Origin of the sequence: Rathayibacter sp. AY2B5 (genome assembly GCF_002931645.1) — a bacterium.
GTDB lineage: Bacteria > Actinomycetota > Actinomycetes > Actinomycetales > Microbacteriaceae > Rathayibacter.
Genome location: NZ_PSUE01000003.1, coordinates 1 through 226,621, shown reverse-complemented (window position 1 = coordinate 226,621; position 226,621 = coordinate 1). Strand labels below are relative to the sequence as shown.

The following is a 226,621-nucleotide window of genomic DNA, read 5'->3' as shown; positions in this document are numbered from 1 at the left end:
TGGCGGTCGAGCATCGCGACCGAGTGCTCCTTGCGCTCGTGCACCGGCGCATCCATCGCCCACCCGCCGACGTACTCGTAGCCCCACTTCGACTCGATCGTGAGCGCCGCCCGCCGCTCCGGATGCCGGGCGAGCCAGCCGCCGAGGAACTCCTCCGCGCGCCCGTAGGAGCGCGCGGCGTCGAGGAAGCGGACGCCGGCGTCCCACGCCGCGTCGAGCAGCAGGTGCGTGCGCTCGCGCAGCGCGTCGACGCTCCGCTCGGCCGCGGGGCCGAGGTCGTCGTCGCGCCCTGCCGTGATGTACGCCGGCCGGCCCACGGCCGCCAGCCCGATCCCGAAGCGCTGCATCCCGCCCACGGTACGCCGGTCCCGGAGCTCCGGCAGCCGCTAGCGTCGAGCGGTGACCTCCGCCCTCGACCGCGGCATCCTCCGGCTCGCCGTCCCGGCGCTGGGCTCGCTGGTCGCCGAGCCGCTGTTCCTGCTCACCGACTCCGCCCTGGTCGGCCATCTCGGCGCCGTCCCGCTCGCCGGGCTCGCGCTGGGCGGCACGGTGCTGCAGACGATCGTCGGCCTCATGGTCTTCCTCGCATACAGCACGACTCCGCGGGTCGGCCGGGCCCTCGGCGAGGGCGACGAGCGAAGGGCCGTGGCGGCCGGGATCGACGGCGGCTGGCTGGCCCTGCTCCTCGGCGCCGGCATCGCCGTGGTGGGCGCGCTGACCGCTCCGGCCGTCGTGGCGCTCTTCGGCGCGGAACCGGCGGTGGCCGAGGCGGGCGTGCGGTACCTGGCGGTGAGCATGGCCGGGATCCCCGCCATGCTCGGCGTCTTCGCGCTCACCGGGCTCCTCCGCGGCTTCCAGGACACCCGCACTCCGCTGGTGATCGCCGCCGGCGGATTCGCCCTCAACGCCGCTCTCAACGCCGTGCTGATCTACCCGGCCGGCCTGGGGATAACCGGCTCCGCACTGGGGACGGTGATCGCGCAGTGGGCCATGCTCGCGGGCTACGCGGGAGTCGCGCTGCGGCTCGCCCGGAGGGTCGGCGCGCCGCTGCGGCCGCACCTCGCGGGCCTGGCCTCCTCCGCGGGATCCGGCGGCTGGATGCTGCTGCGCACAGCGAGCCTCCGCGCGGCGATCCTGCTCGCGGTCGCGACCGCCACCTCGCTCGGGGCGGAGGAGCTGGGCGCCTTCCAGGTGGCGATGACGCTGTTCTCGACGGTCGCCTTCGCCCTCGACGCGGTGGCGATCGCCGCGCAGGCGCTGCTGGGCCGCCTCCTCGGCGCGGGCGACGCCGAGCAGGCCCGAGCCGTCACGAAACGCTGTGTGACCTGGGGAATCGGTGCAGGAGTAGTGCTCGGAGCGCTGGTCACCGGTCTAAGCGGTGTCCTGCCGTACGTCTTCTCGAGCGACCCGGAGGTGCTGCGGCTGCTGCCCGCGGCGATCGCCGTCGTGGGCCTCACCGCTCCGCTCGGCGGCTACGTCTTCGTGCTCGACGGCGTGCTGATCGGCGCCGGCGACGGCCGCTACCTGGCGCTCAGCGGCCTCGCGAACCTCGCCGTCTTCGTCCCGCTCGCCCTGCTCGCCCCCGCCGCGCCCGCCGAATGGCGCCTCCTCGCGCTCTGGCTCGCCTTCGCCGTCGGCTTCCTCGGCGCCCGCGCGGTCACCCTCGGGCTCCGGGTCCGCAGCGACGTCTGGCTCCGCTGACCGCACTCCTCCCCTGTGGAGAAGCCTGTGGACAACTCCGGTCAGCGCGGCGGTGCGCTGGTGTTCCCGCGGTGGAAGACGGCGTGGAAGCAGACCGCCTCCGCCTCCTCGTCGGCCAGGAGCGCGACCGCGGCCCGTCCCGCCGCACGGCCCTTCTCGACCGCGGGCTGGGCCATCGTCGTGAGGTCGTACTCGGCCGCGAGACCGGGCACCTGCACGCCGTCGAAGCCGACCACCGAGAGGTCCTCGGGCACGCGCAGCCCGCGCTCCTCCGCCGCGAGGATCACGCCCGCGGCCAGCAGATCGCTCTGCGCGACGACCGCGGTCGGCGGCTCCGCCCCCTCGAGCAGCGTGCGGCCCGCGGCGACGCCCTCGTCGACGGAGCTCGCCGCGGCGGCGACGACCGACGCCTCCGGGAAGACGTCCTGCACGCCGAGGAGGCGGTCGACCGGAGTGATGCTGGGGCTCGAGCGCCAGCCGGCCGGGATCGCGCCGCGGCGGCGGTCCTTCGCGAACGGGAGCGCGACCACCGCGACCCGCTCGTGGCCGAGCTCGCGCAGGTGCTCCGCGAGGGTCCGGCTGGCCTCGCGGTTGTCGAGCGAGATCACGGCGCCGCCCAGCTCCGAGAGGCCCTCGACCACGACGACCGGCACCCCCCGGCGGCGCAGCACGGCGACGGAGTCGTCGACCGACGGGCTGCAGCCGACCAGGATCATCGCGTCGACCGGGGCCGTCGCCAGCAGGCCCGCGCCGTCGCCGGTCTCGGTGAGCAGCAGGATCCCGGCGTCGACCCCGCCGAGCACGTCGGCGATCCCGTCGAGCATGGCGATCTTGATCGGGTCGCGGAACGCGTGCAGCATCCGCTCGTCCACGACGACCCCCACGATCCCCGAGCGGCCGCGGCGGAGCGAGCGCGCCCGCGGGTCGGGGCCGGCGTAGTCGAGCTCGGACGCCGCGCGCAGCACCCGCTCCTTCGTGGCCTCCGAGACGGGGCCGGAGCCGCTGAAGACCAGCGAGGCGGTGGAGGGGGACACTCCGGCCCGGCTCGCGACGCGGGCGAGCGTCGGCCGGGGGCTCTTGCGGGGTTCCACGTTCCTCCTCGTGGGGGCGGCGCGCTCGTCGTCGGTTGACCGTCCCCGGGGTTCCGGATAGCTTAGACCGGCTCGCTTCGAATCGATTCGACCGTGCCTCTCGATCCGGTGTCCGGATCCCGCCCGCACCAGGAGAACCGCCATGACCTCGACGTCCGCGCTCACGCGCCCGCAGCTGGTCGCCTGGCGCAACGCCGTCTTCACGATCTTCGTCCTCAGCGGGATCTCGATCGCCACCTGGGTCTCGCGCACCCCCGCCATCCGCGACGAGCTCCAGCTCTCGACCGCCGGAGTGGGCCTGCTGATCCTCTCGATGTCGATCGGCGCGATCGTCGGACTCGCGTTCTCGACGCCGGTCATGGGCGCGATCGGCGCCCGGCGCGGCATGGCGCTCGGCCTCACCGTCTCGGCGGCGGGGCTCGCGGTGCTGGGCGTCTCGGCCGACGTCATCGGCGTCCTCCCCGCGGCCTTCGCCGGCATGGCGATGCTCGGCTTCGGCAACGGAGCGGTCGACGTGATGATGAACGTCGAGGGAGCGGCCAACGAGAAGGCCTTCGGCAAGACGCTCCTGCCGCTGTTCCACGCCTTCTTCAGCCTCGGCACCGTGGCCGGCGCGCTGATCGGCGCGGGCGCCTCCGCCCTGGCCGTGCCCGTCGCCGTCCACCTCGGCGCGATCGCCGTGGTGATCGCGGTGACCGCGGTGATCGCGATCCGCTTCGTCCCGGTCCGCGAGGAGCTCGACACCTCCGGCGCGGCGACCACCGTGAAGCCGCCGGTCCGCGAGCGCGTCGCCGCCTCCCTCGGCGTCTGGCGCGACGGCCGCCTCGTCCTCATCGGCCTGATCATGCTGGGCATGGCCTTCGCCGAGGGCTCCGCGAACGACTGGCTGACCCTGGCGATGGTCGACGGCCACGGCACCGACAAGACGACCGCCGCCGTCGTGTTCGGCGTGTTCGTCGCCGCCATGACCGTCGGACGCGTGATCGGCGGGCCCGTGCTCGACCGCTTCGGCCGCGTCCCGGTGCTGCGCGCCTCCGCCGGGCTCGCGATCGTCGGCATCCTGCTGTTCATCCTCGCCCCGGTCGACGCGCTCGTCGTCGTCGGCGCGGTCGCCTGGGGTCTGGGCTGCTCGCTCGGCTTCCCGGTGGGCATGTCGGCCGCGGCGGAGGGGCCGCACTCGGCCGCCCGCGTCAGCGCGGTGGCGATGCTCGGCTACGTCGCGTTCCTGGTCGGACCGCCGGCCATCGGCTTCCTCGGCGAGCACTACGGCCTGCTGAACGCCCTCTTCCTGGTGCTGGCCCTGGTGGTCGTCGCCGGGCTCGCCTCCCCCGCCGCCCGCAGCCGACGGAGCTGACCGCCCCGCTCCACGCGCCTCCGCAAGCCCCCGTGGGGCCCGGGCGCCCCGGCGCGCCTCCCCCTAGGCTTCCCAGGACGGCGGCGGAGGGGGAGCGGATGCGGTACCGAGCGCGCGACGGCGCCCTGCTCCACGTCGACGAGCACGGAGCCGGTCAGGGGCGGCCCCTGGTGGTCGTCCCCGGTGAGCCGGAGCGCCACCCCTCCTACCTCGGCTCGTTCGCCTCGATCGCCTGCACGCGCCGCGTCCTCGTGCTGCACCCGCGCGGAGTGGGCGACTCCGCGGAGCTGCCTCCCGCTCTCCCGGCCACGACGGCCGCCGACGTGGAGGACCTGCGCCGCCACCTCGGCGTCGACGAGCTCGATCTCGCCGCGCACGACTCCGGCTGCCGCGCCGTCCTGCTCGCCGCCGTGGACGCGCCCGAGCGCGTCGCCCACCTGCTCCTGATCGCCCCCGGCACCGCCTGGCTCGGGATCGACGACCGGGCTGCCGGTCACACGACTCCCGCCGGCTCCGACGACACCGCGGCGATCCGCGACGCTCTGCAGCGCCTCGACTGCCCCGCGGTCGTCCTCGGCGGCGAGGACGATCCGGTGACGGGCGTCGCCGCTCTGGAGGCGCTCACCGCGCTCCTGCCGCAGGCGAGCCTGGCCGTCATCGAGTCGAGCGGCCACCACCCGTGGGCGGAGGCGCCGGCCGAGTTCGCGGTCGCGCTGCGCGCCTCGCTCTCGGTGCCGCCGCCCGCTCCTCCGCTCGGCCGCCGGCCTCCCGTCGCCGCGCACTGAGCCGGGAGCCCGCCGGGGCCGTGCCGTCTATCCTCGACGGGTGCGTCTCGTCATCGCGCGCTGCTCCGTCGACTACACCGGCCGTCTCAGCGCCCACCTCCCGCTCGCCACCCGCCTCCTGCTCGTCAAGACCGACGGGAGCGTCCTCATCCACTCCGACGGCGGCTCCTACAAGCCGCTGAACTGGATGAGCCCGCCCTGCACGCTGATCACGGGCGAGCCCGACGAGGAGGCGCGCGCCGCGGGAGTGACGCAGCAGTGGACCGTCGCGCACCGCAAGACCGGCGACGCTCTCGTCGTCTCCATCCACGAGGTGCTGCACGATTCGGCGCACGAGCTCGGCGTCGATCCGGGACTCGTGAAGGACGGAGTGGAGTCGCATCTCCAGCGCCTTCTCGCCGAGCAGATCGGCCTCCTCGGAGAGGGGCACACTCTCGTCCGGCGCGAGTACATGACCGCGATCGGCCCGGTCGACATCCTCGCCCGCGATTCCTCGGGAGCCGCCGTCGCCGTCGAGATCAAGCGCCGCGGCGAGATCGACGGAGTGGAGCAGCTCACCCGCTATCTCGAGCTGATGAATCGCGATCCGCACCTCTTCCCGGTGACGGGAGTCTTCGCCGCTCAGGAGATCAAGCCGCAGGCGCGGACTCTCGCCGAGGACCGCGGAATCCGTTGCGTGGTGCTCGACTACGAGGCCATGCGCGGCACCGACGACTCCCACACCCGCCTGTTCTGACAGGCACGGCGAAGGCCCCCGCGATCGGATCACGGGGGCCTTCCGCTCACCGGGCGCGAGGCCCGGGAATGCGGCGTCTCACCGGGCCGAGAGCCCGGCGGCCGCTACTTGTGGGCGGCCTGGTAGGCCGCCTGGACCTCGGAGGGGATGCGTCCGCGGTCGGAGACGGGGTGGCCGTTGGCGTTCGCCCACTCGCGGATGGCCTTGAGCTGCTTGGGGTCGCTCTTGGAGGCGGTCGCGACGCTCGTGGCGGCCGCGGGGCGCGAGCCGACGCGGCGGGCGCTCGAGACGAACTTCTCGAGCGCCGAGTGGAGCTCGGCGATGTTGTCGGGGCCGAGATCGATCTCGTAGTTGGCGCCCTCGATGCTGAAGCGGACGGTACCGCCGTCACCGGAATCGATAAGGGTTCCGTCGATATCGTCGACAAGCGTGATCTTCTGGGCCACTTTTCCTCCTGGAGTTCGCGGGACCGGACTGTCTCGACCCGGACCGGGAGAGACATTACCCCCTTTCACAATCGAGTGCGCCATGAATGGCGCCATTCGTCCCTTTCTCGCGCCATGTCGAGGGGAATGTTCAGGATAAGCGGAGGCAATCAGGGCGGAATCGAGCTGTTCGCCACCAGCCGTCGAATAGAGGACACGGTGTCCGCAGACGGCCGTAACGATTCCGGACACCGATCGCGCGCATTCCCGGGAACCGGTCCCGGCGATTCCGATCACGCCCCGGTCTTCGTTAGCGTGGAGTCATGGCACGACGAGGCGGACCCCCTGCACGCCCGGCGCGACCCGGTCCGTACCGCAATGCGGAGGCTCGGGAAGCACTGGAGGCACTCGTCGCCGCTCCCACCGCCGAGGCCGTCGACCGGCTGCTCGAGGCCTGCCTCGACGGCTCCCTCGTGGTCGACGTCACGGGCTCCCAGCCCGGAGGCGTGCCGCACGTCCGCACCGTCGCGACGACCACCGGGGAGCAGGTCCTGCCGCTGTTCACCTCCACGGACGAGGTGCGCACCGCGGTCCCCCGGCAACAGCATCCGCAGGTGCAGATGCTGGTCCTCCCCGGACGCGAGGCCTTCGCGCTGATCCGCACCGCCGACTTCGTCGCCGTGCAGCTCGACCCCGGCTCGATCGCTCAGGTCGTCACCCGTTCGTTCGTCGAACGGGCTCTGGACGCCGAACGGCCGTAGAGTGTGGCCCCCGGCGGGGCAGCGCCGGCGTCACCCCGTCCTCCGAGGTCAGGAGCCCGCCATGTCCGACACGACCCTCGCCGCCACCGGCCTCGACGCGCGAGCCGGCACCTGGTCCTGCATCCTGTTCGACCTCGACGGCACGATCACCGACTCCGCCCCCGGCATCACCGGCACCCTCGTCGAGACCTTCGTCGAGCTGGGCCGCCCCGTGCCCGCTCCGGCCGAGCTGCTGGCCTACGTCGGCCCTCCGCTGCTCGAGGCGTTCCGCGAGCTCGGCGGGATGACCGTCGAGGAGGCGCAGGCCGCGCTCGTGGTCTACCGCCGCCGCTACAACGCGGGCGGGCTGTTCGACTCCTCGGTCTACCCGGGGCTGCCCGAGGTGCTCGCGCGCATCGCCGAGGCCGGCGTGCCGCTCTCGCTCGCGACCTCCAAGCCGGAGTCGGCGGCCACGCGCATCCTCGAGCACTACGGCCTGGCGCAGTACTTCACGGTGATCTGCGGCGCCTCCGAGGACGAGGTCCGCAGCGCCAAGGCCGACGTCGTGGAGGAGGCGCTGCGCCGGCTCCGCGAGCTCGGCGTCGACCTCTCGGCGCCGGTGATGGTGGGCGACCGCGAGCACGACGTGCAGGGCGCCGCCGCCCACGGCGTGCCGACGATCATGGTCGAGTGGGGCTACGGATCGCCGCTCGAGGCGGTCGGGACGATCGCGCTGGTGTCCGGCGCCGAGGAGCTCGCGGACCTCCTGCTCCCGTGACCTGCGTACGATGAGGGCATGACTGGTCTGGGCGTCGTCCTCTCGTTCGTGCTGTTCCTCGGCGGGATCCTCGTTCTCGGCAACTCGTTCCTGCTGCCCGACATCGCCGGATTCCTCTTCGTCGGCGGCATCCTGATGATCTCGGGATCGCTCGCCGTCGCGTTCCACGTCCTGCCGAAGTCGCAGTAGCCGGGTCGCTCTGAGCGGCCGCCTCCGCGGCTCGCCGCTCCGCTCAGCCCAGCGTGCTCGCGTCGAGGTTGATGACTGCATTGATGTAGACCGCCTCGCCGGCTCCGGCGATCGTCGGGTTCATCCGGAGCAGCTGCTGCACCGGGATCCCGAAGCGCTGCGCGATGTCGAAGAACGTGTCGCCCTGCACCACGGTGTAGCTCACGATGTCCCCCTCCCCGTCGCGGGTCGGCTCGCCGTTCGCCCCGGGAACCGCGCCGTTGTCGACCGCGAAGGCGGTCTCGGGGATGTCCGGTGTCGCGTTCGGCGTGAAGGTGACCGTCGCCTCGGGGACCGGCGCGAAGACCGTGGCCGTCGCTTGCGGGAGCGCCGCCGTGACGGTCGGGTCCGGCACCGGAGTCGGCGTCGCCGTGGCGAACACGGTGACCGTGACCGTGGGAGCCGGAGCGGGCGCCGAGCACCCCGCGAGCGCGAGCACACCGGCCAGTGCCGTCGCTCCGATGACCGTCCTGCGCATGTCCCCCACCCTCCGCGCCCCGCGGCGCCCGCTCCACCCTAGGAGACGGGGCGGCCGGGGGCACGTGCGCTGTCGCAGGAGGCCGGTGCTGCGGATCCACCGTCGTGCAGGGAGCTCCGCGGTCGTCCGGGCCGGGTCGGCCTCACCGGGACCGGGTCACGACGGGGGCTCGGGGAGCAGGCGCAGCCCGCCGCCGCTGTTCGCCGCGTCCATCAGGAGCTCGACCCAGGCCGGGTTGATCGTCGGCTGCCGGCTCCCCGCGAAGTGGAACTGCAGGGCGATGTTCGGGTTCATCCAGAAGGAGTGGCGGCCCCGCGCGCCCTCGGGCATCGAGTCGAGGGTGAGGCTGAATCGCTCGTCGCGGCGGAACTTCGCGTAGATCACGATCTGGAGGTGGGCCAGGGTCCGGTCCTCGATCTCGATGACGGCGGGAGGAGTGCCGTAGAGGAATTGACCCATGCCGCCAGACTATAGGCCCCTCGGCTTATTACTAGTCCGTCTAGCTATTTCGCTGCGGAGGGTTCCGCGTCGTCCGCTTCGTCCGTATCGTGCCCGTCGCCGTGCTCCGCGTCGATCTCGTCGACGGCCGCGCTCATCCGGCGGAGGAAGTTGACGACGACCTCGGCCTCGGGTGCGTCCAGGTCCTCGGCGATCTCGAGCATCCGGCGGTGCATCTCCTGGAGCGTGGCGCGCACCTCGTCGTCGCTGTCGACGGTCGCCTCCACGACGATCCCGCGCCGGTCGGTCGGGTTGGGCTTGCGCACGAGGTGGCCGCTGCGGACCAGGCGGTCGATGAGGACCGTGGTCGACGCGGACGAGATGGAGAGGTGCGAGGCCAGGTCCTTGCCGGTCACCAGCTCGCCCTTGCGCTGCTGGCGGAGCAGGTACTGGATGGCGATCAGGTCCGTCTCGCCCATCGCCATCCGCTCACGCGTGCGGCGGCGCATCGAGACCTCGGAGACGCGGTACGTGCGCATCGCGCTCAGCACCTCGACAGCGCGGCGGGTGGACGACTCGTCCGGGTACCAGTACCCGGCGCCGCTCCGCAGGCTCGTGTCGCTCATCCGCACATCCTAGACCGGCTGATCACCAGGCCGTCTAGCGAGTCGCCCGCGCCTACGCTGGACCGGTGACCGCCACCCTCGTCGCCAAGGGCCTCTCCGGAGGCTATGCGCACCGCACCCTGTTCGACGGACTCGACCTGACGGTCGCCCCCGGGGACGTGGTGGGCGTCGTCGGGGCGAACGGAGCCGGCAAGTCGACGCTCCTGCGCATCCTCGCGGGCGAGACGGCTCCACTCGAGGGCTCCGTCGTTCTCTCGCCGGGCGACGCCTTCGTCGGCTGGCTGCCGCAGGAGCACGAGCGCCGCGAGGGCGAGACCGTCGCCGGCTACATCGCGCGCCGCACCGGCTGCGCCGAGGCCTCCGCCGAGCTCGACGCCGCCGCCTCCGCCCTGGCCGACCCCGATCCCGACGGCTCGATCGCCGACCGCTACGCCCTCGCGCTCGACCGCTGGCTCGCGAGCGGCGCGGCCGACCTCGACGAGCGCACCCCGGTCGTCCTGGCCGACCTGGGCCTGTCGCTCGGAGCCGCGGCCGCCTCCTCGACGATGACCTCCCTCTCCGGCGGGCAGGCGGCGCGGGTGGGCCTCGCGGCGCTGCTGCTCTCGCGCTTCGACGTGGTGCTGCTCGACGAGCCGACCAACGACCTCGACCTCGACGGCCTGGAGCGCCTGGAGGCCTTCGTCCGCGGGCTCCGCGGCGGCGCGGTCCTCGTGAGCCACGACCGTGAGTTCCTCGCCCGCAGCGTGACCCGCGTGCTCGAGCTCGATCTCGCGCAGGGCACCAACCGGGTCTACGGAGGCGGCTACGACGCGTTCCTGGAGGAGCGCGAGACCGCGCGCCGCCAGCGCCGCGAGAAGTACGAGGACTTCGCCGAGCAGAAGGCCGACCTGGTCTCCCGCGCCCGCACCCAGCGGGAGTGGTCGAGCCAGGGCGTGCGCAACGCGATGAAGAAGGCCCCCGACAACGACAAGATCCGTCGCAAGGCCTCGGCGGAGTCGAGCGAGAAGCAGGCGCAGAAGGTGCGCCAGATGGAGAGCCGGATCGCGCGGCTCGAGGAGGTCGAGGAGCCGCGCAAGGAGTGGCAGCTCGCCTTCACGATCGGCAGCGCCCCGCGCTCGAGCTCGGTCGTCTCGACGCTGAACGGCGCGGTCGCCCGCCGCGGCGCCTTCACGCTCGGGCCGGTGTCGCTCCAGGTCGACGCGGGCGACCGGATCGGCATCACCGGGCCCAACGGCGCCGGCAAGTCGACGCTGCTGTCGCTCCTCCTCGGCCGCGCCGAGCCGGAGGAGGGCGGCGCCTCTCTCGGAGCGAGCGTGGCGATCGGCGAGATCGATCAGGCCCGCGGGATGCTCGCCGCCGACGTGCCGCTCGCGGACGCGTTCGAGGCGCTGGTGCCCGAGTGGCCGACCGCCGAGGTCCGCACGCTGCTGGCGAAGTTCGGGCTGAAGGCCGACCACGTCGGCCGCCGCGTCGGCGAGCTCTCGCCGGGCGAGCGGACCCGGGCCGCCCTGGCGCTCCTCCAGGCCCGCGGCACGAATCTCCTGGTGCTCGACGAGCCGACCAACCACCTCGACCTCGTCGCCATCGAGCAGCTGGAGGAGGCGCTCGAGGCGTACGAGGGCACCCTGCTGCTGGTCACCCACGACCGGCGGATGCTCGAGACGGTGCAGCTGACGCGGCACTGGCACGTCGAGGCGGGCGTCGTCACGGAGGCGTGACGCCCGCCGCCGCGTCAGTCCCCGGAGGCGCGCGCCGCCTCGTCCTCGCGCCAGCCGGCCTCCTTCTGCACGTACTCGTTGTCGGCGAACTCCGCGAAGTCGCTCTCGTCGGTGATCCGGCGCACTTCGAGGCGGTTGCCGGGCACCAGCGGGCAGCGCAGCGCCCACTCGCGGGCCTGCTCCTTGGAGTCGACCCCGATGATCCAGAAGCCGTTGAAGAGTGACTCGGTCGGGCCATAGGCGCCGTCGACGACGGTCGGCGGCTCGGAGGAGAAGTCGACCACGAAGCCGGAGGAGGCGACGTCGTCGGCCAGGCCGTCGCCCGAGAGCAGCACGCCCGCCTCGATCATCGCCTCGTTGTACTGCCCCATCCGGGTGATGATCTCGTCGAACGGGATCGAGGCGTAGGTCTCCTTCGCCGCATCGGTCGCGCGCATGATCAGCATGTACTTCATCGGGTCTCCCTGGGGTCGGTGCGCGGGGGCGCAGGGCCTACTCTGGCCCATCCGGGGTACCGGCGGAACGGTGGGTCCCGAGCGTCTGCGCCACGGGGGCGAGCGCGGAGCGACGGACCTTGCCCGCGTCGCTCCGAACGGGCTCGTGCACGATCCGGAGGGCCCGGAGGCGCCGCTCAGCGCCCAGCTCGGCGTTCGCCCGAGCGAGCAGACCGGCCGGGTCCACGCCCGCGTCGCCCACGTCGACGACCGCCTCCACCGCCTGCCCCAGCTCCGTGTCCGGCACGCCGAAGGCGACCGCCCCGCGGACTCCGGGCAGGGCCTCCAGCACCCGCTCGACCTCGGCCGGCCAGACGCTCACTCCGCCCCGGAGGATCAGATCGTCGGCGCGGTCGACCACCCAGAGCCACCCGTCCCCGTCGACGCGGCCGACGTCGCCGAGGGTGTCCCAGCCCTCCTCCGTCCGCCGCGAGCCCGCGCCGAGGTAGCGGTAGGCGGGGGCCTCGCCGCGGTGCAGCCAGATGCGGCCGAGCTCGCCGGTCGGAGCCTCCGTGCCGTCCTCCCGCAGGATGCGCAGGGTCGTCCCGCTGATCGGCCGTCCGACACTGCCCGGGTGCTCCAGCCACTCCCGGCCCGTGATCATCGTCAGTCCGTTCGACTCGCTGCCCGCATAGACCTCGACCACCCGCTCCGGGCCGAGCCAGCCGATCAGCGCCCGCTTGTCGGCGGGCGCGCAGGGCGCTCCGAGGTGCAGCACCGTCGCGAGCGAGGACACGTCCGCCCCCGACCGCTCGGGCGCAACCAGCAGGCGGCGGATCGTGGTCGGGACGAGCAGGGTCCAGGTGACGCGGTGCTCCTCGATCGCCGCGAGGACCCGGGCGGCGTCGAACCGCGGCAGCAGCACCAGGCGCTGCCCGGTCATCAGCCCGCGGAAGGCGTAGGTGAAGGTCGCCGAGTGCATCAGCGGGCCGCTCACCAGCTGCACGCCCTCGCGCGGCAGGAACGGCGCGACCGGCGCGTCCGGATCCAGCAGCGCCGGGCCCGCGGCCAGCACCACCTTCGGCCGCCCCGTGCTGCCGGAGGAGGTGGGCGCCTTCCAGGACGAGGCCCACCGGTCCTCGAGCGAGCCGGCCGGCACCTCCGGCCCGGGCCGCCAGTCGCCCGCGCGCCACGGGACAGCGGAGGAGGAGGGCGCGCCGATGACGAGCGCCGGCCGCGCGATCCGCTCCACCTCGGCGCGCTCCGCCGCCGACAGCCCGGTCGAGACCGGCTGCGGCACGGCGCCCGCCTTCCAGACCGCCGCGCAGACGACGAGCGCGTCCAGCGAGTTCGAGAGCGAGACGGTGACGAGGTCGTCGGTCCGGACGCCGAGATCGCGGTAGGCGCGGGCGAGGCGGGTGCTCTCGCGGTCGAGCTCCCCCGCCGTCAGCGCGCCCTCGTCGGCCACGGCGACGATCCGGTCGGGATCGGCGTCGGCGAGACCGGTGACGATGCGCGAGATCGACCGGCGGGTCACCGGCGGCGCCCGATCGTGTCCAGGCGGCAGGACGGAGTCATCCGGGCACGCCTGCTCGCGCGGATCCCGGCCCGTCCGGAGGAGTTCCTCCTGAGCTCTGAACCGAGCCGTCGAGCACCCGCTCGTAGAACCGCAGATGCGCGGCCGCGACGTCGTCCCAGGAGTGCGAGGCGGCCAGGGCCCGGCCGTCCGGCGAGGGCAGCGTCAGGGCCTCCTCCAGCGCGTCGGCGAAGGAGGCGGGGTCCCGCCCGTAGCGGACCGCGTCCCCGAACACCTCGTGGATCACCGGCAGCTCCCGCGCCACGACCGGCACCCCCGCGGCGAGCGCCTCCATCGCCGCCAGCCCGAACCCCTCCTTCACCGAGACGAAGCCCAGCGCGGAGGCGCCGGCGACGAGCGGAGCGAGCCTCTCCTCCGGAACGGTGCCGAGGATCACCGGAGCGATCCCGAGCTCGGCCGCCCTCCGGTCGAAGGCGGCCCGGTACTCGCGGTAGTCGAACAGGGTCTCGCCGCCGCCGAACACCAGCGCGACGTCGTGGCCGCGCTCGCGCAGCAGAGCCCACGCCTCGAGCAGCTCGATGCTGCCCTTCCGCGGCTCGATGCCGCCGAGGGCGAGGAGGTACGGGCCGAGCTCGGCCCGCCACCCCCCGGTCAGCGGATCGTCGACGGCGGCCGCGAACCGCGCCGCGTCGACACCGTTCGGGATCACGTCGGGCAGCAGCCCCCAGCCGGCGCGCACCTCCTCGGCGACCGCAGCGGACACGCACAGCCGGGTCAGGGGGAGCCGGACGGCGCGGTCGTGGCAGGCGCGCAGCTCCGGGGTGGTGAAGTCGTCCAGGTGGTGGATCGTGCGGATCGGCGCGAGTCCGGCGGCGAGCGCCGCGTTGGCCGAGATGCAGTCCTGCGCGTGGACGACCGGGGCGTCCTCGCCCCGCAGGGCCTCGGCCATCGCGGCGATGGACCGGACGATGCGGGCGCCGACCGGCTCGCCCTCGCGGTGCGGAAAGGGCACCACCCGCACGGTCACGCACGGATCGACGGGGCGGAAGAAGGAGTCGTCGCCGCCCCGGGCGAGCGTGCGCACCGTGACGTCGTGTCCGGCGCGCGCGAGCGCCTCGGCGAGGGCGAGGGTGTGCACCACCCCGCCGCGCGGCCGGGTGGAGTAGGTCAGCAGGCAGATCCGCATCTCAGCTCCGGTAGGCGTGCTCCGCGCGGTCGCGGAGGTGGTGCATCGTGCGGCGGGCGCGGGCGACGGAGCCGGCGACGTCAGCGGAGGCGAGCGCGAGCCCGCCCTTCGCCCAGGTCTTCGCGATGATCTCTCCCGCCGGATCCACGACCTTCGCCTGCCCGAGGAACCGCAGGCCGCCGAGCACGCCGGTCTGGTTCGAGGAGACGAGGTAGACCTGGTTCTCGGCGGCGCGGGCGCAGTCGTAGAGATCGAACAGGTGGGCCTGGCGGTCGTTGCGGATCCGATCGGAGCGGTCGGTCACGCTCGCGGGCCACGCGCTGAGGCAGGCCAGCACCTCCGCGCCGTCGAGGGCCAGCGAGCGCGAGGACTCCGGGAAGGTCTTGTCGAAGTCGATCAGCATCCCCATCCTCCCGATCGGCGAGTCGAAGGCGGCGAAGCCGCGACCCGGCAGGTACGCCTCGGACTCGCCCAGCGGCAGGTGGACCTTGCGGTGCGTGCCGATCACGCGCCCGCCGTGCACGCAGACCGCGGTGTCGTAGCGGACCTCGCGACCGCCCTCGAGCGCGCGCTCCGCGATCCCGAAGCACACGGTGAGATCGCCCGCCAGCTCGGCCACGCGGGCGACCTCCGGCCCATCGAGCTCGAGGCTCGGCGGCAGGTCCGGCCCGGGGTGCTGGAGGTCGAGCAGGTAGCCGCCGAGGGTCGCGTCCGGGAGCACGAGCAGGTCGACCGAGCGCTCGCGGGCGTGAGCGATGATGCCGGCGAGCTTGGCGAGGGTGCGGTCGATGTCGCGACCGAAGTGCGCTGCGACCGCACCCATCACCGTCTCCGTCATGCGAGGAGGCTATCCGGCGAGATCCGGCTCGCGCTCCCGAGCGAAGCGCCCCGCCTCGCGCACTCGCCGGACCTCCTCCGCCAGGTGCCCCGCATCGCGGGCGATCGCCTCGAAGCGGCCGGACCCCCAGGTGTGCAGCCACGGCAGCCCGAGGAACGACAGGCCCGGCACGCTCGTCACTCCGCGCTGGTGGGTGGGATGGCCGGCGCCGTCGAACACGCCGATCTCGACCCAGCGATAGTCGGAGCGGAACCCGACCGCCCAGACGACGCTGCCGATGCGCGCGAGGTCGAGCCCGGTCGCCTCGGACTCCGGCCGCCAGACCGGACGGCAGCGGTCCTCCTCGGGAGCGTCGATGCCGTGCGCCGCGATGTAGCGGTCGATGTCGTCCTTGATCGACTCCGCGACCGAGTCCGCGTAGTCGAGCGACGCCTCCGCCGTGGGGGCGAAGCGCAGCCGGGACCCCTCCACCCCGGCCAGTCGGCCGTAGAGGTGCATCCCGTCGCGGGCGAAGGCGCGCAGGTCGATGTCCCGCCCGCCCCCGCGCCCCGTCACGTAGTGGTTGGTCGACTCCCGCTTGGTGAGCCCGCCGACCTGCGCGTGGACGGGCACGTCGTACACGCCCATGTCCTGGAGCCAGGCGACGCAGTCGCGGCCCCGGTAGAAGCGCGCCACCCGCGGCGCGCTGCCGAGGGCGAGGTGGACCTCGCGCCCGGCGAGGAAGAGGTCCTCGGCGATCTGCGCGCCCGACTGCCCGGAGCCGACGACGAGCACGCCGCCGGGCGGGAGCGCCTCCGGCGAGCGGTAGTCGGCGGAGTGGAGCTGCAGCACGTCCGACGGCAGCCGCGCGGCGACGGCGGGGAGGACCGGGCGGTGGTAGCCGCCGGTCGCCACGACGACCTGGTCGGCCGTGATCGCGCCCGCGCTCGTGATCAGCTCGAAACCTCCCCCGGCGCGCTCGCGGAGCCGGCTCACCTCCACGCCCTCGACCACGGGGGCGTCGAAGCTCTGCGCGTAGCGGCGCACCCACGCGTGCACCTCGTCGCGCGTCATGAATCCGTCCGGGTCCGGCCCGTCGTAGGGGTACCCGGGGAGGCGGCACTGCCAGTTCGGCGTGACGAGGGTGAAGGCGTCCCAGCGGCGGTCGATCCAGTCGTGGCCGATGTTCGCGCGCTCGAGCACGACGTGCTCGATGCCGTCGTCGACCAGGTGCCGGCTGATCGAGAGCCCGGCCTGCCCGCCTCCGACCACCGCGACCTCGACGTGGCGCCCGGGCTCGATAGCGGCGCTCACGGCCGCACCCGCTGCCCGGCCGGAGCGGGCGGCTCCATCGCGAGCACCCTGACCGTGCCGCCCTCGAAGCGCTGCGCCGTGCGGAGGATGTCGGACTCCTGCTGCATCGCGGAGGTGCAGGCGAACCCGAACCGCTCCCGCACCCGGTCCGACGCGATGCGCAGCGCCTCACTCGAACGGGCGACGAAGTCCTCGAGCGAGTAGGCGGTCCCGGTCCCGAGGAACTCGTGCACGACCAGGCTCGGCGAGTAGCAGCGCTCCTCCGAGCCGTCCGGCCAGCGGACGTGGAAGGTCATCTCAGGCATGGACGAGTCCTCCGTTCCAGACCCGGTCGATGTCGTAGGCGTCGGGCCGCCGGTCGCGCAGGTGGAACATCCCGCCGCGCATCGCCTCGAAGGCGCCGCGCACGTCGATGTCGGCGACGGCCATGCCTGCTCCGAGCAGCGTCGTCGCGAGCACGTTGCCGCCGGGATCGACGACCTTCGCGTTCCCGACGTAGCGGAGCGAGCCGAAGGTCCCCGACTGGTTCGAGGCGAGCCAGAACACCTGATTGTCGAGGGCGCGGGCGATGTCGAACTGATTGAACCGGTACGTCCAGCGGTCCTCCTGCAGGTTCTCGGCCGTCGCCGTCCGAGCGGCCGGCCACGCCGAGAGCGAGGCGATGATCTCGGCGCCGTCCAGCGCCATCGACCGCGCCGCCTCGGGGAACGCCTTGTCGTAGCAGATCTGCAGGCCCACCCGGCCGACCGGCGTCTCGAAGGTGCCGTAGCCCGGGCCCGGCGAGTACGAGAGGTGCTCGCCCAGCGGCTGGTGCACCTTCCGGTAGCTGCCGTAGACCTGCCCGCCGTCCAGGAGCGCGGCCGCGTTGTAGCGGGTCTCGCCGTCGTCGTCGAGCTCGCAGAAGCCGATCGCCACCACCAGGTCGCCGACGATCTCCTGCACCCGCCGCAGCTCCGGCCCGTCCAGGCGCACCGCCGGCGGGAGGGAGCGGCGGGTGGTGGCGACCGTGTCGCCGTGGTTGCCGAGCGAGGAGAGGTAGCCGCCGATCGCGGCCTCGGGGAGCACCAGGAAGCGCACTCCCCTCTCGCGGGCCTCCTCGGCCAGGGAGGCGATGAGCGCGTAGTTCTGATCCAGGTCGCGGGTGAAGTTCGCCGCGACCGATCCGACGAGGGTCATCGCGATCGCCTACAGGTTGTAGGTGGAGTTGATGATCGCGCCCTTGCGGGCGTAGTGGATGAGCGCGTCCTGCACGTCGAGCGGGTGGCAGGGGATGCAGCCCTCGATCAGGTCCTCCTCGCGGAGGCCGTGGAGCGCCATGCCGAACCGGCAGACGAAGACGCGGTTCCCCTCCTGGATGAAGGTCTCGATGGCGTTGTTGAGGTTCTGCTCGCCGGGGAATCCGGAGTCGCCGACCGTCGGGAAGCCGCGGGTGGCCATCGCGTTGATGGTGCCGGGCCCGTAGAAGTAGAGCGCGGACTCGTAGCCCTTCCGCGCCGCGCGGGTGGCCTGGAGCACTGCGACGAAGCTGACCGAGGACTCGTGGGCGATGCCGTGCACGAGGGTCAGGTACGACTCCCCGGGCTCGGCCTGGTAGTCGGGGAAGACCTTGGTGGAGCCGTAGAGGTTGCTGCCCTTCGGGAGCGCCGGGTGGGCGATCTCGGAGCGCGACATCTCGATGTTGGCGCTGACCTGGTCTTCGATCTCCTGGGAGACGGACATGGTTCCTCCTGGTGTCGGTCCGCCGAAGCGGCGTGCGAGTGCATGGCTCCGGCGGGATGCGCTGAGACGACGCGGGACGACGTCCGCCGGGGTGGAGCAGTGGTGCGGAGTGGAACGCGTCCAGTCAACGGCCGGGATGTTTCGGAGTGGTTTCCACCGGAAGAAGCTCCCGTGACGGCGGATCCGTAACGAGACCGCGTTCCTCCCGTCACGAGGGCGAAACACGAGGCGCCTTGACTGGGGGGTGAGACGACCGCACCGACATCCCGGCCGCCGCTGTGCGCGGCCCGTCCGGCCCGCTCCGCGGTGCCACGAAGGAGTCCTCGTGACCGATCTCCGCAGTCCCTCCCCCGCGTCCTCGCCGCCGGCAACCGGTGCGGCGCACCCGGCCGCCGGCCCGCACCCGGTCGGCGGGGCGCACTCCCCGGGCGGGGCGCACTCGACCGGGATTCGCCGCACCGGCCCCTCCGCCCTCCGCACTCGCGTCGACATCGCCCTGCAGGGCATCCGCGTCGAGGCACCGGTGCACCGCGAGGCCGGCGCCGGCCCGAGCGACGACGGGCACGTGATGCTCGGCGGCCTGGGCGCCGCGATCCCGGTGAACCCCGACAGCCCCTACGTGGTGAGCGGGAACCGCCTCCTGCTCGAGGGCGCCGACATCGGCCTGGACGTGACTCCCGTCCGCCGCCCGCGCTTCTACGATCTCGACACCGCCGACGGCGTCTCCTACGAGAAGATCGCCCGGCTGCACGGCCGTGACATCCTCGCGACCACCGTCGTCCAGACCTGCATGCGCTATGACGAGGCGGAGCGCTGCCGCTTCTGCGCGATCGAGGCCTCGCTCGAAGCCGGTGCGACCATCGCGGTCAAGACCCCGGCCCAGCTCGCCGAGGTCGCGGAGGCGGCGGTCCGCCTCGACGGCGTGCGCCAGATGGTGATGACCACCGGCACCTCCAAGGGCCGCGACCGCGGAGCGGCCCACCTCGCGCGCTGCGTCCGCGCGGTGCTCGCGGCGGTCCCCGGGCTGCCGATCCAGGTGCAGTGCGAGCCGCCCTCCGACGTCTCGGCGCTGCAGGCGCTGAAGGACGCGGGCGCCGTCTCGATCGGCATCCACGTGGAGTCGATGGACGACGCGGTGCGGCAGCGCTGGACCCCGGGCAAGGCGCGGGTCAGCCTGGACGAGTACCGCTGGGCGTGGCGCGAGGCAGTGCGGATCTTCGGCCGCAACCAGGTCTCGACCTACCTCCTGGTGGGCCTCGGCGAGGACCCGGACGAGCTGGTCACGAGCGCCCGCGAGCTGATCGGGATGGGGGTCTACCCCTTCGTGGTGCCCTTCCGTCCGCTGCGCGGGACCCTGGCGACCGAGGTCGACCACGTGCTCCCGCCGGCCGGGTCACTGCTGGAGCGGGTCAGCGCCGAGGTCGCCGCGCTCCTGATCGAGGCCGGGATGCTGAGCAGCGGGCAGAGTGCGGGCTGCGCGGCGTGCGGGGCCTGCGGCGTCCTGAAGACGGCCGGCGCCTGATGGTGGAGCTCTCGATCCTCGAGGGTGTTCGGGTCGCGCCTGCGTTCACGGTGGTGCGGGCGGAGGAGCGCGAGCTCGCCGCGCACCGGGCCCTGCGGCGCGAGGTCTTCGTCGCCGAGCAGGGGCTGTTCGCGGGCGACGACCACGACGACGCCGACGACGATCCGCGCTCGGTGGTGCTCGTCGCGGTGGCTCCGGACGGCGCGGTGCTCGGCGGGGTCCGGATCGCGCCTGTCGGCGGCGGACGCGATCTGGGCTGGTGGACCGGCAGCCGCCTGGTGGTGGCGCGCGAGGCGCGGGGCGGCTCCGGGATCGGTGCCGCCCTCGTGCGCGCGGCCTGCGCGGAGGCGGAGGCGCGCGGGGTGCTCCGCTTCGAGGCCTCGGTGCAGCTGCGCAACGAGGTGCTGTTCCGGCGGCTCGGCTGGCGGAGGATCGGCACGAGCACCGTCGCCCGAGTCGAGCACGCCCGGATGCGCTGGCCGGTCGACCGGCTCGACCGGGCGGCCACCGCGGCCAAGGCGGCCCTCGGCGCCCTTCTGGCTCCGCTGGCGGCCGAGGGGGGCCTCGGTGGGGCCGGCTTCGTCGGCGACGACGGAGCACCGGTCCCGGGCAGCGACCTGATCGCCGTCTGCGACGCGATCGTCCCGTCCATGGTGGAGCGCCACCCGGAGTGGGCGGGGTGGTGCTCGGTGCTGGTCAACGTCAACGACCTCACCGCGATGGGCGCGACCGGCATCGGGCTGATGGACGCGATCGGCGCTCGCGACGCGGCCGCCGCCGCGCGCATCGTGAGCGGTCTGCGGGCCGCCTCCGCCGCCTGGGGCGTCCCCGTGCTCGGCGGGCACACCCAGCTCGGAGTGCCGGCGGCCCTGAGCGTCACCGGTCTCGGCCGTACCGCGGCGCCGGTGCCGGGCGCGGCCGCTCCGGGCGACGAGCTCTCGCTGACGGCCGACCTCGGCGGCGGCTGGCGGCCCGGCTTCGCGGGCGCCCAGTGGGACTCGACGTCGTCCCGGCGCGCGGAGGAGCTCCGGGCGATGGCCGCCTCCGTCGGACTCGCGCGGCCGAGGGCGGCGAAGGACGTGAGCATGGCCGGGCTGGTGGGGACGGTCGGCATGCTCGCCGAGGCCAGCGGAGGAGGAGCGGTGATCGACCTCGCGGCGGTCCCCGTCCCCGAGGCGGCCGGCACCGCCGACTGGCTCGGCTGCTTCCCCGGCTTCGCGATGATCACCGCCGACCGGCGGGGGGAGTCGAGGATGGGCACACCCTGGACCGCGACGGCCGCGGTGGGGAGCGTCGTCACGGAGCCGGGCGTGCGGCTGCGCTGGCCGGACGGCGAGGAGACGACGGCGATCGCCGGTGCGGTGACGGGGCTCGGCGCAGCGGGCTGACGGGCCGGGCCGGAGGCGCATCGTCCTCGGCGCGGCCGTGAGACGCAACCCCGCGCAGATCCTCGCCGAGCGGCGGAGACTGGCGGCGGCCCGTTGCTCGACGGGCGCTCATCGACGGAAGGAACGACCCCATGGTGGATCTCGGAGGACTCGCGGACAAGGCGAAGAACGCCGTGAACAGCGACAAGGGCGAGGAGCTGACCGACAAGGGACTCGACAAGGCGGGCGACGCCGCCGACTCCGCGACCGGCGGGAAGTTCGCCGGCCAGGTCGACAAGGCCCAGGAGGCCGGCGACCAGCACGTCGGCAACGACTGACCGCCGGGCGGCCCTTCCGCGCTGTCGCGGAGGGCCGCCCGTCCATCAGTCCCGGTCGCCGAGCCCGCGCAGCAGCGCCCGCACCACGGCGACGGAGCGATCGGCCGCGTCGTCGACGTGCGCCTCGAACTCGCCGGGGGCGCAGAGGTCCGAGATCCCGCGGACCGAGACGAACGGCAGCCCGTGCACGTGCGCCGTCTGCGCGAGGGCGACGGATTCCATGTCGGTGGCGAGCGCGCCGGGGAAGTCGTTCCGCACGCGGTCCACGTGGGCGCTCGAGACGAAGACGTCGCTCGAGACGATCAGGCCGCGGCGCACCGGCGGCCCCTCCAGCAGCTCGAGCTCCGCGGCGAGCGCCGCGTCGTCCCCGGAGTAGCGGGCGGGCATCCCCGGGACCTGCCCGAGCGCGTAGCCGAACGCCCGCGCATCGGCGTCGGTCTGCACGTACTCGGCGCCGATCACGACCTCGCCCACGCGGACGTCGGCGCCCAGGCCGCCGGCGGTCCCCGCGCTCACCACGAGCGGCCGGGAGCCGCCCTCCTGCAGGATCGCTGCGGTGAGACCGCCGGCCGCGTTGACGAGGCCGATGCCGGTGCGGACGAGCAGCACCGCGCGGGAGTCGAGCTCGAGCTCCCACTGCAGCGCGTTGCCGACGGCGCGCGGCTCGGAGGCGCTGGACGCGGCGGCGAGGAACGGCGCGGCCTCCTCGTCCATCGCGACCAGGACGATCGCCGTGCTCACGCGGTGACCGTCTCCCACTCCGAGCGGTGCGCGAGGAACGTGCGCGCCGCCTCCTGCGCCCCCTCGAGGGAGTGGTTGGCGCCCCAGCCGCACTGGGTCTCGTTGGCGGCCGGGACCTCGTCGGCCTCGGTGATGTCCTGGAGCGTCGCCTCGACCAGGCCGAGCACCTCGGAGAGCTCGGGCTCGCCCGAGAGGAGCAGGTAGAAGCCGGTCTGGCAGCCCATCGGCGAGAAGTCGATCACGCGGTCGGAGTGGTTGCGGGACTTCTCGGCGAACAGGTGCTCGAGCGAGTGCACGGTGGGCATTTCGAGGTGCCCGCGGTTGGGCTGGGTGAAGCGCACGTCGTACTTGACGAGGTGGTCGCCTCCGGGCAGCGTCTTCGCGTCGGCGAGGCGCACGTACGGCGCTGCGACGGTGCGGTGGTCGAGGTTGAACGACTCGACGTTCATGCGCGGCTGATCCACGGTGGTCTCCTTCGCTGGGGGTCCCTCCATTGTCCTCCGCTCCGCGGAGCGGAGGCGGACCCCGGCGGATCCGGCTGCTTCTTCTCCGGGGCTGCGCCCGGATGCGAAGAGCTCCTCGCCGGCCACGACGAGGTACGCCGTGTCGAGCGCGATGATCACCAGGACCGCCCTGAACAGGCGCGCGGAGACCGTGCGGTCGTCCAGCGGGACCCCGCCGCCCAGACCCGCACGGAGGCGTGGAGCACCCCGGACAGCACCAGCGCGACGAGCGCCGTCACGCCGAGCACACTGTCCGGAACGACCACCGCCACCACCTCCTCCGTCGACGGGTCGAGCATGCCGTCGCGCCCGACGCGGCGGGGACCCGGGCCCCTGAGCGGTGGAGAACGGGCCGCTCCGATCCCTGGGGAGGAGCCTCGGCCGCTCCTCAGAACAGGTCCGAGAAGCCCATCGCGACGAGGTTCGCGTGCGAGGTCCGCAGGCAGTCGAGCGCGCTCCGCCCGTAGCGCTCGTCCTGCTCGACGAGGAGGTGGTCGACGCCGAGCGCGAGGCTCGTCCCGATGATCCCCGGGAAGTCGAGGTTTCCCTCCCCCACCTCGGCGAACTGCACGTTCGAGGTGAAGGCGTGCACGGACCACCCGCCGGACATGTCGGCGGGCGGCCCGACCCGGTAGTCCTTCAGGTGCACCAGGGCGACGCGCTCCCCGTACCGGCGCAGCGTCGTCACGGGATCGAGCCCGCCCCGCTGCACCCAGTGCACGTCGAGCTCGAGCCCCAGCAGCGGAGCCCGCTCGGCGACGACGTCGAGCAGGAGGCGGCCGCCGTGCCGCGCGAACTCGTGGTGGTGGTTGTGGAGCAGCAGCCGCAGCCCGTCGTCGCGGAGCCTCGCCGCGGCGGCCTGGCAGCGGTCGGCGAAGTCGAGCAGAGCGGCCGGCGAGGCCGCCGCGGAGGCGGGCAGCATGCCGATCCGGACCGTGCGCGTGCCGAGCGCGCGGGCGTCGGAGACGATCCCGGCGAGCCCGCCCTCGAGCGCGGCGCCCGGGGAGTCCCCCGGTGCCAGGCCCGCCGAGATCGCCGCGATCTCGACGCCGAGCTCGTCCCGCGCCCGCTGCAGCTCGGCCACGGTGGCCGCCGTCAGCGGGATCTGCGAGATCTCCACCGACCGGTAGCCGATCGCTCGGACCTCCCGGAGCGTCGCGAAGGCGCCCGCCGAGGCGAACGCGTCCTTCAGCATCATCGCCTGCACGCCGATCCTGGTCACGGCAGTCCTCCCGGTCGCGGTGGGGGCCGGCGTCTCCGCGGCCCGGAACGCCCCCGACGGTAGAGGCGCGCCTCCGATCTTGTCAATCGGTTGCCAATACGCGTATGGTCGTGGCACGGCGGCGCTCCTGCCCGCCGGTTCCCGACGACGAGAACGAGGCACGCACCGTGACCACCGCACCCGCGAACCCCGCACCCTGGACCCTCTCCGGCTTCGGCGACGAGATCGACCCCGACCCGGTCGTCCAGGTCGCCGTCCTCCGAGCGCTCGGCGCGCACAGCATCGAGGTGCGCAGCGCCTGGGGCCGGAACGTCGTCGACCTCGACGACGAGCGCCTCGCCCGCCTGGCCGCCGTGCTCGAGCGCGGCGGCCAGTCCGTCTCGGCCGTCGCCTCGCCCATCGGCAAGGTCGACGTCGCCCTCGACCCCGAGCTCGAGGTGGCGCGCCTCGACCGCGTCATCCGCGCCGCGCACGCCCTCGGCACACCGAGCATCCGCGTCTTCTCGTTCTACCGGGGCGAGGGAGTGCCGGTCGAGAGCATCCGCGACGACGTCCTGCTGCGCATGCGCATGCTCGCCGATCGCGCCGAGCGCGAGGGCGTGATGCTGCTGCACGAGAACGAGAAGGACATCTACGGCGACGTCCCCGAGCGGATCCTCGACCTGGTCGAGTCCGTCGGCTCGCCCGCCCTGCGCCTCGCCTGGGACAACGCGAACTTCGTGCAGTGCGGGGTACGGCCCTTCGACGACGGCTGGACGGCGCTGCGGCCCTACGTCGACTACCTGCAGGTGAAGGACGCGGTGGCCGCGACCGGCACCGTGGTGCCCGCCGGCGAGGGCGACGGCCAGCTGCGCGAGACGCTCACCGCCCTGCGCGACGACGGCTGGACGGGCGTCGCCTCGCTGGAGCCGCACCTCGCGATCACGGACGCCCTCGGCGGATTCTCCGGCCCCGAGTCGTTCGGAGTGGCCGCTCGGGCCTTCCGGGGGCTCGCCTCCTCGCTCGGGATCGACCTGCGATGACCGTCCGCGCGGCGGTGATCGGCTGCGGCGACATCTCCTCCGTCCACCTCGCGGCGATCGGCACCGCACCCGGCGCGGAGCTGGTGGCGGTCTGCGACACCGACCCGGGCCGGCTCGCCGCGGCCGCCGAGAGGCACGCGGTGCCGGGCTTCCCCGAGGCGGTCCGGATGCTCGACTCCGTCCGCCCCGACGTCGTGCACGTCTGCACTCCGCACAGCACGCACGCCGCGCTGGCGGTCGCGGCCCTGGACCGCGGCGTCGCGGTGCTCCTCGAGAAGCCGCTCGCCTCCTCCGTCGCCGAGGGCGAGCAGGTGATCGCCGCGGCCGAGCGGGGCGGGGCGCGCATCGGCGTCTGCTTCCAGAACCGCTACAACCCGCCCGTGCAGCGCCTCCGCGAGCTGCTGGCGTCCGGCTCCCTGGGTGCCGTGACAGGTGCGGCCGCGACCGTGCTCTGGCACCGCGCTCCCGGCTACTACCTCGACCGCCCCTGGCGCGGGATGCGGGCCGAGGGCGGCGGCGGGATGCTGATGAACCAGGCGATCCACACCGTCGACCTCCTGCAGTGGCTCCTCGGCGAGGTGGTCGCGGTGAGCGGCTCCGCCTCCACGCGCCTGCTGCCGATCGAGGTCGAGGACACCGCCGACCTGGTGCTCACCCACGCCTCCGGCGCGCGCAGCGTCCTCTACGCGACCGTGGCGAACGCGTGGGACGAGCCGGTCGAGCTCCGCCTGCGCACCGAGCGCGCCATCGTCTCGCTGCGCGGTGCCCTCACCGTGCGGCGCGACGACGGATCCGTCGAGGTCGTCCCGGACACGGAGCGCCGATCCGGCGGGCGCTCGTACTGGGGCGCCTCGCACGAGCTGCTCGTGCACGACTTCTACGCCCGCCTCGGCGAGGACGAGCCCTTCTGGATCTCGCCCCGCGAGGCGGCGAGGTCGCTCGCGATCGTCCAGGCCGCCTACGCCCCGAGCGCGCCCGCGCGGATCCCCCACTCCACCCCGAACGAAGGACTCCTTCCATGACCACCGTCCGCCTCGGCATCATCGGATTCGGCGCCCAGGGCTCCTCCTACGCCCGCTTCCTCGCCGACGGCAGAGTGCGCGACCTCGTCGTCACCGCCGTCGCCGACGTCGACCCCGCCCGGGAGGCGGCGGCCGCCGCGCTCGCACCCGGAGCGTCCTTCCACGCCGACCACCGCTCCCTCCTCGCGAGCGGGGAGGTCGACGCCGTCGTCGTCTGCACTCCGCACTACCTCCACCCCGGGATCGGCATCGACGCTCTCGAGCACGGGCTGCACGTGCTGGTCGACAAGCCGGCGGGCGTCTACGCCGCGCAGGTCGCGGAGCTGAACGAGGCCGCCGCCGCCCGTCCCGGTCAGCGCTTCGCGATCATGTTCAACCAGCGGGCGAACCCGCTCTACCGCCGGCTCAAGGAGGTCGTCGACGAGGGCGGGATCGGCCGGATCCTGCGCTCGAACTGGATCATCACGACCTGGTGGCGGCCGCAGGCCTACTTCGACCAGAGCGCGTGGCGCGCGACCTGGGGAGGCGAGGGCGGAGGCGTCCTGGTCAACCAGGCGCCCCACCAGCTCGACCTGTGGCAGTGGCTGTGCGGAGTGCCGGAGTCGGTGGTCGCCAAGGCCGGCTACGGGCGGTGCCGCGACATCGCGGTGGAGGACGAGGTGACGGTGCTCGCCGACTTCGGCGGGGGCACGACCGGCGTGCTGGTCACCACGACGCACGACCCGATCGGCACCGACCGCCTCGAGATCATCGGCGACCGCGGCCGGATCGTCGTCGACGACTCCCGGGTCGCGACGATCACCCGGCTGAACGCCCCCGAGCGCGAGGTCAGCGCCGCCCTCAGCGCCGAGGACGTGGGCCTCCTGCTCAGCGGTCGCTACGACACCGCGGGCCTCTCCACGACGGAGCGGATCGAGTCGGCGTCGGTCTGGGGCGAGCAGCACACGGCCGTCCTGCAGGACTTCGCGGACAGCATCCTGCACGGCACGCCGCTGCTCGCACCCGGGGCGGAGGGGATCCTCGGGGTCCGGCTCGCCAACGCCATCCACTACTCGAGCTGGACGGGACGCGAGGTACCGCTCGACCTCGACGAGGGCGTGTTCCTGGCGGCGCTCAACGAGCGCATCCGCGAGGAGGGGGCCTTCCCGGAGCGGAGCTGACGGGGCGGAGCCGCGCGGACCCGCGCTGGAGGGGCCGGAGCGGTGGGCGGCCGACCGGCGACGGCGGCCTCCCGGAGCGCGGGCTCCCCGATCCGGCCCGACCCGGACGCGAGCGACGGGCCGGGCGGGCTTCTCGGCCCTGTGGCAGCATGGGCGGCGGACGGCGCCCCGTCCGCCGCCGTGCCCCTCGAGAGAAGACCGCGATCGTGCCCAGCGAAGACGCGCCCACCGGCCCCTCCGCCGCGAGACGCCGCGGCCGCTCCGCGACGACGATCTACGACGTCGCCCGACTCGCCGGCGTCGCCCCCTCCACCGTCTCCCGCGGGCTGAGCACGCCCGGACGGCTGAACGCCGCGACCGAGCAGCGGATCCGCGCCGCCGCGAAGGAGCTGGGCTACCGGCTCAACCCGATGGCGCGCGCGCTGCCGACGGGCCGCACCTCGACCCTCGGGCTGCTGGTGGCCGACATCACCAACCCGGCCTTCTTCCCCGCCGTGCGCGGAGCGGAGCGGGCGGCGTCGCTCCGCGGCTTCACGATGATCCTCGCCGAGTCGCAGGAGTCCGGGGAGCGCGAGGCCGAGGCGGCCGACCGCATCGCCGCCTCCACCGACGGGCTCGTCCTCGTCAGCACCCGCCTCAGCGACGAGGAGATCATCGCGCTGGCCGGGCGCATCCCGGTCGTCGTCCTCAACCGCGTGGTCCCCGGCGTCGCGGGGATCGTGCCCGATCTCGCCCCCGGGATCGACGCCGCGCTCGACCACCTCGCGGCCCTCGGCCACCGCTCCCTCGCCTTCATCGCCGGTCCGCCCGACTCGTGGATGAGCGCCGCGCGATGGGAGCTCCTCCTCGACCGCGCTCCGCAGCGGGGCATGACGGTCGTCGAGATCGGGCCGGGCGTCTCGACCCTCGAGGGCGGGAGGAGCGCGCTCGCGAGGGTGACCGCCTCCGGCGTCGGCGCGGTGATCGCCTACAACGACCTGGTCGCCATCGGACTGATGCGCGCGGCTCAGGAGTCGGGCGTCGCGATCCCGGAGCAGCTCAGCATCATCGGCTTCGACGACATCTTCGGGAGCGACTTCACCTCGCCGCCGCTGTCGACCATCAGCGCACCGCTGGGCCGGATGGGCGAGCGGGCGGTCCGCCGGGTGCTCGGCGACGAGGAGCCTCCGGAGCGGGCCGACGACCTGCCGACGGAGTTCGTCCCGCGCGCCTCGACGGGGCCCCGCCGCGACTCCTGACCCCGGTCCGCGCCCGGCGCGCCATCCGGTGCGACACCTCTGGCAATCGGTTGACACTTCTCGGCACCCATACTTGGATGGCCCCGTGCCGACGAAGCTGCTGAACGATCCCGACCGACTCCTGCCGATCGACCCGACGACCCGGGCGATCGCCCGCGATCTCCACACGAGCGTCGCCGACCTGCCGATCCTCTCCCCGCACGGGCACGTGGATCCGCGCCTCCTGCTCGAGGACCGCCCCTTCGCCGACGCATCCGAGCTCTTCCTCCGGCACGATCACTACGTCACCCGGCTGCTCCACTCCGCCGGGATCGACCTCGGCGATCTCGGCATCCCCGGAGGCGAGCGCCTCGCCGGCCCGGAGGAGGTGTGGCGCACGTTCTGCGCGCACTGGCGGATCTTCGCGGGAACCGCCTCGGGCTACTGGCTCCAGTCGATCCTCGCCGAGCAGTTCGGCATCACCGAGCAGCCCGACGCCTCCAGCGCCGACGCCCTCTTCGCGGCGATCGGGGCCCGGCTGTCGTCCGCCGCCTTCCGCCCGCGCGCGCTCTTCGAGCGGTTCGGGATCGAGGTGCTGGCGACGACCGACGATCCGCTGGACGACCTGGCCGTCCACCGGGCTCTGGCGGAGGATCCGGCGTTCCCGGGCCGCGTGCTGCCGACCTTCCGCCCCGACGCCTACCTCGATCCCTCCACCCCCGGCTGGCCCGAGCGCGTCGCCGCCCTGGCCGCCGCCACCGGAACGAAGGAGTCCAGCTTCCCCGGATTCCTCGAGGCCCTCCGCGCCCGTCGCCGGTACTTCCTCGACCACGGCGCCGTCTCCGCCGACCACGGAGTGCTGGAGCCGCTGACCGTCGACCTCGATCCCGCCGAGGCGCAGTCCCTCTTCGCCCGCGCCCGCGCCGGCACGATCGACGCCGAGGGCAGCCGCGTCCTCGCCGCGCACCTGCTGCTGCAGTCCGCCCGCATGAGCGTCGACGACGGCCTGGTGATGACCGTCCACGCCGGGGTGCTGCGCAACCACGATCGGCCGACCTTCGAGCGCTTCGGTCCCGACACCGGCCACGACATCCCCGTCGCGACCCGGTTCGCCGAGCCCCTCCGCCCGCTGCTGCAGGAGCTCGGCAACGCACCGGGCTTCCACCTCGTCCTCTTCGGGATCGACGAGAGCACCCACTCGCGCGAGCTCGCTCCCCTCGCCGGCTACTACCCGTCGGTGTTCCTCGGAGCGCCGTGGTGGTTCCTCGACGCGCCCGACGCGGTGCTGCGCTTCCGCGCCGCCGTGACGGAGACCGCCGGCTTCTCGCGGAGCTCCGGCTTCATCGACGACACCCGCGCGTTCCTCTCCATCCCGGCCCGTCACGACATGGCGCGGAGGCTGGACGCCGCGTTCCTCGCGCGCCTGGTCGCCGAGGGGCGCATCGACTCCGAGACGGCGAGCGCCGTCATCCTGGACCTCGTCGACGCCCAGCCGCGGAAGGTCTTCAAGCTGTGAGCGGGCACGGCGGAGGAGGCGCGCTCGATCGCGCATCCACGGGCCTGCCGGCGGCTCCCGTCCGCATCGTCCACCTCGGCCTCGGCGCCTTCCACCGAGCGCATCAGGCCTGGTACACGCACGCCGTCGACGACGACCACGAGTGGGGCATCGCCGCATTCACCGGCCGGAGCCCCCGCGCGGCCGAGGAGCTCGCCGCGCAGGACGGCCTGTTCACGCTGATCGAGCGCGGACCCGAGGGCGACTCGGCGACGGTCGTGGGCAGCATCGTCGAGGCGGTCGACGGCGCGGAGGTCGCGCGTCTCGTCGAGCTCGTCGCGGCTCCGGCGACGGCGATCGTCACGCTGACGATCACGGAGGCCGGGTACCGTCTCGCCGCGGACGGCGGCCCCGACCTGGACGACCCCGCCGTCCGGAGCGACCTCGCCGCCCTCCGATCGGGAGGAGCGCCGACGACCGCGCTCGGCCGCCTCCTCCTCGGCCTCACCGCCCGGCGCGACGCCGACTCCGGCCCGCTCGCCGTCGTCCCCTGCGACAACCTCTCCGGCAACGGCCCTCTCGTGCGCCGTGGACTGCTCCTGCTCGCCGAGCGGCTCGACCCGTCGCTCGCCGACTGGATCGACAGCACCGTCTCGTTCGTGGCGACCTCCGTCGACCGGATCACCCCGGCCACCACGGCGGCGGACCGGGAGGCGGCGGCCGAGCTCACCGGCATCAGCGACGCCGCGTCCGTCGTGACCGAGCCGTTCCGCGACTGGGTCCTCTGCGGCGGCTTCCCCGCCGGCCGACCCGCCTGGGAGCGCGCCGGAGCCCGCTTCGTGGACGACATCGAGCCCTTCGAGCGGCGCAAGCTGCGACTGCTCAACGGCGCGCACACGCTCCTCGCCGCCACCGGCCGCCGGCGGGGCCTCGCCACCGTCGCGGAGGCGATCGCGAACCCCGCCTGCCGGAGCGCCGTCGAGGCGTTCTGGGCGGAGGCGGCGGCCGGCCTCCCCGCCGGTCTCGACGCGGACGCCTACTGCGCCGCCCTCCTCGGGCGCTTCGGCAACCCCCGGATCGAGCACCGCCTCGAGCAGATCGGCGCCGACGCGACCGCCAAGCTCCGCATCCGGATCGCGCCCGTGCTCCTCGCCGAGCGCGCGGGCGGACACGACGGAGCCGCCTCCCTCCGTGCCGTCGCCGACTGGATCGCACTGCTGCTCCAGGGCGACCGCCTGCCCGACGCGCAGCGCCCCGCCCTCGACCGCGCCCTCGGCTCCGCCCGACCCGTCGAGGCACTGCTGCGGCTCGTCGACCCGCGCCTCGCCGACGACCCGGCCCTCGTCGCCGCGGTCACCGCTCAGGCGGCCTAGACCTCCACCCCGCCCCTCCGCGCGGCGCCTTCCGGCGCCGTCGGCAACCGATTGCCACCCTCGCACCGTCTCGATGCGGCGCGGATCCCCGACGGGTCCGCGCCCGGGTAAAGGAGCCCGCATGACCCCCCGCACCACCGCGCCCGGAGCGCCCGCCGCTGAGAAGCTCTCGAAGCTGAGCATCGTGGGCTACGGCGCCGGCGACACGGCGAACAACCTCGCCTTCACCACCGCCACGATGTTCCTGCTCGTCTACTACACCGACGTCGCCGGGATCTCCGCGGCCGCGGCGGGCACGCTGCTGCTCGTCGTGCGGATCTTCGACGCGTTCGCCGACGTCTTCGCCGGCCGGGTCGTGGACCGCACCTACAGCAGGCGCTTCGGCAAGTTCCGGCCCTTCCTGATGTTCGGGTCGGTCCCGCTCCTGCTGCTCTCGGCCGCGACCTTCTCCGTCCCGCAGATCGGCGAGAGCGGAACCCTGCTCTACGCCTACCTGAGCTATGCCGCGCTCGGCCTCGCCTACAGCCTCGTCAACATCCCCTACGGCTCGCTCGCCGGAGCGATGACGCAGATCGGCACCGAGCGCGCGAAGCTTGCCAGCGCCCGCGCCATCGGCGGCGCGATCGTGGGGGCCGGGCTCGGCACCTTCATGGCCCCGCTGGTCGTCCCCGGCGCCGATCTGCAGTCGCTCTTCTCGATCGTCACGCTGAGCTTCGTCGTCGTCGGCTCCGCGCTCTACCTCTTCACGATCCTGACCGCGAAGGAGCGCGTCCAGCGCGACGTCGCGCACGTCACGTTCCGTCAGAGCATGACGACCCTCCGCTCCAACCGGCCGCTGCTCTTCCTCTGCCTCAGCTCGTTCCTGTTCCTCACCGGGACGCTCGCGCTCCAGACCGTGCAGCTCTACTACCTGCGCGACGTGCTCGGATCGGTCCAGCTCTACGCCGCGATGTCGCTGATCCAGCTCGCCCTGACCTTCGGCCTGGCCGCCCTCGTCCCGACGATCGTGCGGCGGTTCGGCAAGCGCAACGCCTACATGGCCGGAGTCGGGGTCCTGATCAGCGGCGGAACGGTCGTCTTCCTCGCCCCGGGCGACGCGGTGGCGGTCGGCTTCGGCGGACTGGTCCTCGCCTACGTCGGCATCCAGCTCGTCAACATGCTCGTCTGGGCGATCGAGGCGGACACCGTCGAGTACGGGGAGTGGAAGACCGGCATCCGCTCCGAGGGCACGATCTACGCCCTGTTCTCCTTCACCCGCAAGACCGGCCAGGCGGTCGGAGGCGCCCTCGCCGCGTACGCGCTGGCCTGGGGCGGCTACGTGGCCGGGGCCGCGGAGCAGAGCGAGCACGCCGAGTGGGGCATCCGCGCCGCCGCCGGCCTCATCCCGGCCGTCGCCGCCCTGCTCGCGGTGCTGATCATGGCGTTCTACCCGCTGACCGACCGCCGGCACGCGCAGATCGTCGCCGAGATCGCCGAGCGCCGCGAGAGCACGGGGCAGGCCGCGCCCGTGGCGCCCGGCCTCTCGACCGCCGCGTTCTCGATGGACCGCGCTCCCGGCCGGAACCCCTGACCCGATCCCCCACCACGAAAGGCACCCCATGAAGATCGACAAGGCCGAGGTCGTCGTCACCAGTCCCGACCGCAACTTCGTCACCCTCAAGCTCACGACCGACGACGGGCTGACCGGCCTCGGCGACGCGACCCTCAACGGCCGCGAGCTCGCCGTGGTCTCCTATCTCGCCGACCACGTCGTGCCGCTGCTCCTCGGCCGTGACGCCTCGCGCATCGAGGACACCTGGCAGTTCCTCTACCGGTCGTCCTACTGGCGCCGCGGGCCGGTCACGATGGCGGCGATCGCGGCGGTCGACACCGCCCTCTGGGACATCAAGGGCAAGGCCGCGGGCATGCCGCTCTACCAGCTGCTCGGAGGCGCGTCCCGCACCGGCCTGCTCGCCTACGGCCACGCGTCCGGGCGGACGGACGCGGAGCTGTTCGACAGCATCCGCGAGCACCAGGAGCAGGGGTACCGCGCGATCCGCGTGCAGACCGCGGTGCCGGGACTGACCTCGATCTACGGCATCGCCTCCAACGCCGTCCTCGAGGGCAACGCCGGTGTGCGCTACGACCACGAGCCGGCGCAGCGCGGCGGCCTGCCGACCGAGGAGGACTGGGACACCCGCGCCTACCTGCGCCACGTCCCCCGCGTCTTCGAGGCCGTCCGCAACGAGTTCGGGCCGGGGCTCCCCCTCCTCCACGACGGCCACCACCGGATGACGCCGATCCAGGCCGCGGCCCTCGGCAAGTCCCTCGAGCCGTACGACCTCTTCTGGCTCGAGGACTGCACGCCCGCCGAGAACCAGGAGGCCCTCCGCCTCGTCCGGCAGCACACCACCACGCCCCTGGCGATCGGCGAGGTCTTCAACACCGTCTGGGACTACCAGCTCCTGATCCGCGAGCAGCTGATCGACTACATCCGGAGCGCGGTCACGCACACCGGAGGCGTCTCCCACCTCCGGAGGATCCTCGACCACGCCGCGCAGTACCAGATCAAGTCCGGGATGCACGGACCCACCGACGTCTCCCCGGTGGGAATGGCGGCCGCGATGCACCTGGGCCTGGCGATCCACAACTTCGGGATCCAGGAGTACATGAAGCACGGCGAGCGGACCGACAGCGTCTTCCAGCAGTCGTTCACCTGGAGCGAGGGACGGCTGCACCCGGGCGACGCCCCCGGTCTGGGCGTGGAGCTCGACGTCGACGCCGCCGGGAAGTACCCCTACGTGCGCGCGTACCTGCCCTTCAACCGACTCGCCGACGGCACCGTACACGACTGGTGACCTGCCCGGCGATCCCGGACCGTCGAGGGAGCCACGACCAGCGGGCTCCCTCGACGGTCCGGGGTTCCCCCCGCTGAGCAGAGGCCGGTCAGGGCACGAAGCGGTAGCCCATGCCCGCCTCGGTCAGCAGGTGGCGCGGATGCGCGGGGTCGGGCTCGAGCTTCTTGCGCAGCTGCGCGAGGTAGAGGCGCAGGTAGCCGGTGTCGGTGACGTGCGCGGGGCCCCAGATCTCGGCCAGCAGCGAGCGACGGGTGACCAGCTTGCCGGCGTTGCGGATGAGGATCTCGAGCACCTGCCACTCCGTCGGAGTCAGCCGCACGGAGACGCCGTTCCGCGTCGCGCTCTTGGCCACCAGGTCCACGGTGACCTCGCCGATCACGACCAGCGGCTCGCCGTCGGCCGGCTGCACCCGCCGAGAGAGGGCTCGGATGCGCGCGAGCACCTCGTCCATCGAGAACGGCTTGGTGACGTAGTCGTCCGCGCCGGCGTCGAGCGCGCCCACCTTGTCGGCCGCGCCCGTCCGCCCCGACACCACCAGGATCGGCGCGCTCGTCCAGCCGCGCAGTCCGTGGATGACCTCGACCCCGTCGAGCCGTGGCATGCCGAGGTCGATCATGTAGAGGTCCGGATGCTCGTCCACCGCGCGGTTGATCGCCTCGGTGCCGTCGCCGGCCGTCACCACGTCGTATCCGCGGGCGGTGAGGGTGATGCGCAGGGCGCGCAGGATCTGCGGGTCGTCGTCGGCGATCAGGATCTTCATGCGGCTCCTCCGGAGTCCTCGTGCGGAGCGGTGCCCGACCCGCCGTCGTGCGGGGCGGCAGGAGCGACGTGAGCCGCAGGAGCAGCGGCAGCAGCCTCCGGCGCCAGCGGCAGCGTCACCACCATCGTCAGCCCGCCCCCCGGAGTGTCCTCCGTCTCGAGCGTGCCGCCCATCCCCTCCGTGAACCCCTTCGAGAGCGCGAGGCCGAGGCCCAGGCCCGTGAGGTTGTCGTCGTCGCCGAGCCGCTGGAACGGCACGAAGATCTCGGCGCGCCGCTCCTCGGGCACCCCGGGGCCGTGGTCGACGATCCGCAGCTGCGCGCTCCCGCCGAAGGCGCTGGCGGCCACGCGCACCCGGGTGCCGGACGGCGCGTAGCGGACGGCGTTCGCGAGCAGGTTGACCACGACGCGCTGCAGCAGAACCGCGTCGGCGAGCAGCGCCGGGCCCTCCGGATCGAGGTCGAGGTCGACCTCGCCGGGACCGAGCCCGAGCTCGTCGAGCGCGGGGAGCACCACGTCGGCGGCGTCGAGCGGAGCGAGCGCCACGGCGAGCGCCCCCGCCTCCAGCCGCGTCACGTCGAGCAGGTCGGTGACCAGCGCGGCGAGCACGGTGAGGCTCTCGTCGGCGGTGGCGAGCAGCTCCGCCCGGTCGCGCTCGCTCCAGACCACTTCGGGCGAGCGCAGACCGCTGACGGCCGCGGTGGCCGCGGCGAGGGGCCGGCGCAGGTCGTGGCTGACGGCCGACAGGAGGGCGCTGCGCACCCGGTCGGTCTCGGCCAGCGGAGCGAGGGAGCTGGCCGTCTCGCTGAGGGCCGCGTTCTCGAGCACCGAGTCCAGCTGGGCGGCGACGACCTGGAGCAGTCGCCGCTCACTCCCCTCCAGCTCGCGGCCGTGCAGCTCGAGCACCGCGCCCTCGCCCACCGCGATGCGCGCGGGATCGCCCTCCGGCTGCGGCTCGCCGTCCGCCGCGACGAGCTCGCCGCCGCGCAGCAGCCGCACGCCGGTCAGCCCGAACGCCTCGCGCGAGCGCTCGAGGATCGCCTGCAGCGCCCCCTGCCCGCGGATCACGCCACCGGCGATCGTCGCCAGCAGCTCCGACTCCGCCCCCGACCGCTTGGCGGCCCGCGCCCGCCGGGCCGCGCGGTCGACCACGGCGCTGACGAGCGCCGCGTTGAGCACGTAGAGCACCAGGGCCAGCGCGTGCAGAGGCTCGTCGACGGTGATCGTGTAGAGCGGATCGACGAAGAAGAAGTCGAGGGTCAGCCCCGAGAGCACGGCCGCGAAGAGGGCCGGCCAGAGCCCGCCGACCAGCGCGACCACCACCACCAGCAGCTGGTACGAGAGCACGTCGCTCGTGATCGACTCGTCGCTGCGGAGGCTCGAGAGCAGCCAGGTCACCAGCGGGCCGCCCACGAGGGCGAGTGCCAGTCCCAGGAGGCGGCGCCGCAGCGTCAGGGCGCCGTCGAGCCTCGGCAGCACCGCGGTGCGCCCGGCGGCGGAGTGGCTGACGATGTGCACGTCGATGTTGCCGGACTCGCGGATCACCGTCGACGCGGTGCCGGGCGTCAGCGCCGAGGCGAGGCGGCTCCGCCTGCTCACGCCGATCACCAGCTGCGTCGCGTTGACCGAGCGGGCGAACTCGACCAGCGTGCGCGGCACGTCCTCGCCGACCACCTGGTGGTAGCTGCCGCCGAGCTTCTCGACCAGCACCCGCTGCGCCTCGAGCACGTGCGGGCGCGGGGTGCGGAGGCCGTCGGGGGTCACCACGTGCACGGCGAGCAGGTCGCCCCCGGAGGCGCGGGCCGCGATCCGCGCGCCGCGCCGCAGCAGGGTCTCCCCCTCCGGCCCGCCGGTGAGGGTCACGACCACGCGCTCGCGCGCCTCCCAGGTGCTGTCGATGCCGTGCTCGACGCGGTAGTCGCGCAGCGCGCTGTCGACCTCGTCGGCGAGCCAGAGCAGCGCGAGCTCGCGCAGGGCGGTCAGGTTGCCGAGCCGGAAGTAGTTGGACAGCGCCGCGTCGATGCGCTCGGGCGGGTAGACCCGGCCGTCGGCGAGGCGGTCGCGCAGCGCCTGGGGCGCCAGGTCGACGACCTCGATCTGATCGGCGGCGCGGAGGACCGCGTCCGGGATCGTCTCGCGCTGCGGCGCTCCGGTGATCGCGTGCACCACGTCGTTGAGCGACTCGATGTGCTGGATGTTCACGGTCGAGAAGACGGTGATGCCGGCGTCGAGGAGCGTCCTGACGTCCTCCCAGCGCTTCTCGTGCCGGGAGCCGGGGGCGTTGGTGTGCGCGAGCTCGTCGACCAGCGCGACGTCGGGCCGGCGGGCGAGCACCGCGTCGAGGTCCATCTCGTCGAGCAGCACACCGCGGTGCTCGACGGCCCTCCTCGGCACGACCTCCAGCCCCTCGACCATCGCGGCGGTGGCGGAGCGGCCGTGCGTCTCGACCACGGCCACCACGACGTCGCGGCCCTCGGCGGCGAGCCGGCGGCCCTCCTCGAGCATCGTGTAGGTCTTGCCCACTCCGGGCGCGGCTCCGAGGAGCACGCGCAGGCGGCCCTTCGTCATGCTCCCGGCCTCCCCTCGTGCTCGCGGCTCCGGGGCGCCCCGGGCTCGCGGGACCGGCGTCGATCCGCTCGATCGGACGGTCGCGACGAGCCGATCGCGATTCTACGAGCCGGAGGCGCCACCGGAGCGGTCACAGCCGCGCGAGAGCGGCGTTGAGCTCGAGCACGTCCACCGTCGGCTCGCCGAGGTACCCGAGCTCGCGGCCGGCGGTGTGCTCCTCGACCAGCGCGCGCACGGCGCTCACGTCGAGCCCGCGGGCGGCGGCGACGCGGGGCGCCTGCAGCTGCGCGTAGGCGGGGCTGATCGCGGCGTCGAGCCCCGAGGCGGAGGCGGTCAGCGCATCGGCCGGCACCGCGGCCGGGTCGACGCCCTCGAAGGCCGCGATCGCGGCCCGGCGCTCCTCGACGGACGCGACCAGGTCGGCGTTCTCGGGGCCGAGGTTGCTGCCGGTCGAGGCCGCGGCGTCGTAGCCCGCGGCGGAGGGACGCGACTGGAACCACTCCGGCAGGGGCGCTCCGTCGGCGTCCGTGAACGACTGGCCGATCAGCGACGAGCCGATCACCGCGCCGTCCTGGCGCAGCAGCGAGCCGTTCGCCTGGGCGGGCAGGGCGAGCTGCCCGATCCCGAGCACCGCGAGCGGGTACGCCGCTCCCAGCAGCACGGTGAGCACGATCATCGCGCGCAGCGCGACACCGTAGGGACGGAACATGGTCTCTTCTCTCTGTCTTCAGTGGTCGGGACGGGCGGGTCAGAAGCCGGGGATCGCGGCGACGATCAGGTCGACGAGCTTGATCCCGAGGAACGGAGCGATCACTCCGCCCAGCCCGTAGACCAGGAGGTTGCGGCTGAGGATGCGCGAGGCGGCGACCGGGCGGTACGCCACTCCCCGCAGCGCGAGCGGGATCAGCACGACGATCACCAGCGCGTTGAACACGATCGCCGAGAGGATCGCCGAGGCCGGCGAGTGCAGCTGCATCACGTTCAGCACCGCGAGCCCGGGGAAGACCCCCGCGAACATCGCCGGGATGATCGCGAAGTACTTCGCCACGTCGTTCGCGATCGAGAACGTGGTGAGCGCGCCGCGGGTGATCAGCAGCTGCTTGCCGATCCGCACGATGTCGATGAGCTTGGTGGGGTCGGAGTCGAGGTCGACCATGTTGCCCGCCTCCTTCGCCGCCGAGGTGCCGGTGTTCATCGCCACGCCCACGTCGGCCTGCGCGAGGGCCGGGGCGTCGTTGGTGCCGTCGCCGGTCATCGCGACCAGCGCGCCACCCTCCTGCTCGCGCCGGATCAGGGCGAGCTTGTCCTCGGGGGTCGCCTCGGCGAGGTAGTCGTCGACTCCCGCCTCCGCCGCGATCGCCTTCGCGGTCAGCGGGTTGTCGCCCGTGATCATCACGGTGCGGATGCCCATCGCGCGCAGCTCCGAGAAGCGCTCGGCGAGCCCGTCCTTCACCACGTCCTTCAGGTGCACGACGCCGAGCAGGCGGGCGCCGTGGGCGTCCTTCACCGCGACGACGAGGGGCGTGCCGCCGCTCTCCGAGACGCCGTCGACGAGCACCGTGAGGCGCGCCGCGACCGCGGACGGCAGCGGCCCCTCCTCCTCCACCCAGGCGCGCACGGCAGAGCCGGCGCCCTTGCGGATGGAGGAGCCGTCGGCGAGGTCGAGCCCGCTCATCCGGGTCTGCGCGGTGAACGGCACCACGGCGGCCTGAGCGGGCTCGGCGGCGGGGCGGCCCGAGTCGCCCGCGAGGTCGACGATCGACTTCCCCTCGGGCGTCGGGTCGCTGAGCGAGGAGGAGGCGGCCGCGTCGACGAGGGCGGCCTGCGCCACTCCGTCGAGCGGGAGGAACGCCACCGCGCGGCGGTTGCCGTAGGTGATCGTCCCCGTCTTGTCGAGCAGGAGCGTCGTGACGTCGCCCGCCGCCTCCACCGCCCGGCCGGACATCGCGAGCACGTTGCGCTGCACGAGCCGGTCCATGCCGGCGATGCCGATGGCCGAGAGGAGGGCGCCGATGGTGGTCGGGATGAGGCAGACGAGCAGGGCGACCAGCACCGGGACGCTCACGGAGGCTCCCGCGAACGAGGCGATCGGGTTCAGGGTCAGCACGACCACGACGAACACGATCGAGAGGCTCGCCAGGAGGATGTCGAGCGCGATCTCGTTCGGCGTCTTCTGCCGCGACGCGCCCTCGACCAGGCCGATCATCCGGTCGACGAAGGTCTCGCCCGGCCGCGAGGTGATGCGCACCACGATCCGGTCCGAGAGCACTCGCGTGCCGCCCGTCACCGCGCTGCGGTCGCCTCCGCTCTCGCGGACGACCGGTGCCGACTCGCCCGTGATCGCCGACTCGTCGATGGAGGCGATGCCCCAGACGATGTCGCCGTCGCCGGGGACGAGGTCGCCCGCCTCCGCCACGACCACGTCGCCCAGCTGCAGCTCGGCCGAGGAGACCTCGACCAGGCGGGCCGACAGGGCGGAGGGGTCCGCGGGGTCGTAGTCGGCCACGCGCCGGGCCGGAGTGCTGGTGCGGGTGGCGCGCAGGCTCTCGGCCTGGGCCTTGCCGCGGCCCTCGGCCACCGACTCCGCGAGGTTCGCGAACACCACGGTGAGCCAGAGCCAGATCGCGATGCCGGCCGTGAAGGTGACGGGCACCGTCGATCCGCCCGACTCCTCCGGCCCCCCGAGGAACGGCTCGGCGATCGCCAGCACCGTGGTCAGCACGGCGCCGACCTCGACGATGAACATCACGGGGTTGCGCCACATCAGGCGCGGATCGAGCTTGCGCAGCGCTCCGGGGAGGGCAGCGGCGAGCTGGCGCGGCCCGAGGGCGGCGCGGGTGGGGCGCGCGGGTTCCGCGGGGGCCTCGGTCAGTGCAGTGGTCATCGGAGTCGCAGTCCTTCCGCCAGGGGGCCCAGCGCGAGTACGGGGAAGTAGGTGAGCGCGGTCACGACGACCGTGACGCCCACGAGGAGGCCGACGAACTGCGGCCGGTGGGTGGGCAGCGTGCCGGCGCTGGAGGGCAGCGGCGACTGCGCCGCGAGCGAGCCGGCCAGGGCGAGCACCAGCAGGATCGGGAGGAAGCGGCCGAGGAGCATCGCGACGCCGAGCGCCGTGTTGAGCCAGGGCGTGTTCGCCGTCAGCCCCGCGAACGCCGAGCCGTTGTTGTTGGACGCGGAGGTGAAGGCGTAGAGCACCTCCGAGAGCCCGTGCAGCCCGGGGTTCAGGATCGACGTGCTCTCCACGTCCTCCCGTACCGCCGGGATCGCGAAGCTCAGGGCCGTGCCGGCCAGCACGAGCGTCGGCGTCACGAGGATGTAGAGGCTCGCGAGCTTGATCTCGCGCGGGCCGAGCTTCTTTCCCAGGTACTCGGGCGTCCGGCCGACCAGCAGCCCGCCGACGAACACGGCCAGCACCGCGAGCACGAGCATCCCGTAGAGGCCCGAGCCGACGCCGCCGGGGGCGACCTCGCCGAGCATCATGTTGAGCATCGGCAGCATGCCGCCGAGCGCGGTGAAGGAGTCGTGCATCGCGTTGACGGCGCCGGTCGAGGTGAGCGTCGAGGCGGTCGCGTAGAGGGCGGAGCCGGCGATGCCGAAGCGCGTCTCCTTGCCCTCCATCGCGGCTCCGGCGGCCTGCGCCGCGGATCCGCCGCCCGCCGCCTCCAGCGCGGTGAGGGCCGCGAGCGACACGACGAAGATCGTCGCCATCGCCGCGAGGATCGCGCGCCCCTGCCGCACGTCGCCGACCATCCGGCCGAAGGTGCGCGGCAGCGAGAACGGGATCGCGAGGATCAGCACGATCTGCAGCAGCGACACCCACGCCGAGGGGTTCTCGAACGGGTGCGCGGAGTTGGCGTTGAAGTAGCCGCCGCCGTTGGTGCCGAGCAGCTTGATCGCCTCCTGCGAGGCCACCGCGCCGCCCGGGATGCTCTGCTCGCCGCCGGTGAGTGTGGTCACCGTCAGCGGGCCGTTCAGGTTCTGGATCACGCCGCCCGCGATCATCACGACCGCTGCCGCCACCGCGAGGGGCAGCAGGAGGCGCAGCGTGCCGCGCACGAGGTCGACCCAGAAGTTGCCGAGCGTTCCGGAGGAGCGGCGCGCGAATCCGCGGATCAGCGCCACCGCCACGGCCAGGCCCACGGCCGCCGAGACGAAGTTCTGCACGGCGAGGCCGCCGAGCTGCACCGCGAAGCCGAGGGTCGCCTCCGGGGAGTAGGACTGCCAGTTGGTGTTGGTGACGAACGAGACGGCGGTGTTGAACGCCAGCCCCTCCGGCACCGCGGGCAGGCCGAGGGAGCCGGGCAGGACCGCCTGGAGGCGCTGCATCCCGTAGAGCAGGAGCACGCCGACGAGCGAGAAGGCCAGCACGGCCCGGAGGTAGGCGCGCCAGCTCTGCTCGCCCGCGGAGTCGACGCCGATGAGGCGGTAGACGCCGCGCTCGAGGGCGAGGTCGCGCGTCGAGGTGTAGACGCGGAACATGTGGTCGCCGAGGGGGCGGTGGAGGAGGGCGACGGCCAGGCCGACGGTCGCGACCTGGAGGACGGCGAGGAGCGGATCCATCAGAAGCGCTCCGGTCGGATCAGGGCCGCGACGAGGTAGACGACGGCGGCGAGCGCCAGCACGGCCGCGAGGGCGTCGAAGACGATCACCGGCCCGCCTCCTTCTCGCGGGTCCCGCGGGTCGCCGAGGGGGGCGGTCCGCCCAGCCGCTCGACCCCCTTCGCAGCGAGAGCGATGAGCGAGAAGAGGGCGAGCACGCCGAGGAGGTAGGCGAGGTCGAGCACGGAGGACTCCATCCGGGGAGCGGACGACGCCCGGGACCGGACGCCTGCCGGGAAGCGGCACAGGAAGCGATGCAACACCTCGCGGGGGCCCCTCGGAGCGGTCCTCACGGTTCCCCTACGGCCCGGCCCGGAGTCCTCGCGTTTCCCTCACGCGGACGGCGGCGGGCGCCCGGCGGAGGGGCGCGAGCCGGGCGGGAGCCGAGCGGTGAGAGCGTTCTCCCCCAGCAACGGCGGGGGTCGACGTCCCGAAGATCACATTTCGGCATCGCCTGGACAAATTCGCCGCCCGCGCTTTACTCCCCCCGATCGAAGGAATATGTTCTCTCCGTGGACAAAGCCCCTCGGGGCTCTCCCGCCCTCCCGGGCGACGACACGACGACGTGCGCCACACGTGCACGCCTCTTGTCGTCCTCTCCCTCGGACACTGCTTTCAGAGAGGAATGCACTCCATGAAGTTCTCCCGCGGCATCACCACGCTGGCCGCCGCCGGCATCATCTCCCTCGGCCTCGCGGCCTGTTCCGCGAGCCCCGCCAACTCCGGAGGCGCCGCTGCCGGCGCCGGCGCGGAAGGCGACTGCACCGTCGGCATCTCGATGCCCACGCGCAGCCTCGAGCGCTGGATCAACGACGGCGAAGGCCTCCAGTCGCAGCTCGAGGGCGACGGCTGCACCGTCGACCTCCAGTACGCCGACAACAAGACCGATCAGCAGATCTCGCAGATCCAGAACCAGATCGCCGGCGGCTCCAAGATCCTGGTCATCGCCGCGATCGACGGCGAGGCGCTCGCGCCCGTCCTCGCCGAGGCGAAGAAGCAGAACGCCACCGTCATCGCCTACGACCGTCTCATCAACGGCACCGCGGACGTCGACTACTACGCGACCTTCGACAACTACAAGGTCGGCCAGCTCCAGGGCCAGTACATCGAGTCGACCCTCGACCTGAAGAACGCCGCGGGTCCCTTCACCCTCGAGCCCTTCGCCGGCAGCCCCGACGACAACAACGCGAAGTTCTTCTTCTCCGGCGCGTGGGACGTCCTGCAGCCCTACATCGAGAGCGGCAAGCTCACCGTCCCCTCGGGCAAGTCGCCCGCGTCGGACGACGACTGGGCCTCGATCGGCATCCAGGGCTGGGCCTCCGACAAGGCGCAGTCCGAGATGGACAACCGCCTCTCCTCCTTCTACACCGGCGGCCAGAAGGTCGACGTCGTGCTCTCCCCCAACGACAGCCTGGCCATCGGCATCGAGGCCTCGCTGAAGTCGGCCGGCTACACCCCCGGCGCCGACTACCCGGTCATCACCGGCCAGGACGCCGACAAGGCCAACGTCAAGGCGATCCTCGCCGACGAGCAGTCCATGACGGTCTGGAAGGACACCCGCACCCTCGGCGACCGCGTCTTCCAGATGGTGCAGTCGATCGTCGCGGGCGAGGAGCCCGAGGTCAACGACACCGAGACCTACGACAACGGCGAGAAGGTCGTCCCGTCCTACCTGCTGGAGCCGCAGGTCGTCACGAAGGACGACGTGCAGTCGGTCCTCGTCGACTCCGGCTTCCTCAAGGCCGGCGACGTCGGACTCTGATCCGTCGGGCGGGGGCGGGGAGGAGCGATCCTCCCCGCCCCCGCCTCCCCGTCCGCACACCACTCCCCCCCCAACGAAGTGAGGCCCTGTTGGCCAGTCCCATCCTCATCATGCGCGACATCGTCAAGGAGTTCGGCGGCGGCGTCCGCGCCCTCGACGGCGTCTCGCTCTCGGTCCAGCCCGGCGAGGTCCACGCCATCTGCGGCGAGAACGGCGCCGGCAAGTCGACCCTGATGAAAGTCCTCTCCGGCGTGTACCCGTACGGCAGCTTCGAGGGCACCATCGAGTTCGAGGGCGAGGAGGCGCAGTACCGGTCGATCAACGACAGCGAGGCCGACGGCATCGTGATCATCCACCAGGAGCTCGCCCTCAGCCCCTACCTCTCCATCGCCGAGAACATCTTCCTCGGCAACGAGAAGTCGACCCGCGGCGTCATCAACTGGAACGCGACCAACGCGGAGGCGGCCAAGCTGCTCGCCCGCGTCGGCCTCGCCGAGAGCCCCGCGACCAAGATCCTCGAGCTCGGCGTCGGCAAGCAGCAGCTCGTCGAGATCGCCAAGGCCCTCGCCAAGGAGGTGAAGCTCCTCATCCTCGACGAGCCCACCGCCGCCCTCAACGACGAGGACAGCGACCACCTGCTCGGCCTGATCGACCAGCTCCGCAAGCAGGGCATCACCTGCATCATCATCAGCCACAAGCTGAAGGAGATCCGCGCCATCGCGGACACCGTCACGATCATCCGCGACGGCCGCACCATCGAGAGCTTCCCGATGGCCGGCGAGGAGGCGTCCGAGAGCCGGATCATCCGCGCGATGGTCGGCCGCGACCTCAACAGCATGTTCCCGCCGCGCGACCCGCAGATCGGCGAGGAGAAGCTGCGCGTCGAGAACTGGACGGTCCACCACCCGGTCGACATCAACCGCGTGGTCGTCGACGACGCCTCCTTCACCGTCCGCGCCGGCGAGATCGTCGGCTTCGCGGGCCTGATGGGTGCCGGACGCACCGAGCTCGCGATGAGCATCTTCGGGAGGAGCTACGGCACCGGCATCTCCGGCCGCGTCTACAAGGACGGCGAGGAGATCCAGACCCGCACCGTCGACGAGGCCATCCGCAACGGCCTCGCCTACGCGACCGAGGACCGCAAGCGCTACGGGCTCAACCTCATCGGCGACATCACCGTCAACGTCTCGGCCGCCGCGCTCTCGCGCCTGGCCCGGCTCGGCGTGATCGACAAGCACCGCGAGTACAAGGTCGCCGACTCGTACCGATCGAAGATGAACATCAAGGCGCCGACCGTCTCGGCCGTCACGGGGAAGCTCTCCGGCGGCAACCAGCAGAAGGTCGTCCTCTCGAAGTGGATCTTCTCCGGTCCCGACGTGCTGATCCTCGACGAGCCCACCCGCGGCATCGACGTGGGAGCCAAGTACGAGATCTACGGGATCATCAACGAGCTCGCGGCCCAGGGCAAGGCGGTCGTCGTCATCTCGTCCGAGCTGCCCGAGCTGATCGGCCTCGCCGACCGCATCTACACCATCTCCGAGGGACGGATCACGGGCGAGATCGATCGCGCCGACGCCACCCAGGAGCACCTCATGCACTACATGACCGCCGGAAAGGAACAGGCCCGATGAGCGCCACGACCACCACAGCGCCGGCGGACACGCCCGCCAACACGCCCTCCACCCCGCCCAAGCGCTCGCGCCGGCTGAACATCAACCTCCGGCAGTACGGCATCCTCGCCGCACTGGCCATCATCATCCTGCTCTTCCAGGTGCTGACCGGCGGGCGCCTGCTCCTGCCCGGCAACGTCAACAACCTGATCCAGCAGAACGCCTACGTGCTGATCCTCGCGATCGGCATGGTGATGGTCATCATCGCCGGCCACATCGACCTCTCGGTCGGCTCGGTCGTGGCGATGGTCGGCGCCATCTCGGCGATCGCGATGAACAACTGGGGCCTGCCCTGGTGGGCGGCCGTCGTCGTCGCCCTCGTCACCGGCGCCGCCGTCGGAGCATGGCAGGGCTTCTGGGTCGCCTTCGTCGGCATACCGGCGTTCATCGTGACCCTCGCGGGCATGCTGATCTTCCGCGGCTTCACCCTCGTCCTCCTCACCGGCGGAACGATCAACGGCCTCCCCACCGAGTTCACCGCGATCGGCGCCGGCTGGCTGCCGGGCGTCCTCGGCGGCATCGCCGGGCGCGACGCGCTCACCCTGGTCCTCGGCCTGATCGTCTGCGTCGTCCTCGTGGCCCAGCAGCTCCGCAGCCGCGCGACCCTCCGCCGCCTCGAGCTGCCCCGCGAGCCCATCGGCTCGCTGGTCGCGAAGTCGGCCATCGCCGTCATCGCGATCATGGCCCTCTCCTGGCTGCTCGCCGGCTACAGCGGAACCCCGATCATCCTGATCGTGCTCGCCGTGCTGATCCTCGCCTACAGCTTCGTGCTCGGCCGGACGGTCTTCGGCCGCCACATCTACGCGATGGGCGGCAACCTGTTCGCCGCTATGATGTCCGGCGTCAAGACGAAGTGGGTCAACTTCTTCATCTTCGTCAACATGGGCGCACTGGCCGGAGTCGCGGGCATCGTCAGCACCGCCCGCGCCGGCGGTGCGGTCGCCTCGGCCGGACAGAACTACGAGCTGGACGCGATCGCCGCGGTCTTCATCGGCGGCGCCGCCGTCCAGGGAGGCGTGGGCACCGTCGTCGGAGCCGTCATCGGCGGACTCGTGATGGGCGTGCTCAACATGGGCCTGTCCATCCTCTCGGTCGACGCGGCCTGGCAGATGGCGATCAAGGGCTTCGTCCTCCTGCTCGCGGTGGCGTTCGACATCTTCAACAAGCGCCGCGCCGGCGGCCGCTAGGCGAACGCCGAGCGCCGCCCAGCGGCGCTCCTCGTCCTTCTCTTCTACAGTTCTCGGGCGCGGCTTCTCCTCGGGGGAGCCGCGCCCGAGTGCATCCGAGACCCGTCGGGGTCCAGCGACAGGCAGGCGATCATGGCAGGAGCAGTCGGAGCCTCCAGCAACGCGCTGCTGCGCCGCACGAACCTCGCGAGCCTCGCGACCCTGGTGCACCGCTCCGGTCCCACCAGCCGCGCCGAGCTCGGCCGCCTCACCGGGCTGAACCGCTCCGCCGTCGCGAACCTCGTCGGCGAGCTGAGCGAGCTCGGCTGGGTGGCGGAGGAGACCACCGCGCCCGACGGCCGCATCGGCCGCCCCAGCGCCACCGTCGTCCCCGGCGACCGGTTCGCGGCCGTGGGCGTCCACCTCGACACCGACGCGATCATCGTCGGCCTCGTCGGGCTGCACGGCGAGCTGCTCCGCCGCGTCCGCTTCGACACCCCCAAGCCCGCGAGCCCCGCCACGGTGGTCCGCGTCGTCACCGGCATCGTCGAGGGCTTCCGCTCCGAGCGGGAGTCGCTGCGCACGCTGGTCGGCGCGGGCGTCGCCGTCCCCGGCCTCGTCCAGGCCGACTCCGGCTTCGTCCACCGCGCCCCGCACCTGGGCTGGCGCGACGTCGACCTCGCCACCCAGCTGAGCCGCGCCCTCGACCTCCCGGTCGCCGTCGGCAACGACGCGACCCTCGGCGCCATCGGCGAGTCCCTCTTCGGAGCCGCGCACGGCGTGGCCGACGTCGTCTACGTCACCGGCGGCGCGGGCGGCATCGGCGGAGGAGTCATCATCGGCGGCGTCCCGCTCCAGGGCTCCTCGGGGTTCGCGGCCGAGCTGGGCCACACCCTCGTCGCCACGAACGGCCGCCTCTGCGGCTGCGGCCGGCGCGGCTGCCTCGAGGCCGAGGTCCGGATGCGCTCCCTCCTCGACGTCCTCGGCGCCCGCGTCCTCGACCAGGACGAGCTCGACATCGCCCTGGGCACCTCCCGCGACCCCGCCGTCCTCGGCGAGGTCGCCCGCCAGGTCGACCTGCTCTCGGAGGGCCTGTCCACCTACATCAACCTCTTCAACCCCACCGCGGTCGTGCTGGGCGGCTTCCTCGGCTCGCTGCTCACCGTCGACCGCGAGCGCCTCGCCGCCCGCGTCTCCGCCCGGGCCCTGAGCGACCTCGCGCGCGGCGTGCGGATCGAGCGGGCCGCCCTGCGCTCGAGGCTGGAACTCGTCGGCGCCGCGGAGCTACCCTGGCGGCGGGCGCTGGCGGATCCCGCCGCCGTCACCGGGGGCGCGCAGCCGCCGGGTGGGAGCAGCAGCCGCGAGGACGCCCTGGGCGCCCGCGCCTGACCCCGGCACTCGAGTGCCGGCACCGCGTCGAGGAGGACGAGCATGGCCGACTGGAACGACACGATCATCGAGGAGTTCCGCGCGAACGGCGGGACCGTGACCTCGGGCGGCTTCGGGAGGAGCCTCGTGCTGGTGCACCACCGCGGCGCCCGCTCCGGTGAGGAGCGCGTGACTCCGCTGATGGCGCTGCACCCCTCCGAGGACGTCTGGCTGCTCGCCGCGTCCGCCGCCGGTGCGCCCAAGCACCCCGCCTGGTTCCACAACCTGATCGCCCACCCGGACCTGGCGATCGAGACCCCCGACGACGGCACCGTCGACGTCCGGGCGCGCGTCCTCGCCGGGGAGGAGCGCGACGCCGGCTGGGCCCGCTTCACCACCGCCTCCGCCGGCTTCCTCGACTACGAGAAGCGCACCGCCCGTATCATCCCGGTCGTGGAGCTCACCCGCCGCTGACCGCGAGCCGTCAGCGCAGCAGCACGGGCACCGTGTCCGGCGTGCTCCAGCTCAGCGCGATCCGCTCGCGGAAGCCGCCGCTGCGCAGCTCCGCCTCGAGCGCGTCGATCACCACGGGGAGCAGCGCGCGCCGCTCGATCAGCAGGTCGAGCACGAGCCGGTCGCCGGAGGTCAGCAGCACCGGGCCCGATCCGGGCAGCACCGCGATCCACTGGCACTCCCCCACCTGCACGCTCCGGTGCCGGCCGAGGCGTCGGAGCAGCTCGGGCAGCGCCTGCGTATCGAGGGCGGACACGTCGGCACGGAGGGCGATCACCCCGCGAGCGTGCCCGCGCCGGACGACCTCGCGCCGACCTCCCGGTGAACACCGCCCCTCCGCGGGACGCCGTCCGCGAGAACGACACGACAGGAGCCCGCCCCGGAGCGCACCGCACCCGGGAACGGGAGAAGCCCCCGACCGGACATCCGATCGGGGGCTTCTCTCCGGTTCCCTCGAACCCGGTTCTCTCGAACTCCGGTTCTCATGAACTCTGGTGCGCGAGGGGGGAGTTGAACCCCCACGCCCTTTCGGGCACACGGACCTGAACCGTGCGCGTCTGCCTATTCCGCCACTCGCGCTCACCAGCGGCACCGAAGCGCCGACGAGAAATCGTAGCATCCCCCGGCCCCGGAGCCGAACCGGCACCCGCCGCCCCGGGTCGGAGCTCCCCCGGGAGCCGCCACCGGGCCGTGCCGGTGAGAGCGCGCACACGGCACTCCGGCCGCGAAACCACCGCGGAGGATCGCGCATCCAGACCATCCCAGTAACATGCCCGTAGCCGTGCGCGGCGCAGACCAAGAAGAGGAAGCGGCGACGGGCGCGCAGACATCTCGATCCGTGCGCGACCGCCGAGAAGGCGAAGAACCGGAAGATCGGAAGACTGTGGGCATACTGGACAACTTCGAGAAGGGACTCGAGCGCGTCGTCAACGGCGCGTTCGCGCGGACCTTCAAGTCGGGTCTGCAGCCGGTCGAGCTCGCCTCCGCCCTCCGCCGGGAGCTCGACACCTCCGCCGCCGTGGTCAGCCGCGAACGCATCCTCGTCCCCAACAGCCTCGTCCTGCGGATGTCCGCGACCGACCTCGACCGGATGCAGCGCCTCGGCGCCACGCTGATCGACGAGCTCACCACGGTCGCCACCGAGCACGCCACCAAGCAGGGCTTCCGCTTCCCCGGCCCGATCGACATCTCCCTCGCCGTCGATCCGGCGCTCAGCGACGGCATGGTCGAGGTCGACTCCCGCAGCGTGAAGGGCACCGTCGCCTACACGCCCGTCCTCGACATCGACGGCCGGCGCCACCCGATCACGAAGGCGCGCACCGTCATCGGCCGCGGCAGCGACGCCGACATCACCGTCGACGACTCGGGCACGTCCCGCAAGCACGTCGAGATCCTCTGGGACGGCTCCCGCGCCCAGGTGCACGACCTCGGGTCCACGAACGGCTCCAAGCTCGACGGCCGGCCCGTCACGCAGGCGCCCCTGGCCCCCGAGCAGACCATCACGATCGGGCGCACCTCGATCGTCTACCGCGTCGTGCAGGGCTCCGCGCCCGCACGCACCGACCGCCCGTCGTCCGGCAGGGCAGCCGGACGCGGTTCCGAGGGATTCTGGGACGACCGGCTATGAGCGAGCTCACTCTCTTCCTCCTGCGCATCGCGTTCCTCGCGCTGCTGTGGTTCTTCGTGTTCGGCATCGTCTACGCGCTGCGCTCCGACCTGTTCGGGCAGCGCGTGCGCAAGCTGCCGCCCGGCGCGCAGGCCGCGTCCCCCGAGGCCCCGTTCGTGACGGCGGCCCAGCCCGTGGTCGCCGCGGCCGCCGCGGCTCCCACGCCCGCGCAGCCCGCCTCTCCGTCGGCCCCCTCGGCCCGGAGGAGCCGAGAGGCCGCCGCCGAGCGCGCCGAGCAGGGAGGCGCCGCCACGGTCCACACGGCGCAGCGCCTCGTGATCACCTCGGGCCCCAAGCGGGGCACCGAGCTCGAGCTGACCGGCGACCCGCTGACGATCGGCCGCTCCGCGGAGTCGACGCTGGTCATCCGCGACGACTACACCTCGACCCACCACGCGCGCCTGCTCCTCTGGAACGACGAGTGGATGATCCAGGACCTCGACTCCACCAACGGCACCTTCCTCGACGGCCGCCGCGTCGGCGCGCCCACCAAGGTGCCGCTGGACACGCCCGTGAAGGTCGGCACCACCACCTTCGAACTGCGGCGGTCGTAGCGCGTGGCCCCCACTCCGGAGAGCGGCTCCGGCCACGGCGCGGTGCGCGAGAGCGCCGCCGTCTCGCACGTCGGCAGGATCCGCTCGAACAACCAGGACTCCGGCTACGCGGGCCGGCAGCTCTTCGTCGTCGCCGACGGCATGGGCGGCCACGCGGGCGGCGACGTCGCCTCCTCCATCGCGATCAAGCGCATCGCGGAGGCGGACCGCGTCTACGCCTCCACCTACGAGGCCGAGGACGAGCTCAAGCGCACCCTGCTGGCGGCCAACACCCTGCTGGCCGACGCCGTGGTCGACCACCCCGAGCTCACCGGCATGGGCACCACCGTCAGCGCGATCGCCCGCGTCGGCGAGTCGGTGGCGATCGCGCACATCGGCGACTCCCGCATCTACGTCCTCCGCGACGGCCGGCTCGAGCAGGTCACGACCGACCACACCTTCGTGCAGCGCCTCGTCGACTCCGGCCGCATCACGGAGGAGGAGGCGATGACGCATCCGCGCCGCTCCGTCCTGATGCGGGTCCTCGGCGACGTGCACACCAACCCCGAGATCGACACGCTCACGCTCGAGACCGAGCCGCACGACCGCTGGCTGATCTGCTCCGACGGCCTCTCCGGCGTCGTCCCGCACGACGAGATCCTCAAGGAGCTCAGCCGCGACGAGACCGCGCAGCAGGTGGCCGACCGCCTGATCCGCGACAGCCTCTCGCACGGCGCCCCGGACAACGTCACCGTCGTCGTCCTCGACATCCCCGGGGCGGGCGACACCGCGCGCATCCTCGCCCCCGTGGAGGAGCCGGTGGTCGTCGGATCCGCCGCCGCGCCCACGCCCTTCAGCACCGACGACTCGCAGAACCGCGTCCGGATCCCCGGCCTCCGCCTGCACACCCGGGCTCCCGCCGCGCAGGGCCCCACCCACTTCGAGCCCGCGTCCGAGGACTACCTCGACGAGCTGATCGAGGAGGACCGCCGCCGGCACCTGCGCCGCCGCATCACCTGGCTCGTCGGCCTGTCCCTCGTGCTCATCATCGGATTCCTCGGGATCCTCTTCGCCTACGACTGGACGCAGTCGCGCTTCTACGTCGGCACCGACGGGGACACCGTGATCATCTACCAGGGCATCCAGCAGTCGGTCGGCCCGCTCTCGCTCTCGGAGGTGAAGGAGGACACGGGCATCCCGCTCGACTCCCTCCGCGCCTACGACGTCGAGCAGCTGGAGCAGACGATCAGCGCCGACTCCTACGCCGGCGCGGTCGACATCGTCGAGCGCCTCACGGACGCGAACGGAGCACCATGACGGACGCCGCCACGGCCACCGCCCGCCCCGCCCCCGAGCGGCAGGGCTTCTTCCGCCAGAAGCTGCGCAATCTCGAGCTCCTGCTCCTGATCGGCGCATGCCTCATCGATGCCGGCGCGATCGTGCTCGTGCAGCTCGGCGCCCTCGGCTCGATCGACACCACGCTGGTCTCGCTGGGCGCCGGCCTCTCGGCGCTCGTGCTCGCCGTGCACGTCGTGCTGCGCTTCGCGGCCCCGGCGGCCGACCCCTTCCTCCTCCCGATCGCCACCGTGCTGAACGGCCTGGGCGTCGCCGAGATCTACCGGATCGACATCGCCGACGGCGCGACCGGCTGGGAGTCGGTGGCGGTGCGGCAGATCTTCTGGAGCGCCCTGGCCGTCGTGGCGGCGATCGTGGTGCTGCTGGTCATCCGCAACCACCGCGTGCTGTTCCGCTACACCTACGTCGCCGGGTTCGCGGCGATCGTGCTGCTCCTGCTGCCGCTCCTGCCTTTCATCGGCCGCGAGGTCAGCGGCGCGCGCGTGTGGATCGGGATCGGCGACGTGGCGAGCTTCCAGCCCGGCGAGATCGCCAAGATCGCCCTCGCGGTCTTCTTCGCCGGCTACCTCGTGCGCAACCGCGACTCCCTCTCGATGGTGGGCCGCACCGTCCTCGGGATGCGCTTCCCGCGCCTGCGCGACCTCGGCCCGATCCTGGTGGTCTGGGCGGTCACGATGGGCGTCATCGTCTTCCAGCGCGACCTGGGGACGGCTCTGCTCTACTTCGGCCTGTTCCTGGTCATGCTCTACGTCGCGACCGGGCGCACCAGCTGGGTCCTCATCGGCGTCGGCCTGTTCCTCGGCGGCGCGCTGCTGGCGAGCCAGACGCTCGACTACGTGGGCAACCGCTTCGCCAACTGGCTCGAGCCCTTCAGCGCCGAGCGCTACGGGGCGGATCCGGGCGGCAGCTACCAGCTCGTTCAGGGCCTCTTCGGCCTCGCGCACGGCGGGCTGCTCGGCACGGGCCTCGGCCAGGGGATGCCGGATCTCACGCCGGTCCCGCAGTCCGACTACATCATCGCCAGCCTCGGCGAGGAGCTGGGCCTCGCCGGGCTCTTCGCGATCTTCGGCCTCTACCTCCTGCTGGTCTCGCGCGGGTTCCGCATCGGCTTCGCCGGGCAGGACGACTTCGGGCGCCTCCTGGGAGTCGGCCTCTCGTTCGTGATCGCCCTGCAGTGCTTCATCGTCATCGGAGGCGTCACCCGCGTCATCCCGCTGACCGGCCTGACCACGCCGTTCCTCGCCGCCGGCGGCTCCTCCCTCGTGGCGAACTGGATGATCGTGGCGGTGCTGCTGCGCCTGTCCGACACAGTCCGCAGTCAGCCTCGTCTGGTGGTGTGATCCGTCGATGAACCGAGAACTCAAACGGGTGAGCCTCGTCGTGCTGACGATGTTCGTGGCCCTCTTCCTCTCCACCACCACCATCCAGGTGATCCAGGCCGACTCCCTCGACGAGGACGGCCGCAACACGCGGACCCTCTACGAGAGCTTCTCGACCGAGCGCGGCGCGATCCTCGCCGGCGGTCAGCCGATCGCCTCCTCGACGCCGTCGGACGACCTCTACAAGTTCCAGCGGCAGTACGCGAACGGCCCGCTCTACTCCGCCGTGACCGGCTACTTCACCCTGAACCAGGGCACCACCGGCATCGAGCGCACGCTCAACGACTACCTCTCGGGCACCTCGAACTCGCAGTTCTTCGACGAGATCAACAACCTCGTCACGGGCCAGGACCCGAAGGGCGCGTCGGTCGAGCTCTCGATCGACCCGGTCGCCCAGCAGGCCGCCTTCGACGCGCTCGGCGACTACACGGGGGCCGTCGTCGTGACGGAGCCGGCCACCGGCCGCATCCTCGCGATGGTCTCGAAGCCCACCTTCGACCCCACCGCGCTGGCCTCCCACGACACCGACGACGTCCTCGCCGCCTACCGGGCGCTGAACGACGACTCCTCCGAGCCCCTCGTGAACCGGGCCATCGGCGGCTCGCTCAACCCGCCCGGCTCCGTCTTCAAGCTCGTCGTGGCCTCGGCCGCCCTCGAGTCCGGCCGCTTCACCGCCGACTCGAGCTTCCCCAACGTCGAGTCGTACACGCTGCCCGGCTCCTCGTCGCAGGTGATCAACTCCGGAGGCGGTCTCTGCGGCTCCGGAGAGACGGTCACGCTGGCCACCGCCGTCTCGCTCTCCTGCAACGTCCCGATGGCCGAGATGGGCGTGCAGCTGGGAGCGGACGCGATCCGCTCGCAGGCCGAGAAGTTCGGGTTCGACACCGAGCTCGAGATCCCGATGTCGGTCGAGGCGAGCACCTACCCGACGAAGACGGACGACGCCCAGACGGCCCTCACCGCCTTCGGGCAGTACGAGGTGCGCGCGACGCCGCTGCAGATCGCCATGGTCTCCGCGGCGATCGCGAACGGCGGCGAGGTGATGCAGCCGAACCTGGTCGACTCGATCCGCTCGCAGGACCTCAGCGTGCTGCAGCAGTTCCAGGAGAAGTCGCTCGGCCGGGCGGTGAGCACGCAGACCGCGGACGCCGTCAAGGCGATGATGGTCGCCAGCGTCCAGGGCGGCGCGGCGACGAATGCAACAATAGGGGGCGTCACTGTGGCCGGTAAGACCGGCACCGCCGAGAACGGCGGGGACGACCCGTACACCCTCTGGTTCACCGGCTTCGCGCCTGCGGACGACCCGCAGTACGCCATCACCGTGCTCGTGGAGAACGGTGGAGGGCTCGGCCAGACCGGGTACGGCAACCTGATCGCCGCACCCATCGGACAACAGGTACTAGAGGCGGTGCTGAACAAATGAGACCCACGACAGGCCTCACCTTCGGGGGACGCTACGAGCTGCAGTCCCGGATCGCCATCGGCGGCATGGGAGAGGTGTGGCAGGCGACCGATCTGGTCATCGGCCGCACCATCGCGATCAAGATCCTGAAGGACGAGTACCTCGGCGACCCCGGCTTCCTCGAGCGCTTCCGCGCCGAGGCCCGCCACGCGGCGCTGGTCAACCACGAGGGCATCGCCAACGTCTACGACTACGGCGAGGAGGACGGCTCGGCCTACCTGGTCATGGAGCTCGTCCCCGGCGAGGCGCTCTCGACCGTCCTCGAGCGCGAGCGCGTCCTGTCGACCGACAAGGTCCTCGACATCGTCGCGCAGACCGCGCTCGCCCTGCACGCCGCGCACGCCGCGGGCCTCGTGCACCGCGATGTGAAGCCGGGCAACCTGCTCATCACGCCGGACGGCCGCGTCAAGATCACCGACTTCGGCATCGCGCGCATCGCCGACCAGGTCCCGCTGACGGCGACCGGGCAGGTCATGGGCACGGTCCAGTACCTGTCCCCGGAGCAGGCGAGCGGCCAGCCCGCCTCCCCCGCCACCGACATCTACTCGCTGGGCATCGTCGCGTACGAGTGCCTGGCCGGGCGCCGCCCCTTCACGGGCGAGTCGCAGGTCGCCATCGCGATGGCGCAGATCAACGACACCCCGCCGGAGCTGCCGGTCACGGTCGCGGAGCCGGTGCGCAATCTCGTCTACTCCTGCATCGCCAAGAAGCCGGCCGACCGCCCCGCCACCGCCGCGCACCTCGCGCGGGCGGCCCAGGCGCTGCGCTCGGGCGACGTGCGCGGAGCGGCGCTGGCCGTCCCCGCGGTCCTCAGCGACCTGCCCGCGACGCAGGCGACCACGGTCCTCCCCTCCAACCAGGGCGCGACGCAGGCGACCACGGTGCTCCCCTCCGGCGCGCCCGCGGCCGAGGCCGCCGCTCCGTTCGTGCCGATCGAGGAGCCGCTCGAGGCCTCCGAGGAGCCGCGCAGGCGCAGCCCCTGGACCTGGCCGCTGATCGCCCTCATCGTGATCCTCGCCGTCGTCATCGCGGGCACGATCTTCGCCCTGACGACCGGCGGGAGCAGCGACCCGGCCGCCTCCCCCACCGCGACGACCAGCACTGCCCCGTCGCCGACGCCGTCCGAGACTCCGAGTCCCACGCCGACGCCGACCTCGAACACGGTCGTCATCGACAAGGCCGACTACGTCGGGCGCCCCTTCGACGACGTCGAGACCGAGCTCGAGGCCCTGGGCATGGGCGTCCGCCGCGCGGACGGCCCGAGCGCCCCCACCGCCGAGCAGGTCGGACTCGTCGAGGACGTGAACCCCACCGCGAACGTGGTGAAGGGCACGACCATCGAGGTCTCCGTCTTCACCGAGGTCGCGACCCCGGACGCACCGACCGCCGTGCCGACCGTCACCCCCGCCGCCTCCAGCGTCGAGGCGGGCGCGACGTTCAACGTCACCTGGAGCAACTACAACCAGTGCCCGAGCGGAACCTCCGTGAGCGGTTACCGGGTGACCGCGACCGGTGAGGGCGCGAGCGTGACGAGCACCAACCCGTCGAACTCGACGACCGCGACGATCCAGGCCGGCACCACGGCGGGCACGATCGACGTCACGTACACCGTGCTCTGCGGCGAGTCGGAGTCGGCGGCCTCGCCCACCCTCTCCGTCACCGTCGAGGAGCCGGCTCCGACCCCGGCGCCGACCCCCACCTCGAAGGCCACCTCGACGCCCACCCCCTCCGAGTAGCGGCGGCGCGCCGGCCCGGGGCATCGCTCCGGCCCAGCGCCTCGGGGCCGTCGCGTCGCGCCCCCGCCCGGAACACCAGGGGCCCATAGGTACACTTGCCGTGGCTCCTCGGGGCCGCACCACACGGAAGTACAGGGCGGGAGCGTGCGCGTGACGGATGAGGGTCGCCTGATCGCGGGACGGTACCAGGTCGGGCCCCGGCTCGGCCGCGGCGGGATGTCCGAGGTGTACCTCGGCACCGACACCCGGCTCGGCCGCACCGTCGCCATCAAGGAGCTGAAGCTCTCCCTCTCCTCCGACTCCGCCTTCCGCCTGCGGTTCCGGCAGGAGGCGCAGTCCGCGTCGCGCATGTCGCACCCCACGATCGTCCGGGTCTTCGACGCGGGCGAGGAGGTCTCGCTCGACGACAACGGCGCCGAGTCGCGCCGGCCCTTCATCGTCATGGAGCACATCGAGGGCCGCCTCCTCAAGGACCTGATCGCCGAGGGCCCCCTCGACGTGGACGAGGCCGTCCGCATCACGGAGGGCATCCTCACCGCCCTCGAGTACTCGCACCGCGCAGGCGTCGTCCACCGCGACATCAAGCCCGGCAACATCATGCTGACCCCGTCGGGCCAGGTGAAGGTAATGGACTTCGGGATCGCCCGCGCCGTCTCCGACTCCGCCGCCACGGTCGCTCAGACCACGGCGATCCTCGGCACCGCGGCCTACTTCTCCCCCGAGCAGGCGAAGGGCGAGCAGGTCGACGCCCGCAGCGACCTCTACTCCGCCGGCATCGTGCTCTTCGAGCTCCTCACCGGCCGTGCGCCCTTCCGCGGCGACACCCCGGTGGCCGTCGCCTACCAGCACGTCAGCGAGACGCCGCCGGCGCCGAGCTCCATCAACCCGGCCGTCACCCCCGCACTCGACGCGGTCGTCGCCCGAGCACTCTCGAAGGACCGCTACGAGCGCTTCCAGGGAGCTGCGGAGTTCCGCGACGACCTGCGCGACGCCGCCGCCGGACGCCTCCCCGACCACCGCCCGATCGACGAGCTGACCACCTCGCTCTTCGCGGCCCGCAGCCAGGGTGGAGTCAACGACTCCGAGCTCGCCCTCCGCCAGCTGGCCGAGGACAACTCGATCGTCCGCACCCAGCGCCGCCCGCCGGTCCTCTGGATCTGGTCCTCGATCGTCGTGCTGGCCGTGATCGTCGCCGCACTCGTGATCTGGGTGCTGACGCTCCAGCCCGCGTCCACGCTGCCGTCGCAGTCGCGCGAGGTCCCCACCCTCACCGAGACCACCTACGACAGCGCCCAGTCGACCCTGACCGAGCTCGATCTCGTGCCGAGCCAGGTCGCGGAGTACAGCTCGACCGTCCCCGAGGGCGAGGTGATCCGCACGGATCCGGGCTCGGGCACGATCGTCGCACCCGAGACGGTCATCCGCATCGTCGTGTCCCAGGGCCCGCAGCCCGTCGCCGTGCCGGACACCGTCGGGCAGAGCCTCGCCGAGGCCATCGACGCGCTCACCGCCGTCGGCTTCGTCGAGGGCTCCCAGACCCGCGAGAACTCGCCGACCGTCCCGGGCGACGTCGTGCTCTCCGCCTCCCCCGGAGCGGGACAGCAGGTCGCCCCGGGCACGCCGGTCGACCTCACCGTCTCCTCCGGCCAGGTCACGCTCCCCGACCTCGTCGGGACGTCCCTCAGCAGCGCACTGGCCACCGTCGCCTCCGAGAAGCTGCAGCTCGTGGGGGTCGAGGTCCCGGACGAGACCTGCGACGCAACCCGGGCGAACCCGCCCATCACGACCCAGTCCCTGGCTCCGGGCGACGTCCCGCAGGGATCGACCGTCCAGCTCGGATACTGCGCGGGCTGACCCGGCCTGCAGCCCGCTGCGGCTGCGGCGTCGGCCGACGGTGCCCAGTGGAGGCCGGGTCGCTGCTCTGCGCGCCGAGAAGGGCTCGTCCGGACGTTGCTCGTCGGGTTCGATGCTCCACGGGGGCCGACGGCCCCGAGCTGAACGGCTAGGCCCTGCGCGCGTCGGCGAGCGGGGGCTGGAGCCGCACGACCTCGCCGGCTGCCGATCCATCGGCGGGGCGCGCGATCCTGCCGCGGATGTCGCTCGGGGTGAGCCCCTCGCGGCGCTTGAGCGCACGGCGGAGGTGGTCCGCCGAGGAGAATCCGGACGCGGCGGCGATCGCCTCGAGCGGGACCTCCCGCGGGCGGCGGCGCAGGAGCTCCACGGCGCTGGCGACCCGGGATCGCTCGATCTCGCTCGCGACCGTGGTGCCCGCATCCTCGAAGAGCCGCTGGAGGGAGCGGGTGGACACGTTGACCGCGTCGGCCACCGCCTCCGGAGTGCAGCGCGGCGTGCGGTGCGTCCGGTCGATGACCGTGCGCGCGCGCCCTAGCGTGGCGGCTCGCACGCTCGTGGTGCCGGGCTGCGAGCTCGCCGCCGCGAGGAACGCGCTGGTGAGGAGCTGCTTGACAACGTGGGCGAAGCCGGTGACCTCGCCCTCGCCGGGCAGCCCCGTCCCGGACTCCGCCGCGAGGGCGAAGGCGGTCGTGAAGGCGTATGCGGCGCGGGTGGACCGGGCGTCGGGGTCGAGCGCGTAGACCGGGGCCGACGTGTCGAAGCCGTAGCGGCGCATCTCGTCGGCGCGCAGCGAGAGGTGGAGGATCGTGGCCGGAGTCGTCGACTCGGTCGTGAACGTCGTCGTCCCCTGCTGGTACGAGATCGAGCCCGGACGCAGCAGCACCGTTCGGTCCGGGGCGACCATGCGCACGAAGCCGTCGATGAGGAAGCTGAAAGTGAGGAAGGAGGTGTCGTCGGCCGGCCACGTCCCGCGGAGGACGCGCAGCGGCGAGACCGTCATCAGCACGACGCTCAGATCGGCGGTGCCGAATCCCGAACCGGTGATGCTCGGAACGGTGCCGGGTTTGACGACGATGCGCGGTCCGAGATTCTCGAGCTCTCGGATTCCCGAGAAAGCCCAGGAGATCGATGCGACCATCTGGTCCCCCCGGACTTCTCTTGTGGCGCCGACCCCCTGTCGACGCCCTCTGATTATGCAGCGAAAAGGGGCCGCATCCTCCGCCGGGAGCCCGTCAAATCCCGCCACCTGATCGGGGGGTGCGCAAGGGGGTGGACAAGGTCACGCTCATACCCTGTCGCGGCGTTCTCCTCCGCCCGCCGTCATTTAGCCGTCAGATGGCGGATTTCTACGTGAGAACGCGCTCAGGGCGGCATCCCCGTTCGGGGGACGGTGGTCGCTGATCATTCTCAATGCTCTCGACTCGATAACGAGCCCGATAAGCCCGGCGAATTCCAATTCATCGAGCCGGGATCGAGAGTCCGGGCGTGTCGTCGGCCGATACGGACGCTCCGCCCGGCCTCACCTCGCGCAGCCAGTTCTCGAGAAGGCGCCGCCCGCCCTCGGTGAGGACCGACTCCGGATGGAACTGCACGCCCACGAGCGGAGCACTCCGGTGCCGGACGGCCATGACCACTCCCTCCGGTGTCCGCGCCGTCACCCGCAGCTCCTCGGGAAGGCTCTCACCGTCGACCGCGAGCGAGTGGTACCGCATCGCGGCGAATCCGGAGGGCAGGCCGTCGAAGAGCGGATCTCCGTCGTGGAGGACCGCGGACGTCCGGCCGTGCAGCAGCTCCGGCGCCTCCGTGACGCGGGCACCGAGAGCGTGGGCGAGCACCTGGTGGCCGAGGCAGACTCCGAGCAGCGGCCGCCCGGTCGCCTCCGCCCGCTGCACGAGCGCCGTCGACGCGGGGACGTCCCCGGGACGGCCCGGCCCGGGTGAGACCAGGACTCCGTCCGCCTCCTCCGCGCGAGCCAGGAGCGCCGTCGTGCCGAGGTCGTCGCCCTCGACCACGTCGACCTCGGCACCGAGCTCGCGGAGATACGAGACGAGCGTGAAGACGAAGCTGTCGTGGTGGTCGACGACCAGGATCCGCGGGGCCGCGCCGGCGGTCACGAGCCGACGGTCACGTTCCGGTCGAGCACGAGCGACTGCACCCAGGGGAACACCCACTCGTCGAGCGCGACCAGGACCGCCGCGACGAGGACGAGGACGATCAGGAGCCGGACCCACCACGGCCCGGGCAGAAGACGCCACAGCGCTGCGTACACGGTCAGCCCTCCTGAGCCAGCGAGGCGGTGATCTCGGCGGGGGCGCCCGCGGACCGCGGCTGGAACGAGTCGAAGACGCCGTACGCGATGATCCGCTCGGCCGTCGAGTAGAGCGGGTTGCAGCTCGTCAGCGTGATCAGGCGGTCGGTCGGAGCCGCGTCCGGAGTCCACGGGACCGGGTCGATCACCTGGACGTCGGAGGGCTGGACGTACTCGAGGTTGCGGAAGCGGTAGGTGTACCAGCCGTCCGCCGTCTCGATGTAGATCGGGTCGCCGAGCTGGAGCTCGTCGATCAAGTGCATGCCTCCGCCGTACGCGCTGCGGTGCGCGGCGAGCGCGAAGTTGCCGGCCTGGCCGGGCATCTGCGTCCCGGGGTAGTGGCCGATGCTCCCCTCGTCGAGCACGTTCTCGGCGTCGATGCCCTCGGCGATCGTGCGCACCCACCCCTCGCCGTAGCGGGGGATGTAGAGGTTGCCGAAGGAGGTGTCGAGGGCGGCGACCGACGCGACGACCGGCTCCGCCGGGGCGGCCTCGGTCGGCTGCGGGGCCGGAGAGGAGTCGCCCCAGGTCTCGCGGAGCTCCGCCGCCTGCGTCGTCTGCCGGCCCGCGATCACCGCGTCGTTCCACCAGAGCTGCCAGGCCAGGAAGAGCAGGACCAGGACGCCGGCGGTCATCAGGAGCTCGCCGACGACTCCGAAGAACGAGAGTCGTCGGACCGGGCGGGCCCTCCGTCGCTTCGCTCGCGGCCGCAGAGCCGCCCCGTCGGGGTTCTGGGCGGTCATGCGACGAGTCTAGGCGCGAGCCGTGACCGGCTGTGGCGCATGATCCGGACCTGTGGAGAGCCCTCCCGAGTCGCCGCCTGAGGAGGGCCGATGGGACCACTCGAGCGCCTGCACCGGCCGCTCCGCGAGTCCGCACAGCACCCGCGCAGCCCGGGCGCTCCCGGCCCGGAGCCTCCGCCAGGTACAGTGGTCGGCATGGCACGAGCGACGAAGAGCCCGAAGCCCGAGCGCGACGAGGCCCGGACCGGCGAGAACGCACCGAATCCGGTCTGGTTCAAGCCGGTGATGTTCGGCTTCATGCTGCTCGGACTCGCCTGGATCATCGTCTTCTACGTGAGCCAGGGCACCCTGCCGATCCCCGATCTCGGCAACCTCAACATCCTGATCGGCTTCGGCATCGCGTTCATCGGCTTCCTGATGACGACGCGCTGGCGCTGAGCCTCCCCCAGTCGTGAACGACGCCCCGTCCGGTCCGCCGACGGGGCGTTCGTCGTCGGTGGAGCGTCTGCGCACCGCCGGCTGCGTCTTCGCCGAGGAGGAGGCGGGCCTGCTCGAGGAGGCCGCCGACTCCTCCTCCGACCTCGAGCTGCTGCTCCGGCGCCGCGAGACGGGCGAGCCCCTCGAGCAGATCCTCGGCTGGGTCGCCTTCCGCGGCCTGCGCGTCCCCGTCGCACCCGGCGTCTTCGTGCCCCGCATGCGCACCGAATGGCTGGTCGACTGCGCCCTGGAGATCCTCCCGGACGGCGCCGTGGTGCTCGACCTCTGCTGCGGATCCGGCGCCCTCGCCCGGTCGATCTCCGAGGAGCGGCCGGACGTCCGCCTGCTCGCGGCCGACCTCTCCCCCGCCGCCGTCGCCTGCGCGCGCCGCACGCTCGCAGGCCGCGGCGACGTCCACGAGGGCGACCTCTTCGACGCGCTCCCCGGGAGCGAGCGCGGGCGGATCGACGTCGTCGTCGTCAACGCCCCCTACGTCCCCACCGCCGCGATCGCGCTCATGCCGCCGGAGGCCCGGGTGCACGAGCCGATGCTCACGCTCGACGGCGGGTCGGACGGGCTCGCCCTGCACCGCCGCATCGCTCAGGAGGCGGGAGCGTGGCTCGCACCCCACGGCGTCGTCGTGATCGAGGTCGGCGCGGATCAGGCCGCGGCGAGTGCCTCGGCGTTCCAGGCGGCCGGGTTCGCCACCTCGCTGCACCGCGACGACGACCGTGAGGCGACGGCCCTGGTGGCCGTCCGCCGGAGAACTACACCGCTGTAATTATCCCCAGCTGTGGAATCTCCTGTGGAGAACTCCGCGGTCTCCGCCGCGCTGGCCTGCTCGAGGTGAGGAGGGCCCGGATCCGCACCAGTCCGCCGGTCCTCGGACGCGCCGCCGTCCCCGGATCGTCCTCCCGAGGAGGACACCCGGGACGTTCTCCCCAGTGTTAACAACTCTGTGGATAACTTCCTCCCCACCTGTTGAGAGCACCTGTGGACAGCGGTGGAGACGGTCACCGCGGGAACGACGAAGCGGCGGGCCCGGGAGTGCGCGAGGCACTGCCGGACCCGCCGCTGCGGGAGGGGGAGGGATCAGCCGAGGACGTAGGCGCCGGCGGTGATCGCGACCAGTCCGACTCCGATGAGCCCGACGAGGAGGTTCTGCGTGCGCCGCTGGGCGCGCTGCCGGGTCTTCGTGAAGACCAGCCCGATGAGCGCGCCGGCCACCAGACCGCCGACGTGCGCCTGCCACGCCACGTTCATCCCGGGCAGGAAGCCGATGACGAGGTTCAGTCCGACCAGCACCAGCAGCTGCGACGCCTGACCGCCCAGATGCCGGAGGATCACCAGGTACGCGCCCATCAGCCCGAAGATCGCACCGGAGGCGCCGATCACCGGGGTCAGCGGGTTCGCGAGGAGCAGGACGCCCACCGACCCGGCGAAACCGCTCAGGAGGAAGAGGGTGAGGTACCGCCCGCGGCCCAGCATCCGCTCGAGCACCATGCCGAACACCCACAGCGTGTACATGTTCAGCACCAGGTGGAACGGGATGACGATGAAGAGCGACGTGCTGTGGAGGAACACCGAGGTGAGCATCCGCCACGGCTCGAAGCCGGCACCGAAGCCGGGGAGCGTGTAGGCGGGGGCGTACAGGAGCGCGTTGACCGCCGGCCCGCCGACGAAGGGGAGGATCTCGACGATCCACAGCACGATGCAGAGCGCGATGATCGCGTAGGTCACCGTCGGCTGGTCGGCGCGGGTCATGGCCCGCACGCGGGAGAGGAGGGGACCGCGGGTGCGCGGCGCGGTGGCGCGCTGCTGCGCCATGTCGTCCGGGCAGATCACGCCGACTGGAGCGGGCGTCTGGCACTCGCCGCAGATGGTGCGGCCGCACCGCTGGCAGCGCACGAAGCTCTGCCGGTCGGGGTGTCGGTAGCAGGAGTAGGTGCTGCTCGGCGGGACCTGGGTCACGGACGTGCCTCCGGGGAGAACGAGGGCCGGGCCCTGACGGACCCGGCCCTCGAATGAGTGGTGGATGAGGCGATCAGACCTCGGTGATCTCGACGCTCTCGATCACGACGTCCTCGAGCGGCTTGTCACGGCCGTCGGTGGGAACAGCCGAGAGCGACTGCACGAGCTTCTTCGACTCCTCGTCGGCGACGGCGCCGAAGATGGTGTGCTTGCCCTGGAGCCAGGTGGTCGGCGCCACGGTGATGAAGAACTGCGAGCCGTTGGTGCCGCGGCCCGCCTGCTTGCCGGCGTTCGCCATCGCGAGGATGTAGGGCTGGGTGAAGTCGAGCTCCGAGTTGATCTCGTCGTCGAACTGGTACCCCGGGCCGCCGATGCCCTGACCGAGCGGGTCGCCGCCCTGGAGCATGAAGTCGGGGATGATGCGGTGGAAGACGGTGCCGTTGTAGAGCGGCTCCTTCGTCTTCGCACCCGTGGCGGGGTGGGTCCACTCGATGTCGCCGGTCGCGAGACCGACGAAGTTGCGGACCGTCTTGGGAGCGTGGTTCCCGTAGAGGTTGACGACGATGTCGCCCTTGTTGGTGTGGAACGTCGCGACTGCGGTGTGCAAAGGCATGCTCGGATTCTCGCACAGCGCGTCTGTAGGCCCCTGCAACGCCCGGTGTCAATGCGCTGGGTGCGCGATGCGGACGCCGATCGATGAGTGGCAGTATTGAGGCGTTCGCTGCTCGTAGCCGATGGAGGACCAACATGGGTCTGTCACGTAAGCACAAGAAGGACCTCAAGCGTCTTCGCAAGAACGCCGAGGCGGTCTGGGGCGAGCAGCAGGAGGTGCTGGCGCACGCGGCCTCCGTGCTCGAGAAGAGCCGCCGCCACGCGTCGAAGTACGCCAAGAAGGAGCTCGTCCCCTTCGTCAAGGACACGTACGACTCGCGAGTCAAGCCGGTCTACGACAACGGCGTCTCGGCCGTCGAGGGCACGTACTCCTCGGCCCGCCACGCCTACAAGCACAAGGTCGTCCCGACCTTCGCCGCTGTCGGTGGCACGGCCGCCGCCGCCTTCGAGGCCGCCAAGGACTCGAAGAACCGCGCGAAGCTCGCCGAGATCTCGAAGGCGCGCTGGGAGGAGCTCACCACTCCCCCGAAGAAGAAGAGCAAGGTCGGGACGGTCTTCGCGATCGGCGCCGCGCTGGTCGCCGTCGGCGGCATCGGCTACGCCGTCTGGCAGACGTTCCGCGCCGACGACGAGCTGTGGGTCGCCGAGGACGAGCCGCAGAGCGCCGCGCAGAACGCGGCCTCGACCGCTTCCTGACGTTCTCGTCGCTGGAGCCGGGCCCCTCAGGGGGTCCGGCTCCTTTGCATGCCCAGGTTAGGCTTCTGCGGTGGACATCCGGGTCGCCGCGTACGGCGTGATCATCGACGGTGAGCGGATGCTGCTCGCGCACTGGAGCCAAGGCCCCTGGTCGGCCTGGACGCTTCCGGGCGGCGGGATCGACGAGGGCGAGTCGCCCGCCGACGCCGCGGTCCGCGAGATCTTCGAGGAGACGGGCTACCGTGCCGAGCTCGAGGCCCTCATCGGCGTGGACTCGCACGTGATACCCGCGCACCGGCGCAGCGATCCCGGAGCCGGCCCCCTGCACGCCATCCGCGTCGTCTACCGCGCCCGCATCGTGGGCGGCGAGCTCACGCACGAGGTGGACGGCTCCACGGACGCCGCCGCCTGGTTCCCCCTGAGCGACGTCGAGGAGCTGGAGCGCGTCGAGCTCGTCGACGCGGCCCTCACCATGAACGAGGCCTGGCTCCTCCGCTGACGGTGCCCGGGAATCCCCGGCCGCGCCCCGGCGTTCCCTTCGTCGTGATCGTCGAGCTCTACACCTCCGCCTTCTGCGGCGCCTGCCATGCCGCGCGCTCGGTGCTGGAGCGCGCCGCGGAGCTCGTCCCTGCCGCCGAGATCCGCGAGCGCGACGTGGCCTTCCACCCCGTCGAGGCCGAGGCCGCCGGCATCCGCTCGACGCCCACGGTCGTCGTGCGGGACACGGCCGGAGAGGTGGTCTTCCGGGCGGAGGGCGCCCCCTCCCTCCCGCAGGCTCTCGCCGCTCTGGCCCTCGCCCTGCCCGCGTAGGGTGGCCGCGGGAGGACCCATGCACCGTCGCGCTGCGCTCGCGAGCACCGTCGCTCTGCTCGGCGCCCTCGCGCTCTCGGGATGCGCCTCCGAGGAGCCGGTGACCACGGCCGCGGTCGGGCTCGGACGGGGCGGCGAGCGAGGCGAGGTCCTCGGGGTCGTCGTCGTGTGCTCGGGGTCCGTCGACGGCCTCGACCTCGCCGCCTCCGACTCCGCTCCCCTGACCATCGGCGACGGGCTGCGGAGGGTCACCCGCTGGGTCTCCCCGTCCCCGGTCACGCAGCTGGGCGCGACCGACCTCTCCGGATCCACGGTCTGGCCGGCCGACACGGTGATCGAGCGGTTCCCGCTCGGCGTCGACCTCGCGCTGGGCGCCTACGCGACCGACCGCTCCGTGCTCGCCCGCCCGGTCGTCTTCACGGCCGAGCAGTTCGACACGCTCTCCGTCGGTGAGATCATCGTCGGCGACATCCGCGACGGCACGTCCGAGACCCTCTCGGTCCAGCAGTTCCTCGGCCTCGCCTGCGTGGACCGCTGAGCGGGCGGCTCGGCCGTCCGAGTGGCGACCTCGATCGCGGGGACCGCACGGTCGGCGACAGGAGAGGCCGCCGAAGACGTCGACACGGTGACCCCGCGACGGCGGAAGACCCGGAGTGCCGTGCGCCGGTGGACCAGAAGGGCCGGCGAAGGGGAAGCACCCGCGAGAGGGAGGAAGTGTGGAGCCTAGGAGATTCGAACTCCTGACATCCTGCTTGCAAAGCAGGCGCTCTACCAACTGAGCTAAGGCCCCGGGCCGGAGACGGGGCGATCCGTCTCCGAGAGTCGAACGGCCCGCCACCGCGAGGTGACGGGCCGTTCGGACCGGGTGGGGATACCAGGACTTGAACCTGGGACCTCTTCATTATCAGTGAAGCGCTCTAACCGCCTGAGCTATACCCCCGGAATGGCCAGAGGAGACTCTACCCGACATCGAGCAGGAATCCCAATCGGCCGGACCGTGCGCCCTACTGGTTGGTGAAGCCCACCAGGAGGCCGCCGGTGATCTTGACGCTGAGGTTGTACAGCAGCGCCACGATCGCGCCGAGCGCGGTGGTGACGATGGTGTTCAGCACCGCGACGACGATCGCGAAGCCCATGACCTGCGGCAGCGAGATGATCGTGTTGAGGTCGAACGCCTCCGCGCCGGCGATGTCCTGCACGAGGCCGTTGACCTCGTCGAACACTCCCGTCTGGGCCAGGACCGTGTAGACCAGGTAGACGACGACGATCGTGATGATCGCGAGCGTCAGGCCCAGCAGGAACGAGAGCTTCACGGCCGACCAGAAGTCGACGTAGACGAGCTTCAGGCGGACCTGCTTCGCCGCCGGGCTCTTCGCGGACTTCCTGGCGAGCTTCTCGGCGACGGTGCTACTCATCTACGGACCCATCCTCCTCCGACACCGGGGCGGACTCGGCCGGCGCCGCGGCGTCGGGATCCTCGTCCTGGGCGTCGAGATTGCGTTCGGTGTTCTTGGCGAGTGCGATGATGCGGTCGTCCTCAGCGAATCGTGCGAAGACGACTCCCATGGTGTCGCGACCCTTGGCCGGTACCTCGGCCACCGCAGAGCGTACCACCTTGCCGCTGGCGAGCACGACGAGCACCTCGTCGTCCTCTCCGGTGATGATGGCGCCCACGAGGTCGCCGCGCTTCTCCTCCAGCTTGGCCACCTTGATGCCCAGCCCGCCGCGTCCCTGGAGGCGGTACTGGTCGACCGCGGTGCGCTTGGCGTAGCCGCCCTCGGTGACCACGAACACGAAGCCCTCGTCACTGACGACGTTGGCGTCGAGGAGGCGGTCCTCTCCGCGGAACGACATGCCGCGGACTCCGGAGGTGGAGCGGCCCATCGGACGCAGCGCCTCGTCGGACGCGGTGAAGCGGATCGACATGCCCTTGCGGGAGACCAGCAGCACGTCGCTGTCCTCCTCGACCAGGAGCGCCGAGACGAGCTCGTCGCCGTCGCGCAGCTTGATCGCGATGATGCCGCCGGAGCGGTTCGTGTCGTACTCCGAGAGGGCCGTCTTCTTCACGAGGCCGTCGCGCGTGGCGAGCACGAGGTAGCGGGCCGCCTCGTAGTCGCGGATGTCGAGGATCTGCGCGATCTGCTCCCCCGGCTCGAGCGCGAGCAGGTTCGCGATGTGCTGGCCCTTGGCGTCGCGGCCGGCCTCCTGCAGCTCGTAGGTCTTGGCGCGGTACACGCGGCCGGTGTTCGTGAAGAACAGGAGCCAGTGGTGCGTAGTGGTGACGAAGAAGTGCTCGACGATGTCGTCGGCCTTCAGCTGCGCGCCGCGCACGCCGCGGCCGCCGCGGTGCTGCGCCCGGTAGGAGTCGCTCCGGGTGCGCTTGAGGTAGCCGCCGCGGGTGACGGTGACGACCATCTCCTCCTCGGGGATCAGGTCCTCGACGCTCATGTCACCGTCGAACCCGAAGAGGATCTCGGTGCGGCGGTCGTCGCCGAAGCGGTCGACGATCTCGTCGAGCTCGTCCGAGATGATCGTGCGCTGGCGCTCCGGGCTCGCGAGGATCGACTTGTAGTCCTCGATCTCGGCCTGGATCCGGTCGTGCTCGTCGATGATCTTCTGGCGCTCGAGGGCCGCGAGGCGGCGCAGCTGCATGTCGAGGATGGCGCGGGACTGCACCTCGTCGATGTCGAGCAGCTCCATCAGGCCGTCGCGCGCCTCCTCCACGGTGGGGGAGCGGCGGATGAGGGCGATGACCTCGTCGAGCGCATCGAGCGCCTTGAGGTAGCCGCGCAGGATGTGGATCCGCGCCTCCGCCTCGTCGAGGAGGTACTGGGTGCGGCGCACGATGACCTCGACCTGGTGGTCGACCCACGCGCGGATGAAGCCGTCGAGCGAGAGCGTGCGCGGGATGCCGTCGACGATCGCGAGCATGTTCGCGCCGAAGTTCTCCTGCAGCGGCGTGTGCTTGTAGAGGTTGTTCAGCACCACCTTCGCCACGGCGTCGCGCTTGAGGACGACGACGAGGCGCTGGCCGGTGCGACCGGAGGTCTCGTCGCGGATGTCGGCGATGCCCGAGACGCGCCCGTCCTTGACCAGCTCGGCGATCTTGATCGCCAGGTTGTCCGGGTTCACCTGGTACGGCAGCTCGGTGACGACGAGGCAGGTGCGGCCCTGGATCTCCTCGATGGAGACGACGGCGCGCATCGTGATCGAGCCGCGGCCGGTGCGGTACGCGTCCTGGATGCCGCGGACGCCGAGGATCTGCGCACCGGTGGGGAAGTCGGGTCCCTTGATCCGCTGCAGCAGCGCCTCGAGGAGCTCCTCGCGCGTCGCGTCGGGGTTCTCGAGCGCCCACTTGGCGCCGGCGGCGACCTCGCGCAGGTTGTGCGGCGGGATGTTGGTCGCCATGCCGACCGCGATGCCGACGGAGCCGTTGACGAGCAGGTTCGGGAACCGGGCCGGCAGGATCGCCGGCTCGCGCGTGCGGCCGTCGTAGTTGTCCTGGAAGTCGACGGTGTTCTTGTCGATGTCGCGGACCATCTCGAGCGCGAGCGGCGCCATCTTGGTCTCGGTGTACCGGGGGGCGGCGGCGCCGTCGTTGCCGGGGGAGCCGAAGTTGCCCTGCCCGAGCGCGAGCGGGTAGCGGAGGCTCCACGGCTGCACCAGGCGGACCAGCGCGTCGTAGATCGCGGAGTCGCCGTGCGGGTGGAACTGGCCCATCACGTCGCCGACGACGCGCGAGCACTTCGAGAACGCCTTGTCGGGACGGTAGCCGCCGTCGTACATGGCGTAGATCACGCGGCGGTGCACGGGCTTCAGGCCGTCGCGCACCTCCGGCAGGGCTCGCCCGACGATGACGCTCATCGCGTAGTCGAGGTAGGAGCGCTGCATCTCGAGCTGCAGGTCGACCGGCTCGATCTTGTCGTGACCGTGGATCACCACACCGGTCTCGGTGACGATGTCGTCGCTCTCGTCCGGGCCGGTGGGGGTGGTGGGTTCTTCTGCCATGGTCTCTGGTCTCTCAGGTGGGTCCGTGCCCCGGAGGAGCGGGGGCGGCGGTCGCGCTGGGTGTCAGGTGTGTCGTCGGTGTGCGGGCCGGTGAGGGCCTCTGTCGCGTTCTGGTCGAGGATGCGGCCCATCGAGGGCCGCCGTCACGTGTTCGAGGTGGTCGCGAGGGCGGTCCACTGGACCGCCCGGCTGCCGCCTCTCGAAGGACGTCCGTTTCCTCGACAGCTAGATGTCGAGGAAGCGCACGTCCTTCGCATTCTTCTGGATGAAGGAGCGGCGGGACTCGACGTCCTCTCCCATGAGGGTGGAGAAGATCTCGTCGGCCGCGGCCGCGTCGTCGAGCGTGACCTGGAGGAGGGTCCGCGTGGCGGGATCCATCGTGGTCTCCCACAGCTCCTTGTAGTCCATCTCGCCGAGGCCCTTGTAGCGCTGGATGCCGTTCTCCTTGGGCATGCGCTTGTTGGTCGCCGAGCCGTGCGCGATCAGGGCGTCGCGCTCGCGGTCGCTGTAGACGTACTCGTGCGGGGAGTTCGACCACTTGAGGCGGTACAGCGGCGGCTGCGCGAGGTACACGTAGCCGAGGTCGATCAGCGGGCGCATGTAGCGGAAGAGGAGCGTCAGCAGCAGCGTCGTGATGTGCTGGCCGTCGACGTCGGCGTCGGCCATCAGGATGATCTTGTGGTACCGCGCCTTGTCGGGGTTGAAGTCCTCGCCGATGCCGGCGCCGAACGCCGTGATCATCGCCTGGACCTCGTTGTTGCCGAGAGCACGGTCGAGCCGCGCCTTCTCGACGTTGAGGATCTTGCCGCGGAGGGGGAGGATCGCCTGCGTCTCGGGGTTGCGGCCCTGCACCGCGGATCCGCCCGCCGAGTCGCCCTCGACGATGAAGATCTCGGAGATCGACGGGTCCTTGGACTGGCAGTCCTTGAGCTTGCCCGGCATGCCGCCGCCCTCGAGCAGGCCCTTGCGGCGGGCGGTCTCGCGCGCCTTGCGCGCCGCCATGCGGGCCGAGGCCGCCTGGATCGCCTTGCGGATGATGTCCTTCGCCTGGCTCGGGTTGCGGTCGAACCAGTCGGCCAGCTGCTCGCCGGCCACGCGCTGCACGAACGCCTTCGCCTCGGTGTTGCCGAGCTTCGTCTTGGTCTGGCCCTCGAACTGCGGCTCGCCGAGCTTGATCGACACGACGGCGGTGAGGCCCTCGCGGATGTCGTCGCCCGAGAGGTTCTCGTCCTTCTCCTTGAGCAGGTTGTTCGCGCGCGCGTAGCGGTTGACCAGCGTGGTCAGCGCGGCGCGGAAGCCCTCCTCGTGGGTGCCGCCCTCGTGGGTGTTGATGGTGTTGGCGTAGGTGTGGACGCTCTCGGTGTAGGCGGTGGTCCACTGCATCGCGACCTCGAGCGAGATGCGGCGCTCGGTGTCCTCGGACTCGAAGTCGATGATCTCGGAGTGCACGAGGTCCGACTTCTTCAGCGAGTTGATGTACTCGACGTAGTCGACGAGGCCCTTCTCGTAGTGGAAGACGTCGGTCCGGTCGCCCTCGGTCTCGTTCTCGCCCTCCCCCTCGAACTCGACCTCGTTCTGGTCGGTCAGCGCGATGCGCAGGCCCTTGTTGAGGAACGCCATCTGCTGGAAGCGCGCGCGCAGGGTCTCGTAGTCGAACTCGACCGTCTCGAAGATGCCGGCGTTGGGCCAGAAGGTGATCGTCGTGCCGGTCTCGTCGCTGGCCTCGCCCTTCTCGAGCGGGGCGTCCGGCACTCCGTCGGTGAAGCTCATCCGGTACACGGCGCCCTGGCGCTTGACCTCGACGTCGAGTCGCGTCGACAGCGCGTTGACCACGGAGGAGCCGACGCCGTGCAGGCCGCCGGAGACCGCGTAGCCGCCGCCGCCGAACTTGCCGCCGGCGTGCAGCACGGTGAGGACCAGCTCGACCGTGGAGATGCCCTCGGTCGGGTGCATGTCGACCGGGATGCCGCGGCCGTTGTCGGAGACGGTGACGCCTCCGTCGGCGCGCATCAGGATCTCGATGTTGTCGCAGTAGCCCGCGAGCGCCTCGTCGACGGCGTTGTCGACGATCTCGTAGACCAGGTGGTGCAGACCGCGCGGACCCGTGGATCCGATGTACATGCCGGGGCGCTTGCGGACCGCCTCGAGGCCCTCGAGGACCTGGATCTGGTTCGCGCCGTAGTCGCCGGACGACTTGGTCGACATGCTCTCGTGCGGAGCGGAGGGGGCTGCTGAGCCGTTCGCGTCCAGGTCGTTCGCTGCGGGTGACGTGGAGTCGTTCGGCTCGTGAGTCATAGCTGTGGAGTTCTCCTCTGACGGTCCGTCGCGACGCGCACGGTGATCTGGAGATCGCCCGCGCGGCGGCGTCACTGCGGTTCGGCGGCCCTCCATTCTACCGCGTGCCGGGTCGATCCGAAGCGCTGGACGGCGATCTGAGGCGCGAAAGATCGGCGGTCGACCGAAAATGCGTCCTCAGCCGTAGGTGTCGCGCGGACCACGCCCTGGAATCGACCTGGGACCCTTTTTCCAGTTCGGGACGTCCGGGCCCTGGAAACGGATCGACGCGATGCCCGCGTCGGGGAAGTTCACGGCGATGTGGTTCATGATCTCGATCCGCATCAGCCGGAGCTGCGTCGACCACGCCGTGGACTCGCACGCGACCGTCAGCACGCCGTCGACGACGCCCACCGGAGTCGAGTGCTTCGCGGTCTCCTCGCCGGCGATCGCCGTCCACGACGACATCAGGTCGCCCTGCGCCAGCGGCGCCGTCCAGCCGAGCTTCACCGTGAGGGAGTCGAGGACGTCGCCGAGGTCGTGCGGGTCGCGGCCCTTGCCGAACGGGATCGCGTCGCCCTTGGGCTCGGCGCGCTCGACGGTCTTCCGGATGCGGCGCGGGCCGTCGGCGCCGAACACCTCCTTGAGGTGGCGGTAGACGCGGGCGGCCTCGGAGTCGGGTGCGGGGGCTCCGCGGCGGGGGGAGTCAGCCATCGGCCGGCTCCGACGGGGCGGGGGCGGGCGGCTCCGGGGACGCGGGATCTGTGGACGCCGGCGCTGGGGACGCGGGCTCCGAGGAGGAGGCCGCGGCGGAGGAGACGACACGAGGAGAAGGGGAGTCGGACGAGACCGGATCGGGAGAAGAGGAGCGGGAGGACTCGGGACCGGGAGGAGGGGAGTCGGAGGACACCGGATCGGACGAGGCGGAGTCGGGTGCGGTCGGCTCCGGCACGGCGATCGGCGCGGCGGCGGCGCCCGTGCCGACGATCCGGCCGGCCTCGATCCGCACGGTGTGCGCGGCCAGCGCCTCCGGGACGTCGTCGAAGACGGCCGCGGTGATCAGGACCTGCTCGTAGTCGGCGACCACCGAGGCGAGCCGCTCGCGCCGGCGCGCGTCCAGCTCGGCGAAGACGTCGTCGAGCATCAGCACCGGATCGCCCATGGGGGAGTCGCGCCGGAGCAGCTCCGCGGCGCCCAGCTTCAGCGCCAGCGCGAACGACCAGCTCTCGCCGTGGCTGGCGTAGCCCTTGGCCGGCAGCGCGTTCAGCTCGAACTGCACGTCGTCGCGGTGCGGGCCGACGAGGGAGACGCCCCGGTCGAGCTCGCGGCGGCGCACCCCGGCCAGGGCGGACGCGAACGCCTCCGCCAGTCCCTCGCCCGCCGCCGGTGACGCGGCGCCCGGCTGCTCCACGGGCTCGCCGTCGTCGTCGACCGCGCCCTCGATGCTCAGGCGGGAGCGGAGCACCGGACGCTGGTCGGCACCGGCGACCGCCTCGTACGCGGCGCGCACGGGTCCGCTCAGCTCCTCCACCAGGGTGAGGCGCGACTGCATGATCTCGGTCCCGAGCGCGATCAGGCGCTCGTCCCAGATGTCGAGGGTGCCGAGCTTCGACGGGTCGCGGACGCCGCTCGCGCGCGCCGACTTGAGCAGCGAGTTGCGCTGGCGCAGCACCCGCTCGTAGTCGGCCTGGACGGCGCTCATCCGCGGGGAGCGGAGGATCACCAGCTGGTCGAGGAAGCGGCGGCGGGCCGACGGGTCGCCGCGGATGAGGAGGAGGTCCTCCGGGGCGAAGAGGACGCTGGAGAAGAAGCGGGGGAGCTCGCGCGGCTTGATCCCGCCGCGGTTGATCTGCGCGCGGTTGGGGGAGGAGCGGTTGATCTGCACCTCGGCCAGCAGGTCGCGCTCGCCGTTGCGGAGGCGGGCGCGCACCACGGCGCTGTCCCGGCCGGCGCGGATGAGCGCCTGGTCGCTCGACACGCGGTGCGAGCCCAGGGTGGAGAGGTAGCCGAGCGATTCGACGAGGTTCGTCTTGCCCTGGCCGTTGCGGCCGACGAAGAGGTTCGGTCCGGGCACGAGCTCGACGTCGACCGACTCGTAGTTCCGGAAGTCGCTGAGCGCCAGCTGCGTCACCTGCACGTCGCGCTCCTCTCCTCCACCCGTCGTCGCGGGCCTTCCCTGCACCCCTGCGGGCTCCTCGCCCGTCCCGATCGGCCGATCCACCCGCTCCGGCGCCTGCAGTCCGCTCTCCCCCTGCCGGCCTGGCCTGCGCCCCCGGTCTCGACACACCCCTTCGGGCTACTCGACCGGCACGGCGGCGGAACCGTCCGGGACGCGGATCCCGATACGCCCCTCCGGGGCCACTACTCGCTCACCATGATCGGCCGAGCCCCGTCCCCGCCCGTGAAGGCGGCCGCAGGCTCGCCGCCCGACGTCGGTAGCAAGGTGGAGGCGGCCGGAGGCCCGCCGCCCCCGTGAGAGCATCCCTGCCTCACGGGGGCGGCGGGCCGCAGTCCGCCGTCCGTCACCGGCCCTGCGGAACGCGCCCCCCTCCGGAAGCCGACCGCCGTGAGGACTGCCGGAGGCAGTCCTCACCAGCCGACTCAGTCGACGGCCTTGACGGAGTGCCCGCCGAACTGGTTGCGGAGCGCTGCGACGGCCTTCATCGCGGGGGAGTCCTCCTGGCGGGAGACGAAGCGGGCGAAGATCGAGGCGCTGATCGTGGGCACCGGGACGGCGTTGTTGATGGCCTCCTCGATGGTCCAGCGGCCCTCGCCCGAGTCCTGCACGTAGCCCTCGATGTTCTTGAAGTCCGGGTCCTGCTCGAGGGCGCGGACGAGGAGCTCGAGCAGCCAGGAGCGCACGACCGTGCCGCGCTGCCAGGCCTTGAAGGTGCCGGTGACGTCCTTGATGATGTCGCTGCGGGTCTCGAGCAGCTCGTAGCCCTCGGCGAACGCCTGCATCAGGGCGTACTCGATGCCGTTGTGGACCATCTTCGCGTAGTGGCCGGCGCCGACCTCGCCGACGTGGACGAAGCCCTCCTCGCGGGGGCCCTCGGGGCGCAGCGCGTCGAAGACGGGCATGGCGTACTCGACGAGCTCCTTCGGGCCGCCGACCATCAGGCCGTAGCCGTTCTGGAGTCCCCAGACGCCGCCGGAGACGCCCGCGTCGATGTAGTGGATGCCCTTGGGCTTCAGCAGCGCGTCGTGCTTGAAGTCCTCGGTGAAGCGGGAGTTGCCGCCGTCGATGACGAGGTCGCCCTCGCTGAGCTTCTCCGACAGGTCCTTGACGACCGCGTCGGTGATCTCGCCGGCCGGCACCATCACCCAGACGATGCGGGGCGAGGGGAGTGCGGCGATCATCTCGTCGAGAGAGGCCGCGTCCGAGACGTCGGGATTGCGGTCGTAGCCGGTGACCTCGAGCCCCTTGGAGCGGAGGCGGGAGCGCATGTTGTCGCCCATCTTGCCGAGGCCGACGAGTCCGATGTGCATGGTGAACCTTCCTGGATTCGTTGTCCGGCGGGCGGGCGCTCGTCGGGAGCGGGGCGGTCGCGGCTCTGCGATCCGGGGAGTGGTCAGCGCAGCAGCAGGTTGGGCTGGAGCAGGTAGCGGTAGCTGTCGCTGCCGGGCTGCTCCCGCGAGGTCTGCGCGGTGATCAGGACGGGGCCGGGCTTGTTGGGGTTCTCGGTCTTCGTGAACGCGATGCGCACGAACTCCGAGTGGACGGCGGCGAGGCCGTCGAGCAGGAACTGCGGCTTGAGCGAGACGACCACGTCGTCGCCGGTCACGATCGCGTCGATGCTCTCGGACGCCTGCGCCTGCTCGGAGCCGATGGCCTCGAGGGTGAGGCCGTCGCTGCTGAAGCTGAAGCGGAGGGCCGCCTCGCGCTCGAGCACGAGCGAGACGCGGCGGGTGGCCTCGATGAGGTCGCTGGTCGACATGACCGCGTAGTTCTCGACGGAGGCGGGGAAGAGGCGCTTCACGGGCGGGAAGTTGCCCTTGATCAGCAGCGACGTGACGGTCTTGCGGTCCGCGGTGAAGGCGATCAGCTCGCGCTCGTCGCGGTTGGTGATCGCGACGGAGACGGTGCCGGAGTGGCCGAAGGTCTTGCCGACCTCCTGCAGCGTGCGCGCGGGCACGAGGGCGGTGAGCGGCTGGGTGGGCGCGGGGTTGTCCCCGTTGTCCCAGTCGATCTCGCGGACGGCGACGCGGTAGCGGTCCGTCGCGACGAGGCCGATCGTGTTCTCGGTGATCTCGAGCTGCACGCCGGTGATGACGGGGGTCACGTCGTCGCGGGAGGCGGCTACCGCCACCTGCGAGACGGCGGCCGCGAAGGCGTCGGCCGGGACGAGGCCGGTGGAGGCGTCGATCTCGGGGATGCTCGGGTACTCCTCCACGGGCATCTGCAGGAGCGTGAAGTGCGCCGAGCCGGCCGAGACCGAGACGCGCGACTCCTCCGTGGCGATGCGCACGGGAGCGTTGGGGAGGCGGTTCGCGATGTCGGCGAGCAGACGGCCCGAGACGAGCACGGTCCCCGTCTCCTCCACGTCGGCCGCGATCTGCGTCTGCGCGGACACCTCGTAGTCGAAGGAGGACAGCGTCAGACCCTCGGAGGTCGCCTCGATGAGGACTCCGGAGAGGATCGGCAGGGTCGTGCGCTGCGGAAGCAGCTTGACCGCGAAGGACACCGCCTCGCTGAAGACATCGCGGTTGGCTTGGAACCTCACGAGTACACCCCTGACGAGTCGCGGACGAAGACCGTCGCCCATCGTACCCGCCGGGCTCGACGAGCTCGGAAGGGGGTGGACCGCCGAGCACTCCCGAGCCGCTGTGGAGAGGTTGCCGGTCGAGGCTTCATTAAAGAGAGAACTGCGTTAACAGTGTTAACACGTGTGGAAACTGTGGAAAACGCTTCGGACCCCTACTCCTGGGTGGGATCGGAGGGACCCGCCCCTGTGGAGGGAGTGTGAGCGGGCGCGTGGACGCCCTGTGGAGCGATCCGGGCCGACCTGTCGCCCTCCACAGGCGGGCTCTCCCGGCGCACAGTCCCGAGGCGGTTGTCCACAGTTATCCACAGGTTCCTCACACTGTGGAAATCGGCCCTCCGAGGCGCGCGAGGCGGCGTGTCCGAGGCCCGCCTGGTGGGTCGAGGAGTCCGTCGACGACGTCTCCGGGTCACGACGGAGACCGTCGAACGCGGCTCGCGCCGTCCGAGCGGCGCGCAAGACGATGCGCGCTCCCTCTCCCCTGCGCTGCTCTCCTGGCCGTCGCACGGCGGATCGACCCCGTCCGATCGCACGCCGGCCGCTCAGCCGCTCACCCGGACCCCTTGAGCACGTGCGGTTCATGCTGGTCGAGTAGCCCCAGCGAGCCGTATCGAGACCCCCGCCAGCGCCTTCGCCTGACCTCCACGCGCGCCGACACCGACGTCCTGCTGCTCGCGCCGCGATCCCCGTCGCTCCCTCCCCTCACACGAGGAAAGGGGAGCGACTACCCGACCACCGCGCACGGACGCCGATGGATCCCGGGGCACGCCACCCGGGACAGGTGGTCCCGGGGACCGTACGACTGCCGGCTAGCGGTTCGTCTTGATGCGGGTGGTCAGCTCGGTGACCTGGTTGTAGATGCTGCGGCGCTCCTTCATGAGCTCCGAGATCTTCTTGTTCGCGTACATGACCGTGGTGTGGTCGCGGTTGCCGAACAGCTGGCCGATCTTGGGCAGCGAGAGGTTCGTCAGCTCGCGGCACAGGTACATGGCGATCTGGCGCGCGGTGGCGACGGCCTGCGAGCGCGACGAGCCGTAGAGGTCGTCGACCGTGAGCTTGAAGTAGTCCGCGGTGTGGTTGATGATGTCGACCGGCGAGATGACGTTGTCCTCGTCGAGCGTGATCAGGTCCTTGAGCACGGTCTGCACGAGCGACATGTCGACCGGCGTCCGGTTCAGGCTCGCGAACGCGGTGACGCGGATGAGCGTGCCCTCGAGCTCGCGGATGTTGCTCGACACCTTCGACGCCATGAACTCGAGGATGTCGTCGGGCACGAGCAGCTTCTCGCTGACCGCCTTCTTGCGGAGGATCGCGATGCGGGTCTCGAGGTCGGGAGCCTGCACATCGGTGATGAGGCCCCACTCGAAGCGCGAGCGCATCCGGTCCTCGAAGCCCGTCAGGGCCTTCGGCGGCAGATCGGACGTGATCACGACCTGCTTGTTGTGGTCGTGCAGCTGGTTGAAGGTGTGGAAGAACGCCTCCTGCGTCTCCGCCTTCCCCTGCAGGAACTGGATGTCGTCGATCAGGAGGATGTCGACGTTGCGGTAGCGGCCGTGGAAGGCGTTGCCCCGGTTGTTCGCGATCGAGTTGATGAAGTCGTTCGTGAACTCCTCGCTCGAGACGTACCTCACGCGGATCCCCGGGTAGAGGCTCATCGCGTAGTGGCCGATGGCGTGGAGGAGGTGCGTCTTGCCGAGCCCGGAGTCGCCGTAGACGAAGAGCGGGTTGTAGGCCTTGGCGGGAGCCTCGGCGACGGCGACGGCCGCGGCGTGCGCGAACCGGTTGGAGCCTCCGATGACGAAGTTGTCGAAGCTGTACTTCGGGTTCAGCCGGGTGTCGGTCGCCGGCACGGTCCGCAGCTCCTCGACCCCGCGGGTCGGCGCGACCGTCGCCGAGGAGGCGGTGATCGGCTCGAACGGGTTCATCGACTCCTGCGACGACGGGGAGCTGAGGGGCTCGTGCTCGATGTCGGGGTTCACCACGAAGGCGAACGTCGTGACGCCGAAGGAGTCGTCGAGTGTCCCGATCGCGCTGAGCAGGGGCACGCGCACGCGCTGCTCGAGCATCCCGCGGGTGAACTCGTTCGGGACCTCCAGGTAGAAGGTGCCCGCCATGATGCCCTTGGGCTCCACGAGCGAGACGAACCCGTAGAGGGGAGCGGTGATCCGCTCGTCCTGGGACAGTGCGCCGAGGATCACGTTCCACGCGTCGACCATCGACGTGTCGTCTGCCATCTGTCTCCGGTCCTGGGTGCTGTCGCTGTGAAGTCGCTGCGGGATCGCCGTCTCCGCCGGTACCCGTCGCCGCCCGCTGCAGGGGCGTCGCGGACCGGGCGCGGAGCCGGGTCTCGAGTGCCGCTCTCTCCACAGGGTTGTCCACCGGCCTCGAGCGATGCCTGTGCGGGCGCGGGAGGACGCGGATCCCACCTGTGGATAACTGCGGCTCAACACCGTAACGAACGGAGCCGACGGGAGACAAATCCACCACAGCGACACCCGCGTGTCAATGCGCGGAACCCCGTGTCCCGTGTGCATGATCGAGGTTTCGCGCCGTCCACATTTGACCGGTGGCGGAACAGGCCGTAGTTTAAATCAGTTGACGCCTGCCCGGTGTCGTCCGTGCGGCCCTCGCAGGCCGAGCGGATTCCGCAGCCGGGCACCCCTTCTTCCCGGAGGATCCGAGTCTCCGCCCGAGCGGGTGGTGCCGGTTCGCGCCGCGGAACACGTACGTGGAGATCTGATTATGAGCAAGCGAACCTTCCAGCCGAACAACCGTCGTCGCGCCAAGGTGCACGGCTTCCGTCTGCGCATGCGCACCCGTGCCGGCCGCGGCATCCTCAGCGCGCGCCGCGCCAAGGGGCGCACCGAGCTCTCCGCCTAGCAGCGAGCGGTACCGACCAGCGGTGCTGGCCAGAGCCAATCGCATCGTCCACGGAGGCGAGTACCGGACAGTCGTCCGTCGCGGTGTGCGGTCCACAGGACCGCACACCGTCACGTATGTCCGCCGGTCCTCCGCGGGCGATCCGGCGCGGTTCGGGTTCATCGTCGCCAAGACGGTCGGCACCGCGGTGACGCGCAACACCGTCCGCCGCCGGCTCAAGGCCGTGGCGTTCGAGCTCGTCCCCGAGATCGACCCCGGCACCCAGGTCGTCGTCCGCGCGCTGCCCGGCAGCGCCGACGCCCCCTGGTCGGAGCTGCGCTCCGAGGTGTGGTCCGCGATGGCGCGAGCCGCGCGGAAGAGCGGGGCGTCCTCGTGACCGCCGTGCTCCCCCGCCGCGAGGCCCCGTTCGCCCGGCTCGGGTGGGCGATCCTCCTGCTGCCGCGGAACATCGGCGTCCTGCTCCTGATCGTCTACCGGGCGGTCGTGTCCCCTCTCTACGGGGACGTCTGCCGTTACTACCCCTCGTGCTCCGCGTACGCGCTCCAGGCGGTCCAGCTCCACGGGCTCGTCCTCGGCTCCGTCCTCGCGGCCCGCCGTCTGCTCCGCTGCCACCCGTGGGCGGCCGGCGGCATCGACGACGTCCCGACCTCGATCCCCCTGCACCGACCGGCTTCCGGCCGGACCCGCTTCGCCGTGACGCGAGCCGGGTTCGTCGTGGGCCCTCGAAAGGACTGACCCCACTCCATGGACCTCCTCGGCACGATCCTCTGGCCCCTCAAGTGGGTGGTCGAGCTGCTCCTCGTCGCCTTCCACCAGCTGCTGACCTTCACCGGCATGGAGGCGGCCGCGGGAATCACCTGGGTCCTCTCGATCGTCGGCCTGGTCATCGTCATCCGCGCCGCGCTCATCCCGATCTTCGTCAAGCAGATCAAGAGCCAGCGCCGGATGCTCGAGGTCGCACCCCAGCTCAAGAAGATCCAGGACAAGTACAAGGGCAAGCGCGACCAGCTGTCCCGCGAGGCGATGTCCCGCGAGACCATGGAGCTCTACAAGAAGACGGGCACCAACCCGCTCGCCTCCTGCCTGCCCCTGCTGATCCAGATGCCGATCTTCTTCAGCCTGTTCTCGGTGCTGAACGCGGCGCAGCACAGCCAGAAGGGCGTGGGCCCGCTCGACGAGACGCTCGCCCGCCAGTTCGGCGAGGCGAACCTCTTCGGCGTCGCACCGCTGCACCAGTCGATCCAGGGCGCACTCGCCGAGGGCGGCCAGGAGCCGGTCATCATCATCGCGGTGATCATGGTCGTCCTGATGACGGCGTCGCAGTTCATCACGCAGCTGCAGATCGTCTCGAAGAACATGTCGCCCGAGGCGAAGGCCTCGCCGACGTTCAAGCAGCAGCGGATCCTGCTCTACATCCTCCCCCTCGTCTTCGCCTTCTCGGGCTTCGCCTTCCCCCTCGGCGTGATGTTCTACTGGCTGACCTCGAACATCTGGACGATGATCCAGCAGTTCATCGTCATCCGGAACATGCCGACCCCGGGCAGCGAGGCCGCCAAGGCCCGCGAGGAGCGCCTGCGCCGCAAGGGCAAGCTGGTCGAGGAGACCACGGCCGCCGGCGACGTCACCCTCGTCGAGAAGAAGGCCGTGCAGCGCACGCAGCCCGTGAGCAAGAACCGCTCCAAGAAGCAAGCCGGAAAGAAGTAGAGCCGCCATGACCGATCCGATGCAGACCATCACCGACGACGCGTCCGCACCCGCGGACGTGGACGCGTCCGCCGTCGACGAGGCGCCCGAGTCCACGCTCTCGCAGCTCGAGGACGAGGGCGACGTCGCCGCCGACTACATCGAGGAGTTCCTCGACATCTGCGACCTCGACGGCGACATCGACATCGAGGTCCGCAACGGCCGCGCCTACCTCTCGGTCACCGCCTCCGGAGACACGAACCTCCGGGTGCTCTCCCGCCCCGACGCCGTCCAGGCACTGCAGGAGCTGACGCGCCTGGCGGTCCAGACGAAGACCGGCGCGTTCTCCCGCCTCATCCTCGACATCGGCGGCTCCCGCGACGCCCGCGAGGCGGAGCTCGCCCAGCTGGTCGACCGCGCGATCGAGCGGATCGAGGACGGCGCCACGTCGGCCTCGCTCCCGCCCATGTCGTCGTACGAGCGCAAGCTGGTCCACGACATGGTGGGCGAGCGCGGCTTCGTGTCGGAGTCGCGCGGCGAGGCGCGCGAGCGCCACACCGTCATCACCCGCGGCTGAACGGCGTGGAGTCGACCCTCGAGGCCGAGCCCGCAGCCGCTGCGGCGATCGCCGGCGACCGCCTGCCCCTCCTGCGGCGGTTCACGGAAGCTCTCGCTGACCAGGGTGAGGAGCGCGGCCTGATCGGGCCCTTGGAGCTCCCCCGTCTCTGGACGCGGCACGTGCTCAACAGCGCCCTGGTGGCCCCTCTCCTGCGTCCGGGACTGGTGGGTGATGTCGGCAGTGGCGCGGGCCTTCCCGGGCTCGTCCTCGCCATCGTGCGGCCCGACGTCCGCTTCGTGCTCATCGAGCCGATGGAGCGTCGCGTCGTCTGGCTTCAGGAGCAGGTGGACGGACTCGGACTCGAGAATGTCTCAGTTCTTCGAGCCCGTGCTGAAGAGGCGGAGCTCGCGGAGCCTCTCGACCAGGTGACCGCTCGGGCGGTCAGCGCCCTCTCGAAGCTGATCCCGCTGACCGCGCCGCTGCTGCGGCCCGGAGGCGAGCTGGTCCTGCTGAAGGGCATCAACGCCGAGAAGGAGATCGAGGCGGCGGCCAAGCAGATCCGTCGTTTCCGGCTCTCCCCGCCCGAGGTCGTCGTGCTCGGCGACGGCGTGCTCTCCGAGGTGACGAGGGTCGTCCGGGCTACAGTGGGTTGATCGCCACGACGCCGCAGTGAGCCCCCGACTCCTCGTCCGTCGACTCCTCGGTGCTGATGTCCGTCCCACTCGCTGAGCGAAGGTTTCACGTGAAACAAACCGATTCCGCCGGTCTGACCGGAGGCTTCGATTCCTCGACTCCCCTGGCCCGGGAGATCGCGGACATGACCCGTCGGCGCGCACTGTTGAACGCCCAGCCGCTGCCCAAGCCCGAGTCGACGCGCGTCATCACGATCTCGAACCAGAAGGGCGGCGTCGGCAAGACGACGACGACCGTCAACCTCGCCGCCGGGCTCGCCCGCGGTGAGGCGAAGGTGCTCGTCATCGACCTCGATCCGCAGGGCAACGCGTCGACGGCCCTGGGCATCGAGCACCGCGCCGAGACGGCCAGCGTGTACGACGTGATCGTCAACGACACTCCCCTCGCGGACGTCGTGCAGAAGAGCCCGGAGTTCGCCTCGCTCTACGGTGTGCCGGCGACCATCCACCTGGCCGGCGCCGAGATCGAGCTGGTCTCGCTCGTCGCACGCGAGCAGCGTCTCCGCCGTGCGCTCGACCGCATGCTCGACACCATGGACGAGCCGTTCGACTACGTCTTCATCGACTGCCCGCCGTCGCTCGGTCTGCTGACCATCAACGCGTTCGTCGCCGCTCGCGAGGTGCTCATCCCGATCCAGTGCGAGTACTACGCGCTCGAGGGGCTCAGCCAGCTGCTCAAGAACATCGACCTGATCGAGCGGCACCTCAACCCGAACCTCGGTGTCTCGACGATCCTCCTGACCATGTACGACGGCCGCACCAACCTCTCCCAGCAGGTGGCAGCGGATGTCCGAGAGCACTTCCCGAAGGAGGTGCTGCGTGCGGTGATCCCGCGCAACGTGAGGATCTCGGAGGCGCCGAGCTACGGACAGAGCGTGATCAGCTACGACCCGCAGTCGTCCGGCTCGCTGGCGTATCTGGAGGCGGCCGCCGAGATCGCACGACGCGGAGCCCGGAAGACACCCGAGACGGCACACGAAGGAGAGGCACGCTGATGGCGACCAAGCGCACGGGACTCGGCCGGGGGATCGGCTCGCTCATCCCGACCAGCGACGAGTCGCGCTCCCGGCCCGTCGACGTCTTCTTCCCTGATCAGGTCGGCGATTCGGCCCGTGCCGAGGAGCTCCTCGAGGTCCCCGGAGCGCGCTTGGCGCGACTCCCCCTCGCCGACATCACCCCCAACACGGCGCAGCCGCGGTCGGTGTTCGACGAGGACGACCTCGCGGAACTCGTCCACAGCATCCGCGAGTTCGGAGTGCTGCAGCCGATCGTCGTCCGGCCCGTGACGGCTCGCGGCAGAGCGAAGTACGAGCTCGTCATGGGTGAGCGCCGGTTCCGCGCCTCGAAGGCCGCGGGACTGACCACCATCCCCGCGGTGGTCAAGGACACGGCCGACGAGAACATGCTCCGCGACGCGCTGCTCGAGAATCTGCACCGCGCCGACCTCAACCCGCTCGAGGAGGCGTCCGCCTACCAGCAGCTCCTCAGCGACTTCGGGATCACCCAGGAGGCCCTGGCCACGCGGCTCGGACGGTCTCGGCCGCAGATCTCGAACACGCTCCGTCTCCTGCGCCTCCCGGCCGATGTGCAGGCCCGCGTCGCTGCCGGCGTCCTGACCGCGGGACACGCGCGCGCGATTCTGTCGCTCGACGACGTCGAGATGATGCGCCGCCTGGCCGACAAGATCGTCAACGAGGACCTGTCCGTCCGCGCCGCCGAGGCTGCCGCCGCGCAGATGAAGGCGCCGCGGACGACCACGCGTCCCGTGGTGGAGGAGCAGGGCGGGCACTCCGGACACCTCTCGTCGATCGCGGATCACCTCGGCGACCGGTTGAACACGCGCGTCAAGGTCACTCTGGGCGCTCGCAAGGGCCAGATGGTCATCGACTTCGCCACCATCCAGGACTTGAACCGCATCCTCGCCGAGATCGGGGAGCCGACCGAGGTGTCGCTCGCTCCGTAGTGGCCGGCCTAGTGGCCGCCACTGATTCGCCGTGCGGCTGGCGTGCGCGTGCTCGCGCTGTGTTCTTGGCCGCAATCGCCGATGTGGCGGTATCCGCTCCCCTCGTCGGCACCGCGATCGCAGATCAGCACGCTTGGGGCGATCTTCGAGATGCCTTGTGAGCTGAGGATTCTCGGTTGTCGTCCTCTCTCCGATTGATAGGCCCTTCTGACCGGTACAGTCCGATGAAGTGGTTCCAGGTTCTGCGGGGCCCTGCTGACTCCGGTCCTGGTTGAGAATACGGCTGGTATTGCCGATCGGTGACGATCGCCGGGTATCTGGGGCATTGATCTCTGGATGGAGCAGCTCACGATGCGCCTATATGGCAGTGGAGCGCCGGATCTAGGGTTGGCTGAGTTCAGACCTCGTTGACCTCCGGAGTTGATGTCGCGTTCGGTGAGTCGCTGGCGGGCGCAGGACGGGCGCCTGGACGGGTCGTTCGCGGTCGCGCTCTCCGCTGCCCAGGGCGACGACATCGTCGCCGATACTCGCGTGCGCGATGTTTCACGTGAAACATTCCTACGTTGGCAGCTAAAATGAGGACCCCCTCGGCTGTCCGTGCATCCCAAGTCGCCGGTGAGGAGCGCTTCCTGGGCCTCCAGAAATTGGCCGGCGGGGGGGTCAAGTTTAGACGAAATGCAGTATCGCTTCGTTTTCGCGGATCGATGCAGATGTGATGACTGGGTTCGCCGAGGTTTGACGGAGGACCCCGTCGGCGGTCGCCCCTAGAGAGCACTGAAAGAAGCGATGGAAGGGCCGTTTCACGTGAAACGGTCCGCTCTAGGGCGGCCTAGCCATTGAAGAGCTACGAGCTTGTCATGTAGGAGAGGAGGCCCTCGTCGGCTCGACTCGCTCCAACGGGCGCAACATTTTGGATCGAAGTTACCCAACGGCTGCGGAGGCGTTTCACGTGAAACGCCCCTGCCGAGAACATTGGACGCCCATGCGGATCCTCGTGGGACCGACTTCGACCGCAATGCTCGAAAGAGATTGCTCGCCTGACCAGCGGAATAGAGACACCACCCCCCCCGAGGCGAAGTTGAGGTCGGAGAACCAAGCTAAAGGGATCCCTTCGGGCCGTGGGTCTCGGTACGTCGCGTTGTGGTTACTCGACCAGCATGGCGACGGGTGCCTGGTGTCGATCAGCGTCGATCGACCATGTTGTGTCTCCCCAAAGATGGCGCGGGTGGCGATCGTGGTGAGCCTCGATTCGACGCACTACTGCTCTTCACCGGTATGTCTGCGGATATGGCCAGACAGTGGGCGTGGATACATCGCTCCAAGCAACGCCCACCAGGCACCCAATGGGGGTGGCCGGGTCTCGATACGCGGCAATGCGTCTACTCGACCAGCATGACGACGAGGACCAGGTGGCGATGGATGCCCGTGGGCCTGGTGAAAAGGTGGCGGCGGGGGGCGGGATTTTCCGCGCTGATCTGCGGATAGTGAACCGGCGCGGCAATAGATGTCTAACGTTGGTGGGAGTCGATACGCGGCCTCAGGTTCTTCCCCGAGTTGGCACTACTGGTCTGCCGATGAAGACGTGGACCCGTTATTGAGCGGCTACTCGACCCGCATTGTAGGGAGAAGGCGGCGATAGAGGGTCCTGATCGGCCGCGGCGCAATTACTCGTCTGGAATGGATTCGAGCACTCGTTCAGAACTCAGCAGCCACTCGACCAGGAGCGTACGCGCAGCGGACCGTTTCACGTGAAACGGTGAAGGTCAGGAGGCAGCGATCTTCGCGAGGGTGGAGTAGACGTCGCCGAGGTAGCGGCCGGATGCCTCAATGGCCTGGGGAACGAGTGAGGTCTCGGTCATTCCGGGAAGGACGTTCGCGTCGAAGAACCAGGGGAGTCCAGCGTCGTCGATGATGAAGTCGAGCCGCGACAGGTGGCGGAGTCCCAGCAGTTCGTGGATCGCAACGGCCACGCGGGACACCTCCTCCGTGATCTCCGGCGAGATCCGCGCCGGCGTGTAGAAGTGCGTCTCCCCCGCGTTGTAGCGCGCTTCGAAGGTGTACTGGCCCGCGACGGGTGCGATCTCGACAGGCGGCAGGGCGAAAGGACCGTCACCGAGGTCGAGAACACCGACGGAGACCTCGGTCCCCTGGATCTGCTGTTCGATGAGCACGACGTCGCCATAGGTGTACGCCTCGACCATCGCTCGCGGGAGCTGCGACGACTCCGTCACGATGCTGACGCCCTGGGCCGAACCGCCCTGAGCGGGCTTCACCACGAGGGAGCCCGGCAGGTGCGCCTCGACCTGCTCCAGAATCCCGGCGGCTCCGAGCTCGCGGAAGGTCTCGCGGGGGAGGGTGACGGAGCTCGGGGTCGAGAAGCCCGCGCGAGCGACGAGCGTCTTCGCGGTCGGCTTGAACCAGGCCAGGCGCGCCGCGTCCGTCTGCGAGCCGACGTAGGCGAAGCCAGCCGCCTCGAGGAGCCCGAGGAGCGCACCGTCCTCACCGCTCGCCCCGTGCACCGCGGGCCAGACGACGTCCGGACGCTTCTGCAGGAGCGTCGAGAGGAGGCCGGCGTCCGGTTCGTGCAGGGAGACGCGGTGGCCCATCGCGGAGAGACGATCCGCCACGCGACGGCCCGACCGCAAGGAGACGTCGCGCTCGTGGCTGATGCCACCGCTGATGACGACGATGTCGAGTGTACGGTCGAGCACAGAGAAATCGGTCATGACCAGGGCTTTCTTATCGAAGGAGCGGTGTCAGGAGACGTTCGGCGGCAGGACGGCGTCACGCTTGCTCGCGTCGGCGCTGCTCAGCCGGCCCGTGCCCGCGAAGGTCGACAGCAGATCGAGCTCCCCGTTGATGACCGTGGCGAGGCGGCGGATGCCGTCACCGATGCGCTCCGGCGTCGGGTAGCAGAACGAGAGGCGGATGTTCTGACGTCCGTCTCCGTTACCGTAGAACGCAGTGCCCGGCGTGTACGCGACGAGCTCCTTCACTGCGCGCGGCAGCATCGCCTTGGAGTCGAGCTCCTCGGGCAGCGTGACCCAGACGTAGAAGCCGCCGTTCGGGTTCGTCCAGCTGAGGCCGGGCAGATGGGTCTGCAGGCCCTTCAGCATCGCTTCCTTCCGCTCGCGGTAGACGCCGCGGAAGGTGTCGATCTGTCCGCGCCAGTCGGCCGTCTCGAGGTACTTCGAGATGACCAGCTGGCTGAAGGACGACGGACTGAGGACGGCCGCCTCGTTGGCGAGGATCAGCCGCTCGCGGATCGCGTGCGGAGCGAGAGCCCAGCCCACCCGGAAGCCGGGAGCGAGCGTCTTCGAGAACGTGCCGAGGTAGATCACTCCGTCCTCCTCCAGCGAGCGCATCGCCTTCGGCGGGACGTCCTCGAAGTAGAGGAGGCCGTACGGGTTGTCCTCGAGCACGAGGATTCCCTCGGACTTGCAGATCTCGAGGATCTCGACGCGGCGCTCCCAGCTGAGGGTCACGCCCGCGGGATTGTGGAAGGTGGGGATCGTGTACAGGAACTTGATCGTCTTGCCGGCGGCGCGCACGCGGGCGATGTGCTCGCGGAGGGCGGCGGGGATGAGCCCGTGCTCGTCCATCGGGACGTGCTCGACCTCGGCCTGGTACGACCGGAAGATGACCATCGCCGTGACGTAGCTGGGGCCCTCGGAGAGGACGACGTCCCCCGGGTCCAGGAACAGCTTCGAAACGAGCTCCAGGGCGTGCTGAGAGCCCGTGGTGACCACGATGTCGTCCGCGCTGGCGGAGATGCCCTCGAGGGCCATGACGTCGAGGATCTGCTCGCGCAGGACGGGGACGCCCTGGCCCGACCCGTACTGCAGCGCGACGGGCCCCTGCTCCCGCATCACGGTGTCGATGGCGCCGGTCACCAGGTCCTGGGGGAGCGCGGACACGAACGGCATGCCGCCGGCGAGCGAGACCACTTCGGGGCGTGACGCGACGGCGAACAGGGCTCGGACCTCGCTGGCGGCCAGACCGGCCGTGCGCTCCGCATAGGAGTTGTACCAGGGGTCGAGGTTGGTGCCGCGGTTGGTCACGATGGTTCCGCTTCGCTCGGTGGACAGGGTCTCTCCGGCCGGAGCCGGGTGGATCCACAGTACCGGCCGGTCCTGTGCTGCGGCGGGGCGGTCGGGCGCCACCGCAGGGATCGTGGCCTGCGCCCCAGCAGCTGTTTCACGTGAAACAGCCCGGAACAAGGAGAGCCCCCGTCACGACGTGACAGGGGCTCTCGGAGACCGCAGAGGGCGGTCAGGAGTGCGAACTCAGAGGAACGCGGCCAGGTCGGCCTCGAGGGCCGGCTTCGGCTTGGCGCCGATGACGGTCTTCACGACCTCGCCCTTCTGGTACACCTTCATCGCCGGGATCGACGTGATCTGGTACTTCGCGGCGGTCTGCGGGTTCTCGTCGACGTTCAGCTTGACGATCTCGATCTTGTCGCCGTGCTCGGCCGAGATCTGGTCGAGGATCGGTGCGACCATGCGGCAGGGGCCGCACCACTCGGCCCAGAAGTCGACCAGGACGGTCTTCTCGGAGTCGAGGACGTCGGACTGGAACGATGCGTCGCTGACGCTCTTCGCGGTGGACATGGTGTTCTCTCCTTCACGAGTCGGCGGGCTGCCGGCTCCGATGTGCGATGACCGGACGGTCAGCGGGTGATGAGCTCGGCCCGGGGTGAGCCTTCGGTGTGGGCGGTGCCATCGGCGAGCGAAGCGAGGTAGTGCTCCGCGTCGAGGGCGGCGACCGTTCCGGATGCCGCGGCGGTGACGGCCTGACGGTAGGTCGGGTCGATCACGTCGCCGGCGGCGAAGACGCCGGGAACGGAGGTCTGGGAGGAGCGGCCGACCACCGAGATGGTGCCCTCGGTGGTGAGGTCGAGCTTGCCGTGCACGACGTGCGTGCGCGGGTCGTTGCCGATCGCGATGAACAGGCCGTCGAGGTCGAGCTGGGACTCGGTGCCGTCGACCGTGTCGCGCAGCTTCACGCCGTCCACGTGGTTCTCGCCGGTGATGCCGGTGACCTCGGCGTTCCAGATGAACTCGATCCTGTCGTTGTCGAAGGCGCGCTTCTGCATGACCTTCGAGGCGCGGAGCGAGTCCTTGCGGTGGATCACGTAGACCTTCGCGGCGTGCTTGGTGAGGAAGGTCGCCTCCTCCATGGCGGAGTCGCCTCCGCCGACGACGGCGATGGTCTTCCCCTTGAAGAAGAAGCCGTCGCAGGTGGCACACCACGAGACACCGTGTCCCGACAGGCGGTCCTCATCGTGGAGGCCCAGCTTGCGGTAGGCGGATCCGGTCGCGACGACGACGGTCTTCGCCTCGATGCTCTCGCCGGAGCCGAGATGGACGGTCTTGATCTCACCCTCGAGATCGAGGGAGGTGACGTCGTCGTAGAAGGTCTCGGCGCCGAACTTCTCGGCCTGCGCCTGCATCGAGGTCATCAGCTCGGGGCCGAGGACGCCGTCGGGGAAGCCGGGGAAGTTCTCGACGTCCGTCGTGTTCATCAGGTCGCCGCCGATCTCGACCGACGAGGCCACGACCACCGGGTGCAGCTCGGCGCGCGCCGCGTAGATGGCGGCGGTCCAGCCGGCGGGGCCGGATCCGATGATGACGATGTCGCGCACGGCAACTCCTCGGGGTCTGTACGAGCGGTGACGGATGGGGCGGGAGCCGGGCACCCGGAGCCGGTCGCTCGAATCGTTCCGCGGCTCCGTGGGCTACAACACATCCTAGGCGGGCACTATTCCGCGGGCCCGGGAGTGCCGGTCGCGCCATGCGCCGCTCGATGCAGCAGCCCAGGAAATGCGATCTGACCTGGCTTTTACCGGAGCAGCATCAGCGGCCGAGTCGGCGGATCACCGGAGCGAGGACGGCGCGCAGCTCCGGTACCCGGAGGAACCAGAGGACCGCGAAGTAGACGAGCGCCATCACGGTGCCGATCGCGGCCATCGAGAGCAGCGGCTCCAGGTAGTTCGAGACGGCGAAACCGCCCGCGCGCGTGCCGCCGAGGGCGACCAGGACGCCGTAGCCGGCGGCGGCGGAGGGCACCGCGGCGAGGACGAACTGCGCGAGCCTGACGAGGATCCGCCTGCCTCCGCGGCCGCCGAGCCGGCGGCGCAGGAGGAGGGCCGCCACGAGGGCCTGCACGCAGATGCCGAGCGAGGTCGCAGCGGCGATGCCGACAGCGGTGCGGTCGGCGGGGAGCCGGAGCACGATCAGGTACCCGGCGACCGCCACGACGACCTGCACCAGGGTGAACAGGAACGGCCGCGCTCCGTCGCTCAGGGCGTAGAACGCGCGCTGCATGATGGCGATCGAGGAGAACAGCGGCAGGGCGATCACGTAGGCCATGGCGATCGCTCCGATGGCCTGCGCGTCCGCGAACGAGTCGGTGAAGACGGAGCCGAACGGCACTGCGACCACGACGATCGCGGCGGCGGCGAAGACGAGCATCATCAGCACCAGGCGGAGCGAGGTGGAGACGTCCGAGCGGAACTCCTTCATCTCCCCCCGTGCGGTGTGGCCGCTCATCTTGGTGAAGTAGGCCATGGCGATCGAGATCGCGATGACCGAGTGGGGCAGCATGAAGATCAGCCACGCCTTCTGCAGCGCCGCGGCCGAGGGCCCCTCGCCGGACGCGGTGGAGGAGACCTGGCTCTCGACGATGCCGGCGACGATGGTCAGCAGCACCGTGGCGAACGACCACAGCGACATCCGCCCGGCCGTGCCGAGGCCGACGCCCCGGAAGCGGAAGTCGGGGCGGTAGCTGAGGCCGACCCTCCGCCAGAAGATCATCAGGAACAGCGACTGGACGACGATTCCCAGTGTCGCGCTCCCGCCGAGGAGGGTGACCATCGCCGGGGACCACGAGTCGACCGGACGGTTCCCCTCCGGATCGGCGCCGAACAGCACCATGAAGGCGACGAGCCCGGCGATCACCACGACGTTGTTCAGCACGGGCGCCCAGGTGAAGGGGCCGAACGAGCCGCGGGCGTTGAGCACCTCGCCGAGGATCGTGAAGAGGCCGTAGAAGAAGACCTGCGGCAGGCACCAGAACGCGAAGGCGACGGCCAGCTGGTACTGCTCCGGTCCGTAGCCGGGCGCGTAGAGGCGCACGAGCAGGGGAGCGAGGACCGTGGCGGCGATCGTGGTCACCAGGAGCAGGCCGAGCGCCAGGGTCAGCAGGCGGTTGATGTAGCCGCGGCCGCCGTCGGCGTCGAGGCCCGCCCGCACGATCTGCGGGACGAGGACGGCGTTCAGAGCGCCGCCCGCGATGATCGAGTAGATCGTGTTGGGGAGCAGGTTCGCCGTCGTGAAGGCGTCCGCGCCCGGCGCGACCGCGGCTCCGATCGTGTTCGCCATGACGATCGACATGATGAAGCCGAGGATCCGCGAGACCATCGTGCCGGAGGCGAGGACGGCGCTCGCGCGTCCGAGGGAGAAGCTAGCCACGCGGGTCCGATCGCTGGTCGTCGAGATCGGGCTGGACCTCGAGCACGGCGTTCGGGTCCTCCTCGTCCTCAGGGGTGTCGCCTCGACGGCGACGGCGGATGTTGCGGAGGATGCCGGCTCCGAAGACGACGACGAGCGCGATCCCGATGACCAGGGTGCCGACGGTCTCCCAGTCGGCGCGGACGCTGGTCGTCATGCCCGTGGGGGTGCCGATGGGGACGCCCTGCGCCGAGGTCAGCTGCAGGCCGAGGCTCGTCTCGCCGTTGCCGACCCGGGCCTTCACGGGGATGAGGACGCGGCCCTGCGAGCGGGCGTCGATCTCGGTGGTCTCGATCGCCTCCTCGTCGATGTCGAGGACGGCGTTCGAGGTCGAGGCCTGGATGCGGACGGCGATCGGCCAGGGGAGCTCGTTGCGGACGTACACGGGGATGCTCGAGTCGCGGGAGACCTGCAGGATGCTGCCGGTCGCGTCGATCGACACCAGCGAGAGCGTCCGGTCGGCCTCGGTCATGGCCGCGCCGACGGCGTCGCCCCAGCCGCTGCCGTCTCCGCGCCAGGTCACCGAGAGCAGCGCCAGCACGTCGTTGCGGCTCTTGCCCGAGAGCAGCTCCGGCTCCTGCAGCACGGAGGAGAACGCCTCGACCTCGGAGCCGGCGTCGAGCAGGTCGCGCACCCGGTCGAGCCGCGACTCCGACTCCGGCGAGTCGACGACGCTCGCGCCCTCGGTCGCGGGGACGGCGAGGGCGGTGGAGAGGGCGACTCCGCGGGCCCAGGGCAGCGACTCGATCGCGTCGAGGGTCTCGGAGAGGCGCGCGGCGCCGATCGCCGAGCCGCGGCCGAGGGTGAGCACGACGTCCGGCGCGGTCCCCTCCTCCTGCACCTCGGCGAGATCGGTGGCGATCTCGGACATGCGGGCGCGCCACTCGGTGTCGTCGGTGGCGGTGGCGGCCGCGTCGAACGCCTCGGTGAGGCGCGAGTCGGCCACGACCAGGTCCGAGTCGCCGACGGTGGCGCGCGAGGTCGTGGTCACCTCCTCAGGCAGCAGGAGACCGGAGGAGGGGACGACCGTGCGGTTCATGCCGCTGGCCGCGTAGACGTCGAGGTCCGACCCGCGGAGGGTGCCCTCGTCGGGCCAGGCGACGCTGCCGAGGGAGGTGCTCCAGTCGGAGGCGAGCAGCGACTCGGTGCTCGGACGCGCCGGCAGCTCCTCGGCCGGCTGGTCGGAGTCGACGGCGACCGTGGGCGCCGGGCTGGCGGTGCCGGGGACCGCGGCGAAGCGGGTGTCGTCGATCGCGTACTCGAAGGAGGTGGGAGAGAGAAGCGCGAAGAGCCCGGCCTGCGCCTGGGCCGAGACGTCGGCGTCGGCGTACGGCAGGGCGAAGCGCTCGTTCGGCACGGACTGCAGCCGGTCGAGCCAGTCGAGGGCCGACTCCGGAGCGGCGCTGCCGAGAATGCGGATCGAGGCGAGGATGCGCGGGTCGACCCCGATCGTGACGCCCTTCCCCGCGACCGCGTCGAGCTGCCGGGTGAGGGTCCCCGTGCCGTCGGTGTAGTCGGCGAGGGCCTCGGCCGAGAGCAGGCCGTCGGCCGTGTCCGGGACGGTGAGCGGGACGAGGACGCTGACCCCGGTCTCTCGCTCCGGGACCGCCGCGTCGTCGGTCAGCTCGACGGCCGTGCGGGCGGTCGAGACGACACCACCCGGACCGGTGACCGTGACGAGGACGGCGTGGGTGCCGAGCGCGGTCCGGTCGTTGGAGAAGGGGATCTGGTCGACCGGCACGGTGAGGCCGGCCTCGGCGGTGCTGGAGGGCAGCAGGCGCAGCTGGGCGGTCGCACGGACCGGGTCGGTGTCGTTGTCGGCCTCGGCGTCGAGCCAGTCGTGCAGCTCCGCGCGGGTGTCGAGGGTGGCGTAGGAGAGGGCGACCGTCACGTCGGCGCTGTCGATCGCCTCGGTGGTGCCGTTGCGCACGGCGATCGAGAGCTCGAGGTCCTGGCCGGGCCGCAGGACGCCGTCACTGCCGGCCCCGGCGGTCGTGGTGACGGTGCCGGGAGCGGGCGTCGAGGTCGCCGTCGCGGCGGCGACCGGGGCCGCGAGGGCGGGGGAGGCCACGCCGGTCAGGCCGAGCGCGAGGGCGGCGGCACCTGCCGAGCGGAGCAGGAGGAGGGCCGCCCGCGAGCGGCGGGAGCGGAGGGAGGGGTCGCGCCGATGCATCGGACTCACTCGGCCTCCATGCGGGTGATTCTACGGGCAGCCCTCCTCGGGGCAGGCGGTGCGTCCGCTGTGCAGGCGGTTCCCCCGCGTAACCCCCTGGCACGGTCACCCGCTGCCGGGACACCCCCCGCCACTAGGATCGTGCGAATGCACAGCGTCCAGACCGCTCTCGAGACCCTCCGCGCGCTCGCGGGGACGCCCACGGTGGCGCGGCTGGCGGAGGCGTTCGCAGCCCAGGGCCACGAGCTCGCGCTGGTCGGCGGCCCGGTCCGCGACGCCTTCCTCGGCCACGGCGTGCACGACCTCGACTTCACCACCTCCGCGCGCCCCGACGACATCGTGCGGATCGTCGCTCCGATCGCCGAGGCGCACTGGGACATCGGCCGGGCCTTCGGCACGATCGGCGCTCGCGTGGCCGGCGAGACGGTCGAGATCACGACCTACCGCAGCGACAGCTACGACGGGGTGAGCCGCAAGCCCGAGGTCGAGTTCGGCGACTCGCTCGAGGGCGACCTGGTGCGGCGCGACTTCACGGTCAACGCGATGGCGCTGCGGCTCCCGGAGGTCGTCCTCGTCGACCCCTCGGGAGGAGTGGAGGACCTGCTCGCCGGCCGGCTGCGCACCCCCTCCCCCGCCGACCTCTCCTTCGGCGACGATCCGCTCCGGATGCTCCGCGGCGCGCGCTTCACCTCGCAGCTCGGCTTCCGCACCACCGACGAGGTCGAGTGGGCGATGGCCGAGCTCGCCGGCCGGATCGACGACGTCTCGGCGGAGCGCGTGCAGGAGGAGCTGCGGAAGCTCCTCGCGACCGCCTCGCCCCGAGCCGGCCTGGAGCTGCTCGTCGACACCGGTCTGGCCGGTCGCTTCCTCCCGGAGCTGCCCGCGCTGCGCCTGGAGCAGGACGAGCACCACCACCACAAGGACGTCTACACCCACAGCCTCACCGTGCTGGAGCAGGCGATCGCGCTGGAGGAGTCGCGGCACCCCGGAGCCGCCCCCGACGTCGTGCTGCGGCTCGCCGCCCTCCTGCACGACATCGGCAAGCCGGCCACGCGGCGTCTCGAGCCGGGCGGAGCGGTGAGCTTCCACCACCACGACCTGGTCGGCTCCAAGCTCGCGATCAAGCGGATGCGCGCGCTCAAGTTCGACAACCAGACGACGAAGGACGTGGCCCGCCTCATCGAGCTGCACCTGCGCTTCTTCGGGTACACGGACGGCGCGTGGACCGATTCCGCGGTGCGCCGCTACGTGACCGACGCCGGGCCGCTGCTCGAGCGGCTGCACATCCTCACCCGCGCCGACGTGACCACGCGCAACCGCCGCAAGGCCGACCGGCTCGCGCACGCCTACGACGACCTCGAGGCGCGCATCGCGGAGCTCGCCGAGAAGGAGGAGCTCGCCTCCAAGCGCCCCGACCTCGACGGCACGCGGATCATGGAGATCCTCGGCCTCGCCCCGGGCCCCGAGGTCGGGCAGGCGTACCGGTTCCTGCTGGAGCTGCGGCTCGAGGAGGGTCCGCTCGGCGAGGAGGTCGCGACGCAGCGGCTCCGCGAGTGGTGGGCGTCGCGCTGAGGCGCTGAGCCGGGCCCCGTGCCCGCCTCGCCCTGCGCCCGGGATGGTGCGCCTCGAGCGGATCCGTCCGGCGCGTCGCGGCGGTCCTGTTGTAGTCTGTACAGGTTGTCCACGACCAGACGCACTCGCGTCCGCGGGAGTGGGCAGATGCTACATACCCTCCTGTCACGGAAATACCGTGGCCGTTCAGTCCGAAGGAGGTGGGTTAGTGACGCATCAGTACGAGATCATGGTCATCCTGGACCCCGAGATCGATGAGCGCACCGTCGCTCCGAGTCTCGACAAGTTCCTCAACGTCATCCGCACCGATGGTGGATCCATCGACAAGGTCGACGTCTGGGGCCGCCGTCGTCTGGCGTACGAGATCAACAAGAAGTCCGAGGGCATCTACGCCGTCGTCGACTTCACGTCGACCTCCGCCGCAGCGAACGAGCTCGACCGTCAGCTGAAGCTGTCCGAGGCCGTCATGCGCACCAAGGTGCTGCGGGCCGAAGAGGGCATCGCCCAGGTCGCTGCCGCCGCGAAGCTCGCCGACGAGAAGGCCGCCCGCAAGGCTGCCAAGGCCTCGGCCGCTCCCAAGGCGTAGCGCTCATGGCCGGCGAGACGATCATCACCGTGGTGGGGAACCTCACCGCCGACCCCGAGCTGCGCTACACGCAGGGCGGGCTCGCGGTCGCGAACTTCACCATCGCCTCCACGCCGCGCACCTTCGACCGTCAGGCGAACGACTGGAAGGACGGCGAAGCGCTGTTCCTCCGCGCCTCCGTCTGGCGCGAGTTCGCCGAGAACGTCGCAGGAACGCTGACCAAGGGCAGCCGCGTCATCGCGACCGGCCGCCTCAAGCAGCGCTCCTACGAGACGAAGGAAGGCGAGAAGCGCACCAGCATCGAGCTCGAGATCGACGAGATCGGGCCCTCGCTGCGCTACGCGACCGCGCAGGTCACGCGCGCCTCCGGTGGAGGCGGACGCGGCCAGGCCGGTGGCGGCCAGGGCAACGGCGGTCAGATCGGCGGCGGCCAGGGCGGCTTCGGCGGCGGCGGTCAGGGGGGCTCCGGCAACGCCGGCGGCAACCGTGGCGGTCAGGCCGAGGAGCCGTGGGCGCCGAGCGCTCCCGCCGGTGGCGACGTGTGGAGCACGCCGGGCAGCTACAACGACGAGACGCCGTTCTGAGCCTCGGCTCGGACGCTCTCCTCACCTGAATCACGCCTCCCCTGCACCGCGATCGCTCGCGGCGGGGCAGGGGCGAACCAGAATCTAAGGAAACCACTATGGCTGGAAAGAGCAGCGGCGACCGCCGCAAGCCGATCCGCGGCAAGGGCGCGAAGAACGCGGCCCCCGCGAAGTCGGTCCGCGTGGGTGTCATCGACTACAAGGACGTCGCGACCCTCCGCAAGTTCATCTCGGAGCGCGGGAAGATCCGCGCCCGTCGTATCACCGGCGTCTCCGTTCAGGAGCAGCGCCTCATCGCCCGTGCCGTCAAGAACGCCCGCGAGATGGCGCTCCTGCCCTACGCCGGCAGCGGAAGGTAGGTAACGGTATGTCCAAGGTCATCCTGACCCACGAGGTCGACGGACTCGGCTCGGCCGGCGACGTCGTCGACGTGAAGAACGGGTTCGCCCGCAACTACCTCATCCCGCAGGGCTTCGGCGTCGCGTGGACCCGCGGTGGCGAGAAGCAGGTCGAGCAGATCAAGTCGGCGCGAGCCGCTCGTGAGCACAAGACCATCGAAGAGGCCCAGCACACCAAGCAGGTCCTCGAGGCCAACCGCGTGAAGCTGACGGTCAAGGCCGGCAAGGACGGCCGCCTGTTCGGCTCGGTGAAGACCTCCGACATCGCGAACGCGGTGGCGGCGGCCGGATTCGGCGAGCTCGACAAGCGCAAGATCGTCATCTCGAACGCGATCAAGCACGTCGGCGAGCACGAGGCCGTGGTGCGTCTGCGCGACGACATCCAGGCCACTGTGAAGCTGCAGGTGGTCGCGGCCAAGTAAGGCCGCGAGAACGCCGCGGAGGGCGGTGCGACGGGACTTCCGAGTCCCCTCGCACCGCCCTTCGTCGTTCCCGTTCTCCACAGCTCCATCCACATACACCCTCCGGCGGGACCAACCTTCACTGTGGTCTTGAGACTCTTTTCCCCACACACCTGTGGAAAGCAGGAAATGCCTGGTCAAGAGCCGGAAAAAACTTGCTGAGGGCCGCTGATCCCACAGGGTTGTCCACACGTTGCCCACAGTGGGCCCGGCGTTTCCCCTCGGTTCTGCACAGCTCTCTCCACAGGGCGGTTTGCGTGCCGCGGGCGGCGGTCCGTAGGGTGGCGCAGCGCCCCGCGAGGGGTGCGGGCAGGCGCCCGTGCGCCGCTGTCGGAGGTCGCTGGTAGACCGGATCCCGGCACCGGCTCGACCGGACGCGCAGCACCCGACAGGAGGAGGCGAAGGCATGACGATCGCGCACCTGGCGGTACCCGGCTCGGAAGGACGGGACGGTCGCGGAGACCGCGGCGAGTCGCGCGGGAACGAGCGGACCCCTCCGCACGACCTCCTCGCCGAGCAGTCGGCGCTGGGTGGCATGCTGCTCTCGAAGGACGCGGTCGCCGACGTCGTCGAGAGCGTCAAGGGCACCGACTTCTACATCCCCAAGCACGAGATCGTCTTCGACGCGATCCTCGCCCTCTACTCGCACGGTGAGCCGACCGACGTCATCGCGGTCACCGACGAGCTCACGAAGCAGGGCGAGCTGCAGCGGGCCGGCGGCGCCGACTACCTGCACACGCTCACCTCGATGGTCCCCACCGCGGCCAACGCCGGGTACTACGCCTCCATCGTCGCCGAGCGCGCTCTGCTGCGCCGCCTCGTCGAGGCGGGCACCCGCATCGCGCAGATGGGCTACCAGGGCGAGGGCGAGGTGCTCGACCTGGTCAACACGGCGCAGGCCGAGATCTACAACGTCACCGGCTCCGAGACGGCGGAGGACTACGTCCCGCTGACCGACGCGGTGACCGTCGCGATCGACGAGATCGAGGCGGCCGCTCACAAGGACGGCAGCTTCACCGGCGTCCCCACCGGCTTCGCCGACCTCGACGACCTGACCAACGGCTTCCACGCCGGGCAGATGATCATCGTCGCCGCGCGCCCCGCGCTCGGAAAGTCGACGCTGGCGCTCGACTTCGCCCGTGCCGCCGCGATCAAGCACAACATGGCCACGATCTTCTTCTCCCTCGAGATGGGGCGCAGCGAGATCGCGATGCGCCTCCTCTCGGCCGAGGCGTCCGTGCCGCTGCAGCACATGCGCAAGGGCACGGTCGACCAGCGCGACTGGACGACCATCGCCTCCACCCGCGGCCGGATCAACGACGCGCCGCTCTACATCGACGACTCGCCCAACATGACCCTCGTCGAGATCCGGGCGAAGTGCCGCCGGCTCAAGCAGCGGGTCGGGCTGAAGATGGTCGTCATCGACTACCTGCAGCTGATGACCTCCGGCAAGAAGGTCGAGAGCCGCCAGCAGGAGGTCTCGGAGTTCTCGCGTGCCCTCAAGCTCCTCGCGAAGGAGCTGCAGGTGCCGGTCATCGCGCTCTCGCAGCTGAACCGAGGCCCCGAGCAGCGCGCCGACAAGCTCCCCGCCATCTCGGACCTCCGCGAGTCCGGCTCGATCGAGCAGGACGCCGACATGGTGATCCTCCTGCACCGCGAGAGCGCCTACGAGAAGGACAACCCGCGCGCGGGCGAGGCCGACCTCATCGTCGCCAAGCACCGCAACGGCCCGACCCGCACGGTGACCGTGGGCTTCCACGGCCACTTCTCGCGCTTCGCCGACATCCCGGCGGTCTGACGTGACAGGCGCCGCTGCCGTTCCCGAGCCCGTCGACGTCCCGCTGGGCGGCGGGTCGATCCGCCTGGGCCAGTTCCTCAAGTTCGCGGGGATCCTCTCGGGCGGCGAGGCCAAGGAGGCGGTCGCCGAGGGGATGGTGACCGTCAACGGCGAGGTGGATCTGCGCCGCGGGCGCCAGCTCGCCGTCGGCGACGTCGTCGGGTTCGATCGGAACCGCTTCCGCGTCTGCGAGTGAGGGCGGCCGCCCCTCGGCGGTGCGATCGGCCGAGACGCCGCGGAACGGATGAGACGCCGCTCAGAGGCGGCCGCGTCGGCGTGTTGAGCGGTGGCTCGGCGCACACTGGCTCCTGGACATCCCGGGACGACAGGAGACGCGCGTGCAGCTCGGCATTCACTTCATGAACTTCACCCTTCCGGGCGGAAGCGCGGGGATCGCGCCGATCCTCGGAGCGACCGCGCGGACGGCCGAGGACGTCGGCTGCGCCTGGTTCACGCTGATGGACCACTACTTCCAGATGGAGCACTTCGCGACGAGCGAGGATCCGATGCTCGAGGGCTACACCTCGCTCGGCTTCGTCGCCGGCCGGACGGAGCGGATGCGGCTGGGGCTCCTCGTCACCGGCGTGACGTACCGCCATCCGGGACTGCTCGCGAAGATCGTCACCACCCTCGACGTGCTCTCCGGCGGGCGCGCGATGCTCGGCATCGGCGCCGCCTGGTACGAGCGCGAGCACCTCGGGCTCGGCGTGCCCTACCCGCCGCTGAAGGAGCGGTTCGAGCGGCTGGAGGAGACGCTGCGGATCTGCCGTCAGATGTGGAGCGATGACGACGGGCCGTTCGAGGGGACGCACTACCGGCTGGCCGAGACGCTGAACCACCCGGCGCCGATCCAGCAGCCCGGCCCGCCCATCCTCATCGGCGGCGGCGGAGAGAGGAAGACGCTGCGGCTGGTCGCGCAGTACGGCGACGCCTGCAACCTGTTCGGCACCGGCGCGGACGACGTGGCGCACAAGCTCGACGTGCTGAAGCGGCACTGCGACGACCTCGGGCGCGACTACGCGACGATCACGAAGACCATCACCGGGGGCGGCGATCCGATCGGCGACCCCGACGGCTTCGTCCGCGCGATGGAGGAGTACGCGGCGCTGGGGATCGACCACGTGCAGCTGGCGCCGGCCGGGCCGGATCCGGAGGGGTACGTCGCCCGGCTGGGCGAGGGCGTGATCGAGCGGGTGGCGGCTCTCGGCTGAGGGCTCCCGGGCCGCGCGGCACCCGGACCGGCGCCGGTGCCGCGGGCGTCACCGCTGATCCGCTCCGCCGGCCGGGTCCGCCGTCACCGGCGCGAGGACTCCAGTGGCGGCCATGTCCCGGGTCGGGGGACGCCGTCGGCGGATCCTGCCCCCCCGTCAGGGTCGCGGCGTAGACGCGGGCGAGGAGCGCGACCTACGGTTCGAGCCTCCCACCTCGGGTTGTTGAGCTCACGCTGACGTGGGCAGATCGCTGGCCTCATGCCGCACGTGTCCTCTCGCACCTCGCTCCGCCGTCATCGGCAGGACCGCAGAAGAGGGGCGATCGGGACGGGTGTCGTCCTCGCCGTCGTGGGCGCCGCGCTCTTCGCCGGCGTCTCGGCGCAGGCGGCCACTGCTCCCGACCTCGGCACGGCGGAGGACTACTCGGTCCTGGCCGCGTCGACCGTGACGAACACGGGGTCGAGCGTCCTGGACCAGAGCGTCGGGGTCAGCCCGCTGACCGCCGTCACCGGGTTCCCGCCCGGACGGACGGACGGAGTGATCCACCGCGGAGACGCGGAGGCGGCTCAGGCCCAGGCCGACGTGGGCACCGCCTACGGACAGCTCGCCTCGCAGGCGACGACCGCGCAGATCGGCGCCGAGATCGGCGGCAGCACGCTGAAGCCCGGGGTCTACACCGCGGCCGGACCGGTCGGAGTGACGGGGACGCTCACGCTCGACGCCGAGGGCGTCAACGAGGCGGTCTTCGTGATCCGCGCCGCGTCGACGCTGACGACGGCCTCGTCGAGCACGGTGGCCCTGATCAACGGAGCGCAGGCCTGCAACGTCTACTGGCAGATCGGCAGCTCCGCGACGCTCGGCACCGACTCGGACTTCGTGGGCTCCGTGCTCGCCTCGGCCTCGATCACGGTGACGACGGGCGTCTCCGTCGAGGGCCGCGCACTGGCCCGCACGGGAGCGGTCACGCTCGACTCCAACGACTTCACCGAGCCGGGCTGCGAGCCCTCCGACGGCGGACCGTCGCCGACGGCTACGCCGACCGTGACGCCGACGGTCACGCCGACCGTGACGCCGACCGTGACGCCGACGGTCACGCCGACCGTGACCCCGACGGTCACGCCGACCGTGACGCCGACCGTGACCCCGACGGCACGCCGACCGTGACGCCGACCGTGACCCCGACGGTCACGCCCACCGTGACGCCGACGGTCACGCCCACCGTGACGCCGACGGTCACGCCGACAGTCACACCGACCGTGACGCCCACGGTCACGCCGACGGTGACCCCGACCATCACGCCGACCGTGACCCCGACGGTGACCCCCACCGTCACGCCGACCGTGACGCCGACGGTCACACCCACTGTCACGCCGACCGTGACTCCCACCGTCACCCCGACGGTGACTCCCACCGTCGTGCCGACGGTGACTCCGACGGTGACTCCCACCGTCGTGCCGACGGTGACTCCGACGGTGACTCCGACGGTGACTCCGACGATCGCGCCCACCGTGGCTCCGACGGTGACTCCGACGATCGCGCCCACCGTGGCTCCGACGGTGACTCCGACGATCGCGCCCACCGTGGCTCCGACGGTCACGCCGACGACCACGCCGACGGTGACCCCGACCGTGGCTCCGACGGCGACTCCCACCACCACGCCGACGGCGACCCCCACCCCCACGCCGACCGCGACGCCCACGGCCTCGCCCACTCCGACCGCGACCACAGCGCCGCGACCGGCGCCCTCCTACGCCGCGGTCGTTCCCGTGTCCGGGTCGAACGGTCCCCGCGGTCCGGCTCTCGCCTCGACCGGAGTGGACGCCGCAGCGACGGCGACCGCCGGAGTGCTGGGCCTGCTCGCCCTGCTCGCCCTGCTCGGCGGCGGTCTGATGCTCCTCACCCTCCGACGCCGCGGTGAACGCACCGGGAGCTGATCCCGGCTGATCACCGGCAGCTGATCACCGCCAGGCCGTGCGCCGGACTCCCGAGGGGTCCGGCGCACGTCTGCGCCCACGATCGCGCTCCGCCCGTCCCTCCGGTGTCCTCGCCGATGCGCGCTGGCCCGCTCGTGCGTCGAGACGCCGCTCCGAGCGTCGGGACACCGCTGAGCAGGCGGTGTCCTCCGCGTTCTCGCGGAGGGCGGGGGCGTCAGCCGGAGGACTCCCGCGGCACGAAGCGGACGGGCATGGCCTGCACGCCCGCGGTCGGACGTCCGTGGATCGCGTTCGAGAGCTCCTCCGCGGCGGCGCGGCCGAGCGTGTCGAGCATCATGTCGATGCTCGAGAGCGGCGGGCGGGCGGCCTCGACGAGGAGGTCCCAGTTGTCGAAGCCGACGACGGCCACGTCCTGCGGAACCCGCCGACCGGTCTCGCGCAGGTGGTCGAGGGTGCCGCGGGCGATCTGGTCGCTCGCGCAGATGATCGCGTCGAGGTCCGGATGCGCGCGCAGCAGCGTCTCGGCGCACTGGCGGCCCCAGCTCTCGGACCACTGCCCGAAGAGGACGCCGCCGCCGACCAGCGGCAGCCCCGCCTCCGTCAGCGCCTGCTCGACGCCCCGGGCGCGGTCGTGGGCGGCGGTGTAGCTCGGCTCGCCGTTGACGAGGGCGATCCTCGTCCGTCCGCGCTCGATCAGGTGGCGGGCGGCGAGGACGCCGGCCTGCACGTTGTCGGGCGTGAAGGAGGAGTCGCGCGGATCCTCCGAGGGCGCATAGGCGTAGACGACCGGCACCGGGATGGTGCGCGTGATCGAAGGGCGCGGGTTCGTCGTCCGGCCGAGCACCACGATCCCGTCGACGCGCTTGGCGAGCAGATTCTTGATGTGGTGCTGCTCGCGGATCGAGTCGCCGCGGGCGTCGCAGAGGAGCACCGACGTCGATCCTGCGCCGAACGCGTCCTCGGCGCCGAGCAGCACGGGGAGCACGAAGCGGTTGTCGAGATCGTTGGTGAGCATCCCGATGGTGCCCGTGCGCCGGGAGTTGAGGGCCTGCGCGAACGGGTTCGGGGTGAAGGAGAGGGCCTCGGCGGCGTCCAGCACGCGCTGGCGGGTCTCGGCGCGCACCTGGTCGCGGCCGTTGAGCGCCTTGGAGGCGGTGGCGATCGAGACGCCGGCGGCGGCCGCCACGTCGGTGAGCGTGATGGTGCCGGTGGGCTTGCGTGGTGGCACCGCGCCTCCGTTCCGGGCCCGGCGGGCCGCCGCGTCGATCCTCGCACGACTCCGGCGAAAAACCGAAAAGACCGAAAAGGTCGCATCTCTTGACGCGCTGACCGCCCCTGCTTAGGTTTACCCGACAGAAAGTAGTTTCGGCCCGGCGTAGACGATCGGGACGACTGCCGAGGAATCCATCAACGACGAAGGGATCATCCGTGAAGACGAGGAAGCACGCTCGGGGCCTCGCCGCCGCCGTCCTGCTGGGGACGGCCGCCGCCGCACTGACCGGCTGCGCGAGCGGCTCCGGGGGAGACTCCGGCTCCGCCGCGGGAGGCAGCTACACGTTCTGGGACCCGTACCCCCAGTTCGACGAGTCGTCCGACTGGGCGAAGCTCATCGACTCCTGCGGGACCGAGGCCGGCGTCACCGTCGAGCGCACCGGCTACGACACCACCGACCTGACCAACAAGGCGCTGCTCGCCGGCCAGCAGGGCAACTCGCCCGACCTCCTGCTCGTCGACAACCCCGTGGTCTCGACGCTCGCGGAGTCGGGCATCCTGACCACGACCGCCGAGTCCGGGCTCTCCACCGACGGGATCGACGCGAACATCCTCGCGGCCGGCCAGACCGGCAGCGACACCTTCGGCGTGCCGATCGGCGCCAACACGCTCGCGCTGTACTACAACAAGGCCGTGCTCGAGAAGGCCGGCGTGGACGCCGCCTCCATCACCGACTGGGCCGGGCTGACCGACGCGCTCGAGGAGGTCACCGCCTCCGGTGGCAAGGGCATCACGTTCTCCGGCATCGGCACGGAGGAGGGGACCTTCCAGTTCCTGCCGTGGTTCTGGGGCTCCGGCGCCGAGCTGACCGACCTCGACTCGCCCGCCGCGGTCGACGCCGTCTCGCTCTGGAGCGACTGGCTGGAGAAGGGCTACGCGCCCAACTCCGTGATCGGCAACACGCAGACCACGAGCTGGCAGGAGTTCGAGACCGGCGAGTACGCGTTCGGCGAGAACGGCACCTGGCAGCTGGCCAACGCGAAGGCCTCGGGCATCGACTACGGCGTCCTGACCATCCCGTCGAAGGACGGCGGAGCGGCCCCCGCACCGACCGGAGGCGAGTTCCTCACCCTCCCGGTGCAGTCGGACACGGCGCGCTACGAGACCTCGAAGCAGATCGCCGAGTGCCTGACCTCGACGGAGAGCCTGGTCACGACCGACAACACGCTCTCGTACATCGCGCCGACGGCCGAGGCGCAGCAGGAGCAGGTCGCCGGCAACGCCGACCTCGAGCCGTGGGTCACCGCCGTGCAGGCCGCGAAGGGCCGCACCTCGGACGACCTCGGCACGAAGTACCCGAAGATCTCGGAGCAGCTGTGGGGCGCGGTGCAGACCGTGCTCAGCGGCTCGCAGTCTCCCGAGGACGCCCTGAAGGCCGCCCAGTCGGCCGCCGAATCCGCCACGAAGTAGGACGACCGGGGGCTCCCGCTCCCCGAACGAGGTCCCCCCGGCCGGTGCTCCGCGCACCGGCCGGGGGGACGGGAGAGACCATGACCACTGCCACCGAGACCGCCCGCCTCCTGCGGCGCGGCACCGAGCCGCCGGCCCCGCCCGCCCCGGCCGCCGAGAGCCGTCGGCGCCGCCGGCGCCCCGAGGGCGGCCGCCTGGTCGCGTGGGCGTTCCTCGCCCCGCTCGTCGCCTACCTGCTCGTCTTCTACGCGTTCCCGCTCTACCGCAACCTCGAGCTGAGCCTGAAGGACTACACGGTCCGCTCGTTCGTGCAGGGGAACGCGCCCTTCGTCTGGTTCGACAACTACGTCCAGGTGTTCCAGGACGCGACCTTCGGCCCGGCGCTGCTGCACACGGCGGTCTTCACCGGCGTCTCGCTCCTCTTCCAGTTCACGCTGGGGCTGGCGCTCGCCGTGTTCTTCTACCGCCGCTTCCCGCTGGCGAGCACGCTCCGGGCGCTGTTCCTGGTGCCGTGGCTCCTGCCGCTGATCGTCTCGGCCTCGACCTGGTCGTGGATGCTCAACAGCGACTCCGGCATCGTGAACGCGTTCCTGGAGTCGTTCGGGATCGGCCAGATCAACTGGCTCACCTCGCCGACCACCTCGCTGATCGCGGTCCTGATCGCGAACATCTGGATCGGCATCCCGTTCAACCTGGTGATCCTCTACTCCGGCCTGCAGAACATCTCGCAGGACCTCTACGAGGCGGCCTCGCTCGACGGCGCGACCGGCGCCCAGCAGTTCTGGCGGATCACGCTGCCGCTGCTGCGGCCGGTGTCGGCGATCACGATCCTGCTCGGCCTCGTCTACACGCTGAAGGTGTTCGACATCATCTGGATCATGACGAAGGGCGGCCCCGCCGACTCCTCGACCACGCTCGCCACCTGGACGTACCAGCTCGGCTTCGGCTCGATGCTGCCCGACTTCGGACCGGCCGCGGCCGTCGGCAACCTGCTGATCATCCTGGCCCTCGTCTTCGGCCTCGTGTACATCCGGGTCCAGCGGAAGCAGGCCGACTCGTGACCGCCCGCCGCCCCTGGTACCTGACGGTGGTCGGGATCGCCCTCACGGCGGTCATGCTGTTCCCCGTCTACTGGATGATCAACGTCTCCCTCACTCCGACCGGCTCGATGCGGAAGGATCCGCCGGACTGGTTCCCGTTCTCGCCCACGTTCACTGGCTACCAGGCGGTGCTGAGCGAGCAGCTGCCCTACCTGGGCACCAGCCTCGTCGTCGGCCTCGGCACGGTGCTGCTGACCGTGGCGATCGCCGCTCCCGCCGCCTACTCGCTGGCGAAGCTGCGGCCCCGCGGCGGGCAGGCCCTCTCGTTCGTGCTGCTGATCGCGCAGATGATCCCGGCGATCATCATGGCGATGGGCTTCTACGCCATCTACCTCAACCTGGGGCTGCTCAACTCGATCCCGGGCCTGATCGTGGCCGACTCCACCATCGCGGTGCCGTTCGGCGTGCTGATCTTCACGGCCTTCATGTCGGGGATCCCCGACGAGCTCACCCAGGCGGCCCGGATGGACGGAGCGAGCGCCTGGCGCACCTTCACCTCGGTGATCATGCCGATCAGCCGCAACTCCGTCGTCACCGTCTCGCTGTTCGCGTTCCTCTGGGCCTGGTCGGACTTCATCTTCGCCTCGACGCTCGACAGCGGCGGGAAGCTCCAGCCGATCACCCTCGGCATCTACAAGTACATCGGCAACAACAACCAGGAGTGGAACTCGATCATGGCGACCGCCGTGGTCGCCTCGCTCCCGGCCGCCGTCCTCCTCGTCGTCGCCCAGCGGTACGTCTCGGCGGGAGTCACCGCCGGCGCCGTCAAGGACTGACCCGTCCCTCCAAGGAGACACCGTGACCCTCACCGCCCCCACCGCCACCGCCCTCGGCGGCCCGGTCGCCCCCTCGCGGAGCGTGCTCCGGCCGCTCCGCCAGGACGAGATCAGCCTCACCGGCGGCTTCTGGAAGCACTACCAGGACCTCAACTCCTCCGCCGTCATCGAGCACTGCCGCTCGTGGATCGAGCGCGTCGGCTGGGCCGGCAACTTCGACCGCGCGGCCGACGGCTCGATCTCGTCCGCCGAGGGCGGCGACGCGCACGCGGGCATCGAGTTCGTGGACTCCGAGGTCTACAAGCTCCTCGAGGCCATGGCCTGGGAGCTCGGCCGGAGCGACGACGCCGGGCTGCAGGAGCGGTACGACGACCTCGTCTCGCGGGTCGCCTCCGCCCAGGACCCGGACGGCTACCTGCACACGAGCTTCGGCCGGCCCGGCCAGCGTGCGCGCTACTCCGACCTGGAGTGGGGCCACGAGCTGTACAGCTTCGGGCACCTGATCCAGGCCGCCGTGGCGCGGCTCCGCACCGGGCACGACGACCTCCTGCCGCAGGTCGCCCGGCGCCTCGCCGACCACGTGCACCGCGAGTTCGGGCCCGAGGGGAGGGTCGCCGTGTGCGGCCACCCCGAGATCGAGCCGGCGCTCGCCGAGCTGGCGCGGGCGACGGGGGAGGAGCGCTACCTCGAGCTGGCCCGCCTTTTCGTGGAGCGGCGCGGGACGGGGACGCTGAAGCCGATCGCGTTCGGCGCCGAGTACTTCCAGGACGACGTGCCCGTGCGCGACGCGGAGGTGCTGCGCGGCCACGCGGTGCGGGCCCTCTACCTCGCCTCCGGGGCTCTCGATGTCGCGGTCGAGACCGGCGACGCCGAGCTGGAGGAGGCGGTCCGCCGCCAGTGGGAGGCGACCGTCGAGCGGCGCACCTACGTCACGGGCGGGATGGGCTCGCACCACCAGGACGAGGCGTTCGGCGCCGACTACGAGCTGCCGCCGGATCGCGCCTATGCCGAGACCTGCGCGGCGATCGGCTCCACGATGCTCAGCTGGCGGCTCCTGCTCGGCTCGAACGAGCACCGCTACGCGGACCTGATGGAGCGGACGCTGCTGAACGCGGTGCTCCCCGCCACCCGCGACGACGGCCGCGCCTTCTTCTACACGAACACGCTGCAGCAGCGCGTCGACGGCGTGGCGCCGGACGAGTCGCGCGAGACCGACCGCGCGCAGTCCAGCCTCCGCGCGCCCTGGTTCTGGGTCTCGTGCTGCCCGACCAACACCGCCCGCACCCTCGCGAGCGTCGAGCTCGGCTTCGCCACCGCCACCGACGAGGGCGTGCAGCTGCACCAGTACGGCGCGTACGAGGTGCGCACCGGAGGCGTCGCGCTGCGCGTCGAGACGGAGTACCCGGCCGACGGCGAGATCGTCGTGCGGATCCTCGAGGACGCGGAGTTCGCGCTGACACTGCGGGTCCCTCCGTTCGCGCGGGGCTCGGCGCTCCTCGACGGCGAGCCGGTCTCGACGCCGACCGTCACCGTCCGCCGGGCGTTCTCCGCCGGCGACACCGTGCGGCTCTCGCTGCCGACGACGGCCCGCTTCGTCGCCCCGCACCCCCGGATCGACGCGGTGCGCGGCCAGGTCGCCCTCGAGCGCGGGCCGTTCGTGCTCGCGATCGAGTCGCTCGACCTGCCCGAGGGCCTGGACACCGAGCACATCGCGGTCGACGCCTCGGTGCCGCCCGTCGTGACGGCGGAGGGAGCGCGCGTGACCCTCGTGGCGCGGGAGGCGGCTCCCGGCTGGCCCTACGGTTCCGTACCTGTGGAGGAGGGGCGCCGCTTCGAGGCGGAGTTCCGGCCGTACCACCGCTGGGCGAACCGGGGACCGTCGACGATGCGGATCTGGACGCCGACGGCCTGACGGGCACCGCTCGCGAGAACGCAGGAGTCGTCGCACTCGAGCGCGAGTGCGACGACTCCTGCGGAGTGGCTGCCGTTGCGGCGCCTCGCTCAGATCCAGCCGCGCTCGCGGGCCTCGATGACCGCGCGCTGGCGGGTGTCGACGTCGAGCTTGCGCAGGATCGACGAGACGTGGTTGCGGACGGTGCCGGAGGAGAGGTGCAGCGCCGCGCCGATCTCGCCGATCGTCTCGCCGCGGGAGCCGGCGCTGAGCACGTCGAGCTCGCGGTCGGTCAGCGGGCTGCGCGTGCTCGCCAGGGCGTCGGCGGCGATCTCCGGATCGACGTAGCGGCGTCCGCTCGCGACCTGGCGGATCACCTCGGCGACGTCCTCGACCCGGCGCGACTTCGGCAGGAAGCCGCTGACGCCCGCTCCGAGCGCTCGCCGCAGGACCCCCGGCCGCGCGTGCCGGGTGACGACCACGACGCGCGTCGCCGAGACCCGGCGCAGCCGCTCCGCCGCCTCGATCCCGTCGAGCCCGGGCATCTCGACGTCGAACAGGCACACGTCGGGCTGCAGGCGCAGCGCCTCCGCGACCGCCTGCTCGCCGTCGCGGCACTCGCCCACGATCTCGAGGTCCTCCTCGAGGCGGAGGAGCGCGGCCAGCGCCGTGCGGATCATGTCCTCGTCGTCGGCGATCAGCACCCGGATCACGAGTCGCTCCCCACCGGCAGGCGCGCGTCCAGCTCGAAGGAGCGGCGGACCGCCCCGGCGCGCAGCGTCCCGCCCGCCCGCTCGACCCGCTCCGCCATGCCGAGGACGCCCGAGCCGGTCCCGTCCGCCTCCTCCGCGTCCGGTGCCAGGTCGTTCACCGCCTCGAACCGCCACTCGTCCCGCTCCCGCGCGAGCCGCAGCCGCGCGCTGGAGCCGCCGCCGTGCTTGAGGATGTTGGTCGTCGTCTCGCGGACCACCGGCCCGAGCGTCTCGGCCGGCGCGTGAGCCGCCGCCGGGTCGACCTCGAGCTCGACGCGGAGCCCGGCCGAGCGGAGCAGGTCGGCGGCGTTGGCCAGCTCGTCGGCGAGCGGGACGCTGCGGAAGCGCGTGGCGAGCTCGCGGGTGCCGGTGCGGGCGCCGTCGACCGAGCGCTGGGCGGCGCGCAGCTGCTCGAGAGCGGCCTCCGGGTCGCTGCCGAGGAGGCGCTCGGCGAGCTCGAGCTGCAGCGCGATCACCTGGAGGTGGTGCCCCTGGAGGTCGTGCACGTCGCCGGCGAGCAGCAGGCGCTCCTGCGCGGCGGCGAGTCGGCCCTCGGCGGCGCGCGCCCGGTCGAGCTCGCGGACGATGTCCCACCACCACAGCGCGCTGACGACCGTCAGGGGCAGCAGCGTCGCGAACAGCAGGATGGTCGAGAGCGCGGCCGACGCGTCCGGCGCCGCGCGCGTCTGCTCGAGCACCGCCGCGACCGCGAGGACGATCGTGCAGAGCACCATCACCCGGAGCCGCACCCCGCTCTGCCAGGGCAGCACGGCGACCAGGGTCGCGGCGAGCGAGAGTCCGAGCGCGAGGCTCCCGGCGGCCGTGCCGGTGAGCGCGGCGGCCGCCACTCCGAGGCAGAAGACCAGGGTCGGCGCGGCCCGGAGGCGCACCGGGCCCTCGCGGTCGGCGCGCCGGTACGCGAGCGCGGTCGGCGAGAACACCGCGACCCAGGCGGCCGCGCCCAGGAAGTAGGCGGCCTTCCGCCACTCCTCGGCCTCGGCGCTCAGCACCGCCACGGACCAGACGGCCAGGACGACCACCACGAAGGAGGCGGCTGACGCGAGGGTGTACCACCAGGTCACGGCGACGCCGCGGCCCGCGCGCACGGGCGGATCCGCCTCGGTCGAGTTCACCATGCGGCCCAGGCTACGACCATGACACTTGTCACCCCTCGGGCCGTCGATCCTCCCGGGAAGCGGTGATCCGGCGGCACTGCCGCGGCGCTCCCGGACACGGTCGGATGGAGGAGTCCCGAGAGCCGGGGCCACGTACCGGAAGGCACGACCATGACGATCATCAGCGACGCGATCCTCGGATTCCAGGACCTGATCGGCCGCGTTCCCGAGCTCGTGCAGCCCCTCGTCGTCGCCGCGGCCGGGGCCGTCCCCTTCATCGAGGGCGAGGGAGCGGCGAGCATCGGGATCATCGGCGGCATCCACCCGGTCGTCGCCGGGCTTGCGGGGGCGATCGGCAACTTCGTCTGTGTGGCGCTGCTCGTGCTGCTGGGCACCGGCGTCCGCTCGGCGATCACGGGCCGCTCGGAGGCGAAGCGGACGACTCCGCGGCGCGAGAAGTTCCAGCGGGCCTTCACCCGCTACGGCGTCCCGGGCGTGAGCCTGCTGGGGCCGCTGCTGCTCCCGACGCACTTCACCGCGGTGATGCTGGCGGGCGCCGGAGTCGGCCGCGGGCGGATCCTGCTCTGGCAGGGCGTCGCGATCGCGCTGTGGACGACGGTGCTGACGGTGATCGTCGGGCTCGCGGTCTCGGGCGCGACGCAGGCGGGCTGAGCGGGCCGGACACGGTCCTGAAGCGTGCGACCCCGGTGGCGCAGAGGCGTCCGCGCCATCGGTCAGCGCCGGATGCGCCGTCCCGGTCCGCCGTCCGGGTCCGCCGGGCCGGCGGACTGCAGGTGGGTGTGCAGGCGGATGAGGGTGTCGCGCAGCCGGGTCTTGACGGTGCCGAGCGGGATCGACAGCTCCTCCGCGATCTCGGAGTGGCTGTACCCGCGGACGTAGGCGAGGTAGAGGACGTCGTGGTGGATGGCGGCGAGCTGCCGGATCGCGCCGGCCGCGGGCGCCAGGGCCAGCCGGACGTCCGAGCGCTCCCACTCGTGATCGCGCCGCCGGTCGAGGACCGTGTACTGCAGCTCCCGGCGCCGCGCCGACCGGTCCGCCCGGGCGCGGTCCACGGCACGGCGGTGCGCGACCTGGGCCAGGAAGGCGAGCACGGGACGGCCCGGGTCGAGCGAGCGCGCGGTGCGCCAGAGCTCGAGGTAGACCTCCTGCGCGACCTCCTCGGCGGCGGCGCGGTCGTCGAGCACGGCGTCCGCGACGGAGACGACCCTGCCCGCGGTGAGCGAGTAGAGCTGCCGGAAGGCGGTCCGGTCGCCCGCGCAGACCCGCAGCAGTAGGGCCGCTGACCGCGCAGGGCCGTCCCCGGGCTCACGCCGCTTGCCCGTTATCGTCGACACAGGGCTCAGCCTGGCACCGCGGACGCGCTCCTCCCGAGGTCGCCCCCTGTGAGGTGGCCCCCGTTAGAGGCTCACTTTCACAGGAGTCCGCCGATGCGCGCCGCATGCCCGCCGATGCGCGGCCCCGGTCGCGCGCGGGGCCCGTGCGGCGGCGCCGACGGACTCGGCCGCCCGCCCGTCAGGCGGCGACGCGCGCGTTCGACTGCGCGAGGAGAGCGACCGAGCGCAGGCGCGCCTCCGTCTGCAGCGACGCGTGGGCGACGATGACCTCGTCGGCGTCGGCGGAGCGGGCGAAGTCGGCGGCGTAGTCGGCCACCTGGTCGCCGGTGCCGACACCGGTGTAGGTGGTCATGCTCGCGACGTGGGCGCCGATCGGGGCGCTGAGCAGGGCGTCGAGCTCCTCGTCGTCGAAGGTCTGGCCGACGGGGATCTGCCCGCTCTGGCGCAGCAGCATCATCAGGCGGGCGCGCTTCATCTGCGCGAACTGCTCCTGCGCGTCCTCCTCGGTGTCGGAGGCGATGGCGTTCATCCCGGCGATCACGTAGGGCGCGTCGAGCTGCTCGGAGGGGCGGAAGCCGCGGCGGTACTCCGCGACGGCCTGGTGCAGCGCGTCCGGAGCGAAGTGCGAGGCGAACGCGTACGGCAGGCCCAGCGCGGCTGCGAGCTGCGCGCCGAAGAGCGAGGAGCCGAGGATGTAGAGGGGGACGCGGGTGCCGGCACCGGGCGTCGCGCTCACTCCGGGGATGCGGGACTCACCGGCGAGGAACGCCTGCAGCTCCAGCACGTCCTGCGGGAAGCGCTCGGAGGAGTCGGGGTCGCGGCGGAGCGCGCGGAAGGTCGCCTGGTCGCTGCCGGGGGCGCGGCCGAGTCCGAGGTCGATCCGTCCCGGGTGCAGCGTCTCGAGGGTGCCGAACTGCTCGGCGATGGTGAGCGGGGAGTGGTTCGGCAGCATGACGCCGCCGGAGCCGAGGCGGATCGTGGAGGTCTGCGAGGCGACGTGCGCGATGAGCACCGAGGTCGCGCTGGAGGCGATGCTCGCCATGTTGTGGTGCTCGGCGTACCAGACGCGGCGGTAGCCGTTCCGCTCGGCCTCCTGGGCCAGGGCGACGGAGGCGGCGAAGCTGTCGCGAGCGGTCTCACCGGGGGCGATGGGGGCGAGGTCGAGGATGGAGAGGGGAACGCTCATGGTGAGGGCAACGCCCGCGACGGCTCCGGTGTTCCCGTCGCGGGCGCCTTCCTCACGCCTCGGGGATGTCGCGGCCGTACGCCTCCAGCGTCACGGCCTCGGGCTCCGGTCCGCCGCGCACGCCGGCCTCGAGGGCGTCGATCCGGGCGAGCTCCGAGCCGGAGAGCGCGAAGTCGAACACGTCGATGTTCTCGGCGATGCGCTCGGGGCGGGTCGACTTCGGGATGACCTGGCGGCCCTCCTGCAGGTGCCAGCGGAGCATCACCTGCGCGGCCGTCTTCCCGTACTTGGCGCCGAGCTCGAGGAGCACCGGGTCGTCGAAGCTGCGGCGCGGGGAGTCGCGGTAGGCGGTGATGCCGCCGATCGGCGACCAGGCCTGGGTGAGGATGTCGTTCTCGCAGCCGAAGCGCTCGACCCGCCGCTGCTGGAAGTACGGGTGAACCTCGAGCTGGTTCACCGCGGGGACGACGTCGGTCTCGGCGAGCAGGCGGGTGAGGTGCTCGACCATGAAGTTGCTCACGCCGATCGCCCGCACCCTCCCGTCGGCGAGCAGCCGCTCGAGCGCCCGGTAGGCGTCGAGGGTGCGGTCGAAGGCCTCGGGCAGGGCCTGGTGCAGGATCAGCAGGTCGATCCGCTCGACGCCGAGCTTGCCCGCGCTCTTGTCGAAGGCGTGCAGCGTCTCGTCGTAGCCGTAGTCGCTGATCCACACCTTCGTCTCGAGGAAGACGTCGTCGCGGCCGGCGATCGCCTCGCCCACCTCGCGCTCGTTGCCGTAGGCCGCCGCCGTGTCGATGTGCCGGTACCCCGCGTCGAGCGCGGCGGCGACGGCGGCGCGGGTCTCGTCGGGCGGAGTCTGGAAGACGCCGAGTCCGAGGGCGGGGATCTCGACACCGTTGTGGAGAGTGAACGTGTTCATGAGCCCACGCTACGTCCGCAGACGCCGAGTCGCCCGAGAAGCCGCGCGCGACTCCTCAGGCGACCCCGTCGCTCCGGCCCTGCTCAGCCGTCGATCGGCAGCAGGATCCCCTTCACCGTCTCGTCCGTGGCGAGGAACTCCTGCACGGCCGGATCCTGGAAGGCCTGGACGAGCTTCCTCACGTTCTCGGTGTCGCGGTACTTCGAGCCGATGGTGAGCTGCCCGGCGAAGTCGTCGGGGGCCTGCGGGGCGAAGATCTGCTGCTCGATCGGGATGCCGGCGGCGAGGTAGTACTCGGTGTAGCCGACGGCCGCGTCGAGGTCCGGCAGCGCGCGCGACTGGGCGGCGAAGTCGAGCAGCGTGAACTGCAGGTTCTTCGGGTTCTCGGCGATGTCGTCCTGGGTCGCGGTGCCCGGCTCCGTGCCCGGCTTCAGCGTGATCAGGCCGGCGTTCTGCAGCAGCCAGAGGCCCTGCGCCTCGTTGGCGGGATCGGAGTAGAGCGAGACCGTGCCGCCGTCGGGGATCTGGGAGACGTCGGAGTACTTGTCGCTCCAGAGCCCGAAGCCCCAGCGGAAGACGGGGGTGGCCGCCTCCTCCTCGAAGTCGGGGTTGGCCTCGAGCACCTGTCCCAGCCAGAGCTTGTGCTGGTACACCGTGGCCGCGACCTCGCCCTCGCTCACCGCGCGGTTGATGGTGTTGCTGTCCGAGAGCCCCTTGAAGGCGACGGTGATGCCGTAGCGCGGCGCCACCTCCTTCGCGACGAAGTCGACCAGGGCCTGCTCGGAGGCATTGCCCTCGGCGGTCGCGACGTAGAGCGTCGCTCCCTCCTGCTCGTTGGCCGAGACGGCGGGGGAGAGGAGCGGGACGGCGATCGCGCAGGCGACGCCGACCACGACGACGGCCGCTCCGGCGATCCAGGGCCAGCGGCGCTTCTTCTTGAGATCGAATCCGAGGTCGTCGGGAGTGGACATGGCGGTGCCTTTCGAAGAGGGGGTGCGCGGGCGCGCGGGAGGGGCGCCCGAGGGCGCAGGAGGAGGAGTGGTGGTTCTAGACGGCGGCCGCGACCCGCGGCGCTCGCCGCGAGCGGGAGGCGCCGGGCGTGGTCGCGCGGACGAGGGCGTCGCCGGTGAGCTGCACGGTCGCGACGGTGGCGACCAGGATCACGATGGTGGCGAGCATGACGGTGGTGTCGAAGCGCTGGTAGCCGTAGGTCACCGCGACGTAGCCGATGCCGCCGGCGCCGATCGTGCCGGCGATCGCCGAGTACTCGATCATCGCGATCGTGTTGATCGTCAGGCCGCCGATGATCTGCGGCACCGCCTCGCTCAGCTGAGCGGTCCGCACCACCTGCAGCCGCGACGCTCCGGAGGCGCGGGCGACGCGGGTGAGCGAGAGCGGCACGCTGCGCAGCGCGTTCTCGACGATCCGGGTGAAGAAGGCGATCCCCGCGATCGACATCGGCACGACGGCGGCCGCGATCCCGATGTTGGTGCCGGTGATCAGGCGCGTGAACGGCATGATCGACGCCATCAGGATGAGGAACGGCAGCGAGCGGCCGACGCTGATGACGGCGCTGAGCACCTGGTGGGCGGCCCGGTTCTCGGCCAGCCCGCCCGGAGCGAGGTTGTGCACGAGAGCGCCCAGCGGCACGCCGACCAGCACCACGATCGCCATGACGATGCCGACCATGATCAGCGTCTCGCCGAGCGCCGGCAGCACCAGCGCGGGGATCTGCTCGAGCGGGACCTTGTTGTCGAGGTGGAGGATCACGCCGCCACCTCCTCGGCGAGGACGCGCACGCCGGCGGGCCGGACCGACAGGCCGAGCTCGGCCGCCGCACGGGTGAGCCGCGCCTCGTCGACCGGGCCGAGCCCGATCGTCGCGTGGCCGACCGCCTGCCCGTCCACCGTCTCGATCGCCGCGCCGAGCAGCGAGACGGGGCCGACCGCCTCCGCGAGCCGGGTGACCCAGTCGGTCGGCACTCCGGAGCGGGAGTAGCCCACCACCCATTCGCCCAGACCCGGGCCGGGCGCGACGGAGGGGCGCACCGGGTTGAGGGCGAGGCCGAGCGGGGACGCGGGGTCGCGCAGCAGGTCGACGAGACGGCCCGACTCCACGATGCGGCCGTGGTCGAGGCGGGCGACGGAGTCGGCCACCTGGCGCACCGTCTCCATCTCGTGGGTGATGAAGAGGATCGAGAGGCCCAGGTCGTCGCGCAGCTCCTTCAGGAGCGTGGTGATCGCGGTGGTCGAGGCGGGGTCGAGGCCCGAGGTGGCCTCGTCCGAGAGCAGCACCGAGGGGCGGAGGGCGAGCGCGCGGGCGATGCCGACGCGCTGGCGCTGACCGCCGGAGAGCTGGTGCGGGTAGTAGCGGGCGCGGTCCGAGAGGCCGACGCGCTCGAGCAGCTCCGCGACGCGGCGCTTCGTCTCGGCGGCGGTGACGCCGAGGTACTCCAGCGGCAGGGCCACGTTCTGCTCTGCCGTGCGGCGGCTGAAGAGTCCGTCGGACTGGAAGACGGTGCCGATGCGACGGCGGGCGACGCGCAGCCGCTCCTCCGAGAGCTGCGAGAGCGCCTCCCCGTTGACGATGACCGTGCCCGAGGTGGGCCGCTCCAGGAGGTTCACGCAGGCGGCGAGCGTGCTCTTGCCCGCACCGCTCGGGCCGACGACGGCGAAGATCTCGCCGGTCGCGACCGAGAAGTCGAGGCGGTCGAGCACGGTCGCCGGACCGTACGACTTGCTGAGCTGCTCGAGCCGGATCATCGCGTTCCTTCGGACGGGTCGGGCGGCCGCGGCCTCTCCGCGTCGTCCCGGACACGATGATGGAGCACCGCGGGCCCGCCCGTCCCGGCCCGCGTCGCCCGGCGTAACCCTTCGTCGCCGGGCGTAACAGTGCGCGGGGCGGAGGGGGTCGCTCACGCTGGTCCCGCCGCTGCCGGGCGCGGCAGGCCGCTCCCGCTCAGCTCGCGGCGGCCGCCGCGCGGGGGCTCTCGGCGCTCGCCTCGCGGTCGAAGCGCTCGCGGCTGAAGACCTGGTCGGCTGTCGTCAGGGCGAGGCCGATCACGCCGGCCAGCTCGCCCAGGTCCGACGTGTGGATGGTCAGGTGCCGCGTGGCGAGCGGGTGGGTGCGCAGGTAGACGCGCTCGCGCAGGCCCGACATCAGCACCTCGCCGCAGTCGCCGAGCTGGCCCGAGATCACGATGGTCCGCGGGTTGAGGATGTTGACGAGGTCGGCGACCGCCTCGCCGAGGACGCGGCCGGCCTGGCGCACCGCCTGGGTGGCGCGCATGTCGCCGCGGAGCACGCGGGCCGTGACGTCGGCGACGTGCTTGATCGAGGGGTCGTCGGCCGAGAGGTCGCGGACGAGGGCCCAGCCGCTCGCATACGCCTCCACGCAGCCGGCGTTGCCGCAGCGGCAGGGCAGCGGATCCGCGTCGACCGTGCCCGTGACCGCGCGGGTGTGGCCGATGTCGCCGGCCGCGCCGACGGCTCCGCGGATCGTCGCTCCGTTGAAGACGAGGCCCGAGCCGATGCCGGTGCCGAGCTTCAGGCTGATCAGGTTGTCGGAGCCGTGGTGGCGCGACTCGGCGAGGGCGCGGGCGTTCGCGTCGTTCTCGATGACGACCTGCACGCCCTCGTACGGCTCGGCGAAGTAGCCGGCGATGTCGAAGTCGTCCCAGCCGGTCATGATCGGCGGGTTGCGCACGCGCCCGGCGGCGAACTCGACCGGCCCCGGGACTCCGACGCCGATGCCGGCGACCGCGTCGCCCTGCTGCAGCCGCTCGAACGCGGCGATCACCAGCGAGAGCACGGCGTCCGGTCCCTCCCAGACGTCGACGACGCCGCTCTCGTGCCGGAGGGGGGTGCCGCGCAGGTCGCAGGCGGCGGCGACGAATCCGCTCGCCCCGATGTCGGCGGTGAGGAACACGGTGCCGACCAGGTTCATCGCGAACATGCTCGAGGGGCGCCCGCCGGTCGACTCGCCGCCGGTGGTGGGGGCGATCAGGCCGAGCTCCACGAGGGTCGCGAGGCGCTGGTTGACGGTGGAGCGGGAAAGCCCCGTCTGCTCCATCACCGCGTTGCGCGAGACCTCGCCCTGCTCGCGGAACAGCGCGAGGACGTCGGCCACGTGCGAACCGGCCTCGCCGGTGGAGTACCCCGTCATCGCTCCCCCTCTTGTCACGGTCAGCGTACATGCCTGCCGACGGGAAACCTGAAGTTCCCCGACTTTCGTATTGCGGTAACGCGAAAGCCCCGGTAGTTTTCACACACCGGCACGCAGTGGTGCCACTGATCCTCAAGGATGACGATGAACCGCACAGCACGCCGCCTCCTCCCGGTTCTCGCACCGGTCGGCGCCCTCGCACTCCTCCTCACCGGCTGCGCCTCGGGTGGCGACACGGCCGCCGGCGGCTCCGGATCGACCAAGGTCGCCGCGGTCATCAAGGGCCTCGACAACCCCTTCTTCCAGGCGATGGAGAACGGCATCGAGGACACCGCGAAGGACGACTCCGTGGACGTCTCGGTGCAGGCCGCCGCCGACATCGGCGACACCACCGGCCAGGCCGACAAGCTCACCACGGTCGCCGGCCAGGACTTCGGCTGCCTGATCGTCAACCCGATCAGCGGCACGAACCTGGTGCAGGCCCTCGCCTCCGCCACCGGCAAGACGATCGTCAACATCGACAGCCCGCTCGACCCCGACGCGGTCGAGGCCGCGAACCTCGACGTCACCACCTACATCGGCACCGACAACGAGGCCGCGGGCGGCAAGGCCGGCGACTTCCTCCTGCAGCAGCTGCCCGCCGGCTCCGAGGTCGCCGTCATCGGCGGAGTCTCGGGAGACGTCACCAGCGCCGCCCGCGTCGACGGCTTCACCGCCGCGATCGGCTCCGACCTCACCGTCGTCCAGGAGGCCGCGGCCGACTGGAAGCGCGAGGTCGCGCTGACCAAGGCGACCGACATCCTCGCCGCCAACCCCGACGTGAAGGCGTTCTTCGCCGCGAACGACGACATGGGCCTCGGCATCGTCAAGGCCGTCGAGAACGCGGGCCTCACCGGCTCCGTCCAGGTGGTCAGCGTCGACGGCAACGAGGACGCGCTGCAGTCCGTGAAGGACGGCGGCCTCACCGCCACCGTCGCCCAGTACCCCTACGCGATCGGCCAGCTCGGCGTGCAGGCGTGCGAGGCCGTCGGCGCCGGCGAGGAGATCCCCGCCGAGATCGAGTCGCCCACCGCACTCGTGACCTCCGAGACCGCGGAGCAGGCCCTCGGCGCCTTCCCCCAGCCGTTCGAGGAGTTCGACAACCCGCTCGCCGCGCTCGTCCCCAGCAAGTAGGACCTCCCGCCCATGGCAACCCAGGAAGCGACCATGACCTCAGTCACCGCCCGACCCCCGGCCAGCGCCTCCCCGCTGCTGGCGAACCTCCGTCAGCTCAGCTTCTGGGCCGAGAACGCCGCACCGATCGGGCTCGTCGCCCTGGTGATCGTGTTCTCGATCGCGACGCCGACGTTCCTCAGCCTCGGCAACATCAAGGCGATGCTCGTCGCCGCCGCGATCCTGGTCATCCTCTCGATCGGCCAGTCCTTCGTCATCACCACCGGCGGCATCGACCTCTCGATCTCGGCGACGATGACCGTCGGAGCGGTCGGCTTCGGCATCGGCTGGAGCGCCGGCTGGGGCTTCTGGCTCTCGGCGCTCGCGGCCCTGCTCTTCGCGGGGCTGATCGGAGTGATCAACGGCTTCCTGATCGCGAAGGGCAAGGTCACCGACTTCATCGCGACACTGGGCACGCTCTCGGTGGCGACCGGCCTCGCGCTGATCGTCTCCGACGGCAAGCCGATCACGGTCGGCAGCCCCGAGCTGCTCCGCCTCACCACCGGCTCGATCGGGATCATCGGCTACCCGATCATCCTGGCCGCGGTCATCGGAGTCGTCGCCTGGGTCGTCATGTTCCGAACCCGTTTCGGCCTGCACGTGCAGGCGGTCGGCGGCAACGAGGAGAGCGCGGTCGCCAACGGCATCAAGGCCGGACGCGTGCGCATCGCGGTGTACATCATCGCCGCCGTCCTCGCCGGAGTCGGCTCGCTCCTCCTCGTCGCCCGCGTCGGCGCCGCGGAGCCGGCCATCAACACGCAGTACCTGCTCAACTCCATCGCGGCCGTCGTGCTCGGCGGAGTGAGCCTCACCGGCGGCAAGGCCAAGATCGTCGGCCCGATCATCGGAGCGTTCCTCCTGACCGCGCTGACCAACGGCCTGACCCTGCTCGGCGTCTCGCAGTTCTACCAGCCCCTCGCCGTCGGCCTGGTGGTCGTGCTCGCCGCCCTCATCACCCGCTACCAGAAGAAGTGAGCCCAGCCATGACCAGCGACATCCTGCTCGAAGCGCGGGACATCAAGAAGTCCTTCGGCGGCGTCCACGCTCTCAAGGGAGCGTCGATGTCGATGCGCCGCGGCGAGATCACCGCCCTGATCGGCGACAACGGCGCGGGCAAGTCCACCCTCGTCCGCTGCCTCTCCGGGGTGCACCCCGCCGACTCCGGCACCATCACCCTCGACGGCGACGTGGTGCACTTCACCACTCCGCTCGGCGCGCGGGACGGCGGCATCGAGACGGTGCACCAGACCCTCGCCCTGGTCGAGGACCTGACCGTGTGGCAGAACTTCTTCCTCGGCCGCGAGCTCACCAAGGGCGTGCCCGGGGTGCGGTTCCTCGACCGCACGCAGATGAAGAAGACGGCCCAGGAGCTTCTCGGCGACCTCGCCGTGAACGTCCCGCCGGTCACCAGCAAGGTCCGCCGCCTCTCGGGCGGCCAGCGCCAGGCGGTCGCGATCGCCCGGGCCGCGGGCTGGGGCAGCAAGATCGTGATCATGGACGAGCCGACCGCGGCGCTCGGCGTCCAGGAGACGGCGCGCGTCGAGAAGATCATCCTCAAGCTGCGCGACGCCGGAGTGGCCGTGCTGCTGATCAGCCACAACTTCGACCAGGTGATGCGCCTGAGCGACCAGGTGTGGGTGATGCGCGCGGGCCTCGCCGTCGCCGGCCGCCGCACCGCCGAGACCAGCGGCGACGAGCTCGTCTCGCTGATCACGGGCGCGAAGGCCGCCTGATGCACCCCGAGTTCCTGCACCGCGGGAGCACGGAGCGCTCGTCGCCGATCGGGGTCCACGCGGGTCTGCTCGTCGGCGACTGGACGCCGGAGTCGGGGCGCCGCGCGATCGGCGCCGCCGCCTCGATCGGCTTCGACCTGATCGAGATCCCGGCTTCCGCCGACCCCGACGCCTCCGCGTGGACCGCCGACCTGCTCGACGAGCACGGGATCGACGCGGTCGTCTCGCTCGCGCTGGACGCCGACTCCGACATCACCGACCAGGCCACGGCCGGCCGCGGCGAGGAGCGGCTCCTGGCGGCCGTGCGGTTCGCCGAGGCGATCGGCGCGCGGTACGTCGGCGGAGTCACCTACTCGGCCATGCGCAAGTACGAGCACGCGGCCGACGCGGCTGCCCGCTCGCGCTCGCTCGACGTGCTGCGGAGGGTCGCCGCGGCCGCCGCTCCCGCCGGCGTCGTCGTCGGAGCGGAGTACGTGAACCGCTACGAGAGCAACCTGCTGAACACGGCCGCCCAGACCGCCGCGTTCCTCCGCGAGCTCGACGCGCCGAACGTGCTCCTGCACCTCGACACCTTCCACGCCCACCTCGAGGAGGTCGACCTCGCGAGCGCCGTCCGCGACGCCGGCGACTTGCTCGGCTACGTCCACGCCTCCGAAAACCACCGCGGAGAGCCGGGCACCGGGAGCACCGACTGGACCGGGCTCGCGGCGGCGCTCGCCGACTCCGGCTACCGCGGTCCGCTCACCCTCGAGAGCTTCTCGCCCGCCGTCCAGCCCCCGGCCTCGGCCGAGGGCATGGGCCTCTGGCGCGAGCTCTGGCACGACCCCGTCGCCCTCGCGACCTCCGGCCACGCATTCCTCGCGGACCTGCTCGACACCGACCCCGCGGCCCGACGCCGCCCCTGAACCTCTCGAACCAAGGAGCACCACCATGACCACGAACCCTCTCGGAGTGCACGCCCTCGTCTTCGCCGGCGGCACCACCCCCGACGAAGTGACCGCGACGATCGAGCAGACCAAGGCGGCCGGATTCGACCTGCTGGAGCTCTCGCTGCACGACGTGCAGAACCTCGACACCGCCTCCGCCCGCGCCGCCCTCGAGGCGAACGACCTCGGCATCGTCTGCTCGCGCGGCCTCGCCTTCTCGGCCGACGTCTCCAGCGACGACCCGGAGGTGGTGGCCCGCGGCGCGAAGCTGCTCGCCGACTCCCTCGAGACCACCCACGCGCTCGGCGGCACCCACTTCACCGGCGCCCTCTACAGCGCGCTCGGGAAGTACAGCGCGCCCCTCTCGGCCGCGGGCCGCGCGAACGTCGTCTCGGTGCTGACCGACCTCGCCGCCGAGGCTGCGACGAAGGGCATGACCCTCGGCCTCGAGATCTGCAACCGCTACGAGACCAATGTCATCAACACCGCCGCGGACGCCCTGCGCCTCGCCGACGACATCGGCGCTGACAACGTCCTGATCCACCTGGACACGTACCACATGAACATCGAGGAGGACGACTTCTTCCGCCCGGTGCTGCTGGTCGGGGATCGTCTCGGGTATGTCCACATCGGCGAGAACCACCGCGGCTACCTCGGCAGCGGCCACCTCGACTTCACGACGTTCTTCCACGCCCTCGCCGCGATCGACTACCGCGGACCCATCACCTTCGAGTCCTTCTCGTCGGCCGTCGTCTCGCCGACCCTCTCGAACGACCTGGCCGTGTGGCGGAACCTCTGGAACGACGGCCCCGCGCTCGCCCGCCACGCCCACGGCTTCCTGGTGAACGCGCTGGAGAGCAGCCGTGGCGAGGCCTGAGACCGAGGTCGCGCCCGACGCGGTGCGGCCCGGCCTCGACGAGCTGGCCGGGCGCGCGCTCGCGCTGACCTCGCCGGGCCGCCGTGCGATCGTCGCGATCGCCGGCAGCCCCGGGGCCGGCAAGACCACGCTCGCCCGGGCGGTGGTCGCCCGCGCGAACGAGCTCGCGGGGGAGGGGACCGCCGCCTTCGTGCCGATGGACGGCTTCCACCTCGCCAACGCCACGCTCGACGAGCTCGGCCGCCACGACCGCAAGGGCGCCCTCGACACGTTCGACGGCTGGGGCTTCCTCGCCCTGGTGCGGAGGCTGCGCGCCGAGACCGACCACGTCGTCTACGCGCCCACCTTCGAGCGCACCGTCGACGAGGGAGTGGCCGGCGCGCTGGCCGTGCACCCCTCCGCGTCGCTCGTCGTGCTGGAGGGCAACTACCTCCTCGTCGACGAGGGCCCGTGGGCGCTGCTGCGCGCCGAGTTCGACGAGGCCTGGTTCTGCGCGACTCCCGAGACCGAGCGCTTCGAGCGCCTGGTCGACCGCCACGTCTCCTTCGGCCGCGCCCCCGAGGCGGCCTCCGCCTGGGCCTCCGAGGTCGACGGGCGGAACGCGCTGCTGATCGAGGCCACTCGCGACCGCGCCGACCTGATCGTGTCGGGGACGGCGGCGGGGGTGGTCTGACGCCCGATGTGGCGGAGGAGCGGTCCGCTTCGGGGCGCGACGTGGGCTTTCGGGCGTGTCCGGCCGGTCGATCGGTGGGACGACGGAGGACCCGTCGCCCGGCGGATGCGGTCTCGAGGGTTCGGTGTCAGGCTCGAGGGATGGACGACTCGACACGGAACTCCTCGGAACAGCCCGCTCCCACCACCCCGCCGGCCGCTGCGCCCCCCGGAGCCGGGCAGCCGCCCCTCCCCGTCGCTCTCCTCCTCCTGCTGCGGCGGAGCGACGGGCGGCCCGCGGCTTCGTCGGGCGCTCTCGACACCGTCCTGGCCGCCTCCGTCCTCGCGGAGCTCTCCCTCCAGCGGCGCGTCGAGTTGGACGCCGGAGCCGTCGCCCTCGGGCCGGAGCGGTCGGCGCTCGGGGACGCCGTGCTCGACGGGGCCCTCGGGTGGATCGAAGCGGAGCGAGCACCGCGCAGCGTCTCCTGGTGGATCGCCCGCCTCACGCGGAGGGAGCTGCATGCCGCCCTCCTCGAGCGGGTCGCCGCCGTGGAGCCGGCGGAGGACGAGCGGCTGCGGATCCGGGTCGCCGAGGTCCTCGCGGCTCGGAGGGCGCCCCTTCCGTCGGACGCGGCGCTCATCGGCCTGCTCGACGCGGCCGGAGCGCTCTCGCCGAGGCCCGGCATCCCGGACCGGCAGGCGATCCGGTCGCTCGCGGCGCAGCACTGGGCAGGGCCGGCGGCCGCCGCCGTCCTCGCGGGAACCGCCGCGAGCGTCACGGGAGTCGCGGTGATCGCCGCGACGACGACGGTCACGATCACCGGCATGTGATCCGACGCGTGCGGCTCGCTGAAGCCGCGCGCCCCTACTCCGCCGGGTAGTCGGGCGCGACGAAGACGCAGAACGGGTGGCCGGCCGGATCGGCGAGGACGTGGAGCGCCTCCTCCGGGTCCTCGCTCCTGTCCTCGATCAGCTCGGCGCCGAGAGCGAGCGCCCGGGTCTTCTGCCGGTCGAGCTCGTCGGCGTCCGCGACCATGAAGTCGAGGTGCAGCTGCTGCGGGACGGGCCCCTCCGGCCAGGTCGCGCGCGGCAGGGCGGCCACCCGCTGGAACGTGAGCTTCGCGCCGTCGGCGGTGACGATCGCGACCCACTCCGCCCCGTCGTCCGAGCCGTCCGCGGGCGGCTCGTCGCCGGGGCGGTACTCGCCGCCGAGCAGGGCGAGGTAGAAGGCGGAGAGGGCGCGGGCTTCCTCCGTGTCGAGGACGACCTGGCGCAGGCGCATGCGGGCAGGGTACCGCCGGACGGCACCGGAGAGGGATGACGTGCTGTGCGGGACGGCTGCGGCGGGCCGGGCGTCGTGGGTCGCGGCCCGACGTCGGCGGAGAAGGGGGGTCCTGCCCCGACACGGCAGGCCGCGTCTCAGCGGAGGTTGTCCAGCTCTCTCGCTCCCGACCGCGCCGCCCTGCCACTCCGCGCCCGCTTCCTCAACCCCTCCCGGCTCCCGGCCTCGCGCCAGGGCCCGGCGCGTACTGTGGCCGCTGACTCACGACGGCTACGAGGGAGACACCATGACGGAGCAGATCGGAATCCCCGAGGCCGCGGCACTGGGGAGCGAGCGGCGGAGCATCGCGATCCTCGGAGCGGGCGGCGACCTCACCGAGCGGCTGCTGCTGCCGGGCCTGGGCCGGGTGGCCGAGCTCGCGCGCGACCTCGAGCTCACGCTGATCGGCGCGGCGCGCACGCCCCAGACCGACGAGGAGTGGCAGAGCCTCGTCCGCCGCAGCCTCGAGGCGGCCGGAGTCGCCGCGCACACGGTCGAGGCCCTCGCGTCGCGCGCGCGCTTCGTCGCCACCGACGCCTCCGACCCGGAGCAGCTGAAGGCCCTCCTCGACGCCTGCCCGTCGACTCCGGTGCTCTACGTCGCCCTGCCGCCGGCGATGGGGCACAAGGTCGCCGCCTCGCTCGCCGAGCTCGACCTGCCCGAGGAGCTGGTCGTCGCCATCGAGAAGCCGTTCGGCGAGGACCTCGACGACGCGATCGCCCTCAACGCGGCGTTCGCGAAGGTCCTCCCCGAGAGCCGCCTCTGGCGCATCGACCACTTCCTCGGCAACGCGACCGTGCTGGGGATGCTGGGCCTGCGGTTCGGCAACAGCATGCTCGAGGCGAGCTGGAGCGCCGAGTGGATCGAGAAGGTCGAGATCGTCTACGACGAGACGCTCGGCATCGAGGGCCGCGCGGCCTTCTACGAGAAGACCGGCGCGCTGCGCGACATGCTGCAGAGCCACCTCCTGATGGTGCTCGCGCTGACCACGATGGAGCGCCCCGACGAGGTCGCGCCCGACGAGGTCCACGCGCGCATGGCCGAGGTGCTCGGCGCCGTGCGGCTCTGGCGCGACGACCCCTCCTCCGCCCGCCGAGCCCGCTACACCGAGGGCCGCGTCGACGGCCGCTTCTTCCCCTCCTACGTCGACGAGCCCGACGTCGACCCCGAGACCGGCACCGAGACCCTCGCGCAGCTGCTGCTCCAGGTCGACACCCCGCGCTGGGCGGGCGTCCCCTTCGTCCTCCGCTCCGGCAAGGCGATAGGCGACCCGCGCCGAGAGGTGGCGATCCACTTCCGCGCCGCCACGCCCCCGCGCGGCCTGCAGGCGGCCGAGGGCGACGCCGGGTCGGTCCTCCGGATCGGTCTCAAGGGCGGCGACGTCAGCCTCGACCTGGTCGTGAACAGCGCCGACGAGCTGACCGATCTCGAGCGCACCACCCTGACGGCGCAGCCCGGCGCGGCCACGCTCGACCCCTACGCGCAGGTCCTCGCCGGGATCCTGCAGGGCGACACCCTGCTCTCGGTCCCGGGCGACGTGGCCGAGCAGTGCTGGCGCATCATCACTCCGGTGCTCTCCGCCTGGGCCGCGGGCGACGCTCCACTGGACGAGTACGAGGCAGGGAGCGCGGGGCCCGAGGGCTGGTGAGCGCGCGGTGAGGCGGGCGGGCTGAGGCGGGGGCGCGTGGCGTGATGCGGGGTCGGGTCCGCCGACGCCGGTCGCGTCGCCTCCCGCCCGGCTCCGCTGCTGGCCGTCCCGCTGGTCGACCCGTCCCGCCGGTCGACCCTCCTGCCGGTCGACCTTGCCGCCCTTCGACCCTCCCGCTCGTTGACCCTCCCGCTCGTTGACCCTCCCGCCGGGGGAGACGGGATGCTGGAGGCATGGTGGGCATCGGGGAGTACGCAGGCATCACGGGTCTGAGCGTGAAGGCGCTCCGGCACTACGACGAGAAGGGCGTGCTGGTCCCGGCGGAGGTCGACGAGCGGTCGTCGTACCGCCGGTACGCCGACGCGCAGGTCCGGGCCGGAGTCGTGATCAGCGCCCTCCGGAGCGCGGGGGTCCCGCTGCCCGAGGTCGCGGCGGCGACTCGAGCCGGCACCGCGGCGGAGGCGCTGCAGGCGCATCGGGAGCGCGTGCTCGCGGAGCGGGAGCAGGAGGACCGGGCGTTCGAGGCCGCCGAGGTGGCGCTGCGGGCGCTCGCCGTGCCGGTCGAGGTCGCCGAACGGACGATGCCGGCGCAGCCCTACGTCGGCCAGGTCCTCACGATCGCGCTGGACGAGGCCGACGGGCCGGGCGACGACGAGGCGAACGAGATCTTCGGCGCACTCGCCACCCGAGTGCACGCGGCAGGGCTCGGGCCGACGGGACGTTTCTGGACGGCGCTCCGGGCGGGCGAGCGGGGTTCGGCGGAGCTCGTCTGCTGCTGGCCGACGTCGGCGGAGGCGGAGGGCGACCTCGCCGATCTCGCCGCGGTCCTCCCGGCGCGCACCGAGCTGGTCGCCACTTGGCGGCCTCGCGACGGGGAGGAACTGCCCGAGGGGACGCTGCATCCGGCGATCGTCGCGCTCTTCGACGCCGCCGGAGACCGCGGCCTCCGGCTCGACGGGGTCGAGGTGCGGCAGACGGTGCTGGGGGAGGGGCCCGAGGACGTGGCGGTCGAGGTGTCGCTGACGGTCGCGGGGTGAGCGGAGGCCGGGAGGCGCCTCAGGTGGGCCGAGTGTCAGCGCTCGAGGACCGGCTCGGCAGGACCGGCTCCTCAGCACCGAGCGGAGGAGGGAGTGGCGCCGTCCGCCTGATCCCGCGCCACTCCGTCGCATGGTGCCACCTGTCTCCGTAGGCTCCGATGCATGACGAGCGGAGTCGAGGCCGGAGTCCATCGCGATGACGACCGGACGGTCCTCCACCGTCGGTGGTTCGCGGTCGTGGCCTCCCTGATCTTCGCCTTCGGCTGGCTGCTGATCCCCGGCGTCGGCTGGCTGATCGGCGCCGTCGCCGTTCTCTGCAGCTCGGCGTGGACGCGGTCGGAGAAGGGATCGGCGTTGGCGATCCCGCTGGTCGCGGCCGCTCTGGTCGGCAGCGGGGTCGGGCTCTTCTACGGTCTGCTCGGCGCGCCGAGCTCCAGCCTGACGACGTGGACGGTGGTGGGGGCCGGGATGCTGGCGGGAGGCGCGGCGACTGCGCTTCTGGGGGTCCGGCTGTGCGCTCGGGCACTCCGCCGGCCGGAGGAGTCCGCTGGAGGCTCGCTCTCACCAGCTGCCCCGGCCTCGGGCGCGTACGACGTCAGCTGAGAGGAGGGGGCGCGGGCTCCTGAGGGAGGCCGCCCTGTCTCAGCGGAGGTTGTGCGGCCGCTCGCCGGCCCCGCTCGCGTCGTAGCGGAGCCGCACCAGCTCAGAGTCCGGCAGAACCGTCGCGTCGAGGAGGCGCAGCCCGTGCTGCGGCGCTCCGGAGTAGAGCGGCGTCCCGCCGCCCGCGAGGCCTGCGCCGACGAGGACGATCAGCTCGTCCACCAGGCCCTGCTCGAGGAGCGGATTCCAGGTCGTGCCGCTGCCGAACATCAGCAGGTCACCCCGGTCGCCCTGCTTGAGCAGCTCGATCTCGGCCGGACCCTGCTTCCGCGGCACGATCCGGGTGGTGGCGGCCCACGGCGCCTCCGGGTCGGGAGCGAGGGAGTCGCTGATCACCAGCGCGTCGAGCGACGTGACCAGCCGCGCGGTCTCGTGCTCCCGCTCGCCCGCCGTCCCGTCCGCGGCGACGGCGCTCCAGCTGTCCCAGTTGTCGCGGAACCAGCGGCCGCCGTAGACGAGCGTGCCCGCGCGGCGCAGCAGCTCGAGGTTGTGGTCGTTGAACGCGTCCTCGAACGGCAGCGCCGAGAGGTCGTGCCCGGGCCCCTCGAAGCGGCCGTCGAGCGAGGTGAGGACGGAGACGACGAGCCTGCTCATGCGGGGGATGCTACTCAGGCGGGGGTGCCGGGTGAAGGGGCGCGGAGGGCCGCGAGCCGGAGGAAGAGCGGCGGGGGCGACTCATCCGGCAGGGGTGTCCGAGAAGCGTCGGCAGCGGTGTTCCCGATCACCTTTCGATACGCGGCTGGATAGTGTCGAGCCGGGAAAAGGCGTCTACGGGGAACAGGTACAGGTGATGGTCGAGCGACCGGAGTTGGACAGGGCGAAGGAGAGAGTCGCGCGAGCTGCCGGCGATCTGAGCAAGCGTGCGCGGAGCGCTACGACGCAGGTGATGGAGCAGGCCGGCGATCTCCGCGAAGCAGCCGCCGAGAAGTTCGGCCCGAGGAGCCTCCAGTCGTACGAGGAGGTCACGGCCGAATACAACCGCGCCTTCACGGCGATGAGCGACGACGGGCTCTCCCTCCTCCGGCAACGCGAGCGCTCCACCGACCTGATCGCTCTCGTCGAGCTCGTGGTGAACAGCATCGCCAACACGCCCAAGTCCTTCAGCAGGGACTTCGAGCAGATCGAGCTCGACAGAGCCCGGTTCCTGGACGCCGAGGAGATCGCCCGCGCGGATCTCGTCGCTGCACGGAAGTCCGCGGCGGGAGCGGGCGCCGGTGTCACCGCCGGCGCGGCGATCGCGAGCGTCGCGCCGACCGCCGCCATGTGGGTCGCCACCACGTTCGGCACCGCGTCGACCGGGACCGCGATCTCGACGCTGTCCGGTGCCGCTGCGAGCCAGGCCGCCCTGGCATGGCTCGGCGGCGGGGCCGTCGCTGCCGGTGGCGGAGGGACCGTCGCGGGAGGAGCGCTGCTCGCGCTGGCCGGCCCGGTCGGCTGGAGCCTCGCAGGCGCCGCCGTCCTCACCTCGGTCGTCCTGTTCACGAAGAAGAAGTTCGAGAACCGCGAGACGAAGCACGAGATGCTCACCGCCGTGATGCGGAACATCGCGCAGGTGCAGGCGATGGACGCGCAGATCGACGACCTCCTCCAGCGCACCGCCTCTACTCGAGAGCTGCTTCTGAAGGTCTACGGCGAGGCGCTGCCGCTCTTCGGGGCGGACTTCGCGACCCTGGCTCCCGCTCAGCAGTCGCAGCTCGGCGCGCTGGTGAACATCGCGAAAGCGAGTGCGGCACTGCTGAGCGCCCGTGTGGAGCAGGCCGCCGACGATGCCTGATCTCGCCGACGTCGCCCGAAGCACTCACGAGCAGGCCGTCGCCGCCTGGGTGGGCTACCTGAACCAGGTCCGCGTCGATCGACTCATGGGCGCCCTGAGCAGGCAGGACCAGAACCTCTCGACGGCTCTCGACCATCTGGATACGGCCCTCCTGCACATAGGCGACGTGGTCTCGTCGAACCGCGGTGGAGTGAAGGGCGCGCACGGATTCATCGCCGAGGTCGCCGAGGTCGGCATCGGCAACGCCCGCGCCGCTGTGCTCGGGGAGACCGGCGGCAACTCCTGGGTGAACGACAACGGCCCTGTCGATCTCATGCGGAACGGCCTGCTGATCCAGCAGAAGTTCTCCACCGCCGGCGGGCGGTTCGGCCTCGGCGCGATCACGGAGCACCTCGAGAGGTACCCGGACTTCGTGAGGAACGGCGGCAGGTACCAGATCCCGAGCGACCACTTCGAGGCCATCCAGAAGCTGCACGCGATGTCCGCCGAGGATGCAGCGAAGCTCCTCTCCCGCAGCGGGGACGGCCCGTCCCTCCGCGACTGGAACCGTGTGGAGGCCTTCTTCTCGAGCGAGACGATCGACATCGCGGCACTCGAGCCCTCCCGGCTGGAGTACCGGGACGTGCAGCTCGGTGCGTACGCCGACACGTTCGCGGCGGAGGAGGGAAGGATCACGGCGACCGACGAGGCCGCCCGCACGGCTGCCGTTCGGGAGAACCGGGCGACGGTGCGCCAGGGCGCTCAGGCCACCGTCGTCGCCGCCGGGATCGAGGGTGGGACCGCATTCGTCTCCGCGGTCCTCGACAAGCGCCGCGAAGGCACGAAGCTCAAGGAGTTCTCGGCCGACGACTGGAAGGACATCGCGAACGCCTCCGGTCTCGGCGCGGTGAAGGGCGGTGTCCGCGGTCTCACGATCTACTCACTCACCAATCTCACTGCGACGTCGGCCGCCACGGCGAACACGGTCACGACCGCCGCGCTGGGGATCGCGGGCCAGGCGAGCAGGCTGCGAGCGGGCGACATCTCCGAGATCGAGTTCATCGAGAACTCCGAGATCCTCTGCCTCCAGGCCGGCATCAGCGCGCTGTCCTCGGTCGTCGGGCAGGTGCTCATCCCGGTCCCCGTCCTCGGCGCCGTCATCGGCAACACCGTCGGCTCCGTCATGTTCAGCGTCGCGTCGTCCTCGCTCTCCGCCCGGGAAGAAGCGCTCATCGCCGGATATCTCGAGGATCAGCGCTCACTCGATCAACAGCTGGCCGCCGACTACGCCGATCTCCTGGCGAAGCTCGAGACGAGCATGCTGCACTTCATCGACATCCTCGACCGGGCGTTCTCTCCCGACATCGAGGTCGCGCTTCTCGGGGCGATCGACCTCGCGGCCCGAGTCGGGGTGCCCTCGGAGGAGATCCTGGACACCGACGAGAAGGTGAACGCGTACTTCCTCGACTAGGTGCCTGCGGGGCGGGGCCGGACGTCGTTCGTGGCGGGGGCGTTGTGCCGGCCTGGCCCCACGTGTTCCGGATGGTGCTGCCGGCACGCCCGCCCCGCACCCCTCCTCACATCGCCGCCCCCAGCGCGTCCCGCAGCGTCGCCCGCGCCCGCGCGTGCCGGCTCCGCACGGTCGTGGCGCGGAGGGACAGGATCTCGGCCGCCTCGGCGAGGGAGAAGCCGTCCCAGTAGACGAGGGTGATGATCTCCTGGTCGACGGGCTTCAGCTGCGCGATCGCGGCGCGGACGTCCTCGGCCGCGTCGTCGGCGGGTGCGGGCGGCGTGATGCGGAGCTCCTCCGCCAGCCGTTCGACGAGCGCGCTCCTCCGGGTCGCGGTGCGGCGCTGGCCCGAGAGCACCCGCCGGGCGACGCCGAACGCCCACATCCGCGCGCGCGTCTCGTCCTCGGGGATCGACCGCTCCTTCCGCCAGAGGATCAGGAGGGTGTCGCTGAGGAGGTCCGCGGCGTCCTCGGGGCTCGCCGTCCGCCGCGCGAAGTAGCGGAGCAGGTCCGGCGCCTCCCGCTCGACCAGGGCCGTGATCTCGGCCTCCCGGTCGCGCGCGGGGGAGCGGACGACGCTGCGCGCCATCGCAGGCGCCGCCTCGCCGGCGCTCATCACAGCTCTCCCGTGCAGTCGGTGCTGCCGCCCAGGCCGCCGTCGCCCTCGACGATCACGCCCTCGGGGATCGTGTCGAGGATGTGGTCGTCCGCCGCGGTGATCCAGGCGCGCCAGCGGATCGTCTCGTCAGAGAGTCCGGGGCCGTCGCTGTTCATGTCCGAGGCCAGCCAGACGGGGTCGGTCGTGTAGGCGACCGCGTCGTCGTGGATCCGCTGGCCGACGCCGCTCCAGTCCTGCGCGCGGAGGTAGTCGGTCGCGGAGGTGGTGACCTCGCGGTAGTCGATCTCTCCGTTGAAGTAGTCGATCGAGCACGACACCGCTGCGCCGGAGTCGGTGGTGTAGCTGATCGGGATCGTGAAGTCGGGGACCGAGCGGACGTCGGTGCCGGCGCTGGTCGCCAGCACGAGACCCGGGACGAGGAGGACGGGAGCCGCCAGCCACCACGCCCTCGACCGCGCGGGACGGCGGGGCGCGCGTTCGCGGGTCTCGGCGATCACGCTGTGCAGGGCGGTGCGGACACCGGGCGCCCGGTCGTCGGTCGCGGGGTCGCTGCGGGAGAGCAGGTCGTCGAGTGTGCGTCGCGTCATCGGGTCCATCCTTCGTCGGTCGGGCGTCTACCGAGTACGTGGCCGGGTGGGGCCCGAGCGTTGCACGGGACCTGACGGGAGGAGTGAGCCGAGCCGGTCGCGCGCGCTCACTTCTTAGAACTCCTTCGCGAGGACCCGTCAAAAGGCGCCATATTCGGCTTCACCCCGGTCCTTTTCTCATCGGTTATGGCCCCGACAAGGGGGGCTCACTTCTCTATGGCGAGAGGGAGGCCGACCTATACGTTCATCTTCGGAAGCCCGCGGGGAATGCGTGCTCCCCTCCGGAGTCTGGGGCCTCCGCACTCGCTGCGACATCCGTGTCGTTCGTCGTGTCGACGTTTCGCTCATCTCCACGATCGACAACACGACTGAGAAGCAGAACCATGGCTTTCACGACCCGGCGGCGCCGCCACTCACGGCACCGATCGCCGTCGCGCCTCGGAATGCGGGCCGTCGTCTTCGCGACGATCGGCGCTCTCCTCGTCGGCTCGTGGGGGCTCGGCGACGTCTCCGCCTCGTCTCCCGCTCAGGCCGCGAACCAGGCGGATCCGGTCGCCGGCGACGCCCCCGCTCCTCTCCCGACGCCCGTCGCACCGACACCGCCGGCAGCCCCCGAGGCCGATCCGGCACCCGCCCCCTCCGCATCTGCCACCTCGGCACCCACTCCGTCAGCGTCCGCCCCGTCGACGTCCGCCCCGTCGGCACCCGCCGAGGCCGCGGAGTCGCCGAGTGCGACGGCGGAGGAGCCCGCTCAGGACGAGCCCGATCCCGCAGCACCCCGCGGCGCCGCAGGGACGGAGCAGCCCGTCGAGACGGCGCCCGCCGGGTCGGCGCCCGCTCCCACGGCGGCCTCGGACGACGATCAGGAGTCGGACCGCGGCCCGCCCGCGACGGCGCGAGCAGCGGGAGGCTTCTCCACGCTCGCGGCCGGCGTCGCCGAGGCCCCGCGACAGGTGTGGACCGAGACCTTCGAGCAGGGTCTGACGACCGCACCGAGCGCGCTCACCGCCTACGCGAACGGCCGCTACACGGCAGCCACCGGCTGGTCGACCGCCACGAACTGCACCGGCGTCCTGGTCAACTACACGGCGCCCTACCCCAACTCCGCCTTCTGCCCGACCCGGCCCCTCCTCACCGTCGGCACGGGATCGTCGGCCGCACGCGAGACCCGCCGCATGGCGGACGTCCTCGGCCAGGTGGCGGCCGGAGTGCCGGGGTCCACCTCCAGCACCGCACCGGCCAACGGCTCGACCACCGGCACGCAGGCGAACCACGCCCTGGTCGAGTACCCGTACGCCGCCGTCACCGGCGGCACGACCGTCGCCCAGAGCGCCGCGGGGATCGGCGTCTCCGCTCCCGCCGCCCGCTACTACGCCGTCGGCATGAACGCCGCCGGCGGGCAGTGCGGGACGAACAACGCGTCCCTCTCCCTCAACCTGGTGTCGGGCGGGTCCACCGTCCTCACCGGATTCGCCGCACCGGTCGTGCCCTGCGCCGCGACCGGCGGCGTGTTCTACACGTCCCCGACCCTCCCGCTGGTCGGCGGGCTCGGCTCGCTCGTCGATCCCGCGCTCCCCGCCTCCGCTCGCGCCGCCGCCTACACCGGCACGAGCACCGCGCTCCTCACTCCAGCGCAGATCGCCGCGGCCCAGGTGCAGCTCGTGAACACGGTCACCGGCACGGGAAGCGCCTTCGCCGTCGACGACCTCCGCGTGCTCGACGTCACTCCCGCTCTCGACGCGGCCTTCACGCAGGCCGTGCCGACCGCGACGGTGCCGACCACGCTGACCTACACGGTCACCAACACCAGCGACCTCCTCGCGAAGGCGGACTGGCGCTTCTCGACCGCTCTCCCGGCCGGCCTCGTCGTGGCCCCGACGCCGGCCGTCGGCGGGTCCTGCACCGACGTCACCGGAACCGCGTTCGCCGTCACAGCGGCCGCCGGATCCTCTTCCGTCTCGACGGTCGGCGGCGACCTCGCCGCGGGCGTGACCTCCTGCACGATCTCGGTGGACGTGGTGGCCGCCGCCGCCGGGACGTACAGCACCGGGACCACGACTCCCACCGGCCTCATCGCCTCCGCCCCGACGTCCGTGACGATCCAGGCCGCGACGACCCTCACCGTCCGGAAGAACCTGCCGGTGCGCAGCGCCACGGGCGACCAGTTCACGCTCTCGGTGCGCAGCGGCACGACGGTCCTCGCGTCGGCGACCACCACGGGCACCACCACCGGGATCCAGGCCGCGCAGATCAGCCGCCTCACCGTGCAGTCCGGAGCGACGTACACGATCGCCGAGGCGCAGACCGCGGGCGCGGGCCTGGGGTACTCCAACAGCTACGAGTGCTCGCGCGGCGGCACGGTCATCGCCTCCGGAGCCTCCGCCGCCGGGTCGATCACGATCCCCAGCGAGGCGGGGGCGGAGGTGCTCTGCACCTTCACGAACACGGTGCAGACGCCGCGCCTGTTCTGCGACACCGGCCGCTTCTACTCCCTCACGGCGGCCGGCGCCCTGCAGCAGGCCGACATCGTCACGGGATCCCTGACCTCGATCGGCAGCTGGTCGGGGACCGCCGAGGCGAACGCGCTCGGCGTCGGCGCGAACGGCGCCTTCGCCTACGCGCTGGACCGCTCGTCCGACGCGACGGACGTCGACGCCGTCCTCAAGTGGACGCCGGACGCCGGCTTCCAGAGGATCGCGAACAGCGCGTACACGACCGTGGCCGGCGGAGCGCAGGTGGCCGGCAGCATCGTCGCCGGCGCGGTCGACCTCCGGACGGGCCGGTACCTGTTCGGCAGCTTCGCGAGCGGCCAGTTCTACATCTGGAGCTTCACGGAGGCCAACCCCGTCGCCACCCGGTTCGCCCTCGTCGGCTCCTTCCCCACCTCCGGAACCCCCAACGGCAACGGCGACATGGCGTTCGACGCTCGCGGCAACCTCTACGTCGTCGGCGCGGGCTCGGTCAACAACGCGAGCAGCGCCGCGATCTTCACCGTGCCGGCCGACGCCCTGGCCGCGGCGACCGGCGGCACCCTCCCGGTGAACACGTCGATCGCGAAGGCCGTGACGGGGACCGACGCCGCCTTCGCCAACATCAACGGCATCGCCTTCTCGCCGCGCGGAACCGTCTACCTCGCCAACGGCGACGTCGCCGCCGCGAACGGCGTCCCCGCCATCCCCGGCAGCGCCTACGAGTTCGACGCCACCACGTGGACCCGCGTCAGCGGCACGCCGCGCGTGAGCGTCAACGCCGTCGACCTCTCCGGCTGCTCCTCGCCGGCCACGATCACCGTGCAGAAGAGCGTGGTGGGCCGCCTGGCCGCGGCGGACCAGTTCCAGCTCACGGCCGCCGCCGGCTCCCCGGCGTCGCCCTTCGCCACGGCCACCACCACCGGCGCCACCACCGGCCGCCAGACCGCGCAGATCGGCCCCTTCCCCACTCCGATCAACAGCACGGTGACGGTCTCGGAGGCGATGGCCGCGGGCTCCGCCTCCCCGATCACCGCCTACACGAGCATCTACGAGTGCTACGCGGACGGCGTGCGGGTGAGCACGGGCTCGAACCCGACCGGGACGATCACCCTCCCGAACCGGCTCGGCGTCAACGTCACCTGCACCTTCTTCAACTCTCCGCGCCCCGCCTCGACGGTGCGGATCACCAAGACGATCCGGGACGCCTCCGGTACGACCCGCCCCGGCGTGGACTGGACCGTGGGCACGACCGCGACGGCCACCGCCGGCACCGTCGCCCTGCTGCCGGAGCAGTCGCCCCGCCAGCAGACGGACGCAGCGGGCCAGGCCGCCTGGACCGTCCTGTTCGGCACGGAGGCGTCGCGGGCGACGCTCACCGTCTCGGAGGTGCAGCAGACGGGCTTCGCGTTCGTCAGCGGCGCCTGCACGGTCAACGGCACCGCCCGGGCGACCACCTTCTCGCAGTCGGGGACCGTCATCAGCGCGAGCCTCACCGGCATCGCCTCCGCGGCGGTCGTCGAGTGCTCGATCGTGAACCGGCCCACGGCCTCCCTCACGCTGGTGAAGACGGTGAGCTCCGGCAGCGCGCTGCCCAGCGACTTCACGCTCAGCGCCACCGGCCCGACCGGCGCCCTGCCCGGCCCGACCGGCCGCGCGGGCTCCGCTGGCGTGTCGGCGATCCCCGTCACCCCGGGTGTGGCCTACCGGCTCGCCGAGACCGGCGGTTCCGCGACCTATGTGCAGACCGCACCCTGGCAGTGCCGCACCGACACCGGCGCCGCCCTCACCGTGAGCGCGGCCGGAGACGTGACCCCGACGAACGGTGCCGCCGTCACCTGCACCGTGGACAACGCCAGCGCGACGATCACCCTGGTCAAGCAGGTCCTGCGCCCCCAGACCGGCTTCCAGGCCGCCGACTGGCGCGTCACCGCGACGCCCGCCGCACTGGCCGGAGCGACGCTCCCGACGGAGAGCCGGGTCGGCGCGGAGTACGTCGCCGCGGGCAACCCGGCGAGCACCTTCGAGGTGCGACCGGGTCACGGCTACACGCTGTCCGAGGCGGCGACGGATCCGACCCGCCGCCTCGCCTACCAGGAACTGCGTCTCGAGCGCCTGACCGGGACGACGTGGTCCCCGGTCGCCTCGCGGACGATCACGGCCCCCACGGCCGGTCAGACGGCGGTCTACCGCTTCGTCAACGCCCCTGTGGACCCCACACGCCTGCCGCTGACCGGCGGCGCCAGCACCGACGCGTTCCTCCTGGGCGGGGGGTCGGTGCTCACTCTCGCACTCGGCCTCCTCCTCTGGGAGCGGCGCCGGAGGCTGCGAGGTCCCTCCAGGTGACGCCCCGACCGAGAGCCCCGGCGCTCTCCCGCAGACCCCTTCCCGCACACCTTCGACTCCACGACACCAGCACTCACGACCTCAGTAGGAGAGATCACATGTCCCGCTCACTCACCAGGCGGCTCGCCGCCGCAGCCGGCGTCCTCGCGCTGAGCGCTGCGGCGGTCTTCACCGCCGTCGCGCCGGCGTCAGCGGTCACGCTGCCCGGCAACATCGACCCCACCATCAGCCGCACCCTCACCGTGCACAAGCTCGCGCTGGGCTCCAACAACGGCCAGGCGATCGGCACCGGCCAGGAGATCACGGTCCCCGGTGACGCGCTGCCCGGAGCCGTGTTCACCGCCGCGCGCGTCCAGGGCGTCGACCTCACCACGCCCGACGGCTGGAACCAGGTCGCGAACCTGACCCCGGGCACCGCGGCGACCCGCGTCACCGCCGCCGACACCTTCACCGCCACCAGCGGCACGGACGGCGAGGCCGTGTTCAACAACGGCGCGAGCATGCCGCTCGGCCTCTACCTCGTGACCGAGACCCAGCTCCCCGCCGGAGCCACCAACGGCGCGGCGCCGTTCCTCGTCACCCTGCCGTTCCCGACGGGCCCGACCGGTGCGCCGGCGAACCAGTGGATCTACGACGTCCACGTCTACCCCAAGAACGCGGTCACGGAGCTCACCAAGACGCGCGTCCCCGCGGCGGCGAACTCGGTCGAGGCGCGCAACCCCGACCTCATCCGCTGGGCCATCGCCTCGGACGTCCCGGTGCTCGCCGCCGGTGACACGCTCGACACGTTCACCCTCACCGACACGCTCCCCGCCGAGCTGACCTACCTGCCGACCGGCCCGGCCGGCGTCGCCCCCACCGGCATCACGGTGACCAGCGCCGCGGGCACCGCGCCCGCTCCGGCGTTCATCGCGAACACGGACTACACGCTCGGCTACGACGCCGTGACCCGGAACGTGACGCTGAACTTCCTGCAGTCCGGCCTCACGAAGCTGCAGGGTCTGCAGGGCGGCGTCGTCACCCTCACCGTGCTTACCCGTGCCACCGCCATCCCGGCCAACGGCATCATCACCAACTCGGCGACGAGCGTCGTGAACGGGGCCACGGAGACGGTCACCGGCAGCACCCCGATCGGTCAGCTGACCGTGTACGCGTACCAGAACAACGGCGCCAACCGCGTGCCGCTCGCGGGTGCGGTCTACCAGGTGTTCCTCACCGAGAACGATGCCAACCTCGGCCAGAACCCGGTGTTCATCAACGGCAACCAGAACTGGACGACCGGAGCGAACGGCATCGTCGAGATCCCGATCATCACGCCGGGCAACTACTACGTCCGCGAGCTGACTCCGCCCGCCGGATTCCGTCTGCCCACCCCGGCCCAGGTGCTGACGCAGGTCGTCGCCGGACCGAGCTCGGCCACCGCGCCGATCCAGAACTACGTCGAGTTCCTCCACACCCAGGTGCCGGCGTTCGCCCTGCCCCTCACCGGTGGCGGCGCGCAGTGGTTCACCCTCGGTGGAGGCGCGCTCCTCGCCCTCGCGATCGGTTCGGGCCTGATCGCCTCGCGCCGCCGCACCGCGCTGGCTGCTCAGACCGCGGAGTAACGTCACACCATGACGAAGTCGAATGCGGGGCACCCGTCGGGTGCCCCGCATTCCTCTGTCTCAGCTCCTCTTCCTCTCCGGAGGCAGCTCCACCGCCGACCGCGGTGGCGGCTGCCGATCGCCCCGCTGGTCATCGCGCTCATCAGCCTCTCGGGAGTGGCGCTGCTGCTGTACCCCGTCGCCGCCAGCTGGCTGAGCGCCGTCGAGCAGGCGCGCGAGATCGACTCCCTCACGCAGGACATCACCGACCTCGGCGCCGAGACCCTCCGGCAGAACCTCGTCGAGGCCCGCGCCTACAACCAGAGCCTGAGCGGAGGCGGCGCCGCCGTCGCCGCGAACGAGCGCCTCCCCCTCGCCGACGACGAGCAGGTCGCCGACCGCGAGCGCTACTCCTCCCTCCTGCGCGGCGACGCCGAGGGACTGATGGCCCGCATCCGGATCCCCGCCATCGACGTGGACCTGCCGATCTTCCACGGCACGAGCGACGCCGTCCTCGAGCGCGGCGTCGGCCATCTCGAGGGCACCGCCCTGCCGGTCGGCGGCCCCTCCACCCACTCGGTGCTCACCGGCCACCGCGGCCTCGCCTCGGCCGAGCTCTTCACCCACCTCGACCGCGTCGACGTCGGCGACACCTTCACCATCGAGGTCTACGGCGAGGTGGTCACCTACCGCGTGCGCGAGACGCTCGTCGTCGAGCCGGAGGACACGCAGAGCCTCCTCGTGCAGCCCGGCCAGGACCTCCTGACCCTCGTCACCTGCACCCCGCTCGGGATCAACACGCACCGCATCCTCGTCACCGGCGAACGGGTGATCCCGACGCCGCAGTCGGACGTGGACGCCGCGGGGGAGTCGCCCGACGTCGCCGGGTTCCCCTGGTGGGCGATCGCGGCCGGAGGCGCCGTGGTCGCCGCCGGTGTGTACGTGTGGTGGGCGGGGCGGCCGGCGCGCGGCGCGTGGGTGCCGGTAGCGGCCGCCGACGAGGAGCGCGACAGGGTTCCTGCGGCTCGGTGAGGCGAGGGGTGCGGATCTCCGGAGTCCTGCTCCGGTCGCCTCAGCGCAGTGCTGTCCCCGTCACCAGGATCGTGGCTATGCCGGCCCGGTCAGGCGGGGCGCCACTCCTCGAGGAACTCGGCGACCGTCTTCGTCTCTAGGTCGAGCTCGACCTGCCCGAGCAGGTAGTACTGAGCACTGGGCTCATTCAGCGCCGCTTGACCGCGAACTCCACGGCGATCGCCGCGCTGAGCTACCAACCCCGTGCCGTCGCCTGCGACCTAGTCGCGCGGTGCTCCCACGTGGTCTCGCCTTAGTCGCGGGCGGCGTCTCCCAGTACGGGCAGGCCGGTGCGACCAGGGGCATCGATGACAGGCGCGCGCGGCTAAACCACCGCGGTCACCGTTGTCGAGTCCGCTGATCCGGAGCACGTCGAGCGGGCGCTGTCGCTCGTGCTCGACCAGGGACCCGATGGGATCGCCGCCCCCAAGTTCTACGCGATCGGCGTGGCGGTGCTCTCACTTATCCCGGAGCACATTGCCGTCGTCTCGCTCCCGGATGCGCGCGCGGCTGCCGCAGGCGGTCCTCGACGAGCTGCGGGGGGCCCAGGCGCTCACCGATCACCTCCTCGAGCTGGGCCATCGGACCGCGCACCACGTCCGCACCCGCCGTCGCGTCGCGAGGTCGGCCGCACTACCAGCTGGCACCGTGCGCTAAGGGCCATCGGAGTGGCCACAGCTCCCACCAACCTCGAAGCCGCTTGGAGTCCGAGTCGGGCCGGTTCCTCGTCGCGCGGCTGGTCGCTGGTCGAGGACCAGACCGTCACCGTCGTTTTTCGCGGCAAGGGCGAGATGGCCATGGATGGCGTCAAGGGAATCAGGGTCGGCGTGTGCTTACCCGACGATCGGCGACTTCGTCGTCGGAGACGCCCTCCGGGTCCCATCTGGTTCTGCCAAAGATGCTCGATTTCTCACATGAGTATGTGTCAGGTACGGTGGATCTGTCGGAAAAATGGTCAGTATGACAGTCTGCCTAAATCGCAGAACGCCGGTAGAACCACGTCAAAATCGCGCTCATCGGACTCGCGCCGCAATCGTCGCTTCGGCGCGGCAGGTCGTCGTCGAGGTCGGTCGTGAAAGGGCGACGACCGCCCAAGTGGCTGCTCGCGCTGGCGTCGGGATCGGCACGCTCTACCGCTATTTCGAAGATTTTGCCGACCTACTCGAAGCCGTTCTCGGTGAGAATGAGATTCATGCGAAACACCACGCGGTCTTACGAGCCGCGCACAAGGCCGCAAATTCTGATGACTCCGATGAAGCGGGGGCTGTCGCGTTGTATGCGCTTCAAGCGCTCATTAACACGCTCAAAGAGGAGCCATTACTAGAGAGCGATTTACGTCTCTACACCTAGTGTCAAAACCATTTCCTCCACCTCCATGTCGACGATCTGGCTGGACCAGTGCCCCGTTGCGCACGTCGTCGTTTGCGCCGGACGGCAAAGCACCTGTGCCGCCCGCAAGGTCGGAGTCGCCGTCGCCCCGGTCTACGCCATCGAGGGGGCGACGAGACCACGGCCGACCCGGATCGCGCGGCAGATCGTGGAGAAGGACCAGCGCGCCGTACTTTCGGTCACGGACCACACCGTCCGTGGGTGCGGCTCGCGTTCGAGGGCGTGTCCGCCGCGGTGATCGCCAAGCGCGCCGGCACCAAGACCGACGCGGTGAAAAAGGGCCTTGCGGTCGCGGAGTCCGCGACCGTCACGTCCGTTCTGCACGAGCACGAGCTGACCCTTGACCAGGCGGCGGTGCTGTTGGAGTTCGAGGACGACGCCGACGCCCGCGCGACCCTGATCGAGGTCGCCACCCACGACCCGGCCCAGTTCGAGCACACCGCGCAGACCCTCCGCGACGAGGCCGCGCACCAGGCGCTCCTCGCGGCGACCGCCGCCGAGTACACCGGCAACGGATTCCAGACCCTCACCCGCTCCGACGCCTACGGCGACCAGGCGACGTGGACGCCCATCCGGCAGCTGCGCGGCGAGGACGGCAAGAGCGTCACCCCCGAGCAGGTCGCCGCCGTTCCCGGACGCGGAGTGCTCATCGACACCAGCTGGCGCGGCGAGGTCGAGGTCACGCTCCTCGTCCAGGACCCGACCGCCGCCGGATTCACCTACGCCTACGGAGCCCCCGAGCAGCCGCAGACCGAGGAGGAGCGTGCTGAGAAGTCCGCGGAGCGGAAGGTTCTCATCGCCAACAACAAGGCGTGGAACGCGGCCGAGAAGGTGCGCCGCGAGTGGATCGCGACGTTCCTCGCCCGCAAGACCCTCCCCAAGGACGCGGATCGCATCATCGCTCTCGGCCTCACCGCTCACCGGTTCGCCGTGTCCTCCGGGATGACGGGCGGCAGCGACCTCGCGCACGCGCTGCTGCGCATCGAGCGCCCCTCCGGCTACCGCGCCGACGCCCTCGCAGCGCTGGTCGAGGCGAACCCCGCGAAGGCCTGCCTGGTCGCGCTGGCCGTCGTGCTCGGAGGCCAGGAGGCGCACACGAGCAAGGAGTCCTGGCGCCGCGGCGACAAGCGCACGGCCGAGCACTTCCGCCAGCTCGCGGCCTGGGCATACGCGCTCTCCCCGGTCGAGCAGGTCGTCACCGGCGACAGCACCCCCGCCGACGCCGCAGGACTCAGCTAGCCCACCCCACATCCTCTCCTCCTCGTACTGCTGCACAGGAAGGCCACGACGGGCCCCATCGCCCACGTCTGGGGACTGTGGAAAGTCCTCGACGCTAACCGGCAGGTCCTCCGCGAATGGGACGAAGAGCCCGGCGACATGACCGATGAGTCCGAGGAGGAACTGATCGCCCTCGACCTCATCAGCAACCGCCGCGCGACCCTCGACTACACCGACTTCGGAAAGCCCATCGGCTCCACGACCCTGATCCTCCACACGCTCAACCTCTGAGCGTGCCTGCGGGCCGGCCCGACACGGCTCGGCGCGCAGGAGGCGGAGATCCCCCTCGACCCCCCGGTCACGCGCGTGGAACGACCACGCATGCTCGAGCGGTAGTCAGCGGCGAGGACGCGGCTTGTTCCTCGTTCCCCGCCCGGATGTTCCGGTTCTCGATCACACCGACTACCGCCAAGCCGGCGGCCACGGTGACGATCAACAGCCACCCAGAGGGCCTTGAACCACTCACCGGTGAACGCCGCGTCGGTCTGCTCGCCGGCGATCGCGAAGAGCATGAACAACAGCCCGGACCACAGTATCCAGTTGCTGATCAACGCAGCACGCGCGAGCTAGGTCCGAGGCTTCGGCATGCCCTCACCTTCCCATCGCCGGCTGGACGTGTCTATGAGGGCTATGAATCTCGAATCGCAAGCACTGGTCGGCCACGTCCGCATCTGGATGTCCCTATTTAGTCAGGACGCGAGCAACTGCGGATCTACTAGGCGGTGGCTTCGAGGTCGATCGGGGACAAACGCGGCGAGGCGCCTTCCGATCTGTTTGGTTTCGTCCACAGCCAACTCGGGGACTTCGCCGAAATTGGTGCCACCGCCGGGAAGTGTTCCCGCGACGTGGAAATGCAGGTGGGCAATCGCCTGGTGCGCGGCCAGGCCGTTGTTCTGCCAGACAGCGACCCCTGGACGCTCGTGCGCCCTGTCGATGGTGAGAGCGGCATCTCGAAGGGCGATCATCATCAATTCAGCGTCGTTGTCCTCTAGGTGTAGAAGCGACGGCACGTGCGCACGAGGGAGGACGAGTAGATGCGCGATGCCGCGTTGCTCGCGTGTCACCATGACGGCGAGACGATCTTCGCGCCAGAGCACCGTGTACGGGCGTCGTCCGGCGAGGTAGTCACAGAATGCGCACCGATCCTCATCCGGTAGGTCGATAGCTGGCTCGATCTCGCTCATGACGGCCGCAACGAGTTCAGGAAGGCCTGGATCTCGAGGTGATCGAGGGCGTCGTACTGATCCGCCGCTGCCACGATCACCAGCTCGTCACAAACCTTGGCGGTCCGCGAAGCAAGCATGAACGACAAAGCGATGAAGCGGACCGAATCCGCTGACGGCAGTACCTGAGAAAGCTTGGACTGACCGCCACCGATGAGCGGGACGCACACGCGCCCACCGTTGCTGTTGCTGCGCACGGCCCTCCACAGTTCACTGAGACTGTTCCACAGCCCGTCGGTCGTGGAGGACGCAGTGCTGCCCTTGTCCATTAGCGTGTATGCGACCAGGAAAAACCGCCGCGCGTGCGATCGCAGAGTCGCCGTAGTTCCCAGCTCGTACTGCGCGGTCTTCCCGAGCTTCCCGGCAACCACGCCAACTGGAACGCTGAGGCTGAGCGCATCCTCGATATCGGTGTTGAGTTGATCGATGTCACCGCCGTACACACGGTGCAGGAATTGCCCCTGCACGCTGTTAGGGGCGATGTGAGGAGCGGCGGTATCGAAGGTGTTGCTGACGCCGATGATGAGGTGCGCGTCGTGCTGGTCGAACAGATCACCGCGGATGAGCTTGATTCTCGTCGACGGTGACTTGTACGTCGTTTCGATCGGGTGAGGCCACGCCTTGAGGAGCCCGCACACGAGCGAGACGATCAGAGCACCCCATGCGATCCATTCCTTCCCAATGAACAGGTCCGGGGCGAAGAGAGCTATCAGCCCAGCAACCGCGGCAATCCCGCCGAACAGCGCGAACGCGTGGGTGGTGAGGGTCTTCCAAAACCGACGAGTGCGAATGTCGCGGCGGATGGACTCCATCACAGCCCGAGTTGCGCGTAGACGTGCTCGTTATACTGGTGCGGGCCGGCGGAGTCACTCGAAGCGAACTTGGGAGCGTAATTGTCGAGGGCGTACCTGATGATCGCGGGCTGGAACGACACCGAAACGGTGTAGTAGTCCGCGTCCAACAGCGGGGTGGGGATGTAGTTGCGATCGACGGACCGCTCACCGTCGAGGTTAACCACCACGACCGGAAGGTTGAACTCCATCATCACCTTCACCTCGTGCGCGAGGAACGACGTGCTGTCGGAACCCTTTTTCTTCGCATCAGCGCTGCCGAGGAGCGCGATCTGTTTGGCATTCTTGAGCCGCTCGCGGAGGTTGCGCTTGATCGTCTCGGCCGAGCTGGTGTCACGAGAGATGTACAGGTCGTGCGCGTCGAAGAAATCGAACTCGATGTTCTTGTTTTCGCGCCACGCTTCCATCAGGCGGTACGACGAGATGTTCTCGCTCGCGAAGGCGACGTAAGTCTTGTTGCGGTAGCTCATGGTTCCCCCAGGTCGACGGCGATGTTGGTTGTTCATTTATACCCTGTGCCGGTGACACGGTGTGAAAGGGATGCGCTTGCTGACGGGCCTAGGCGGCGTGCTCATCGTCCGGGGCGTCCTTCTCGTCGAAGTCGGCGCCGCCCACTGACGAACCACGGAAGCGCTACTTCTTCGCGATCGCCGCGAGGTGGTCGCGGACCTTCCGCAGGCGCTCGTCGACCGAATTCAACCGTCCCGTGGTCGAGGTGGAGGACGCCGCGCAGGTGGTGAGCGTCACCGTGTCGATCATCAGATCGAACGAGTCGGTGATGCGGCGCCAACCTAGGACCTTGCAGGACACGTCCACGCGCCCCTCATCCAGGGTCGGCTGGCGGTTGCTCAGCTGGTTCCCCGTGCTGACCTCGCCGGCCCATCAGGTGTTCGAAAGAATTTGCCGCGGATTGAGTACCAGGATCGGGCGTGCGTACCGCTTCACGATGAACGGCATCATCAGCCGCCTCGTGTCCGCTGGCATCACCAGCGGCGGATCGAATGCCACCCGGAGATTGCACGCGGGTGCGGGTCCCAGGTTCGTGACCACGAATTTGACCGCCGTATCACTGTCAACTGGAGGCCGAAACTCCGCCGCCATCACTGACTGCGAGCGAGCCTTGCTGTCCCATGCAAGCGACATCAAAGCAGCGATTGCCGCTAGAGCAGCGACCACACCTGCGGTGGCACCGATCGCCGACCCGTACTCGTTGATTCAAAACCATGCGTCCAACACAAACGCGGTTTTCATGACCAGAGAGTGCCTACCCGCTACCCGTACCCAACCGATAGAGAATCGTTCCTTGGCGCCCACGGATGTGACGCACTGACCGTCGTTCCTCCCAGCTGCATGAAGAACCGAACCATCGGCATAGCTTTCGATGCCAACCCGGGCGTGGAGCAGCTGACTGCTCACGCCTGTATCCTTACCAAGCGTTGCGACGCACGTTCGTAGACGTACTCAGTGATTTCGCCGGACATGATCATGGCGAGGGCCTGGTTAATGGCGTCGCGAGGCGCGACGAACCACTCAGACGGGTCGTAGTCGCGACCTTTTCGGTCGACCTGCGTCAGGTTTAAGCGGACGTCTGCGAAGACCCGGTGCAGCAGGTTCTCCAACGCTGACGCCTTGAGGTTGTAGACCCTATAGTCGGCGACGATCTTGACCGGCGCCATCAGGTACGTCGGCGAAGTAGATGCCCCCTTCACCCGCTGCTCGACGCTCGCGGTTGAGAAGCCGATCTTGTGCAGGTCCTTGATATTTGCGATTAGAGGGTCGGTGCTCATCGACTGCAAAACGTAGATGTGCCCGCTCTCGATGTCCGCGTCGAGGATCTCGCTCTCGTCGTGCCCTGTGCGCGCCAGGACCTGTCCCTGCGCCTCGTACATGCGTGTCATCAGGCTTTGCCTGTACATGGCCGACTCGGTGCCGTTCTCGAACACGACGCGCAGCCGCTGCTTCTGTGTGCGCTTACCGCCCACGACGAGGTCGACGTCCTCACCGACGTCGGCGACGAAGCACATCACACCGTTGAGCACGAAGAACATGCCCTCCCGGACCATGTCCATGCCCGTGAACGGTTTCAAGGCGAAGGTGCCGTCTTTGAGTTCGGCGTGTTTTGTCTTGAACAGTGGCTCGAACGACTCGAAGTCCTTCGCTTTCACGCGTTGCGCCACGGACTCGGCCGACTCGGGGCGCTTGACGACGGGTAGCCCCGACACGTCGAGGATCCCGGACTCATCGCCCAGCAGGTCGTCGAGGTCTTCGCCGTCCAGCAGGTCATCGATTGACGCCGGCACCTCCGGTAATTCGAGCAACCCGAACTCGTCGAGATGCTTCACTGCCGCCGCTTTCGCATCGTTGGCCAGGAATCCATCCAGCCGCGCCCCGAGCTTGCGTTCAGCGATATCGCGCGTCCGTGAGCTGGGAAGACGGCCCTCGGCTCGGCTGAACTCGATGATCTCGAGGAATGCACGCTCCATTCGGTCCGATGAGGTCAGCTTCTTCAGCTTCTCCGGCGCCGCCAGCAGCTCATCATCAAGGATGTCGTCGAGGCTCAGCGGAGCCTCGGGTTCGAGCATCTCGTTCCCGCTCATTCCACTACCGTCCCCAACGCGGCCCTCTCCGCCTTGCGCTGTGCTGCGAGCCTCTGCAGAAACAGCAACGCCGCGGCCAAGCGTTTCTCCAAAGGATCCTCAGACCGGAAGTCTGGATTCTTGCCGTGGACTTGCTTCCACGTCTTGATCTTCGGAAACAGCACCAGCGCCTCCTCCTCAGAGAACTCGATCTTCGTCGAAGTGATCGTGTCCTGGATCAAGCGCAGCACCGAGGGCGTGACCGACTTGGACAGTACCTCGAACGCCCGCTGGAACGGGTTCACCGAGTCGATGAGGTTGATGTTCAGCTCGTCAATGTTCACGAATTTCTCGGCCAACTTGATGAAACGCTTGTCACCAACCTGGCGGACCTCGCCGGTCTTGATCACCGAATCCACTACAACCTGCTGACGCACCTCCTCGACTTGCTCCTCGGTGAGGTCAGGGTACTTCTCCCGGATGATCTTCGGGATCAGTACCTTGTTTGTGGTCTCTGCGTCGACCGACCCGGCGGCGGCTCGGGCGAAGGTGTCGTCCTGCAAAATCGTCGCCTTCAGGTCGTTCAGGTCCGATGCGACGATCTGCTTCACGCGGGCGCTCGAGGGCTCCTTAAATCCCTTGATCTGGAGTTCCCCCTTCTTTGCCGGCTCGTCGTCGTCGAACTTCTTGGTCTTGAAGTGAAAGTTTGGCGCGAGCACCTGCTCCATCAGTAGCGAGGCTGTGATCGCCTTCAGCATGTTATTCACCGAGATCTTAACCTCGCCCTGTGAGGCGTCCGGCTCGGCAATGAGGTTCGTGAATTGCGCGTGTGACTTCCCGGGGCTGTCGCGCGTCACCCGTCCGATGATCTGGATCACCTCGGTGAGCGATGCACGGTAGCCGACTGTCAGTGCGTGCTCCGCGAACGGCCAGTCAAATCCCTCTTTCGCCATGCCAAGCGCGATGATGATGTCGACCCCGTCGCGCTCTTTCGACGCAGTGTGAGACAGGTAATGCAACGTGTCGCCGCGCTTTTTCTGGTCGGTGTCGTCGACGAGGTCCGCGACCAGCACGATGCAGCCGGTGTCCTCGCGACGCACGCTGATGATTCCCGTGTCTGGATCAGTCGACTCGACGTGGCCGATCACGTCGATGATGCGGCCGACCTCCTCGATCTTGTCCTTTGTAGACTCGCCCGAGTTCACGTTCGGGATGTGCACGATCGTTTTCTTGTCGAGGTCGAGCACCTCGTGGATCACGTCGGTGTACTGCCCCTGGTAGAAGTGGTGCCCGATGCCCAGCGAGTGTAGGTGCTCGTAGCCGTTGAGCTGGTCGTAGTAGTTGAAGGTCACCGGAGTGAACTTCGCCTCGTCCCCCGGCGATAACACGGGCACCGAGTCCCCTCGGAAGTACGACCCTGTCATGGCCACGATGTGCACATCCGAGCCGACCATCACGTCGCGCAGCAGCGCGCCGAGCCGCGAGGATGCCGTGTCGGCCGAGACGTGATGGAACTCGTCGATCGCTAGCACCGTGCCGTTGAATGACTCCGGTGCCAATTTCTCGAACGCGAAGCGCAGCGTCGCGTGCGTGCACACCAGCACCGCCTGGGGCCCCTCGAGAAACTTGATGAACGCGCCGACCTTGCCAGCCGAAGAACCCGCGTCGCACAAGTTGTTGTCGGCCTTGATCTCCCAGTCGGCCCAGAAGCCGTGCTTCGTCAACTTTGTCGAAGCGAACGACGCGCCGATCGACCGCTCAGGAACTGCGACAATGACCTTCCTGCGGCCCTGGTTATACAGCTTGTCGAGCGCTACGAACATGAGAGCGCGGGACTTGCCCGACGCTGGCGGAGCCTTGACCAGCAGATGCTGGGCGTTGCGGTGCTCGAAGACACGCTGCTGCATCTCCCGCATACCCAGCCCGTCGGTGTTCACTGAGGCCTTCGTCTGCGCATACGTGACATCGACGATGTTCACAGGCTTGTTGATAGCGTCCACTACTCAGCTCTCCGGGTGCTCTTCGTAGAGGCCTTTACGGCCTCCTCGGCAGTCATGCGCTCGTACATCGCGAACAGGTCAGAGAGACGAAGCTCGTCCGTCGCGTACGGCCGCTTCGAGTAGATCGAGTCAACTAATGCGTCGATCGCCGCGTGAGCTTCGCGCAGGTCCTGCGGCATCTTGTCTGGATCGTAGAGCTCAGCCAGCGTCTGCTCACAGTGATACTCACGCACGTCAAGCACCCGAAGCGCAGCGACCGTCAGCTTCTCCTTCATTGCATCCGACAGCGCCGGGACGGGAAAATTGTTGTAGACGATCGTGTTTCCATATGAGAATCGAGTTTCAAGACGCCCCGAAACAGCCCGAGTCCAGCTCATATGCATCCTAGACATCAGTATTGAGAACACCCATGGGGCGGCCTCGTAGACTGCGTAAACTCGGTTGTTCGCGACCACTTCAGGTCCTGCATAGTCCAGAGGAATGTAGTCCCTGTTTTCCGATGAGACTGCCGGCACTAATACCGATGGACTTGCCCGGTAGCTGCGTTGCTTAAATCTGTAGGGGTAGTCCGCGGAATCGACTGTGCTGAGTGCTTTGCTCCCGAGTCGATCACTCCGCACATGGTCGAATCTTTCGGCCAGCGAAGGAATTGCCATAGCAATCTCTGCCTCATTGTCTTCAACCCAAATGCAGTAGCGTAGCTTGCCATTAATCAGCTCCTCAGAACCAACGTACTTCTTAATGAATCGGGCGACTCTTGCATCAGCGAAAAGCATTTCGCGCCGCTGTCCTTCGTCGAGGATGAGCCAACCTCCATCGGAGGGTTTCGACCCAAACGCCATGGGTGGTAACCCAACCGCAAGCGGCCGCATGCGCCGTGACATCGAGATCGAAGGCCCATCGGCAAGGTAGCCGTTGATGTTCTTCGCGGCGATTTGAAGTTGATTGCTGTAGACATACCTCTGTTTGTCAGATTTATTCCGAAGACCGATAACCGCAACCGTTACACCGGCATTATGCTTCGCGTTGTTCTCCCATTTAAAGGAGGTGTAAGCAAACCCAATTTCGATGTCCATACTGAAAATAGTTGGGAACATGAGGCTCACATGCTCCCCCTGAGCGACTGAGTTCGTCGTAACGAAAGCGAGTTGCGCTCGCGTGCCGCGAATATAATCCGAACCCTTGATGAACCACAGCGCGATGTAATCAAGATTCCTGGAAAAGACGCGTCGCCCGAAAACCGCAGAAAACTCGCTCTTCTGCTCCGTCGTTTGCATGCTCGACCCAACATAGGGCGGATTGCTGATTAGGTAAATTTCGGTCCCGGAGTCGTTCGGGCACACCTCGTTCCAGTCCACCCGTGTGGCGTTGCCAGCCTTGATTCGGCCGGTCTCCTTGAGCGGAATTAGGGAAATCTCGACGCGGAACTTCTCGCGAAACTCTCGGTTCATCTGATGCTTGGCGATCCACAGTGATAATACCGCGACCTCGACGGCAAAGTCGTCGATCTCGATGCCGAAAAAGTTTTCGATATTGATCTTCGAGTCTGCCCATAGCACCTGATGGGAGGAGCTCAGTTCGGCGAGTCGCTCGAGGATCGCGTGCTCGACTTTGCGAAGCTCCTTGTATGCGATGACAAGGAAGTTGCCCGACCCGCAAGCGGGGTCGAATACTTTGATCGCCGTTATGCGGTCTAGAAGGCGGAGGAGCCGCCGCTCGCTGTCGTGGGCCTCGTTCAGTTCCGTTTTCAGGTCGTCTAGGAACAAGGGCTCGATCGTCTTTAGAATGTTCGGCACCGAGGTATAGTGCTGGCCTAGGTCGCTGCGCTTGCCCGGTGTCACGATTGCCTGAAACATCGAGCCGAAGATATCGGGATTGATATCGCGCCAGACGAGCTTGCCTGAGGCGATCAACTCGTCGCGCGCGCGCTTCGTAAAGCGGGGCACGGTCTGGTTCTCCGTGATCGTGAACAACCGTCCGTTCACATATGGGAATTTTGCGAGGCGCTTCGGCCTGACGGCTGGGTCTTCGGTGTCGAGCGCGTCGAATAGATCAGCCAGGAATTCTGCCAGGTCCGAACCGTCGGACTGCGTCTGCGAGCTTACGGCGGTGGTGAACTGGTTGTCGTCGAAGATACCGGTGTCCTCGGCGAAAAAACAGAACAGAAGCCGCGTGAAGAAGACGTTGAGCGAGTGGCGTCCGCGCTCGTCGTCAAAAATCCCAGGGTTTGCCTGCAGCAGTTCGTCGAAGAGCTTGCCCATTCGCTCGGCAGCCTTGATGTCGGCGTGGGACTCGGCGAGGTATTGCGTCTTCTCCATGCCGGCCCATGGGAGGAAGAAGGTGAAGTGCTGGTCGATCTCCCGGATTGGGAAGCCGATCGTCTCGTTCGTTTTGCTGTCGTGGGCGACCACGTCTGCGTAGTCCGTGACGATCACGAAGCGAGTGTTGAAGCGGACAACGGCTGCCGAAGTTCTGAGCTCCTGGAGTACCTCCAGCGTATCGCCGCTCGTCTCCTTAAAGTAGACGACGTTCTTTTGCGCGACCTCGGTCGAGGGGTCGACTGCGATATTCAACGATCCGTTACGCAGTCGCGTGACGTTGCCCTGTGGCTTCCCAAAGCTGAGCAGCAGATCAAAGATGAACTCCCGGTCGTAAGTCTCCTGACCGGCCAGGGGTGCGACGCGCTCCTCGACCGCTTTAAGGCTAAGCCTCGCCATTGGTGCCTACTCTCACACGTGCTGCCCCGAGCGAACAGCGACTCGTAGCGCACCCTGTCGTCCTTCATCAGGCACGCGCTACGTCGAGATCATGTTACCGGCGGTCACTTGCGCTCTAGGTCGTTGGTAGAGCAGGTGCGGAGGCACCGGATGCGCGTTCTGGGCAGATGAGAGCGACGCGCTGTGGTCGCTTGTGCACTGTCTGGTAAGGGGATCGGTCACCGAGACGATGCGCGTACCAAGAAACATTAGCTTCCTGGGACACGCGGTTGCTACGCAGACGAAGCCGAGCGCTCCTCGGGTCTTTGGGCGTACGTTCGTCTCGGGAAGGTGTCTCGTGGTGGGATGTCTCGCTCTGGGTTCGGCGGGGGGCGGAGAAGCACCACAGTGTTTGGGCTCTGGCGCACGTTCGGTAGATCGTTGCGCTTGGGTAGGGGTCAACGCGCCCGTTCCCGGGGGAATTCGACAGCTGCAGGTTCTGAGTCGTGACCCCGTGGAGCAAGACCGCGGTCGAGCGCTTTGGGGTGATGAGGTGACTTGAGTGAGCCGAGGGGCGGGTCGGTGCCTTCGCGTGTTGCATCAGCCGATTCGGCCGGATCCTGATCGCTCTGCCAACACCGCCATCTTGCTGAGGGAGCGCCTGCCTCCCGACTGTCCCTCAGGACGCATCGGAAGCGTCCGTGTGGCCTTCTGTGAGGGGGGCCGCCGTCGCGACGCTCCCCTTGAAATCTTTACTTCCGCCGGTTCAGCACCTTCGTCCCCACCCCTGCGATCGCAGCACCCACGATCGGCGCGACCAGGAACACCCACAGCTGCCCCAGCGCGTCCGGCCCCGCGAACACCGCGGCAGCGATCGACCGCGCCGGGTTCACCGACGTGTTGCTCACCGGGATGCTGATCAGGTGCACGAGGGTCAGCGTGAAGCCGATGGCCAGCGGCGCGACGGCCTTGTACTCGCTCTTGGCGGTGACGGAGAGGATGACGGCGACGAAGACGGCGGTCAGGACGATCTCGGTCAGCAGGACCGCGCCGAGGCCGAAGCCGCCGGGGGAGCCATCGCCGTAGCCGTTGGAGGCGAAGCCGGAGTCGCGGGCGGCCGCAAGGTAGCCGGCCGGGCCTTCGACGGCGACGAGGAAGACCATTCCGGCTCCGACGAGTCCGCCGAGGATCTGGCTGACGATGTAGCCGGGGATGTGCTTCCACTCGGTGCGGCCGGCGATGGCGAGGCCGATGCTGACGGCGGGGTTGAAGTGGCCGCCGGAGATGTGGCCGACGGCGTAGATGCCGGCCATCACGGTGAGGCCGAAGGCGAGGGCGACGCCGAGGAAGCCGACTCCGAGCGCGTTGCCGGAGTCGGGGAAGGCGGAGGCGAAGACCGCGGTGCCGACGCCGCCGGCGACCAGGAGGAACGTGCCGAACGCCTCCGACGCGTAGCGCGCTCCGGCCGAGTACTGCTCGGCGTGCTCGGTGCGCTGCTCGCTCGTGGTGCGGCTGGCGGAGTGGGGGCGGGCCATGATCGTTCTCTCTCTCGGGTCGGGGGAGTGCCTGCGGGGTCACCGGGCACCGGGACACTCCAGCACCAGGCGGACGCGCCGGAGTCGGGACGCGGAGGGCTCTCAGACTCCGTCGCTCGACGGTTCCGTGAGCGGCCTGGAGCCACTCGCTCGGCGGCCATCCCGGGCGCCCATGCACAGGCGTCCGACACCGTAGCGACCGGCCGACGCGTGCACGTCCCAGCACCGGGGACAGGCGGGAAACAGGCTCCAGGTGGCACGTGCACCGCCTCACCCACCTCCCTCTTCTCCTCCGCCCGCCTCCCTGCTACACGCTCTGAACCGGTTTACAAAACCGGTTCAGATGCGGCGACGAGCGAAGGAGCTCCCATGGCGGGCAGACCGACGATCCTCGACGTCGCGCGCGAGGCCGGCGTGAGCAAGGCGTTCGTCTCGTTCGCGCTCAACGACCGGCCGGGCGTCTCGCCCGACTCCCGCGAGCGGATCCTCCGCGTCGCCGCCGAGCTCGGCTATCGGCCCAGCCTCACGGCCCGCTCCCTCTCCACCAGCGTCTCCTTCGCGGTGGGCCTCGTCGTGGCGCGCGACCCGGCGGTCATCGCGGCCGACCCGTTCTTCCCCTCCTTCATCTCGGGGGTCGAGCGGGTGCTCGCCGAGCGCGGCCGCGTGCTGGTGCTCAGCGTGGTCGACCCGCCTCGACGCCATGCTGGTGCGACCTCTGGTCACGCGCCTCGTGGTCGGAGGAGAGGGCGGCCGCACCGAGCTGATCCGCAACTCCACCGACGGGGTGCGCACCACGGCGATCGGCGTCTCGGGCGGCTCCGGCACCCTGCGCGTTTACTCGCAGGACGGAGCGCTCGTGAGCGAGACGTCGCCGTCCGGAGCCGTGTCCGTGCAGCTGCCCGCGCAGGGCTTCGCGGTGCTGGTGGGCTGAGGGCGGCCCTGCTGGTCGAGTAGCCGCTACTCGATCGGCACGGGGCGGTGAGTGCACAGAAGTCGCGGTACTCGCGTTCGAGTACCGCGACTTCTGCGTTCTCGTGGGGCGAGGGCGGCGGGGAGGCGCGCGGCTGGGCGCGGACCATCAATTCGATGAGAGCGCTCTCTCGAAAACGCTTGACCTCTCCGCGGGGGCGTGCGTAAGCTCGCCGCACACCTCGTGAGAGCGCTCTCACATACGCGGAACAGCACGCGTGAGAGCGCTCGCAGGGGTGCCCCACCACCATCACGAAGGAGTGACCGTGCCCTATTCACGACGCACCAGGATCGCCGCGGCGATCGCCGGCGCCTCGGCCCTCGCCCTGATCGTCACCGGATGCTCGTCGGGATCCGACGCCTCCGAGGGCGGCGAGATCGAGCTGACCGTCACCACGTTCAACGCCATGGGCTTCGACGAGCTCTACGGCGAGTACGAGGACGCCAACCCGGGGATCACCATCGTCCCGAACAACATCGACACCGGCGGCAACGCGCGGACCGACGCGTTCACCAAGCTCGCCGCCGGCTCCGGACTCGCCGACGTCGTCGCCATCGAGGAGGGCTGGCTCGGCTCCGTCATGGAGGTCTCGGACCAGTTCGTCGACCTGCGCGACCACGGCATCGAGGACCGCAAGGCCGACTGGGTCGACTGGAAGTACGAGCAGGCGACCGACCCCGAGGGACGCGTCATCGGCTACGGCACCGACATCGGACCCGAGGGTCTCTGCTACAACACCGCCGCCTTCGAGGCAGCGGGCATGCCCACCGACCGCGCCGCCGTCGCCGAGATGCTCGGCGGACCGGACGCGACCTGGGACGACTACTTCGCCGCCGGCCAGAAGTACCACGACGCCACCGGCAAGGCGTGGTTCGACCACTCCGGATTCGTCTGGAACGCCATGGTCAACCAGCTGCCCGAGGGGTACTACACCTCCGACGGCGAGCTGAACGTCGAGGGCAACCCGGAGCTCGAGGAGCGCTGGGGCCAGCTGACCGACGCCACCGCCTCCGGCCTCTCGGCCGCGCAGAAGGCGTGGGACTGGAACAAGGGCAAGTCGTTCACCGACCAGACCTTCGCCACCTTCGTCTGCCCGGGCTGGATGTTCGGCACGCTGAAGAGCAACGTCGAGGCCGGCGGCGGGAACGCCGAGGCCACCGGCTGGGACTTCGCCGACGTCTTCCCCGGCGGCCCCGCCAACTGGGGCGGCTCGTTCCTCTCCGTCCCGACCCAGTCGAAGCACCCCGCCGAGGCCGCCGCGCTGGCGTCGTGGCTCAGCGAGCCGGAGCAGCAGCTGAAGGCGTTCGAGGCGGCCGGACCGTTCCCGAGCACCCTCGACGCGCAGAAGGAGCTCGCCTCGGCGGCCGCTCCCGACCCCGGCATGAACGACTCCCCGACCGGCGCGATCCTCGCGCAGCGCGCCGAGGGCGTCGTCGCCCAGTACAAGGGCCCGGACGACTCGCTGATCCAGGAGAACGTCTTCGGACCGGTCCTGCAGAAGGTCGACCGCGGCGAGATCGACGGCAAGGAGGGCTGGAACGAGGCGCTCCAGCTCCTCGGCGAGCTCGTCGACTGATCCGGTCGGGCCGACGCCCGGGGGCTGACCCCTCCGGGACGAGGCCCCACCATCACGGGAGGTCCGGCCGCCACCGGACCTCCCGGTCCCCGTGCGGCCGGGCCGCCCGCATCCCGGGCCACCTCGCCGCCGGGAGAAACGCTGCCGCCCGCCGGCCGAGGCCTCTCCGGCCCCGCTGCCCGCGACTCCTCCCGGCCGGCCCCGCCGCACGAGAGACTCCGGCCCCGCCGCATCCCCTCCGACTCCGACTCGACCTCGAAGAGAGCGCCATGACGAGCACACTCACCCCGCCGGCCACGGCGACGCCCCCCGCGGGGAAGCGGCGCCCGGCGCCCCGACTCCCGCTGACCTTCCGCCAGCGCGCGAGCCGCTTCGACGTGAAGGCCTCGCCCTACCTCTACATCTCGCCGTTCTTCCTGCTCTTCGCGCTCACCGGAGCGTTCCCGCTGGTCTACACGCTCGTCGTGTCGCTCTACGACTGGCAGCTGCTGCAGGGCCAGGGCGACTTCGTCGGGTTCGCGAACTTCGCGGCCGTGCTCGGCGACCGCTTCTTCTGGAACTCGATCGTCAACACGCTGAGCATCTTCCTGCTCTCCACGATCCCGCAGCTCGCCGTCGCGCTGCTGCTCGCAGCCGCCCTCGACCAGGCGCTGCGGGCCAGCACCTTCTGGCGGATGAGCGTCCTGCTGCCGTACATCGTCTCGCCGGTCGCGGTCGCGCTGATCTTCTCGAGCGTGTTCAGCGACCAGGAGGGCCTGATCAACAACCTGATCGGCCTGGTGGGCATCAGCCCGATCGAGTGGACGAACGACCGCCTCGCCAGCCACGTCGCGATCGCGACGATGGTCAACTGGCGCTGGACCGGCTACAACGCCCTCATCCTCCTCGCCGCCATGCAGGCCGTGCCGCGCGAGCTGCACGAGTCGGCCGCGATCGACGGGGCGAACGCGTTCCGCCGCTTCCGCTCGATCACGATCCCCAGCATCCGGCCGACCCTGATCTTCGTGATCATCACCGCCACCATCGGCGGCCTGCAGATCTTCGCGGAGCCGCGCCTGTTCGACGTGTCGAACGCGGGCGGCATCGGCGGCTCGGACCGGCAGTTCCAGACCACCGTCCTCTACCTCTGGGAGATGGCGTTCTTCCGCCAGAACTTCGGCGAGGCGGCCGCCATCGCGTGGCTGCTGTTCCTCCTGATCGTGCTGATCGGCCTGCTGAACTTCGCGATCTCGCGGCGGATCGCCTCCGTCGAGAACCGGATCTCGCAGCGCTCGAAGCGCCGCTCCGCCCGCCCCGCGACCGCCGACGAGATCGCCGCCGCGGACCCCCTGCTCACCACCACCGGCCTCGGCCAGAACGAGAGCGAGCGATGACCGCCCCCGCCACCTCCGCCGCTTTCCCGGTGCGCCGCGTCCGCGCCTCCCGCGCCGGCCGCGTCGACCGGCCCGGCTTCCTCACCTACGGGCTGCTGAGCGCCTTCATCCTCGGCTCGACCTACCCGCTGTGGTGGTCGTTCGTCGTGGCGAGCGGCTCGAACGCGACCCGCAGCGAGACCCTGCCGCTCATCCCGGGCGGCAACTTCCTCGCCAACGCGTCGCAGGTGCTGACGGCGATCCCGTTCTGGACGGCGCTGCTGAACAGCGTCATCGTCTCGGGGATCATCACGCTGTCGGTCGTGTCGTTCTCGACGCTCGCCGGCTACGCCTTCGCGAAGCTGCGGTTCCGCGGGCGCGACGGCCTGATGATCGGAGTGGTCGCGACCATGGCGATCCCGACGCAGCTGGGCATCATCCCGCTGTTCATCCTGATGCGGCAGCTCGGCTGGACCGGCTCGCTCGGCGCCGTGATCGTGCCGACGCTGGTCACCGCGTTCGGCGTGTTCTTCATGCGGCAGTACCTGGTCGACGTGATCCCGGACGAGCTGATCGAGGCGGCGCGCGTGGACGGAGCGAACCAGTTCCGGACGTTCCTCACCGTCGCGGTCCCGGCCGCGCGACCGGCGATGGCGATCCTCGGTCTCTTCACGTTCATGATGGCGTGGACCGACTTCCTCTGGCCGCTGATCGTCCTCAGCCCCACGAATCCGACGCTGCAGACGGCGCTCGCGCAGCTGCAGTCGGGCTACTACGTCGACTACTCGATCGTGCTGGCCGGCGCCGTGCTCTCGGTGATCCCGCTGCTGGTGCTGTTCCTGCTCGCCGGACGTCAGCTCATCGCGGGCATCATGAGCGGAGCGGTGAAGGGCTGAGGCCCGGAGACTCCCGCCGGACCGGGTCGGGGGACATCGGACCGCGGGACGGGGGCCTCGGGCCCGGGGCCGTGGCGCTCCGGGTCCGGGGGTCGGGGGCTGCGGGGAGGGATCGGGCCGTGGACTGAGCGGTCGGCGGGTTCTCGGCTCGGCCGTTCGTCGTGCTCGGCTCATCCCGACCGCTGCCGCGCAGGATCCCGTCGATCACGCCCCGTTCGGGCCTCCTGGCCCGGCCTCCCGCCGCCTAGGCTGGCGCGGAGGAGGCGACATGGAGCCGAAGGACCCGCGCGACGAGGACCCCTCGAGCGGGCCCGCGCAGCCGCGTCCGGGGGACGGGCCGACGCCGTCCGAGCAGGCGCTGCGCGCCATCCGCGATGTCGCGAACGGAGCGGATCCGACGAGCGAGGCGTTCCGTCTGTCGAACGACTTCACCGACCGGCAGGCCGAGCGGCTCCGGAGACTCCTCGCGCGCTTCCGCCGCGGGCGCTGACGGGCGCGAGGCTCCCGGCCTCCGCCAGTGTGCGATCGATCGCCGCGCGCCGGTCGCGCCGGTGATCGCCGAGGCAGCGCCCCCGACCGCTTCGCGCCACCCCGAACGGCCTCGATCCGCGCCCTCGCAGGCCGCGGACTCACTCCGCCGGCCCGCTCCGCCGCCCCGCATCACCCCCGAATGGCCGCGATCCGCGCCCCTTCACGCCGCGGACGCCCCGCACGAGCCCACTCCTCCGGCGCTCGGCTAGCCTCGGAGGCACCCGCGAGGAAGGCCCGCATGACCCACGACACCGCCTCGGCCGCCCCGACCCTCGAAGCCGTCGCCGCGCTGGCCGGAGTCTCCCGCGCGACGGTCAGCCGGGTCGTCAACGACTCCCCGCGCGTGAAGGACGGCGCCCGGACGGCCGTGCTCGCCGCGATCGAGCAGCTCGGCTACGTGCCCAACCGCGCCGCGCGCTCCCTCGCCAGCCGCCGCACGCAGACCGTCGCGCTCGTGGTGCCGGAGTCGGCGGCGAAGGTGTTCGCGGATCCGTTCCTCGCCTCGGTCGTGCAGGGCGCCGCGATGGCCTTCGCCGGCACCGAGTACACGCTCACCATCGTGATCGCGTCCGAGGCGGCGCCCGAGAAGACGCGGCGCTACCTGCTCGGCGGCAACGTCGACGGCGCGCTCGTCGTCTCGCACCACAGCGGCGACCACTCCTACGCGCAGCTCGGCGCCTCGCTCCCCGTGGTCTTCGGCGGGCGGCCGCTGACGGAGGAGGGCGGCAGCTACTTCGTCGACGTCGACAACACCGGAGCGGCGCGCACGGTCACCGAGCACCTCCTGGGCCTCGGCCGCACGGCCCCCGCGATGATCGCGAGCCGCCAGGACATGCCCGCCGCGATCGACCGCCTGTCCGGCTGGCGCTCGGCCGTCACCGCCGCGGGCCTCGACGACTCGCTCGTCGAGTACGGCGACTACTCGCCCGAGGACGGCGCGACCGCGATGCGCCGCCTGCTCGACTCCGGCCGGCCGATCGACGCGGTCTTCGCCTCCAACGACCAGATGGCGGCGGGCGCCCTGACGGCGCTGCGCGAGCGCGGCCTCACGGTGCCGGGCGACATCGCGCTCGCGGGATTCGACGGCGACTACTTCGCCGAGGCGAGCGAGCCGCGCCTCACCACGGTGCGCCAGCCCTCCACGGGCCTCGGCGAGGCGATGGCGGACGTGCTGGTGCGCCTCCTGGCCGGCGAGGAGGTGCAGCGCGTGACGCTGCTGCCGACCGAGCTGCTGGTGCGCGGCTCCACGGTCGCGGGCGCGTGACCCCGCGCTGAGTGCGCGGACCCGTTCGCTGCGTCGCCCGGATCGGCTCCCCGCTGCGGCGTGCCGCGGGCCGATCCGGGTGACTCAGCGCGGGACGGGCTCGTCGGGGATCTCGAGCAGGTGGAAGGGGCCCGCGGGGAGCGGTCCCGTGCTCCACAGCGCGACGACGGCCCAGCCGAGGTCGGCGTGCGCGACGGCGCCCTCGGGCAGGGTCCGGGTGAACAGGGCGTAGTCGATCCCGTCGAGGGGGAGGGCGCTCACGTCCCACGCGGGCCGGTCGGCGGCCAGCTCCTGAGCCCGCGCCTCCGCCGCCGCCATCGCCGCTCGCGTCCGGTCCCCGGGCAGGCCGGCGGGGATGGCCGAGAGGAGGAGCGAGCCGATCGCGAGCGCGGCCGTCGCGCCCGGGTCGGTGACCACTCCGTGCACCGAGCCCCGCGGCCCGAGGCGGACACCGGTCAGCCGCAGCGTGCGGACCGAGTACGAGCCGGCGTCCCGCTCGGCGCGGACCGAGAGGTCGTCGACTGGCCCGTCGTCCGTCCGCCCGCTCCCATCGACGGACCACGGATCGGAGACGGGGACCAGCGCGCGCACGCCCTCATCCGACTCCCTGCTGCGCCGCCGGTCAAGAGGCGCAGCTCGTTCAGGGGTCCTCGTTGAAGTTAGATCGAGAGCCGAGCGACCCTGAGCTCTGCTGTGCGGAGAGATCAGTTCAGGCTTAGAAAGTTCTGCGCGGCCTCCGGGGTACGACAGGAAGGCAAAGCCGCCTGAGGCGCGGCCCTCTGAGTGGGCGGCCAGCAGTTGGAGCAAGACCGCCTCAACCGTCGACGATGCGACTGTCGGGGGCAGAGTGGTGCACCATGAACGGATGACTGCACTGGAAGAAGAACCAGGCTCGGATGTTCCGATCTGGCCCGTATTCGTGGTTCCGGTACTCCAGATATTGGAGTCGGGCGATGTGCTCCATCGGAAGGACGTGTTCGGAAGAGCGGCAGATGTTCTGGCGCTCACACCGAGGGCCCGTGCGGAAACCCTGCGGACGGGTGGCCTTCGGTATACCCAACGGATCGGCTGGGCCCTCTCGAACTTGATGAAAGCCCGATGGATCGAGCGTCCGCTGAGAGGCCACTACTCAATAACGGCCGACGGTCGTGAGGCCCTCGCTCGCCATGCCGGTGGGTTCGACTACGCGAGTGCGCGTCAGATCTTCGCCCCCTTCTGGCCGAAGGATGTAGAGAAGCAGCGGGTCAGCGAGAGCGAAGCGGTCGATCATCCGCTGGACACGCAGGTGCTGGATCCCGTCGAGCAGATCGAGGACGCGATCTCGCGTATCGAGGCAGAGGTCGGTGAGGAGCTTCTCGCCCGGCTTCGCGATAGTCACCCTGACTTTTTCGAGCAGGCTGTCGTCGATCTGCTGCTTGCGATGGGCTACGGAGGGGCTGAGCAGCGAGGCAAGCGCATCGGCGGTACCGGGGACGGCGGAGTAGACGGCGTCATCGACCAGGATGCTCTTGGCTTGGAACGCGTCTACGTTCAGGCGAAGAGATACCGGGCTGGGAGCAATATCAGCCGGGAGACGATTCAGGCTTTCGTCGGAGCTCTGCACGGTTTTGGTGCTTCAAGGGGAGTATTTCTGACTACGTCCGCATTCACCCCGGCTGCAACCAGCTACGCCAACGCAGTCCAGTCCCGCGTCGTCCTCATCGACGGAGAGCGTCTCGTGGGGCTGATGATCAAGTACCGAGTGGGCGTCCAGGTGAAGGAGACGTACACAGCGGTCGAGATTGATGCGGACTTCTTCGACTGATGTGGGAGGGCGGCCGCTGAGGTGCCCGGATCGGCTGGCAGTTCCGGCGTGTCGCGAGCAGATCCAGGCACCTCAGTGCGGAGGCGTGAAGGCCCGCAGGCGCGGCTCAGAACTCCTCGTAGTTGTAGGGCTCCGGGTCCTCGTCGATCACGGGGCGCGCGATCGTGGCGCGGTTGCTCTTGATGCGGGAGCGGATGTCCTCGACGGCGGCCTCGACGGCGCCGGTGGTCGACTCCTCGTCCTTGATGGAGACCTCGACGGGGACGGCGACGAGCTCGCTGCTCGCGTCGAGGGTCATCTTCGCCTCGATGAGCTCGCCGTCCTCGGTGAACGCCGGGACCGTGACCGCTTCGGAGTGCTCCTGGCGGTCGATCGCGGTCACCAGGTCGAGGAGGGCCTCGGTCACGGCGTCGGTCGTCACGAAGCTCTTGGAGGCGTAGGTCAGCTGCTGCATGCCTCCACTCTCCCGAACGGGAGCGCCCCTCGCGCGGGGTTGCGCCTCGTCGGCCCAGCCCGTAGCGGAGGGGCAGCACGACCGGCGCGGGCGCGAGGAGTCAACCCTCTAGGCCGCGATCCGGGCGTCCGCTTCCCTGGTGGCGGGGCCTCGGGAGGAGGCGCGGGGGTCTCGGGATCCCGGGGCCCCGGCACTCGATCGGGAGGGGACCGGATGCGGCGGAGCGGCCGGGGACTCCGCGGCGACAGGGCGTTCCAGGGCGCCTTCCTGATCGGAGTCGGCCTCATGGCGGCCGTCGACGAGATCGTCTTCCACCAGATCCTCGCCTGGCACCACTTCTACGACCGCTCCACTCCGGCGATCGGCCTTCTCTCGGACGGGCTGCTGCACGCGGCCGAGATCCTCGCGCTCGTCGGCGGCGGCTTCCTGCTCGCCGACGCCCGGCGCCGATCCGCTCTGCGTCCGCGCACGGCGTGGGCCGCGGGGCTCACGGGGGCGGCGCTGTTCCAGCTGTGGGACGGAGTCGTCGACCACAAGCTGCTCCGGGTGCACCAGGTGCGCTACGACGTCGACCTGCTGCTCTACGACTCCGTCTGGATCGCCTCCGGAGCGGTGCTGCTGGCGGCGGGCCTGCTCCTCCTGCCTCGGCGGCGGCGCGCGACGGCGTGACCCCGCACGCCGACCACTCCCTGCTCGACCCGGGCCTGCTGCTCCTGGTCCCGCTGGCCGCGGCGGCGGCACTCGGAGGGGGCGCCGCGGCACTCGAGCGGCGGCGCGGACGGCCGTGGCCGCTCCACCGCACCGCCCTGCTCCTCGGCGGGCTCGCGACCGCGGCGCTCTGCTTCGCGGGTCCGCTCGCGGAGTGGTCGCAGGCGGACCCGCGCGGGGCGATGCTGACGCACCTGGTCCTCGGGATGCTCGCGCCGCTCCTCCTGGTGCTCTCGGCCCCCGTCACCCTGGCCCTGCGGGCGCTCGACGTCACGGCTGCCCGGCGGCTCTCGCGGCTGCTCCGGAGCCGCCCGGCCCGTCTCCTCGCCCACCCCGTGGCGGCGCTCCTGCTCTCGACGGGCTCCCTCTGGCTCGTGCACGCGACCGGACTGCTCGCCGCCGCGCACGCCGACCCGCTGCTGCACCTCGCGCTCAGCGTGCACTTCCTCCTCAGCGGCTGCCTGATGACGGCGGCGCTCGCCGGAGTCGATCCGAACCCGCACCGCGCCCCGTTCGGCCTGCGCCTGGGGGTGCTCGGAGCGGGCATCGCCGCGCACGGGCTGCTCGCGACCGTGCTCTACGCGGAGGCTCCGGACGAGACCGGACGCCAGGCGGCGCTCCTGCTGTTCTACGGCGGCGACCTGCTCGAGACGGCGCTCGCCGTGGTCGTCTGCGCCCGGCGCTTCGCGGCGACGGCGCCCCGGCAACCCCCTCCGCCGAGCGCGCCCTGCTCCCTACGCTCGGACGCATGCTCCTCATCTTCGGGACCCGAGCCGTCGAGGACCTCCTCCGCACGCTCGTCTTCGTCTGCCGCGTCTGCGGGCAGCGCGACGAGCAGCGGATCCTCCGCCGCCGGACGCGCCTCTCGCTCTTCTTCGTCCCCGTCCTGACCGTCTCGACCCGCTACCTGCTCGAGTGCTCGCACTGCGGCACCGTGTCCCCGATCAGCAAGGAGGAGGCGCAGGGCTCCGTCGGCTGGGCCGGCAACTCCGACCAGTGACCGCCCCGAGCGGGAGGCTCCCGCGGTGCGCTCAGCGCACCGGAGCCGGCACCGCCGCGGGACGCGCGGCGACCGCGGCCGCGCGCCGCGTCGCCCAGTTGTTGAGCAGCAGCGCCGTCACGACGATGGCCGCGCCGAGCAGGGCGACGGGCCCCGGCCGGTAGCCGCCCGCCATGCTGATCGCGAAGGTCGTCACCGGGACGAGGTTCTGGAAGAGCGTGCCGTTGAGGGCGCCGAGCAGCTTGATGCCCGTGTTCCACAGCAGCACGGCGACGACGCCGGCCAGGAGGATCAGGTAGGCCAGCTGCGGCCAGGCCGCGAGCACCTCGGCACCGGTCGGCGGGCGCGCGGAGCCGGTGGCTGTCGCCACGGCGACCGCGACGGCGATCGAGGGGCAGCCGAGCGCGGTGGTGAGCGTCGAGTACCGCAGCGCCGACCAGCCGGGGAAGGCCGCGGCTCCGCGCGTGTAGACGACCCAGCAGATCGCGCCGAGCAGGGCGAGCAGCTCGCCGAACCCCAGCTCGCCGTCGAGGAGGAGGGCGACGTCGCCGCGGGTGACGACGAGCGCGACTCCGGCGAGCGCGAGCAGGATGCAGCCGACGGTGGCGGCCGGCGGCAGGCGACGCGCGCCGATGCTCGCGAGCACCGCGCCGATCGCGGGCATCATCCCCATCATCAGGCTGACGTTCGGGGCCGAGGTGAACCGCAGAGCCGTGAAGGCGAGCAGTCCGAAGCCGGCGAATCCGGAGGCGCCGAGCAGCGCCAGCCGCCACCCGCGGCCGTCGAGCCGGAAGGCGCGGAGCCCCTCCGCCCGGGCGAGCAGCAGGGCGAGGACGACCGCGGCGGCGGTGTAGCGGATGAGAGTCATGAAGAAGGAGTCGACCGTCGCCGCGATGCTGTCCGCGACCGGCAGCATGCCGCCCCAGAGGATCGGCGGGATCAGGCAGAAGAGCAGACCTCGCGACCGCATGGCGCCCCTGACCCGTCGGGTGCGGCCGCCCCGGGCGGGGGCCGTCGCTCGATGGTGGACCCCGGCGGCTCGGCGCACAAGAGCGCCGCCGACCCCCGAACGGCCCGCCGCGGGGCCGAGCGGAGAGGGGTGCGCCGGGTGTGGAGGAGGCTCAGCGAGGCGAGGGATCAACTACGACGAAGACGAAGAAGCCGCAAGGACCTTGTACAGCCCCTTTAGGGTGACAAATTTTGCTTGCTTCCATCATCTCCGTGCCCCTAGGTTGATCGCAGCACCCCCCGATGCTGTCCTCTGTCAGGCCCTGCTCCGATCCCCCCGTCGGACGCCGTTCCTCACTCGGGTCGCGCCCACCCCGGCGACGACCTCCGTTCCGCGCGGGCGCTCATCAGCGCACATCGGCCCCCGGCCGCGGAGAGGAACAGTCATGAGCACACAGCCCGGCCACGGCGCGGACGAGCCGACGGCTCCCCGTCGCCGGGCGACCTGGGAGGCGCACGACGAGACGGCCTCGCGCCCGCTCTCGGGACGCCGTGCCGCCCGCTCCGGGCGCGAGCGGGTCTCCGCTCCGCGCCGCCTCGCGTCCGCGCTGCCTGCCGGAGCGGTGACGATCCCCGCTGGAGCGGTGACGATCCCAGCCGCCCCGACCGCGGTGCTGGAGCGTCGGGCCGCGATGAACGAGCGTCCGGCCGCGCCGACCGCCGTGGTCGAGCGTTCGTCCGCCGCTACCGCCGTCCCGGAGCGTAAGGCCGCCCCGACCGCGCTCCTGGAGCGCTCGGCCGCCCCGACCGCGCTGCTCGAGCGTCCGCCGGCCCCCACTGCGGTCCTCGAGCGCACCGGGCTCCCCGCCGTCGACGCCGACCGGCTCCCTCCGGCATCCACTCCGATCCGCGGCACGCGCCCCCGCAGCGGCCGCCGCGCCTCGTCGCGCATCGGCGACCTGGTCGCCGCCCTCCCCGCCCACAACGAGGAGGCCGGGATCGCCGCGGCGATCGAGGGCCTGCGCCGGCAGACCTGGCCGCCGGACCGGATCGTCGTCATCGCCGACAACTGCACCGACGCCACGGTCGAGATCGCTCTCGCGCACGGCGCCGAGGTGTTCGTCACCGTCGGGAACAGTCACAAGAAGGCGGGCGGCCTCAACCAGTTCCTCGCCGAGGTCCTCCCGGGGCTGCAGGACGACGACCTGGTGCTCGTGCAGGACGCCGACTCCGCGCTCGACTCCGGGTTCCTCGAGATCGCCCGCGGCAGGCTGCACGGCGGCATCGGCGCGGTCGGAGGAGTGTTCCGCGGCGGCGAGGGCGGCGGCTTCGTCGGCCACCTCCAGCGCAACGAGTACGCGCGCTACGCCCGCGACGTGCGCCGGCTGAACGGGAAGTGCCTCGTCGTCACGGGCACCGCGGCCGTGCTCCAGGTCGCCGTGATGCGCCGCATCAGCGCGGCCCGCCTGGCCGGCTCCCTCCCCTCCGGAGACGGCATCGGCGGCATCTACGACACCACCGTCCTCACCGAGGACAACGAGCTCACGTTCGCGATCCGCCACCTCGGCTACGACGTGCTGAGCCCCGCCGGCTGCACCCTCGTCACCGAGGTCATGCCGACCTGGGGAGACCTCTGGCGTCAGCGCCTGCGCTGGAAGCGCGGAGCGGTCGAGAACTGCGTGCAGTACGGCTTCACGCGGGTCACGGCTCCCTACTGGGGGCGCCAGCTGCTCACGATGCTCGGCTGCATCATCACCTACGTCTACCTGGCCACGATCGTCTACGCCGTCGGCTGGGGCGAGCTGAGCCTCCAGCCGTTCTGGCTGGCCGTCACCGCGATCTTCGTCGTCGAGCGGATCGTGACGGTCCGCGACCGCGGCTGGCGGTACATGCTCGCCGCCGCGTCGATGTACGAGCTCGTCGTCGACCTGTTCCTGCAGGTCGTCCACACCAAGGCCTACCTGGATGCGCTGACACGCCGTCGGCGCGACTGGTGAAACAGAGAGAGAGACATGTACAACCACATCGGAACAGCCGCCGGAGCCGGAGTCGGTGCCGGAACGCTCGCCATGACCGGGTTCGACTCGGTCTGGCTGGCACTCGCGGCCTTCGCCCTCATCGCTGCGGGGACCGCCGTCCTGCGCATCGCTCCTCGCCGCAAGCGCGAGGTCTGAGACACGGTGGCGGGCGGGGGACAGCCCGCGCCCGTCACCGTCCCACGACCGCCGTCGCCGCGGAGGTCCGGCTCGCGGTGGTGTACCCGGTCTTCGTCCCGGTGACGGTCAGCGTGATCCGCTTCCCCGCCTGAGCCTTCGTGAGCGTGAACCGCGGCGACGTCGCTCCCGCGATGGCCGCGCCGTCCGCCTTCCACCGGTAGGTGAGGTTGACGGGGGTCGGCGTCCACGGACCCGGGGCTGCCGTGAGCACCGCTCCGACCCGGGCCGTGCCCGTGACGGTCGGCGTCGCGGCGCCGAGGGTACCGGCGGCGACCGGTGCGGTCGGCTGCGAGGTCGTCGGGCCGGAGCCGTCGGCGGCGCTCACTGTCACGGTCACCCGCTTGCCGACCGCGGAGGAGGGGACCACGAGATCCGGACCCGTCACTCCCGCGATGTCGACGCCTCCCGCCGCCCAGCGGTGCACGAGCGGTCCCGTCCGGCCGGCGGAGGAGGACAGGGTCGCGCCCACCGCGGCGGTCCCGACGACGACCGGAGCCGGCGCCGCGTCGGACCGGTAGACCGCGACGTGGTCGACGAGCATCGTCCCGCCGGAGCTCTTCGGAGCGGCTGCACTGTCGCACCCGCACACGCCGTTCGGCAGCCCGCCCCCGATGGCGAGGTTCAGGATCAGCAGCACGTCGTTCGGGACCGCGGCCTGCCACGCGGCCGTCCCCACCTCCGACTCCCGCACCACGTGCCGGGTGACGCCGTCGACGAGGAACTCCACGCGCTCGTCGCCGGGCACGGTCCGGTCGAGCAGGGCGGAGTAGCGGTGGAACCCCGTCACGCAGGACGCGCAGTCCAGCATCCCGCTCGTCCGGCCGGCGGGCTCGTCGCAGGGGCCGCCGTCCGGCGCTCCGCAGTGCAGCGTCTGGATCACCTGGGCGGTGCCGTTGACGGCCTCGAGCATGTCGAACTCGCCGGTCGCGGGCCAGTCGATGACGGCGTTCGCGTCCCGCCCGAGAGCCCAGAAGGCGGGCCAGTAGCCGGTGGCCTGCGCGACGTCCGGCAGCTGGATCGAGGCGGTCATCAGCAGTCGGCCGCCCGCCGGCGCCGAGAACGACTTGTCGGCGGTGACGATCCGCCCGGAGGTCCATGCTCCGGCGGAGTCGCGGAGGGCGCGGATTCCCAGAGCGCCGCCGCCCGTGAGGAAGACGTTCGCCGTCGACGCGGTCGTCCGGTCGACCGCCCCGGTGCCCCAGGTGCCGACCTCGTGCTCCCACTGGCTCCCGACCGGCGCGCCCGCCGGCCCGGTGAAGTCGTCGCGCAGGAGCGTGGTCCAGCCCGGGGCGTCGGCGGGTGCCGCCGTGACGGCCTGGCCGGCGGACGAGGCGGTCGGAGTCGTGGACGCCGGTGCGAGGGCGGCGACCGCCTGCGGGGGTGTCGCCGCCAGCACTCCGAGGCACAGGGCTGCGAGGGCGAGGGCGAGTCGCGGCCGGTCGAGGAGTCGTGAAGGCATGGCGAGTCCTCTGCGTCGAAGGGGCGCGCAGCTGCACGCGCCTCGACGCTAGTGAGGAGTACTCGCTCTCCCCCCACCCTCCAGGCGGGGTGATCTCCGGCACGAAAGCTCACGACCGGGCTCGGCCGGGCCGGGTCCAGGGTGCTGGCAGAGGGGCGGCCGCCGTCGCCTCCGATCGCCCGTTCGAAGGAGAACACCATGCACCGTCGTTTCACGGCCACGCTCGCCGCGATCGCCCTCGCCCTCGGAGGGGCCGTCGCCGTCGCTACCCCCGCCTCCGCCGGGCAGCTCGTCTACCGGAACGGCGGCCCGGGCAACTGCTACGAGGTCCGCTCGCAGCGCGACTCCCTGGGTCGCGCGCAGGTCACGGTGTGGTGGCACTGCGACCAGGCGAGCAACGTCAAGGTCATCTGGAGGAACGGCCCGGACAGCGGCTGCAACAAGATGAGCGTCATCAACCGCAAGTTCAGCGACAGCTCGGGAGTCGCGTCCCGCTTCGACCGCCTCGTCTCCTGCTGACCCGGACGGGCTGCCCCTGATCCCTTCCGCGAGACGCCACCTCGGTACGCGGCACGCCGCGCGAGGTACTCGGGTGGCCTCTCGCGGGAGGGGGGCGGCGGCGGCTGCGCTCAGTGCTCGGCGCGCCCCGAGTCCTCGATGAGGCGCACCTTCACGTTCACGGCGAGCGGCCCCGAGACCGACGGGTCGGCGGCGAGCAGCGCGTGCATCCGCTCGCCCACCAGGCGGAGCGTCTCGGGAGCCGGCAGTGCGGCGGACGCGGCGATGTGCGCGCTCACCGTGGTGAACCCCTCCGACCGGTCGATGTCGACCAGCACGTCGGGCTGCCGCAGGTCCAGCTTCACGGCGAGCGCGTCGGCCGCGGCCTCGACGATCGGCTGGGCGGGGTAGACCCCCGCGACGCCCTCGATGTCGCGGATCTCGGCGGTCAGCCGCTGCGAGAGCTCGGTGTCGTCGGTCATTCCCGCTCCTCCCGGTGGGGGTACACGTCGTCGACGGTCACGTCGATCGCGCCGACGGTCAGCTCGGTGTGGCGCTCCAGGGCGTAGCGGATGCGCTCGCGCAGGCGGTCGGCGGCCACGGCGACCGGCAGGCCGAACTCGAGGGCGCAGGTCACGTCGATCCGCACCACCGCGCCGGGAGCCGAGACGTCGCCGTCGAGGGTGCAGCGGCCCATGATGACGCCGCCCATCGTGTCGCCGGCGCGGCGGATCATCCCGCGCACGGCCGCCTCGGTGAGCGCCAGGCGGAGGGTCGGGTCGGGGTGGCGGACGGGGATGTCGCGGCCGGAGCGCACCTCGGAGCGGATCGCGTCGAGCAGGCCGGCGATCCAGACCTCGTCGCGGTCGGGCTCGCGGTCGGCCTCCTGGCGCAGCGCCCGTGCCGAGAGCTCGGTGAGGCGGGTGAGGTTCGCGAGAGCGAGCCGGCACGCGGCGGAGTTCTCGATCGAGGGGTCGCGCGGCTCGCGGCCGCGGTCGAGGTACTCGCCCAGCTCCTCGAGCGTGTGGCCGTCGAGGTCGTCCTCGGGCACGGCGGCGTCGTCGGTCATCGCCATGCCTCCAATTCGTGGAGCAGGAATCGACGGGCCCGGGCGAGGAGGCCGCGGACCGTCGAGACGGGGAGTTCGAGAGCGTCGGCGATCTCCTGGTAGCTGTAGCCGGCGGTCTCGCGGAGTAGCCAACAGCGTCGCTGATCAGCAGGCAATCGGTCCAGCGCTTCCCAGACCGCGTCCAGCTGGAGTCGCGCCTCCACGATGCGCTCGGGGGAGTGCTCGGGCGGCGCGGGCGGATCCCAGTCGTCGATGTCGTCGTGGCGGCGGCGGACGCGGATCCGGTCGATCGCCTTGTGGGTGACGATGCGCATCAGCCAGTTGCGGATGTGCGCCGGGCTGTCGAGATCGGCCAGACGCCGCCAGCCGGTGAGGAACGCTTCCTGCACCACGTCCTCGGACTCCGCCTCGGAGCCGAGGAGCTTCGCGGCGTAGACGCGCATGAGCGCGCCGTGGCGGCGGGCGAGCTGCTCGAACGCCTGCACGTCGCCGTCGACGGCGCGCGCGGCGAGGGTCGCGTCGGACGCGTTCAGGAGGGGGTCGTCGTCGATGAGCGCCTCCTCCGCGGTCCCGCGCGCGGTGTCCCCGCGCGCCGATGCCCTCAGTGTGGGGCGCCGTCCGGCATGACTACCAGCCTTGACAACGGGCCGCCGAATCCGCTGGCCGGATTGCGAGTGCCGCCGATGGGGGACGTCTCGAGACGGGATTCGTGACATTCCGGCTCCTCGACACGTCTTGATTCCGTACCCCTCGTGCGTCCCCCCGAGCGCACGGACCCCGAACCCGGAAGAAGTCCCCATGCACTGCTCCCTCCGCCGCCGCCCCGGGCGGACGTCATGAGCGAGTCGACCTTCACCCTCGGCAGCCCGTTCGCGGGCGACGAGCGGGCCGACCGGCGCTACGAAGCCTCCGGCGACGATCCGTCCGCCGCGTCCGCCGTCTACTCCGAGGCGTACGGCGGAGGCGAGTTCCGCGTCGCTCCGTCGCAGCGCGGCTTCTCCTACCGCTACGCCGTCCGCGGCAGCGACCGGGTGACCCTGCGCACCTCCGACTGCTCCGGCGCCCTCACCGGCCAGGTCCCCCACCTGAAGGAGTACGTCGTCGGGTGGTTCCGCGCCGGCGGCGGACGCCTGAACCTGCCGCCGTTTACCCGGACCGGCGCGCTGTCCGCCCCGTTCCTGTTCCCCGCGGAGCGCCAGTTCGGGCTCGAATTCGAGCCGCACCGGCAGAACCTCATCCACTTCGCCCCCGGGTTCCTCGAGGACGTCGCGACCGAGACGCACGCCGGCCCCCGCCAGCCCGTCTCCTTCGACCACGGGGCGGACGCCGACCCCGGCGTCCTCGCCCGCTGGCGCGCCGCGGTGACGGAAGCGAGCGCCGCGCTCGCGACGGCCGCGATCACTCCGCTCGTGCGCTTCACCGCCGAGCTCGACCTCGCCCGCGTGCTGCTCCTGCTGTTCCCGTGGCGCGCGTGGGACGTGCCGGCCGTGCTGCGGCGCCCGTCCGCGTCCCGCACCCGGGTCGCGCTCGACTTCCTCCAGCACCACGCCCACGAGCCGATCACCCCGGCAGACGCCGCCCGCGCGGCCGGTCTGCACACCCGCACGCTGCAGCAGGCGACGAAGCGGCACCTCGGAGTGTCGCCGTCGGTCTACCTGCGCGACGTGCGGCTGGACCGCGCCCACTCCGACCTGGTCGCCGGCGACCCCTGCTCGACCACCGTCGCCGCGGTCGCCCGCGAGTGGGGCTTCGGCAACCTCGGCCGCTTCGCGAGCGCGTACCAGGTGCGCTTCGACGAGAAGCCGAGCCACACGCTGCGCCGCTGACGCGCAGCCCCTGCGTGCCCGAGGGCCCGGACCGTCTCAGGACGGTGCCGGGCCCTCGTCGTCTCCGGGTGCGTCCCGGGGGACCGTCTCGGAGGATGCTCCATCGTGTCCTCCGACCGGTCTTCCGGACACGGACCTCGTGACACTCGGCGCCGGCTCAGCCCGGCTGATGCACGTGGATGTCGCTGCTCGACGTCACGCCGTTGAACTCGAGATACAGCTGCCCCTCGACGACCGACACGGTCAGCGTGTTGCGGCGCTCGAGTACCGCGACCGCGGCATCCAGGAACCCCTGGTCGAAGCTCTGCACGGTGATCTGCTCGAGCTGGTGGACGCGCTTGCCGGACCACGCCGCGATCACCTTCTCCGGGTTGCGATGCGTGTAGACCGTCGTGCGGTCGGCCAGTCTGCTCCCGAAGTGCAGTCGCTCGGCATCCGGCGCGCCCACCTCGATCCACGTGGTCAGCCTGCCGGTGAGATCGCGGACCAGCACCGCCGGCTCGGTCGCCGTCGACGAGATCCCCTCGCTGAACGTGATCCCCTCCACGTATTCGAGGCAGTACGCGAGCACGCGCGTCATCATGTACGCGTCGGTCTCGGAGGGGTGCCGAGCGGCCCGCAACGTGATGTCCTCGTAGACGCCGCGGTCCACATCAGCCAGCTGTATCGCGAAGTTGTACATCACTGCGCCGGCTGCCACGTGTGGGAGCTTATGTCCTCTCGCTCATCGAGGAGCGCGAGGCTTCTCCGGCGCCGGTGGGGGCATCAGGTTCGCGCGCCTACTGGGGAGCGCCTCCGCGACCAGGAGCTCGAGGCCTGGCTCGGGGTCAGCCGGACGCCGATCCGGGAGGCGCTGCTCCGGCTGGCCCGCGTCGGCCTCGTCTCGGCCAAGCCCGGCAGGGCGACGATCGTGACCCCCGCCACGGCCGAGAGCATCAGTGACGCCCAGCAGATCGCCGCCGCCATGCACGAGCTCGCCACGCGCCTCGCCGGCCCGGCCGTCACGCCGGAGGCGCTCGCCGCAATGGAGTCGGCGAACGACGATTTCGCGCGGGCGCTGGCGGACGGCGACGTCGAGCTGGCGCTGCGCTCCGACGACGCGTTCCACGCGGTGCTCACCGGGCTCAGCGGCAACGGGATGATCGAGGACGTGCTCGAGCAGGCCACTCCGCTCATCCGCCGTGCCGAGCGCCAGCGCTTCGCCTCCCTCGCGGCCCGCGGATCCGTGGAGCAGCACCGCGCGATCGTGGAGTCCCTCCGCGCGGGCGACACCGACGGCGCCGCCCGCCTCAGCCGCGAGAACTGGATGACGCTCGACCGTCACCTGCACGAGGCCTGACGCGCTGCTCCTCCGCGGGGAGGAGTCCGCGCTCGGTCATGCGCGAGGCCGACGCGATCGCATCCGCGACGAACCGCTCGGTCAGGTCGGCATACCCTCGCCCGCGCGCTCCGCATCCGTCCCGAGAGCTGAGCGCCGCCCTCCCCGCGCCTCCGCCGCCGGGATGCGGGTCGAGGCGGGTGCCGGGCGCGGCGCGGAACGACGGACGGCCGACGCGCGGGCGACCGGAGCGCTCTGGAACACTCGAGCGAGGGGCGGGGGCTCCGGAGCGGGGGAGCCGTGGCGTCACGCTTCGTCGAGCTCGACGGTCTGCGCGGCCTCGCCGCCCTCGGCGTGGTCGTCTACCACTTCACCACCGCGTTCTCGCTCGATCATCCGGATGCACCGCCGGGATCCTTCACGCTCCCGTTCGGCGAGTTCGGCGTCCAGCTCTTCTTCGTCATCAGCGGTTTCGTGATCCTGATGTCCGCGGACCGCGCGCGGCGGCCGTCGGACTTCGCGATCTCCCGCGTCAGCCGCCTCTACCCGGCCTACTGGATCGCGGTGGTCGTCTCGATCGTCGTCGGCGCTCTCGCCCGCGTCCCCGGCACCGACCTCACGCCGCTGGAGCTGCTGCTCAACTTCACGATGGTGCAGCGGCTGCTGCTGGTGCCCAACGTGAACGGCGCGTTCTGGACGCTGGCCGTCGAGATGCAGTTCTACCTGCTGGTGCTGCTCGTGCTCGTCCTCACGAAGTGCCGGTTCACGGATCGGCTGGTCCGCGTGCTGGTGGTCGTCTGGCTCGGCGTCGCCGCGACCGCCTCCGTCGCCGCCCACCTCGTCTCGGGAGGCGTCGACGTCGTCTCGGCGCCGGTCGCCGTCCGGGTCCTGGCGAACCTGACGCTGGCCGAGTACGGACCCCTCTTCTGCGTCGGAATGCTGCTGTTCCTCTCGCGACGGCAGGGGCGCTTCGAGCTCCTCGCCGTGCCGGCGGCTCTGATCGCGGCCCTGAACGCCCAGCTCCTCCACGGCGGGCCGGACGGAGCGGTCGTCCTCGGCGTCTGCGCGGCCGTCACGGTCGTCGCGATGCGGCGCCGGACCGCCGTGCTGAGATGGGCGCCGCTGCTCTGGCTCGGGCGGATCAGCTACTCGCTCTACATCCTCCATCTGGTCGTGGGCAGCGCGATCGTCAGCGCGCTCTGGCCGCTGATCGGCCGCGACGGAGCCGGACTCGTCGCCTTCCTCGTCGTCCTCCTGCTGTCGTGGGGCGTCAACGCGGTCGCCGAGGAGCGGTGGAGCCCCGCCTGGCGCCGCGCCCTCACCCGTCGGCGCGACCGCCGGCTCCCGGCGGGGACGGCGACCGCGGCCTGACGCGGCTGTGCACTCCGCTGGCCGCTCAGCGAGTGCGCCGAAGGAGCCTGTGGACGCCGGTGGCCGCGAAACGCATCTCCGCTCGACGTTCCCTGCACCTTGGCTGAGCCACCGGGACGTCCGAGCCCCGGGCCACGTCTTCATCATGTGCCACGGATCGTGAGCACCGCGGCCCCGGCCACGACCTCTGACCATCTGGAGAAGATCATGACCAACGTCACCCCCACCAGCCTCGCCAACGCCTCCTCGGCCAAGCACGGCACCGCCACCTCGGCCGGCAAGAACACGATCGCCGACGGCGTCGTCGAGAAGGTCGCCGGCATCGCGGCCCGCGAGGTCCCCGGCGTGCACGACCTGGGCAACGGCGCCGCCCGCGCCATCGGCGCCATCCGCAACGCGATCAACGCGCAGGACCGCGGCCAGGGCATCTCCGTCGAGGTCGGCGAGAAGCAGGTCGCCGCCGACATCACCGTCGTCGCCGAGTACCCCGTCGCGCTGCAGAAGCTCGCCGACAGCATCCGCTCCGCCGTCTCCGAGGCCATCTCCTCGGTCGTCGGCATGGAGGTCGCCGAGGTCAACGTCACCATCTCCGACGTCTTCATCCCCTCGGACGACAAGGACGACGAGACCGAGAGCCGCGTCAAGTGACTCCGTCCCACATCGGCCTGGTCCTCGGCGCGGTCCTCGCGCTGACCGCTCTCGTCTTCGGCTTCTGGGCGCTCCTCTGGGTCGCCCTCGCCATGGCGATCGGCTACGGCGTCGGGCGGGTCGTCGAGGGCAAGCTCGACCTGCGCTCCCTCGGCGACACCCTCCGCGGGCGGCGGTCCTCGTGACCGCGGCGGTGATGGCCGACGAGGCCAGCCACGGCCGCACGACGATCAGCTCGCGCGCCGTGCGCCGAGTCGTGTCGGCCGTCACCGCGGAGGCGCTGGACGTGAACTCGTCCGATGTGTCCGTCGAGCTCGACGACGAGGGAGGACGCCTCCACGTCGTCGCGCACGCCCCCATCCACGTCACGCCCCTGGGCGAGACGGGCCGCCGCTCCTCCGGGACGCTGCTGGACCGACTCAGCCGGGCGCAGACGACCATCCGCTCGCGCTGCCTCGAACTGACGGGCTCCACGATCGGCCGGGTCGACCTCCGGATCACCGGTGCCGACCTCCGAGAACGAAGGAGGGTGTCGTGACGACTCCCACCACTGCCGGCCGGGCGCTCTACCCGCGCCTGGTGCGGCGCGAGACGCACTCGTCCCGCTCCGGATCGGCGATCGTCCTCGCCGTCCTGCTCATCCTCCTGTTCGCGTGGCTGGGCACGGAGGCGGTCCTCGCCGTCCTCGGCCAGCCCGCGCTGCTCGTGGCCCCGCAGGACGGAGCGTCCTCGCTGCTCAACGCGGCCGCGGCGCCCATCGCGCTGACCGCCGCCGCCGGCGCCGTGCTCGCGCTGATCGGGCTCGTCCTGATCGTCGTGTCGCTCAAGCCCGGCCGCCGCGGCCGTCGCGCCGTCAGCACCGACCGCACCGCGGCGATCGTCGACGACCGCGTCATCGCGCAGGCCGTCGCGCGCACCGCCGGCTACGCCGGTGACGTCGACCCCGACAACGTGTCGGTGTCGGTCGGATCCCGCGTCGTCGACGTGACGGTCTCCCGCACCTCCGGCCGCAGCATCGACGTCACGCCGATCCGCGAGGCCGTCGACGCCGAGCTCGCCACGTTCGACTGCACCCCGCGCCTGCGCTCCAAGGTGCGCCTGTCCGAGAAGGGAACGGTCCGCTGATGACCACCACGAACCGATTCCTCAACCGTCTGCTCCTGTTCGTCGTGGGCCTCGTCCTCCTCCTCGCCGGCGGCGCCGTCGCGGTGGGGTCGCTGCTCCCGCAGGTCCAGGAGAACGTGTCCACCGCCGCGCAGGACGCGGCCGACCCCACGAGCCAGGCCCTCTCGGGCGGCACCCCGTGGATCCTCTGGGCCATCGCGGTCGTCGCGCTCGTCCTCATCCTGCTGCTGGTGCGCTTCATCGTGCGCCAGGGCCGCGGTCGCACCGCCACGCTGCTGCGCGTCGGCTCCGGAGAGGGAGCGGGGACGCCCACAGGCGGCTCCGTCACCATCGACGCGAAGGTCGCCGAGCAGGTCCTCGAGGAGGCCCTGTCGCAGGAGCCGTCCATCGTCGCGGTCGACGTGACCGCGTTCGAGATCAAGCACCAGAAGGTGCTGCGCGTCACCGCGCACACCCGCCGCGGCGCCTCGCCCGCCCGCACCCGGCAGACGGTCGACCAGGCCGTCCGCCAGTGGGACGCCCTCCTCGGCGAGGAGACGCCCGTCGTCATTCAGATCGTCAGTGGTCTGCGGACGAAGATGAGCGGCACCGCCCGCGTGCAGTAGCCGCCGGCACCACCGTCCGGCCCTCCCGATCGGGAGGGCCGGAGAGCCCCGCTCAGGCGGGATGGAAGTCTTTCTGAAGGAGCACCCCATGTCCGATCCGATGGAGCCCGGCACCGTCGAGCGCATCCGCACCGATGAGCAGCCGACCCCGAACCAGCAGAGCCGGCGCGAGTCCGCCCGCCGCGACGGGAAGCCGTCCGAGCCCGAGTCGACCGAGAGCCGGGTCGCGACCGCCGCCGGCGAGAGCGCCCAGCGCGTGTCCGGCGTCCACCACCTCGGCGGAGCCGTCGCCCGCGGCCTCGACCGCGCCTCCCGCCGCGTGCTGGGCACCAGCACCGTCCCCGGAGTCACGGTCTCGAAGGCCGACGGCGTCACCACCGTCGACATCGACCTCGTCGTCGAGTACCCCCACCCCGTCCGCGAGGTCCTGGACGCCGTGCGCGATCAGGTGCAGCGCGTGGCGGAGCCGGTCGCCGGCGGCCACGTCGTCGTCAACGTCGAGGCGACCGACGTCCACGGCCCGTTCGACCCGATCGAGAAGCCGGAGGAGGACGAGGAGCCGCTCGTCGACACCGCCAAGCGCGCCGCGTCCGACGCCCGCGACTCCGCCAAGGAGGCCGCCGGGAACGCCCGCGACGCCGTCTCCGGTGCCGTCGACTCCGCCCGCGGACGCCTGGCGGACGCCGCCGACGACGCCGCTGACGCGATGGACCGCGCGGCCGACGAGCGCGACGAGCGCGCAGCCGCCCAGAAGACGGCCGACGACGAGCGCGCCGCCGAGCGCGACGAGGACGACCCCCGCGTCGAGACGCACGCGGCCCCGGCCGTCGTCGAGACCGCGGAGTTCGTGGTCCGCGTCCAGGTCGAGCCGGTCGACGACGACGGCGACCCCCGCACCGCGACCGTCGAGGTCGCTCCGGCGGAGGAGTCCGAGCACGTCGAGCGCGACGAGGCCGCGGCCGATCGCGACGACGCGTCCGACGACGCCGACGCCCACCGCTCCGAGGACGACCGCGCGTCGTCCACCGCCGGTCGGGAGTAGTCCCGTGCGCACCCGCTCGTACGGCGCGCGACGCAAGCCGCGTGCGGCCTGGATCGCGCTCGGCACGGGCGTCGTGCTCTCGTTCGTGGTCGTCGTCGCCGTGCTGCTGCCCGTCCTCGGGCTGATCGGCGCGGCCGACGGCACCACGGCCGGGGCGCTCGACGTCCCGGTCGGCGCGATCGTCCTCTCGATCGTCCTCAGCTACGCGGTCGGCCTGGCCTGCCTCGCCGTCGCGTTCCTCTCCCGCAACGCGGCCCTCGCCTGGGTCGCCGCGGTGGCCGCCGTGATCGCGACGCTCATCGGCTCGATCTGGCCGCTCGTCGCCACCGGATTCGCCAGCGTCGACCAGGCGAAGGACGTCATCCCCTTCATCGAGGACCTGATCGCCCGGGTCCGGGGGTAGCGTCGGGGCGATGAGCTCCGACTACCTCCGCGCCTACGACGACCAGCTCCGCTCCGACGCCGAGACCCCGAGCGCCGTCTCCGTGACGCGCGAAGGGCCTCTGCGTCTGGTGACCTTCGCCGGCGGACGCGGCTTCGTCACCTACCGCGACCTCGCCGGCGCCTCCTCCGCGGAGATCGCCCGCCTGGTCGCCGCGGCCTGCGCGCACTTCGACGCCGATCCCGGCATCACCCGCGTCGAGTGGAAGACCCGCGGCCACGACGAGGCCCCCGGCCTGCACGACGCCCTCGTCGCGAACGGCTTCGCGCCGGACGAGGCCGAGTCGATCATGATCGGCCCGGTCGAGGCGCTGCTCTCGGACCGGCCGGTCCCGGAGGGGGTCGTGCTGCGGCGGGTCGTCGACGAGCCGGACGTCCGCGCGTTCAGCGCCACGATCGACGCCGCCTTTGAGGAGGAGGTCGACGTGTCGATCGCCGATTCGCTCGTCGCCCGCCTGGCGCGCGGCGACGGCATGGAGCTGTGGGTCGCCGAGGTCGACGGGCGGATGGCGTCCGGCGGCCGGCTCGAGCCCGTCCCGGGCACCGCCTTCGCCGGCATCTGGGGCGGAGCGACGCTGCCGGAGTACCGCGGACGCGGGCTCTACGGCCTGGTCACGGCCGCCCGCGCCGCCTCCGCACAGGCACTCGGGAAGACCCTCGTGCACAGCGACTCAACCGAGTACTCGCGGCCCATCCTGGAGCGCGCGGGCCTGGTCCGGGTGTCGACGACGACTCCGTACCGTCGACGTCGTCCGTAGTCCGCGCTCCGTGGGTTCGCGGGGATCCCGAGACGCGCGCTGAGCGCGCTACTCGATCAGCATGTCGGGGACTTCTGCTGGTCGAGTAGCCCGAAGCGGCGTATCGAGACCTGCCCGTTCGTGCGTGGAGATCTCGATACGCGCGCAGCTCCGATCAGCTCGGGGACGTGATCTCGAGCGCGATGTTGTCGGGGTCGCGGAACTCGAGGAGGCTCATGCCGCCGGCGTCCTTGATCGGCTCGTGGGCGATGCCGAGGTCGTCGAGCACGGCCGCGGCCGCCTTCAGCGCGTCGAGGTCGGGGACGGTGAAGCTGACGTGGTCGAGCCCGACCCGGTCCTCGTCGAAGCGGTCGTCGCCGGGCGCGACGGGGCGCAGGCCGAGCAGTCCGCCCGGGAACTGGTAGATCACGCCGCCGAACACGAACGCCAGCTGCTCCTTCTCCTCCGGCGACGCGTCGGCCGGCGGCGCCTCGAAGGCGACGTCGAAGCCGAAGACGGAGTCGTAGAAGGGGCGCGAGACGGCGATGTCGCGGACGGTGAGTCGGACGTGGTTGTAGTCGACAGCGGGGATCGGCACAGGGGTTCCTCTCGGCGGGGCGGGCGGAGTGCCCGTCTCCAGTGGTTCGGAGGCGGCGGGCCGCCGGTTCGGGGCTGGCGCCGCCTCCGAGGATCGGGTAGCGCGTCAGTCCAGCTCGGTCGGGCGCGCCGGCTCGGCCAGCAGGGCGCGCGCCGCCATCCCGATCACCGCGCTGTAGGTGGGGTAGGCGAAGCGGACGTTCGCGAGGGTCGCGAGGTCGACTCCGGCCGCCATCGCCGTGGTCACCGACTGCACGACCTCGATCGCGTTCTCGCCGACCGCGTGCGCGCCGAGCAGCAGCTCGCGGCGCCGGTCGGCGATCAGCGTGAGGAACCCGTTCTCGCGGTCGTCGATGACGGCGCGGTCCAGGTGCGAGAACGGCACCGAGGCGACGACGCACTGCGGGTCGCGCTCGCGGGCCTGCTCCTGCGTGAAGCCGACGCCCGCGTAGTCCGGGTCCGTGAATCCGCCCGCGGGCAGGAGGAACTGGGGCGTGCGCCGGTTCGCGCCGAGCACCGCGTTCTCGGCGGCGGCCTCCGCCTCGAACTGCGCCGCCTGGACGAGCATGTCGCGCCCGTTCGCGTCGCCGACCGCGAAGATGTGCGGCACGACGGTGCGGAAGTACTGGTCGGCGGGGATCGCGGAGCGGACGACCTCGATGCCCGCGTTCTCGAGTCCGAGGTCCTCGACGTCGGCGGGCCAGCCGGTGGCCATGACCACCACGTCGACCTCGGCCGTCCGGTCCTCGCCGCCCTCGCGCCACGCGAGCGCGAGCGAGCCGTCGTCCTGCCGCTCGATGCCCGACACCGTCTCGATCCCGGTGCGGACGCGGACTCCCTGGCGCTCGAAGGCGGCGCCGACGTGCTCGGAGATGCTGGAGTCGGAGGTCATCAGGATCCGCGGGGCGACGTCGAGGAGCGTCACCTCCGAGCCGAAGGCGTTGAAGACGGTGACGAGCTGGGCGCCCGTGTTGCCGCCGCCGATCACGGCGACGCGGCGCGGCAGCTCGGTCAGCCCGAGCACGTCCTCCGGCACGGTCGCGAGCTCGGCGCCCGGGATCGGCAGCCGCCGCGAGTGCCCGCCGACGCAGACCATGATCGAGCGCGCGCGGATCCGCCGCCCGCTGTCGAGCACGAGGGTGCTCTCGTCGACGAAACGGGCGCGGCCCTCGTGGATCAGGTCGACCCCCGCCTCCTCGAACCGCTGCGCCTCGCGCTTGATCGAGCGCACCAGGTCGACGCGCTCGTGCACGTGGCGCACGGTCGCGGCCCAGTCGAGGACGGGAGTGCCGATCTCGATCCCGTAGTCGCCGGCGGAGCGGGTCTCGCGCATCATCCGCGCCGTCTTCGCCAGGACGCGGGTGGGCACGCATCCGGTGTTGACGCAGGTGCCGCCGACGCGCGCGGCCTCGAGCACGACGACGCGCGCTCCCAGCTCCGCGGCGCGGAGGGCGGCGGCCGTCCCCGCGGGTCCTGCGCCGATGACGGCGACGTCGTACTCGGCCTGCTCGGGAGTGCTGTCGGGCACGGGGACCTCCGGTTCTGGGTGTGCTCCGATCCTGCCGCTCCGCGCCCCGCCGCACCCGGCCTTGACAGCCCGCCCGCGGACCGGCGTCGCGGGCGTCCCGACGCTGAACATCGGCCGAGGACGGTTGCCCGGCGGGCGCCCGGCACGGTGGGATGACCGGGTGGGCTGCGGCGGGGGACTCGAGCGGAAGGCGCTCCGATGAGCGCCCGCACCTTCGGGGTGGAGGAGGAGTACCTCCTCGTCGACGCCGGCACGTTCCTCCCGACGCCCGCGGCGCCGCTGCTGCTCGGCTCCGTCCGCGGCTCCGCGGCGGTCGCCCTGGCCGCCGAGCTCAAGGCGGAGCAGATCGAGGCGGTCGGCTCGCCCGCCCGCACGTACGACGCGCTGCTGGCCGGACTGCGCGAGGGCCGCCGCCTGGCCGACGACTCCGCCCGCGAGGTCGGTGCCCGCGCCGTCGCGGTCGCGACCAGCCCCGCCGCGTTCGAGCCGCACCTCTCGGCCGACGAGCGCTACGACCGGATGGCCGAGCGCTTCGGCCTCGTCGCCCGCGAGCAGTTCACCTGCGGCCTGCACGTCCATGTCGGGATCGGGTCGCCGGAGGAGGGGATCGCGGTCCTCGACCGGCTGCGCGGCTGGCTGCCCGCCCTCCTCGCCCTGAGCACCAACTCCCCGCTGAGCGCCGGCGTCGACACCGGCTTCGCCAGCTGGCGCTACCAGTCCTGGGGGCGCTGGCCCACCGCCGGCCCGGTCGGGATCTGGGGCGACGTCGAGCAGTACCGGAGCGTCGTCGCCTCCCTCACCTCCTGCGGCGTGCTGCTGGACGAGGGCATGCTCTACTTCGACGCCCGTCTCTCCCGTGCGCACCCGACCGTCGAGGTGCGCATCGCCGACGTCCCGCTGCACGCCGAGGACTCGGCGCTGATCGCCGTCCTGATCCGGGCGCTCGCCGAGACGGCCGTGCGCGACGCGGGCGCCGGAGTCCCGCCCATGCCGCTGCCGACTCCGGTGATCGCCGTCTCCTCCTGGCTGGCGAGCCGCCACGGCACCACCGGCGACCTCATCGATCCGGTCGACGGCTGCCCGGCCCCCGCCTCCGCGGTACTGGCGCGCCTGCTCGACCACGCGGGTCGGGCGCTGGCGGAGTCGGGCGACGAGGAGGTCGCGGCGTGCGGCGTCGAGCGGGTCCTGGCGCGGGGCACGGGCGCCGAGCGGCAGCGCGCGGTGTGGGAGCGGACGGCGTCCGCGGCCGAGGTGATCGCGGACGCGGCGGAGGCGACGCGCGCCTAGCGGCTCGCTGGTCGCAGGCTCACGGCTCGCTGGTCGCGGGCCCGGCGGTTCAGGGCTCGCTGGTCGCGGGGTCCGGTGACCCGGACTCCACCGTTCCGGACTCCTCCGCCTCGGGCTGCGGCGGCTCCGGCACCAGCTGGTAGCCGCCCTCGATCGTCCCGTCCGGGCGGAGCAGGATCTGCGTGTACACCGGGGCGCCGCCGCGGAGCGTCGTGCCGCTGACCCGGAGGGGCTCCCCGGCGAAGAACGCCTCCGAGCCGGTGCAGCCGGCGAAGAAGGACGCGTCCGGGCGCTGCACGGCGAGGCACACCGTGGTGCCGTTCGGCTCGGTGATCAGCAGGCGGTCGTTCTCGGCGGTGTCGAACCCGGAGCCGTAGACCGTGGCCTCCCCGGCGAGCAGAGCGAGGCCCGGCGGGACGTCGGTGGTCGGCTCCCAGCCCTCGACGAGCGCGGCGAAGCGGTCGGCGGGATCCGCGGAGGCGGTCGGCGGGGCGACGGGGTCCGCGGGCGGAGGGAGGAGGAGCGCGGTGGGGACGATCGCGCCGACCGCGGCTCCGCCGACGATCGCGGCGGCGAGCACGAGGCGGCGGCGGCGGGGGTGCGGCGTCCGCGGGGCCGGCCCGTCGGGGTGCTCGGCGGGCGACTCCGGAGTCCCGGAGCCGGCGGTCGCCGACAGCGGGAGTGCGGTCGCCGGCAGGGGGGCGCGCGAGTCGGTCGCCGTCGCGGGATGCGCCGCGGCCGGCTGCGCTCCGGACGGCGCGGCGCCGGTCTGCGCGCCGGACCGCGTCACTCCGGGAGGCGCGTCCTCCGCCTCCAGCTCGCCGAGCCGTCGCAGCGCCTCGCGCCGCTCGTCCCGGTCGGCGCCGTCGTCGCGGGGTCGGGCCGACAGGATCCGCTCGAGATCCCTGCGCTCGTCGTCCTCGGCCTGCACTCCGTCAGTATGGCGGCGCCGGACACGGGAACGGCCCGCGACCCCCGGGACTCCGCCTTTTCAGCGGTGTCCCGGTGGCCGCGGGCCGTTCCGGTACGGGCGTCAGCCCGACGGGTTCTCGACCGGGTCGCCCTCGGGGTCGGTGGCCGTCTCGGGGTCGACGTGCTCGGGGTCGGTGGTCTGCGGGTCCTCGGGAGTGTTCTTCTCGGTCATCGGATCCTCCTTGTCGCTGGATGCGGAACGTGCGGACAGATTCCACGCTACGGCGGGAGCTCCGTGGAGCGCGCCCGGTTGACTCCGCCGCCCGGTGTCCGGAACCGAGGTCAGGAGCGGCGGATCCGCCCGAGCGGCCCGTCACGCTGCTTCCGGCCTCGGCTCCGGACGCCGCTCGCCTCAGCCGGCCCCTTCACCCGTGGCAGCCGCGGGCGTCCACCGCAAGGCCTGGCACCGCACTGTCGCGATTCGTACGCTGAACCCATCGAGCCGAGGAGCAGCAGCGCCACATGATCCGCACCACCGTCACCATCGAGGGCAAGACCTACGGGCTGTCCCAGGGGACCGACGTCGCCGAGCTGAAGCGGTCGGCGACCGAGGCGACGCAGGCCGGAGGAGGCCTCGTCGACTTCGTGATCGTGGGCAACCGCCAGGTCAGCGTCCTGATCTCGACGGGTGTTCCGGTGATCTTCGAGGAGCTCGAGGTGCCGGACGACGACCGCGACACCGGTGACGTCCACCAGCCGTGGGACGACATCGACTACCTCGACTGACCCCGTCCTCCCGGTCGCGCCGAGTCGCGGCCGGGTCCCAGACGCCTGAGGGGCGCCGCCGGCTGGACCCGGCGTCTCTCGGGCACCTCGTGCCGCGCTACTCCGCGGACTCGCTCTCGGCCAGCTCGCCCTCGACCAGCGTGCGGGCGGCCGAGGCGAGGGCCGAGCGGATGCGCTCCGCCGGCTCCTGCAGCATCGCCGCGATCGCGTCGACGTCGTGGCCGCCGGTGTGCCGGAGCAGCCAGGCCTGGCGCTCGAGCGTCGGCAGGGCGTGCAGGCGGCGGTGGAAGCCCGAGCGCAGCAGGTCGTCCTCGCGGATCGCCGCGGGGGCCTGCTCGGCGCGCTCCATCGCGGAGCCGCCGCGCTGCACGCTCGCGCGCCCGACCTCGGAGCGCATCAGGTCGAGGGCGCCCGTGTCGTCGAGTCCCTGCGGCCGTCCGCTGCGGACGGTGACCGCCGCGTGGCGGAGGGCGGCGCTCGCCGCGGAGTCCGACAGCGTGAGGCGGTAGGCGTACGCGTAGAGGCCGAGGGCGCGGTTCTCGAGGGCGCGGCCGGCGAGCAGTTCGCCCTGCTGCTGCGACTGCGTCATGCCGACGGCGGCGACGGGTCTGTCGTAGGTGGTCACGGTGACTCCTCGGCTCCGCGCGCTCCCGGTCGGGAGACGCGTCGGAGGAGATGCTAGGGAGTCGAGAACGATCGTTCTACCCTTGACTTCTCAGATTCTTTTTCGATGCGTGCGCATGGAAGCGCTTTCCCGACAACCGTCCCGGAAAGTGGAAGCGCTCTCACTCCCGCGCCGAGAGGATGCAGAACTCGTTGCCCTCCGGGTCGGCGAGCACGACCCAGGACTGCTCGCCCTGCCCGACATCGGACCGCGTCGCCCCCAGGCCGACCAGCCGCGCGACCTCCGCCTCCTGGTCGTCCGGCACGAAATCCAGGTGCAGGCGGTTCTTCACGGTCTTGCGCTCGGGTACGTCGAGGAAGAGGAGGCTCGGCCCGCGGCCCGACGGGGCGAGCAGCTCGATGCCGTCCTCGTCCTCGTCCACGACGTCCCAGCCGAGCGCCTCCTGCCACCAGTGCCCGAGGGTCCGGAAGTCGGTGCAGTCGACGATGATCTCTTCGAGTCGGAGGGCCATGCACCGACGCTAATCGGCGCGGGGCGTGTCGGGGAAGTGCGTCCGGCGGGTCCGCGCGGCGCCGCGGCTCCGTCCGGCCGTGTCGTTTGCGGGACGGGTGCCCGTGCCGGTTCGGCACGACGGCTGGCGGCCGGAGCGGCGGCGCGGCATCCTCGACGCGGGTGCCCCTGCGCCCGGGGACGAGGAGCTGCATGAGCACCGCACGCGAGCAGTGGGAGGCGCGCTACGCCGACTCCGATCGGATCTGGTCGGGCCGGCCGAACGCGACGCTGGTCGGGCTGGTCGGCTCGCTGCCGCCGGGCCGCGCCCTCGACCTCGGCGCCGGCGAGGGGGCGGACGCGCTGTGGCTGGCGTCGCTCGGCTGGAGCGTGACCGGGCTCGACCTCTCCGAGACGGCGCTGGGCCGGGCGCGCGCGGCCGCGGCCGAGCGGGGCGCCGACGTGGACTTCGTGCAGGCCGACCTCGCCGAGGACTGGCCGGTCGTGGGGGAGTTCGATCTGGTGACGGCGAGCTTCCTGCACTCGATGGCCGAGTTCCCGCGGATCGACGTGCTGCGGCGGGCGGCCTCCGTCGTCGCTCCCGGCGGCCGCCTCGCCGTCGTCTCGCACGCCGCACCCCCGCCGTGGGCGAGCGGCGACGACCACCGCCACGGAGCGATGCACCTCGTCGGCCCCGAGGAGGAGCTCGCCGAGCTGGCCCTCGACCCCGCCGAGTGGACCGCGGAGCTCGTCGAGACGAGGGAGCGCGCCGTGACCGCTCCCGACGGCACGGCAGCCGTGCTCCTGGACGGCGTGATGCTCCTGCAGCGACGCGGCTGAGCAGGCGCCGCTCGAGTACCCGCGGCCGGGCTAGCGTGGTCCGCGACCCCGACCCCGCAGGAGGCGCCGATGCCGCTCGATCCGTATCTCGCCGCCCGGCTGCCCCTCCTGGCCGGCCTCGCGTATCCGCTCGACGCCGAGCAGGCCGCCCGCATGGCCGCCTTCGAGGAGGATCCGGGGCCCTGGTCGCTGCCCGAGGGGATCGACGTCGTCACGGAGACCGCGTCCGGCCCGCACGGACCGGTCCCGCTGCGCGTGTACTCGCCCGCCGCGCCCGAGCGCGCTCTGCTCTGGGTGCACGGAGGAGGGTTCGCCGCCGGGAGCGTCGACATGCGCGAGTCGCACGTCGTCGCGGCGGAGCTCGCGCACCGGGCGCGGGCCCGGGTCGTCTCCGTCGACTACCGGCTCGCCGGCCCCGACGTCCGCTACCCCGTCCCGCTCGACGACGTGCACGCCGCCTGGCGGCACCTCCGCAGCACGGAGTCCGGATCCACGCCCGTCGCGATCGGCGGCGCGAGCGCGGGAGCGGCCCTGGCCCTCGGCGCGGTCCTCCGCGAGCGCGACGCCGGTGCGCGGCTGCCGGAGCACGTGCTCCTGGCCTACCCCTTCGCCCACTTCCCCAACCCCGCCGTCGACGACGCGATCGCGGCCGAGCTGCGCGAGCTGCCGCCGGTCCTCCGCTTCCCTCCGTCGAGCATCGAGGGCATGGTGCGCACCTACCTCGGGCGGATCTCCGACCTCCCCGTCGAGGCGCTGCCCGGCTCCGCACCGCTGGCGGGTCTGCCTCCGGTCACGGTCCTCGTGAACGAGTACGACGAGCTGCGCGGGTCGGCGGAGCTGCTCCTGCGCCAGCTCGCTGAGGCGGGCGTCGCCGTGACCGGGCACCTGGCCGCCGGCATGCCCCACGGGCACCTCAACCGGACGCCGGCGCTGCCCGAGGTCGACCGGTCGCTGCACCTCTTCGCGGCTCAGCTGCGCGCGATGGGCTGAGGCGCCCGGCCCCGTCCCGTCCGCTTCGCCCCGCTCAGCTCAGGCGCGGTCCGCACCGTCCCGCTCAGGCGCGGTCGTGCAGGGTGACGTGGTACCCGTCCGGGTCGGCGAAGGTGAAGGTGCGCCCGAACGGGCCGTCGATCGGAGCCGCGACGACGGCGTGCCCGTCGGCGACGAGCGCGTCGTGGATCTCCTGCACGCCGGTCGCGTGCAGCCAGATCGCGGCGCCCACACCGGGGCGGGAGGCGGAGTCGAGGTCGGTGCCGGGCGCGAGGTCGCGCAGGGCGAAGGCGATCGGAGTCGTCGCGAAGACGACGGCGTGCGGCGGGCCGGCGGGCGAGCGGACCAGGCCGAGGTACTGCTCGTAGAACGCCTGGGACGCCGCGAGGTCGCGGACCTGGAGCGAGACGAAGTCGGGGCCGGTGACGGGCATGGGGTTCCTCCTCGGTTGTGTCAGCTTTCTGACACACAGGAGCGTATGTCAGAATACTGACATGAGTCAAGACGGCATCGACCTCGAGACCTCGCTCGGCTACCTCCTCAAGGAGGCGTCGAGCGCCCTGCGCGCGGCGATGGAGGCCGTGCTCCGCCCGCTCGGGATGACGGTCACCCACTACTCCTGCCTCGAGCTCCTCGCCCAGCGGCCGGGCCTCTCGAACTCGGAGCTCGCGCGGGGCGCCTTCGTCACCCGGCAGTCGATGAACGTCCTGCTGCAGACTCTGGAGCGCGACGGCGTCGTCACCCGCCCCGACGCCGCTCCGATCGGCAAGGCGCTCCCCGCCAGGCTCACCGAGCGCGGACGCCGGAGCCTGGCCGAGGCGTCCGCCGCCGTCCGCGGGGTGGAGCTGCGGATGCTGGAGGGGCTCGCGGAGGAGGAGCGGCAGGCGGCGGCGCGCCTGCTCCGCGGGATGATCCGATCGCTGCGGGTGGACGACCGCGCCTGAGGGGCGCTGTTCCGCCGTCTGTAGGAACGGGCGCCGCGCGCTCGCCGGTACGGTCGCGCTCATGGCAGCAGGAGGAGCGGTGCGCCCGCTCGACGTCGGGATCGTCGGCGGCTCGATCGGCGGACTGTTCGCCGCGGCCCTGCTCGTCCGCGACGGGCACCGCGTGACGGTCCTCGAGCGGTCGGCGACGGGCCTGTCGCGGCGGGGCGCCGGGCTGGTGGCCCAGCAGGACCTGATCGACCTCCTGCACGCGATCGGCCGCGACGACGAGGCGCGGGTCGGCGTCGTCGCGCACGAGCGGATCACCCTCGACCGCTCCGGGCGCGTGATCGGCCGCGACCCCTCCCCGCAGACGCAGGTGTCGTGGGACCACCTCTACGACACGCTCCGCTCGCGGATCCCCACCGACCGCTACCTCCTCGGTCACGCCGTCGCCGGGGTGCGCCCCTCGACCGGGACGGACCCGGTCGTCGTCGAGCTGCGCGACGGGAGCGGCCTGGAGTTCGACGTCGTCCTCGGAGCCGACGGCCTCGGATCCGTCGTGCGCGCGGCGGTCGCGCCCGAGGCGCCGGGGAACCGCTACGCCGGCTACTCGACCTGGCGCGGGCTGATCCCGGAGTCGGCGCTCCCCGCCGGGGCCGCGGCGACTCTGCTCGGACGCTTCGCCTTCTACACCGCGCCCGGCGAGCACATGCTCGGCTACCTCGTCCCCGGACCCGCCGGCGAGGTGGAGCCCGGCCGACGGCGCTACAACTGGGTCTGGTACCGGCCCCTCTCCGAGGACGCCCTCCGCGGAGTGATGACGGCGTCCGGCCGTCCGCCGGAGAGCGTGTCCCTCGCGCCCGGCGACCTCGCTCCCGATCTCCGCCGCCGGCTCGAGGAGGACGCGGTCGACCGCCTGCCGCCGCCCTTCGCGGCCTCCGTCCTCGCCGAGCCGCAGCCCTTCCTGCAGGCGATCGTCGACTACGTCCCGCCGCGGACGGTGCGCGGCCGGGTCGCCCTCCTCGGTGACGCCGCCGTGACGGTGCGGCCGCACACGGCCATGGGCGCGGCCAAGGCGGCGGGCGACGCGCTGGCCCTCGCCGCCTCCCTCGCGCGGCACCCGGTCGACGAGGCGCTCCAGCGCTACGAGGCCGAGCGGCTCTCCGTCGGCCGCGCCATCGCCGAGTACGGCAGGCGCCTGGGCCGCTCGATCCCGCTGCTGTCCGAGTGACCGCAGTACCGCGCTCCTGATCGATCCCGGACGTCCGCAGTGACCACCGCCTTCCCGGTGACGAGCCGCCACTGCGAAAGAGTGCGATCGAGAGCGAAGAAGAAGGTCTCCGCTGGAAGTCCTCAGGTGAGCCGAGGTCCGTGCCCGTCACGAGTTCATCCCCCGCCCCCGCCTGGCCGCTCCCCGCCGTCCGCCGCGCGTCCCTTGCTCCTCGACCGCGGAGACGGCACCCTCGGGTGACGGCCCACGGCGAAGGAGACGCATGGACGACGACGGACTCCTGGCTGCGCTGCTGCGGGGACGGCCGGCGACGCTGGCCGACGCGGCGGAGCTGACCCACATCGACGCGGCCGAGGTCGCCGCGGCGATCGAGCGGCTCCGCGGCCGGGGGCTCATGGGCGGCGAGGGCGAGCAGCTCGACTTCCCGGCGCCGATGGAGTGGGCGGCCGCGGCCATCGCCCGGCACACCGAGTCGGCGCGGCGGGCGGGCAGGGAGTCCCTGGACGGGATCGAGCGCGTCGTCGCGGGCCTGCCGATGCTGCTCGGCGCCTGGCGGGTCGGCGAGGACACGTCGGATCCCGTGCCGACCCTCCTCCGCCACGGGCCGCACGCGTCCGAGGACCTCTGGTTCGACCTCGTCCGCCGCGACTCCGGCTCGCTCGTGGCGGTGCTCCCGAACGTGGAGCGGTTCCTCGATCCGCCGACGGAGCGGGCGATCCGCTTCGGGCACGCGCTCGCGGCGAAGGACCGGGTGCGCGTCATCATGCCGGCCGCCGGCGCGCGCGACCCCCGGGTGCTCGCCCGGGTGGAGGCGTACCAGGCGGCGGGCGTCGAGTACCGGCTCCTCGAGAGCCCGCCGAGCTGGTTCTGGGTCGACGGCGACCACCTCGCCGTCCCGTTCGAGTGGGGAGAGACGAAGCCGACCAGCGTGCTCGGCGTGCGCCATGCGGCGCTGGCGGGGCTGGTCGAGTCGTACTTCGAGGTGCTGTGGCGGCAGGCCGCTCCGATCGGAGCCGTCGACCAGAGCTGGCTGCCGCTGCTCCGGCTGATGCGCCAGGGCGTCACGCTCGAGACCGCGTCGCACCGGCTCGGCATGAATCCGCGGACCGGCCGCCGCCGCGTGGCCGCCGCGATGGAGCACTACGGAGTGGCGACGCTCTTTGCGCTCGGCACGGCGTGGGCGGCGGACTCGCGCACCCGCGACGGCGACGCCGGTGCCGGAGAGCCGGTGCTCGTCGATCCGGAGGCGCTCGAGCCGGGAGCGCTGGACGACGGCGAGATCGACCTCGCCGAGACGGTGCCGCGCGATTGAGCTCCCGCGGGACCGAGCCGTGCGGCCGACCCCTCGACGCCTTCGGGTGGCCCTGAGGAGTCGGCCGATGCGCCCGCCCGGGCACCCCTCCAGTGTCCGGACGTGACCACGGCGGGGACAAGAGCCTGTAGCGGACACGTCCGGAAGAGGACATCGCACCCGGGAACGGATCGCCGGCGCTGCCGCTCCGGGGTGGGCGCGTGCCAGGCTTGCCGCATGGATCTCGAGGTGCGGCCGGGGCTCGTCGTCCCCGCATCGGAGCTGCAGTGGCGGTTCTCGCGCTCCTCCGGGCCCGGCGGGCAGCACGTGAACACCTCCGACAGCCGCGTGCAGCTCACCTGGAGCGTCGAGGAGTCGACGGCCCTCTCGGACGAGCAGCGCTCGCGCCTGCTCGAGCGCCTCGGGAGGCGGCTCGTCTCCGGGGCGGTCACCGTCACGGTGGCGCAGGAGCGCTCGCAGCTGCGCAACCGCGAGACGGCCCTCGAGCTGCTCCGCGGGATCATCACCGCGGCCCTCGCGCCGCCCTCCGCCCCGCGGCGCCCGACCCGGCCCACGCGCGGCTCCACCCGCCGGCGGCTCGCCGCGAAGCAGCAGCGCTCCGAGACGAAGCAGCAGCGCCGGCGGCCGCCCGGCGACTGAGCGGAGCCGCGGGGCCCGCCTGGCGGTTGCGCGGGGTCGCAGGGTCCGCCCGCACACTGCGCGGCGCCGCGGACCCCGATCGCGCCCGACCCGGCTCAGGGAGTGAAGAACGCCTCGATCGCCGCGGTCAGGGCGACCAGGTCGTCCACGTGGGCGAGCTCGCGCGCCGAGTGCATCGAGAGCAGCGGCACTCCCACGTCGACCGTGGAGATGCCGAGCCGGGTCGCGGTCAGCGGGCCGATCGTGGATCCGCACGGCACCGAGTTGTTCGAGACGAACTCCTGGTACCCGACCCCGGCGCGCTCGCAGACGCCCGCCCACAGCGCCGCGCCGCGCGCATCCGTCGCGTAGCGCTGCGTCGCGTTGATCTTGAGCAGCGGCCCCTTCCCGGCCACCGGCTGGTTCGCGGGATCGTGCTTCTCGGAGTAGTTGGGGTGCACGGAGTGGCCGGCGTCGGCTGAGAGGCACCAGGAGGCGGCGATCGCCCGGGCGCGCTCGTCGACGCCGGCGCCGAGGGTCGTGCCGATGCGCGAGAGGACGTCCTCGAGGAACGGCCCGCTCGCTCCGGACCGGCTCGCCGAGCCGAGCTCCTCGTGGTCGAAGGCGGCGAGCACGCTGATGTGCGCGGGCGGCGCCGCGGGATCGGCGCTCGCCGCGAGGAGCGCGACGAGGCCGGCGTGCACGGAGCTGAGGTCGTCCATCCGCCCGGCGGCGAGGAACATCTCGTCGAGCCCGAAGCGGCGCGGCGCCTGCGTGTCGGCGGTGAGCAGGTCGTAGCCGGCGATGTCGGAGGCGTCGTCGAGCCCGGCGTGCGCGGCGAGCAGCTGGAGCAGGTCGACCTCGGAGGCGTCGCCGATGCCGAACACGGGGACGGTGTGCTTCTGGCGGTCGAGGGTGAGGCCCTCGTTCGCCGTGCGGTCGAGGTGGATCGCGAGCTGCGGGATCCGCAGCAGCGGGCCGGTCCGGAGCAGGCGCGTCGAGCCGTCGCGGGTGACCACGCGCCCGGCCAGCTCGAGCTCGCGGTCGAGCCAGGAGTTGAGCAGCGGGCCGCCGTAGATCTCGACGCCGGCCTGCAGCCAGCCCTTCGAACCGATCGTCGGCCGGGGCTTGAGCATGAAGCCGGGGGAGTCGGTGTGGGCGCCCAGGATGCGGAAGGGCGTGGTCGCCCCGGAGCCCTTGGGCAGGTGCCAGGCGATGATCGCGCCGTCGCGGACGACGTAGTACCGGCCGGGCCCCGCGGGCCACGCCTGCGTCTCGTCCAGCCCCGTGAATCCGGCTCCCTCGAGGCGCCGTGCCGCCTCGGCGGCCGCGTGGTACGAGGAGGGGGAGGCGGTCAGGAACTCGGCGAAGTCGGCGATGTGGTCGTCACGCGTGGTCATCCCTCCAGTGAAGCACGCGGCGCGGCCGGGACGGGGAGGGTGCCGGGGGAGCCCCTGCGGCGGCCGTCACGGCCGGGCAGGGGCACCCCGGGGCGGAGGGTCAGCGCCGGGTCAGGTCGACGTCGGCCTCCGCGGCGATCGCCTTGATCAGCGCCGAGGCGTTCTCCCCGCCGAAGCCGGCGGCCATCGCCTCGTCGATGTAGTGGCGGGCCGTCGCGACGCCGGGGACGGGCGCACCGACGCTGTCCGCGTAGGTCTGGATCAGCCCCGCGTCCTTCTGCATCAGCGCGAGGGCGAAGGACGGCGAGTAGTCGCCGGCGACAGCCTGCTCGACCCGCTGCGGGCGTCGCACTTCCCCGTTCGAGTCCGCGACGGCCGAGGACGCGGTCATCACGGACGCGGAGTTCACGTCAGTTGCCGCGGATCTGATGAACATCCGCAGCACGATCGGGTACGTCTCGAGCAACCTCAACCAGCTCGCCCCTCGGTGGCGCCAGCGGGCGAGGGCTGATGCGCAGAAGTTGTGCGCGGGAAGAGGTGCTGAACCGCTCGTCGCCGCGTGAGGAGGGGGCGACGAGCGGTTCAGCGCTGGTCTTTCGGGTGTCGTCAGCGCACGACTCCGTCGATCTCGAAGCTGTCGAAGCTGCCGGCGAGGTACGGGTCGGGGAACTGTGACTTGCCGAGGAAGTTGCCGCTGGTGCGGCCTAGGTCCTTCGGAGCGAGCGGCATGGCGGTGTTCTGCCCGACCTGCACTCCGTTGGCGAAGATCGTTCCCGTCGTCGTGCCGTTCGTATTCGCCTTGAAGGTCACCTTGATGTCGGTCCACTGCCCAGCGGGCATCGTGAAGTTCGTCGAGATCCGTGTCTCCGCTCCATTACCGGAGGTCGTGAGGGCGAGCCCTAGCTTCCCGTCAGTCGACTTCGGCGTGAGGAACACGTACTTCTGGGTGCTGCTGCCGAAGTCGAACAGCCGGCTGAAGGTGGAGATCGAATCGACCTTCACCCTCATCGAGATGGTCAGGTCCTTCGAGCGTGACAGGATGTCCGACGGCAGCTGGGCGAAGGCCCCGTCGCTTCCGTTCAGCCGCAGCACGCTCGCCGTGCCGTCGGTGGCGGTTACCGCCGTCCCCTTGAGCGCGAGCGCGTTGCCGTTGCCGGAGGCGTCGGGGACGGTGCCGTTCGACGATGAGTCGAAGGTGTAGGTCACCCAGTCGGCCGGGAGCGGCTGCAGGGCTTGAACGGTCACGGACACCGTGTCGGTGGTCGCAAGGACGCCGTCGCTTGCCCGGAGTGCGAACACGTAGCTGCCGGCGGTACTCACCGACGCAGACGTGCGGCGAGCAGTCGGCGACGCGAAGGTCGCGGTGGCACCGGCAGGAGCAGACTGCACGCTCCACTGCGTCGTCAGGGTTCCGTTCGGCGAGCCGAGTCCGTCGTCGGAGGCGGATCCGCTGAGCTGGATCGGATCGAATCCGAGGGACAGCCCGGCCTGGTCGGGTCCGGCGTTGACGGTCGGCGCCGCATTCGCGCCCGGGGCGGTCGAGACCAGGTGGACGATGTACGTGCTGCCGGCGGGCGCATCGAACGGGACGCGGACCGGCGCGGGAAGCGTTCCCGCGAGAGAGGCGGGCCGGTAGACGTTGACGGTGCGCTGGCGCACGCCGTTCACGATGACCGCGTAGCTGCCCTGCGCGAGGCCGCTGACCTCCGCGATGCCGGAGTGTGCGGTGCCGGTGCGGTTGAGCATGTCCAGGCGCAGGTCGGCGCTGTTCGAGCCGACGATCGCCTGCGAGTAGGCGTCGTTCTCGAGGTCGACCGACAGCTGCTGGGTCACCAGGTTGAGGCGGCGCTGCAGGCCGTCCTTCGGGATGACGGTGGTGGAGTAGGCGTCCCGCGAGACGTCCGCTCCGTATCCGACGACTCCGAAGATCGGGTCATCGGTGACGACGTCGGCGCTGAGGGTCTGCAGGGTGCCCCACAGTCCGAGATCGCTCTCGCCGGTCATGCCCCGCCAGCCGTTGTTCAGCTTGACGTTCGCGCCTCCGCCGACCCCGAGGGTGCCGAGGTTGCCGCGCTCGGCCTGGTACGACCACGATGCGGCTCCGATGTTGGCCGGCGCGTTGCTGATCTGGCCGGAGTTGATGGTCGCGAGTCCTGCGACCTTGCCGGCGTAGTTCAGGCGCTGCAGCTCGGCGCGGCGCGCGGCGGTGATGGCCGTGGTTCCGGTCTCGAGTGCTGCGGTGTGGTTGATGTAGTCGTCCATCGTGTAGCCGGCGAGGGAGGCGCTGTACTGGAACTGCCACCAGTTCTCGCCCGTGATGGTGGTGGGGTCGGAGTACCAGTACCAGACGGGCATGCGTCCGCGGGCGGCCTCCGTCTTGGCGACGATGTCGCGCATGACGCGCAGGGCGTTCGTCTTGTCGTCGTTCACGTTGAGCTTGGCGAGGGTGTAGACCGCCTCCTCCCCCGTGTTGTCGTAGCTGTACTCGGAGCCGTAGGGGTAGGCGTTGGAGGAGAAGTTGGCGTACTTGATCGCCATCTTCGCTTCGATGTCGTTGGCCTGCGTGTCCAGTCCCTCGGCGCGCAATGCGGCGATGAGATCGGGTGTCGAGAGCTCACCCATGAGTCCGGTCTCCCAGTTGTAGGCGACGGGTCCCTCGTAGAGCTCCTTGAAGATCCCGTAGGCCGTCGTCAGGTACCACTGAGCGGGGTGGGCGTAGGCGATCGCGGAGGGGTTCTGCTTGGCGATGTTGTACATGCCGAAGAACGTGTTGTAGACGTGCGGGTAGGCGTAGCCGCGGTAGCCGGGCGTGGTGTTCAGGCTGCCGGGCTTCCCCTGCTCCCAGAAGTCGTAGACGGTGTACTTCGGCGCGGCGCTGGGCGACGTGTTCCCCATCAGGTTCTCCCAGACGGCCTTCTGGAGGTAGTCGTCGAGGGCCTTGATCTGGGTGGCGTCGGGCAGGGCGACGAGCTTCTCCGCGAGGAACTGGCCGTGCGGGAGTCCCCAGTCGTCGCCGAGCCCGTAGTAGCCGGCGTACTCGTTGCGGCGGCCCTGAGGGGCGTTCGTCGTGGTGGCGAGGCTGCCGTCGGGGGCGTTCATCATCCAGTCGTCGAAGGTGTAGTTGCGGATGTCGCTCGCGGAGAGTCCGTCGGACGGCTTCCACTGGGTCTTCTCGACCATGAACTTCGCATGCGTGTCGAGGAGTCCCGCGACACTGTCGATCACGGAGAACTGGAGGACGGACTGCCGCGCGGCGCCGGTCTGGTCCGTGTACGAGACGGTGACGTCGTTGGCGCCCAGCTGCGTGCGGTCGAAGGTCATCCCGTAGATCCGGTAGTCGCCGTTGCTCCGGGAGAACGTCACGACGGGGTTCGTGGGCGCTGACCCCTTGAGGTCGTTGCGGTTGCGCGCGGTGACTGACGTGATGGTGCCCTTGATCCGGAACGCCATCTCTGCGCGCCGGTCGATGGGCACGATGAGTCCGGGGACGACCGTGGTGTCGAGCAGCCCTCGATCGAACATCGTCTGCTTGAGTGCTGCGTCGTCATCGACCTTGCCGATGCGATAGGTGTAGCTCTTCGTCGCGCCCGGCGCGATGGCGACACTGGTGGAGCTGAGGTAGCCGCGGTTGGTCTTCTGGATCGCGGTGGAGTGCGGGTAGTAGATGTTGAGGCCCTTGATGTTCGAGCTCTCGTTCGCCGAGTTCCAGGCCCAGGAGGTGTTGCCGACTTCCTCGGTGCGCCAGCGGTCCTGGTACTCGAAGCCGGAGCCGGATGCGGTGTCGGCGGTCATGGCGATGAACGGGCCCTGGCCGCTGGGACGCTCGAGAGTGACGTAGGAGCCGTTCTTACCCACGTAGGAGTGTGTGAGGACCCGGGTCTCGTAGATCGAGTCGCCCTGCCTCCATAGCTCGTTGCCGGGAACGGGGACACCCCAGTCGCCGATGACGAGCTGCGTGGCCGCGGTGTTCTTGACGTCCTGCTTCCAGACCAGGGAGCCGTCGGAGGCGAGAGAGTACGTCTCGGTGACGGTGAAGCCCTTCACGCCTTCCGCGTTGGTGGAGTTCTGGTGGGTGACCGTCACACTGCTCGACGTCGCCGAGACGGTGCGGCCGTCGGCCGACTGGGAGGTCCACGCGGTCTTCCAGGGGTTCGCGCCGACACCGGTGGTCGACACTGCTCCCGTGCCGTTCGCGTAGGAGAACATCAGGTTCCCGAACCACTGGCGGTACTTGCTCTTCGTCTCGCGGGCCTGCTCCGGAGCGCTGTCCGGGTTCATCAGGTATTCGGTGTCGTGTAGGTCGCCGACGATCTTGAGCGACTGCATCGACCCGTCCGCGGCGAAGCTCGCGCGGATCTTGTCGGAGGCGAGCGTGTAGGGGTAGCTGGTGGCGGCGTCGGCGGTCTGGCCGACCACCACCGATCCTGCTGCGGCGATGACGCTGATCGTGAGTGCCGCGAGCAGCCGAGAGGCTCTGCGTGAGAGGAGGGACATGTCCTGCCTTCTTCGTCGAAGTGCGGATGCGGTGACCGGCGGCCGCCGCAGAGGAGCGAGGATCCGCCCGGCGGTGGGAGCTCGCCCGGGAATCAGGAGTGGTTCACGGGAAGCCAGATGCGCATCGACACGGGACCTCGGGATCCCCACGACCGGTACGGGGTGAGCGCCACGGTCAACGGCCGTCGGTGCGGGGTTCGAGGGATTCTGGAGAAGGGCCATTCGTGCTCGTCGCGTTCGGCGACGCTGCCGGCGAGCGTCACACGCCCCTCTCGTGCGATCGGGACCGCTCCGGCGTCCAGGGCGATGTCGTCGACGTGGGCGCCGGCGGGGAGGTCGACGGACTCGAGGCAGAGGATGTCCGGTCCGTGCTGGACGGCGACGGTGCCGCGGGTGGCATCGATCCTCTCGTCGGGCTGCACGAGGACGGGTTCGAAGGGGAGGTCGAGTTCGATCCGGTCGCCGACGCGGAAACGCCGTTCGAGGTGGAGCGTGCCGTGGAACGGTCCGGTCGGCGTCTCGGCAGCATCCCCGTCGGCGGAGACGACGACGACGTCCGCGTTCGTCGCCCAGGTCGGGATCCGCAGCGTCAGAGTCCACGGCTCGACGGGTGTGCGCGTGATGGTCACGGCGACTCGCCCCCGCTCCGGCAGGTCGCTGGAGACCTCCATCGAGACGTCTCCCTGGAGGAGAGCGGCGGAGATCGTGGCGGACGCGTACTGGTGCAGCTGCACACCCTTCGCATCGGTGGTGGCGAGGTAGCCGGACAGCGAGGCGAAGGTGCGGGCGAGGTTGTTGGGGCAGCAGGCGACGTCGAACCACGCCGCCCGCTGACTGGAGTCCGCGCGCTTGGACTGCTCCTCCGGGGAGGACGCGACGCCCGGCTCGCGCCGGTGGAGGGTGTTCGCGTAGAAGAAGGAGCGGCCGTCCTCGGACACGGCGGTGGCGATGATGTTGTGCAGAGTGCGTTCGATCAGGTCCGCGTAGCGCGGGCGGCCGGTGGCGAGCAGCAACCTCCACGAGAGCATGATCGAGCCCACGCCGGCGCAGGTCTCGCAGTACGCGCGGTCGTTGGGTAGCTCGAAGTCGGCGCCGAACGCCTCGTCCTGGTGATGCGAGCCCATTCCACCGGTGATGTAGGTCCGGCGTGCGACTGTAACCTCCCACTGCCGCTCGACGATCGCGAGCAGCTCGGCGTCATCAGTGTCCACGGCGACGTCGACCACCGCGGACGTGAGGTAGAGGGCGCGCACCGCGTGTCCGCGGAGGACCTTGGCCTCGCGGATCGGGACGTCGTCCTGGAAGTAGGCGCGACCGAACTCGACGTCTTCCAGGCTCTGGTGACCGCGGCGGTCCAAGAACACGCGGGCTTGCTCGAGGTAGCGCTCCTCCCCCGTGGCGCGGGCGAACTCCGTGAGCGCGACCTCGATCTCCGGATGTCCGCAGACCGTCTGGCGGCCGTCCGCCCCGAACTCCGAGCAGATGTGGTCGGCGAGACGGCGCGCGGCCTGCGTGAACCCGTCCTCACCGTGGGTGCGCAGTCGCGCGACCGCGGCCTGGAGGAGGTGTCCGGCGTTGTACAGCTCATGGCCCCACTCGAGGTCGCTGTAACGCTCAGCCTGACCGTGCCGGCCGAAGCGGGTGCCGAGATAGCCGTCGCTCTCCTGCGCACTGACGATGCGGGCGGTGAGAGCGCGGATGATCGATTCGGTCTCCGGGTCCTCACGTCCGGCGGTGTGCCAGCAGAGCCCTTCGAGGGTCTTGTAGACCTCGGAGTCGGCGAACTCGCGTCCGCGACGGCCTTCGGCGAGTCCGCCCCCGACGGCGAGCTCGAAATTGCGCAGCCATCCGGCGCGCTCCAGCCAGCCGAGGTTGTGCTCGAAGGTGGCGGTCGCGTTGACGGCGACCCGACGTCCCCAGAACCCCTCCGGGTCCAGCTGGACCCGGTCGATGGCGAGGGGTGTCAGGGTCCCGGCGGCCGGGTCAACGGGCAGGGCTGGGGAGAAGGTCATGACGGGATCTTTCAAGAGTGGCGCGGGACGAGAGGAAGGACGACTGCTACTTGACGCTGCCGACGGCGAGGCCCTCACGCAGCAGCCGGAACGACAGCACGTAGACGGCCAGCAGCGGCAGCGAGGAGATGACCGCGAGAGCCATCAGCCCGGGCCAGTCGATCCCGTACCCCGACGTCTGCTGCGCGATGAGAGCGCTGATCGGGTAGTTGACCGGAGAGAGGAAGAGGTTGATCGCGAAGAGGAACTCGCCCCAGGCGACGAGGAAGATCAGCGAGCCGACCGTCGCCATGCCGTTTCGAACGATCGGGACGACGACGGCGAAGAAGGTGCGCAGCCGACCGGCCCCGTCGATGGAGGCGGCCTCTTCGATGGCGTCGGGCACCGCGGCGAAGAACGGTCGCAGCAGCAGCACGGCCCACGGCAGCAACATCGCCGTATCGGCGAGGACGAGACCGGCGGTGGTGTCCAGAAGACCGAGCCTGCTGAAGATCGCGAACAGAGGGATGATGCTCGCCGTCTGCGGCACCATCTGCAGGAAGATCAGCAGCCCGAGGACGAGACCGGCGACGACGCCGTCGACGCGGCGCAGCGCGTAGGCGAACGGGACGCCGAGCGCGAGCACCAGTGCAGTGGTCCCGAGGGCGATCTGCGCCGACTGGGCGAGCGCCGTCGCGAGGGCGGGGTTCGCGAGCGCCTCCGCATAGGCGTCGAAGGAGGGCGCCGAGAGGATCGCTCCGCCGACCACGTCGCCCTGGCGCTTGAGGGAGGTGAGCACGATCCAGACAAGGGGCAGCCCGTACAGGACGTAGAGCACCACGCGTACGGTGAAGGCGACCGGCTCCCGGGTGCGGGACGGTCGCGCGACGCGGGTCGCAGCGCCGCCTCGCAGGCGGGTCAGGGGGGCGGTGAGGGTGCTCATCAGGACTCGCTCCTGGTCGATCGGACGTAGACGACGGCGAGGACCGCCACGATGGCGAGGGCGATGATGCCCGTCGCGGAACCCAGTCCGTAGTCGTGCTGGACGAAGGCCTGGGAGTAGCTGAGGTAGGGCAGCGTGGACGTCGCGTCTCCGGGGCCGCCGGCGGTCATCACGTAGATGAAGTCGAAGCTGCGGAAGGCGTAGACGACGGTCAGGATCGCCAGGATGACGGCGGTCGGCCGCGCCGCGGGGATGAGGATGCTCCGGATCTCCTGCCAGCGGCTCGCGCCGTCGACCGAGGCCGCCTCGAGGATCTCGGGGTCGATGCCCAGCAGAGCCGACCGGAAGACCAGCGCATTGAAGGGGATGACGGCCCAGGCGTTCACGATCGCGACCGAGAGCAGCGCGAACCTCGCGTCGTAGAGGAAGGGGACGCCCTCCGCCGAGAGGCCGGTCGCCCGCACGAGCGTGTTGACCAGACCCTGATCGGCGAGGAGGAACTTCCAGATGCTGCCGTTCACCACGGGCGGCATGGCCCAGATGAACACCATCATCCCCAGGAGGAAGGCACTGCCCAGCCGGGAGGAACGGAGGGCGATCGCCGCTCCGAGTCCTCCGACGACCCCGACGACCGTGACCAGGACCACGAAGGCCCCGGTGCGCAGCGTGGCGCCGCCGAGGTCGGAGCCCTGGAGCAGCGCGAGGAAGTTCTGCACTCCGACGAACGGCCAGTCCCCGTTGAGGGTTCCGGAGCTGACCTCGCTGACGCTCATCCTCATCAGCAGGTAGATGGGGTAGAGCGACAGCGCCGCGAGCAGCACTCCTCCCGGTGCGGCGAAGCCCAGTCGGCCGCCGCCGACGCCGGATCGTCTCCGGGTCGTGGTCGAGGTGCTGCTCACGGTCGCTCCATTCTCTCGTCGGGGTCTGCTACTGCTGGAGCAGCGGCGTCAGGGTCGTCATCAGGTCGCTCGAGAGCTGCTCGGGGGTCCCGCTGCCGGCGACCGCCGCGCTCCAGGACTCACCGACGGTCTGCAGCACCTTCGCGACGTTCTCGGACGGGATCGCCGGGTCAGGCGAGGTGTGGCCGTCGTCCTGGAGGATCGCCGCGAACTGGGAAAGGATCGGGTCGCTGCCGACCTTGTCGTCGGCAGCTGCATCGGCACGGGCGGGGATCGAGCCGAAGGCGTCGAGCAGCGTCAGCTGCCCCTGCTTCGAGAAGAACTCCTGCTCGAGGTACTCCTGCGCGAGCGCCTTGTTCTCGGAGAAGGCGCCCACGTTCTGCACCTCACCGCCGAGGTAGACCGAGCCGCCCTCACCGACGGGGATCGGCACGACCCCGTACTCGAACGCGGCGTCCTTCTCGGCCGAGGTGATCTGCCAGTTGCCGTTGACGGCGAAGGCCGTGTTCCCCGCGGCGAACTGCTGGAAAGGGACCGTCTGGTCCCACGTCGCCGCCTCCTTGGTCAGGTAGCCCTTCGCGGTCCAGTCCTGCACCATCGCGAACGCGTCCTGCAGAGGCTGCTGCTCGGGTGCGGCGTAGTCCCACCCGGCACGCGAGAGCCACGGGAACGCCTGCCACTCGCCCTCGGAGTTCGCCTTGCCGGTCAGCGTGATGCCGTCCTTGCCGGCGGCCGTGGCCGAGGCGAGATCCGCCTCGAGCTCCTCGAACGTGGTGGGAGCCTCGACACCCAGCTCGGTGAGGATGTCCTGGTTGTACCAGAGGCCGATCAGGTTCACGAAGCCCTGCACGCCCATGACGTCGTCGCCGACCTTCTGCACGACGGCGTCGGGGAACTGCCCGGCGTCGGCGTACTGGTCCCACCACTCGTTCATCGGCTCGATGGCCTTCGCCTCGGTGAGGGTGAAGGTATCGGCGGCGTTGTAGACGACCACATCGGGGCCGGTGCCCGTTCCCGCGGCCTGCACGAGCTTGTTCGTCAGCTGGTCGAACGGAACGTAGACGTTCTCGACCGCGACCCCCTCGTGCGTCGATTCGAAGTCCGACGCGAGCTCCTCGAGTCCGGCGGTCTGGCCGTCGACGGAGTAGTAGTGCCAGACGGTCAAGGTGTCGCCGCCGTTCCCGGCCGAGGCGCCTCCCGCGGACGACGGCGTGCAGCCGCTGAGAAGAAGGGCCGCAGTCGCGGCTGTGACCGCTGCGACGATGCTGATCCGGGTGCTGTGACGCCTCACGACGTGCCTCGCTTTCACTGTCTTCATTGACTCGGCCACCTGGTGCAGGCATTTCATCGATGAAATCGAGGACCGCTGTCGGCGATAGTAGAGCCGCCGGGCCGACCCCGTCAACATTCGACACCATCCCTTTCGGATCGCGGTGTGCTGGTCGAGGCGTGCATACTGTGCGCACCAGTTCATCGATGAAACGGAATGGCCATGACCTCGCACCCCGTCCACCGAGCGCACGGCATCGTGCACCCCGCCTTCACGGTCGGGACGATCGATCCGCGGCTCTTCGGATCGTTCGTGGAGCACCTGGGCCGAGGCGTGTACGGCGGCCTGCTCGATCCTTCGCACGAGAGTGCCGACGCCGACGGATTCCGCACCGACGTCCTCGCGCTCGTCGAGGAGCTCGGGGTCACGACCGTCCGCTACCCGGGCGGTAACTTCGTCTCGGCGTACGACTGGCGCGACGGCATCGGTCCGGTCGAGGACCGTCCCGTCCGGCTCGATCCTGCCTGGCACACCGTCGAGCCGAACCGCTTCGGGGTCGACGAGTTCGTCCGCTGGTGCCGGGCGGCACGCGTCGAGCCGATGATGGCGCTGAACCTCGGGACCGACGGAATCCGCTCGGCCCTGCACCTGCTGGAGTACGCGAACCACCCCGGCGGCACCACTCTCTCGGACGAGCGGCGCGCGAACGGCGCCGACGAGGCGCACGGCATCCGTCTCTGGTGCATCGGCAACGAGATGGACGGGCCGTGGCAGATCGGCCACCTGAGCGCCGACGAGTACGGGCGTCTCGCCGCCCGCACCGCCGCCGCCATGCGCGCACTCGACCCCTGCCTCGAACTGATCGTCTGCGGCAGCTCGAACGACCGGATGGCCACCTTCGGAGCCTGGGAGCAGGAGGTACTGCTGCACACGATCGAGCACGTCGACTTCGTGTCCTGCCACCAGTACTTCCGCTACGACGGCGACCTGGCCGCGTTCCTCGCCTCCGGCGTCGCGATGGACCGCTTCATCACCGCCATCGCCGACACGATCGGACAGGTGCGCGCACAGACGCGATCAGAGCGTCCGATCGCCATCTCCTTCGACGAGTGGAACGTGTGGGACTTCGTCGCCCACGACGAGCGCGTCGCCGGAGGGCTCGAATGGGAGGAGGCGCCCCGACTCCTCGAGGACCGCTACACGGCAGCGGACGCCGTCGTCGTGGGCGACATGCTCATCAGCATGATCAACAGAGCCGACATCGTCCGTGCAGCGAGCATGGCTCAGCTGGTGAACGTCATCGGTCCGATCATGACCGAACCGGACGGCCCCGCCTGGCGGCAGAGCACCTTCTGGCCGTTCGCCCAGGCACGGCGTTCCGCCGGCGCGACCGCGCTCCGGACCGTCGTCGAGGCGGACAGCACGGGAGGGGGCGAGGACTCCGCTCCCGTCCTCGCCTTCGCCGCAGCGGCACACGCCGACGGCTCCCTCGACCTGATGATCGTCAACCGCGCGACCGACGGCGTCACGGAGACCACGGTCGACCTCACCGCGTTCCCCGCCCTCACCGTGACGGAGGCGCTGATCCTCCGACACGAGGACCCGTTCGCGACGAACTCGGCGGAGCTCCCCGACACCGTCACTCCGCGACTCCTCGCCGTTGCGCTGTCCGACGGCGTCCTCTCGTTCCGGATCCCCGCCATCGCCTGGGTGACCGTGCGCCTCTCGCCGACCGTCGACCTGGGATGATCGGGGAACGCTCATGGGAGGAATAATGCCGATGCCGCGATCGCGAACCCGCCCGGTGACCATGGCCGATGTCGGCGCTGCTGCAGGCGTCACCGCTCGCACGGTCTCCAACGTGCTCAGCGGCAACGCCAACGTCAGACCCGAGACCCGCGATCTCGTCCTCAAGGCAGTCCGCGATCTCGGATACCAACTCAACGTCTCCGCGCGCGGACTGCGCACCGGCCAGACCGGGCTCATCACCCTCGCGATCCCGGATCTCGCGATCGAGTACTTCGGCCAGCTCGCGACGGTCATCATGTCGGAGGCCGAGCGGCACGGCTGGACCGTGATCATCCAGCAGACCGGAGCGCGCCGAGACGCCGAGATCGCCGTCCTCTCCGGCTCCAGCCGCCAGCTGTCGGACGGACTGATCTTCCAGCCTCACGCACTCGGCCCCGGAGACGAGAAAGTACTCGTCGGGGACCGCCCACTCGTTCTCCTGGGCGACAGGATCTTCGACGGCCCGGTCGATCACGTGACCATGGCGAACACAGCCGCCGCGGCCACCGCCACGCAGTACCTGATCGACCGCCAACACCGGCGCATCGCCGCGATCGGCAGCAACCCCGCCGGCGGATCCGTCAGCGCCGCAGCACTCCGCTTGGACGGATACCGCGGTGCCCTCGAGGCGAACGCGATCCCGTTCGACCCCGCCCTCGTCGCGGTCGCCACCGAGTGGCACCACGCCGACGGCGCCGTCGCGATGACGCAGCTGCTCGACTCCCGCGTCCCTCTGGACGCCGTCTTCTGCTTCAACGACACCCTGGCCTTCGGGGCACTGCACGCGCTGCACGTTCGCGGCATCCGCGTACCGGAGGACATCGCGGTCGTCGGCTTCGACAACGTCACCGCCGCCGCCTACGCGATACCCGCCCTCACCACGATCGATCCCGGCAGCCGCCAGATCGCCAAGACGGCCGTCGACCTCCTCGCTCAGCGCATCCGGAACGGCCCTCCGGCGCACCCGAGCGAGATCGTCGTCGAGCACTCGCTCATCTCCCGCCGCAGCGCGTAGCACAAGCACATTCGTCAGCGACGAGCCGGTCCGCGCCCGAGAACACGTCTGGCTTTGATCGCTGCGACCTTCTCCTTCGTGCCCTCGTACCAGGGCACGGTGCGCAGCAGCGCGGCCCTCGATCCGGTGGAGAGCATTACGGCGCGGCCGCGGGGCATCGCTCCGAGCTCGTCCACGGTCAGGATCCGTTCGCGCTTCAAGGCGGTCGAGGTTGAGCGGACGCCCTTGTTATAGCTGGCGGAGGTCGTTTCGCGGTCGTAGTCCCCGACGAGCTCGGAGACGTTCTGCAGGAAGTCGTTCTCCTTGACGCTGCCGAGGTAGAGGAACGCGTTCGATGCGCTCCACAGCTTCAACATGCCCTCCTTGCCCCGTGCCGCTCATCCAGGCGTCGATCCTCCCGCCCGACGGCAGGCGCGCCTAGCCGCGAGGCCCGCGTCTCTGCGGGACGGAGGCGCCGTCGTTCCCGCGGCGGGACGGCGCTCGTCTCTCCTGTGGTGGAAGCGCGCCCGTCACTCCTGCGCGCCCGTCACTCCTGCGTGCTCGTCACTCCTGCGCGGCCGCCGCGAGGGCACGGTCGAGCCAGTCCGCGAGCAGCAGGCGCTCCGCGGGCGTGAGGCCGGCGAGCTCCGGTGCGAGGGCCCGGACGCCGACGAGGGCGGTGAGCCGCCCGCCGTCGCCGGGGGAGGGCGGGTCGGTGAGGATCCCCGCGAGCACGCTGTCGAGCGCGGCGTCGGCGAGACCGGGGTCGCGGTCGGCGGCGGGGGTGGAGAGCAGGGTGGTGACCACGCCGGTGCCCGCCGCCTGGAAGAGGCCGACGGCGCGCTCCTCCGGCACGCGGAGGCGGCCCTCGGCGGCCACGCGCTGCACGCGGGCGGCGAGGACCCGCCGCCCGGAGAGGGCGGCCGGCGATCCGGAGGCGCGGCCCGGATCGCTGAGGAGGCGGAAGAGCGCGGGGTTGGCCAGGCCGAACTCCACCTGCGCGGCCCAGCCCGAGCGCAGGTCCTCGACCGGGTCGACACCGCCGGCGACGGCCGCTTCGACCGTCCGCGCCTTGGAGTCGACCCAGGTGGCCAGCACGTGCTCCGCGACCGCCTCGAGCAGGCCGTCCTTGTCGCCGAAGAGGCGGTAGATCGCCGGGGCCTGCAGCCCGGCCGCCTGGGCGACCGCTCGCGTGGTGACGGCGGCGGGGCCCTCATCGCGGAGGAGGCCGGCGGCCGCCTCGACGATGCGCAGGCGCGTGTCGGTCGGAGGAGTGGGGCTGGTCACGTATCGACGGTAGCGCACTGTTGCTATCAAGGGAATTCCGTGGTTATCTTCCTCGTGGTATCGCTGATACCCCTCATCGGAAGGCTCTCCACATGATCATCGTGACCGGTGCCACCGGCGCTCTGAACGGCGCCACCGTCGACCACCTCCTCGACTCCGTTCCCGCCTCCGGGATCGCCGTCGTCGCCCGCGACGCCTCGAAGGCCGCCCGCTTCGCAGAGCGCGGAGTGGAGGTGCGCGTCGGCGACTACGCCGACCCCGCCTCCCTCCCGGCCGCCTTCGACGGAGCGGATCAGCTGCTCCTCGTCTCCTCGAGCGACCCGCGGGCCGACGCCGTCGCCCTGCACCGCACCGCCGTCGAGGCGGCCGTCGCGGCCGGAGTCGGACGGGTCCTCTACACGAGCCACCAGGGCGCCGCCGCCGACACCCCCTTCGGCCCGGGCCGGGACCACGCGGCGACCGAGCGCCTGCTCGCCGAGTCCGGACTCGCCTGGACGTCGCTCCGCAACGGCTTCTACGCGCACAGCCTGGGCCTCTTCCTCGGACCGTGGCGGGAGACCGGAGTGATCGAGGTCCCCTCCGACGGCCGCGTCTCGTGGACGGCCCGCGAGGACGAGTCGGAGGCGGCCGCCCGGCTCCTCCTCTCGGGGAGCCCGCACGACGGGCCGGTCACGCTGACCGCGACGGAGGCTCCGACGTTCGAGGAGATCGCCGGGATCGCGGCCGAGGTCGGCGGGCGGCCCGTCGACCTGCGCGTCCTCGGCGATGACGAGTGGGTCGCCGCGCGCGTCGCGGCGGGTCAGCCCGAGTTCCTCGTGCGCTTCACCCTCGGGATGCACCGGGCGGCCGAGCGCGGCTTCTTCGCGGGCACCGGCCCCGAGCTCGGGCGCCTCCTCGGACGCGAGCCGCGCAGCGTCCGCGACCTGCTCGAAGCCGGGCAGGCAGCCGTCGCCGGATGACGCCGGGCGGGCCGCCCCGGGCCCGCCCGCGTGACGAGGCGCCGCGCCGTCCGTCGAAGCGCGGCCGAGGCGGCGGCGTCTCGGCGTCAGGGCGGTTTCCCGGCTCCCCCCGCACGACGACGGGAGCCCGCCGCACCGGTGAGGTGCGACGGGCTCCCGAGGAGTGCCGTGCGTCAGCCGCAGCTGCGCGCGCTGTAGGGCGCGGTGGCCGTGGCCGTGACGGTCTTGCCGCCGACCGTGGCCGTGCCGGTGACCGTCGCCTCGCCCGCGGCGAGCTGCGTCGAGCGCACCGTGAACGCGGCGGAGCCGGAGGCGCCCGGCTTCACGCCGGCGATCGTCTTCACGCCCTCCGGGGTGCTGATCGAGACGTCCATCGGCACCGTGTCTCCGTTCCTGCCGACGACCGTCAGCACGACCTTGCCGGCGACGCAGCGCGACGTGGCGGTCGCGCTCACCTTCAGCGAGGACTGCACGGTGACCGTGACCTGCACCGGCATGCGCGACGCGTCCTGCGCGACGCCCGAGACCGTGAAGGTCCCGGCCGTGGCGTAGGCGGCGGGCGCGACGGCGTCCCAGGCCACGTCGACCGTGCTGGTGGTGCCGGCGGCGGTCGTGATCGTGGCGCGGGGCAGGACCGGCGCGGCGCCGACCGTGGTCGTCGCGGTCAGCGGAGCGACCGAGGCGACGGCCAGGCCGGGGGCGTAGCCCTCGAGCACCTTCTGGTACTCGGAGCGCGTCACCGGGATGACCGTGCCGTGGCGCGGCTTGCCGCCGTCGGCGTTCTGCGGCAGGCCCGTGCGGAGCTTCGCTCCGAGCGGCTGCCAGGAGTCGCCGTTCGCGAGGTCGTCGGTGCCGAACGGGATGTAGTGGTTCGGCCCGTCGTGGTAGTTCGGCTGGTCGATGAAGAGGAACCAGTCGAGGCCGTTCACGTCGCCCTCGTTGGCGGGGAAGACGTTGGGGCCCTCACCGCTGGTGAAGGTCTTGCCGGGCTCGCCGTTGGGCAGGCCCGAGGCCACCTTCTCCTTGACCAGCGACCACTCGTCCGCCGGTCCGCCGGTGCCGGGCAGCGAGCCCGAGACGGTGGCCAGCAGGTCGGTGCTCTTCTCCTCGCGGAGGGTCATCGACGCCTCGTCCTTGGTGAAGCGGTAGTAGGTGTCGCCGTCCTTCGCGACCGTCGAGTCGATGGTGCCCTTGCCGGCGCCGCGCTTGACGTCGATCCACGGCTTCGCCTCCGAGAAGGAGGTGAAGTCCTCGGTCGTCGCGTACATCATCTGGTTGTAGGTGACGGAGGCGCGATCGGCCGTGTTCGTGGTCGGGTACATGTTCGAGGCCCAGAAGACGACGTAGGTCTGGAGCTCGTCATCCCAGTACGCCTCGGGGGCCCAGGTGTTGCCGGCGAAGTCGGTGGAGACCTTGACGTGGCGCTGGGCGGACCAGTTCACCAGGTCGGTCGACTCCCAGACCTCGATGTACTTCGAGCCCGACTTCTGCGCGGTGTCGAAGCCGCCGGGGAGCCCGTCGATCTTCAGGTCGGTGGCGAGCATGAAGAACTTGTCGCCCTCGTGCGAGCGGATGATGAACGGGTCGCGCAGGCCCATCGTCCCCAGGTTCGAGGTGAAGACCGGCTTGCCGCCGTTCAGCGTGTTCCAGCTCAGCGCGTCGTTGCCCTTCGAGGCGGCGAGGCTGATGCGCTCGGCGCCGTCGCCCTCTCCGGTGAAGAACGCCCAGACGTACGCCTCGGTGTCGTCGGTGCCGGCGGGGAGCGGCTGCACCCGGAGGGTGAAGTCGCGGGTCCGGGTGGTGGATCCGCTGGTCGCGGTCGCGCGGACGACCACGTCGATCGCGGGGCTCCCGGTCGCGGGGCGGTCGACGTCGATGGTGCGGGTGCCGGCGGCGCTGCCGTCGCGGACGGTCGCCCCGCTCGGGCTGACGACGCTCCAGGCGATGCTCGAGCCGAGCGTGCCGGTGGTGGGCACCGAGACGTTCGTCCGGATGTCGCCGACGTTCGGGATGGCGATCGCGGCGAGGTCGCGCTGGACCTTCGTCGCGTCGTCCAGCTGCGCGGCGACGCGCACCGTGTAGTCGACCGAGCGGGTCTCGGTGCCGACCCTGTAGGTGGCGGTGAGGGTGGCGGTGGCGTCCGGCTGTCCCGCGGCGGGGCGCGTGACGGTCGCGGTGCCGCCGGTGATGGCCACGGCCGCGCTGTTCGACGTCCAGGTGATGCCGACGCCGCTGGCGGTGGTGGGCACCGTGAAGCCGGCGGTCGCCTCCGTGGGCACCGTGACCGACGCGACGGCGCGGTCGAGGGCCTGCGAGGAGTAGAGCGCCTGCACGGAGCTGCTGCTGAGGGCGCTGTCGTAGACGGCGAAGTCGTCCATCTCGCCGTTCCAGCCCGGGTCGTTGTAGGTCGAGCGCGCGATGTACGCGACGAGCGACGGGCCGAACGAGGAGACGTCGCGGGCGATCGTGCTCTGCGAGATCTGCGCGCCGTTGACGTACACGGTGAGCTTGCCGGTCGAGCCGTCGATGACGGTCGTGTAGAGCGAGAGGCCCGAGGGGGTGCGCGCGCCGACGGTCGGGGTGCCCGTCGCTCCGGCGCCGACCTCGGTGTTGTAGGGAGCGCCCGCGTTGACCGAGTTGGTGACGACCGACTTGGTGTAGCCGGAGAGGTTGCTCGGGTTGAGCAGCCAGTAGCCGGAGGAGAACGAGGCGCCGGAGGCGACGGGCGCTCCGACGAACGCGGCGGCGACGTTGCCCGTGCCGCCCTTGTGGGCGAGCCAGGTGGAGAAGGTCAGGTCCTTCTTGCCGACGAGGCCGGCGGTGGGGATCTCGAGGTAGGGGGCGGCCGCGGCGGATCCGCCGGGGAGGCTGATGAGCCCGTTGCGGAACTGGGCTCCGGAGCCGCGCAGCGTCGCGCTGTAGCCGTTGCCGCTGGTGTCGGCGACCGTGGTGCCGGTGGGGGCGGTGTCGAACGTGTAGTGGAGGAGCGGGGTCTCGGTGGCTCCGAAGGCGGAGCTGGGGACCGTGGCGCCGAGCAGCGCCGTGGCGGCGACGGTCGCGACCGCCAGAGCGGTCCTCACCGCCGATCGTGATCGTCTCATGCAGATAGGCCCTCGTGATCGGGTGCGGCGTCGAGGCACGATCCGCAGGGCCGCGGAGGTGTGCGTCTTCGCACGGGATGTGAAAGTGAACATCCTAGATCGCGGTACCGGATCCTGACCAGACCCCGGGAGAGGTCTGCGGGCTCGTGCAGAACGCCCGCCGAGAGCGCGATCCCTCGCCCGCCGACGCACAGGCCCTCCTCTCCGCCGACGTTCTGCAGGAGCCGGCCGGGTGGCACGATGTCCGCATGGCCTCCGACCGCCCCGTCCTGCTCGTCGTCGACGTCGCCGACGGCGGCCGCGAGGATCCCGAGTTCGAGATCGAGCTGCAGCTGCTGACCGCGAGCGTCGTCACGGCCGCCACCGCCGCGGGCTTCGTGGTCGACCGCATCCCTGCCGAGCAGGCCGGCGCCGCCGAGCTCGAGCGCCGGCTCGCCGCCGCCGACGCCGTCGTGGTCACCGGAGGGGAGGACGTCGACCCGTCCCTCTACGGCGGCCGACCCGACGACCCGCACCGCGGCCAGTCCTTCCCCGCCGCCGATCGCGCGCAGATCGCGCTCGTCCGCCGGGCCGTCGAGACGCGGACCCCGCTGGTCGGGATCTGCCGCGGGATGCAGCTGGTCAACGTCGCCCTCGGCGGCGACCTCGTGCAGCACCTGCCCGGCGCGGGTCACGTCGGCCGGTCGGTCCCCGGCGAGCACCTGTCGGGGATGGTCGACCACCGCGTGGCGCTCGAGCCGGGCAGCGCCCTCGCCGGCATCCTCGGCGCCGCGGAGCTCGTCGTCCGCAGCTCCCACCACCAGGCCGTCGACCGTCCGGGCGAGGGCCTCGTCGTGGTCGGCCGCGCCGACGACGGCACCGTCGAGGCCCTCGAGCACGAGTCCGCGCCGCTCTGGTGCGTGCAGTGGCACCCGGAGGACGCGGGCTCGCGCGGCACCGTGCTCACGGACCTGCTCGAGGCGGCGCTCGCCGCGACCGCTACTTGATCGACCCGCGCATCACTCCGCTGACCACCCAGCGCTGCGCGAAGAGGTACACGATCAGCAGCGGCGCCATCGCCATCAGGTAGGACGCGAAGGCGACGGTGTAGTTCGTGTTGAACTGCCCCTGGAAGACGTACTCGGCCAGCGGCAGGGTGCGGGCGGACGGGTCCGAGAGCACCACGAGCGGCAGGATGAAGTCGTTCCACGCCCACACGCAGGTCAGGATCCCGACGGTCGCGTTCATCGGGCCGAGCAGCGGGAAGATCACCTGCCAGTAGGTCCGCCAGGTCGAGGCGCCGTCGGTGCGCGCCGCCTCCTCGAGCTCGATGGGGATCGAGCGGATGAAGGCCGTGTAGATGAACGTGTTGATCGAGAGCCCGAACACGGCGTAGAGCAGGATCAGCCCGGCCTGGTTGTCCAGGCCCAGCAGGGCCGTCTCCTTCACCACCGGCAGCATGATGATCGGGAACGGCACGAAGACCGCGGCGAGCAGGTAGAAGTAGACGCCCTTGAAGAACGGCCTGTGCATGTTCCGGGCGACCGCGTAGGCGACCATCGAGTTCGAGAACAGCGTCAGCACGACGGCTCCGACCGTGATCAGCGCGGTGTTCACGAAGGCCTGGGGGAAGCGGGTCGCCGTCCACGCCTCGGCGAAGTTGCCCCACGAGATCGAGGTCGGCAGCTCGAACCCTGTGCCGCCGAGCTGGTCGGGCGTCTTCAGCGCGGTCACGACGGCGAAGTAGAGCGGCAGGAGGATCGTCAGCGAGCAGACCGCGATGAGCGCGGTCGCCCACCAGTTGATCCGGTAGGTGTCGCGGGAGGGCCGGCGCCGCCCCTCGGGCTCGCCGAGGGCGATCGCGGTCGTGGGGGTGATGGTCGATGTCATCAGAACGACGCCTCTCTGCGGCTGAGGACTCGGAACTGGATCAGCGAGACCACGATGATGATGAGGAAGTAGAGGACGGCGTTGGCCGTCTGATAGGCGTACTCGCCGCCCTGGAAGCCGCCGCGGTAGATCAGCAGCGTGATCGACTCCGTCGAGGTGCCGGGACCGCCGTTGGTGAGGGCGATGATGTGGTCGAACACCTGGAGGAAGTTCTTCATCGAGATGACCATGTTGATCGTGAAGAAGGAGGCGATCAGCGGGAACGTGATCGAGGTGAACTGCCGCCACCTCCCCGCTCCGTCGAGCGAGGTCGCCTCGTAGAGCTCGCCCGGGATCGTCTGGAGTCCGGCGAGGTAGATGATGATCGAGAAGGCCGAGGCCTGCCAGACCGCCAGCACCACGATCGCCACCCACGCCCAGTCGGCGTTCGCGAGGATGTTCTCGCCGATCACCGGGATCGCGCCGAGGATCTGCGGCAGCGAGTTCGCGAAGAGGTACTGGAACACGTAGCCGATGACCAGGGTCGAGAGCACGTAGGGGATGAAGTAGATCCCGCGGAACGCCGTCTGGAACTTGATCCGCGCGTTGAGGGCGACGGCGATGGCGAGCGAGATCACGTTCACCAGCACGGTCGCCACGATCGCGAAGCCGAAGGTGAACCCGTAGGCCTTCCAGACACGGTCGTCCTGGAGGAGCGCGAGGTAGTTCGAGGCGCCGATCAGGTCCCACGAGCCGTAGCCCGCGTAGTCGGTGAAGCTGAAGAAGATTCCGGTGAGGACCGGGACCGTGTGGAGCACGAAGAAGAGCAGGACGGCGGGGACCGTCATCCAGTAGAAGGTCTTCGAGGTGCGCCCGATGATGCGCTTGCGGCGCGCGGGCGGCGGAGGAGTGGTCGCCACCGCCTGCGCGGCGGCCGTCGTGGTCGTGGTCATGGGGTCACTTCCTGGTCGTGCGTGCCGCGACTTTGCGCCACTCACTGTCGAGGGTCCGGAGCGCCGCGTCGGCGTCCCCGCTGGCGAGGAACGCCTGGAGCGTGGGGTTGAGCGGGATGCTCGCGGGGATCTGGTGGTCGACGAAGCCGATCAGCCGTCCCTGCTCGAAGTAGGGCTGCAGCTCGGCCAGCGTGGGGTCCGAGTTGGGTGCGGCGCCGACCAGCGGCGAGAAGGCGGCCTGGCTCGCGACGTACGGCTCGACGACTCCGGGGGTCAGCAGGAAGTCGACGAAGCGGCGGGCCGCGTCGAGCTTCGGAGTGCCGCGGCCGATGGCGACGGCCACGTCGACGCCCGAGGTGACCCGCGTGTCCGCGGGGTCGTCGAGCACCGGGTAGGGGAAGACGCCGAGATCGATGTCGGGGTTGTTCGTGCGCACCGGGTTGATCGCCCAGATGCCCTGCGGGTACATGGCCGCCTCGCCCGCGGCGAAGGCCTGGTTGCCGTCGTCGTAGCCGAGGCCGAACGAGCCCTCCTGCGTGTACGAGAAGAGCTGCCCGAGCCGCTCCATCGTCGTCGCGTAGTCCTTCGTGAACGAGACGGGGGAGTCGGGGCCGAGCGCCGCTCCCTCCTCGCGCATCGCGTCGAAGAAGCCGTCCGGCTGCAGCTGCCCGCCGAGCGCGTTGAAGGCGGGGGCGCCGGTCCAGTTGTCGAGCAGGGCGCCGTAGAAGGGAGTGATCCCGGCGGCGGTGAGCGTCTCGCAGACGGCGATCAGCTCGTCCCAGGTGGTCGGCACCTCGATCCCGTTCTCGGCGAAGATCGTGCGGTTGTAGAGGATCCCGTCCGCGTTGTTCGCGAAGGCGAGCGCGTTCACCTCGTTCCCCTCGAAGCTGCCGAGGGCGGCGAGGATGTCGAGGGCCGCCGGGTTCACCCGCTCGACCAGCTCGTCGCCGGTGAAGTCGTGGAACACGCCGGCCTTCGCGAGGTCGGCGTAGTAGCCGCTGCCGTTCAGGGTCAGCACGTCCGGCACCTTGTCCTTGACGAGCAGGGTGCGGATGGCCGTGTCGGGGTCGGGCACGTTGTTGGCGACGACCCGGATGTCCGGGTTGGCCGCCTCGAACTCGCGGATGATCCGCGCGAAGTCCTCCACCGCCTCCGCCTTGAACTGGAAGAAGTCGAGCGTGGTCACTCCGTCGCCGGCGCCGGGGGAGGCGCAGGAGGCGAGGGCGGCGGCGGACGCCGCGGCGAGCGGCACCGAGAGGAACAGCCGCCGGGAGAACCCGGGGGGATGCGGATGAGCGGACATGCGGCGCCTCCTTGCGCGTGGGGACAGGTCTCAGGGCGCGCTCGACCGCGGAGGGCGGTGCGAGAGCAGGTGCGGCGGCGGGGGAGCGGGGTCGGCTCCGGAGCCGGGAGGGCGGGTCAGAGGGCGGTGAGCACGAGCACGACGAGCTGCTCCGGATCGAGGACGGGGGCCTGGAGCCCGACAGTGCCCAGCACGCGGCCGCGGAGCGCGGTCCCGTGCTCGGCCCAGCCGAGCGGCGACTGCCCGGGGCCGCCGAGCGGCGACGTGACCGGGGCGAGCGCCACGGAGTAGGTGCGCTCCGGGTCCAGGCCCGGGAGCGTGATCCGTCCGGGCGGGTAGGTCTCGCCGGTGCGCAGCTGGGTGAAGGTGAAGAGGGCGGCGGAGCGGTCGGCGGCGACGACTCCGGAGAGCGAGGCGGCGTCGTCGGCGAGGTCGGCGCGCACGACCGTCCCGGTGTGCAGCAGCGCCCGGTGCTCGCGGTGGAAGGCGACCCAGGCGGTCAGCTCCTCCTCGACGGCGGGGGCGAGATCCGAGACGTCCCACTCGATGCCGAGGTGGCCGGGCAGCGCGGTGCCGGCGCGGAAGGCGAGCGAGTGGGTGCGCTGCGTCGAGTGCGACCGCGGCCCTCCGATGTGCTGCCCCATCAGCTCGGGCGGCACCACCAGCTGGGTGAAGGGCTGGATGGTCTGCCGCTCGAGCGGGTCGATGCAGTCGCTCGTCCAGATGCGGTCGGTGCGGGCGAGGATCCCGAGGTCGACGCGGGCGCCCCCGGAGGCGCACGACTCGATCTCGACGCCGGGATGCCGGGAGCGCAGCTCGTCGAGCAGGCGGTAGAGCGCGAGCACGTTCTCGTGGACGGCGGAGCGGCCGGTGGCGGGCGAGACCGCCTCGATCACGTCGCGGTTGTGGTCCCACTTGAGGTACGCGATCGGGTACTCGGTCAGCAGCGCGTCGAGGGCGCCGAGCACGTGCTCGAACGCGCCGCGCTGCGAGAGGTCGAGGACCTGCTGCTGCCGCCCCGAGGCCGGGAGATGGCCGGCCGGGCCGAGGATCCACTCCGGGTGCGCGCGGGCCAGGTCGGAGTCGGGGCTGATCATCTCGGGCTCCACCCAGAGGCCGAACTGCATGCCCAGGCCGGTGACGACGTCCGTCAGCGGGGTGAGGCCCTCCGGCCAGACCGCGGGATCGACGGTCCAGTCGCCGAGCGCGGCGGTGTCGTCGCGGCGGCCGAGGAACCAGCCGTCGTCGAGCACGAAGCGCTCGACCCCGATCCGCGCGGCCCGCTCGGCCAGGGCGGTGAGGCGAGCGAGGTCGTGGTCGAAGTAGACGGCCTCCCAGGTGTTGAGGGTGACGGGCCGCGGAGCGACGGGGTGCTGCGGGCGGGCGCGGAGCGACGCGTGGAACCGGGCCTGCAGAGCGCTGAGCCCGTCGCCCCAGGAGCCGTAGGCGACCGGGGTCTCGTAGCTCTCGCCCTGCGCGAGCTCGATCTCGGCGGGCCGCAGCAGCTCGCCGGCCGCGAGGAGCGAGACGCCCTCGACGGTGCGCTCGGCGCGGAGCGAGGTGTCGCCGCTCCAGCCGAGGTGGACGCCGTGCACGAGCCCGCGCTCCCAGCCGAAGCCGGGCGTGCCCGCGGCGAGGAGGAGGGTCGCGTCGGCGCCGGGGCGTCCGCGGCGGGTGCGGCGGGTGTGCTCGCCGATGGTCAGCGGGCGGCGCTGCGGGTGGCGCTCGCGGAGGTGGTGCCCGGTGGTGTCGAGGATCTCGCGCGCGGTCGCGGGGAGCGGGAAGCCGAGCTCGAAGCGCTCGAGGCGGAACGGGCGGGCGTCGAGGTTCTCGACCCGGGCGCGCTGGGTGAGCAGGCCGGCCGCGTCGACCTCGAGGTCCACGGTCAGCCGGACGCCCGCGCCAGTGGCGACGGTCCGGAGGGCGGAGCCGAGCGCCTCGATGCTCTCGACCTCGAAGCGCTCCGACGCGGCTGCGCGCTCGTGGGTGCCCTCGAAGGTGGGGGCGTGCTGCCAGCCGTCGGCCTCGACGGCGACGAGGCCGAACGGCGCGAATGCGTCCAGCCCGCCCGAGACGCGCTGGGGGAGGGCGGCGTCTGCCAGGGCGGATAGTTCGGCGGCGGAAAGATCTCCGAGCGCGGCGCCCCAGTGCACGATAGTGGGGAAGGTGACGAGGCGGGCGTCGACGACGACGCTAGTGCCCCCGTCCTGCAAGTGGAAGAGGCGCGATTCCCGGCCGGAGAGGGTCACGGAGTCGTTCGTGGGGGCGATGCTGCGGTGCATGGCTTATTTCTAGAGCAGAAGTAATAGGGGTGTCAAGAGCGGCGCGAGTGGCCGGATCTGTTCCTGGGGCGGCGCGCTACCGGTAGCTTTCTACCAGGCCGGAAAGAAGGAGCCCCGTGACCGACACCATCGTCGCCGAGGACGCCTCCGGGAGCTCCTCCGAGCTCCTGGCGCGCGAGGTCCTGATCCACGGTCCCGTCTCGCGGGCCGAGCTCGGCCGCCGCCTCGGCCTCTCGCCCGCCAGCCTGACCCGGCTCGCGCGCCCGTTCCTCGACGGCGGCCTGGTCGTCGAGGGCCCCGAGCAGAGCACCGGAGTCGGCCGCCCCGCCCGGCCGCTCGACATCCGCGCCGACGCGCTGAGCTTCGCGGGCGTGAAGATCACCGGCACCGAGGTCCTCGCCGTCCGCACCGACCTGCGTGCACGCACCGAGCGGGAGCTGGTCCGCCCGCTGCCGGGCACGGAGCCCGCCGACGTGATCGCCGCGATCGTCTCGGTCGTCGACGAGCTCGGCGGCCCCTCCGCCTTCGCCGGACTGGGCGTGACGCTCGGCGGGAGCATCGCCGCCGACGGCCGGGTGAGCCGCGCGCCGTTCCTCGGCTGGCGCGACGTCGACCTCGCCGCTCCGCTCTCCGCCGCCCTCGGGCTGCCGGTCGCCCTCGAGAACGACGTGGTCGCGCTCACGGGCGCCGAGCACTGGTTCGGGCGCGGCCGCGGCATCCCGCACTTCGCGGTGCTCACGGTCGGCGCGGGCGTCGGCTACGGACTGGTGGTGCACGACCGGGTGGTCGCGCCCCCGGAGGCGGGGCTCGGCCTGGGCGGCCACTACCCGCTGGATCCCACCGGCCCCGTCTGCGAGGCAGGCCACCGCGGCTGCTCGACCGCGATGCTCAGCCTGCCCTCGCTCCTCCGCCAGCTCTTCGTCGCCACCGGCCGCGAGCTGACCCTGGCCGAGGGCTTCGCCGCCGCTCGCGCGGGCGACCCCGGTGCCGAGCGCATCCTCGCCGACTCCGCCCGCGCGCTCGGGACGATGATCGCCGCGATCGGCAACCTCTCGATGTCCGGCACGGTGATCCTGGCCGGGGAGGGCGTCGCCCTCTACTCGGAGCAGGCCGCGGTGGTGGACGCCGCGATCGCGGCCACGCGCGACCCGGACGCTCCGCCCCTGGCGTTGCTCGTCGACGACGGCGGGCTCGTGGAGTGGGCGCGCGGCGCGGCGGCCGTCGCGATCCAGCGGCTGCTGCCGCGGATCGCGCTCGGGACGCTGGGGTAGCGGGGCTCCGCGGCGCGCGGGCGCTCGGGGTGCCGGGCTGGCGCTCGGGGTGCCGGGCTGGCGCTCGGGGTGCCGGGCTGGCGGGTCTTCGCGCCCAGTGTGCCGTCGGCACGCTCGCTTGGCGGGTCTCAGCGCCGCGCGGAGGCTCGGAATGTCGGCTCGGCGGGTGTCCGCTCCGGGCGGGTACCGGGACGCCGGCCTCGCGGGCTAGACGCCGAGCGCCGAGCCGGGCAGGTCGCTCTGCAGGCCGTCGACGATCCGGCCGAACGCCGCGATCGCCTGGTCGTCGCCGAGACGGCCGGAGTCGACTCCTCCGGCGATGCGCAGGACCTCGGCCCGGCGCTCCGCCCTCTCCACCGCGTCGAGCCCGGAGGCCCCGATCGCTGCGCATGCGCGCACTCGCGCGACGATCGTGCCGACGTGCCATCTGCCGCGTGCCATCTGTCTCCTCCTGAAATCCCCGCCTCTCTTCGGAGCGGACGCACACCCGGATGGGTGCGCGTCCCCGGGTCCTCACCCCCGTCGCTCCGGCGATGCGTCACGAACGGTCGTCATCCGGCCGCCGTGGCGACCGTTCGTGACGCATCGATCGAGCTGGGGAGGCGGAGCGCCCGCTCGCGGAGAGGGGTCCGGGGCGCCAGACTGACGGCGAGCGGAGGGAGGCACGATGCGACGCCTCCGCGCCATCGCCGCCGCGCTGCTCCTCCTGCCCGCCCTCGCGGCCTGCGCGCCGGGAGGCGCGACGGGCGCCCCGAGCGGCACCGCGGCGGCCACCGTGGCTGCGACCACCGCCACCCCGTCTCAGGCCACCCCCGACCCGGCCCGCTCCTCCGCCGCGTCCGCCCCGGCTCCCGGGGTAACCGTCTCCGTCCAGCAGAACCGCTCCGACATCGCCGGCGGCACCATGGCCTTCGAGGTCCACAACGGCAGCGGCGCCCCGATCGAGGTCAACGCGGCCCGCCTCACGGACCCGCGCCTGGCCGCCCCGCTCACCTGGACCGGCGGCACGGGCGTCCCCGACGGGACCTCGCGAGACCTCCGGGTCGACGTGCCCGAGCCCGCCTGCCCGGTCGCGGAGGCGCCCACTGCGCTCGAGGTCGTCCTCGCCATCGACGGCCACGGCGAGCACGCGTACCCCGCCGACGACCCGTTCTCGTTCGTCGACGCTCTCGCCCGGTCCGGATGCTTCGCCCGCGCCGTCGACGCCGACGTCGCCCTGCGGATCGACACGTCCGGAGGCGCCGCGCACGAGCCGGCGCGCCTCACCATCACCGCCGACGTCCGGGGCACCCCCCTCGTGCTCCGCAGCGTCGACGCCACGATCCTGCTGCAGCCGCCCGACGCCGCCGACGCCTGGACCCTCGACCGCTCCGTGCCCGCCGGGACCCTCGACTCCGTGGTCCTGGACGCCGTCCCCACCCGCTGCGACACCCACGCGCTCGCCGAGGACAAGGTCGGCACGCGCCTGCCGGTCACCGTCGAGACCGCGGGCCGGCAGGGCACCGTCGTCGTCGCCGCGACCCCCGAGCAGAAGGGCGAGCTCTACGCGTTCATCACCGCGTACTGCGCGTCCTGAGCGGGGAGGCGGGCGGCGCCGCACTGCTGCCCGCAGCGACCGACGCCTCCACCGCCACTGTTCGGTCCCGTCCGCTTCACGCCGGCGCCGTGCTCAGCGCCTGCAGCCCCGTCACCCGCAGCAGGTCGAGCCGCGCCTCGTCCTCGCTGCCCGGCGCCACCGTGTAGACGACGATCCGCAGGTCGGTGCCCGGAGCCGTGAGCACGTCGCAGTCGATCGTGATCGGTCCGACGGGCGTCCGCGTCACCGTCTTCCGGCTCGCGCGGTGCTCGGCGATGCGCGCCTCCGCCCAGCGCCGCTCGAACTCGGGCGACTCCTCCCGCAGCCGGGCGACGAGGGCGGCGAGCGCCGGATCGCGCGGGTAGCGCCCGGTCGCCGCGCGCAGGTCGGCCGCGAGGTCGCTCGCGAAGTCCTCCTCGTGCTGCGCGTCGAACTCGGTGCCCGCGTGTCCGGAGGTGAAGTGCCGCCAGACGAGGTTCCGCTCCAGCCCGGTGTACACCGAGGGGTCGCCGTTCAGGGCGGCCCAGAGCGGGTTCCACAGCAGGATGTCGTGGGCCGCCGTGAACACCGCGAGCGGCACGTCGCCCAGGCGGTCGACGATCCGCTGCACGCCCGGGCTCACGTGCTGCGGCACGACGCCCGGCGAGGGGACGGCGGCACCGGCGACCCGGTAGAGGTGGTCGCGCTCGCTGTCCGTGAGCCGGAGCGCCACCGCGAGCGAGCGGAGCATCGACGGCGACGGGTTCCGCGCGCGTCCCTGCTCGAGCCGCACCAGGTAGTCGACGCTCACTCCCGAGAGCGCCGCCAGCTCCTCGCGCCGCAGGCCCGTGGCTCGGCGGCCCGAGCCCGCGGGCAGGCCGACGTCGGCGGGACGGATGCGGTCGCGCCACGAGCGCAGCACCGTGGCGAACTCCTCCATGCCGCCCATCCTCCTCCGCCCGCCGTCGCCGAGCCAGGTACTGCCGGTCCCCCCGTCGAGCGCGGCCTGGTCGAGGCCCGACCACCCGCGCAGGATGGGCCCATGACCACGACACTCATCACCGGAGCGAACCGCTCCCTCGGCCTCGAGACCGCCCGCCGACTCCTCGAGGCGGGCCACACCGTCTACGCCGGCATGCGCGACACCGCCGACGGCGACGCCGCCCGCGCGCTCGGCGCCCACCCCGTCCGCCTCGACGTCACCGATCAGGCGAGCGTCGACTCCGCGATCGCCTCCCTGCCCGGGCTCGACGTGCTCGTCAACAACGCCGGAGTGCTGGGCACCTCGTTCGGCGTCGACGACCTCACCCCGGAGGCGATGGCGGGCGTCCTCGAGACGAACGTCGTCGGCATCGTCCGCGTCACACAGGCCGCGCTCCCGCTGCTGCAGGCCTCCGCGGCCCCGGTCGTCGTGAACGTGGCGTCCGGAGTCGGCTGGCCGCGCTGGCTGAGCACCGAGGGCCACGACGAGTTCCCCGTCACCGCGATCCCCTACGCGGCATCGAAGGCGGCGGTCGTCGCGCTCACCGTGCAGTACGCGAAGAACCTGCCGGCGATGCGGATCAACGCGAGCGACCCCGGCTACACCGCGACCGACTTCAACGGACACGGCGGGCACCAGACCGTCACCGAGGGCGCGGACGCGACCGTCGCGCTCGCCCTGCTCGGCTCCGACGGGCCGACGGGCGAGTTCCACGACCGGCGCGGGCGCATCGAGTACTGAGCGGCGGGGAGGGCGGGCGCGACCGGCCGGACACCGGCCCGGACCCGGCAGGCGTCCACGTGCCCGTTCGAGGAGCCGCTGCCCCGAGCGCGGCGTGCGTCCACGTGCGCGTTCGAGCAGATCCCGCCCCGACCCTACGTGCGTCCGCGCACGCCCGAGACGCGGTGAGGTCCCCGAACCCGCCCTCGGCGCACCGGCCAGCACATGGTGATGAGGTGTCCTGTCTGCGCGGTCACCGGTCCTCGGTGCTGGGCTGTGAGTGACGGCCGGAGCCGGGACGCTGCCCACCGCGTGACAGAGGGCCGGATGAACCGCCGGCCCGACGGTGCGTGCTCGCTCCGGTGCGCCTACCGACTCACCGCGTCTCGTGTCAGCTCTGCAGCTCGACCCCCCAGTTCGTCCTCTGGACGTCGGCGTCGAGCCCGCGCAGCTCGCGCGCCACGGCGTCCGCCTGCTCGCGCAGCTCCCGCACCGGCAGCGCGGGCAGGCGGCGCAGCTCGCTCCGGAGCTGGCGGTAGCCGCGCTCGCCGGCGGCCGCGTCGGCCGCGCGGGTCAGGAGGCTGTGCCGGGCGCGCAGGGCCTCGCGCCGGGCGAGCGCCGCGGTCAGCACCTCGCCGGTGGGAGTGGTCGCCGTCGCGTTGGTGAGGTTGATCGCCGTGACCAGCCGCTCGAGCTCGCCCAGTGCGCGCGTGCAGTCGGCGAGCAGCTCGGCCGGGTCCTCGGTCGGCTCCTCTCCCTCCTGGTAGGAGGCGTTCGCGACGATCCGCGACTGGAGGGCCTCGATCCGCTTCTGCAGGTCGGCCCGCTCGAGGAGTGCTTCGGCGAGAGTCATGCGACCAGGCAAGCACACATCGACGGGACCCGCGCCCCTAGGCTGCGACCGTGCCGCTGCAGAACCATCCCGGAGACGTCGAGTTCCCCGTCCGACCCCGGCTGCGCTACGCGCGGGCGGCCGATGCGCACCGGCGCGGGCAGGGCGCCGGACGCCGCGCCCTCCTGGTGACGGCCTTCGCGGCTCCGGTGGGCCTGGTCGGCTTCGCATGGGGGCTCGCGCTCGGCGGCGGCGAGAGCGTCGTCGCGTTCACGGCGTTCGCGTTCGCACTGGCCTTCGGGCTGCTCGCCGCCACGGTCGGCTTCCAGCAGTGGGATGCGCGCGCGCCGCGCCGCGAGCAGCTCGCCTACCTCGGCGCGGCCGACTCGCCGACCCCGTCCCTCCGCCAGCAGCAGCTGCTCGCGCTCGACGCGGTCAGCGACTTCTCGTTCGCCGGCTGGAACTCCTCCCTCGCGTTCCAGCCCTCCTGGGCCGAGCTCCCGGAGGAGCTGCGGCGCCGCTACGCCGACGGAGCGAAAGGAGCGCCCTGGCAGCAGCTGCCGCTGCATCCGCTCGTCGAGCACCGGGTCGCGCTCGACCGCGACTTCCGCATCGCCTCGGCCGACGACGTCGAGCTGCTGGTCGCCGACGTGCTCACCCGCGGGCCGCTCTCGACCCGCTTCGCCGAGGTCTCGGCCTCCGGCGACGCGGAGCGGATGCGCTCCCGGGTCGCCGCGCTCACGGGCGGCAGCGAGTTCCACCTCCTCGAGCTCGCTCAGGCGGTCGACGGGCGTCCGCCGCTGCTCCTGCTCGCGGGCGACGCCGAGCGCACGATCGGCGCGATCCGCTACGCCTACGTCGCCGGCTACCTCCCGGCGGCGCGGGCCTGGGAGCTGCTGGCCGCGGTCGGCGACCGCGTCTTCGAGCGCTACTCCGGCTGGGACGCCTACTGGGCCGACGCGGCCCTCGCCATCGCCTTCCGCACCGACTCCCTCGGCGCGGTGCAGCACCACCACCGTCTGCGCGCGGAGCTCGCGGCCTCGGGGTGGCCGGCGGCGGTGCCGTACCCGGGCTGAGCGCGGGGCGGCTGCGGAGACGGTGCGACCGAGCTGGAGCGTCCGGACCGGAGGCGTGCTCCCGCGCGGTGACCTCCCTCGCCCACGGGGCTGTCGACGCGGAGAGAGCTGCGGCCCCGGCGTCAGCCCAGCTTCGAGGCGGGCACCGTCTCGAGGTGGAGCAGGTCGCGGCGCAGGCGCTGCGAGCGGACGTAGCTGCTCAGCACGTGCTCGGGCGAGGGCGGGGAGTCGCTCCCGCCGAGGAGGGCGCGCGCGGTCGTGAGGCGTGCGCGGCGGATCTCGTCGAACACGGTGGTGCCGTTCCGCGCGAAGGTGCGCTGCAGCGTCCGCTTCGGGACGCCGAGGCGCTCGCAGATCTCCTGGACCGAGAGGCGGGGGTCGGTGGACATCGCGGCGATCAGGGCGAGGGCGCGCGTGTAGACGTCCTCGCTGCTCTCGCGCGGCAGCGAGGTCGCCAGCACAGCGCCCGCCAGCTGCTCGACGGCGGCCCGCACCAGGGGGAAGGCGGGGGAGTCGGCGTCGAGGGTGGAGCCGAAGGTCGCGTTGACGGTCGAGAGCAGGATTCCGCGGCTGGCCGCGTCGGCCTCGGTGACGACGGCGCCACGGTCGGCCGAGTCGACCAGGCCCAGCAGCGGGCGGTCGAGGGCGATCTCGGTGCGGGCGCTCGGGGTGTCGGTCACGATCGTGAACGGGGAGTCGCAGTGGAGGAAGGCGATGTCACCCGGCGCGACGCGGACCTCGAGCGCCGCCGGATCGTCCGGCTGGATCACGAGCGCGCCCTCGAGCGGGATGATCAGGCGGACGCCCGGGCCGGCGGCGGAGGTGCGGTGCAGGCGGGCCGGCGAGTGCCAGATCCGGAGCACGTCGACGCCGTCGCTGCAGAGGGTGTCGGCCACGATGCGGAACGCGCCGTTCGCGCGGACGTCGACGCCGCTCTGCGCCAGCCACGCGGCCGCCGCCGTGTCCCGGCGGGACACCCCGCGATCGACGATCGGTCGGCTGCCTTCTGCGATTCCCCTCACGGCGGAGTCCTTTCCTCTGGCGCGTCCTCCGTACGACGCGATCCCTCTACCCTGGCCGATCCGGCCCGGTGGTGAGAAGTCTTCATGCGATCGCATCGTCGCTCACCTCCACCGCAAGGTGTCGGATCCCGCCATCGGGGGACGGAACCTGACCTCGGGAGTGCGCCTCGGATCGACGTGGACCTCGAGCGCGGCAACGTCGGTGAACGGCCGGTCGTCGCTCGTGCGGCCCCGCAGCACGATGGAGTGGCGGAGCGTCCGTGGCGCCCGCAGCGGCGCGATCGTGTAGTGCGCGACGGCCACGAATCCCGCTCCCGGGGCGACCCGCTCGGGCCGGCCGACCACGGTGACCGGGGCCTCGTCGTAGTCGAGCTCGGCGCCCGAGCCGTCGGTGAAGGAGCCGCAGAACAGGGCGAGGTCGTGCAGGGCGGAGGTGCCGGAGTTGTGGAACTGCATCCAGAAGGTGATCACGGCGACGGAGCCGCACGCGGGCGCGAGCCGCACCGCGCTGCCGTCGAGGACGAGGTGCGGAGGCGCATCGAGCGTCGGAGCTCCGAGCATCAGCCGCGCCGCCTGACGCCCGCCGCCGGTGCGGCCACCGGTTCCGCTGCGCGTCCCGCCAGCTGCAGGAGGCCGCACGCGGCGACCACTCCGACGAGGGCGGCCGCCCAGCTCAGGTCCTGCTGGTCGAACTCCCGGAGGTGCGCCGGGACGCCCGTGAATCCGAGGATCCCCTGGGCCGCGGCGACGGTGGCGAAGGCGAGCAGCGCGGCCGTGGCGGCGACCGCGGCCGGGGCGGGCGGGTCGCCCTCCGAGTCCTGGGCGAAGCGGCGGACGGCGTGCGCGAGGGCGAGTGCGCAGAGGGCTGCGGCGACGAGGGCGGCCGCGGTGTAGGCCGGGCCGGCGGCCAGCAGGAGGAGGGCGCCGACGACGACCCGCAGGCAGGCCGGGAGGACGCCGGGAGCGCTGCATCCGCGCGCGCCCGGGCCTCCCCCGAGGGCCGCGGCGCGGGCGCGGGACTCCTCGAGGCGCCTCCGGACGCCATGAGGACCAGCGGCGCGGAGCAGGGCGGTCGCGCCCGAGGCGAGCAGCGCGACGCCGACGAGCAGGGGGAAGACGAGGGCGGCGGCGGGCAGGGCGGGGGC

General features: G+C 71.5%; 219 protein-coding genes, 3 tRNA genes and 4 pseudogenes (1 of these 226 cut by a window edge). 120 read left to right on the top strand and 106 right to left on the bottom strand.

The features are described 5' to 3' along the window. A protein-coding gene (locus tag C5C30_RS03810) for an aldo/keto reductase (RefSeq protein ID WP_104333203.1) crosses the window boundary here: on the bottom strand, positions 1-347 show its 5' portion. 550 nt of this gene lie to the left of the window's left edge; the window shows 347 of its 897 coding nt (coding positions 1-347); it begins with the start codon at positions 345-347; the stop codon falls past the left edge of the window. A 52-nt stretch (positions 348-399) separates the two neighbouring features. On the opposite strand from C5C30_RS03810, the gene C5C30_RS03805 reads away from it, so the two are divergent. Next, on the top strand, positions 400-1,701 hold the full coding sequence (locus C5C30_RS03805) for an MATE family efflux transporter (RefSeq protein WP_104333202.1): 1,302 nt from the start codon (positions 400-402) through the stop codon (positions 1,699-1,701). 41 nt (positions 1,702-1,742) lie between these two features. Here C5C30_RS03805 and C5C30_RS03800 read toward each other — a convergent pair whose 3' ends face one another. Further along, positions 1,743-2,792: a LacI family DNA-binding transcriptional regulator gene (locus tag C5C30_RS03800; protein WP_104335426.1), complete on the bottom strand. Its 1,050-nt coding sequence runs from the start codon at positions 2,790-2,792 to the stop codon at positions 1,743-1,745. Between the two features lie 142 nt (positions 2,793-2,934). On the opposite strand from C5C30_RS03800, the gene C5C30_RS03795 reads away from it, so the two are divergent. The 3 genes from C5C30_RS03795 to nucS all read left to right on the top strand — a co-directional run bounded on the left by C5C30_RS03795 (position 2,935) and on the right by nucS (position 5,667). Further along, positions 2,935-4,146, top strand: coding sequence for an MFS transporter (locus C5C30_RS03795; RefSeq protein WP_104225755.1), 1,212 nt, complete (start codon positions 2,935-2,937; stop codon positions 4,144-4,146). A gap of 98 nt (positions 4,147-4,244) precedes the next feature. Next, positions 4,245-4,931 carry an alpha/beta fold hydrolase gene (locus tag C5C30_RS03790; protein WP_104333201.1) on the top strand — a complete coding sequence of 229 codons (687 nt, stop codon included), beginning with the start codon at positions 4,245-4,247 and terminating at the stop codon, positions 4,929-4,931. A 40-nt stretch (positions 4,932-4,971) separates the two neighbouring features. Continuing rightward, a complete protein-coding gene (nucS, locus tag C5C30_RS03785) occupies positions 4,972-5,667 on the top strand; it encodes an endonuclease NucS (protein WP_104333200.1) in 696 nt (231 codons plus the stop codon). Between the two features lie 104 nt (positions 5,668-5,771). On the opposite strand, the gene C5C30_RS03780 is transcribed toward nucS, so the two are convergent. Beyond that, positions 5,772-6,113 carry an Lsr2 family protein gene (locus C5C30_RS03780; protein ID WP_104222624.1) on the bottom strand — a complete coding sequence of 114 codons (342 nt, stop codon included), beginning with the start codon at positions 6,111-6,113 and terminating at the stop codon, positions 5,772-5,774. A 302-nt stretch (positions 6,114-6,415) separates the two neighbouring features. Between C5C30_RS03780 and C5C30_RS03775 the strand changes: the two genes are divergently transcribed. The 3 genes from C5C30_RS03775 (at position 6,416) to C5C30_RS17540 (ending at position 7,799) form a co-directional block, all read left to right on the top strand. Continuing rightward, positions 6,416-6,853, top strand: a complete 438-nt coding sequence (locus C5C30_RS03775) for an SseB family protein (RefSeq protein WP_104262595.1) — start codon at positions 6,416-6,418, stop codon at positions 6,851-6,853. A gap of 61 nt (positions 6,854-6,914) precedes the next feature. After that, positions 6,915-7,610, top strand: coding sequence for an HAD hydrolase-like protein (locus C5C30_RS03770; protein ID WP_104222626.1), 696 nt, complete (start codon positions 6,915-6,917; stop codon positions 7,608-7,610). An 18-nt stretch (positions 7,611-7,628) separates the two neighbouring features. Beyond that, positions 7,629-7,799 (top strand): hypothetical protein, encoded by a 171-nt coding sequence (locus C5C30_RS17540; protein WP_159911733.1) that lies wholly within the window; start codon positions 7,629-7,631, stop codon positions 7,797-7,799. A 43-nt stretch (positions 7,800-7,842) separates the two neighbouring features. Here the strand turns inward: C5C30_RS17540 and C5C30_RS03765 are convergent, their stop codons facing one another. The 3 genes from C5C30_RS03765 to C5C30_RS03755 form a co-directional block, all read right to left on the bottom strand. Further along, positions 7,843-8,316: a LysM domain-containing protein gene (locus tag C5C30_RS03765; RefSeq protein WP_104222627.1), complete on the bottom strand. Its 474-nt coding sequence runs from the start codon at positions 8,314-8,316 to the stop codon at positions 7,843-7,845. 156 nt (positions 8,317-8,472) lie between these two features. Beyond that, the gene (locus C5C30_RS03760) at positions 8,473-8,775 is read right to left on the bottom strand and encodes an ATP-dependent DNA ligase (RefSeq protein ID WP_104233014.1); all 303 of its coding nucleotides are present in this window, start codon (positions 8,773-8,775) and stop codon (positions 8,473-8,475) included. A 44-nt stretch (positions 8,776-8,819) separates the two neighbouring features. Next, positions 8,820-9,380 carry a MarR family winged helix-turn-helix transcriptional regulator gene (locus C5C30_RS03755; RefSeq protein WP_104250276.1) on the bottom strand — a complete coding sequence of 187 codons (561 nt, stop codon included), beginning with the start codon at positions 9,378-9,380 and terminating at the stop codon, positions 8,820-8,822. A gap of 65 nt (positions 9,381-9,445) precedes the next feature. On the opposite strand from C5C30_RS03755, the gene C5C30_RS03750 reads away from it, so the two are divergent. Beyond that, a complete protein-coding gene (locus C5C30_RS03750; RefSeq protein WP_104333199.1) occupies positions 9,446-11,098 on the top strand; it encodes an ABC-F family ATP-binding cassette domain-containing protein in 1,653 nt (550 codons plus the stop codon). A 14-nt stretch (positions 11,099-11,112) separates the two neighbouring features. On the opposite strand, the gene C5C30_RS03745 is transcribed toward C5C30_RS03750, so the two are convergent. From C5C30_RS03745 to C5C30_RS03710, 8 genes are read right to left on the bottom strand one after another with little or no spacing between them, the layout of a single operon-like run. After that, positions 11,113-11,553, bottom strand: coding sequence for a YciI family protein (locus C5C30_RS03745; RefSeq protein WP_104333198.1), 441 nt, complete (start codon positions 11,551-11,553; stop codon positions 11,113-11,115). Between the two features lie 37 nt (positions 11,554-11,590). Continuing rightward, positions 11,591-13,069: an AMP-binding protein gene (locus tag C5C30_RS03740; RefSeq protein ID WP_104262592.1), complete on the bottom strand. Its 1,479-nt coding sequence runs from the start codon at positions 13,067-13,069 to the stop codon at positions 11,591-11,593. 37 nt (positions 13,070-13,106) lie between these two features. Next, the gene (locus C5C30_RS03735) at positions 13,107-14,255 is read right to left on the bottom strand and encodes an MSMEG_0565 family glycosyltransferase (RefSeq protein WP_104222632.1); all 1,149 of its coding nucleotides are present in this window, start codon (positions 14,253-14,255) and stop codon (positions 13,107-13,109) included. Between the two features lies 1 nt (position 14,256). Beyond that, complete coding sequence (locus C5C30_RS03730; protein WP_104222633.1) at positions 14,257-15,093, bottom strand: carbon-nitrogen hydrolase family protein; 837 nt, start codon at positions 15,091-15,093, stop codon at positions 14,257-14,259. 9 nt (positions 15,094-15,102) lie between these two features. Beyond that, a complete protein-coding gene (locus C5C30_RS03725) occupies positions 15,103-16,386 on the bottom strand; it encodes an MSMEG_0569 family flavin-dependent oxidoreductase (protein ID WP_219827778.1) in 1,284 nt (427 codons plus the stop codon). Then, the gene (locus C5C30_RS03720; RefSeq protein WP_104222634.1) at positions 16,383-16,691 is read right to left on the bottom strand and encodes an MSMEG_0570 family nitrogen starvation response protein; all 309 of its coding nucleotides are present in this window, start codon (positions 16,689-16,691) and stop codon (positions 16,383-16,385) included. The genes C5C30_RS03725 and C5C30_RS03720 overlap by 4 nt, the downstream gene beginning before the upstream one ends. After that, positions 16,684-17,562: a carbon-nitrogen hydrolase family protein gene (locus C5C30_RS03715; RefSeq protein WP_104222635.1), complete on the bottom strand. Its 879-nt coding sequence runs from the start codon at positions 17,560-17,562 to the stop codon at positions 16,684-16,686. The genes C5C30_RS03720 and C5C30_RS03715 overlap by 8 nt, the downstream gene beginning before the upstream one ends. A gap of 9 nt (positions 17,563-17,571) precedes the next feature. Then, positions 17,572-18,105: an MSMEG_0572/Sll0783 family nitrogen starvation response protein gene (locus C5C30_RS03710; protein ID WP_104222636.1), complete on the bottom strand. Its 534-nt coding sequence runs from the start codon at positions 18,103-18,105 to the stop codon at positions 17,572-17,574. Between the two features lie 325 nt (positions 18,106-18,430). On the opposite strand from C5C30_RS03710, the gene C5C30_RS03705 reads away from it, so the two are divergent. From C5C30_RS03705 to C5C30_RS03695, 3 genes are all read left to right on the top strand, one after another. After that, positions 18,431-19,627 carry an MSMEG_0568 family radical SAM protein gene (locus C5C30_RS03705; RefSeq protein ID WP_258059779.1) on the top strand — a complete coding sequence of 399 codons (1,197 nt, stop codon included), beginning with the start codon at positions 18,431-18,433 and terminating at the stop codon, positions 19,625-19,627. Further along, entirely contained in the window at positions 19,627-21,015 is a 1,389-nt protein-coding gene (locus C5C30_RS03700; RefSeq protein ID WP_104250269.1) for an MSMEG_0567/sll0787 family protein, read from the top strand. The genes C5C30_RS03705 and C5C30_RS03700 overlap by 1 nt, the downstream gene beginning before the upstream one ends. 131 nt (positions 21,016-21,146) lie before the next feature. Further along, positions 21,147-21,332 (top strand): antitoxin, encoded by a 186-nt coding sequence (locus C5C30_RS03695; RefSeq protein WP_104222638.1) that lies wholly within the window; start codon positions 21,147-21,149, stop codon positions 21,330-21,332. Between the two features lie 45 nt (positions 21,333-21,377). Here C5C30_RS03695 and mtnN read toward each other — a convergent pair whose 3' ends face one another. From mtnN to C5C30_RS03675, 3 genes are all read right to left on the bottom strand, one after another. Beyond that, positions 21,378-22,073, bottom strand: coding sequence for a 5'-methylthioadenosine/S-adenosylhomocysteine nucleosidase (mtnN, locus tag C5C30_RS03690; protein WP_258063331.1), 696 nt, complete (start codon positions 22,071-22,073; stop codon positions 21,378-21,380). Beyond that, positions 22,070-22,567 carry an S-ribosylhomocysteine lyase gene (locus C5C30_RS03685; RefSeq protein ID WP_308470742.1) on the bottom strand — a complete coding sequence of 166 codons (498 nt, stop codon included), beginning with the start codon at positions 22,565-22,567 and terminating at the stop codon, positions 22,070-22,072. Before C5C30_RS03685 ends, mtnN begins: the two co-directional genes overlap by 4 nt. A 397-nt stretch (positions 22,568-22,964) precedes the next feature. Next, on the bottom strand, positions 22,965-23,798 hold the full coding sequence (locus C5C30_RS03675; RefSeq protein WP_258065779.1) for a sugar phosphate isomerase/epimerase: 834 nt from the start codon (positions 23,796-23,798) through the stop codon (positions 22,965-22,967). A 167-nt stretch (positions 23,799-23,965) separates the two neighbouring features. On the opposite strand from C5C30_RS03675, the gene C5C30_RS03670 reads away from it, so the two are divergent. The 8 genes from C5C30_RS03670 to manD all read left to right on the top strand — a co-directional run bounded on the left by C5C30_RS03670 (position 23,966) and on the right by manD (position 33,924). Beyond that, positions 23,966-24,820 carry a sugar phosphate isomerase/epimerase gene (locus C5C30_RS03670; RefSeq protein WP_258065778.1) on the top strand — a complete coding sequence of 285 codons (855 nt, stop codon included), beginning with the start codon at positions 23,966-23,968 and terminating at the stop codon, positions 24,818-24,820. Further along, on the top strand, positions 24,817-25,842 hold the full coding sequence (locus C5C30_RS03665; RefSeq protein ID WP_104262590.1) for a Gfo/Idh/MocA family protein: 1,026 nt from the start codon (positions 24,817-24,819) through the stop codon (positions 25,840-25,842). Before C5C30_RS03670 ends, C5C30_RS03665 begins: the two co-directional genes overlap by 4 nt. Beyond that, positions 25,839-27,002 carry a Gfo/Idh/MocA family protein gene (locus tag C5C30_RS03660; RefSeq protein WP_104261422.1) on the top strand — a complete coding sequence of 388 codons (1,164 nt, stop codon included), beginning with the start codon at positions 25,839-25,841 and terminating at the stop codon, positions 27,000-27,002. Before C5C30_RS03665 ends, C5C30_RS03660 begins: the two co-directional genes overlap by 4 nt. Before the next feature lie 206 nt (positions 27,003-27,208). Next, entirely contained in the window at positions 27,209-28,240 is a 1,032-nt protein-coding gene (locus C5C30_RS03655; RefSeq protein WP_159940282.1) for a LacI family DNA-binding transcriptional regulator, read from the top strand. Between the two features lie 85 nt (positions 28,241-28,325). Further along, complete coding sequence (uxaC, locus tag C5C30_RS03650) at positions 28,326-29,735, top strand: glucuronate isomerase (RefSeq protein ID WP_104333197.1); 1,410 nt, start codon at positions 28,326-28,328, stop codon at positions 29,733-29,735. Then, a complete protein-coding gene (locus C5C30_RS03645) occupies positions 29,732-31,087 on the top strand; it encodes a mannitol dehydrogenase family protein (protein ID WP_258065777.1) in 1,356 nt (451 codons plus the stop codon). Before uxaC ends, C5C30_RS03645 begins: the two co-directional genes overlap by 4 nt. 121 nt (positions 31,088-31,208) lie before the next feature. Then, complete coding sequence (gene uidB, locus C5C30_RS03640) at positions 31,209-32,657, top strand: glucuronide transporter (protein WP_104262588.1); 1,449 nt, start codon at positions 31,209-31,211, stop codon at positions 32,655-32,657. 28 nt (positions 32,658-32,685) lie between these two features. Next, a complete protein-coding gene (gene manD / locus C5C30_RS03635) occupies positions 32,686-33,924 on the top strand; it encodes a D-mannonate dehydratase ManD (protein WP_104222646.1) in 1,239 nt (412 codons plus the stop codon). An 88-nt stretch (positions 33,925-34,012) separates the two neighbouring features. Here manD and C5C30_RS03630 read toward each other — a convergent pair whose 3' ends face one another. From C5C30_RS03630 to C5C30_RS17535, 7 genes are all read right to left on the bottom strand, one after another. Further along, positions 34,013-34,684: a response regulator gene (locus C5C30_RS03630; protein WP_104333196.1), complete on the bottom strand. Its 672-nt coding sequence runs from the start codon at positions 34,682-34,684 to the stop codon at positions 34,013-34,015. After that, entirely contained in the window at positions 34,681-37,251 is a 2,571-nt protein-coding gene (locus C5C30_RS03625; protein ID WP_104333195.1) for an ATP-binding protein, read from the bottom strand. Before C5C30_RS03625 ends, C5C30_RS03630 begins: the two co-directional genes overlap by 4 nt. Before the next feature lie 130 nt (positions 37,252-37,381). Beyond that, a complete protein-coding gene (kdpC, locus tag C5C30_RS03620) occupies positions 37,382-37,960 on the bottom strand; it encodes a K(+)-transporting ATPase subunit C (RefSeq protein WP_104333194.1) in 579 nt (192 codons plus the stop codon). Between the two features lie 39 nt (positions 37,961-37,999). Beyond that, on the bottom strand, positions 38,000-40,135 hold the full coding sequence (kdpB, locus tag C5C30_RS03615; protein ID WP_104268827.1) for a potassium-transporting ATPase subunit KdpB: 2,136 nt from the start codon (positions 40,133-40,135) through the stop codon (positions 38,000-38,002). Next, a complete protein-coding gene (gene kdpA / locus C5C30_RS03610) occupies positions 40,132-41,811 on the bottom strand; it encodes a potassium-transporting ATPase subunit KdpA (RefSeq protein ID WP_104333193.1) in 1,680 nt (559 codons plus the stop codon). Before kdpA ends, kdpB begins: the two co-directional genes overlap by 4 nt. Then, positions 41,811-41,900, bottom strand: a complete 90-nt coding sequence (gene kdpF, locus C5C30_RS03605; protein WP_068209492.1) for a K(+)-transporting ATPase subunit F — start codon at positions 41,898-41,900, stop codon at positions 41,811-41,813. The genes kdpA and kdpF overlap by 1 nt, the downstream gene beginning before the upstream one ends. Then, complete coding sequence (locus tag C5C30_RS17535; RefSeq protein ID WP_167299012.1) at positions 41,897-42,046, bottom strand: hypothetical protein; 150 nt, start codon at positions 42,044-42,046, stop codon at positions 41,897-41,899. Before C5C30_RS17535 ends, kdpF begins: the two co-directional genes overlap by 4 nt. 437 nt (positions 42,047-42,483) lie before the next feature. Between C5C30_RS17535 and chvE the strand changes: the two genes are divergently transcribed. The 5 genes from chvE (at position 42,484) to C5C30_RS03580 (ending at position 48,289) form a co-directional block, all read left to right on the top strand. Beyond that, entirely contained in the window at positions 42,484-43,611 is a 1,128-nt protein-coding gene (chvE, locus tag C5C30_RS03600) for a multiple monosaccharide ABC transporter substrate-binding protein (protein WP_374952918.1), read from the top strand. A 110-nt stretch (positions 43,612-43,721) separates the two neighbouring features. Next, positions 43,722-45,242 (top strand): multiple monosaccharide ABC transporter ATP-binding protein, encoded by a 1,521-nt coding sequence (mmsA, locus tag C5C30_RS03595; RefSeq protein ID WP_104222653.1) that lies wholly within the window; start codon positions 43,722-43,724, stop codon positions 45,240-45,242. Then, positions 45,239-46,468, top strand: a complete 1,230-nt coding sequence (mmsB, locus tag C5C30_RS03590) for a multiple monosaccharide ABC transporter permease (RefSeq protein ID WP_104222654.1) — start codon at positions 45,239-45,241, stop codon at positions 46,466-46,468. Before mmsA ends, mmsB begins: the two co-directional genes overlap by 4 nt. Before the next feature lie 132 nt (positions 46,469-46,600). Continuing rightward, positions 46,601-47,836, top strand: coding sequence for an ROK family transcriptional regulator (locus C5C30_RS03585; RefSeq protein WP_104222655.1), 1,236 nt, complete (start codon positions 46,601-46,603; stop codon positions 47,834-47,836). 42 nt (positions 47,837-47,878) lie between these two features. Continuing rightward, positions 47,879-48,289 carry a nitroreductase/quinone reductase family protein gene (locus C5C30_RS03580; RefSeq protein WP_104333192.1) on the top strand — a complete coding sequence of 137 codons (411 nt, stop codon included), beginning with the start codon at positions 47,879-47,881 and terminating at the stop codon, positions 48,287-48,289. Between the two features lie 10 nt (positions 48,290-48,299). On the opposite strand, the gene C5C30_RS03575 is transcribed toward C5C30_RS03580, so the two are convergent. Continuing rightward, complete coding sequence (locus C5C30_RS03575; RefSeq protein WP_104268824.1) at positions 48,300-48,605, bottom strand: hypothetical protein; 306 nt, start codon at positions 48,603-48,605, stop codon at positions 48,300-48,302. 215 nt (positions 48,606-48,820) lie between these two features. Further along, positions 48,821-48,907, bottom strand: a tRNA-Leu gene (locus tag C5C30_RS03570). 304 nt (positions 48,908-49,211) lie between these two features. Here C5C30_RS03570 and C5C30_RS03565 point away from each other — a divergent pair. The 7 genes from C5C30_RS03565 to pknB all read left to right on the top strand — a co-directional run bounded on the left by C5C30_RS03565 (position 49,212) and on the right by pknB (position 58,314). Continuing rightward, positions 49,212-49,955: a DUF3662 and FHA domain-containing protein gene (locus C5C30_RS03565; protein ID WP_104333191.1), complete on the top strand. Its 744-nt coding sequence runs from the start codon at positions 49,212-49,214 to the stop codon at positions 49,953-49,955. Next, positions 49,952-50,548, top strand: a complete 597-nt coding sequence (locus C5C30_RS03560; protein WP_104222659.1) for an FHA domain-containing protein — start codon at positions 49,952-49,954, stop codon at positions 50,546-50,548. Before C5C30_RS03565 ends, C5C30_RS03560 begins: the two co-directional genes overlap by 4 nt. A gap of 3 nt (positions 50,549-50,551) precedes the next feature. Further along, positions 50,552-51,844 carry a Stp1/IreP family PP2C-type Ser/Thr phosphatase gene (locus C5C30_RS03555; RefSeq protein ID WP_244229533.1) on the top strand — a complete coding sequence of 431 codons (1,293 nt, stop codon included), beginning with the start codon at positions 50,552-50,554 and terminating at the stop codon, positions 51,842-51,844. Continuing rightward, a complete protein-coding gene (locus C5C30_RS03550) occupies positions 51,841-53,223 on the top strand; it encodes an FtsW/RodA/SpoVE family cell cycle protein (RefSeq protein ID WP_104225777.1) in 1,383 nt (460 codons plus the stop codon). Before C5C30_RS03555 ends, C5C30_RS03550 begins: the two co-directional genes overlap by 4 nt. A gap of 7 nt (positions 53,224-53,230) precedes the next feature. Continuing rightward, positions 53,231-54,685: a penicillin-binding protein 2 gene (locus C5C30_RS03545; RefSeq protein WP_104232999.1), complete on the top strand. Its 1,455-nt coding sequence runs from the start codon at positions 53,231-53,233 to the stop codon at positions 54,683-54,685. Then, positions 54,682-56,460: a protein kinase gene (locus C5C30_RS03540; RefSeq protein WP_104333190.1), complete on the top strand. Its 1,779-nt coding sequence runs from the start codon at positions 54,682-54,684 to the stop codon at positions 56,458-56,460. The genes C5C30_RS03545 and C5C30_RS03540 overlap by 4 nt, the downstream gene beginning before the upstream one ends. A gap of 150 nt (positions 56,461-56,610) precedes the next feature. Continuing rightward, on the top strand, positions 56,611-58,314 hold the full coding sequence (gene pknB / locus C5C30_RS03535) for a Stk1 family PASTA domain-containing Ser/Thr kinase (protein WP_104333208.1): 1,704 nt from the start codon (positions 56,611-56,613) through the stop codon (positions 58,312-58,314). 148 nt (positions 58,315-58,462) lie between these two features. Here the strand turns inward: pknB and C5C30_RS03530 are convergent, their stop codons facing one another. The 4 genes from C5C30_RS03530 to C5C30_RS03520 all read right to left on the bottom strand — a co-directional run bounded on the left by C5C30_RS03530 (position 58,463) and on the right by C5C30_RS03520 (position 61,365). Further along, positions 58,463-59,452 (bottom strand): helix-turn-helix domain-containing protein, encoded by a 990-nt coding sequence (locus C5C30_RS03530; protein WP_104222664.1) that lies wholly within the window; start codon positions 59,450-59,452, stop codon positions 58,463-58,465. A gap of 319 nt (positions 59,453-59,771) precedes the next feature. Then, on the bottom strand, positions 59,772-60,428 hold the full coding sequence (locus tag C5C30_RS03525; protein WP_104262581.1) for an aminodeoxychorismate/anthranilate synthase component II: 657 nt from the start codon (positions 60,426-60,428) through the stop codon (positions 59,772-59,774). Then, on the bottom strand, positions 60,425-60,583 hold the full coding sequence (locus tag C5C30_RS17530; protein ID WP_167299010.1) for a hypothetical protein: 159 nt from the start codon (positions 60,581-60,583) through the stop codon (positions 60,425-60,427). Before C5C30_RS17530 ends, C5C30_RS03525 begins: the two co-directional genes overlap by 4 nt. Before the next feature lie 2 nt (positions 60,584-60,585). Next, on the bottom strand, positions 60,586-61,365 hold the full coding sequence (locus tag C5C30_RS03520) for a class E sortase (protein ID WP_104333189.1): 780 nt from the start codon (positions 61,363-61,365) through the stop codon (positions 60,586-60,588). A 195-nt stretch (positions 61,366-61,560) separates the two neighbouring features. Here C5C30_RS03520 and C5C30_RS03515 point away from each other — a divergent pair, with 195 nt between their 5' ends. Together C5C30_RS03515 and C5C30_RS03510 are read left to right on the top strand one after the other, a co-directional pair. Further along, positions 61,561-61,803 carry a cell division protein CrgA gene (locus C5C30_RS03515; RefSeq protein WP_104222667.1) on the top strand — a complete coding sequence of 81 codons (243 nt, stop codon included), beginning with the start codon at positions 61,561-61,563 and terminating at the stop codon, positions 61,801-61,803. A 13-nt stretch (positions 61,804-61,816) separates the two neighbouring features. Further along, complete coding sequence (locus C5C30_RS03510) at positions 61,817-62,623, top strand: putative protein N(5)-glutamine methyltransferase (RefSeq protein WP_219812629.1); 807 nt, start codon at positions 61,817-61,819, stop codon at positions 62,621-62,623. 311 nt (positions 62,624-62,934) lie between these two features. Here C5C30_RS03510 and C5C30_RS03505 read toward each other — a convergent pair whose 3' ends face one another. Continuing rightward, positions 62,935-63,813: a rhomboid family intramembrane serine protease gene (locus tag C5C30_RS03505; protein WP_104222668.1), complete on the bottom strand. Its 879-nt coding sequence runs from the start codon at positions 63,811-63,813 to the stop codon at positions 62,935-62,937. 73 nt (positions 63,814-63,886) lie between these two features. Further along, positions 63,887-64,426 carry a peptidylprolyl isomerase gene (locus C5C30_RS03500; protein ID WP_104222669.1) on the bottom strand — a complete coding sequence of 180 codons (540 nt, stop codon included), beginning with the start codon at positions 64,424-64,426 and terminating at the stop codon, positions 63,887-63,889. Positions 64,427-64,560: 134 nt separating this feature from the next. Between C5C30_RS03500 and C5C30_RS03495 the strand changes: the two genes are divergently transcribed. From C5C30_RS03495 to C5C30_RS03480, 4 genes are all read left to right on the top strand, one after another. Beyond that, the gene (locus C5C30_RS03495; RefSeq protein WP_104247539.1) at positions 64,561-65,121 is read left to right on the top strand and encodes a hypothetical protein; all 561 of its coding nucleotides are present in this window, start codon (positions 64,561-64,563) and stop codon (positions 65,119-65,121) included. 70 nt (positions 65,122-65,191) lie between these two features. Further along, entirely contained in the window at positions 65,192-65,620 is a 429-nt protein-coding gene (locus tag C5C30_RS03490) for an NUDIX hydrolase (protein ID WP_104288510.1), read from the top strand. 2 nt (positions 65,621-65,622) lie between these two features. Next, a complete protein-coding gene (locus C5C30_RS03485; protein WP_258059325.1) occupies positions 65,623-65,931 on the top strand; it encodes a thioredoxin family protein in 309 nt (102 codons plus the stop codon). A 19-nt stretch (positions 65,932-65,950) separates the two neighbouring features. Beyond that, positions 65,951-66,469 (top strand): hypothetical protein, encoded by a 519-nt coding sequence (locus tag C5C30_RS03480; RefSeq protein WP_104225785.1) that lies wholly within the window; start codon positions 65,951-65,953, stop codon positions 66,467-66,469. A 179-nt stretch (positions 66,470-66,648) separates the two neighbouring features. On the opposite strand, the gene C5C30_RS03475 is transcribed toward C5C30_RS03480, so the two are convergent. From C5C30_RS03475 to dnaA, 10 genes and pseudogenes are all read right to left on the bottom strand, one after another. Beyond that, positions 66,649-66,721, bottom strand: a tRNA-Ala gene (locus tag C5C30_RS03475). 76 nt (positions 66,722-66,797) lie between these two features. Next, positions 66,798-66,871 (bottom strand) — tRNA-Ile (locus C5C30_RS03470). Positions 66,872-66,935: 64 nt separating this feature from the next. Beyond that, positions 66,936-67,346 (bottom strand): DUF3566 domain-containing protein, encoded by a 411-nt coding sequence (locus tag C5C30_RS03465; RefSeq protein WP_104222673.1) that lies wholly within the window; start codon positions 67,344-67,346, stop codon positions 66,936-66,938. Further along, positions 67,339-69,939 (bottom strand): DNA gyrase subunit A, encoded by a 2,601-nt coding sequence (gyrA, locus tag C5C30_RS03460; protein WP_104222674.1) that lies wholly within the window; start codon positions 69,937-69,939, stop codon positions 67,339-67,341. The genes C5C30_RS03465 and gyrA overlap by 8 nt, the downstream gene beginning before the upstream one ends. Before the next feature lie 225 nt (positions 69,940-70,164). Next, on the bottom strand, positions 70,165-72,144 hold the full coding sequence (gyrB, locus tag C5C30_RS03455) for a DNA topoisomerase (ATP-hydrolyzing) subunit B (RefSeq protein WP_208543372.1): 1,980 nt from the start codon (positions 72,142-72,144) through the stop codon (positions 70,165-70,167). A 267-nt stretch (positions 72,145-72,411) separates the two neighbouring features. After that, positions 72,412-72,927 (bottom strand): DUF721 domain-containing protein, encoded by a 516-nt coding sequence (locus C5C30_RS03450; protein ID WP_104237766.1) that lies wholly within the window; start codon positions 72,925-72,927, stop codon positions 72,412-72,414. 262 nt (positions 72,928-73,189) lie between these two features. Next, positions 73,190-74,350 (bottom strand): annotated as a pseudogene (gene recF / locus C5C30_RS03445) (DNA replication/repair protein RecF); the annotation flags it as partial. 464 nt (positions 74,351-74,814) lie between these two features. Further along, entirely contained in the window at positions 74,815-75,702 is an 888-nt protein-coding gene (gene gnd, locus C5C30_RS03440; protein ID WP_104222677.1) for a phosphogluconate dehydrogenase (NAD(+)-dependent, decarboxylating), read from the bottom strand. 83 nt (positions 75,703-75,785) lie between these two features. Beyond that, entirely contained in the window at positions 75,786-76,937 is a 1,152-nt protein-coding gene (dnaN, locus tag C5C30_RS03435) for a DNA polymerase III subunit beta (protein ID WP_104222678.1), read from the bottom strand. Between the two features lie 848 nt (positions 76,938-77,785). Continuing rightward, on the bottom strand, positions 77,786-79,090 hold the full coding sequence (gene dnaA / locus C5C30_RS03430; protein WP_374952921.1) for a chromosomal replication initiator protein DnaA: 1,305 nt from the start codon (positions 79,088-79,090) through the stop codon (positions 77,786-77,788). 628 nt (positions 79,091-79,718) lie between these two features. On the opposite strand from dnaA, the gene rpmH reads away from it, so the two are divergent. The 8 genes from rpmH (at position 79,719) to C5C30_RS03390 (ending at position 84,753) form a co-directional block, all read left to right on the top strand. Continuing rightward, the gene (rpmH, locus tag C5C30_RS03425) at positions 79,719-79,856 is read left to right on the top strand and encodes a 50S ribosomal protein L34 (protein WP_055784512.1); all 138 of its coding nucleotides are present in this window, start codon (positions 79,719-79,721) and stop codon (positions 79,854-79,856) included. A gap of 22 nt (positions 79,857-79,878) precedes the next feature. Then, positions 79,879-80,232 (top strand): ribonuclease P protein component, encoded by a 354-nt coding sequence (rnpA, locus tag C5C30_RS03420; protein WP_104222680.1) that lies wholly within the window; start codon positions 79,879-79,881, stop codon positions 80,230-80,232. 5 nt (positions 80,233-80,237) lie between these two features. After that, complete coding sequence (yidD, locus tag C5C30_RS03415; protein ID WP_244230695.1) at positions 80,238-80,591, top strand: membrane protein insertion efficiency factor YidD; 354 nt, start codon at positions 80,238-80,240, stop codon at positions 80,589-80,591. Positions 80,592-80,600: 9 nt separating this feature from the next. After that, positions 80,601-81,560: a membrane protein insertase YidC gene (yidC, locus tag C5C30_RS03410; protein WP_104222681.1), complete on the top strand. Its 960-nt coding sequence runs from the start codon at positions 80,601-80,603 to the stop codon at positions 81,558-81,560. Positions 81,561-81,567: 7 nt separating this feature from the next. Next, positions 81,568-82,116, top strand: a complete 549-nt coding sequence (locus tag C5C30_RS03405) for a R3H domain-containing nucleic acid-binding protein (protein WP_244229531.1) — start codon at positions 81,568-81,570, stop codon at positions 82,114-82,116. A gap of 5 nt (positions 82,117-82,121) precedes the next feature. Further along, positions 82,122-82,751: a 16S rRNA (guanine(527)-N(7))-methyltransferase RsmG gene (rsmG, locus tag C5C30_RS03400; protein ID WP_104268815.1), complete on the top strand. Its 630-nt coding sequence runs from the start codon at positions 82,122-82,124 to the stop codon at positions 82,749-82,751. Positions 82,752-82,915: 164 nt separating this feature from the next. Then, on the top strand, positions 82,916-83,785 hold the full coding sequence (locus C5C30_RS03395) for a ParA family protein (protein WP_104247021.1): 870 nt from the start codon (positions 82,916-82,918) through the stop codon (positions 83,783-83,785). Next, positions 83,785-84,753, top strand: a complete 969-nt coding sequence (locus C5C30_RS03390) for a ParB/RepB/Spo0J family partition protein (RefSeq protein ID WP_104333188.1) — start codon at positions 83,785-83,787, stop codon at positions 84,751-84,753. The genes C5C30_RS03395 and C5C30_RS03390 overlap by 1 nt, the downstream gene beginning before the upstream one ends. 1,763 nt (positions 84,754-86,516) lie before the next feature. Here the strand turns inward: C5C30_RS03390 and C5C30_RS03385 are convergent. From C5C30_RS03385 to C5C30_RS03360, 6 genes are all read right to left on the bottom strand, one after another. Further along, entirely contained in the window at positions 86,517-87,479 is a 963-nt protein-coding gene (locus C5C30_RS03385; RefSeq protein WP_104333187.1) for an ATP-grasp domain-containing protein, read from the bottom strand. Between the two features lie 30 nt (positions 87,480-87,509). After that, the gene (locus tag C5C30_RS03380) at positions 87,510-88,841 is read right to left on the bottom strand and encodes a PLP-dependent aminotransferase family protein (protein ID WP_374952920.1); all 1,332 of its coding nucleotides are present in this window, start codon (positions 88,839-88,841) and stop codon (positions 87,510-87,512) included. A 198-nt stretch (positions 88,842-89,039) separates the two neighbouring features. Next, positions 89,040-89,363: a thioredoxin gene (gene trxA, locus C5C30_RS03375; RefSeq protein ID WP_104333186.1), complete on the bottom strand. Its 324-nt coding sequence runs from the start codon at positions 89,361-89,363 to the stop codon at positions 89,040-89,042. A gap of 59 nt (positions 89,364-89,422) precedes the next feature. Next, complete coding sequence (gene trxB, locus C5C30_RS03370) at positions 89,423-90,397, bottom strand: thioredoxin-disulfide reductase (RefSeq protein ID WP_104333185.1); 975 nt, start codon at positions 90,395-90,397, stop codon at positions 89,423-89,425. Positions 90,398-90,608: 211 nt separating this feature from the next. Further along, complete coding sequence (murJ, locus tag C5C30_RS03365; RefSeq protein WP_258065775.1) at positions 90,609-92,225, bottom strand: murein biosynthesis integral membrane protein MurJ; 1,617 nt, start codon at positions 92,223-92,225, stop codon at positions 90,609-90,611. After that, positions 92,218-94,437 (bottom strand): DUF6049 family protein, encoded by a 2,220-nt coding sequence (locus C5C30_RS03360; protein WP_104333184.1) that lies wholly within the window; start codon positions 94,435-94,437, stop codon positions 92,218-92,220. The genes murJ and C5C30_RS03360 overlap by 8 nt, the downstream gene beginning before the upstream one ends. A 147-nt stretch (positions 94,438-94,584) precedes the next feature. Here C5C30_RS03360 and C5C30_RS03355 point away from each other — a divergent pair, with 147 nt between their 5' ends. The 9 genes from C5C30_RS03355 (at position 94,585) to C5C30_RS03315 (ending at position 102,250) form a co-directional block, all read left to right on the top strand. Next, complete coding sequence (locus C5C30_RS03355; RefSeq protein WP_104250244.1) at positions 94,585-96,009, top strand: CCA tRNA nucleotidyltransferase; 1,425 nt, start codon at positions 94,585-94,587, stop codon at positions 96,007-96,009. A gap of 208 nt (positions 96,010-96,217) precedes the next feature. Further along, a complete protein-coding gene (rpsF, locus tag C5C30_RS03350) occupies positions 96,218-96,595 on the top strand; it encodes a 30S ribosomal protein S6 (protein WP_068207796.1) in 378 nt (125 codons plus the stop codon). A 5-nt stretch (positions 96,596-96,600) separates the two neighbouring features. After that, positions 96,601-97,179 carry a single-stranded DNA-binding protein gene (locus tag C5C30_RS03345; RefSeq protein ID WP_104222691.1) on the top strand — a complete coding sequence of 193 codons (579 nt, stop codon included), beginning with the start codon at positions 96,601-96,603 and terminating at the stop codon, positions 97,177-97,179. 98 nt (positions 97,180-97,277) lie between these two features. Next, complete coding sequence (rpsR, locus tag C5C30_RS03340) at positions 97,278-97,538, top strand: 30S ribosomal protein S18 (RefSeq protein WP_055784551.1); 261 nt, start codon at positions 97,278-97,280, stop codon at positions 97,536-97,538. Positions 97,539-97,546: 8 nt separating this feature from the next. Continuing rightward, positions 97,547-97,999, top strand: a complete 453-nt coding sequence (gene rplI / locus C5C30_RS03335; protein WP_104222692.1) for a 50S ribosomal protein L9 — start codon at positions 97,547-97,549, stop codon at positions 97,997-97,999. Positions 98,000-98,444: 445 nt separating this feature from the next. Then, entirely contained in the window at positions 98,445-99,836 is a 1,392-nt protein-coding gene (gene dnaB / locus C5C30_RS03330; protein WP_104260882.1) for a replicative DNA helicase, read from the top strand. Position 99,837: 1 nt separating this feature from the next. Next, a complete protein-coding gene (locus tag C5C30_RS03325; protein WP_104247028.1) occupies positions 99,838-100,071 on the top strand; it encodes an RNA-binding S4 domain-containing protein in 234 nt (77 codons plus the stop codon). A gap of 142 nt (positions 100,072-100,213) precedes the next feature. After that, entirely contained in the window at positions 100,214-101,086 is an 873-nt protein-coding gene (locus C5C30_RS03320) for an LLM class F420-dependent oxidoreductase (protein ID WP_181127373.1), read from the top strand. Between the two features lie 267 nt (positions 101,087-101,353). After that, complete coding sequence (locus C5C30_RS03315; protein WP_258065774.1) at positions 101,354-102,250, top strand: ice-binding family protein; 897 nt, start codon at positions 101,354-101,356, stop codon at positions 102,248-102,250. Here C5C30_RS03315 and C5C30_RS17525 read toward each other — a convergent pair. Beyond that, positions 102,201-102,812: a hypothetical protein gene (locus C5C30_RS17525; RefSeq protein WP_181127374.1), complete on the bottom strand. Its 612-nt coding sequence runs from the start codon at positions 102,810-102,812 to the stop codon at positions 102,201-102,203. The two genes, C5C30_RS03315 and C5C30_RS17525, sit on opposite strands and share 50 nt — an antisense overlap. A 40-nt stretch (positions 102,813-102,852) precedes the next feature. On the opposite strand from C5C30_RS17525, the gene C5C30_RS17520 reads away from it, so the two are divergent. Next, positions 102,853-103,020 carry a hypothetical protein gene (locus tag C5C30_RS17520; RefSeq protein ID WP_181131438.1) on the top strand — a complete coding sequence of 56 codons (168 nt, stop codon included), beginning with the start codon at positions 102,853-102,855 and terminating at the stop codon, positions 103,018-103,020. A 214-nt stretch (positions 103,021-103,234) separates the two neighbouring features. Here the strand turns inward: C5C30_RS17520 and C5C30_RS03305 are convergent, their stop codons facing one another. Further along, complete coding sequence (locus tag C5C30_RS03305) at positions 103,235-104,248, bottom strand: LacI family DNA-binding transcriptional regulator (protein WP_104237753.1); 1,014 nt, start codon at positions 104,246-104,248, stop codon at positions 103,235-103,237. Positions 104,249-104,448: 200 nt separating this feature from the next. On the opposite strand from C5C30_RS03305, the gene C5C30_RS03300 reads away from it, so the two are divergent. The 4 genes from C5C30_RS03300 (at position 104,449) to C5C30_RS03285 (ending at position 109,490) form a co-directional block, all read left to right on the top strand. Beyond that, on the top strand, positions 104,449-105,702 hold the full coding sequence (locus C5C30_RS03300; protein WP_104262569.1) for an extracellular solute-binding protein: 1,254 nt from the start codon (positions 104,449-104,451) through the stop codon (positions 105,700-105,702). A gap of 80 nt (positions 105,703-105,782) precedes the next feature. Next, the gene (locus C5C30_RS03295; RefSeq protein WP_104247032.1) at positions 105,783-106,763 is read left to right on the top strand and encodes a carbohydrate ABC transporter permease; all 981 of its coding nucleotides are present in this window, start codon (positions 105,783-105,785) and stop codon (positions 106,761-106,763) included. Then, a complete protein-coding gene (locus tag C5C30_RS03290) occupies positions 106,760-107,578 on the top strand; it encodes a carbohydrate ABC transporter permease (protein ID WP_104222699.1) in 819 nt (272 codons plus the stop codon). Before C5C30_RS03295 ends, C5C30_RS03290 begins: the two co-directional genes overlap by 4 nt. Positions 107,579-107,600: 22 nt before the next feature. After that, positions 107,601-109,490: a glycoside hydrolase family 127 protein gene (locus C5C30_RS03285; protein ID WP_104333183.1), complete on the top strand. Its 1,890-nt coding sequence runs from the start codon at positions 107,601-107,603 to the stop codon at positions 109,488-109,490. Between the two features lie 89 nt (positions 109,491-109,579). On the opposite strand, the gene C5C30_RS03280 is transcribed toward C5C30_RS03285, so the two are convergent. Together C5C30_RS03280 and C5C30_RS03275 are read right to left on the bottom strand one after the other, a co-directional pair. Next, entirely contained in the window at positions 109,580-110,182 is a 603-nt protein-coding gene (locus C5C30_RS03280) for a response regulator transcription factor (RefSeq protein ID WP_104222701.1), read from the bottom strand. Further along, a complete protein-coding gene (locus tag C5C30_RS03275; protein WP_104333182.1) occupies positions 110,179-111,357 on the bottom strand; it encodes a sensor histidine kinase in 1,179 nt (392 codons plus the stop codon). The genes C5C30_RS03280 and C5C30_RS03275 overlap by 4 nt, the downstream gene beginning before the upstream one ends. 150 nt (positions 111,358-111,507) lie before the next feature. Here C5C30_RS03275 and C5C30_RS03270 point away from each other — a divergent pair, with 150 nt between their 5' ends. Beyond that, positions 111,508-112,008, top strand: a complete 501-nt coding sequence (locus C5C30_RS03270) for a small multidrug efflux protein (protein WP_104225805.1) — start codon at positions 111,508-111,510, stop codon at positions 112,006-112,008. 62 nt (positions 112,009-112,070) lie between these two features. Here C5C30_RS03270 and C5C30_RS03265 read toward each other — a convergent pair whose 3' ends face one another. The 7 genes from C5C30_RS03265 to C5C30_RS03235 all read right to left on the bottom strand — a co-directional run bounded on the left by C5C30_RS03265 (position 112,071) and on the right by C5C30_RS03235 (position 118,957). Beyond that, positions 112,071-112,691, bottom strand: a complete 621-nt coding sequence (locus tag C5C30_RS03265; protein WP_181131437.1) for a sigma-70 family RNA polymerase sigma factor — start codon at positions 112,689-112,691, stop codon at positions 112,071-112,073. Between the two features lie 178 nt (positions 112,692-112,869). Further along, entirely contained in the window at positions 112,870-113,877 is a 1,008-nt protein-coding gene (locus C5C30_RS03260; RefSeq protein WP_104222705.1) for an LLM class flavin-dependent oxidoreductase, read from the bottom strand. 52 nt (positions 113,878-113,929) lie between these two features. After that, a complete protein-coding gene (locus C5C30_RS03255; RefSeq protein ID WP_104222706.1) occupies positions 113,930-114,793 on the bottom strand; it encodes an aldo/keto reductase in 864 nt (287 codons plus the stop codon). A gap of 83 nt (positions 114,794-114,876) precedes the next feature. Further along, positions 114,877-115,764 (bottom strand): MetQ/NlpA family ABC transporter substrate-binding protein, encoded by an 888-nt coding sequence (locus tag C5C30_RS03250; RefSeq protein ID WP_104297325.1) that lies wholly within the window; start codon positions 115,762-115,764, stop codon positions 114,877-114,879. 76 nt (positions 115,765-115,840) lie between these two features. Continuing rightward, positions 115,841-116,563 carry a methionine ABC transporter permease gene (locus C5C30_RS03245; RefSeq protein WP_104222708.1) on the bottom strand — a complete coding sequence of 241 codons (723 nt, stop codon included), beginning with the start codon at positions 116,561-116,563 and terminating at the stop codon, positions 115,841-115,843. Then, on the bottom strand, positions 116,560-117,555 hold the full coding sequence (locus tag C5C30_RS03240; protein WP_104333180.1) for a methionine ABC transporter ATP-binding protein: 996 nt from the start codon (positions 117,553-117,555) through the stop codon (positions 116,560-116,562). The genes C5C30_RS03245 and C5C30_RS03240 overlap by 4 nt, the downstream gene beginning before the upstream one ends. Positions 117,556-117,751: 196 nt before the next feature. Next, positions 117,752-118,957: an ROK family transcriptional regulator gene (locus C5C30_RS03235; RefSeq protein ID WP_104225808.1), complete on the bottom strand. Its 1,206-nt coding sequence runs from the start codon at positions 118,955-118,957 to the stop codon at positions 117,752-117,754. A gap of 144 nt (positions 118,958-119,101) precedes the next feature. Between C5C30_RS03235 and C5C30_RS03230 the strand changes: the two genes are divergently transcribed. The 7 genes from C5C30_RS03230 to C5C30_RS03200 all read left to right on the top strand — a co-directional run bounded on the left by C5C30_RS03230 (position 119,102) and on the right by C5C30_RS03200 (position 125,187). Further along, positions 119,102-120,130 carry a substrate-binding domain-containing protein gene (locus C5C30_RS03230; protein WP_104222713.1) on the top strand — a complete coding sequence of 343 codons (1,029 nt, stop codon included), beginning with the start codon at positions 119,102-119,104 and terminating at the stop codon, positions 120,128-120,130. Positions 120,131-120,163: 33 nt separating this feature from the next. Continuing rightward, positions 120,164-121,144 (top strand): ABC transporter permease, encoded by a 981-nt coding sequence (locus tag C5C30_RS03225; protein ID WP_104222714.1) that lies wholly within the window; start codon positions 120,164-120,166, stop codon positions 121,142-121,144. Positions 121,145-121,152: 8 nt separating this feature from the next. Next, the gene (locus C5C30_RS03220; RefSeq protein ID WP_104222715.1) at positions 121,153-121,902 is read left to right on the top strand and encodes an ATP-binding cassette domain-containing protein; all 750 of its coding nucleotides are present in this window, start codon (positions 121,153-121,155) and stop codon (positions 121,900-121,902) included. Beyond that, positions 121,902-122,807: a sugar phosphate isomerase/epimerase gene (locus C5C30_RS03215; protein ID WP_104333179.1), complete on the top strand. Its 906-nt coding sequence runs from the start codon at positions 121,902-121,904 to the stop codon at positions 122,805-122,807. The genes C5C30_RS03220 and C5C30_RS03215 overlap by 1 nt, the downstream gene beginning before the upstream one ends. 25 nt (positions 122,808-122,832) lie before the next feature. Beyond that, positions 122,833-123,705, top strand: coding sequence for a sugar phosphate isomerase/epimerase (locus C5C30_RS03210; RefSeq protein WP_104222717.1), 873 nt, complete (start codon positions 122,833-122,835; stop codon positions 123,703-123,705). Continuing rightward, a complete protein-coding gene (locus C5C30_RS03205) occupies positions 123,692-124,378 on the top strand; it encodes a nucleoside/nucleotide kinase family protein (protein ID WP_208543338.1) in 687 nt (228 codons plus the stop codon). The genes C5C30_RS03210 and C5C30_RS03205 overlap by 14 nt, the downstream gene beginning before the upstream one ends. A 140-nt stretch (positions 124,379-124,518) precedes the next feature. Then, positions 124,519-125,187: a GPP34 family phosphoprotein gene (locus C5C30_RS03200; RefSeq protein WP_104333178.1), complete on the top strand. Its 669-nt coding sequence runs from the start codon at positions 124,519-124,521 to the stop codon at positions 125,185-125,187. A 34-nt stretch (positions 125,188-125,221) separates the two neighbouring features. On the opposite strand, the gene C5C30_RS03195 is transcribed toward C5C30_RS03200, so the two are convergent. Then, the gene (locus tag C5C30_RS03195; RefSeq protein ID WP_104333177.1) at positions 125,222-125,638 is read right to left on the bottom strand and encodes a VOC family protein; all 417 of its coding nucleotides are present in this window, start codon (positions 125,636-125,638) and stop codon (positions 125,222-125,224) included. Between the two features lie 286 nt (positions 125,639-125,924). Between C5C30_RS03195 and C5C30_RS03190 the strand changes: the two genes are divergently transcribed. The 3 genes from C5C30_RS03190 to C5C30_RS03180 all read left to right on the top strand — a co-directional run bounded on the left by C5C30_RS03190 (position 125,925) and on the right by C5C30_RS03180 (position 128,965). Beyond that, the gene (locus C5C30_RS03190) at positions 125,925-127,325 is read left to right on the top strand and encodes a glucose-6-phosphate dehydrogenase (protein WP_104333176.1); all 1,401 of its coding nucleotides are present in this window, start codon (positions 125,925-125,927) and stop codon (positions 127,323-127,325) included. Positions 127,326-127,558: 233 nt separating this feature from the next. Next, on the top strand, positions 127,559-128,362 hold the full coding sequence (locus C5C30_RS03185) for a MerR family transcriptional regulator (protein WP_104333175.1): 804 nt from the start codon (positions 127,559-127,561) through the stop codon (positions 128,360-128,362). Between the two features lie 162 nt (positions 128,363-128,524). Then, entirely contained in the window at positions 128,525-128,965 is a 441-nt protein-coding gene (locus tag C5C30_RS03180) for a hypothetical protein (RefSeq protein WP_104333174.1), read from the top strand. 39 nt (positions 128,966-129,004) lie between these two features. Here C5C30_RS03180 and C5C30_RS03175 read toward each other — a convergent pair whose 3' ends face one another. Then, positions 129,005-129,616, bottom strand: a complete 612-nt coding sequence (locus tag C5C30_RS03175) for a dihydrofolate reductase family protein (protein ID WP_104319429.1) — start codon at positions 129,614-129,616, stop codon at positions 129,005-129,007. Between the two features lie 292 nt (positions 129,617-129,908). Here C5C30_RS03175 and C5C30_RS03170 point away from each other — a divergent pair, with 292 nt between their 5' ends. Continuing rightward, on the top strand, positions 129,909-130,796 hold the full coding sequence (locus tag C5C30_RS03170; protein ID WP_219812167.1) for a hypothetical protein: 888 nt from the start codon (positions 129,909-129,911) through the stop codon (positions 130,794-130,796). After that, complete coding sequence (locus C5C30_RS03165) at positions 130,789-132,246, top strand: hypothetical protein (protein WP_104288028.1); 1,458 nt, start codon at positions 130,789-130,791, stop codon at positions 132,244-132,246. The genes C5C30_RS03170 and C5C30_RS03165 overlap by 8 nt, the downstream gene beginning before the upstream one ends. A gap of 106 nt (positions 132,247-132,352) precedes the next feature. Here C5C30_RS03165 and C5C30_RS03160 read toward each other — a convergent pair whose 3' ends face one another. Next, a complete protein-coding gene (locus tag C5C30_RS03160) occupies positions 132,353-132,874 on the bottom strand; it encodes an RNA polymerase sigma factor (RefSeq protein ID WP_104319451.1) in 522 nt (173 codons plus the stop codon). Positions 132,875-132,900: 26 nt separating this feature from the next. Further along, positions 132,901-133,491, bottom strand: coding sequence for a hypothetical protein (locus C5C30_RS03155; protein ID WP_104250223.1), 591 nt, complete (start codon positions 133,489-133,491; stop codon positions 132,901-132,903). 383 nt (positions 133,492-133,874) lie between these two features. Between C5C30_RS03155 and C5C30_RS03150 the strand changes: the two genes are divergently transcribed. The 6 genes from C5C30_RS03150 (at position 133,875) to C5C30_RS17960 (ending at position 143,857) form a co-directional block, all read left to right on the top strand. Continuing rightward, positions 133,875-138,305 carry an LPXTG cell wall anchor domain-containing protein gene (locus C5C30_RS03150; RefSeq protein WP_146081473.1) on the top strand — a complete coding sequence of 1,477 codons (4,431 nt, stop codon included), beginning with the start codon at positions 133,875-133,877 and terminating at the stop codon, positions 138,303-138,305. A gap of 98 nt (positions 138,306-138,403) precedes the next feature. After that, entirely contained in the window at positions 138,404-139,909 is a 1,506-nt protein-coding gene (locus C5C30_RS03145) for a SpaH/EbpB family LPXTG-anchored major pilin (RefSeq protein WP_104247195.1), read from the top strand. A gap of 156 nt (positions 139,910-140,065) precedes the next feature. Next, complete coding sequence (locus tag C5C30_RS03140) at positions 140,066-140,920, top strand: class C sortase (protein ID WP_258065773.1); 855 nt, start codon at positions 140,066-140,068, stop codon at positions 140,918-140,920. A 990-nt stretch (positions 140,921-141,910) separates the two neighbouring features. Further along, a complete protein-coding gene (locus C5C30_RS03135) occupies positions 141,911-142,309 on the top strand; it encodes a TetR/AcrR family transcriptional regulator (protein ID WP_104333172.1) in 399 nt (132 codons plus the stop codon). Between the two features lie 240 nt (positions 142,310-142,549). Beyond that, positions 142,550-143,587, top strand: a complete 1,038-nt coding sequence (locus C5C30_RS03130; protein WP_104333171.1) for a hypothetical protein — start codon at positions 142,550-142,552, stop codon at positions 143,585-143,587. 138 nt (positions 143,588-143,725) lie between these two features. Then, positions 143,726-143,857: a hypothetical protein gene (locus tag C5C30_RS17960; RefSeq protein WP_258065772.1), complete on the top strand. Its 132-nt coding sequence runs from the start codon at positions 143,726-143,728 to the stop codon at positions 143,855-143,857. A 458-nt stretch (positions 143,858-144,315) separates the two neighbouring features. Here the strand turns inward: C5C30_RS17960 and C5C30_RS03125 are convergent, their stop codons facing one another. From C5C30_RS03125 to aqpZ, 9 genes are all read right to left on the bottom strand, one after another. Continuing rightward, positions 144,316-144,810, bottom strand: coding sequence for an HIT family protein (locus C5C30_RS03125; RefSeq protein ID WP_104333170.1), 495 nt, complete (start codon positions 144,808-144,810; stop codon positions 144,316-144,318). Then, positions 144,807-145,661: a macro domain-containing protein gene (locus C5C30_RS03120; protein ID WP_104333169.1), complete on the bottom strand. Its 855-nt coding sequence runs from the start codon at positions 145,659-145,661 to the stop codon at positions 144,807-144,809. Before C5C30_RS03120 ends, C5C30_RS03125 begins: the two co-directional genes overlap by 4 nt. Further along, positions 145,661-146,170 (bottom strand): TIR domain-containing protein, encoded by a 510-nt coding sequence (locus C5C30_RS03115; protein ID WP_104333168.1) that lies wholly within the window; start codon positions 146,168-146,170, stop codon positions 145,661-145,663. The genes C5C30_RS03120 and C5C30_RS03115 overlap by 1 nt, the downstream gene beginning before the upstream one ends. A gap of 163 nt (positions 146,171-146,333) precedes the next feature. After that, positions 146,334-146,516, bottom strand: a complete 183-nt coding sequence (locus C5C30_RS03110; protein ID WP_104333167.1) for a hypothetical protein — start codon at positions 146,514-146,516, stop codon at positions 146,334-146,336. Between the two features lie 66 nt (positions 146,517-146,582). Beyond that, positions 146,583-146,708 carry a hypothetical protein gene (locus C5C30_RS17955; RefSeq protein WP_258065771.1) on the bottom strand — a complete coding sequence of 42 codons (126 nt, stop codon included), beginning with the start codon at positions 146,706-146,708 and terminating at the stop codon, positions 146,583-146,585. A 404-nt stretch (positions 146,709-147,112) separates the two neighbouring features. Further along, entirely contained in the window at positions 147,113-148,297 is a 1,185-nt protein-coding gene (locus tag C5C30_RS03105) for a GIY-YIG nuclease family protein (protein ID WP_104333166.1), read from the bottom strand. Beyond that, positions 148,294-150,255, bottom strand: a complete 1,962-nt coding sequence (locus C5C30_RS03100) for a DEAD/DEAH box helicase (protein WP_258065770.1) — start codon at positions 150,253-150,255, stop codon at positions 148,294-148,296. The genes C5C30_RS03105 and C5C30_RS03100 overlap by 4 nt, the downstream gene beginning before the upstream one ends. Positions 150,256-150,275: 20 nt before the next feature. Beyond that, on the bottom strand, positions 150,276-152,993 hold the full coding sequence (locus C5C30_RS03095; RefSeq protein WP_104333164.1) for a DNA methyltransferase: 2,718 nt from the start codon (positions 152,991-152,993) through the stop codon (positions 150,276-150,278). Between the two features lie 731 nt (positions 152,994-153,724). Next, complete coding sequence (aqpZ, locus tag C5C30_RS03090) at positions 153,725-154,507, bottom strand: aquaporin Z (RefSeq protein ID WP_104333163.1); 783 nt, start codon at positions 154,505-154,507, stop codon at positions 153,725-153,727. A gap of 369 nt (positions 154,508-154,876) precedes the next feature. Here aqpZ and C5C30_RS17950 point away from each other — a divergent pair. The 7 genes and pseudogenes from C5C30_RS17950 to C5C30_RS03060 all read left to right on the top strand — a co-directional run. Continuing rightward, positions 154,877-155,017 (top strand): annotated as a pseudogene (locus C5C30_RS17950) (LacI family DNA-binding transcriptional regulator); the annotation flags it as partial. A 190-nt stretch (positions 155,018-155,207) separates the two neighbouring features. After that, positions 155,208-155,438, top strand: coding sequence for a hypothetical protein (locus tag C5C30_RS17945; protein WP_258065782.1), 231 nt, complete (start codon positions 155,208-155,210; stop codon positions 155,436-155,438). Positions 155,439-155,742: 304 nt separating this feature from the next. Continuing rightward, the gene (locus tag C5C30_RS03080) at positions 155,743-157,053 is read left to right on the top strand and encodes an ABC transporter substrate-binding protein (protein ID WP_104224001.1); all 1,311 of its coding nucleotides are present in this window, start codon (positions 155,743-155,745) and stop codon (positions 157,051-157,053) included. Between the two features lie 269 nt (positions 157,054-157,322). After that, positions 157,323-158,426: a carbohydrate ABC transporter permease gene (locus C5C30_RS03075; protein WP_104225835.1), complete on the top strand. Its 1,104-nt coding sequence runs from the start codon at positions 157,323-157,325 to the stop codon at positions 158,424-158,426. After that, a complete protein-coding gene (locus tag C5C30_RS03070) occupies positions 158,423-159,301 on the top strand; it encodes a carbohydrate ABC transporter permease (RefSeq protein ID WP_104333161.1) in 879 nt (292 codons plus the stop codon). The genes C5C30_RS03075 and C5C30_RS03070 overlap by 4 nt, the downstream gene beginning before the upstream one ends. Positions 159,302-159,569: 268 nt before the next feature. Then, positions 159,570-159,791 (top strand): hypothetical protein, encoded by a 222-nt coding sequence (locus C5C30_RS03065; protein WP_104223962.1) that lies wholly within the window; start codon positions 159,570-159,572, stop codon positions 159,789-159,791. A 279-nt stretch (positions 159,792-160,070) separates the two neighbouring features. Further along, the gene (locus C5C30_RS03060; protein ID WP_104223963.1) at positions 160,071-161,096 is read left to right on the top strand and encodes a LacI family DNA-binding transcriptional regulator; all 1,026 of its coding nucleotides are present in this window, start codon (positions 160,071-160,073) and stop codon (positions 161,094-161,096) included. Between the two features lie 84 nt (positions 161,097-161,180). On the opposite strand, the gene C5C30_RS03055 is transcribed toward C5C30_RS03060, so the two are convergent. Beyond that, entirely contained in the window at positions 161,181-161,687 is a 507-nt protein-coding gene (locus C5C30_RS03055) for a hypothetical protein (RefSeq protein ID WP_104333160.1), read from the bottom strand. 274 nt (positions 161,688-161,961) lie between these two features. Between C5C30_RS03055 and C5C30_RS03050 the strand changes: the two genes are divergently transcribed. Next, on the top strand, positions 161,962-162,900 hold the full coding sequence (locus C5C30_RS03050; protein ID WP_104333159.1) for a restriction endonuclease: 939 nt from the start codon (positions 161,962-161,964) through the stop codon (positions 162,898-162,900). Between the two features lie 106 nt (positions 162,901-163,006). On the opposite strand, the gene C5C30_RS03045 is transcribed toward C5C30_RS03050, so the two are convergent. Then, positions 163,007-163,354: a hypothetical protein gene (locus C5C30_RS03045; protein ID WP_104223965.1), complete on the bottom strand. Its 348-nt coding sequence runs from the start codon at positions 163,352-163,354 to the stop codon at positions 163,007-163,009. 213 nt (positions 163,355-163,567) lie between these two features. On the opposite strand from C5C30_RS03045, the gene C5C30_RS03040 reads away from it, so the two are divergent. Genes C5C30_RS03040 through C5C30_RS18210 form a run of 3 tightly spaced genes read left to right on the top strand, consistent with a single transcriptional unit; the run spans position 163,568 to position 165,062 of the window. Then, entirely contained in the window at positions 163,568-164,023 is a 456-nt protein-coding gene (locus C5C30_RS03040) for a DUF2243 domain-containing protein (protein WP_104333158.1), read from the top strand. Further along, the gene (locus C5C30_RS03035) at positions 164,020-164,952 is read left to right on the top strand and encodes a cytochrome c oxidase assembly protein (RefSeq protein WP_104333157.1); all 933 of its coding nucleotides are present in this window, start codon (positions 164,020-164,022) and stop codon (positions 164,950-164,952) included. Before C5C30_RS03040 ends, C5C30_RS03035 begins: the two co-directional genes overlap by 4 nt. Beyond that, positions 164,904-165,062 carry a hypothetical protein gene (locus C5C30_RS18210; RefSeq protein ID WP_374955298.1) on the top strand — a complete coding sequence of 53 codons (159 nt, stop codon included), beginning with the start codon at positions 164,904-164,906 and terminating at the stop codon, positions 165,060-165,062. Before C5C30_RS03035 ends, C5C30_RS18210 begins: the two co-directional genes overlap by 49 nt. 31 nt (positions 165,063-165,093) lie before the next feature. On the opposite strand, the gene C5C30_RS03025 is transcribed toward C5C30_RS18210, so the two are convergent. After that, a complete protein-coding gene (locus C5C30_RS03025; protein ID WP_104260538.1) occupies positions 165,094-166,032 on the bottom strand; it encodes a DMT family transporter in 939 nt (312 codons plus the stop codon). Positions 166,033-166,456: 424 nt separating this feature from the next. On the opposite strand from C5C30_RS03025, the gene C5C30_RS03020 reads away from it, so the two are divergent. Together C5C30_RS03020 and C5C30_RS17515 are read left to right on the top strand one after the other, a co-directional pair. Continuing rightward, on the top strand, positions 166,457-168,007 hold the full coding sequence (locus C5C30_RS03020) for a glycosyltransferase family 2 protein (RefSeq protein WP_258065769.1): 1,551 nt from the start codon (positions 166,457-166,459) through the stop codon (positions 168,005-168,007). A 15-nt stretch (positions 168,008-168,022) separates the two neighbouring features. Then, entirely contained in the window at positions 168,023-168,184 is a 162-nt protein-coding gene (locus C5C30_RS17515) for a hypothetical protein (RefSeq protein WP_167305255.1), read from the top strand. Positions 168,185-168,218: 34 nt separating this feature from the next. Here the strand turns inward: C5C30_RS17515 and C5C30_RS03015 are convergent, their stop codons facing one another. After that, complete coding sequence (locus C5C30_RS03015) at positions 168,219-169,685, bottom strand: family 16 glycosylhydrolase (RefSeq protein WP_104333155.1); 1,467 nt, start codon at positions 169,683-169,685, stop codon at positions 168,219-168,221. 198 nt (positions 169,686-169,883) lie between these two features. Here C5C30_RS03015 and C5C30_RS03010 point away from each other — a divergent pair, with 198 nt between their 5' ends. Continuing rightward, entirely contained in the window at positions 169,884-170,204 is a 321-nt protein-coding gene (locus C5C30_RS03010) for a hypothetical protein (RefSeq protein ID WP_104333154.1), read from the top strand. 110 nt (positions 170,205-170,314) lie between these two features. Here C5C30_RS03010 and C5C30_RS03005 read toward each other — a convergent pair whose 3' ends face one another. Genes C5C30_RS03005 through C5C30_RS02995 form a run of 3 tightly spaced genes read right to left on the bottom strand, consistent with a single transcriptional unit; the run spans position 170,315 to position 171,737 of the window. Then, the gene (locus C5C30_RS03005) at positions 170,315-170,665 is read right to left on the bottom strand and encodes a hypothetical protein (protein ID WP_104223972.1); all 351 of its coding nucleotides are present in this window, start codon (positions 170,663-170,665) and stop codon (positions 170,315-170,317) included. Then, a complete protein-coding gene (locus C5C30_RS03000) occupies positions 170,662-171,252 on the bottom strand; it encodes an Asp23/Gls24 family envelope stress response protein (RefSeq protein WP_146076902.1) in 591 nt (196 codons plus the stop codon). The genes C5C30_RS03005 and C5C30_RS03000 overlap by 4 nt, the downstream gene beginning before the upstream one ends. Next, entirely contained in the window at positions 171,249-171,737 is a 489-nt protein-coding gene (locus C5C30_RS02995) for an RNA polymerase sigma factor (protein ID WP_244248147.1), read from the bottom strand. Before C5C30_RS02995 ends, C5C30_RS03000 begins: the two co-directional genes overlap by 4 nt. A 351-nt stretch (positions 171,738-172,088) precedes the next feature. Between C5C30_RS02995 and C5C30_RS02990 the strand changes: the two genes are divergently transcribed. Further along, positions 172,089-173,078, top strand: coding sequence for a helix-turn-helix transcriptional regulator (locus tag C5C30_RS02990; RefSeq protein WP_104247226.1), 990 nt, complete (start codon positions 172,089-172,091; stop codon positions 173,076-173,078). 157 nt (positions 173,079-173,235) lie between these two features. On the opposite strand, the gene C5C30_RS02985 is transcribed toward C5C30_RS02990, so the two are convergent. Further along, positions 173,236-173,778 (bottom strand): YaeQ family protein, encoded by a 543-nt coding sequence (locus tag C5C30_RS02985; protein ID WP_104266521.1) that lies wholly within the window; start codon positions 173,776-173,778, stop codon positions 173,236-173,238. A gap of 12 nt (positions 173,779-173,790) precedes the next feature. On the opposite strand from C5C30_RS02985, the pseudogene C5C30_RS18205 reads away from it, so the two are divergent. The 11 genes and pseudogenes from C5C30_RS18205 to C5C30_RS02935 form a co-directional block, all read left to right on the top strand. Next, positions 173,791-173,979 (top strand): annotated as a pseudogene (locus tag C5C30_RS18205) (GntR family transcriptional regulator); the annotation flags it as partial. 9 nt (positions 173,980-173,988) lie between these two features. Continuing rightward, positions 173,989-174,417 carry a GntR family transcriptional regulator gene (locus C5C30_RS02980; protein ID WP_258065768.1) on the top strand — a complete coding sequence of 143 codons (429 nt, stop codon included), beginning with the start codon at positions 173,989-173,991 and terminating at the stop codon, positions 174,415-174,417. Positions 174,418-174,696: 279 nt separating this feature from the next. Further along, positions 174,697-175,767 (top strand): acyltransferase, encoded by a 1,071-nt coding sequence (locus C5C30_RS02975; RefSeq protein ID WP_181131436.1) that lies wholly within the window; start codon positions 174,697-174,699, stop codon positions 175,765-175,767. Positions 175,768-175,974: 207 nt separating this feature from the next. Next, a complete protein-coding gene (locus tag C5C30_RS02970) occupies positions 175,975-176,415 on the top strand; it encodes an Asp23/Gls24 family envelope stress response protein (RefSeq protein ID WP_104223989.1) in 441 nt (146 codons plus the stop codon). Next, complete coding sequence (locus tag C5C30_RS02965; RefSeq protein ID WP_104223990.1) at positions 176,412-176,600, top strand: DUF2273 domain-containing protein; 189 nt, start codon at positions 176,412-176,414, stop codon at positions 176,598-176,600. Before C5C30_RS02970 ends, C5C30_RS02965 begins: the two co-directional genes overlap by 4 nt. After that, the gene (locus C5C30_RS02960; protein WP_244230558.1) at positions 176,597-176,953 is read left to right on the top strand and encodes a hypothetical protein; all 357 of its coding nucleotides are present in this window, start codon (positions 176,597-176,599) and stop codon (positions 176,951-176,953) included. Before C5C30_RS02965 ends, C5C30_RS02960 begins: the two co-directional genes overlap by 4 nt. Further along, complete coding sequence (locus C5C30_RS02955; protein WP_104225847.1) at positions 176,950-177,540, top strand: DUF6286 domain-containing protein; 591 nt, start codon at positions 176,950-176,952, stop codon at positions 177,538-177,540. The genes C5C30_RS02960 and C5C30_RS02955 overlap by 4 nt, the downstream gene beginning before the upstream one ends. After that, on the top strand, positions 177,540-178,145 hold the full coding sequence (locus C5C30_RS02950; protein ID WP_104291887.1) for a hypothetical protein: 606 nt from the start codon (positions 177,540-177,542) through the stop codon (positions 178,143-178,145). Before C5C30_RS02955 ends, C5C30_RS02950 begins: the two co-directional genes overlap by 1 nt. An 88-nt stretch (positions 178,146-178,233) precedes the next feature. Next, entirely contained in the window at positions 178,234-179,187 is a 954-nt protein-coding gene (locus C5C30_RS02945; protein ID WP_181131435.1) for an Asp23/Gls24 family envelope stress response protein, read from the top strand. A gap of 4 nt (positions 179,188-179,191) precedes the next feature. Further along, positions 179,192-179,590, top strand: a complete 399-nt coding sequence (locus C5C30_RS02940; RefSeq protein ID WP_104333150.1) for a hypothetical protein — start codon at positions 179,192-179,194, stop codon at positions 179,588-179,590. 10 nt (positions 179,591-179,600) lie between these two features. Next, positions 179,601-180,386 (top strand): GNAT family N-acetyltransferase, encoded by a 786-nt coding sequence (locus C5C30_RS02935; RefSeq protein WP_104333149.1) that lies wholly within the window; start codon positions 179,601-179,603, stop codon positions 180,384-180,386. A 154-nt stretch (positions 180,387-180,540) separates the two neighbouring features. On the opposite strand, the gene C5C30_RS02930 is transcribed toward C5C30_RS02935, so the two are convergent. Then, entirely contained in the window at positions 180,541-180,963 is a 423-nt protein-coding gene (locus C5C30_RS02930; protein ID WP_104223996.1) for a VOC family protein, read from the bottom strand. A gap of 105 nt (positions 180,964-181,068) precedes the next feature. Beyond that, complete coding sequence (locus tag C5C30_RS02925) at positions 181,069-182,490, bottom strand: NAD(P)/FAD-dependent oxidoreductase (protein WP_258065767.1); 1,422 nt, start codon at positions 182,488-182,490, stop codon at positions 181,069-181,071. 198 nt (positions 182,491-182,688) lie between these two features. Between C5C30_RS02925 and C5C30_RS02920 the strand changes: the two genes are divergently transcribed. Next, complete coding sequence (locus C5C30_RS02920; RefSeq protein ID WP_104333147.1) at positions 182,689-183,777, top strand: glutamate--cysteine ligase; 1,089 nt, start codon at positions 182,689-182,691, stop codon at positions 183,775-183,777. Positions 183,778-183,826: 49 nt separating this feature from the next. Here C5C30_RS02920 and C5C30_RS02915 read toward each other — a convergent pair whose 3' ends face one another. Beyond that, positions 183,827-184,708 (bottom strand): hypothetical protein, encoded by an 882-nt coding sequence (locus C5C30_RS02915; RefSeq protein WP_104333146.1) that lies wholly within the window; start codon positions 184,706-184,708, stop codon positions 183,827-183,829. Positions 184,709-185,211: 503 nt separating this feature from the next. Here C5C30_RS02915 and C5C30_RS02910 point away from each other — a divergent pair. Next, complete coding sequence (locus C5C30_RS02910) at positions 185,212-185,475, top strand: hypothetical protein (RefSeq protein ID WP_104224053.1); 264 nt, start codon at positions 185,212-185,214, stop codon at positions 185,473-185,475. A gap of 97 nt (positions 185,476-185,572) precedes the next feature. Here the strand turns inward: C5C30_RS02910 and C5C30_RS02905 are convergent, their stop codons facing one another. Both C5C30_RS02905 and C5C30_RS02900 read right to left on the bottom strand, forming a co-directional pair. Next, positions 185,573-186,100, bottom strand: a complete 528-nt coding sequence (locus tag C5C30_RS02905) for a hypothetical protein (protein ID WP_104325651.1) — start codon at positions 186,098-186,100, stop codon at positions 185,573-185,575. A gap of 160 nt (positions 186,101-186,260) precedes the next feature. After that, positions 186,261-186,611, bottom strand: coding sequence for a VOC family protein (locus C5C30_RS02900; RefSeq protein ID WP_104224051.1), 351 nt, complete (start codon positions 186,609-186,611; stop codon positions 186,261-186,263). A 191-nt stretch (positions 186,612-186,802) separates the two neighbouring features. On the opposite strand from C5C30_RS02900, the gene C5C30_RS02895 reads away from it, so the two are divergent. Both C5C30_RS02895 and C5C30_RS02890 read left to right on the top strand, forming a co-directional pair. Continuing rightward, positions 186,803-187,429, top strand: coding sequence for a class I SAM-dependent methyltransferase (locus C5C30_RS02895; RefSeq protein WP_104232919.1), 627 nt, complete (start codon positions 186,803-186,805; stop codon positions 187,427-187,429). A gap of 69 nt (positions 187,430-187,498) precedes the next feature. Continuing rightward, positions 187,499-188,419: an alpha/beta hydrolase fold domain-containing protein gene (locus C5C30_RS02890; protein ID WP_104333145.1), complete on the top strand. Its 921-nt coding sequence runs from the start codon at positions 187,499-187,501 to the stop codon at positions 188,417-188,419. Positions 188,420-188,483: 64 nt separating this feature from the next. Here the strand turns inward: C5C30_RS02890 and C5C30_RS02885 are convergent, their stop codons facing one another. Beyond that, on the bottom strand, positions 188,484-188,852 hold the full coding sequence (locus tag C5C30_RS02885) for a VOC family protein (protein WP_104333144.1): 369 nt from the start codon (positions 188,850-188,852) through the stop codon (positions 188,484-188,486). 61 nt (positions 188,853-188,913) lie between these two features. On the opposite strand from C5C30_RS02885, the gene C5C30_RS02880 reads away from it, so the two are divergent. From C5C30_RS02880 to arfB, 4 genes are all read left to right on the top strand, one after another. Further along, positions 188,914-189,363: a MarR family winged helix-turn-helix transcriptional regulator gene (locus C5C30_RS02880; protein WP_104333143.1), complete on the top strand. Its 450-nt coding sequence runs from the start codon at positions 188,914-188,916 to the stop codon at positions 189,361-189,363. A 61-nt stretch (positions 189,364-189,424) separates the two neighbouring features. Continuing rightward, the gene (locus tag C5C30_RS02875; protein WP_219827776.1) at positions 189,425-190,576 is read left to right on the top strand and encodes an FAD-dependent monooxygenase; all 1,152 of its coding nucleotides are present in this window, start codon (positions 189,425-189,427) and stop codon (positions 190,574-190,576) included. A gap of 262 nt (positions 190,577-190,838) precedes the next feature. Further along, the gene (locus tag C5C30_RS02870; protein ID WP_104333141.1) at positions 190,839-191,888 is read left to right on the top strand and encodes a hypothetical protein; all 1,050 of its coding nucleotides are present in this window, start codon (positions 190,839-190,841) and stop codon (positions 191,886-191,888) included. Between the two features lie 216 nt (positions 191,889-192,104). Next, entirely contained in the window at positions 192,105-192,527 is a 423-nt protein-coding gene (gene arfB, locus C5C30_RS02865) for an alternative ribosome rescue aminoacyl-tRNA hydrolase ArfB (protein WP_104224044.1), read from the top strand. Between the two features lie 95 nt (positions 192,528-192,622). Here the strand turns inward: arfB and C5C30_RS02860 are convergent, their stop codons facing one another. The 7 genes from C5C30_RS02860 to C5C30_RS02830 all read right to left on the bottom strand — a co-directional run bounded on the left by C5C30_RS02860 (position 192,623) and on the right by C5C30_RS02830 (position 203,524). After that, positions 192,623-193,906 carry a M18 family aminopeptidase gene (locus tag C5C30_RS02860; protein WP_104333140.1) on the bottom strand — a complete coding sequence of 428 codons (1,284 nt, stop codon included), beginning with the start codon at positions 193,904-193,906 and terminating at the stop codon, positions 192,623-192,625. Between the two features lie 100 nt (positions 193,907-194,006). Further along, on the bottom strand, positions 194,007-194,342 hold the full coding sequence (locus C5C30_RS02855) for an NAD-binding protein (protein WP_146081471.1): 336 nt from the start codon (positions 194,340-194,342) through the stop codon (positions 194,007-194,009). 170 nt (positions 194,343-194,512) lie between these two features. Next, on the bottom strand, positions 194,513-198,400 hold the full coding sequence (locus C5C30_RS02850) for a DUF5695 domain-containing protein (protein ID WP_104333138.1): 3,888 nt from the start codon (positions 198,398-198,400) through the stop codon (positions 194,513-194,515). Positions 198,401-198,492: 92 nt separating this feature from the next. Then, on the bottom strand, positions 198,493-200,412 hold the full coding sequence (locus C5C30_RS02845; protein ID WP_104333137.1) for a glycoside hydrolase family 127 protein: 1,920 nt from the start codon (positions 200,410-200,412) through the stop codon (positions 198,493-198,495). 46 nt (positions 200,413-200,458) lie between these two features. After that, a complete protein-coding gene (locus C5C30_RS02840) occupies positions 200,459-201,334 on the bottom strand; it encodes a carbohydrate ABC transporter permease (RefSeq protein ID WP_104224039.1) in 876 nt (291 codons plus the stop codon). Beyond that, positions 201,334-202,233, bottom strand: a complete 900-nt coding sequence (locus tag C5C30_RS02835) for a carbohydrate ABC transporter permease (protein ID WP_104247247.1) — start codon at positions 202,231-202,233, stop codon at positions 201,334-201,336. Before C5C30_RS02835 ends, C5C30_RS02840 begins: the two co-directional genes overlap by 1 nt. A 28-nt stretch (positions 202,234-202,261) precedes the next feature. Then, positions 202,262-203,524: an extracellular solute-binding protein gene (locus C5C30_RS02830; RefSeq protein ID WP_181027149.1), complete on the bottom strand. Its 1,263-nt coding sequence runs from the start codon at positions 203,522-203,524 to the stop codon at positions 202,262-202,264. A 201-nt stretch (positions 203,525-203,725) separates the two neighbouring features. On the opposite strand from C5C30_RS02830, the gene C5C30_RS02825 reads away from it, so the two are divergent. Together C5C30_RS02825 and C5C30_RS02820 are read left to right on the top strand one after the other, a co-directional pair. After that, positions 203,726-205,252: an alpha-N-arabinofuranosidase gene (locus C5C30_RS02825; RefSeq protein ID WP_104247258.1), complete on the top strand. Its 1,527-nt coding sequence runs from the start codon at positions 203,726-203,728 to the stop codon at positions 205,250-205,252. A 31-nt stretch (positions 205,253-205,283) separates the two neighbouring features. Beyond that, a complete protein-coding gene (locus C5C30_RS02820; protein WP_104224058.1) occupies positions 205,284-206,306 on the top strand; it encodes a LacI family DNA-binding transcriptional regulator in 1,023 nt (340 codons plus the stop codon). A 14-nt stretch (positions 206,307-206,320) separates the two neighbouring features. On the opposite strand, the gene C5C30_RS02815 is transcribed toward C5C30_RS02820, so the two are convergent. Together C5C30_RS02815 and C5C30_RS02810 are read right to left on the bottom strand one after the other, a co-directional pair. After that, positions 206,321-206,662 carry a TraM recognition domain-containing protein gene (locus C5C30_RS02815; protein ID WP_104287999.1) on the bottom strand — a complete coding sequence of 114 codons (342 nt, stop codon included), beginning with the start codon at positions 206,660-206,662 and terminating at the stop codon, positions 206,321-206,323. 187 nt (positions 206,663-206,849) lie between these two features. After that, positions 206,850-207,572 carry a TetR/AcrR family transcriptional regulator gene (locus C5C30_RS02810; RefSeq protein ID WP_104333136.1) on the bottom strand — a complete coding sequence of 241 codons (723 nt, stop codon included), beginning with the start codon at positions 207,570-207,572 and terminating at the stop codon, positions 206,850-206,852. Between the two features lie 92 nt (positions 207,573-207,664). Here C5C30_RS02810 and C5C30_RS02805 point away from each other — a divergent pair, with 92 nt between their 5' ends. Next, positions 207,665-208,531 carry an NAD(P)H-binding protein gene (locus C5C30_RS02805; protein WP_104260518.1) on the top strand — a complete coding sequence of 289 codons (867 nt, stop codon included), beginning with the start codon at positions 207,665-207,667 and terminating at the stop codon, positions 208,529-208,531. Between the two features lie 173 nt (positions 208,532-208,704). Here C5C30_RS02805 and C5C30_RS02800 read toward each other — a convergent pair whose 3' ends face one another. Continuing rightward, positions 208,705-211,611: an immunoglobulin-like domain-containing protein gene (locus C5C30_RS02800; RefSeq protein WP_181131433.1), complete on the bottom strand. Its 2,907-nt coding sequence runs from the start codon at positions 211,609-211,611 to the stop codon at positions 208,705-208,707. Positions 211,612-211,880: 269 nt separating this feature from the next. Between C5C30_RS02800 and C5C30_RS02795 the strand changes: the two genes are divergently transcribed. Next, complete coding sequence (locus tag C5C30_RS02795; protein ID WP_104348596.1) at positions 211,881-212,618, top strand: gamma-glutamyl-gamma-aminobutyrate hydrolase family protein; 738 nt, start codon at positions 211,881-211,883, stop codon at positions 212,616-212,618. On the opposite strand, the gene C5C30_RS02790 is transcribed toward C5C30_RS02795, so the two are convergent. The 4 genes from C5C30_RS02790 to C5C30_RS02775 form a co-directional block, all read right to left on the bottom strand. Beyond that, entirely contained in the window at positions 212,611-213,501 is an 891-nt protein-coding gene (locus C5C30_RS02790; RefSeq protein WP_347877594.1) for a carbohydrate ABC transporter permease, read from the bottom strand. The genes C5C30_RS02795 and C5C30_RS02790 overlap by 8 nt on opposite strands. After that, on the bottom strand, positions 213,501-214,433 hold the full coding sequence (locus C5C30_RS02785) for a carbohydrate ABC transporter permease (RefSeq protein WP_104297673.1): 933 nt from the start codon (positions 214,431-214,433) through the stop codon (positions 213,501-213,503). The genes C5C30_RS02790 and C5C30_RS02785 overlap by 1 nt, the downstream gene beginning before the upstream one ends. Positions 214,434-214,437: 4 nt before the next feature. Beyond that, complete coding sequence (locus C5C30_RS02780) at positions 214,438-215,736, bottom strand: ABC transporter substrate-binding protein (RefSeq protein WP_104333134.1); 1,299 nt, start codon at positions 215,734-215,736, stop codon at positions 214,438-214,440. A 116-nt stretch (positions 215,737-215,852) separates the two neighbouring features. Next, a complete protein-coding gene (locus C5C30_RS02775) occupies positions 215,853-218,018 on the bottom strand; it encodes an alpha-galactosidase (protein WP_104315414.1) in 2,166 nt (721 codons plus the stop codon). Positions 218,019-218,134: 116 nt separating this feature from the next. On the opposite strand from C5C30_RS02775, the gene C5C30_RS02770 reads away from it, so the two are divergent. Beyond that, complete coding sequence (locus tag C5C30_RS02770; RefSeq protein WP_104273722.1) at positions 218,135-219,289, top strand: ROK family transcriptional regulator; 1,155 nt, start codon at positions 218,135-218,137, stop codon at positions 219,287-219,289. A 207-nt stretch (positions 219,290-219,496) separates the two neighbouring features. On the opposite strand, the gene C5C30_RS02765 is transcribed toward C5C30_RS02770, so the two are convergent. After that, positions 219,497-219,730: a hypothetical protein gene (locus C5C30_RS02765; protein ID WP_104333133.1), complete on the bottom strand. Its 234-nt coding sequence runs from the start codon at positions 219,728-219,730 to the stop codon at positions 219,497-219,499. Positions 219,731-219,956: 226 nt separating this feature from the next. On the opposite strand from C5C30_RS02765, the gene C5C30_RS02760 reads away from it, so the two are divergent. Then, positions 219,957-220,865 (top strand): hypothetical protein, encoded by a 909-nt coding sequence (locus C5C30_RS02760; RefSeq protein ID WP_104333132.1) that lies wholly within the window; start codon positions 219,957-219,959, stop codon positions 220,863-220,865. 76 nt (positions 220,866-220,941) lie between these two features. On the opposite strand, the gene C5C30_RS02755 is transcribed toward C5C30_RS02760, so the two are convergent. Continuing rightward, entirely contained in the window at positions 220,942-221,784 is an 843-nt protein-coding gene (locus C5C30_RS02755; protein ID WP_104248302.1) for a helix-turn-helix transcriptional regulator, read from the bottom strand. A 102-nt stretch (positions 221,785-221,886) separates the two neighbouring features. On the opposite strand from C5C30_RS02755, the gene C5C30_RS02750 reads away from it, so the two are divergent. Further along, complete coding sequence (locus C5C30_RS02750; RefSeq protein ID WP_104333131.1) at positions 221,887-222,567, top strand: SDR family NAD(P)-dependent oxidoreductase; 681 nt, start codon at positions 221,887-221,889, stop codon at positions 222,565-222,567. A gap of 370 nt (positions 222,568-222,937) precedes the next feature. Here the strand turns inward: C5C30_RS02750 and C5C30_RS02745 are convergent, their stop codons facing one another. Beyond that, positions 222,938-223,399, bottom strand: a complete 462-nt coding sequence (locus tag C5C30_RS02745; RefSeq protein ID WP_104224023.1) for a DIP1984 family protein — start codon at positions 223,397-223,399, stop codon at positions 222,938-222,940. 50 nt (positions 223,400-223,449) lie between these two features. Between C5C30_RS02745 and C5C30_RS02740 the strand changes: the two genes are divergently transcribed. Beyond that, the gene (locus C5C30_RS02740) at positions 223,450-224,454 is read left to right on the top strand and encodes a DUF1266 domain-containing protein (protein ID WP_104333130.1); all 1,005 of its coding nucleotides are present in this window, start codon (positions 223,450-223,452) and stop codon (positions 224,452-224,454) included. Positions 224,455-224,576: 122 nt separating this feature from the next. Here the strand turns inward: C5C30_RS02740 and C5C30_RS02735 are convergent, their stop codons facing one another. The 3 genes and pseudogenes from C5C30_RS02735 to C5C30_RS17510 all read right to left on the bottom strand — a co-directional run. Beyond that, positions 224,577-225,431: a helix-turn-helix domain-containing protein gene (locus C5C30_RS02735; RefSeq protein ID WP_181027279.1), complete on the bottom strand. Its 855-nt coding sequence runs from the start codon at positions 225,429-225,431 to the stop codon at positions 224,577-224,579. Positions 225,432-225,578: 147 nt separating this feature from the next. Then, on the bottom strand, positions 225,579-226,037 hold the full coding sequence (locus C5C30_RS02730; RefSeq protein WP_104227480.1) for a hypothetical protein: 459 nt from the start codon (positions 226,035-226,037) through the stop codon (positions 225,579-225,581). Continuing rightward, positions 226,037-226,621, bottom strand: a pseudogene (locus C5C30_RS17510) (hypothetical protein); the annotation flags it as partial. The pseudogene C5C30_RS17510 and the gene C5C30_RS02730, both read right to left, overlap by 1 nt.

Coding starts and splice junctions, on each gene's coding strand:
- C5C30_RS03795 (WP_104225755.1), top strand. CDS start 2,935: ATGACCTCGACGTCCGCGCTCACGCGCCCGCAGCTGGTCGCCTGGCGC.
- C5C30_RS03790 (WP_104333201.1), top strand. CDS start 4,245: ATGCGGTACCGAGCGCGCGACGGCGCCCTGCTCCACGTCGACGAGCAC.
- C5C30_RS03775 (WP_104262595.1), top strand. CDS start 6,416: ATGGCACGACGAGGCGGACCCCCTGCACGCCCGGCGCGACCCGGTCCG.
- C5C30_RS03770 (WP_104222626.1), top strand. CDS start 6,915: ATGTCCGACACGACCCTCGCCGCCACCGGCCTCGACGCGCGAGCCGGC.
- C5C30_RS17540 (WP_159911733.1), top strand. CDS start 7,629: ATGACTGGTCTGGGCGTCGTCCTCTCGTTCGTGCTGTTCCTCGGCGGG.
- C5C30_RS03765 (WP_104222627.1), bottom strand. CDS start 8,316: ATGCGCAGGACGGTCATCGGAGCGACGGCACTGGCCGGTGTGCTCGCG.
- C5C30_RS03760 (WP_104233014.1), bottom strand. CDS start 8,775: ATGGGTCAATTCCTCTACGGCACTCCTCCCGCCGTCATCGAGATCGAG.
- C5C30_RS03755 (WP_104250276.1), bottom strand. CDS start 9,380: ATGAGCGACACGAGCCTGCGGAGCGGCGCCGGGTACTGGTACCCGGAC.
- C5C30_RS03745 (WP_104333198.1), bottom strand. CDS start 11,553: ATGAAGTACATGCTGATCATGCGCGCGACCGATGCGGCGAAGGAGACC.
- C5C30_RS03735 (WP_104222632.1), bottom strand. CDS start 14,255: ATGCGGATCTGCCTGCTGACCTACTCCACCCGGCCGCGCGGCGGGGTG.
- C5C30_RS03730 (WP_104222633.1), bottom strand. CDS start 15,093: ATGACGGAGACGGTGATGGGTGCGGTCGCAGCGCACTTCGGTCGCGAC.
- C5C30_RS03720 (WP_104222634.1), bottom strand. CDS start 16,691: ATGCCTGAGATGACCTTCCACGTCCGCTGGCCGGACGGCTCGGAGGAG.
- C5C30_RS03715 (WP_104222635.1), bottom strand. CDS start 17,562: ATGACCCTCGTCGGATCGGTCGCGGCGAACTTCACCCGCGACCTGGAT.
- C5C30_RS03710 (WP_104222636.1), bottom strand. CDS start 18,105: ATGTCCGTCTCCCAGGAGATCGAAGACCAGGTCAGCGCCAACATCGAG.
- C5C30_RS03700 (WP_104250269.1), top strand. CDS start 19,627: ATGGTGGAGCTCTCGATCCTCGAGGGTGTTCGGGTCGCGCCTGCGTTC.
- C5C30_RS03695 (WP_104222638.1), top strand. CDS start 21,147: ATGGTGGATCTCGGAGGACTCGCGGACAAGGCGAAGAACGCCGTGAAC.
- C5C30_RS03685 (WP_308470742.1), bottom strand. CDS start 22,567: ATGGAGGGACCCCCAGCGAAGGAGACCACCGTGGATCAGCCGCGCATG.
- C5C30_RS03665 (WP_104262590.1), top strand. CDS start 24,817: ATGACCGTCCGCGCGGCGGTGATCGGCTGCGGCGACATCTCCTCCGTC.
- C5C30_RS03660 (WP_104261422.1), top strand. CDS start 25,839: ATGACCACCGTCCGCCTCGGCATCATCGGATTCGGCGCCCAGGGCTCC.
- uidB (WP_104262588.1), top strand. CDS start 31,209: ATGACCCCCCGCACCACCGCGCCCGGAGCGCCCGCCGCTGAGAAGCTC.
- manD (WP_104222646.1), top strand. CDS start 32,686: ATGAAGATCGACAAGGCCGAGGTCGTCGTCACCAGTCCCGACCGCAAC.
- C5C30_RS03630 (WP_104333196.1), bottom strand. CDS start 34,684: ATGAAGATCCTGATCGCCGACGACGACCCGCAGATCCTGCGCGCCCTG.
- C5C30_RS03625 (WP_104333195.1), bottom strand. CDS start 37,251: ATGACGAAGGGCCGCCTGCGCGTGCTCCTCGGAGCCGCGCCCGGAGTG.
- kdpC (WP_104333194.1), bottom strand. CDS start 37,960: ATGTTCCGTCCCTACGGTGTCGCGCTGCGCGCGATGATCGTGCTCACC.
- kdpB (WP_104268827.1), bottom strand. CDS start 40,135: ATGACCACTGCACTGACCGAGGCCCCCGCGGAACCCGCGCGCCCCACC.
- kdpA (WP_104333193.1), bottom strand. CDS start 41,811: ATGGATCCGCTCCTCGCCGTCCTCCAGGTCGCGACCGTCGGCCTGGCC.
- C5C30_RS17535 (WP_167299012.1), bottom strand. CDS start 42,046: ATGGAGTCCTCCGTGCTCGACCTCGCCTACCTCCTCGGCGTGCTCGCC.
- chvE (WP_374952918.1), top strand. CDS start 42,484: ATGAAGTTCTCCCGCGGCATCACCACGCTGGCCGCCGCCGGCATCATC.
- mmsA (WP_104222653.1), top strand. CDS start 43,722: ATGCGCGACATCGTCAAGGAGTTCGGCGGCGGCGTCCGCGCCCTCGAC.
- mmsB (WP_104222654.1), top strand. CDS start 45,239: ATGAGCGCCACGACCACCACAGCGCCGGCGGACACGCCCGCCAACACG.
- C5C30_RS03585 (WP_104222655.1), top strand. CDS start 46,601: ATGGCAGGAGCAGTCGGAGCCTCCAGCAACGCGCTGCTGCGCCGCACG.
- C5C30_RS03580 (WP_104333192.1), top strand. CDS start 47,879: ATGGCCGACTGGAACGACACGATCATCGAGGAGTTCCGCGCGAACGGC.
- C5C30_RS03560 (WP_104222659.1), top strand. CDS start 49,952: ATGAGCGAGCTCACTCTCTTCCTCCTGCGCATCGCGTTCCTCGCGCTG.
- C5C30_RS03550 (WP_104225777.1), top strand. CDS start 51,841: ATGACGGACGCCGCCACGGCCACCGCCCGCCCCGCCCCCGAGCGGCAG.
- C5C30_RS03545 (WP_104232999.1), top strand. CDS start 53,231: ATGAACCGAGAACTCAAACGGGTGAGCCTCGTCGTGCTGACGATGTTC.
- C5C30_RS03540 (WP_104333190.1), top strand. CDS start 54,682: ATGAGACCCACGACAGGCCTCACCTTCGGGGGACGCTACGAGCTGCAG.
- C5C30_RS03530 (WP_104222664.1), bottom strand. CDS start 59,452: ATGGTCGCATCGATCTCCTGGGCTTTCTCGGGAATCCGAGAGCTCGAG.
- C5C30_RS03520 (WP_104333189.1), bottom strand. CDS start 61,365: ATGACCGCCCAGAACCCCGACGGGGCGGCTCTGCGGCCGCGAGCGAAG.
- C5C30_RS03515 (WP_104222667.1), top strand. CDS start 61,561: ATGGCACGAGCGACGAAGAGCCCGAAGCCCGAGCGCGACGAGGCCCGG.
- C5C30_RS03500 (WP_104222669.1), bottom strand. CDS start 64,426: ATGCCTTTGCACACCGCAGTCGCGACGTTCCACACCAACAAGGGCGAC.
- C5C30_RS03495 (WP_104247539.1), top strand. CDS start 64,561: ATGGGTCTGTCACGTAAGCACAAGAAGGACCTCAAGCGTCTTCGCAAG.
- C5C30_RS03480 (WP_104225785.1), top strand. CDS start 65,951: ATGCACCGTCGCGCTGCGCTCGCGAGCACCGTCGCTCTGCTCGGCGCC.
- C5C30_RS03465 (WP_104222673.1), bottom strand. CDS start 67,346: ATGAGTAGCACCGTCGCCGAGAAGCTCGCCAGGAAGTCCGCGAAGAGC.
- gyrA (WP_104222674.1), bottom strand. CDS start 69,939: ATGGCAGAAGAACCCACCACCCCCACCGGCCCGGACGAGAGCGACGAC.
- gyrB (WP_208543372.1), bottom strand. CDS start 72,144: ATGTCGACCAAGTCGTCCGGCGACTACGGCGCGAACCAGATCCAGGTC.
- C5C30_RS03450 (WP_104237766.1), bottom strand. CDS start 72,927: ATGGCTGACTCCCCCCGCCGCGGAGCCCCCGCACCCGACTCCGAGGCC.
- gnd (WP_104222677.1), bottom strand. CDS start 75,702: ATGCACATCGGACTCGTCGGCCTCGGCAAGATGGGCGACAACATGCGC.
- dnaA (WP_374952921.1), bottom strand. CDS start 79,090: ATGGCGGGCACCTTCTACCTGGAGGTCCCGAACGAGTTCACCCGCGGG.
- rpmH (WP_055784512.1), top strand. CDS start 79,719: ATGAGCAAGCGAACCTTCCAGCCGAACAACCGTCGTCGCGCCAAGGTG.
- yidC (WP_104222681.1), top strand. CDS start 80,601: ATGGACCTCCTCGGCACGATCCTCTGGCCCCTCAAGTGGGTGGTCGAG.
- C5C30_RS03405 (WP_244229531.1), top strand. CDS start 81,568: ATGACCGATCCGATGCAGACCATCACCGACGACGCGTCCGCACCCGCG.
- C5C30_RS03395 (WP_104247021.1), top strand. CDS start 82,916: ATGACCCGTCGGCGCGCACTGTTGAACGCCCAGCCGCTGCCCAAGCCC.
- C5C30_RS03390 (WP_104333188.1), top strand. CDS start 83,785: ATGGCGACCAAGCGCACGGGACTCGGCCGGGGGATCGGCTCGCTCATC.
- C5C30_RS03385 (WP_104333187.1), bottom strand. CDS start 87,479: ATGACCGATTTCTCTGTGCTCGACCGTACACTCGACATCGTCGTCATC.
- trxA (WP_104333186.1), bottom strand. CDS start 89,363: ATGTCCACCGCGAAGAGCGTCAGCGACGCATCGTTCCAGTCCGACGTC.
- C5C30_RS03360 (WP_104333184.1), bottom strand. CDS start 94,437: ATGCATCGGCGCGACCCCTCCCTCCGCTCCCGCCGCTCGCGGGCGGCC.
- C5C30_RS03355 (WP_104250244.1), top strand. CDS start 94,585: ATGCACAGCGTCCAGACCGCTCTCGAGACCCTCCGCGCGCTCGCGGGG.
- C5C30_RS03345 (WP_104222691.1), top strand. CDS start 96,601: ATGGCCGGCGAGACGATCATCACCGTGGTGGGGAACCTCACCGCCGAC.
- rpsR (WP_055784551.1), top strand. CDS start 97,278: ATGGCTGGAAAGAGCAGCGGCGACCGCCGCAAGCCGATCCGCGGCAAG.
- rplI (WP_104222692.1), top strand. CDS start 97,547: ATGTCCAAGGTCATCCTGACCCACGAGGTCGACGGACTCGGCTCGGCC.
- dnaB (WP_104260882.1), top strand. CDS start 98,445: ATGACGATCGCGCACCTGGCGGTACCCGGCTCGGAAGGACGGGACGGT.
- C5C30_RS03295 (WP_104247032.1), top strand. CDS start 105,783: ATGACCACTGCCACCGAGACCGCCCGCCTCCTGCGGCGCGGCACCGAG.
- C5C30_RS03275 (WP_104333182.1), bottom strand. CDS start 111,357: ATGGTGAACTCGACCGAGGCGGATCCGCCCGTGCGCGCGGGCCGCGGC.
- C5C30_RS03270 (WP_104225805.1), top strand. CDS start 111,508: ATGACGATCATCAGCGACGCGATCCTCGGATTCCAGGACCTGATCGGC.
- C5C30_RS03260 (WP_104222705.1), bottom strand. CDS start 113,877: ATGAGCGTTCCCCTCTCCATCCTCGACCTCGCCCCCATCGCCCCCGGT.
- C5C30_RS03255 (WP_104222706.1), bottom strand. CDS start 114,793: ATGAACACGTTCACTCTCCACAACGGTGTCGAGATCCCCGCCCTCGGA.
- C5C30_RS03250 (WP_104297325.1), bottom strand. CDS start 115,764: ATGTCCACTCCCGACGACCTCGGATTCGATCTCAAGAAGAAGCGCCGC.
- C5C30_RS03240 (WP_104333180.1), bottom strand. CDS start 117,555: ATGATCCGGCTCGAGCAGCTCAGCAAGTCGTACGGTCCGGCGACCGTG.
- C5C30_RS03235 (WP_104225808.1), bottom strand. CDS start 118,957: ATGACGGGGTACTCCACCGGCGAGGCCGGTTCGCACGTGGCCGACGTC.
- C5C30_RS03230 (WP_104222713.1), top strand. CDS start 119,102: ATGAACCGCACAGCACGCCGCCTCCTCCCGGTTCTCGCACCGGTCGGC.
- C5C30_RS03225 (WP_104222714.1), top strand. CDS start 120,164: ATGACCTCAGTCACCGCCCGACCCCCGGCCAGCGCCTCCCCGCTGCTG.
- C5C30_RS03220 (WP_104222715.1), top strand. CDS start 121,153: ATGACCAGCGACATCCTGCTCGAAGCGCGGGACATCAAGAAGTCCTTC.
- C5C30_RS03215 (WP_104333179.1), top strand. CDS start 121,902: ATGCACCCCGAGTTCCTGCACCGCGGGAGCACGGAGCGCTCGTCGCCG.
- C5C30_RS03210 (WP_104222717.1), top strand. CDS start 122,833: ATGACCACGAACCCTCTCGGAGTGCACGCCCTCGTCTTCGCCGGCGGC.
- C5C30_RS03200 (WP_104333178.1), top strand. CDS start 124,519: ATGGACGACTCGACACGGAACTCCTCGGAACAGCCCGCTCCCACCACC.
- C5C30_RS03195 (WP_104333177.1), bottom strand. CDS start 125,638: ATGCGCCTGCGCCAGGTCGTCCTCGACACGGAGGAAGCCCGCGCCCTC.
- C5C30_RS03190 (WP_104333176.1), top strand. CDS start 125,925: ATGACGGAGCAGATCGGAATCCCCGAGGCCGCGGCACTGGGGAGCGAG.
- C5C30_RS03185 (WP_104333175.1), top strand. CDS start 127,559: ATGGTGGGCATCGGGGAGTACGCAGGCATCACGGGTCTGAGCGTGAAG.
- C5C30_RS03180 (WP_104333174.1), top strand. CDS start 128,525: ATGACGAGCGGAGTCGAGGCCGGAGTCCATCGCGATGACGACCGGACG.
- C5C30_RS03175 (WP_104319429.1), bottom strand. CDS start 129,616: ATGAGCAGGCTCGTCGTCTCCGTCCTCACCTCGCTCGACGGCCGCTTC.
- C5C30_RS03170 (WP_219812167.1), top strand. CDS start 129,909: ATGGAGCAGGCCGGCGATCTCCGCGAAGCAGCCGCCGAGAAGTTCGGC.
- C5C30_RS03165 (WP_104288028.1), top strand. CDS start 130,789: ATGCCTGATCTCGCCGACGTCGCCCGAAGCACTCACGAGCAGGCCGTC.
- C5C30_RS03160 (WP_104319451.1), bottom strand. CDS start 132,874: ATGGCGCGCAGCGTCGTCCGCTCCCCCGCGCGCGACCGGGAGGCCGAG.
- C5C30_RS03155 (WP_104250223.1), bottom strand. CDS start 133,491: ATGACGCGACGCACACTCGACGACCTGCTCTCCCGCAGCGACCCCGCG.
- C5C30_RS03150 (WP_146081473.1), top strand. CDS start 133,875: ATGGCTTTCACGACCCGGCGGCGCCGCCACTCACGGCACCGATCGCCG.
- C5C30_RS03145 (WP_104247195.1), top strand. CDS start 138,404: ATGTCCCGCTCACTCACCAGGCGGCTCGCCGCCGCAGCCGGCGTCCTC.
- C5C30_RS03135 (WP_104333172.1), top strand. CDS start 141,911: ATGGTCAGTATGACAGTCTGCCTAAATCGCAGAACGCCGGTAGAACCA.
- C5C30_RS17960 (WP_258065772.1), top strand. CDS start 143,726: ATGACCGATGAGTCCGAGGAGGAACTGATCGCCCTCGACCTCATCAGC.
- C5C30_RS03125 (WP_104333170.1), bottom strand. CDS start 144,810: ATGAGCGAGATCGAGCCAGCTATCGACCTACCGGATGAGGATCGGTGC.
- C5C30_RS03120 (WP_104333169.1), bottom strand. CDS start 145,661: ATGGAGTCCATCCGCCGCGACATTCGCACTCGTCGGTTTTGGAAGACC.
- C5C30_RS03115 (WP_104333168.1), bottom strand. CDS start 146,170: ATGAGCTACCGCAACAAGACTTACGTCGCCTTCGCGAGCGAGAACATC.
- C5C30_RS03105 (WP_104333166.1), bottom strand. CDS start 148,297: ATGAGCGGGAACGAGATGCTCGAACCCGAGGCTCCGCTGAGCCTCGAC.
- C5C30_RS03095 (WP_104333164.1), bottom strand. CDS start 152,993: ATGGCGAGGCTTAGCCTTAAAGCGGTCGAGGAGCGCGTCGCACCCCTG.
- aqpZ (WP_104333163.1), bottom strand. CDS start 154,507: ATGGCCCGCCCCCACTCCGCCAGCCGCACCACGAGCGAGCAGCGCACC.
- C5C30_RS17945 (WP_258065782.1), top strand. CDS start 155,208: ATGCTGGTGCGACCTCTGGTCACGCGCCTCGTGGTCGGAGGAGAGGGC.
- C5C30_RS03075 (WP_104225835.1), top strand. CDS start 157,323: ATGACGAGCACACTCACCCCGCCGGCCACGGCGACGCCCCCCGCGGGG.
- C5C30_RS03070 (WP_104333161.1), top strand. CDS start 158,423: ATGACCGCCCCCGCCACCTCCGCCGCTTTCCCGGTGCGCCGCGTCCGC.
- C5C30_RS03065 (WP_104223962.1), top strand. CDS start 159,570: ATGGAGCCGAAGGACCCGCGCGACGAGGACCCCTCGAGCGGGCCCGCG.
- C5C30_RS03060 (WP_104223963.1), top strand. CDS start 160,071: ATGACCCACGACACCGCCTCGGCCGCCCCGACCCTCGAAGCCGTCGCC.
- C5C30_RS03050 (WP_104333159.1), top strand. CDS start 161,962: ATGACTGCACTGGAAGAAGAACCAGGCTCGGATGTTCCGATCTGGCCC.
- C5C30_RS03045 (WP_104223965.1), bottom strand. CDS start 163,354: ATGCAGCAGCTGACCTACGCCTCCAAGAGCTTCGTGACGACCGACGCC.
- C5C30_RS03040 (WP_104333158.1), top strand. CDS start 163,568: ATGCGGCGGAGCGGCCGGGGACTCCGCGGCGACAGGGCGTTCCAGGGC.
- C5C30_RS03025 (WP_104260538.1), bottom strand. CDS start 166,032: ATGCGGTCGCGAGGTCTGCTCTTCTGCCTGATCCCGCCGATCCTCTGG.
- C5C30_RS03020 (WP_258065769.1), top strand. CDS start 166,457: ATGAGCACACAGCCCGGCCACGGCGCGGACGAGCCGACGGCTCCCCGT.
- C5C30_RS17515 (WP_167305255.1), top strand. CDS start 168,023: ATGTACAACCACATCGGAACAGCCGCCGGAGCCGGAGTCGGTGCCGGA.
- C5C30_RS03015 (WP_104333155.1), bottom strand. CDS start 169,685: ATGCCTTCACGACTCCTCGACCGGCCGCGACTCGCCCTCGCCCTCGCA.
- C5C30_RS03010 (WP_104333154.1), top strand. CDS start 169,884: ATGCACCGTCGTTTCACGGCCACGCTCGCCGCGATCGCCCTCGCCCTC.
- C5C30_RS03005 (WP_104223972.1), bottom strand. CDS start 170,665: ATGACCGACGACACCGAGCTCTCGCAGCGGCTGACCGCCGAGATCCGC.
- C5C30_RS03000 (WP_146076902.1), bottom strand. CDS start 171,252: ATGACCGACGACGCCGCCGTGCCCGAGGACGACCTCGACGGCCACACG.
- C5C30_RS02990 (WP_104247226.1), top strand. CDS start 172,089: ATGAGCGAGTCGACCTTCACCCTCGGCAGCCCGTTCGCGGGCGACGAG.
- C5C30_RS02970 (WP_104223989.1), top strand. CDS start 175,975: ATGACCAACGTCACCCCCACCAGCCTCGCCAACGCCTCCTCGGCCAAG.
- C5C30_RS02950 (WP_104291887.1), top strand. CDS start 177,540: ATGACCACCACGAACCGATTCCTCAACCGTCTGCTCCTGTTCGTCGTG.
- C5C30_RS02945 (WP_181131435.1), top strand. CDS start 178,234: ATGTCCGATCCGATGGAGCCCGGCACCGTCGAGCGCATCCGCACCGAT.
- C5C30_RS02935 (WP_104333149.1), top strand. CDS start 179,601: ATGAGCTCCGACTACCTCCGCGCCTACGACGACCAGCTCCGCTCCGAC.
- C5C30_RS02920 (WP_104333147.1), top strand. CDS start 182,689: ATGAGCGCCCGCACCTTCGGGGTGGAGGAGGAGTACCTCCTCGTCGAC.
- C5C30_RS02910 (WP_104224053.1), top strand. CDS start 185,212: ATGATCCGCACCACCGTCACCATCGAGGGCAAGACCTACGGGCTGTCC.
- C5C30_RS02900 (WP_104224051.1), bottom strand. CDS start 186,611: ATGGCCCTCCGACTCGAAGAGATCATCGTCGACTGCACCGACTTCCGG.
- C5C30_RS02895 (WP_104232919.1), top strand. CDS start 186,803: ATGAGCACCGCACGCGAGCAGTGGGAGGCGCGCTACGCCGACTCCGAT.
- C5C30_RS02890 (WP_104333145.1), top strand. CDS start 187,499: ATGCCGCTCGATCCGTATCTCGCCGCCCGGCTGCCCCTCCTGGCCGGC.
- C5C30_RS02885 (WP_104333144.1), bottom strand. CDS start 188,852: ATGCCCGTCACCGGCCCCGACTTCGTCTCGCTCCAGGTCCGCGACCTC.
- C5C30_RS02880 (WP_104333143.1), top strand. CDS start 188,914: ATGAGTCAAGACGGCATCGACCTCGAGACCTCGCTCGGCTACCTCCTC.
- C5C30_RS02875 (WP_219827776.1), top strand. CDS start 189,425: ATGGCAGCAGGAGGAGCGGTGCGCCCGCTCGACGTCGGGATCGTCGGC.
- C5C30_RS02870 (WP_104333141.1), top strand. CDS start 190,839: ATGGACGACGACGGACTCCTGGCTGCGCTGCTGCGGGGACGGCCGGCG.
- arfB (WP_104224044.1), top strand. CDS start 192,105: ATGGATCTCGAGGTGCGGCCGGGGCTCGTCGTCCCCGCATCGGAGCTG.
- C5C30_RS02860 (WP_104333140.1), bottom strand. CDS start 193,906: ATGACCACGCGTGACGACCACATCGCCGACTTCGCCGAGTTCCTGACC.
- C5C30_RS02855 (WP_146081471.1), bottom strand. CDS start 194,342: ATGTTCATCAGATCCGCGGCAACTGACGTGAACTCCGCGTCCGTGATG.
- C5C30_RS02850 (WP_104333138.1), bottom strand. CDS start 198,400: ATGTCCCTCCTCTCACGCAGAGCCTCTCGGCTGCTCGCGGCACTCACG.
- C5C30_RS02845 (WP_104333137.1), bottom strand. CDS start 200,412: ATGACCTTCTCCCCAGCCCTGCCCGTTGACCCGGCCGCCGGGACCCTG.
- C5C30_RS02840 (WP_104224039.1), bottom strand. CDS start 201,334: ATGAGCACCCTCACCGCCCCCCTGACCCGCCTGCGAGGCGGCGCTGCG.
- C5C30_RS02825 (WP_104247258.1), top strand. CDS start 203,726: ATGACCTCGCACCCCGTCCACCGAGCGCACGGCATCGTGCACCCCGCC.
- C5C30_RS02820 (WP_104224058.1), top strand. CDS start 205,284: ATGCCGCGATCGCGAACCCGCCCGGTGACCATGGCCGATGTCGGCGCT.
- C5C30_RS02815 (WP_104287999.1), bottom strand. CDS start 206,662: ATGTTGAAGCTGTGGAGCGCATCGAACGCGTTCCTCTACCTCGGCAGC.
- C5C30_RS02805 (WP_104260518.1), top strand. CDS start 207,665: ATGATCATCGTGACCGGTGCCACCGGCGCTCTGAACGGCGCCACCGTC.
- C5C30_RS02795 (WP_104348596.1), top strand. CDS start 211,881: ATGGCCTCCGACCGCCCCGTCCTGCTCGTCGTCGACGTCGCCGACGGC.
- C5C30_RS02790 (WP_347877594.1), bottom strand. CDS start 213,501: ATGACATCGACCATCACCCCCACGACCGCGATCGCCCTCGGCGAGCCC.
- C5C30_RS02785 (WP_104297673.1), bottom strand. CDS start 214,433: ATGACCACGACCACGACGGCCGCCGCGCAGGCGGTGGCGACCACTCCT.
- C5C30_RS02780 (WP_104333134.1), bottom strand. CDS start 215,736: ATGTCCGCTCATCCGCATCCCCCCGGGTTCTCCCGGCGGCTGTTCCTC.
- C5C30_RS02775 (WP_104315414.1), bottom strand. CDS start 218,018: ATGCACCGCAGCATCGCCCCCACGAACGACTCCGTGACCCTCTCCGGC.
- C5C30_RS02765 (WP_104333133.1), bottom strand. CDS start 219,730: ATGGCACGCGGCAGATGGCACGTCGGCACGATCGTCGCGCGAGTGCGC.
- C5C30_RS02760 (WP_104333132.1), top strand. CDS start 219,957: ATGCGACGCCTCCGCGCCATCGCCGCCGCGCTGCTCCTCCTGCCCGCC.
- C5C30_RS02755 (WP_104248302.1), bottom strand. CDS start 221,784: ATGGAGGAGTTCGCCACGGTGCTGCGCTCGTGGCGCGACCGCATCCGT.
- C5C30_RS02750 (WP_104333131.1), top strand. CDS start 221,887: ATGACCACGACACTCATCACCGGAGCGAACCGCTCCCTCGGCCTCGAG.
- C5C30_RS02745 (WP_104224023.1), bottom strand. CDS start 223,399: ATGACTCTCGCCGAAGCACTCCTCGAGCGGGCCGACCTGCAGAAGCGG.
- C5C30_RS02730 (WP_104227480.1), bottom strand. CDS start 226,037: ATGCTCGGAGCTCCGACGCTCGATGCGCCTCCGCACCTCGTCCTCGAC.